The organism is Treponema socranskii subsp. buccale, assembly GCF_024181585.1.
Taxonomy (GTDB): Bacteria; Spirochaetota; Spirochaetia; order Treponematales; family Treponemataceae; genus Treponema_D; species Treponema_D buccale.
In genome coordinates this window covers 576,170-806,855 of the sequence record NZ_CP054258.1, presented here as the reverse complement: position 1 = coordinate 806,855, position 230,686 = coordinate 576,170, and the positions used below count along the sequence as shown (strand labels likewise).

General features: G+C 48.8%; 191 protein-coding genes, 8 tRNA genes, 1 other RNA gene and 3 pseudogenes (2 of these 203 cut by a window edge). 79 read left to right on the top strand and 124 right to left on the bottom strand.

Annotation, left to right across the window (positions count from 1 at the left end; translation table 11 throughout):
- Both HRI97_RS03575 and HRI97_RS03570 read right to left on the bottom strand, forming a co-directional pair.
- Positions 1-410 carry the beginning of a glycosyltransferase family 2 protein gene (locus tag HRI97_RS03575; RefSeq protein ID WP_253726622.1) on the bottom strand. It extends 628 nt beyond the left edge of the window, so only the first 410 of its 1,038 coding nucleotides appear in the window; the start codon lies at positions 408-410; its stop codon lies off the left edge, out of view.
- A 9-nt stretch (positions 411-419) separates the two neighbouring features.
- Complete coding sequence (locus HRI97_RS03570; RefSeq protein ID WP_253726620.1) at positions 420-2,924, bottom strand: hypothetical protein; 2,505 nt, start codon at positions 2,922-2,924, stop codon at positions 420-422.
- Between the two features lie 495 nt (positions 2,925-3,419).
- On the opposite strand from HRI97_RS03570, the gene HRI97_RS03565 reads away from it, so the two are divergent.
- The 5 genes from HRI97_RS03565 (at position 3,420) to pgmB (ending at position 11,000) form a co-directional block, all read left to right on the top strand.
- Complete coding sequence (locus HRI97_RS03565) at positions 3,420-4,445, top strand: LacI family DNA-binding transcriptional regulator (protein ID WP_253726618.1); 1,026 nt, start codon at positions 3,420-3,422, stop codon at positions 4,443-4,445.
- A 13-nt stretch (positions 4,446-4,458) separates the two neighbouring features.
- Entirely contained in the window at positions 4,459-5,766 is a 1,308-nt protein-coding gene (locus tag HRI97_RS03560; RefSeq protein ID WP_253726616.1) for an ABC transporter substrate-binding protein, read from the top strand.
- Positions 5,767-5,911: 145 nt separating this feature from the next.
- A complete protein-coding gene (locus HRI97_RS03555; RefSeq protein WP_253726614.1) occupies positions 5,912-6,979 on the top strand; it encodes a carbohydrate ABC transporter permease in 1,068 nt (355 codons plus the stop codon).
- Positions 6,979-7,893 carry a carbohydrate ABC transporter permease gene (locus HRI97_RS03550; RefSeq protein WP_253726613.1) on the top strand — a complete coding sequence of 305 codons (915 nt, stop codon included), beginning with the start codon at positions 6,979-6,981 and terminating at the stop codon, positions 7,891-7,893. The genes HRI97_RS03555 and HRI97_RS03550 overlap by 1 nt, the downstream gene beginning before the upstream one ends.
- A gap of 113 nt (positions 7,894-8,006) precedes the next feature.
- Entirely contained in the window at positions 8,007-11,000 is a 2,994-nt protein-coding gene (gene pgmB / locus HRI97_RS03545; RefSeq protein WP_253726611.1) for a beta-phosphoglucomutase, read from the top strand.
- Between the two features lie 244 nt (positions 11,001-11,244).
- Here the strand turns inward: pgmB and HRI97_RS03540 are convergent, their stop codons facing one another.
- Both HRI97_RS03540 and HRI97_RS03535 read right to left on the bottom strand, forming a co-directional pair.
- A complete protein-coding gene (locus HRI97_RS03540) occupies positions 11,245-11,508 on the bottom strand; it encodes a BrnA antitoxin family protein (RefSeq protein ID WP_021330727.1) in 264 nt (87 codons plus the stop codon).
- Entirely contained in the window at positions 11,474-11,788 is a 315-nt protein-coding gene (locus HRI97_RS03535) for a BrnT family toxin (RefSeq protein ID WP_205075644.1), read from the bottom strand. Before HRI97_RS03535 ends, HRI97_RS03540 begins: the two co-directional genes overlap by 35 nt.
- 143 nt (positions 11,789-11,931) lie before the next feature.
- Between HRI97_RS03535 and HRI97_RS03530 the strand changes: the two genes are divergently transcribed.
- The 8 genes from HRI97_RS03530 (at position 11,932) to HRI97_RS03495 (ending at position 20,851) form a co-directional block, all read left to right on the top strand.
- The gene (locus HRI97_RS03530) at positions 11,932-12,498 is read left to right on the top strand and encodes a 2'-5' RNA ligase family protein (protein ID WP_253727280.1); all 567 of its coding nucleotides are present in this window, start codon (positions 11,932-11,934) and stop codon (positions 12,496-12,498) included.
- 78 nt (positions 12,499-12,576) lie between these two features.
- Complete coding sequence (locus HRI97_RS03525; RefSeq protein WP_253726609.1) at positions 12,577-13,836, top strand: L-rhamnose isomerase; 1,260 nt, start codon at positions 12,577-12,579, stop codon at positions 13,834-13,836.
- Between the two features lie 42 nt (positions 13,837-13,878).
- Positions 13,879-15,366, top strand: a complete 1,488-nt coding sequence (locus tag HRI97_RS03520; protein WP_205075647.1) for a sugar ABC transporter ATP-binding protein — start codon at positions 13,879-13,881, stop codon at positions 15,364-15,366.
- 13 nt (positions 15,367-15,379) lie between these two features.
- Positions 15,380-16,384 carry an ABC transporter permease gene (locus tag HRI97_RS03515; protein WP_253726607.1) on the top strand — a complete coding sequence of 335 codons (1,005 nt, stop codon included), beginning with the start codon at positions 15,380-15,382 and terminating at the stop codon, positions 16,382-16,384.
- Between the two features lie 4 nt (positions 16,385-16,388).
- On the top strand, positions 16,389-17,384 hold the full coding sequence (locus HRI97_RS03510; RefSeq protein ID WP_253726605.1) for an ABC transporter permease: 996 nt from the start codon (positions 16,389-16,391) through the stop codon (positions 17,382-17,384).
- Between the two features lie 8 nt (positions 17,385-17,392).
- On the top strand, positions 17,393-18,403 hold the full coding sequence (locus HRI97_RS03505; RefSeq protein WP_253726603.1) for an autoinducer 2 ABC transporter substrate-binding protein: 1,011 nt from the start codon (positions 17,393-17,395) through the stop codon (positions 18,401-18,403).
- Between the two features lie 66 nt (positions 18,404-18,469).
- Positions 18,470-19,981, top strand: a complete 1,512-nt coding sequence (locus HRI97_RS03500) for an FGGY-family carbohydrate kinase (protein ID WP_366794361.1) — start codon at positions 18,470-18,472, stop codon at positions 19,979-19,981.
- A gap of 27 nt (positions 19,982-20,008) precedes the next feature.
- Entirely contained in the window at positions 20,009-20,851 is an 843-nt protein-coding gene (locus tag HRI97_RS03495; protein WP_253726602.1) for an L-ribulose-5-phosphate 3-epimerase, read from the top strand.
- A 17-nt stretch (positions 20,852-20,868) separates the two neighbouring features.
- On the opposite strand, the gene HRI97_RS03490 is transcribed toward HRI97_RS03495, so the two are convergent.
- Positions 20,869-21,735, bottom strand: coding sequence for a helix-turn-helix domain-containing protein (locus tag HRI97_RS03490; protein WP_253726600.1), 867 nt, complete (start codon positions 21,733-21,735; stop codon positions 20,869-20,871).
- A 92-nt stretch (positions 21,736-21,827) separates the two neighbouring features.
- Here HRI97_RS03490 and HRI97_RS03485 point away from each other — a divergent pair, with 92 nt between their 5' ends.
- From HRI97_RS03485 to iolC, 9 genes are all read left to right on the top strand, one after another.
- Entirely contained in the window at positions 21,828-23,360 is a 1,533-nt protein-coding gene (locus HRI97_RS03485) for an FGGY family carbohydrate kinase (protein WP_253726598.1), read from the top strand.
- Between the two features lie 5 nt (positions 23,361-23,365).
- Positions 23,366-24,193, top strand: a complete 828-nt coding sequence (gene rhaD / locus HRI97_RS03480) for a rhamnulose-1-phosphate aldolase (protein WP_253726596.1) — start codon at positions 23,366-23,368, stop codon at positions 24,191-24,193.
- Positions 24,194-24,230: 37 nt separating this feature from the next.
- The gene (polA, locus tag HRI97_RS03475) at positions 24,231-27,143 is read left to right on the top strand and encodes a DNA polymerase I (protein ID WP_253726594.1); all 2,913 of its coding nucleotides are present in this window, start codon (positions 24,231-24,233) and stop codon (positions 27,141-27,143) included.
- On the top strand, positions 27,140-27,763 hold the full coding sequence (gene coaE / locus HRI97_RS03470; RefSeq protein WP_253726592.1) for a dephospho-CoA kinase: 624 nt from the start codon (positions 27,140-27,142) through the stop codon (positions 27,761-27,763). Before polA ends, coaE begins: the two co-directional genes overlap by 4 nt.
- Before the next feature lie 574 nt (positions 27,764-28,337).
- The gene (locus HRI97_RS03465) at positions 28,338-29,375 is read left to right on the top strand and encodes a TRAP transporter substrate-binding protein (protein ID WP_253726590.1); all 1,038 of its coding nucleotides are present in this window, start codon (positions 28,338-28,340) and stop codon (positions 29,373-29,375) included.
- A 78-nt stretch (positions 29,376-29,453) separates the two neighbouring features.
- Complete coding sequence (locus HRI97_RS03460; protein ID WP_253726588.1) at positions 29,454-30,008, top strand: TRAP transporter small permease; 555 nt, start codon at positions 29,454-29,456, stop codon at positions 30,006-30,008.
- A 68-nt stretch (positions 30,009-30,076) separates the two neighbouring features.
- On the top strand, positions 30,077-31,348 hold the full coding sequence (locus HRI97_RS03455; RefSeq protein WP_253726586.1) for a TRAP transporter large permease: 1,272 nt from the start codon (positions 30,077-30,079) through the stop codon (positions 31,346-31,348).
- Positions 31,349-31,370: 22 nt separating this feature from the next.
- Positions 31,371-32,186, top strand: a complete 816-nt coding sequence (locus tag HRI97_RS03450) for a class I fructose-bisphosphate aldolase (protein ID WP_253726584.1) — start codon at positions 31,371-31,373, stop codon at positions 32,184-32,186.
- Positions 32,187-33,173 (top strand): 5-dehydro-2-deoxygluconokinase, encoded by a 987-nt coding sequence (iolC, locus tag HRI97_RS03445; protein ID WP_253726582.1) that lies wholly within the window; start codon positions 32,187-32,189, stop codon positions 33,171-33,173. It begins immediately after the preceding gene.
- 480 nt (positions 33,174-33,653) lie between these two features.
- Here the strand turns inward: iolC and HRI97_RS03440 are convergent, their stop codons facing one another.
- From HRI97_RS03440 to relB, 6 genes are all read right to left on the bottom strand, one after another.
- A complete protein-coding gene (locus HRI97_RS03440) occupies positions 33,654-34,256 on the bottom strand; it encodes a hypothetical protein (protein WP_253726580.1) in 603 nt (200 codons plus the stop codon).
- Positions 34,256-34,639 carry a hypothetical protein gene (locus tag HRI97_RS03435; RefSeq protein ID WP_253726578.1) on the bottom strand — a complete coding sequence of 128 codons (384 nt, stop codon included), beginning with the start codon at positions 34,637-34,639 and terminating at the stop codon, positions 34,256-34,258. The genes HRI97_RS03440 and HRI97_RS03435 overlap by 1 nt, the downstream gene beginning before the upstream one ends.
- 261 nt (positions 34,640-34,900) lie before the next feature.
- Positions 34,901-35,287, bottom strand: a complete 387-nt coding sequence (locus HRI97_RS03430) for a hypothetical protein (RefSeq protein WP_253726576.1) — start codon at positions 35,285-35,287, stop codon at positions 34,901-34,903.
- Positions 35,287-35,538 (bottom strand): hypothetical protein, encoded by a 252-nt coding sequence (locus tag HRI97_RS03425; protein WP_253726574.1) that lies wholly within the window; start codon positions 35,536-35,538, stop codon positions 35,287-35,289. Before HRI97_RS03425 ends, HRI97_RS03430 begins: the two co-directional genes overlap by 1 nt.
- A gap of 106 nt (positions 35,539-35,644) precedes the next feature.
- Positions 35,645-35,890, bottom strand: coding sequence for a type II toxin-antitoxin system RelE family toxin (locus HRI97_RS03420; protein ID WP_253726572.1), 246 nt, complete (start codon positions 35,888-35,890; stop codon positions 35,645-35,647).
- On the bottom strand, positions 35,887-36,120 hold the full coding sequence (gene relB / locus HRI97_RS03415; RefSeq protein WP_253726570.1) for a type II toxin-antitoxin system RelB family antitoxin: 234 nt from the start codon (positions 36,118-36,120) through the stop codon (positions 35,887-35,889). The genes HRI97_RS03420 and relB overlap by 4 nt, the downstream gene beginning before the upstream one ends.
- Positions 36,121-36,781: 661 nt before the next feature.
- On the opposite strand from relB, the gene HRI97_RS03410 reads away from it, so the two are divergent.
- The 10 genes from HRI97_RS03410 (at position 36,782) to HRI97_RS03365 (ending at position 47,384) form a co-directional block, all read left to right on the top strand.
- Positions 36,782-37,606: a DeoR/GlpR family DNA-binding transcription regulator gene (locus HRI97_RS03410; RefSeq protein WP_253726568.1), complete on the top strand. Its 825-nt coding sequence runs from the start codon at positions 36,782-36,784 to the stop codon at positions 37,604-37,606.
- Positions 37,607-37,804: 198 nt separating this feature from the next.
- Positions 37,805-38,803, top strand: coding sequence for an SPOR domain-containing protein (locus HRI97_RS03405; RefSeq protein WP_253726566.1), 999 nt, complete (start codon positions 37,805-37,807; stop codon positions 38,801-38,803).
- A gap of 329 nt (positions 38,804-39,132) precedes the next feature.
- On the top strand, positions 39,133-40,224 hold the full coding sequence (locus tag HRI97_RS03400; RefSeq protein WP_253726564.1) for an RHS repeat domain-containing protein: 1,092 nt from the start codon (positions 39,133-39,135) through the stop codon (positions 40,222-40,224).
- Entirely contained in the window at positions 40,221-40,688 is a 468-nt protein-coding gene (locus tag HRI97_RS03395; RefSeq protein WP_253726562.1) for a hypothetical protein, read from the top strand. Before HRI97_RS03400 ends, HRI97_RS03395 begins: the two co-directional genes overlap by 4 nt.
- A 513-nt stretch (positions 40,689-41,201) precedes the next feature.
- On the top strand, positions 41,202-42,800 hold the full coding sequence (locus HRI97_RS03390) for a hypothetical protein (protein ID WP_253726560.1): 1,599 nt from the start codon (positions 41,202-41,204) through the stop codon (positions 42,798-42,800).
- Between the two features lie 103 nt (positions 42,801-42,903).
- Complete coding sequence (gene fusA / locus HRI97_RS03385; protein ID WP_253726558.1) at positions 42,904-44,991, top strand: elongation factor G; 2,088 nt, start codon at positions 42,904-42,906, stop codon at positions 44,989-44,991.
- A 118-nt stretch (positions 44,992-45,109) separates the two neighbouring features.
- Positions 45,110-45,790, top strand: a complete 681-nt coding sequence (locus tag HRI97_RS03380) for an ATPase domain-containing protein (protein ID WP_253726556.1) — start codon at positions 45,110-45,112, stop codon at positions 45,788-45,790.
- Positions 45,791-46,083: 293 nt separating this feature from the next.
- Positions 46,084-46,154 (top strand) — tRNA-Gln (locus tag HRI97_RS03375).
- A gap of 46 nt (positions 46,155-46,200) precedes the next feature.
- Positions 46,201-46,272: transfer RNA gene (locus tag HRI97_RS03370), tRNA-Glu, on the top strand.
- Positions 46,273-46,484: 212 nt separating this feature from the next.
- The gene (locus HRI97_RS03365; RefSeq protein WP_253726554.1) at positions 46,485-47,384 is read left to right on the top strand and encodes a DUF368 domain-containing protein; all 900 of its coding nucleotides are present in this window, start codon (positions 46,485-46,487) and stop codon (positions 47,382-47,384) included.
- Here the strand turns inward: HRI97_RS03365 and HRI97_RS03360 are convergent.
- Genes HRI97_RS03360 through HRI97_RS03350 form a run of 3 tightly spaced genes read right to left on the bottom strand, consistent with a single transcriptional unit; the run spans position 47,377 to position 50,860 of the window.
- On the bottom strand, positions 47,377-48,210 hold the full coding sequence (locus tag HRI97_RS03360; protein WP_253726552.1) for a glycosyltransferase: 834 nt from the start codon (positions 48,208-48,210) through the stop codon (positions 47,377-47,379). The genes HRI97_RS03365 and HRI97_RS03360 overlap by 8 nt on opposite strands.
- A 57-nt stretch (positions 48,211-48,267) precedes the next feature.
- The gene (locus HRI97_RS03355; RefSeq protein WP_253726550.1) at positions 48,268-49,050 is read right to left on the bottom strand and encodes a 1-acyl-sn-glycerol-3-phosphate acyltransferase; all 783 of its coding nucleotides are present in this window, start codon (positions 49,048-49,050) and stop codon (positions 48,268-48,270) included.
- A 19-nt stretch (positions 49,051-49,069) separates the two neighbouring features.
- Positions 49,070-50,860, bottom strand: coding sequence for a glycosyltransferase (locus HRI97_RS03350; RefSeq protein WP_253726548.1), 1,791 nt, complete (start codon positions 50,858-50,860; stop codon positions 49,070-49,072).
- An 88-nt stretch (positions 50,861-50,948) separates the two neighbouring features.
- Between HRI97_RS03350 and HRI97_RS03345 the strand changes: the two genes are divergently transcribed.
- Positions 50,949-51,788 (top strand): hypothetical protein, encoded by an 840-nt coding sequence (locus HRI97_RS03345; protein WP_253726546.1) that lies wholly within the window; start codon positions 50,949-50,951, stop codon positions 51,786-51,788.
- A 115-nt stretch (positions 51,789-51,903) separates the two neighbouring features.
- Positions 51,904-52,068, top strand: a complete 165-nt coding sequence (locus tag HRI97_RS03340) for a hypothetical protein (protein ID WP_180485302.1) — start codon at positions 51,904-51,906, stop codon at positions 52,066-52,068.
- A 75-nt stretch (positions 52,069-52,143) separates the two neighbouring features.
- On the opposite strand, the gene HRI97_RS03335 is transcribed toward HRI97_RS03340, so the two are convergent.
- From HRI97_RS03335 to recQ, 12 genes are all read right to left on the bottom strand, one after another.
- Positions 52,144-53,535 carry a GntP family permease gene (locus HRI97_RS03335; RefSeq protein WP_253726544.1) on the bottom strand — a complete coding sequence of 464 codons (1,392 nt, stop codon included), beginning with the start codon at positions 53,533-53,535 and terminating at the stop codon, positions 52,144-52,146.
- Between the two features lie 136 nt (positions 53,536-53,671).
- A tRNA-Arg gene (locus HRI97_RS03330) sits at positions 53,672-53,745 on the bottom strand.
- Positions 53,746-53,981: 236 nt separating this feature from the next.
- Positions 53,982-54,407, bottom strand: a complete 426-nt coding sequence (locus tag HRI97_RS03325; protein ID WP_253726542.1) for a hypothetical protein — start codon at positions 54,405-54,407, stop codon at positions 53,982-53,984.
- Positions 54,408-55,275: 868 nt separating this feature from the next.
- Positions 55,276-56,034 (bottom strand): hypothetical protein, encoded by a 759-nt coding sequence (locus HRI97_RS03320; RefSeq protein ID WP_253726540.1) that lies wholly within the window; start codon positions 56,032-56,034, stop codon positions 55,276-55,278.
- Positions 56,031-56,633, bottom strand: a complete 603-nt coding sequence (locus HRI97_RS03315) for a hypothetical protein (protein ID WP_253726538.1) — start codon at positions 56,631-56,633, stop codon at positions 56,031-56,033. The genes HRI97_RS03320 and HRI97_RS03315 overlap by 4 nt, the downstream gene beginning before the upstream one ends.
- Before the next feature lie 125 nt (positions 56,634-56,758).
- Positions 56,759-58,096, bottom strand: a complete 1,338-nt coding sequence (locus HRI97_RS03310) for an RluA family pseudouridine synthase (protein ID WP_253726536.1) — start codon at positions 58,094-58,096, stop codon at positions 56,759-56,761.
- A 3-nt stretch (positions 58,097-58,099) separates the two neighbouring features.
- Positions 58,100-59,617 carry a type I 3-dehydroquinate dehydratase gene (locus tag HRI97_RS03305; RefSeq protein WP_253726534.1) on the bottom strand — a complete coding sequence of 506 codons (1,518 nt, stop codon included), beginning with the start codon at positions 59,615-59,617 and terminating at the stop codon, positions 58,100-58,102.
- Positions 59,618-59,646: 29 nt separating this feature from the next.
- Positions 59,647-60,699, bottom strand: coding sequence for a PASTA domain-containing protein (locus tag HRI97_RS03300; protein ID WP_253726532.1), 1,053 nt, complete (start codon positions 60,697-60,699; stop codon positions 59,647-59,649).
- Positions 60,700-60,827: 128 nt separating this feature from the next.
- Positions 60,828-61,220: a NusG domain II-containing protein gene (locus HRI97_RS03295; RefSeq protein WP_253726530.1), complete on the bottom strand. Its 393-nt coding sequence runs from the start codon at positions 61,218-61,220 to the stop codon at positions 60,828-60,830.
- A gap of 132 nt (positions 61,221-61,352) precedes the next feature.
- Positions 61,353-62,270 (bottom strand): 1-phosphofructokinase family hexose kinase, encoded by a 918-nt coding sequence (locus HRI97_RS03290; protein WP_253726528.1) that lies wholly within the window; start codon positions 62,268-62,270, stop codon positions 61,353-61,355.
- 129 nt (positions 62,271-62,399) lie between these two features.
- On the bottom strand, positions 62,400-63,260 hold the full coding sequence (locus HRI97_RS03285; protein WP_253726526.1) for a class II fructose-bisphosphate aldolase: 861 nt from the start codon (positions 63,258-63,260) through the stop codon (positions 62,400-62,402).
- 265 nt (positions 63,261-63,525) lie between these two features.
- The gene (gene recQ, locus HRI97_RS03280; RefSeq protein ID WP_253726524.1) at positions 63,526-65,433 is read right to left on the bottom strand and encodes a DNA helicase RecQ; all 1,908 of its coding nucleotides are present in this window, start codon (positions 65,431-65,433) and stop codon (positions 63,526-63,528) included.
- Positions 65,434-65,502: 69 nt separating this feature from the next.
- Between recQ and HRI97_RS03275 the strand changes: the two genes are divergently transcribed.
- Positions 65,503-65,585 (top strand) — tRNA-Leu (locus HRI97_RS03275).
- Positions 65,586-66,041: 456 nt separating this feature from the next.
- On the opposite strand, the gene HRI97_RS03270 is transcribed toward HRI97_RS03275, so the two are convergent.
- The 3 genes from HRI97_RS03270 to HRI97_RS03260 all read right to left on the bottom strand — a co-directional run bounded on the left by HRI97_RS03270 (position 66,042) and on the right by HRI97_RS03260 (position 70,450).
- Positions 66,042-67,733, bottom strand: a complete 1,692-nt coding sequence (locus HRI97_RS03270; RefSeq protein WP_253726522.1) for a DUF438 domain-containing protein — start codon at positions 67,731-67,733, stop codon at positions 66,042-66,044.
- A 125-nt stretch (positions 67,734-67,858) separates the two neighbouring features.
- Positions 67,859-69,418: a YifB family Mg chelatase-like AAA ATPase gene (locus tag HRI97_RS03265; RefSeq protein ID WP_253726520.1), complete on the bottom strand. Its 1,560-nt coding sequence runs from the start codon at positions 69,416-69,418 to the stop codon at positions 67,859-67,861.
- Positions 69,419-69,604: 186 nt separating this feature from the next.
- Entirely contained in the window at positions 69,605-70,450 is an 846-nt protein-coding gene (locus HRI97_RS03260; RefSeq protein ID WP_253726518.1) for a PHP domain-containing protein, read from the bottom strand.
- A gap of 65 nt (positions 70,451-70,515) precedes the next feature.
- Between HRI97_RS03260 and HRI97_RS03255 the strand changes: the two genes are divergently transcribed.
- On the top strand, positions 70,516-71,763 hold the full coding sequence (locus HRI97_RS03255; RefSeq protein ID WP_180485285.1) for a Crp/Fnr family transcriptional regulator: 1,248 nt from the start codon (positions 70,516-70,518) through the stop codon (positions 71,761-71,763).
- A gap of 448 nt (positions 71,764-72,211) precedes the next feature.
- Here HRI97_RS03255 and HRI97_RS03250 read toward each other — a convergent pair whose 3' ends face one another.
- Together HRI97_RS03250 and HRI97_RS03245 are read right to left on the bottom strand one after the other, a co-directional pair.
- Positions 72,212-74,176: an FAD-dependent oxidoreductase gene (locus tag HRI97_RS03250; RefSeq protein WP_180485284.1), complete on the bottom strand. Its 1,965-nt coding sequence runs from the start codon at positions 74,174-74,176 to the stop codon at positions 72,212-72,214.
- A 114-nt stretch (positions 74,177-74,290) separates the two neighbouring features.
- Positions 74,291-75,184, bottom strand: coding sequence for a phosphatase PAP2 family protein (locus HRI97_RS03245; protein ID WP_253726516.1), 894 nt, complete (start codon positions 75,182-75,184; stop codon positions 74,291-74,293).
- Positions 75,185-75,279: 95 nt separating this feature from the next.
- On the opposite strand from HRI97_RS03245, the gene HRI97_RS03240 reads away from it, so the two are divergent.
- Positions 75,280-76,173, top strand: a complete 894-nt coding sequence (locus HRI97_RS03240) for a DMT family transporter (protein WP_253726514.1) — start codon at positions 75,280-75,282, stop codon at positions 76,171-76,173.
- A gap of 35 nt (positions 76,174-76,208) precedes the next feature.
- Here the strand turns inward: HRI97_RS03240 and HRI97_RS03235 are convergent, their stop codons facing one another.
- Both HRI97_RS03235 and HRI97_RS03230 read right to left on the bottom strand, forming a co-directional pair.
- A complete protein-coding gene (locus HRI97_RS03235; protein WP_253726512.1) occupies positions 76,209-77,108 on the bottom strand; it encodes a DUF6675 family protein in 900 nt (299 codons plus the stop codon).
- A gap of 9 nt (positions 77,109-77,117) precedes the next feature.
- Positions 77,118-78,386 carry an argininosuccinate synthase gene (locus HRI97_RS03230; protein ID WP_253726510.1) on the bottom strand — a complete coding sequence of 423 codons (1,269 nt, stop codon included), beginning with the start codon at positions 78,384-78,386 and terminating at the stop codon, positions 77,118-77,120.
- A gap of 123 nt (positions 78,387-78,509) precedes the next feature.
- On the opposite strand from HRI97_RS03230, the gene arfB reads away from it, so the two are divergent.
- On the top strand, positions 78,510-78,920 hold the full coding sequence (arfB, locus tag HRI97_RS03225) for an alternative ribosome rescue aminoacyl-tRNA hydrolase ArfB (protein ID WP_253726508.1): 411 nt from the start codon (positions 78,510-78,512) through the stop codon (positions 78,918-78,920).
- A 476-nt stretch (positions 78,921-79,396) separates the two neighbouring features.
- Here arfB and tsaD read toward each other — a convergent pair whose 3' ends face one another.
- The 4 genes from tsaD to HRI97_RS03205 all read right to left on the bottom strand — a co-directional run bounded on the left by tsaD (position 79,397) and on the right by HRI97_RS03205 (position 83,827).
- Positions 79,397-80,422 (bottom strand): tRNA (adenosine(37)-N6)-threonylcarbamoyltransferase complex transferase subunit TsaD, encoded by a 1,026-nt coding sequence (tsaD, locus tag HRI97_RS03220; protein WP_253726506.1) that lies wholly within the window; start codon positions 80,420-80,422, stop codon positions 79,397-79,399.
- A gap of 16 nt (positions 80,423-80,438) precedes the next feature.
- Complete coding sequence (locus HRI97_RS03215) at positions 80,439-81,734, bottom strand: divergent polysaccharide deacetylase family protein (RefSeq protein ID WP_253726504.1); 1,296 nt, start codon at positions 81,732-81,734, stop codon at positions 80,439-80,441.
- Positions 81,735-81,816: 82 nt separating this feature from the next.
- A complete protein-coding gene (locus tag HRI97_RS03210) occupies positions 81,817-82,824 on the bottom strand; it encodes a leucine-rich repeat protein (RefSeq protein ID WP_253726502.1) in 1,008 nt (335 codons plus the stop codon).
- Positions 82,825-82,984: 160 nt separating this feature from the next.
- Positions 82,985-83,827, bottom strand: coding sequence for a sigma-70 family RNA polymerase sigma factor (locus HRI97_RS03205; protein WP_253726500.1), 843 nt, complete (start codon positions 83,825-83,827; stop codon positions 82,985-82,987).
- Positions 83,828-84,215: 388 nt separating this feature from the next.
- Between HRI97_RS03205 and hflK the strand changes: the two genes are divergently transcribed.
- Genes hflK through HRI97_RS03190 form a run of 3 tightly spaced genes read left to right on the top strand, consistent with a single transcriptional unit; the run spans position 84,216 to position 88,038 of the window.
- Positions 84,216-85,190 (top strand): FtsH protease activity modulator HflK, encoded by a 975-nt coding sequence (gene hflK, locus HRI97_RS03200; RefSeq protein WP_253726498.1) that lies wholly within the window; start codon positions 84,216-84,218, stop codon positions 85,188-85,190.
- Positions 85,187-86,173: a protease modulator HflC gene (hflC, locus tag HRI97_RS03195; protein WP_253726497.1), complete on the top strand. Its 987-nt coding sequence runs from the start codon at positions 85,187-85,189 to the stop codon at positions 86,171-86,173. Before hflK ends, hflC begins: the two co-directional genes overlap by 4 nt.
- A gap of 47 nt (positions 86,174-86,220) precedes the next feature.
- On the top strand, positions 86,221-88,038 hold the full coding sequence (locus tag HRI97_RS03190; protein ID WP_253726495.1) for a hypothetical protein: 1,818 nt from the start codon (positions 86,221-86,223) through the stop codon (positions 88,036-88,038).
- A gap of 106 nt (positions 88,039-88,144) precedes the next feature.
- Here HRI97_RS03190 and HRI97_RS12685 read toward each other — a convergent pair.
- The 5 genes and pseudogenes from HRI97_RS12685 to HRI97_RS03170 all read right to left on the bottom strand — a co-directional run.
- Positions 88,145-88,366: pseudogene (locus HRI97_RS12685) on the bottom strand (hypothetical protein); the annotation flags it as partial.
- 144 nt (positions 88,367-88,510) lie between these two features.
- Positions 88,511-89,167, bottom strand: a pseudogene (locus HRI97_RS12680) (Rpn family recombination-promoting nuclease/putative transposase); the annotation flags it as partial.
- Positions 89,168-89,349: 182 nt separating this feature from the next.
- Positions 89,350-90,141, bottom strand: coding sequence for an Rpn family recombination-promoting nuclease/putative transposase (locus tag HRI97_RS03180; protein WP_253726493.1), 792 nt, complete (start codon positions 90,139-90,141; stop codon positions 89,350-89,352).
- 266 nt (positions 90,142-90,407) lie between these two features.
- On the bottom strand, positions 90,408-92,396 hold the full coding sequence (locus HRI97_RS03175; RefSeq protein ID WP_253726491.1) for a leucine-rich repeat domain-containing protein: 1,989 nt from the start codon (positions 92,394-92,396) through the stop codon (positions 90,408-90,410).
- 517 nt (positions 92,397-92,913) lie between these two features.
- Positions 92,914-93,501, bottom strand: coding sequence for a hypothetical protein (locus HRI97_RS03170; RefSeq protein WP_253726489.1), 588 nt, complete (start codon positions 93,499-93,501; stop codon positions 92,914-92,916).
- Positions 93,502-93,796: 295 nt separating this feature from the next.
- Here HRI97_RS03170 and HRI97_RS03165 point away from each other — a divergent pair, with 295 nt between their 5' ends.
- The 5 genes from HRI97_RS03165 to HRI97_RS03145 all read left to right on the top strand — a co-directional run bounded on the left by HRI97_RS03165 (position 93,797) and on the right by HRI97_RS03145 (position 100,387).
- On the top strand, positions 93,797-95,287 hold the full coding sequence (locus HRI97_RS03165) for an acyl-CoA carboxylase subunit beta (protein WP_253726487.1): 1,491 nt from the start codon (positions 93,797-93,799) through the stop codon (positions 95,285-95,287).
- Positions 95,288-95,556: 269 nt separating this feature from the next.
- Positions 95,557-97,272 carry a phosphoenolpyruvate--protein phosphotransferase gene (ptsP, locus tag HRI97_RS03160; RefSeq protein ID WP_253726485.1) on the top strand — a complete coding sequence of 572 codons (1,716 nt, stop codon included), beginning with the start codon at positions 95,557-95,559 and terminating at the stop codon, positions 97,270-97,272.
- Between the two features lie 31 nt (positions 97,273-97,303).
- Complete coding sequence (der, locus tag HRI97_RS03155; protein WP_253726483.1) at positions 97,304-98,764, top strand: ribosome biogenesis GTPase Der; 1,461 nt, start codon at positions 97,304-97,306, stop codon at positions 98,762-98,764.
- Between the two features lie 11 nt (positions 98,765-98,775).
- Positions 98,776-99,111, top strand: a complete 336-nt coding sequence (locus HRI97_RS03150; protein ID WP_253726481.1) for a MerR family transcriptional regulator — start codon at positions 98,776-98,778, stop codon at positions 99,109-99,111.
- Positions 99,098-100,387, top strand: coding sequence for a small ribosomal subunit Rsm22 family protein (locus tag HRI97_RS03145; protein ID WP_253726479.1), 1,290 nt, complete (start codon positions 99,098-99,100; stop codon positions 100,385-100,387). The genes HRI97_RS03150 and HRI97_RS03145 overlap by 14 nt, the downstream gene beginning before the upstream one ends.
- 68 nt (positions 100,388-100,455) lie before the next feature.
- Here the strand turns inward: HRI97_RS03145 and HRI97_RS03140 are convergent.
- Positions 100,456-100,701 (bottom strand): annotated as a pseudogene (locus HRI97_RS03140) (PD-(D/E)XK nuclease family transposase); the annotation flags it as partial.
- 392 nt (positions 100,702-101,093) lie between these two features.
- Here HRI97_RS03140 and HRI97_RS03135 point away from each other — a divergent pair.
- From HRI97_RS03135 to HRI97_RS03115, 5 genes are all read left to right on the top strand, one after another.
- The gene (locus tag HRI97_RS03135) at positions 101,094-101,984 is read left to right on the top strand and encodes an Rpn family recombination-promoting nuclease/putative transposase (RefSeq protein WP_253726477.1); all 891 of its coding nucleotides are present in this window, start codon (positions 101,094-101,096) and stop codon (positions 101,982-101,984) included.
- Between the two features lie 692 nt (positions 101,985-102,676).
- Positions 102,677-105,142 carry a leucine-rich repeat domain-containing protein gene (locus HRI97_RS03130; RefSeq protein WP_253726475.1) on the top strand — a complete coding sequence of 822 codons (2,466 nt, stop codon included), beginning with the start codon at positions 102,677-102,679 and terminating at the stop codon, positions 105,140-105,142.
- Between the two features lie 85 nt (positions 105,143-105,227).
- Entirely contained in the window at positions 105,228-105,455 is a 228-nt protein-coding gene (locus HRI97_RS03125; protein ID WP_253726473.1) for a hypothetical protein, read from the top strand.
- A gap of 291 nt (positions 105,456-105,746) precedes the next feature.
- Positions 105,747-108,485, top strand: a complete 2,739-nt coding sequence (locus HRI97_RS03120; RefSeq protein WP_253726471.1) for a type I pullulanase — start codon at positions 105,747-105,749, stop codon at positions 108,483-108,485.
- A gap of 530 nt (positions 108,486-109,015) precedes the next feature.
- A complete protein-coding gene (locus tag HRI97_RS03115) occupies positions 109,016-110,041 on the top strand; it encodes a BMP family lipoprotein (protein ID WP_252722179.1) in 1,026 nt (341 codons plus the stop codon).
- 221 nt (positions 110,042-110,262) lie between these two features.
- Here the strand turns inward: HRI97_RS03115 and HRI97_RS03110 are convergent, their stop codons facing one another.
- The 6 genes from HRI97_RS03110 to dtd form a co-directional block, all read right to left on the bottom strand.
- Positions 110,263-111,063, bottom strand: coding sequence for a tRNA threonylcarbamoyladenosine dehydratase (locus HRI97_RS03110; RefSeq protein ID WP_253726469.1), 801 nt, complete (start codon positions 111,061-111,063; stop codon positions 110,263-110,265).
- A gap of 17 nt (positions 111,064-111,080) precedes the next feature.
- Complete coding sequence (locus tag HRI97_RS03105) at positions 111,081-112,013, bottom strand: type I phosphomannose isomerase catalytic subunit (protein ID WP_253726467.1); 933 nt, start codon at positions 112,011-112,013, stop codon at positions 111,081-111,083.
- A complete protein-coding gene (locus tag HRI97_RS03100; RefSeq protein WP_253726465.1) occupies positions 112,006-114,744 on the bottom strand; it encodes an adenylate/guanylate cyclase domain-containing protein in 2,739 nt (912 codons plus the stop codon). The genes HRI97_RS03105 and HRI97_RS03100 overlap by 8 nt, the downstream gene beginning before the upstream one ends.
- Positions 114,745-114,940: 196 nt before the next feature.
- Positions 114,941-115,936, bottom strand: a complete 996-nt coding sequence (locus HRI97_RS03095; RefSeq protein WP_253726463.1) for a BtrH N-terminal domain-containing protein — start codon at positions 115,934-115,936, stop codon at positions 114,941-114,943.
- The gene (locus tag HRI97_RS03090; protein ID WP_253726461.1) at positions 115,933-116,451 is read right to left on the bottom strand and encodes a PadR family transcriptional regulator; all 519 of its coding nucleotides are present in this window, start codon (positions 116,449-116,451) and stop codon (positions 115,933-115,935) included. Before HRI97_RS03090 ends, HRI97_RS03095 begins: the two co-directional genes overlap by 4 nt.
- A gap of 99 nt (positions 116,452-116,550) precedes the next feature.
- Positions 116,551-116,991 carry a D-aminoacyl-tRNA deacylase gene (gene dtd / locus HRI97_RS03085; RefSeq protein WP_253726459.1) on the bottom strand — a complete coding sequence of 147 codons (441 nt, stop codon included), beginning with the start codon at positions 116,989-116,991 and terminating at the stop codon, positions 116,551-116,553.
- A gap of 242 nt (positions 116,992-117,233) precedes the next feature.
- Here dtd and ssrA point away from each other — a divergent pair.
- Together ssrA and HRI97_RS03075 are read left to right on the top strand one after the other, a co-directional pair.
- Positions 117,234-117,613, top strand: a transfer-messenger RNA (tmRNA) gene (gene ssrA, locus HRI97_RS03080).
- Positions 117,614-118,040: 427 nt separating this feature from the next.
- Positions 118,041-118,214 (top strand): hypothetical protein, encoded by a 174-nt coding sequence (locus HRI97_RS03075; RefSeq protein WP_253726457.1) that lies wholly within the window; start codon positions 118,041-118,043, stop codon positions 118,212-118,214.
- Between the two features lie 1,506 nt (positions 118,215-119,720).
- Here the strand turns inward: HRI97_RS03075 and HRI97_RS03070 are convergent.
- The 4 genes from HRI97_RS03070 to HRI97_RS03055 form a co-directional block, all read right to left on the bottom strand.
- Positions 119,721-120,395 (bottom strand): ImmA/IrrE family metallo-endopeptidase, encoded by a 675-nt coding sequence (locus tag HRI97_RS03070; protein ID WP_253726455.1) that lies wholly within the window; start codon positions 120,393-120,395, stop codon positions 119,721-119,723.
- A 1-nt stretch (position 120,396) separates the two neighbouring features.
- Positions 120,397-120,735 carry a helix-turn-helix domain-containing protein gene (locus HRI97_RS03065; protein ID WP_253726453.1) on the bottom strand — a complete coding sequence of 113 codons (339 nt, stop codon included), beginning with the start codon at positions 120,733-120,735 and terminating at the stop codon, positions 120,397-120,399.
- Positions 120,736-120,862: 127 nt separating this feature from the next.
- Positions 120,863-121,156: an addiction module antidote protein gene (locus HRI97_RS03060; RefSeq protein WP_180487324.1), complete on the bottom strand. Its 294-nt coding sequence runs from the start codon at positions 121,154-121,156 to the stop codon at positions 120,863-120,865.
- A gap of 1 nt (position 121,157) precedes the next feature.
- Entirely contained in the window at positions 121,158-121,451 is a 294-nt protein-coding gene (locus tag HRI97_RS03055) for a type II toxin-antitoxin system RelE/ParE family toxin (RefSeq protein WP_253726451.1), read from the bottom strand.
- A 186-nt stretch (positions 121,452-121,637) separates the two neighbouring features.
- Here HRI97_RS03055 and HRI97_RS03050 point away from each other — a divergent pair, with 186 nt between their 5' ends.
- Positions 121,638-121,973 carry a hypothetical protein gene (locus tag HRI97_RS03050; protein WP_253726449.1) on the top strand — a complete coding sequence of 112 codons (336 nt, stop codon included), beginning with the start codon at positions 121,638-121,640 and terminating at the stop codon, positions 121,971-121,973.
- Positions 121,974-122,023: 50 nt separating this feature from the next.
- On the opposite strand, the gene HRI97_RS03045 is transcribed toward HRI97_RS03050, so the two are convergent.
- The 4 genes from HRI97_RS03045 to HRI97_RS03030 form a co-directional block, all read right to left on the bottom strand.
- The gene (locus HRI97_RS03045) at positions 122,024-122,527 is read right to left on the bottom strand and encodes a hypothetical protein (protein WP_253726447.1); all 504 of its coding nucleotides are present in this window, start codon (positions 122,525-122,527) and stop codon (positions 122,024-122,026) included.
- A 402-nt stretch (positions 122,528-122,929) separates the two neighbouring features.
- Entirely contained in the window at positions 122,930-123,310 is a 381-nt protein-coding gene (locus HRI97_RS03040; protein WP_253726445.1) for a hypothetical protein, read from the bottom strand.
- 187 nt (positions 123,311-123,497) lie between these two features.
- Positions 123,498-124,607 (bottom strand): tyrosine-protein phosphatase, encoded by a 1,110-nt coding sequence (locus tag HRI97_RS03035; protein WP_253726443.1) that lies wholly within the window; start codon positions 124,605-124,607, stop codon positions 123,498-123,500.
- A 120-nt stretch (positions 124,608-124,727) separates the two neighbouring features.
- Positions 124,728-125,417, bottom strand: coding sequence for a tyrosine-protein phosphatase (locus tag HRI97_RS03030; RefSeq protein ID WP_253726441.1), 690 nt, complete (start codon positions 125,415-125,417; stop codon positions 124,728-124,730).
- A gap of 495 nt (positions 125,418-125,912) precedes the next feature.
- Here HRI97_RS03030 and thrS point away from each other — a divergent pair, with 495 nt between their 5' ends.
- Positions 125,913-127,670, top strand: coding sequence for a threonine--tRNA ligase (gene thrS / locus HRI97_RS03025; RefSeq protein WP_253726439.1), 1,758 nt, complete (start codon positions 125,913-125,915; stop codon positions 127,668-127,670).
- 132 nt (positions 127,671-127,802) lie between these two features.
- Positions 127,803-128,048, top strand: a complete 246-nt coding sequence (locus HRI97_RS03020; RefSeq protein ID WP_253726437.1) for a PspC domain-containing protein — start codon at positions 127,803-127,805, stop codon at positions 128,046-128,048.
- Between the two features lie 54 nt (positions 128,049-128,102).
- Here the strand turns inward: HRI97_RS03020 and HRI97_RS03015 are convergent, their stop codons facing one another.
- Entirely contained in the window at positions 128,103-128,927 is an 825-nt protein-coding gene (locus HRI97_RS03015; RefSeq protein ID WP_253726435.1) for an Mrp/NBP35 family ATP-binding protein, read from the bottom strand.
- A 439-nt stretch (positions 128,928-129,366) separates the two neighbouring features.
- Positions 129,367-130,230 carry a CPBP family intramembrane glutamic endopeptidase gene (locus tag HRI97_RS03010; RefSeq protein WP_253726433.1) on the bottom strand — a complete coding sequence of 288 codons (864 nt, stop codon included), beginning with the start codon at positions 130,228-130,230 and terminating at the stop codon, positions 129,367-129,369.
- Between the two features lie 196 nt (positions 130,231-130,426).
- Between HRI97_RS03010 and HRI97_RS03005 the strand changes: the two genes are divergently transcribed.
- The gene (locus HRI97_RS03005; RefSeq protein ID WP_253726431.1) at positions 130,427-131,554 is read left to right on the top strand and encodes a lipid II:glycine glycyltransferase FemX; all 1,128 of its coding nucleotides are present in this window, start codon (positions 130,427-130,429) and stop codon (positions 131,552-131,554) included.
- 111 nt (positions 131,555-131,665) lie between these two features.
- Here HRI97_RS03005 and HRI97_RS03000 read toward each other — a convergent pair.
- Positions 131,666-131,738: transfer RNA gene (locus HRI97_RS03000), tRNA-Pro, on the bottom strand.
- A gap of 149 nt (positions 131,739-131,887) precedes the next feature.
- The gene (locus tag HRI97_RS02995; protein WP_253726430.1) at positions 131,888-132,652 is read right to left on the bottom strand and encodes an ankyrin repeat domain-containing protein; all 765 of its coding nucleotides are present in this window, start codon (positions 132,650-132,652) and stop codon (positions 131,888-131,890) included.
- A gap of 287 nt (positions 132,653-132,939) precedes the next feature.
- Here HRI97_RS02995 and HRI97_RS02990 point away from each other — a divergent pair, with 287 nt between their 5' ends.
- Positions 132,940-134,322 (top strand): MATE family efflux transporter, encoded by a 1,383-nt coding sequence (locus HRI97_RS02990; protein WP_253726428.1) that lies wholly within the window; start codon positions 132,940-132,942, stop codon positions 134,320-134,322.
- 213 nt (positions 134,323-134,535) lie between these two features.
- Here the strand turns inward: HRI97_RS02990 and HRI97_RS02985 are convergent, their stop codons facing one another.
- The 3 genes from HRI97_RS02985 to HRI97_RS02975 all read right to left on the bottom strand — a co-directional run bounded on the left by HRI97_RS02985 (position 134,536) and on the right by HRI97_RS02975 (position 139,777).
- Positions 134,536-135,207 carry an HAD family hydrolase gene (locus tag HRI97_RS02985; RefSeq protein WP_253726426.1) on the bottom strand — a complete coding sequence of 224 codons (672 nt, stop codon included), beginning with the start codon at positions 135,205-135,207 and terminating at the stop codon, positions 134,536-134,538.
- 58 nt (positions 135,208-135,265) lie between these two features.
- Positions 135,266-137,929 carry a leucine--tRNA ligase gene (leuS, locus tag HRI97_RS02980; protein ID WP_253726424.1) on the bottom strand — a complete coding sequence of 888 codons (2,664 nt, stop codon included), beginning with the start codon at positions 137,927-137,929 and terminating at the stop codon, positions 135,266-135,268.
- Positions 137,930-138,121: 192 nt separating this feature from the next.
- The gene (locus tag HRI97_RS02975) at positions 138,122-139,777 is read right to left on the bottom strand and encodes a putative manganese-dependent inorganic diphosphatase (RefSeq protein ID WP_253726422.1); all 1,656 of its coding nucleotides are present in this window, start codon (positions 139,775-139,777) and stop codon (positions 138,122-138,124) included.
- Positions 139,778-140,415: 638 nt separating this feature from the next.
- On the opposite strand from HRI97_RS02975, the gene HRI97_RS02970 reads away from it, so the two are divergent.
- The gene (locus HRI97_RS02970) at positions 140,416-141,246 is read left to right on the top strand and encodes an Rpn family recombination-promoting nuclease/putative transposase (RefSeq protein WP_253726420.1); all 831 of its coding nucleotides are present in this window, start codon (positions 140,416-140,418) and stop codon (positions 141,244-141,246) included.
- A 131-nt stretch (positions 141,247-141,377) separates the two neighbouring features.
- Complete coding sequence (locus tag HRI97_RS02965) at positions 141,378-142,619, top strand: galactokinase (RefSeq protein WP_253726419.1); 1,242 nt, start codon at positions 141,378-141,380, stop codon at positions 142,617-142,619.
- A 76-nt stretch (positions 142,620-142,695) separates the two neighbouring features.
- Here the strand turns inward: HRI97_RS02965 and HRI97_RS02960 are convergent, their stop codons facing one another.
- The 3 genes from HRI97_RS02960 to HRI97_RS02950 all read right to left on the bottom strand — a co-directional run bounded on the left by HRI97_RS02960 (position 142,696) and on the right by HRI97_RS02950 (position 146,123).
- Positions 142,696-143,760, bottom strand: a complete 1,065-nt coding sequence (locus HRI97_RS02960; RefSeq protein ID WP_253726417.1) for a Gfo/Idh/MocA family protein — start codon at positions 143,758-143,760, stop codon at positions 142,696-142,698.
- Between the two features lie 135 nt (positions 143,761-143,895).
- The gene (locus tag HRI97_RS02955; protein WP_253726415.1) at positions 143,896-145,836 is read right to left on the bottom strand and encodes an IdeS/Mac family cysteine endopeptidase; all 1,941 of its coding nucleotides are present in this window, start codon (positions 145,834-145,836) and stop codon (positions 143,896-143,898) included.
- Between the two features lie 205 nt (positions 145,837-146,041).
- A tRNA-Leu gene (locus HRI97_RS02950) sits at positions 146,042-146,123 on the bottom strand.
- Positions 146,124-146,282: 159 nt separating this feature from the next.
- Here HRI97_RS02950 and HRI97_RS02945 point away from each other — a divergent pair.
- Positions 146,283-146,552, top strand: coding sequence for a hypothetical protein (locus HRI97_RS02945; protein WP_253726413.1), 270 nt, complete (start codon positions 146,283-146,285; stop codon positions 146,550-146,552).
- A 298-nt stretch (positions 146,553-146,850) separates the two neighbouring features.
- Here HRI97_RS02945 and rsfS read toward each other — a convergent pair whose 3' ends face one another.
- From rsfS to HRI97_RS02815, 26 genes are all read right to left on the bottom strand, one after another.
- On the bottom strand, positions 146,851-147,204 hold the full coding sequence (gene rsfS, locus HRI97_RS02940; RefSeq protein ID WP_253726411.1) for a ribosome silencing factor: 354 nt from the start codon (positions 147,202-147,204) through the stop codon (positions 146,851-146,853).
- Between the two features lie 15 nt (positions 147,205-147,219).
- Positions 147,220-148,446 (bottom strand): LCP family protein, encoded by a 1,227-nt coding sequence (locus HRI97_RS02935; RefSeq protein WP_180485242.1) that lies wholly within the window; start codon positions 148,444-148,446, stop codon positions 147,220-147,222.
- A 21-nt stretch (positions 148,447-148,467) separates the two neighbouring features.
- Complete coding sequence (yqeK, locus tag HRI97_RS02930) at positions 148,468-149,058, bottom strand: bis(5'-nucleosyl)-tetraphosphatase (symmetrical) YqeK (protein ID WP_253726409.1); 591 nt, start codon at positions 149,056-149,058, stop codon at positions 148,468-148,470.
- The gene (nadD, locus tag HRI97_RS02925) at positions 149,039-149,701 is read right to left on the bottom strand and encodes a nicotinate (nicotinamide) nucleotide adenylyltransferase (RefSeq protein ID WP_253726407.1); all 663 of its coding nucleotides are present in this window, start codon (positions 149,699-149,701) and stop codon (positions 149,039-149,041) included. Before nadD ends, yqeK begins: the two co-directional genes overlap by 20 nt.
- A complete protein-coding gene (gene obgE / locus HRI97_RS02920) occupies positions 149,698-150,828 on the bottom strand; it encodes a GTPase ObgE (protein WP_253726405.1) in 1,131 nt (376 codons plus the stop codon). Before obgE ends, nadD begins: the two co-directional genes overlap by 4 nt.
- A gap of 105 nt (positions 150,829-150,933) precedes the next feature.
- Positions 150,934-151,191, bottom strand: a complete 258-nt coding sequence (rpmA, locus tag HRI97_RS02915; RefSeq protein ID WP_253726403.1) for a 50S ribosomal protein L27 — start codon at positions 151,189-151,191, stop codon at positions 150,934-150,936.
- A gap of 12 nt (positions 151,192-151,203) precedes the next feature.
- Complete coding sequence (locus tag HRI97_RS02910) at positions 151,204-151,542, bottom strand: ribosomal-processing cysteine protease Prp (RefSeq protein WP_253726401.1); 339 nt, start codon at positions 151,540-151,542, stop codon at positions 151,204-151,206.
- On the bottom strand, positions 151,542-151,856 hold the full coding sequence (gene rplU, locus HRI97_RS02905; protein WP_253726399.1) for a 50S ribosomal protein L21: 315 nt from the start codon (positions 151,854-151,856) through the stop codon (positions 151,542-151,544). The genes HRI97_RS02910 and rplU overlap by 1 nt, the downstream gene beginning before the upstream one ends.
- Before the next feature lie 220 nt (positions 151,857-152,076).
- The gene (rpsG, locus tag HRI97_RS02900) at positions 152,077-152,547 is read right to left on the bottom strand and encodes a 30S ribosomal protein S7 (protein ID WP_021330590.1); all 471 of its coding nucleotides are present in this window, start codon (positions 152,545-152,547) and stop codon (positions 152,077-152,079) included.
- Between the two features lie 14 nt (positions 152,548-152,561).
- Positions 152,562-152,936: a 30S ribosomal protein S12 gene (gene rpsL, locus HRI97_RS02895; RefSeq protein ID WP_016521736.1), complete on the bottom strand. Its 375-nt coding sequence runs from the start codon at positions 152,934-152,936 to the stop codon at positions 152,562-152,564.
- 131 nt (positions 152,937-153,067) lie between these two features.
- Positions 153,068-157,327 carry a DNA-directed RNA polymerase subunit beta' gene (gene rpoC, locus HRI97_RS02890; protein ID WP_180485235.1) on the bottom strand — a complete coding sequence of 1,420 codons (4,260 nt, stop codon included), beginning with the start codon at positions 157,325-157,327 and terminating at the stop codon, positions 153,068-153,070.
- A complete protein-coding gene (rpoB, locus tag HRI97_RS02885; protein ID WP_253726397.1) occupies positions 157,320-160,871 on the bottom strand; it encodes a DNA-directed RNA polymerase subunit beta in 3,552 nt (1,183 codons plus the stop codon). The genes rpoC and rpoB overlap by 8 nt, the downstream gene beginning before the upstream one ends.
- A gap of 584 nt (positions 160,872-161,455) precedes the next feature.
- On the bottom strand, positions 161,456-161,839 hold the full coding sequence (gene rplL / locus HRI97_RS02880) for a 50S ribosomal protein L7/L12 (RefSeq protein ID WP_021330637.1): 384 nt from the start codon (positions 161,837-161,839) through the stop codon (positions 161,456-161,458).
- 298 nt (positions 161,840-162,137) lie between these two features.
- Positions 162,138-162,860 carry a 50S ribosomal protein L10 gene (rplJ, locus tag HRI97_RS02875; protein WP_253726395.1) on the bottom strand — a complete coding sequence of 241 codons (723 nt, stop codon included), beginning with the start codon at positions 162,858-162,860 and terminating at the stop codon, positions 162,138-162,140.
- 2 nt (positions 162,861-162,862) lie between these two features.
- On the bottom strand, positions 162,863-163,543 hold the full coding sequence (gene rplA / locus HRI97_RS02870) for a 50S ribosomal protein L1 (RefSeq protein WP_180485232.1): 681 nt from the start codon (positions 163,541-163,543) through the stop codon (positions 162,863-162,865).
- Between the two features lies 1 nt (position 163,544).
- Positions 163,545-163,979, bottom strand: a complete 435-nt coding sequence (rplK, locus tag HRI97_RS02865) for a 50S ribosomal protein L11 (protein WP_495574008.1) — start codon at positions 163,977-163,979, stop codon at positions 163,545-163,547.
- A 171-nt stretch (positions 163,980-164,150) separates the two neighbouring features.
- Positions 164,151-164,708 (bottom strand): transcription termination/antitermination protein NusG, encoded by a 558-nt coding sequence (gene nusG / locus HRI97_RS02860; RefSeq protein ID WP_180485230.1) that lies wholly within the window; start codon positions 164,706-164,708, stop codon positions 164,151-164,153.
- An 11-nt stretch (positions 164,709-164,719) separates the two neighbouring features.
- Positions 164,720-164,902, bottom strand: a complete 183-nt coding sequence (gene secE / locus HRI97_RS02855; protein ID WP_016521744.1) for a preprotein translocase subunit SecE — start codon at positions 164,900-164,902, stop codon at positions 164,720-164,722.
- Between the two features lie 20 nt (positions 164,903-164,922).
- Positions 164,923-164,995 (bottom strand) — tRNA-Trp (locus tag HRI97_RS02850).
- A gap of 119 nt (positions 164,996-165,114) precedes the next feature.
- Complete coding sequence (gene rpmG, locus HRI97_RS02845) at positions 165,115-165,291, bottom strand: 50S ribosomal protein L33 (protein ID WP_180485229.1); 177 nt, start codon at positions 165,289-165,291, stop codon at positions 165,115-165,117.
- 39 nt (positions 165,292-165,330) lie between these two features.
- A tRNA-Thr gene (locus tag HRI97_RS02840) sits at positions 165,331-165,403 on the bottom strand.
- Positions 165,404-165,590: 187 nt separating this feature from the next.
- Positions 165,591-166,382, bottom strand: coding sequence for a FecR family protein (locus tag HRI97_RS02835; protein ID WP_253726393.1), 792 nt, complete (start codon positions 166,380-166,382; stop codon positions 165,591-165,593).
- A gap of 65 nt (positions 166,383-166,447) precedes the next feature.
- The gene (locus HRI97_RS02830) at positions 166,448-167,599 is read right to left on the bottom strand and encodes a hypothetical protein (protein WP_253726391.1); all 1,152 of its coding nucleotides are present in this window, start codon (positions 167,597-167,599) and stop codon (positions 166,448-166,450) included.
- Entirely contained in the window at positions 167,596-168,048 is a 453-nt protein-coding gene (locus HRI97_RS02825) for a hypothetical protein (protein ID WP_180485226.1), read from the bottom strand. The genes HRI97_RS02830 and HRI97_RS02825 overlap by 4 nt, the downstream gene beginning before the upstream one ends.
- Before the next feature lie 192 nt (positions 168,049-168,240).
- A complete protein-coding gene (locus HRI97_RS02820; protein WP_253726389.1) occupies positions 168,241-169,005 on the bottom strand; it encodes a Nif3-like dinuclear metal center hexameric protein in 765 nt (254 codons plus the stop codon).
- 24 nt (positions 169,006-169,029) lie between these two features.
- A complete protein-coding gene (locus tag HRI97_RS02815) occupies positions 169,030-170,055 on the bottom strand; it encodes a hypothetical protein (RefSeq protein ID WP_253726387.1) in 1,026 nt (341 codons plus the stop codon).
- Between the two features lie 586 nt (positions 170,056-170,641).
- Here HRI97_RS02815 and HRI97_RS02810 point away from each other — a divergent pair.
- Entirely contained in the window at positions 170,642-172,135 is a 1,494-nt protein-coding gene (locus tag HRI97_RS02810; protein ID WP_180485223.1) for an HDOD domain-containing protein, read from the top strand.
- A gap of 5 nt (positions 172,136-172,140) precedes the next feature.
- Here HRI97_RS02810 and HRI97_RS02805 read toward each other — a convergent pair whose 3' ends face one another.
- From HRI97_RS02805 to rsmI, 4 genes are all read right to left on the bottom strand, one after another.
- Positions 172,141-172,974, bottom strand: coding sequence for a TrmH family RNA methyltransferase (locus HRI97_RS02805; protein ID WP_253726385.1), 834 nt, complete (start codon positions 172,972-172,974; stop codon positions 172,141-172,143).
- A gap of 24 nt (positions 172,975-172,998) precedes the next feature.
- A complete protein-coding gene (locus tag HRI97_RS02800) occupies positions 172,999-174,147 on the bottom strand; it encodes an iron-containing alcohol dehydrogenase (RefSeq protein ID WP_253726383.1) in 1,149 nt (382 codons plus the stop codon).
- A gap of 123 nt (positions 174,148-174,270) precedes the next feature.
- On the bottom strand, positions 174,271-174,558 hold the full coding sequence (locus HRI97_RS02795; protein ID WP_253726381.1) for a flagellar biosynthesis anti-sigma factor FlgM: 288 nt from the start codon (positions 174,556-174,558) through the stop codon (positions 174,271-174,273).
- Positions 174,559-174,579: 21 nt separating this feature from the next.
- Entirely contained in the window at positions 174,580-175,287 is a 708-nt protein-coding gene (rsmI, locus tag HRI97_RS02790; protein WP_253726380.1) for a 16S rRNA (cytidine(1402)-2'-O)-methyltransferase, read from the bottom strand.
- A gap of 130 nt (positions 175,288-175,417) precedes the next feature.
- Here rsmI and HRI97_RS02785 point away from each other — a divergent pair, with 130 nt between their 5' ends.
- From HRI97_RS02785 to HRI97_RS02775, 3 genes are read left to right on the top strand one after another with little or no spacing between them, the layout of a single operon-like run.
- On the top strand, positions 175,418-176,665 hold the full coding sequence (locus HRI97_RS02785; RefSeq protein ID WP_253726378.1) for a response regulator: 1,248 nt from the start codon (positions 175,418-175,420) through the stop codon (positions 176,663-176,665).
- Positions 176,652-178,625, top strand: a complete 1,974-nt coding sequence (locus tag HRI97_RS02780) for a response regulator (RefSeq protein WP_253726376.1) — start codon at positions 176,652-176,654, stop codon at positions 178,623-178,625. Before HRI97_RS02785 ends, HRI97_RS02780 begins: the two co-directional genes overlap by 14 nt.
- Before the next feature lie 36 nt (positions 178,626-178,661).
- Complete coding sequence (locus tag HRI97_RS02775) at positions 178,662-179,495, top strand: histidinol-phosphatase (protein ID WP_253726374.1); 834 nt, start codon at positions 178,662-178,664, stop codon at positions 179,493-179,495.
- A 67-nt stretch (positions 179,496-179,562) separates the two neighbouring features.
- Here the strand turns inward: HRI97_RS02775 and HRI97_RS02770 are convergent, their stop codons facing one another.
- The 5 genes from HRI97_RS02770 to HRI97_RS02750 all read right to left on the bottom strand — a co-directional run bounded on the left by HRI97_RS02770 (position 179,563) and on the right by HRI97_RS02750 (position 185,447).
- Positions 179,563-180,378, bottom strand: a complete 816-nt coding sequence (locus HRI97_RS02770; protein WP_253726372.1) for an Rpn family recombination-promoting nuclease/putative transposase — start codon at positions 180,376-180,378, stop codon at positions 179,563-179,565.
- Between the two features lie 483 nt (positions 180,379-180,861).
- On the bottom strand, positions 180,862-182,697 hold the full coding sequence (locus HRI97_RS02765; RefSeq protein WP_253727278.1) for a leucine-rich repeat domain-containing protein: 1,836 nt from the start codon (positions 182,695-182,697) through the stop codon (positions 180,862-180,864).
- Positions 182,698-183,005: 308 nt separating this feature from the next.
- Complete coding sequence (locus HRI97_RS02760) at positions 183,006-183,362, bottom strand: hypothetical protein (protein WP_253726371.1); 357 nt, start codon at positions 183,360-183,362, stop codon at positions 183,006-183,008.
- 6 nt (positions 183,363-183,368) lie between these two features.
- Complete coding sequence (locus tag HRI97_RS02755) at positions 183,369-184,241, bottom strand: Rpn family recombination-promoting nuclease/putative transposase (protein ID WP_253726369.1); 873 nt, start codon at positions 184,239-184,241, stop codon at positions 183,369-183,371.
- Between the two features lie 849 nt (positions 184,242-185,090).
- Positions 185,091-185,447, bottom strand: coding sequence for a TraR/DksA family transcriptional regulator (locus HRI97_RS02750; protein WP_253726368.1), 357 nt, complete (start codon positions 185,445-185,447; stop codon positions 185,091-185,093).
- Positions 185,448-185,644: 197 nt separating this feature from the next.
- On the opposite strand from HRI97_RS02750, the gene infA reads away from it, so the two are divergent.
- Positions 185,645-185,863 (top strand): translation initiation factor IF-1, encoded by a 219-nt coding sequence (infA, locus tag HRI97_RS02745; protein ID WP_016521760.1) that lies wholly within the window; start codon positions 185,645-185,647, stop codon positions 185,861-185,863.
- A gap of 28 nt (positions 185,864-185,891) precedes the next feature.
- Here the strand turns inward: infA and HRI97_RS12565 are convergent, their stop codons facing one another.
- From HRI97_RS12565 to HRI97_RS02705, 8 genes are all read right to left on the bottom strand, one after another.
- Complete coding sequence (locus HRI97_RS12565; RefSeq protein WP_301338900.1) at positions 185,892-186,461, bottom strand: DnaJ domain-containing protein; 570 nt, start codon at positions 186,459-186,461, stop codon at positions 185,892-185,894.
- A gap of 67 nt (positions 186,462-186,528) precedes the next feature.
- Positions 186,529-187,071, bottom strand: a complete 543-nt coding sequence (locus HRI97_RS02735) for a Smr/MutS family protein (RefSeq protein WP_180485213.1) — start codon at positions 187,069-187,071, stop codon at positions 186,529-186,531.
- A gap of 38 nt (positions 187,072-187,109) precedes the next feature.
- Positions 187,110-188,543: a hypothetical protein gene (locus HRI97_RS02730; protein WP_253726366.1), complete on the bottom strand. Its 1,434-nt coding sequence runs from the start codon at positions 188,541-188,543 to the stop codon at positions 187,110-187,112.
- A complete protein-coding gene (locus HRI97_RS02725) occupies positions 188,492-190,132 on the bottom strand; it encodes a VWA domain-containing protein (protein ID WP_253726364.1) in 1,641 nt (546 codons plus the stop codon). Before HRI97_RS02725 ends, HRI97_RS02730 begins: the two co-directional genes overlap by 52 nt.
- A 1-nt stretch (position 190,133) precedes the next feature.
- The gene (locus HRI97_RS02720; protein WP_253726363.1) at positions 190,134-191,135 is read right to left on the bottom strand and encodes a VWA domain-containing protein; all 1,002 of its coding nucleotides are present in this window, start codon (positions 191,133-191,135) and stop codon (positions 190,134-190,136) included.
- Between the two features lie 50 nt (positions 191,136-191,185).
- A complete protein-coding gene (locus tag HRI97_RS02715; RefSeq protein WP_253726362.1) occupies positions 191,186-192,178 on the bottom strand; it encodes a hypothetical protein in 993 nt (330 codons plus the stop codon).
- A complete protein-coding gene (locus HRI97_RS02710) occupies positions 192,175-193,071 on the bottom strand; it encodes a DUF58 domain-containing protein (protein WP_253726361.1) in 897 nt (298 codons plus the stop codon). The genes HRI97_RS02715 and HRI97_RS02710 overlap by 4 nt, the downstream gene beginning before the upstream one ends.
- Positions 193,072-193,073: 2 nt before the next feature.
- Positions 193,074-194,066, bottom strand: coding sequence for an AAA family ATPase (locus tag HRI97_RS02705; RefSeq protein ID WP_180485207.1), 993 nt, complete (start codon positions 194,064-194,066; stop codon positions 193,074-193,076).
- Between the two features lie 73 nt (positions 194,067-194,139).
- Here HRI97_RS02705 and HRI97_RS02700 point away from each other — a divergent pair, with 73 nt between their 5' ends.
- Both HRI97_RS02700 and HRI97_RS02695 read left to right on the top strand, forming a co-directional pair.
- Complete coding sequence (locus tag HRI97_RS02700; RefSeq protein WP_253726360.1) at positions 194,140-195,441, top strand: aminotransferase class I/II-fold pyridoxal phosphate-dependent enzyme; 1,302 nt, start codon at positions 194,140-194,142, stop codon at positions 195,439-195,441.
- On the top strand, positions 195,371-196,726 hold the full coding sequence (locus tag HRI97_RS02695; RefSeq protein ID WP_253726359.1) for an extracellular solute-binding protein: 1,356 nt from the start codon (positions 195,371-195,373) through the stop codon (positions 196,724-196,726). Before HRI97_RS02700 ends, HRI97_RS02695 begins: the two co-directional genes overlap by 71 nt.
- 91 nt (positions 196,727-196,817) lie before the next feature.
- On the opposite strand, the gene HRI97_RS02690 is transcribed toward HRI97_RS02695, so the two are convergent.
- The 5 genes from HRI97_RS02690 to HRI97_RS02670 all read right to left on the bottom strand — a co-directional run bounded on the left by HRI97_RS02690 (position 196,818) and on the right by HRI97_RS02670 (position 203,949).
- The gene (locus HRI97_RS02690; RefSeq protein WP_253726358.1) at positions 196,818-197,819 is read right to left on the bottom strand and encodes an endonuclease/exonuclease/phosphatase family protein; all 1,002 of its coding nucleotides are present in this window, start codon (positions 197,817-197,819) and stop codon (positions 196,818-196,820) included.
- A gap of 160 nt (positions 197,820-197,979) precedes the next feature.
- On the bottom strand, positions 197,980-199,467 hold the full coding sequence (ilvC, locus tag HRI97_RS02685; RefSeq protein ID WP_253726357.1) for a ketol-acid reductoisomerase: 1,488 nt from the start codon (positions 199,465-199,467) through the stop codon (positions 197,980-197,982).
- 478 nt (positions 199,468-199,945) lie between these two features.
- Positions 199,946-201,085 (bottom strand): molecular chaperone DnaJ, encoded by a 1,140-nt coding sequence (dnaJ, locus tag HRI97_RS02680; RefSeq protein ID WP_180485202.1) that lies wholly within the window; start codon positions 201,083-201,085, stop codon positions 199,946-199,948.
- A gap of 169 nt (positions 201,086-201,254) precedes the next feature.
- Positions 201,255-203,204, bottom strand: a complete 1,950-nt coding sequence (dnaK, locus tag HRI97_RS02675) for a molecular chaperone DnaK (protein WP_253726356.1) — start codon at positions 203,202-203,204, stop codon at positions 201,255-201,257.
- 16 nt (positions 203,205-203,220) lie between these two features.
- A complete protein-coding gene (locus HRI97_RS02670) occupies positions 203,221-203,949 on the bottom strand; it encodes a nucleotide exchange factor GrpE (RefSeq protein ID WP_253726355.1) in 729 nt (242 codons plus the stop codon).
- 438 nt (positions 203,950-204,387) lie between these two features.
- Between HRI97_RS02670 and HRI97_RS02665 the strand changes: the two genes are divergently transcribed.
- The 4 genes from HRI97_RS02665 to HRI97_RS02650 all read left to right on the top strand — a co-directional run bounded on the left by HRI97_RS02665 (position 204,388) and on the right by HRI97_RS02650 (position 212,508).
- Complete coding sequence (locus HRI97_RS02665; protein WP_180485199.1) at positions 204,388-205,419, top strand: ABC transporter substrate-binding protein; 1,032 nt, start codon at positions 204,388-204,390, stop codon at positions 205,417-205,419.
- Between the two features lie 192 nt (positions 205,420-205,611).
- On the top strand, positions 205,612-207,297 hold the full coding sequence (locus tag HRI97_RS02660) for an ABC transporter permease (RefSeq protein ID WP_253726354.1): 1,686 nt from the start codon (positions 205,612-205,614) through the stop codon (positions 207,295-207,297).
- Between the two features lie 76 nt (positions 207,298-207,373).
- Entirely contained in the window at positions 207,374-208,444 is a 1,071-nt protein-coding gene (locus HRI97_RS02655) for an ABC transporter ATP-binding protein (protein WP_253726353.1), read from the top strand.
- A gap of 188 nt (positions 208,445-208,632) precedes the next feature.
- Positions 208,633-212,508, top strand: coding sequence for a histone H1-like repetitive region-containing protein (locus tag HRI97_RS02650; protein WP_436411273.1), 3,876 nt, complete (start codon positions 208,633-208,635; stop codon positions 212,506-212,508).
- Between the two features lie 73 nt (positions 212,509-212,581).
- On the opposite strand, the gene HRI97_RS02645 is transcribed toward HRI97_RS02650, so the two are convergent.
- Positions 212,582-213,565, bottom strand: coding sequence for a tRNA dihydrouridine synthase (locus HRI97_RS02645; protein ID WP_253726351.1), 984 nt, complete (start codon positions 213,563-213,565; stop codon positions 212,582-212,584).
- Positions 213,566-213,714: 149 nt separating this feature from the next.
- Between HRI97_RS02645 and HRI97_RS02640 the strand changes: the two genes are divergently transcribed.
- The 3 genes from HRI97_RS02640 to sppA are packed head-to-tail and all read left to right on the top strand — an operon-like array spanning position 213,715 to position 216,257.
- Positions 213,715-214,500, top strand: coding sequence for a CYTH domain-containing protein (locus HRI97_RS02640; protein ID WP_253726350.1), 786 nt, complete (start codon positions 213,715-213,717; stop codon positions 214,498-214,500).
- A 43-nt stretch (positions 214,501-214,543) separates the two neighbouring features.
- The gene (locus tag HRI97_RS02635) at positions 214,544-215,305 is read left to right on the top strand and encodes a DUF975 family protein (protein ID WP_253726349.1); all 762 of its coding nucleotides are present in this window, start codon (positions 214,544-214,546) and stop codon (positions 215,303-215,305) included.
- Positions 215,292-216,257 carry a signal peptide peptidase SppA gene (sppA, locus tag HRI97_RS02630; RefSeq protein ID WP_253726348.1) on the top strand — a complete coding sequence of 322 codons (966 nt, stop codon included), beginning with the start codon at positions 215,292-215,294 and terminating at the stop codon, positions 216,255-216,257. The genes HRI97_RS02635 and sppA overlap by 14 nt, the downstream gene beginning before the upstream one ends.
- Before the next feature lie 157 nt (positions 216,258-216,414).
- On the opposite strand, the gene HRI97_RS02625 is transcribed toward sppA, so the two are convergent.
- On the bottom strand, positions 216,415-217,023 hold the full coding sequence (locus HRI97_RS02625; RefSeq protein WP_253726347.1) for a response regulator: 609 nt from the start codon (positions 217,021-217,023) through the stop codon (positions 216,415-216,417).
- A 215-nt stretch (positions 217,024-217,238) separates the two neighbouring features.
- On the opposite strand from HRI97_RS02625, the gene HRI97_RS02620 reads away from it, so the two are divergent.
- The 3 genes from HRI97_RS02620 to HRI97_RS02610 all read left to right on the top strand — a co-directional run bounded on the left by HRI97_RS02620 (position 217,239) and on the right by HRI97_RS02610 (position 221,041).
- Positions 217,239-218,387, top strand: coding sequence for a P-loop NTPase (locus tag HRI97_RS02620; protein WP_253726346.1), 1,149 nt, complete (start codon positions 217,239-217,241; stop codon positions 218,385-218,387).
- Between the two features lie 3 nt (positions 218,388-218,390).
- Complete coding sequence (lgt, locus tag HRI97_RS02615; protein WP_253726345.1) at positions 218,391-219,371, top strand: prolipoprotein diacylglyceryl transferase; 981 nt, start codon at positions 218,391-218,393, stop codon at positions 219,369-219,371.
- A gap of 659 nt (positions 219,372-220,030) precedes the next feature.
- Positions 220,031-221,041, top strand: a complete 1,011-nt coding sequence (locus tag HRI97_RS02610; RefSeq protein WP_253726344.1) for a DUF6588 family protein — start codon at positions 220,031-220,033, stop codon at positions 221,039-221,041.
- A 143-nt stretch (positions 221,042-221,184) separates the two neighbouring features.
- Here HRI97_RS02610 and flgE read toward each other — a convergent pair whose 3' ends face one another.
- The 7 genes from flgE to HRI97_RS02575 all read right to left on the bottom strand — a co-directional run bounded on the left by flgE (position 221,185) and on the right by HRI97_RS02575 (position 229,451).
- Positions 221,185-222,576 carry a flagellar hook protein FlgE gene (gene flgE, locus HRI97_RS02605; protein ID WP_253726343.1) on the bottom strand — a complete coding sequence of 464 codons (1,392 nt, stop codon included), beginning with the start codon at positions 222,574-222,576 and terminating at the stop codon, positions 221,185-221,187.
- A gap of 14 nt (positions 222,577-222,590) precedes the next feature.
- On the bottom strand, positions 222,591-223,034 hold the full coding sequence (gene flgD, locus HRI97_RS02600) for a flagellar hook assembly protein FlgD (RefSeq protein WP_253726342.1): 444 nt from the start codon (positions 223,032-223,034) through the stop codon (positions 222,591-222,593).
- Positions 223,035-223,089: 55 nt separating this feature from the next.
- Entirely contained in the window at positions 223,090-224,703 is a 1,614-nt protein-coding gene (locus HRI97_RS02595; protein WP_253726341.1) for a flagellar hook-length control protein FliK, read from the bottom strand.
- A 44-nt stretch (positions 224,704-224,747) separates the two neighbouring features.
- Positions 224,748-225,371 carry a periplasmic-type flagellar collar protein FlbB gene (locus HRI97_RS02590; protein ID WP_253726340.1) on the bottom strand — a complete coding sequence of 208 codons (624 nt, stop codon included), beginning with the start codon at positions 225,369-225,371 and terminating at the stop codon, positions 224,748-224,750.
- A gap of 349 nt (positions 225,372-225,720) precedes the next feature.
- A complete protein-coding gene (locus HRI97_RS02585) occupies positions 225,721-227,016 on the bottom strand; it encodes a hexokinase family protein (RefSeq protein WP_253726339.1) in 1,296 nt (431 codons plus the stop codon).
- 143 nt (positions 227,017-227,159) lie between these two features.
- Positions 227,160-228,401 carry an SLC13 family permease gene (locus HRI97_RS02580; RefSeq protein WP_180486714.1) on the bottom strand — a complete coding sequence of 414 codons (1,242 nt, stop codon included), beginning with the start codon at positions 228,399-228,401 and terminating at the stop codon, positions 227,160-227,162.
- A gap of 18 nt (positions 228,402-228,419) precedes the next feature.
- Positions 228,420-229,451, bottom strand: a complete 1,032-nt coding sequence (locus HRI97_RS02575) for a uroporphyrinogen decarboxylase family protein (RefSeq protein WP_253726338.1) — start codon at positions 229,449-229,451, stop codon at positions 228,420-228,422.
- A gap of 152 nt (positions 229,452-229,603) precedes the next feature.
- On the opposite strand from HRI97_RS02575, the gene HRI97_RS02570 reads away from it, so the two are divergent.
- Positions 229,604-230,686, top strand: the 5' portion of a protein-coding gene (locus tag HRI97_RS02570; protein ID WP_253726337.1) for an ATP-dependent helicase. The gene runs 933 nt beyond the window's last position; only the first 1,083 of its 2,016 coding nucleotides appear in the window; it begins with the start codon at positions 229,604-229,606; its stop codon lies off the right edge, out of view.

The following is a 230,686-nucleotide window of genomic DNA, read 5'->3' as shown; positions in this document are numbered from 1 at the left end:
ATGTCCGCCGACGACGCAGAGGCAGCCTCGTACAAAATACGAAGAGCCGAGGACGGAAGTTCGTCGTCGGGATCGGCAAAGGCAATATAGTCCCCCGATGCGGCGTTTACCGCAGTACGGCGCGCTTCAAGCGTACCGAGATTTTTTCCGTGTTCCAAAAAGATAAGAGGAAGAGCGCGCTCTTTAAACCGCTTTGCGTATGTTTTAACAATGCGCCCGAGCTCTTTCGTACCGGGGCTTCCGTCATTGACGACGATCGTTTCAACAGGCGGAGAGTCCGTCTGCTGCAGCACGCTTTCAAAAAACCGCCCGATAAGCCCCTCCGCCCCGTACACGGGAACGCAAAGACTTACGAGCGGCTTTTGCCGTGCGGTACGCCCGAAGCGTGCCGCACAAAAAATAAAACTCATTGTACTGTTTTACTGCCACTCAAAACCGGATCCATGCTCTAACGTTTTAGAAAAGCTGCCGCCCGTCTCTCTTTCGGCTTGCAAACTGCCTTTCAAATCGTATTCCAATACTCTGTCGGTATTCTTCAATACATCGGGCGAGCTGCCGAGCGGCAATCCGCCTTCACCCCATGCACCGTCCGAAGCAATAATAAGCTTAATCCGTTCGGCTTCGTCGTATTTTACGGCTATAAAGCGGTAAAAACCGTAGCCGATTTTGGTTGTATCGTTCCAATCTTTTTTTGCTAATACAACAGCGTTTCCGGACAAGCTGTCATTCGTACTGCCGATTTTATACAGTATGCCGCTATTTTTAAAAGCATCCGTGAAATAAGCGGGAAACTTCTGTATTTTGCACGACTTCGATGAAAGAGCGTACAGCACACCGTCAAAAACCTTCAAGTCATTAATTGCTTCCCCATAATGAATTCGGATATTGCCTGAAAATGACCAGTAGTCAATCGGCGTACCTGAGGCATCTGTGTACACAGGAGCATTATCGACAAGGGTAAGTTCACCGTCCGGAGTCCCGTCGCTTTTTTTGTATTTTTGTACCTTCAGCCGGTATTTATCAATAAGGCCATGTTGATAAGTTTCTTTTACACCAGCAAACAGCCCGTCCTTGTTTGCTGCAAGCGCGGTAACGGGAGCGGTATACGCATTAAACGGCACATCATACCCCATAATCGATGTCGCACTACTGAACGGAGCACCTACATTCCAGCTATATTTTTCTATATGTCCCTTAGGACCATCCTTATATGCATAATACAAACTGTTCTGTCCGTCGGAAATATCTACCGCAATCGCAAAAACAGTACGGGATGTTAAAGAAGCATCCACTCCCTGCATATCATACGAGCCGTCTCCTTTCAGCGCAAATCGTCTGACCTTGTAATTTGAACTGTCTTTCCACAGTATATACAGATTGCCGTCTTGGTCGTAGCAGAAAATATCGGTAGGCGTTTCGCTAAGGCCGGACTCAAAAAGCTTGTTCGTTGGTGAAAATACTTCCGTTCCATCCGCACTCATCCAATAACGGAACTCCTTCTTCGCATCTTTCCCCCACAACAGCGTCTTTGTATTGGGGAACGTGTAGGGAGCATACTCTGCATACCACGTTGCTTCCGTATCGTTGAAAGTTATCGTGTTTGTTTTCCGGTTAAAAGCGGCTATGCGGTTTTTATTACCGTTAATACGATAATTTTCGTTGAGATACTCGATATTTACGCCGTCATCCGCAATGTAAAGATTATCACCGTCATAGCCGATAAAACCGATGGGATTTACAAAAGCCCCTGCCTCAAAAGCAAGGAAGGGATCCGAAGTGCCGGCTTTGGAATGAAGCCCTATCTTGGTTTTCTCGGTAAGATCACTGCCGGAATAGGTATACCGGACGAGTTGTCCGAGCGCATACAAGTTTCCATCGATTAATTTTTGCTCCCTAAGCAGGCAGTACACGCCGTCGTCGTCGGCAAAAAGACCGGTACACTCGGGGAGATAATTTGCGAATTTTAAATGCGAGCGAAGTTTAGGCAACGGTTTGCTCGTTGCCTGCGATTCAAATTTTAAAGATTTGAACTCACCTCCAAATTCAAACCCGCAGGCATACAAGGTATTCCCGTCTACGACAAACAGCACATCGTTATAGGCTGCTGCGGCAGTAACGTTCAACGTCAGAGTCCCGCTCGGGAATGCCGCATATCCCAAAAACTCAAACGAATGATCTTCTTTTTCTTTGAAACAATAGACGGTTTGATTGTTAAACAAAAAGATACGGTTATCGTCCATATCGATTGCGATATTATCAATATTCCCTATAGTAGTACCGGACGGCAGCGCATCTCTAATAGCTTTTTCAAATGCGGTATCTTCATTACCCTCCACATCAAAGCGTTTAAGATTACGAGCCGGAGATGCAGAAGTATCTTCATACAGTACATATATTCTGCCGAGTCTGTCACGCGCAGTAATCGGTTTTGTGCTGCCGATAAGAATTCCATCGAGCAGTTTTTTACCGTTTTGCGTACTCAAGGATACGATATTGCTCCCTGAATGATCTTTCCCGGTAATAGAGGACAGCAGATTGGCAGCACCTTTCGGCGTCTTCGACAGCTCCAAATCGATGTAGTTTATACCCGGTTTTACCGTGTGCGATTTCGTTTTACTCCACGTACCCGTCGCGGTTCGAACGGTCGCACGGATGACGATCTCGACACCGATCGTAACTCCCGTTGAAAAAGGAATGGGGCCTTCGTCAAGTATACGCCCCGAAGCATCGGTGATCGTAATCGTCGTATTGCTGCCGTCGAAGACGGGCAAGCCCGTTGAAGGGTCGGCGGCACGCTGCGGGCCGGCACTGCCGACGCGAACTTCGGCAAGTTCTTTGCCTCCGTTTACGTTGAAATTACAGGCGCTCAAAAGAATACAAAACGCCGCCGAAACCGAAAACAGGTTAAAACCGATTTTTTTCATAAGCTTCCTCCGCTTAAAACTGTTACAGGAACATACAGCAAAAATTCAATCAAAAAAAAATTCGAAAATTTTTTCACCCGTGCGCAAGAACACGTTTCTTATAGTATAACGTAAAATCAAAAAAATAACAATTAATTCCAACTATTTCACAGGGATTACGCATGAGAATCTATATTCCCCAAAAAATAACCATTACCGTAAAAAATCGGCTACACTCCCGGCAGCAGCCCTGCCGTTCGCCGCGGCAGACCGTGATTGGAATCGGACTGCGCGAACTTTTTACCAAAAAGTTCGCTTGCCATCGGTCTGAACGGCTCGGCGGCAGTTCCGCTGCCTCGCGTTCCGCCTTTTTTATTTTATATTATGTCTCTTTTCTGTGTATACATTTTTCATGCGTAATCCCTGATAATTTATTCGATTTTACTTGACAAAAACGATTTTCGCTGTATAATGAAACCGATTTCGTGAAAGCAGTTTCACAACCGTATAAGTGTTATGACAAAAAACGCAGCAACAATCTATGACGTCGCAAAAAAGGCGCGTGTCAGCCCCGCAACCGTTTCCCGCGTTTTAAACGAACCTTCAAAGGTAAACGCGGACAAACGCGACGCAGTACTTGACGCCATCGCAGCCCTTCGCTTTATCCCGAAAGCGGCGGCGGTTGCCAATGCGCGGCGGTTTTACAAAAAGATCAGCGTCATCGCCCCGTTTTTTACCCAGCCATCGTTTATGCAGCGTCTCCGCGGTATTTCAAAAGTCCTGTCCGGCCGATATTACGAAATCGTCGTGCATTCGATCGAAAGCCGAAAAGATATGAGCGAATACATCGATATGCTCTGCGGAAGCAGGATCGCCGACGGACTCATCGTGTTATGTCTGGAACCGACGGATGCGATGCTTGCGAAACTGCGCGCATCGGATATTCCCGTCTGCTTTGTCGAAGCGCGGCGGGAAGGATTCGATTCCGTTTCCATCGACAACGAAGACGGCGGACGGCTTGCCGCCGAATTTCTTTTTAATAAAGGATACCGCGCACCGGCTTTTATCGGTGAACTGTCGGATAAATCCTATGCCGTACACGCGACGGAAGAGCGTTTGCACGGTTTCAGCGATTGGTTCGGAAATCGCGGCATCGACATCCCGCACCATCGTATACGACTCGGCGAAATTGCCGATCAAAAAATCGATGAAGAAATCTCGGCGCTGTTTTCACAAAACGATTTACCCGACTGCATCTTCGCATCGAGCGACGTCATCGCCGCCCGCGTTATAAAGCTCACAAAGATACGGGACATACGGGTTCCGGAAGATATCGCCGTCATCGGATTCGATGATATCGATTTTACCGAATACCTCAATTTGACGACGGTGAGCCAGGAACTCGACGAAAGCGGCAAATGTGCCGCGGAACTCATACTCGACAGACAGCGGGATCCGCTCAGAGCGGCGCGCAGCGTACACATCCAGCTGCGGATCATCGAACGGGCGACAACCGGTACAAAAACCGGAAATACAATATAACAGGAGGCCTTATATGAATAAGGATATGAAAGCTGCAGTGCTGTTATGTGCGGCAGTGGTAATCGGGACAGTTTCCTGGACATGGGGAAAGGGCAATAAAAAATCCTCCGCGGCAAAAAAAGCCGACGATGCCGCCATTCACATCTTCGGCATCGCACGAGGAGAAGAGGCCGCGCGCTTCAGCGAAGTTGTCAAACTCTTCAACAAAAAAACGGGTTATAACGCCGTCTACGAAGGCAGTCCCGACTTTGAAACGCAGATTTTGGTACAGGCTGAAGCGGGAACGCCTCCCGATATCGCAGCCTTCCCTCAGCCGGGTATGATGAAAAATTTCGCGCGGCGCGGATTTATCAAACCGCTTCCCAACGAAGTTATCGCAAAACTCGATGCGAACTATGCGCCCGTATGGAAAGAGCTCGGTACTGCCGACGACGGAAAAACCTACGGCGTCTTTTATCGCATCAGCGCAAAGAGCTTCGTATGGTATCCGAAAAAAGCATGGCAGGCAAAAGGCTATTCCGTTCCGAAAACGTGGAACGAACTCGTCGCCCTCGAAAATAAAATGGTCGCCAACGGAGACGTGCCGTGGTCGATCGGATTCGAATCGGGCGATGCGACAGGCTGGGTCGGGACGGACTGGCTCGAAGACATCATGCTGCGCACGGCCGGTCCCGACGTATATGACAAATGGGTAAACCATAAGATCCCGTTCAACGATCCGGCCGTACAAAACGCGCTCAAATACGTCGGCAGCATCATGCTCAATGACAAATACGTATACGGCGGCACGACGAATATCCTCACGCAAAATTTCGGCGATTCCGTAAAGCCGCTGTTCGACAATCCGCCGAAAGCGTATATGAATCGTCAAGCCAATTTTATTACGGGATTTATGCCGGAACACATTCAAGCGCATCTCGAAGAAGAAGTCGGCGTATTCGCGCTTCCGTCGATCGATCCGAAATACGGCACGCCCGTGCTCGGAGGAGGTGATCAGTTCGTCGCTTTCAGCGACAAAAAAGGCGTCAAAGAATTCCTCGAATTTTTGACGACGTGGGAAGCATGCGTCCCCTATGCAAAAACCGGAGGCGCGCTGTTCCCGCATAAAAATCAAAACTTTAACGACTACGGCAACGCGATCGAACGCGAGCTCGCGGAGATCCTCGTAAACGCAACCGTTTTCCGCTTCGACGGATCGGACTTGATGCCCGCGGAAGTCGGTGCCGGTACGTTCTGGACGGGCATGGTCGACTACGTAAACGGCAAAGACGCGAGAGCTGTCCTCACCGCAATAGACAAAAGCTGGCCGAAAAACAATTGACGGACGGGGCTGCCCGAAAAATAAGGTTTAAACCGAGTTTCGAGGCAGCCCGTATACGGCGGTTTTTCGTTCGTTGTTTTACGGAGCGTTTAAAACCGCCGTACTTTTTTCCTGCAAACGGAACTTACAAAAAAGGAAACGATTTATGAATGCGGCACTTTCCGGAAAATTGAAAACGCTGTATGTCGTACCGCTCACGCTCATCATCGCAGGCGGCGGCTTTATGTTGCTCCGTGAAGAGATCATGGGACAAGCGCTGACGACTCTATTCGCCGTCGTTTGGGGGACGGCAAGCGTATTGCTTATCTTTTATTCCTGCAATTTGCTTACACAGCTTTTAAAAACAAAGCGGTATAACGCCGTCATTCCGTACGTCTTTATCGGCCCCGCCGTCCTCATCATGGGCTGGTACCTTTTCCTTCCGACCGTCAGGAGCCTTATGCTGAGCTTTATGGATAAACAAAGCGAACGCTTCGTCGGATTCGAAAACTACCGATACGTCTTTACCGATCCGACGATGCTTACCTCCGTCCGCAATACGATTCTGTGGCTCGTCTTCGGAACCCTGTTCAGCGTACTGTTCGGACTCATCGCCGCAGTGCTGGCTGACCGCTCGCACATAGAGCGCTTGGGCAAAACGCTTATCTTTCTTCCGATGGCGATTTCGCTCGTCGGCGCCGGGCTCATTTGGAAATTCATCTACGCATATCGTCCTGCGGGTGACAATCAAATCGGACTTTTAAACGCGATAATCGTCTCCGTATTCGGAAGAAAACCGCACAATTGGCTCGGTACGGCACCCGCGAACAATCTCTTTTTGATCGCTATCTTCGTGTGGCTGCAGACGGGATTCGCCCTCGTCGTATTTTCCGCGGCGCTGAAAGCCGTTTCGACGGAAATGATCGAAGCCGCGCGCATAGACGGCGCCGGAGAATTCAAAATCCTCATGCGGATCGTCATCCCCGATATAGCGGGAAGCATCGCGACGGTATCGACGACGATCCTCCTCGCGGCGCTAAAGTGCTTCGACATCGTTTTTTCTATGACAAACGGTCTGTACGGAACGGAAGTGCTCGCAAGCCAACAGTATAAGCAGATGTTCAAATTTCTCCACTACGGCAGAGGTTCGGCGATCGCCGTCGTTATCCTTCTCGGGGTAAGTCCCGTTATCTGGTACAATCTGAAAGAATTCAATAAACGAGAGGTGTTTTGATGAATCGAACCGTACTGCGAAAAAAAACGTCGTTTTCGAGCCGGATGATCACCGTCATACTCATCGCGCTGTGCATCGTCTGGTCGCTCCCGACAATCGGTATTTTAGTCACGTCGTTCCGTACCAAAGATGCGGTCGCCGCTTCGGGCTGGTGGCAGGCGTTTAAAACACCGAATGCGTTTACGCTCGACAATTACGCGCAAGTGTTATTCGGACAACGGCATAAAGTCGCCGGCGCGGAGACAGGCGTCGTCGTCACACGAGGCGCGACGATGTTCAATTCGTTTCTGTCGAGCATAGCGGTGACGCTTCCTTCGGTCGTTATTCCGATTTTTATAGCCGCAGCCGCCGCTTACGGTTTTGCGTGGCTCAGATTCCGCGGGCGGAAAACGCTTTTCGCAGCGATCATCGCACTGCTCGTCGTACCGCTGCAGATATCGCTCATCCCCATCCTTCGCGACTACCAAAAGCTCGGACTCAACGGAACGTATTTGGGAATATGGCTCGCCCATACGGGATTCGGTTTGCCGCTCGCGACGTATATATTGTTCAATTACATATCGACTATTCCGCGCAGCATCCTCGAATCCGCCTTTATCGACGGATCGAACCATTTCGATTGTTTTTTCAAATTAATAATTCCGCTCAGCGTGCCGGCGCTCGCGTCGTTCGCGATCTTTCAGTTTATTTGGGTATGGAACGACTTACTTGTCGCGCTCGTTTTCCTGAGCGGCGGAGCGCAGAAAATGCAAGTCGTCACCGTTCGCCTGATGAACATGGCGGGAACGCTCGGCGCCGACTGGCATCTGCTCACTGCAGGCGCCTTCGTTTCGATGGCGCTGCCGCTTGCGGTATTTCTTTCGCTCCAGCGCTATTTTGTACGCGGTCTGCTTTCCGGTTCCGTAAAGGGATAAAGCGCCGCCAATTTCGCATTAAAACGACACCGATTATCCCGTACGCGGCTTAGTCGATGCCGTTTTACAGGGGGATATATGTACGCACACGATGTGTCCGGAGCGATGCACAGATGAACGATATGGATGCTTTTGTTTTTTCTACCGAAGACTGCAGTCGAAAGGCGGTCGGCCGCAACGAAACGCTGTTCACTGCGGCAAACGGATATCTCGGTCTCCGCGGCGATTACGAAGAAAAAGAGGGATGTCTGCACAAAGGCACATATATAAACGGATTTTACGACACGGAACCGATATCGTACGGCGAGATCGCGTACGGTTATGCAAAAAACCACGAAACGATGCTCAACCTGCCCGACCCGAAACGCATCGAACTCGCGGTGAACGGAAAACCGTTTTCGACGCTCCGCGGCGTACAGTCCTTCCGCATGTTTTCGGATCTAAAGACGGGCGTCATGACACGCACGGTACGCCGTACGGAGGGAGAAGTTTCGTACTCGGTACGCGCCGAACGCCTCGTTTCGTTTACGCATAAAACCTGCGCCGCGATCCGATACACCGTCACGGCCTTGTGCTCCGCCGGATCGCCTCTTTCGGTATCCCTTACGAGCGGCATCGATACGAGCGTTTCGAATATATCGGCGAAAGAGGATCCGCGTATCGGCGCAAAATTTTCGTCCCGCCCGCTCATCGTCGATTCCCGCTCTTCGAAAAACGGAAGCCTTTCGTTTTCGGCGCATACGCGTTCAAGCGCGCTTTCGCTCTACGGTACCGTTATGCAATCGCTTTCGATAAACGGGATCGATATCGCTCCGGTAAAAACAACGGAAGCGGACGGTGTTTACGAAACGTACGATTTTTCATTAAAAGCCGGAGAAAGTGCCGTCCTTGTAAAATTCATTTCATACGACACCGCGTCCGCACAAAAGAGCGCGGCGGAAGCGCAATCCTTCGCAAAGGCGGGATTCGCTCATGCCGAAAACGAACAGCGATCATATCTGTCGCACTTTTGGAAAACGGCCTATATGCATATCGACGGCGGTTCCGACGATGAAAAAGCCGTCAATTTCAATATCTTTCACTTGCTTCAATCGGTCGGAAAAGACGGGCGTACGAGCATAGCGGCAAAGGGGCTCACCGCCGAGGGATACGAAGGACACTATTTTTGGGATTCCGAAGCATACGTTTCGCCCGTCTTTACGTATATACGTCCCGATATTGCCCGATCGCTTTTCGCGTACCGCGCGTATACGCTTCCGCTCGCAAAAGAAAGGGCTGCGGAGATGTCGCTCAAAGGCGCGCTCTACCCTTGGCGTACGATAAGCGGCCGCGAAACGAGCGCATATTATCCTGCGGGTACGGCACAGTATCACATCGACGCGGACATCGTGTTTGCGCTGCAAAGATACCTCACGGCAGCGGGCTGTCCGAGCGACGATTCCGATCCGCTCACTAAAGACGATATCTGCGCCGTAGCCGTCGAAACCGCCCGCATGTGGATGAGTCTCGGCTCCCGTATTCCCGAAAAGGGCGGCAGATTTTGCATCAACGAAGTGACCGGCCCCGACGAATACAGCGCCTGCGTCGACAATAACGCGTACACGAATTTGATGGCACGGGAAAATCTCCTCATCGGCATTGCGATCGCAAAAAAATACGGCGCCGCTTCGGATGCGGAGATCGCCCAATGGCAAAGCGCCGCAGACAATATGTATATCCCGTTCGACAGCGCGGCAGGAATTTATCCGCAAGACGATTCGTTTATGACAAGGTCGGACTGGGATTTCGAAAATACGCCGAAACAAAACTATCCTCTCCTCCTCCACTATCACCCCCTCGTCATCTATCGTCACCGCGTTTTAAAACAGCCCGATCTCGTACTCGCGCAATTTTTGCTGTCGAACCGTTTCGGCAGGGCGGAAAAAATACGGAACTTTTTGTTTTACGAAAAGTACACTACGGGCGACTCGTCGCTTTCGTGCTGTATACAGTGCATCGCCGCGTGCGAAGCGTTCGATATCCCAAAAGCGCAATCGTATTTCAATCAAACCGTGAGGATGGACATAGCGGATATCAACGGTAACACGAAGGACGGCATACACACCGCCTGCATGGCCGGCAGCTGGATGGCCGTCGTCTACGGATTTGCGGGCTTCCGCGACTACGGCGGAAATTGGAGTTTTAACCCGCAGCTGCCGTCATCGTGGCACGGACTTTCCTTTTCGCTTTGCATCAGGGATACGGTGTTGGAAGTCGGCTTTACAAAAGAATGCGCGTCGTACACGCTCCGTACAAACGGCGCACGGACGGGCGATGCCGGCACACGGGAACGCGATGTGCAGACGGACGGAAATCGGAACGACGCACTGCACGGAACCAAATCGAGCGAACTGAAACTGACGCACCGCAATACGACCTTTACGCTGCACATAGGCGAAACGAAAGAATTCGATCTCCGTCCCGCTCTCAAAGCCGTGCTATTCGACCTCGACGGCGTCATCACCGATACCGCCGAACTCCACTTCCGTGCATGGAAAGCGCTTGCCGAAAAATACTCCCTCACGTTCGATCGCAGTATGAGCGGGAGGATGAGCGGGCGATCCCGTATCGATTCGCTCGACCTTTTGCTTGCGGAAAACAATGTGTCGTGGACGCAGGAACGGAGAGCGGCGGCAGCGGACGAAAAAAACGGCTTCTATGTCGCATCCCTGTCGACGCTTACGCCGAACGATATATTGCCCGGCGTAACGAAACTCATCGATGACCTTAAAAAGCGCGGCATAAAATGCGTACTTGCGTCCGCAAGCAAAAACGCGCCGCTTGTTCTCAAAAAACTCGGCTTGGCAAAATGCTTCGACGCCGTAGTCGATCCGGCAGCAGTGCAAAAAGGGAAGCCGGAACCCGACATCTATATCAAAGCGGCCGAACTTTCCGGCGAATGGTATACGGACTGTATCGGCATCGAAGACGCCCAGTCGGGAATCGATGCGATAAAAAAAGCGGGCATGCAAGCGGTAGGCATCGGAAAAAGTCTCCGCGGCGCCGATATCCTTGTCGGCGATACGACGGAGCTTTCAGCCGACTTTCTTATTTCAAAGCTGTGCTGAACGATCACCGCCGCAACGCTCTGCGTATCGCGATACGGCGCGATCCCCGCATTGACGTCTCTTTCCGAAACGGAAAAGCTCCTCGCTTCTTTCCCCCGCATCAGCGGCAAACAGCCGTAATCCGTGCGAAGAGCTCTGCGAGATCGTAATCGCCCGAATGCACTTTATCCCACGGATACGTAAAGTCTACGGAAAATCCGGCGGCTTCAAGCTTTGACGCGAGGATAAACGGTTTCGGCGCTTTTTAAATAAGCCCTTTCGAAACGGCTGTACGCAAAAACGAGTTTAATTTCGTTTGCCAGCCTTTACCGTTTTTTTTCAAATTTTCCAGCACATCGACGTCAATCCTGATGCTCATAACTTTTTTTTGCGGCTTCCATAAATCACGGTCTAAAAGATGGCAGGGCTTCATTTGCTTGAGCTGCGCATTCGTCAGTTTGGGGCAATCTGAAAAATCCTTATTCTTAAATTTTTTAATTTCTTCCGAGCGTTTTTTGGATATTGCCATAATATTTTATCTCCTCTTTCGATACGGCCGGCCGTGCAGACACAATCCGTATTTTTTCTCGCCTATCGACATAAACGACAACACAAATAATAGCGCTCCCGATATCACCCAAAACGATATATCTGTCCTCGTCTATCATCGAATTCTTATTGTCATAAAATTCAATCGAATTCGGATCCTTAAAAATTTCAGACGCTTCTTCAAAAGTCAATCCGTGTTTTTCTTTATTTATTCGATCTTTTTCACTATCCCATTCAAATCGACCCTTGGTTACCGTCATGCTCTCCTCTGCTATATACTATATAATTGTATTACATTTCTGTCAATACTTTAAACGTTTGCCATATTTTTAAGCACCATTGTCCTGTACACGAATCTCCGGTACTATCCGCATTTATAAAAATACGTTATACCGTATATGTGATGATTCGACAAACGCATTTTATCGGCGTACTCGTTCCCGAAAACCTCCTCGTTCCGCTTGAAGCGTGCCGCGCTTGGATGAGAGCGCGCTTCGGCTGCAAAAGCGGTCAGACTACCCCCCTGCACATAACGCTTGTGCCGCCGTTTTACCTCGACGAAAACTTTTCCGAACGCACTTTGTTCGAAGCGCTCGCCGAAGCGGCATCCGCGTGGGGCGCAAAAAGACAAACGCTTTGCTGCGCGGTAAACGGTTTCGGAGCTTTTTCTTCGCGGACGATCTTTGCACACGTCGAACCGTCAAGCCAATGGACGGCTCTCCGCACTCTCGTCTACGATTCCCTTTTAGCAAAATGCCCGGGAACGGTAAAGCGAGATGCGCGAACTTTTGTACCGCACATCACCGTCGCAAACCGCGACATACCGCCCGGCGCGATCGAAGATGCGCTTTCGTATTTCGATTCGCTCGATCTGCACGAAAATTTCGACGTACAATCGATAACGCTCTTTGCCATGAGAGACGGAACATGGACGGAACGCGAAACATTTGCGATGACGGAATTGTACTAACTATTGATTTTTTTGTAGTGGTATTATCATTAACCCGCAGTATATACTTTTTCTATTCCAATTTTCAGGTCGTAGTTAATGAATACAAAAGAACGATATGACGATGCACGTGAACAATATGCGTCGCTTGGCGTCGATACCGACCGCGTTATCGAACGGCTTCGCAGCATACCGCTCTCGCTTCATTGCTGGCAAGGCGATGATGTAGGCGGATTTGAAAAAGCGGGCGCGGTACTGAACGGCGGCGGTATTCAAGTAACTGGCAATTACCCCGGCAAAGCCCGTTCCATTGCGGAATTGCGCCAAGATATCGAAAAAGTGTTTACGCTTACGCCGGGCAGTTATCGTTTAAATTTACATGCAAGCTATGCCGATTTTTCCGATACGAAGCCGGTTGATCGGGACGCGCTGGAACCCGCACACTTTAAAAGCTGGCTTACATGGGCTAAGGCAAAAAAAATACCGCTCGATTTTAATGCGACGATTTTTTCACATCCGAAAGCGAACGGCATGACGCTTGCTTCAAAAGATAAGGGTATTCGCGACTTTTGGATAGAGCACACAAAACGCTGCCGTACGATAGGCGCATATTTCGGCAAAGAACAAGACAGCCCCTGTATTCACAATATCTGGATCGCCGACGGCATGAAAGACATACCTGCCGATCGGCAAGGGTATCGAAAAATTCTTTTACAATCGCTCGACGATATACTCTCGCAAAAGATACCGGCGGAATATTTAAAAGATTCCGTAGAATCGAAAGTATTCGGCATCGGAACCGAAAGTTACGTCGTCGGCTCTCATGAATTTTACATGGGCTATGCGATGAGCAGAAACTGCCTGCTTACGATCGATATGGGACACTATCACCCTACGGAAAACGTTTCGGACAAGCTCTCGTCCGTGTTGCTCTTTGTTCCCGAAATACTGCTGCACTTATCAAGGGGCGTCAGATGGGACTCCGATCACGTCATCGTCTTCAACGACGATATGCGAATGATGGCGGAGGAAATAATCCGGACGGGAAAACTCGATAAGATCCACATCGGTACCGATTATTTTGACGGCTCCATCAACAGAATCGGAGCATGGGTACTCGGTTCGCGTGCGACGGAAAAAGCGTTTTTGTATGCACTGCTCGAACCCGTAACACAGCTTATTAAATACGAAGATGAAGGAAATTATTTTGCACGCCTTGCACTCAACGAACAACTGAAAACGATGCCGTACGGCGCCGTTTGGGATCGGTATTGCGAAGTATGCGGTGTTCCTTCCGACACGGAAATATGTAAAGCCGTCGACGAATACGAACGGGAAGTAACTTCCAAACGAAATTGACGTCGGCTTGATACGTGCATCATTAACAATTTAAGGAATAAAATGAGTAAGCCATTACTTGAAATTCAACATATTTCAAAATTTTTCCCCGGTGTAAAAGCATTGCAGGATATCAGTTTTTCCGTAGATAAAGCCGAAATCCATGCACTGATCGGCGAAAACGGAGCCGGAAAATCGACATTGATAAAAGTGCTTTCGGGTATCAATAAACCCGAAAGCGGCGGGACGATCGCTATGAACGGTCACCGTCTCGATAATCTGACGCCGATACAATCATTGAAAGAAGGTATCGTCGTTATCTATCAGGATTTTTCTCTCTTTCCGAATCTAAGCGTTATGGAAAACATTGCGCTCGGATTATGTGTTAAAAAGAACGAAAAGATTATCAACTGGAAAGAGATGGCAAAGATCGCCGAGCAGGCCCTCGTACAACTCGGCGTAAAAAATATCGATATCCGCGTAAAAATTTCAGAGCTGTCCGTTGCCAAACAGCAGCTCGTCGCAATCGCGTGTGCTATCGTCAATGACGCAAAACTGCTCATTCTCGATGAACCGACAAGCGCTCTTTCTTCCGACGACGTCAAAAATCTGTTTCGCATCATGCAGTCGTTGAAAGCGAAAGGTATTTCGATGTTGTTTATCAGCCATAAGCTGGATGAACTTTTTGCCGTTGCCGATCGCTTTACCGTCTTGCGCGACGGACAATGTATCGGTACGTACAATAAAGACGAACTCACGAACGATAAGCTCATCGCGTTGATGGTCGGACGAAAAATCGAATATAAGATTTACGATAAACGGAAATGCAACGAACCGCTGCTCGAAGTCAGATCGCTTTCAAAGAAAGGAAATTTTAAAGATATTTCGTTTACGCTCAATAAAGGTGAAATATTCGGTCTGACGGGGCTTGTCGGAGCGGGACGTACGGAAATCGTTTCCTCATTATTCGGGCTCAACGAACCGGACAGCGGGTGTGTTCTTCTTGACGGAAAAGAGATAAACATACGGCATCCGAATGAAGCTGTCAAACAGGGCATCGCATTTGTCCCCGAAAACAGACTTCGCGAAGGTCTCGTATTGCGAAAAACATCGGAAGACAATATCACCGTTACCGTGTTGGATAAACTTTCACATCGCTTCGGTCTGCTCGATATGAAAAAAAAGCACGACCTCGCCGAACACTGGATGAAAACGCTCGAAATAAAACCGAATTACCTCGATATGGAAGCGGGAAAATATTCGGGAGGTAACAAACAGCGTATCGTCATTGCAAAATGGCTTGCAACCGAACCGAAAGTGCTTATCGTTGACGAGCCGACAAACGGTATCGACATCGGCGCAAAAGCGGAAATACACGAACTGTTGTACAATCTCGCAAAATCGGGCTTGGGCATCATCGTCATATCTTCGGAACTGCCGGAAATCCTTTCGATTTGCGACAGAGTTGCCGTCGTTCGGCACGGAAAAATTCAAAAGATATTGCCGTGTGAGGGTCTAACACAAGAGTATATTATGAACTTGGCATTTTAGGCGGTACACTACAATGACAGTGATAAAAAGAATTATTAAAATGCAGGAATTTCCGATCCTTACGGTACTGGTCGTTCTCTCCGTAATAATCGGTATCATAAATCCGACGTTTTTCAGCGTGGAAAATTTTCTTGATTTGCTGAAAAGCAATCTCGTACTTGCGATAATGGCCATGGGGATGCTCATGGTCATGCTTACCGGCGGTATTGATGTTGCCTGTTCTTCGATCGTCGCATCGGTTACGATTTTTGCGGGGAATTCGCTTATCCACTTTACTTCAAATATTTTCGTAACCGCTGTGCTTTCATGTGCCTTCGGACTCGCGCTCGGCCTTATCAACGGACTGCTCGTCGCAAAGATAAAAATTCCGCCGATAGTCGCTACGCTCGGAACGATGAGCATCATAATGGGTATAAATCTCTACATAACGAATGGGAACTGGATTACCGGCATACCGCAAAATTTTATTAACTTCGGCGATATAAAGTTTTTTCCGATTACGACGAGCGACGGACGGATAATCGGTCTTCCGATGCAGGCATTGTTTTTGGCTGCGGTCGTCTTTTTGACATGGTTTATTCTGCGTAAAACTTTGGTGGGCAGAGGTATCTATGCAATCGGCGGAAATCTCGAAGGCGCGTCTCGTGTCGGCTTTAATCCGACAAAAATATTGCTTTTCGTTTACGGCATCGAAGGTCTGTTTATCGGCCTTGCCTCCGTCGTGCATACGTCGATTATGCGGCAAGTGGATCCGAATGCGTTTGCAGGTTTTGAAATGCAAGTGATCGCCGCCGTTGTACTCGGAGGCGCAAGTACGATGGGCGGTTACGGTTCGGTATTGGGAACCGTGATCGGAGTCGCGCTTTTTTGTGTTATAAACAACGGCATGATCCTTATGCATATACCGACGTTTTGGCAAAAAATTATTATCGGCTTAATCATTATCGCATCCGTCTGCATCGATATGTATCAAAAAAACAAAGCTGAAAAAACGAAAGTAAAAGTTGATGTGGAGTGACGGCATGAAAAACAACATAAAAACATCGATACGTAAATTCTTTAAAACATCCGAAGGAACGCTGTTTATTATTTTTCTGTTTGTCTTTGCGCTCATGTCGGTATTATCGCCGGGAAAATTCTTAAGTCCCATCAATATGGAATCGATGGCGTATCAGATTCCCGAATTCGGCATCCTCGCATTGTCGATGATGCTCGTCATCATGACAGGCGGTATGAATCTTTCGCTGACTTTTTCGGCGGCATTGGGCATGATCATCGGCGGACTCGTTATGTCGAATATATATACGGCAAACCACGGCGCACTGCTCGCCGTTACCGTCGGCATTGCAACTATGTTGGGTATCGCCGCTCTCTGCGGTTTATTCAACGGCTGGATCATCGCGCTTTTCGGCGTCACGCCGATGATCGCGACGCTCGGTTCGTCGACGCTGTTTGAAGGCATCTGTCTCAATATCACGCACGGAGGAGCCATATCGGGTTTTCCGATGACGTTCATCGCGATAGGCAATTCAACGTTTTTAAAAATTCCTATCCCGATGTGGATATTCTTTATCGTTGTCGTATTTTGCTGGCTGTTGCTCGAGCGGAGCAAGCTCGGCAAATCGATAGAGATAATCGGCTGTAATCCGATCGCCGCAAGATATTCGGGCATACGTGTAAAGCGGGTATTGATAAAAACATATCTTATCGGCGGTATCCTTGCCGGCATCGCTGCGATGATAATGGCGAGTCGTTACAACTCCGCAAAAGAATCGTACGGATCGTCGTATTTGCTGCAATCCGTTGCCGCCTGTGTTTTAGGAGGTACCGATATAAACGGCGGTTCGGGAAAAGTTGCGGGGACTATCATAGCGGTTTTAATTTTACAGGTCATTTCGAGCGGTCTGAATATCTTCGGATTGAACCGATATCTAACGACCGTTATCACAGGTCTTGTGCTCATAGCCGTTTTGACGATACACTTTATCATATCGATAAAAAAACGGAACGTGCAATAGGAGGATATATGAAAAGAATTCTTACAGTGCTTGGAGTTCTCATGATCGGTTCTGCTCTCTTTGCCATGGGTGCAAACGAGCAGTCTTCTTCATCCGGCGGCGGAAAAAAAGACATAACGATCGTCGTTATGCCGAAGCTCGTCGGCATTCCGTACTTCAATGCTTCGGAAAAAGGTGCCGTACAGGCCGGAAAAGATTTGGGTATCACCGTCAATTATACCGGACCTACGACGGCTGATGCTGCGGATCAGGTGAGAATGCTCGAAGATCTGATCACAAAAGGCGTCGATGCGATCTGCGTTGCGCCGAACAACGCTCAGGCATTAACGCCCGTTTTGATGAAAGCGAAACGAGCAGGGATTTTAGTGCTCGACTGGGATACCCCTGCCGACCCGTCGGTAGTCGACTATTCCGTTCATCAGATCGATGACAAACAGTTCGGCGAACACAACTGGGATCTGCTTGTCAAATACATGGGGACGAGCGGCGACTATGCGATTCTCACCGGCGGACTTTCCGCAGCCAATTTGAATTCGTGGCTCGATTACGGACTTGCATACGCAAAGACAAAGTATCCGAATCTCCGCCTGGTAACGGATCGTGTTCCGACCGATGAAAAACAGCAGCTCGCCTATCAAAAAACGCTCGACCTTATCAAAGCCTACCCCAATCTCAAAGGTCTGGTCTGCGTTTCAACACCGGCACCGATCGGCGCTGCGCAGGCGGTACAGGAAAAAGGGATGCAAAATAAAGTCGCCGTCGTCGGAAGCGCACTTCCGACCGACAGCGGCCCGTACCTTGAAGACGGCTCGCTTAAAACCGCAACGCTGTGGGATCCGGCCAAACTCGGTTACCTTACGGTATGCATTGCATACAATGCGCTCAAGGGACAAAAACCGACCGACGGTATGGATGTTCCGAAAGTCGGAAAGATCACCGTTCTTTCGGACGGCAGAACGATCATCATGGGACCGCCGAGCGATTTTTTGAAAGAAAACTATAAGAATTTCGCATTCTAGTTTTTTCGCGGGGCGGATCGTTTCGATTCGCCCCGTATTTTTTTTACACAGTGTTTATTTGAAAAAATGAATTCGTACTACATGGGAATCGATAACGGCGGCACATCCTGCAAAGCCGTACTTTTTGACTCGCAAGGAAACGAGATCGCTTGTGCCCATCGTCTGCTTACAATGATTACACCTTGTGCTCAGCAAACGGAACGGGATATGGATGCGCTGTGGCATGCAAACGTCGAGTGTATCAGAGAAGCGATTGAAAAATCGAACATAGATCCGTCCGCTATAAAGGCCGTCGCGGGATGCGGGCACGGCAAAGGATTGTACCTTTGCAGAAAAGACGGATCGCCGGTGAGAAACGGTATCGTTTCTACAGACGGGCGAGCGGGAGCGATCGTACGTCAATGGCAGCGCGACGGAACGGCGGAAAAAGTTTTCAAACGAAATTATCAAAATATACTCGCCTGCCAACCGGTTGCATTGCTCGCATGGCTCAAACAATACGAACGAAAATCTTATGACGCGGCAGGATGGATTTTTGCGGTAAAAGATTTTATCCGCTACCGTCTTACGGGGAAAGCTTTCGCCGAAATAACCGACTATTCCGGTTCAAACCTGCTTGACGTAAGCGCCGGAAATTTTAATAAAGAAATTCTCGATTGGTTCGGTATAGGTGAAACGGAAGCTGCGCTCCCGCCTCTGAAAAAATCGACGGATATGTGCGGTTATATAACATCGGATGTTTCAAAACTGACGCTGCTCCCCGAAGGAATTCCCGTTGCAGGAGGTATGTTCGATATAGACGCATGTTCAATCGCAATGAATGTCGTCGATCCGAACAATATTTGCTGTATAGCGGGAACATGGAGCATAAACGAATATATTGCAAAACAGCCGATCGTAAACCGCAGCATTATGATGAATTCGAACTACTGTATCGACGATTATTATTTATTGGAAGAAAGCAGTGCAACATCGGCGGGAAATCTCGAATGGTATATCGCACGGTTCTTGCAAAACGAAAAAAATGCGCTCAACGCACAAGGCAAAAGCATATACGCATACTGCGACGATCTTGTCGCATCGATTGAACCGGAAGATCAGGATATCATATTTTTACCGTTTATATACGGATCGAATTATAACCCCGATTCAAAAGCCTGTTTTATCGGTGTCGACAGTCATCACACGCAAGCGCATTTTATACGCGCGGTATTCGAAGGCATCGTATTCAGCCACATGGTGCATATAGAAAAGCTTTTGCATAACAAGCGCGATTTCGCTTCGATCCGCCTTGCAGGGGGCGCAGCCAATTCCGCCGTATGGACGCAGATGTTTGCCGATGTAACGGGGTATCCCGTCGAAGCGGTCAAAGCGCGGGAACTCGGTGCGCTCGGCGCTGCAATGGCGGCATCCGTCGTCTGCGGAGATAACGACACGATAGCAAGCGCATCTCGAACTATGACGCATATAGATACCACTGTTCTGCCGCGCAGCGACAAAACTGCAATTTATCGGAAAAAATTTTCCGCCTATAAAAAATTTTATCAAGGACTTGAACGGTATTGGAACGCCGATTGAACAGTGCCTCGCGATAAGGAAAACGCTATGGATAGAATGTATAAAATCGGATTGTACGAAAAAGCGATGCCGAAAGACATCGGTTGGAAAGAAAAATTTCAGGTAGCGAAAAGCGCCGGTTACGATTACATCGAGATAAGTATCGACGAAACGGATGAAAAACTTGCGCGGCTCGATTGGAGCGATGCACAGATACGGGATGTCGTATCCGTCGCATACGGCGAATCGATGAGTTTCGGTTCGATCTGTTTAAGCGGGCAACGGCGGTATGCGCTCGGCGATAAAGACGAAACGAAAAGCCTCGAGATACTCGAAAAAGCGATACGCTTTGCGCGAATCGCCGGGATCCCTGTCATACAGATGGCAGGGTACGACACGTATTATGCGCAATCGACGGAAGAAACGGAAAAGCGTTTCCGCAAAAACCTCGCACTCGGTACGGCTGTCGCCGCAAAAGAAGGCATCATACTCGCATTCGAAACAATGGAAACGCCTTTTATGGATACGATGGAAAAAGCGATGCGCCGTATTTTGCCGATCGCATCTCCCTACCTCGGCGTTTATCCCGATATCGGAAATCTCAACAATGCGGCTCTCTTGTATAAGAGCGATATCCTTGCCGATATGGAAAAAGGAAAAGGACATATCGTTGCAGCACACATCAAAGAAACGATGCCCGGAAAATATCGTGAAGTTCCTTTCGGTACCGGCGTCGTCGATTTTGAACGTATACTGAAAAAATTATGGCAGCTCGGCGTGAGGCGCTATGTAACGGAATTATGGTATACGGGAAACGACGATTGGAAGCAGGCGGTAAACGGCGCAAGTTCGTTTGCTCGAAAAATTCTCGACGGCTTTGCCGGCATGTAAGAAAAACGGCGGCATGGTTATTTTTTTGAAAATCGTTTGCGGTATGCAGTCGGCGTGATACCGGTAAAACGCCGAAAACTGCGGCTGAAATAATTGCTGTCGTTGAACCCCATATCGTATGCGATTTGCGTAACGCTCTTATCCGTTGAAGCAAGTTCATCCATCGCCACAAGCATGCGCCGGCGCATTTGATATTCGGATGCGGAATACCCCGTAACGCGCTTGAACGTACGCAGCACGGTGCTTTCGGACATATTAAAACATTCCATAAGCTGCTTTATCGTAAAATTTTCTCTAAAATTTTTTTCAACATATTTTACAACGGCAGACGCATCTTTTTCAGTCGTCGCCGGATATGCAGGGTTGTTGTAGATACGGAGCAATAATATAAACAGCTGAAAAAGATATATCGTATTTTCGATATTCCATAAAAGATGCCGGCTGTCGATCTCTTCCTGCATCGACTCCAAAATCGCCTGCACTTCAAACAATTGCAGACGATTGAGCCTGAAATGAATAACGGACTGCGGCTCACTCTTTATAGAATCCGTCGATAAAAATAAATCGGAATACCCCGGCGCTGTTGATAAGCCGAAAACGTTATCGGCAAGAAACGACGGCTTTATTAAAATATTCATCAAAACAAGATTATCGACGGCATCGTATCCGTGTATTTGACCCGGTTTTATAAACACGACATCGCCCGCTTCCAGTTTAAAAGATTGCTGCGGGGTTCTGTGCAGTCCGGTACCGTTATAGATGATTACGATTTCAGTAAAATCATGCGAATGCAGCGGAAAAGCGGGTTGCGGGTTACGGAATTCAAAATGATACGGCGTTTCTCTCGTCCAATATTTTTTTGAAACTAACCTTTCCATATCCATACATAGACTTATAAACCGAGTTGCAGTTATTATCCTAGTTGCTGAATGTTCTGTCAAGGTAAAAAAAACTGCGGTACGCTACACTGAATAATATGAAGCAGGCGATTATCGTTATCGATATCGGTATGACAAATAAAAAAATCGCGGTTTACGATGAACACCTCGTACAGCGGGAATCCGTATATAAAGAATTTTCTCCGATTATGATAAAAGGTCCCGCCGGCGATATACCGACGCACGATATCGACGGTATGAAAAAATGGTTTATTGAAAACATTCGTCTTTTCGCAAAAAAATATCCCGTACGGGCGATATCGGTGACGGCGCACGGGGCAACATTTGTCTGTGTCGATGAACGCGGATCCGTATGCGCACCGTGTATCTTTTACACCTACGAACCGGGAGAAGATTTTCATCGTGAATTTTATGAAAAATGCGGCAGTCCCGAATCGCTGCAGGCAACAACATATACGCCGCAATTTCCTTCGCTGCTGAATTATTCAAAAGGCATTTTATTTTTACAAAAATATTTTGCCGATCGATTTGCACGGACGACGGTAATTCTCGGCTTTCCGCAATATTGGTCGTTTTGGCTTACCGGTAAAAAAGCGTATGAACCGACATATCTCGCATGCCATTCGTATTTATGGAATCAAAACGAACATACGTGGTCGACTGTCGTAGACAGCTTGGGAATACGAAGCCGTATGCCCGAAATATATGTACCGACATGCAGCTCTCTCGGATGTATTTCGGCACAAACGGTAAAAGAGCTCGGACTCGACGAATCGGTAATCGTAACGGCCGGTATTCACGATTCAAATGCATCGCTTTTGCCGTATATCGCGCGCGGCAGCGATAAAGACTTTATTCTCAACTCGACGGGAACATGGTGCGTCTGCATGCATCCCGATGTTTCGGAAAACGCAAAATCTTTTTACAATCCCGATGACATCGGTAAAACGGTATTCTTTAATCGAAGCGCGCTCGATACGCCTGTAAAAACCGCAATATTTGTCGGAGGGATGGAAGTCGACACGTATGTACGGCTTTATCAAAAAATAAATAAAACGGATGCATTCCCCGTTTCCGATATGCAAACGGTACAGAAAATACTTTCCGAAAAACGCGTATTCCTTGTACCGGGAGTGCTTCCGGAATCAGGCGTCTTTCCTCTTTCCGCCGCCGGCATTTACGAAGACGGTATATTCCACCCGCTCAACGAGATGCTGTCGGGAAAATCCGTTCCGAAAGTTTTTTTCAACGAAAAACTCTTTTTTGCGCTGCTCGATATTTCCATAGCGATTCAGACGGAAACGAGCGTCGGCTGCGTCGGTTTTTCCGATACAACCTCTTTATATACGGAAGGCGGCTTTCGAAAAAACAGACTCTACAATGAGTTGCTTTCTTCCATCTTTCCGTCGAACAGCGTCGCGTTGACGACTATGAAAGAAGCTACCGCAACAGGCTGCGCTATGAGCGCTCTTATGGCGCTTACCGGTAAGAGCTGTACGGAACTCGGCGATTTTATTAAAATAGAGCACGTGCCTATTAAAAAAACCGAAATAAACGACTATAAAGCATACAAAGCCGCATGGCTTACGGCGGCGCAAATCAAGAGGTAACACGTATGAATATAATGGAAGCTGAATTTATTAAATCGTTTATCCGCGTCTGCAGTGACGGCTGGGAATTGGGATGGCATGAACGGAACGGAGGCAATCTTTCTTATCGCATAAAGAGCGAGGAAATCGATGAAGTAAAAGCGTTTTTCAATACCGGCGGTGCATGGCTCCCGATCGGATGCGAAGTCGGCACACTCGCAGGTGAATATTTTCTCGTAACCGGAAGCGGAAAATTTATGCGTAATATACCGCTTGATCCGGAAGCGAATATCTGTATCATCGAAATAGACGATACCGGAAAGAATTTCCGCATCGTATGGGGACTCCGTAACGGAGGAAAGCCGACGAGCGAACTGCCGACTCATTTGATGAATCACGAAGTGAAAAAAAAGTTAAGCGGAGGAGCATACCGCGTCATCTATCACGCACACTGTACAAACGTTATTGCACTTACGTTCGTGTTGCCGCTGAAAGATGAAATTTTCACCCGTGAACTGTGGGAAAGCGCTACGGAATGTCCCGTCGTATTCCCGTCAGGAATCGGCGTAGTGCCGTGGATGGTACCCGGCGGTCGTGATATAGCCGTCGAAACGAGCAAGCTCATGGAAACTTACGACGCCGCTATTTGGGCGCACCACGGTATTTTTTGCGCAGGAGAAACGTTCGACACGACGTTCGGTCTTATGCATACGATAGAAAAAGCCGCGGAAATTTCGGTAAAAGTATATTCCATATCGCAGCATAAATCGCAGACGATCGAACCCGAAGGTTTTCGTCAGCTTGCAAAAGAATTCGGCGTAACATTGCCGGAAAAATTTTTATATAAAAAATAATGTTGAAAACCGTTTTCCGCCGTGCTAAAATGGGGCTATGCAGGAATTCAACGACGACACCATCTATATCCTCGATTCGTACGGACTCATCTACCGCTGTTATTTTGCGTTTATTTCGCGGCCGCTGACAAACAGCCGCGGGGAAAATATTTCCGCACTTTTCGGTTTTTTCAGAAATCTGCACGCGGTGTTTACGCACTATAAACCGCGTTACATCGCCGCGGCTTTCGATTCGCGCACGCCGACGTTCCGCCACGAAATGTACGATGAATACAAAGCCACCCGCGCAAAAACGCCCGACGACCTGCACGCCCAGATTCCGTGGATCGAAGACATTCTCGCATCTCTCGGCATTCCGATCCTGCAGTGCGACGGCTACGAAGCCGACGATATCATCGCAACGGTTGCGGCAAAGGCGGCGGCAAGCGGGCGCACGTGCCGCATCCTTTCGGGCGACAAAGATTTGATGCAGCTTGTAAACGGCACGACGCAGATTTTAAAACCCGATACCGCCCTCATTTGGAAAGCGATCGATTCGAACGGCGTTAAAGCCGAATGGGGCGTCCTTCCCGAACAAATGCTCGATCTGCTTTCGCTTATCGGAGACGCATCGGACAACGTGCCGGGCGTAAAAGGCGTCGGGCCGAAAACCGCGTGCAAATACATCGACGCGTACGGAAACCTCGACAACATTTTCGCACATGCGGATGAAATAAAGGGAGCCGCGGGTGAAAAGCTGCGGGCGGGAAAAGACGACGCGTATTTTTCACAAAAATTAATAAAATTATGTTACGACGTGCCGTGCGTAAAAAACCTCGAAGATGCGATTCCTCCCGTTTCGTTCGATTTCAATGCCGCCGCGGAAAAGCTTTCATTTTACGAAGCGCCTACCGTCGCAAAATCCTATGCCGCTCTCGCAGCGGAAAACGGAAGCACAGGCATCGAAACGGACGAAGCGCGAAAAGCCTCTGCAGCGAAAAAAGGCGCTCATCCGGCGCGGAAAAACGAGGCAAGCGCTGAAGATGAAGAAAACGGAAGGACAAAATACGAATCTTCCGAACAGGAACCCGATACGGAAGAAGTTCCGATGCTCAAGCCGCTTACGAAAAACAAAGGCGAATACCGCGCCGTAACCGATATCGAAGAACTCAAAAAAATCGTCGACGGCATTATCGCATCGAAAGAAAAATGCGCCGCTTTCGACTGCGAAACGGACAGTCTCGACACGATGAGCGCTTCTCTCGTCGGCTTTTCGCTGTGCACGATACCCGGCAAAGCAGTCTACGTTCCGCTTGTACTCACCGACGCGCTTTTTTCAGGCCCGCTCATTTCAAAGCAGGATGCGCTTGTGCAGATCGCACGGCTTTTTACCGACAAAGACATCACCGTCGTCATGCACAACGGTAAATTCGATTACGAAGTGCTTCGCACGAACGGCATCGCACTCAAAGGCGGAGACTACCCCTCCCCTTCGTGCAAAATCGCCGACACGATGGTCGCCGCGTGGCTGCTCGATCCGGATAAAACGGGAGGAGCTTCGTACGCGCTCGAATATCTTGCGGAGAGAAAGCTCTCGCTTTCGGGCATCGAATACGACGATATCGTACCCAAAGGAGGAAGCTTTGCCGATGTACCGCTCGACAAAGCCGCCGACTACGGTGCCGAAGACGCCGATTTTACGCTGCAGCTTTGGCATCTTTTCCGCGAACGGCTTGAAAAAAATAAATTATTAAATTTATTTACCGACGTCGAAATGAAGCTGCTTCCTATCCTCGCGGAAATGGAACTGCGCGGCATCCACGTAAACACAAAAGCGCTCGACAAATACGACGCCGAACTCACCGGTGAAATCGAAACGGTGCAAAAAGAAATATACGAAATCGTCGGACACGAATTCAATATCGCTTCTCCGAAACAGCTGCAGGAAATTTTATTCGAAGAATTGAAATTGCCGCACGGCAAAAAGACGAAAACCGGTTATTCGACGGACACGACGGTGCTCGAAGAACTTTCGGCTTATCATCCGGTGCCGCAAAAAATTCTCACATATCGTGAAAAGACAAAGCTGCAGTCGACCTACGTCGAAGCGCTGCCGAAACTCTGCGATAAAAACAAACGTTTGCACACGAACTATATGCAGACGGGAACGGCGACCGGACGGCTTTCATCGCGCGATCCGAACTTGCAAAACATTCCGGTGCGGAACGAAGACGGCAGGAGAATCCGCTCAGCCTTTACCGCTTTGCCGAATACGCATCTCATTTCGGCCGATTATTCGCAGATCGAACTCGTCGTCCTCGCACACCTTTCGGGCGACAAAAACATGTGCAAAGCGTTCAGCGAGGGCGTGGACATCCACCGCGCAACGGCATCCCTTTTATTTTCGACGCCTCCGGAAAAAGTTACGGCGGACGAAAGACGCATTGCAAAGACGATCAATTTCGGCATCATCTACGGCATGAGCGCATTCCGCCTCGCGCGCGATTTGGGCATTTCACGAACGCAGGCCGCTTCGTTTATCGAACATTATTTTACGCAGTATTCGTCGATCAGACATTTTATCGATTCGACGATTTCCTTTGCCGAAACGCACGGATACGTCGAAACGATTTTCGGACGACGCAGAAAAATTATTAATATTAATTCGAAAAACAAAACGGAAAAAGCTGCAGCCGAACGCATCGCGGTAAATACGCCCGTACAGGGAAGCGCGGCGGACATCGTAAAACAGGCGATGCTCGACGTGGACGCCGCTCTCCGAAAAGAAAAAAACGGCGCCCGCCTTTTGCTCCAAGTGCACGACGAACTCATCTTCGAATGCCCGTCGGAAAAATCCGTCCTCGATGCGACGATCGACATGATACGCAATAAAATGGAAAGCGCGGTAAAACTTTCGGTTCCGCTCCGCGTTTCGATCGAAGCGGGTAAAAACTGGGGAGCCTTCCATTGATCATCTGCATTACGGGCCCCATGGCGGCGGGGAAAAATGCGGCGGCAAAGCTGCTTGAAAAGCGCGGCTGGCTTTGCATCGACGCGGACGCCCTCGTCCACGAGGCGATAGAGAGCGAAGCCGATAAAATCATCCGTACCTTTTCGCAGGATGCACAAAAACGCGGTATCGATATCGTGCGTTCGGATGGAAGCGTCGACAGGCGCTCGCTCGGGAAGCTCGTCTTTTCCGATGCGTCGCTGCTTGCAAAACAGGAAGCGATCGTCTATCCCGCAATCGAAAAATGCGCGATGCAAAAAATCGATTCGCATGAGGCGAAAAACATCGCGCTCAACGCAGCCGTACTCTACAAAACGCCGACTCTCATGCACATGTGCCGCGCGATCCTTTACGTCGAAGCGCCCTTTTTGGTACGCCTTTTACGTGCAAAAAAACGCGACGGAGATGCCGTACGCGCGATCTGCAAACGTTTCCGTGCCCAGCGCGGTTTGTACCGAAGTTACGAACAAACCGGTATACCCATCGTCAAGCTGCGCAATGCTTTATCCCTTTCCGCTCTCGAACGAAATACGGAAAAAGCGCTGCGGTGTATCGAAGGGTTAAAAGTACCGTTAAAATAACGCGACGCTTTTAGCTTCGAGTTTTCTTTCGAAAGCTCTTTTATAACTGTACGCTTATGCGCACAAATTGCACTCAGTCGAAAATTGACATTTTCTCCTTCGCGTAATTTTAGAGAAGGGTTTCGATAGCTGACAGTTCCTGACTAAATGTTTAGGAACTGTTTTTTTTGCCGGTTTATATGCAATAAGTCATGTTGCGATGGTTAGTGCATCAATATGTTCGTTCGAACATTTTACGCACCGTGCCATATAAAATAATGAAAAATATATTGATTTATATTGACAATTGCCAGAAAACGAACTAATATATAGGCGATAAAGAACATATATCAAACATATGAACAAAAACATGGAATTAACAGAGATTACGGATGACTTAACCGGTGCGGCGGATTCGTGTAGTTATTTTACCGCGCATGATCCGATTATGCCGCCAACAGGATCCTATATTCCGTCTATTTTAAGACAAGGGAGTAGTATCCCATTTCAAAATTAGCAGATTAAACGCAGTTAAGAGATGGCCGGAGAGCCCAAAAGTATTTGTCGTAATTGACAATAATTATAGGAGGATTTTATGAAGAACGTATGTAAACTTGGGGTGTTGGCATTTTCTACGGCTATGATTGTAGGAAGTCTGGCAGGATGCGGAAAAAAATCCGGAAATGCGGCTACATCTGCTAATGCCGTTACTTTCACTGTAACGGCGGATGTTACAGGTGATCGAGCTCCATATGTAGAACAGTTTGCCGAATTGGTTCAGAAAAAAACAAATGGAAGATATGTCGGTAATATTATTGCAGCGGGTTCTCTCGGTACCGGTGCAGATGCCGCCCAAATGCTTCACATGGGGACGCTGGATGTTCTCATGAGTGATGATATGACAATGGACGGAGTATTGGATGGGAAGTTGGGCTTTGCATGGCTTCCCGGATTGGTTAGCGATAACGAAGATGCACGGAAAGTATACGATCACGGATGGATTGCCGATCAAGTTGCAGATATTATGGCACAAAATCAGCTGATAAGAATATCTTCTTATTGTAACGGGTTCCGCCAGGTTGGTAATATTAAGCGTTCTGTAACAGAAATGGCTGATTTAAAAGGAATGAAAATCCGAACTCCTTCCGTTGCCTCTGTTGTAAGCTTCTATGAAAAGTGCGGCGCTCTTCCTGTAATGATTTCCGGTTCTGAAGTATTGAATGCATTGCAAACAGGTACTGTCGACGGTCTTGATAACGCAGTCTTTAATTATACAAATCAGGGTATAACGGATGTCATTAAACACATTACGGAGTTAAATTATTGCTATTCCGGAGGTTGCTTTCTCGCCGGAGAGCCATTCTGGAATAAATTAAGCGATGACGATAAAGAGATCTTTAAAGAGTGTGCACAGAAAGTATCGGATGATTTCACGATATTTTTTAATGGTAAAACACGGAAGTTAATGGATGACGGTGTAAAAAGTGGACAGTGGACCGTTGATCAGCCTTCTGATGATATGAAAGCGCAACTGCAGAATATATATAAACAAATTTGGGATGAATCTGTCGAAAAATATGGACACGATATCATGGATCCCATTATCAGCGGTGATTACAAAAAGGCGAAATAATCCTTATCTGTTTTGAAGCAATGGGTGGTCTGAGGTTTAATTTAAGCGAAGATCACCCTCTTTTAATAAGGAGGGGCAATGTCTTTGTTCATGAAGTTTGCTAAAAAACTTAATGATGGGATGATAGGAATTGAAACCATCATCTTGGGAATAATTACAGCATTTCTTGTTGCGTGCATTTTTATTGAGGTGGTATGTAGATATTTTTTCTTTATTTCAGTTCCATGGGCTGAAGAACTTACAAGATATTTGTTCATATGGTTAACGTATATCGGATCAGCATATGCGGTATATTACGGACAACATACGGAGATTGATATATTACAGCAAGTATTTGATAAGTCTAAAGATCCTATACGAACCGGTGGAACGAAATTCATTACATATGCAGCGATTATTTCAACTTTTGCTTTTCAGCTCATTTTTGCAAAAATATTCTGGGATTATATGATGAAAATTTTTTCAACAGTACAGACATCCCCGACAATGCATATTCCAATGGGACTGATCTATCTCCCGGTGTTTATTGGCACTGTAATGGCTGCGTTACATTGTTTTTATATGTTTTTGGTTGAGGTTACGGATTCGGAAGATAAAAAAAGACAGATGGAATTCTCAGACAATAAGTTGTAGGAAGATAGTTGACAGGGGGTGTAATAGTGTCTGTGCTAAATGCATTACTGATTTTTTTGATTTCTTTTATGTTGATTGCGATCTTGTTTAAAATGCCTGTTTCATATGCATTAGGAACATCTTCGCTGCTTGTGTTACTTTATGCAGGAATTCAGGTGACTATTGTTCCACAGTTTTCATTTTCAGGAATTGATAGTTTTTCATTCTTGGCAATTCCGTTTTATATTTTTGCCGGTGTGATCATGGAATACAGCGGTATTTCGAGAATGCTGATTAACTGGATTAAGTCTTTTGTTGGAAGAGTAAGGGGTGCTACCGGTCTTATTACGATTTTCGCGTGTATGGCCTTTGGTGTACTGACCGGCTCGGCGATGGCAACTATTAGCGCTATCGGTAAAATGATGGTTCCTGAATTAAAAAAAGAAAATTATCCGAATGCATATGTATCTGCGCTTTTAGCTGCCACCTGTTTTTTGGGTATTTTGATTCCGCCATCCGTTCCCGGAATTATGTATTCGTTAGCTTCCGGATCAAAGATTTCGGAAATTTGGATGGCCACTATTGGCCCGGCAATTATTTTTGCAGTTGGATATTGTCTGGTCAACTATTTCAGAATTGCAAGACTTCAGACGAAACTTGGAAAAACTGATATTACATTTTCGGTTCGGCTGAGGGATATTGTAAAAACTACGGTATTTGCATTCCCCGCATTATTAATGCCGATTATAATTTACGGTTCAATATACGGCGGATTTTGTACGGTTACAGAAGCCGGAGCGGTTAGCTGCGTATATGGCATTATTTATTATATTGTGATTAAATTTATCTTAAAAAAGAAGATTAATATTACATTCTTCAAAATGTGCGCCATTGCAGGAGCAGCTACTGCAGTCATAGGACTGTTAAATGCGTTTTCACAGGTCGCAGGAAAGGTGATGACTGTCGTAGGTATTTCAAATTTCTTATCACATATAATAACATCGAATATTTCCAGTAGGGTCGGTTTTTTGATTATGATTAATGTCCTGTTTCTGTTTATGGGAACCTTTATGGATATTAACGCAACAATACTGATCATGACCCCATTGCTTTTGCCGGTGGCTCAGACGTATGGAATTTCGCCGCTTCATTTTGGGACAATTTTAATTGTAAACATGTGCGTTGGTTTTCTAACACCGCCGTTTGCGGTTGGTATTTTTGTTTCAACCAAAATTGCAAATGCAACTTTTGGAGAAACAGTGAAAGAGGCCATACCGTTTATATTGGTCGGGCTTGTTGCTATCATTGTGACCACAGCATGCCCGGGATTCATTAACTTTTTTGTACAGTTGTTTGCATAACGGAAGACTTTGGGGAAGAAAAATGCTTGGAAAAGAAATAAGATTAAAGAGATTAATACCGGGTAAGGATGGAAAATATTTCGGACTGACTGTAGATCATGCTATTGCGCGTGGCGTTGTCCCCGGATTGGATACGATAGATGATACATTGTCTAAAATGATTGCCGGCCGACCCAATGCGATTACAATGAATAAAGGCATTGCGGACAAATGTTTTGCACCTTATGCAGGGCAGGTTCCGCTAGTGCTTAAACTTACAACTTTTGGAGTTTATCATTTCGCAGAAGATGTACAAATTGCTGATGTAGAAGAAGCTGTGTGTTATGGAGCAGATGCAGTTTCTTGTGGGTGTATTGTGGGAGGAGATAATCAGGATCAGCAGATAAATCAATTGGCTAAAATAAGCAAGGAAGCACATAAATACGGGATGCCGTTGATCAGCCATATATATCCGCGAGGAAATAGGATTGATAAAAAGGATCAGAACACTGTAGATAATGTGATTTATGCGGCAAGAATCGCGGCAGAGTTGGGGGTGGATCTTGTGAAAACAAATTATACAGGAGATCCATACAGTTTTGCCAAAGTAATAGCGGCAGTTCCTACAAGGGTAGCAATTGCAGGAGGAACAAAGTGCAATAATGTAGATGAATTTCTACAGCAAACGAGAGATGTTATTGACTCCGGAGCTGCAGGAGTTACTTATGGACGTTTTGTTTTTCAGTATCCTCATACAACGGCGCTTGTTAAAGCCCTGAACCGGTTGATTCACAATGGACTGAGCGTTAAAGAAACCAAGGAACTGCTGAAGGAGTTGGAAGAGGAAGAGGATAAATAGATGTATATACATTTTGATAGGACAAAACCGAAGGATGTTGTAGCTTTAGGCCGTGCAACCGTCGACCTTTATGCCAATGAAGTGGGGCCGATGGAAGATGCGCAGACTTTTAGTAAATATGTCGGGGGCTCTCCGGCCAATACATCTGTTGCAATGGTGAGATTGGGCATGAAGGTAGGATATATCGGAAAAGTTTCTGACGATCAGTTTGGAAGATTTATTGTACGTTTTCTGTCAAAAGAAGGAATTGATACGTCACATATCGCAGTTGCTGCTCAGGGGATCCGATCCGGTGTAACAATGGGAGAAATCTTGAAAGATAAATGCAATTGTTTTATGTATCGGAATGACTGTGCAGATATCCATATTCTTCCCACGGAGTTGGATGAGGATTATATTGGAAGTCATAAATTACTGTTGATTTCCGGAACATCACTTTCACATTCTCCTGCGAGAGAATCAGTTTTTCTTGCAATGGAAATGGCTCATAGAAATGGGACAGTGATAGCTATAGATTTGGATTATAGGGACGGTACATGGGATAATCAGGAAGAGACCAGCATATATCTTACTTTGGCTTCCGAGAAGGCTGACATAGTTATAGGAACTCGTGATGAATTTGATACGATGGAGTATCTATATCATGCTGGAAATAATGAACCCCCCAAAAGTGCTGCTTGGCTCCTTAAAAAGGGAGTTAAAATTGTTGTCATAAAGAATGGAAAAAAAGGATCGCTGGTTTTTACGGAAAATGAACAGTATAGGGGCGGGATTTATCCGACTGAAGTGTTGAAGAGTTTTGGAGCAGGAGATGCGTATTCTTCAGCATTTAATTACGGATTATTACATGATCTGACAATAGAGGAGGCATTAAAATATGCGGCAGCAGCCTCATCTATTACAATTACCGGACACAGTTGTTCCGACGCGATGCCTAGTCTGTTAGCGGTACAAAATTATGTAGCAACGCATCAGTATATAATCTAAAATCTCCGAAGTAAATTAGATTTATGGGGTATATTAGGTATTAGGTTTGCAGTTAAAACCTGTTGAGAATTCCGAATGAACCGGTAGGATTTTGTTCTTCAGAATCTTACTGATTGACAGGGTGATGAACCATGGCTTTGTTCCGGCGCGAAGTTTTGGAGCGAACAGCAAGATTCCGCGGGACACTGTCATATTGCAATATGGTTGCCGAACCTGCATTTTTCGCCGAATTTCCGCCGTATGTAACAGCAAAATCCGTTTTTTTTGCGGAGAATAATACTTTTTCGTAACGCAACAGCTCATTTCCGCTCCGAAATCCGTTTGTTACTCCGGAAAACGCCTGAAATTCGAGCATTTTTCGAAGTACTCATACATATCCCTATTTGTAGGACTAACATCCGGGGTTTTCGCTGGAGCGGAAAACGCTGGATGTGGGGGTAAAAAACTAACCCGAAATTTATACAACTTGCAGCAAGTCTATTAAGAGCCAATCGGTTCACAATACAAAAACAAACTATGTTCAGACTTTAATCTTTCTTTTATTAAGTCCAATTCATCCTGAATCAGCGTATCCCTTAATAATCTGTCACAGCCGTCATTAAGTTGTTTATAAATTCGTCCATACTCTTTATGACATAAATAATAAACACATTCACCAATGATTTTTTTATTTTTAATAACAAAGAATTCATAATCAGCAAATTCAAAATGGATTCCTAAATCCAATTTATTTATAAGATAGCATGAGACCTTATAACGCATTTCAGGATCTTTTATAACAGATTCATCAATAAAAACATTTGGTATTTGAGTTCCTCTGTAATAAATTGGCTTAGGATATGCGTAATTAGTTTTTTGGAGACAAACTTTTTTATTAGAGATCCTTTGTTTTTCAGAATTACTGATGGTACGAAAATATTTTTGGAAATTAGAGATATTTGCATCTGCAAAAATAGGGCAACATAATGCAATGATTAATAAAGAAATTGGTAACGGTCTATTCAATTTTCTGTACCTCGATAATAACATGCCTATTTTGCTTATAATCCAATTTATTACAAAGTCTCTAGATAAAATACCCATTAGCAGTCCATACTAATTATAGTAGTTACCGTGCAAAATAGAAAGAACGCAGAAAGAAACAAAAATATTAATTTCTTCGAACTATATCTTATATAAATTGAATATTCTAAAAAAGCTTTATCTTTATTAGATTGATATTCCTTAAAAATAATTTTGCCCAAAAGAGGAATTCTCCTGCTTTCTTTAAAGCCATTTAGATTGTAAAATCCAAATTTTATGAGATTTTGATAATCATTTTTATCCTCTAAATATTCAATAAATTCATTTTTCTTTTTATTAGCTTCTTTTATTGTTTTTATAAAAAAAATCAAGATACCTATAATAATAATAATACTTAAAATCATGCTAATTGTTTTATTTATTATTGGATTCATTGCAACCATTAATATCTTCCTTCTATTGAGTTATTCATTACAAGGATCATCTTTGTAACTATCAGCATGCGCATCATTTTTATTTAATCTAGCAGGATCTTTCGGGTTGGATGGCATATCAGATTGCATTAGAACATCAGTATCTGAAGAATGATGTTTTTAATTGATCGCAACACTATTAAAATACAAATCATCCGGGCAGATATCGTGTCCGTCTAACAATTAGTTAAACGGCGTACGGCTTGACCTTGCATCCGCTTTGAACTTATGTTATTCATTATTTACATTGTCCTTATCCGTAGCAGAAAGCGTTATTTTCCGATATGCATCTTTTTTGTCATTCGGATGAGGCTCAAGACCGATTATCGTGATGTCGGATTTGTTCGGACCATATACCCAGAAAATTCTGCCGGCGGCAGGTTTGTTGTTTTCAAGATACGATTCCCAAACTTTCTTTTCATACCTTTTAGTAAGTGCTTCAATGTCGTGAGTACAAAGACCCGGATATTTCGGGTCGGACGAAAGTTTCTTAAAACAGCTTACCAATTTTTTGAACAATGCGATTTCATTCTTTTTTGCGGTATGGTCTTTTATTTTCGTTTCCAAAGCTTCCCAAAAGTTTTTCATTTCGGGAATCCCCATTCGCATATTAAACATCAGATACTATCCTCATAGGCAGATAAATCGATCGGTTTGGAAACAAGTCTTTTATTAAAATTTTCCATGCTTGAATCCATCATTTTGAGGGTGTTTTCGGAAACTTGGAACGGCTTTGTGAGTTCACGAGGTTCAAGAAGAATTCTGCCGTCTCCGAATTCTTCTACATGATAGTAGTCGTAATATACATTCCTTAATGTGATTCTTTTCTTTGAGTCAAGTTTTGCATCATAGGATTTTACTATTTGCATCGGCACAATGCACCTCCTTTACAAGTGGGAAATCCCACAGCTAAAATATAACTCTGCTTGTAAAAAAAAGCAAGCCTCAATGCTTGTGCCATATTCTTTGCAAAAACTACAGCGGTTTTGCGAAAAATAAATTATTTATAAGAATTTTATCGTTCTCAATCTCGCACACAAGTCTATAATCGCCCACTCGATAACGCCACATTCCGGCAAGATTTCCGCCAAGAGCTTTTCCGCTGACTCGCGGGTCTTCCATATTTTGCAGCTTAACAATGAAAATTTGTATTTGCTTCTGAACAGGCTTATCAAGTTTCAAGAATTCTTTTTTTGCCTTTTCAGCAAATACGACTGTCATAATCCTGCCTCAGCAAAAACTTCTTCTGCCGGAATAGTCTTTTGTTTCCCGCTTCTGATGTCGGCAAGGATTTGTTCTGAAAGATAAATATCCTCTAAGTCGTCAAGATAATCTTCCAAAAGCAAATTATAATAGAAACTTGTCGATCGACGAGTTGCTTTTGCGAGAAGTTCAATCCGGCTTTTAAGTTCCGGTTTCGTTCGGAATGTTGCGGTTACCGTCAATGCCATAGTTCTGCCCCCTTATGCAATACATCGTAACACAATGTATTATATATGGTCACTACATTTTTTTTGACACGCTAAATCATTGTCTTGCCGGTATCGCGTTGATTTTTAGGAACAACTTCATCTCGTCCGTCACTCTATATGCCGGCCGGCTTCGAGGTTGCACTTCGGTACCCCGCATTCCCGCCGCCGCTCGCGACGGGAACGCTCCGCGGGGAAGCAATCGGGCGCAGGGGGATTGCTCTGCGTTACTTGCTGCAATCTTTGCAGAAGTTTTTAGAGTGATATTTTTAATTATTTTATTTGTTAATTTTGTCTCGACTTGCTTAGCTACAGACAACATTGAACCTTTTCCGGCCGTTATGCAAGGAACTCTTGCACAAGGAATTAAATCACAGGCAGTTCCAATACCTGTAGATACGGCAGGCTCACCTATATCTATTTGCGTCTTTTAATTCTTTTCACTTCATGCATCCAGTCTATCATTTTATCGAGTTTTTAAACAGTCCGAAGTAAAAGTTGATTTCCGTGGAAAAAATAAATAACAATGACACTTTTTTGTGAATGTGTTAAAATTATATATACGGCTCACGGTTTTCATTTTTATGTTCTAAAGAAATGCGGATCTCTTTCGTCTGCTGTTGTGTGATTGCTTATAATGTGAATGAAAATCAAGGCAGGTAATTTTATGGGTAAATTGGAAAATCGCGAAGTAAGGTTTGAAAGAGTTATTCAAATTGTAAATGAGAGAAAAAAAATAACTACCAAGGAGCTTTCAGAACTTATAGGGGTTTCCGAAATGACAGTAAGAAGGGACCTTGATATTCTTCAAAAAAGCGGAGCATTGCGTAGACTGCATGGCTTTGCTGCGTCATTAAATAATACATCAGATAATCGGATGAATTCGTTAGAAGAATTTTCGTATGATTTGAGATATGCGAGTATCCAGCACTTAAAAGAAAAAGAGAAAATTGCCAAGTACGCTGCATCCTTAATTAGACCAGATGACTGGATATTTATGGATAATGGGACAACAACTGCAAGAATCCCTTCATTTCTTCCAAATGAAATTGAGTTCACAGTACTTTGCAGCAATTTTGCTCTAATGGAAGGGCTCCTGAAATTCTCTAATATTGAACTTGTTATGTCCGGAGGATACTATAACAAGATAGATCAAACCTTTACATCAGATCAATCTCAAACATTTATTCGTACTTTGCGCGCAAAGAAGGCTTTCCTTTCAGCGTCGGGAGTACACGAGTCGCTTGGAATAACGTGCATTAATGCACATAGCGTGGGTAATAAGAGAGCTTTTATTGAATCTGCTGCCCAGAGAATACTGCTGTTGGATTCGAGTAAATTCGGTGTTGTTACCGCAAATTATTTTGCGGAATTTGATGAGATTGATATGGTTATTACGGATAGTGGGATAACCCCTAAATGGATTAAAATCTTGGAAAATCACAATATCGATGTGCGTATTGCATAATCGAAGGTTTAAACGAAACGCTGAAATAGCGCGTTTCGTTTAACTTCGAGTTTTCTTTCGAAAGCTCGACATTCGTTCTATGAAACAAATCGCTTAATTATATTTTCCGCGTGCCGATATTTACAGTAGAGCAGTATTTCAAAGTTACCTCTAAAAACTGCAGTTTTTAGAGGTTCCCGATACTCACAGGGGAAAATCATGGAACAAAAAGGTACTTTATGGATTATCGCTGCAGTCGGCATATTTTTGCTTGCCGTCCTTTTACCTGCGATCATCCTCTTTAAACCCGATACGCACAAAGTACAGTCGACGACACCGATCGTAAAACCCTCGTCGGGCGGCTGGATAGCGGCAGGGACACCTTCTCCTGCCGGCAGCGCTTCCGAAAATGAAACGGCTAAAGGCGATGTACCTGCAGATAAAATCGATTTCGAAAATCCGGCAAAACCGGAAGCCGGAGAAACGCAAAGTACGGAACGGAGTGCAACAACGCAAGTCGGAGATATGACCGTGTTTGCGCAAAATGCGACCGTGTACGGCATTGAAAATCCCCGAAATACGCAGAGCGCTCCGGACGGCTCCACGCTGATCGATTTGAATACGCTCCGATCGAGCGATACTTCTCCGAGCGATACCGTTATACCGAAAAATGAAACGAGCGCCAAATCGATGGAGACGGCAAGACAAACATCCCGCGCATCTTCGATAGACACGAGAGAAGACGGTGCAAAAGAAGTACCGACTGCATCGCAATATTCCGCAGCGAAATCTCGAAGTGCGGCAACCGTCTCTCCGACACAAAAACCCTCGTCCGCTCCGAAAACGGCGGTGACGAAAAATAACGCTTCGAAAGGAAACACGGCAAAAAAATCCGTTACGCCGAAAGCGACACAAAAAAATACCGCGGCAAAACCGAAAGCAAAAACGAGTGCGGGAAAAACGCAGTATTGGGTGCAGGCCGCTTCTTTTGCAAATAAAAACGGCGCAGATGCGGCACGGAGCGTTCTCGACGAAAACAAAATTTCCGCCGATGTGTTTACGTACAAAGACGGTAAAGGAAAAGTGTTTTACCGCGTGAGGATAGGTCCCTACGTGACGAAAAGCGAAGCCGAATACTGGCGGACGCGGGTCGGTCAGATAAACGATTTTAAATCGGGAGAAAGCTATATTACGCAGACTTCTTCTGCAACGGATTGAAGCAACCTCAAACTTTGCAATTTATATGCCTATGGGGTAAATAACCCGGTACGCTATATGGCCCCGGATGGGAATTTTATAGCCAATATGCTTCGTGGAACTGTTACAGGGGCTACAATAGGTTTTGTTTCAAATATTGTAGTCTAAAGCGAGGTATTGAAAATACAGCTATAAGTTAGTATATTTTATTTACCGAAATATTGTATTTACAAATATTATGTAAATAGATTGCAAGAGACTTATCAAGTGAAACACTCTACTTTAACAAAATGTGGAGCCTGCATACGGACGCCGGCAACAGCATTCACGGCGGACAGTACGCTAAGAACGTGTATTTGGAAGAGACGAGAATAGTAACGAAGCTTTGCCTCAGAAACGATCCTCGTGCGGATGCGGAAGAATTACAGCAATATTTCTACCATTCCGATCATTTAGGTTCTGCAAGTCTCATTTCCGACTATAAAGGCGATGAATATCAACGTATAGAATACACGCCGTACGGCGAGACGTGGATTGAACGGACAGACAACAAAGGTCTTGCATATCTTCCATACAAGTTTACGGCAAAAGAGCTCGATCCTGAAACCGGTCTCTACTACTACGGGGCACGGTATCTCGACAGTAAATATTCTACATGGATTTCTACCGATCCGGCTCTGGGCGATTACATTCCGCAGGCTCCCATAAACGACGAGGCACGCAAACATAACCAAAATTTGCCCGGTATGGGCGGAATCTTCAATCACATCAATTGCAATTTGTATGCCTATGGGGCAAACAACCCGGTACGCTATATAGACCCGGATGGGAATGATAATAAAGTTGCAATAGTTGGAAATGCAGATAAATGGGGAGAGAGAAAATCATTTTATGAAGCAGCAGTGAATAATGGCTATACTGTTGTATCAGCTAATTGGATTATTTGTTTAAAGGGGATAGGGAATTATGGCGCTACTACTTCTGGTATAAATGCAATAAAGGCACTTCGCAATAGTGCTTCAAAAAATAATCCAATAACAGATTTATATTTTTCTACGCATGGTGTGCCTTACGCTATTGATTTTGGTAATGTCGGTAATAATCTTTATGAGGATAATGTTTCTGATTTTATTTCTGGTTTTAGGTCAGGAAAAGAAGCAGCTTTCATCGCTGATTTAAAAAAATTAGTTGATGAAGGATTGATGGCGGAAGATGTTACGATAGTATTGGGCGGATGTAATAGTGGTGCCAATCCTAATAATCATAAAAATTCAACTAATGTAAATACAAAGGCGTGGGCAAATTCTAAAGACCCAATAAATATAGCTCAAGCAATTTCAAAAGCATTACCAAAAGCAACTGTTATAGCTAATAGAACAAGTGTAGACTCCGGTGTCGGTCTTGACAATGCAGTAATTTATAAAAACGGAGTTGAACAATGAAAAAAATTAATATCATATATTGTATATTTATGCTAATAAGTTGTTCTGTTCCTCAACAGAAAGAAATAAATCTTGAAGAATTGAAAAAAATTGAACAGGAAAATCCTATATTCTTACATAAAATTAATGCGCTACAAGGAGAGTTTTTGATTTCTTATGTAAATCCTTTTACATATCAGTTAATTCTAGTTCACGAAACGGATTATCTTTATAAAACCTATTATAATAGGTTTGTAAAATATAAAGAAGTTCAAAAATTTAAAAAAGGAACCTCTTATAAGAACGTAGTTCAAAAATTAGGAATTCCAATAATTATAAAAGATAACGATGAAAAAAAAATAGCATATTTTCAAAGAGGGTTTTCATTTACGAAAGGATTTTATCTTTATTCATACATAATAATATTGAGTTTTAAAAATGATTTATTAGAATCTTGTAAAGAGGAGTACTTTTTTAGACCATGAAAAAATAAAATTCGAAAAGATCAATATGATGGTACTGTACATATGGAAATCTCAGAAGAAGACGATGTAAAAAAGTATTAGATGTATTCCAGATACGGGATTATATACTGTTTTACAAAATAAAGATCGAAGTTATAGTGTCGGATTAACAAAATTAAATGATACTGAATATAAAACTGTATATTTAGAGATTTCAAAACGAAATAATCAGGGGGTATTAAAATGACAAGAAAGAATAAGTTATTTGTTACATTACCAAGAGGTCAAACAGTATAAAAGCGGCATCCCCCCACATTCGGTGTTTTCCACTCCAGCGAGAGCGCCGGATGTTAGTCCTACAAATAGGGATATGTATTAGTACTAAAGCGCATCCGGTTTTTTTATCTTCGCACATAACGCCGCCCCCGACTCAAAGCGCGCTCACGGGAAAACGCTCCCGCGCATGCATCGCTTTTTTTGAATTTACCGAGCAAAAAAACTCCGAAACCGAAAATTTACGGCGAATATTAGGGTATGAACTATCGCTGTATATTGATCGTCGCAGCCTTCTCGGTATTTTCGCCCGCACATCGATTATCCGCTGCCGAAAAACCGAAAGCTGAACAAAAAACACACTTGAACGCGGAACCGAAAGCGAAGCGAAAATCGGAAGCGCAAACAGAGCAAAGCACTGCATCGGAAACGAAAAACCGAAAAAATGTGAATCGAGATTCCGAACCGAAAGCGGAGCAAAAGTCCGGGACAAGACCGAAATCGGAAGCGCTTTTTAAACGAATCGATATAAGCTCCTCTTCTTCATTTCGATTCAATGCCGCGGATTTCGATCAAGCGGCGGCCGGTACGGCTTGCGCTATGCGCGCACTTTTCCGCGACGCCGATCTGCGGTTTTATGAAGCGGTATCGGATATCGCCTTACCGAATTTCAGTAGAGCTTCCGCTCATCTGCCGCAATACGGGGCGGCTTTATCGCTTACACGGGTGCTGCCTTTTCCGCTGACGGTAAAAGCCGGCACGCTTTCTCCGGGCGGAAGTTTTTCGCGTCTTGTCTCCCCCGCACCTTCTTTTTCGGCATCTCCGTTCGCAAAATCGTTTTCGACAAAAACGGGCGTCGCATCATCGCTTCCGTCATCCGGCGGCGAAGAAAAAGAATTTGCGCTTGCGGCCGATATTCGTTTTCCCGAAAAAATACGGCGATTTGCGGGCTCCGGTGCTTCTTTTTTTTACCGGCAGGACGGAATTTTTGCAGCATCGGCGGATATGCGCATCAATTTGCCGCTCATGATGAACGCGGCCGTTTCATTTACAGGAGGAAGCTTTTTTCTCGAAAACAATGCGTCGTCGTGGTTTTCCGAAATCGCATTTTTCAAACCGGCAAAGTATTCGGGTTTCGCATTGCAGGCGCTCTTTTCGGCGCCGAATCTTACGTCGCTTTTTACGGTAAATTTATACGACCAGCCGTCGGGAAAACCAAGTCTTATATATAGAAGCGAAAATGCGATTTCTTTCGGCGGATTTACGCTGCTCGTTTCGGCATTCGCTTCGGACGGACGCGGCATCATCACGCCGAACGGCGCGGCATTGAATACGCTTCGGCAATTCCGCATCGCTCCGCAGTATACACACCGCTTTTCTTCTCCCCGCTTTCCCGCACTCACCGTCGGAGCGGCAGGTGTCATTCGGCAAAAATACGTCCCTTCGGATAATACCGAACAAACGAGCGTCAAATGCGGATGCGGTCTGCAATATTCGGATAAAAAAATATCATCACGCTTTACATTTGAAACGGACGGAATCGAATTTTCAAGCGCACAAAAAGCGAACGCCGATGCGATACGCTATACGATTTCCGGAAAGTTTTTCCGGCGCAAAGGAAAACTCCGCTGCGGAGTTCAGGCATCGGGAACGTTTTCAAAAAAAGCGGCGGAAGAGTCGTGCAAAATTTCGATTGCACATTCGAAAAAAAACTTTACAACCTCAGGCAGCGCGGGATTTTTATTTAAACAAAAAAACGGCGAATACGGCGGAGGCGCCGCATCGCTCGGATTTTCCGCTTCTCATACGACGAAATTTATTAAATATACGTTCCGGTTATCGGCCGCCGGAAAATATTGATAATTTTAGACGCTATTCTGCGGTATTGAATAAAGCTCCGTAATCGGTTATAGTTATCTCTTACTGTAAAGGTGGAATTTTTTTTTATAAAGAGGTAATCAATATGGACTTTGATATTTCCAAACTACGAAATATCGGTATCAGCGCCCACATCGACTCAGGAAAAACGACTTTGTCGGAACGCATTCTGTTTTACTGCAACAGAATTCACCAAATTCACGAAGTACACGGTAAAGACGGCGTCGGCGCGACAATGGACAGCATGGACTTGGAACGCGAGAGAGGCATTACGATTCAATCTGCGGCAACGCAAGTTCAATGGAAAGAATACACAATCAACTTGATCGATACGCCCGGACACGTCGACTTTACGATCGAAGTTGAACGGAGTTTGCGCGTTCTCGACGGCGCCATCCTCGTTTTGTGCGCGGTCGCGGGCGTTCAGTCGCAGTCGATCACCGTCGACCGCCAGCTCAAGCGCTATCACGTACCCCGCATCGCATTCGTCAACAAATGCGACCGTCAGGGCGCGAACCCCATCCGCGTGTGCAAACAGCTGCGCGACAAACTCGGACTCAACGCGCACATGATGGCGCTCCCGATCGGACTTGAAGACAAACTCGAAGGCGTCGTCGACCTCGTTGCGATGAAAGCGCTCTATTTCGAAGGTCCCGACGGTCAGGAAGTACGCGTAGCCGAAATTCCCGCACACATGGTCGATGAGGCAAAAAAATATCGCGCGGATTTGGTCGATGCGGTATCGATGTTCGACGATCAGCTCATGGAAGACGCACTCGAAGGCAAAGAAACCGAAGAAGAGATCATCGCAGCCGTCCGCAAAGCGACGCTCGCCGAGCAGTTCGTCGGCGTATTCTGCGGTTCGGCTCACATGAACAAGGGAGTGCAGCTCGTGCTCGACGGCGTTGCGCGCTATCTTCCCGACCCGACAGAGGTACACAACTACGCGTTCGACCTCGACAACAACGAAGCGCAGGTCGAGCTCTTCAATGTCGCCGATAAGCCGACCGTTGCACTCGCGTTCAAACTCGACGACGGCCAGTACGGTCAGCTTACCTACGTCCGCGTATATCAGGGCACTATCCCGAAAGGGTGCGAGCTGTACAATACACGCGCGCGCAGAAAGTTCAAAGTCGGACGCCTCGTGCGCATGAATGCGGACAAGATGGAAGACATCAACGAAGCGACACCGGGCGATATCGTAGCGCTGTTCGGTATCGACTGCGCATCCGGCGATACGTTCTGCGGCGGCGGACTCAATTATTCCATGGCGTCGATGTACGTTCCGAATCCCGTTATCTCCGAATCGATTACGCCGAAAGAAAAAAAAGACGCCGCGCAGATGGCAAAAGCGCTCAACCGCTTTACCAAAGAAGATCCGACCTTCCAAACTTACGTCGATCCCGAATCGAACGAAACGATTATCAAGGGTATGGGCGAACTGCACCTCGCCGTCTACGTCGAACGCATGAAGCGCGAATACAAGTGCGAAGTCGTCGTCGGTCAGCCGCAAGTCGCTTACCGCGAATCGATCACGCAGAGCGCGCCGTTCAACTATACGCACAAAAAGCAAACCGGCGGTTCCGGTCAATACGGACGTGTCGCCGGTATCATGGAGCCGCTCGCCGACAAAGATTACGAGTTCGTCGATGCGATCAAGGGAGGCGCCATTCCGAACGAATACATTCCGTCCTGCGATAAGGGTTTCCGCAAAGCAATGGAAAAAGGTACGCTCATCGGCTTCCCCATCGTCGGCGTAAAGATGACGATCAACGACGGTCAGTACCATCCGGTCGACTCGTCCGACATCGCCTTTCAGCAGGCTGCGATCGGCGCGTTCCGCGAAGGCTACGAAAAAGCGAAGCCTGTCATCCTTGAGCCGATTATGAAAGTGTCGATTTCCGGACCGACCGAATTCCAGGGCAATATGTTCGGCCTCATCAACCAAAGACGCGGTGTCATCATCGATACGACCGATGAAAACAATACGTCGACCGTAAACGCGGAAGTACCGCTTTCGGAGATGTTCGGCTTTTCGACGATCCTCCGCTCTTCGACACAGGGCAAAGCGGAGTTTACGATGGAATTCCTCAAATACGGACGCGTACCGAACGCCGTAGGCGAAGAACTGATGAAAAAATATCAAGAAGAGCGCAAAGCAGCGCAAAAATAACGAGATATGATAAAAGCGGTGCCGGCGTTTCGACATCGCTTTTTTGCGAAAAAATCGCTGCAGGCGAGTTTTTCGAGATGACCCATACATTCTGCAGAAGTTTTATAGGAGGCAGCTTATGGATAAAAAAGATCTTATCAACTACAGCCCGGTGCGCAGCTTTGACAATATTGCCGACGGAGGACTGAAAGCGGGAGAGATCGGACTCGTCACCGCAAAAAAGGGCGTCGGCAAAACGGCGATCCTCGTGCAGTTCGGTCTCGATGCGCTGCTCAAAGACGAACAGCTCGTTCACGTTTCGTTCGATCAGCACTCTTCGAACGTCATTTCGTGGTACGACAGCATCTTTACGGAGATAGCGAAGAAAAAAAATATCGCGGATAATCCCGAATTAAAAGACAGCATTATGCGCGACCGCATGATTTTGAATTTCAGTCAGGAAACCTTTTCACTTGCAAAAGTGATCAATACGCTGAAAGCGCTGAAAGCCGGAGGCATTGCCGTTTCCGCGATCGTCATCGACGGCATGAACATGGATAAAGTAAGCAAAGAAGACATCGAAGCCGTATCCAAGTTCGTTAAAGAAGAAAAGATGACCGCGTGGTTCAGCGATACGAAGGCGAACACGGATTTGGCGGGTTCCTGCCGCCCGGAACTGCTTCCCTTTTTCGATGCGGTGTGCCATCTCGCAGCTTCGCAAAACGGCGTTGCGATGAGCGTACTGAAACTCCGCGATAAAACCGCCGTCGCAGGCACGGTAAACCTCGATCCGAAAACGCTGCTCATGTCGGCAAAGTAAGATTTACTTTTTACTTTCGATTATCCGATCGGAAAACCGCGGCGGGATTTGCTTTCGCCGCCGAAAGCCGATCGGTATTTTTTTAGTACGACAACGTGCTCGGTGTGTTTCATTCACCGCACACGCCGAACGGCAAATACTTGCAATGCAAGACATGTGCATCGCACTGTAAGCGTACGCTGTTTACCGTTGCATCGATAACCGTTGACACAACCATTGGCATCATTGCATCGCCATTGCATCGCCGTATTGACAAAGGTTCGCTAAACACGTATAGTAATAAAACCGTATATTCCCCGATTGTGTAATGGTAGCACTGCAGATTCTGGTTCTGCCTGTGGGGGTTCGAATCCTCCTTGGGGAACGCAAAACGCCGAACACACACCGTGTTCGGTTTTTTTTCCGTATCGGGTCCCTTCGTCTATCGGTTAGGACGAAAGATTCTCAATCTTTAAAGACGAGTTCGACTCTCGTAGGGACCGAAAATAGTATTTTTTAATTCTTTATAATATAATAAATTACAGGATTAAAAAATGGACTTTCTGCAAGAGTTAGCCAAAGAGTAGCCAATTCAAAAATAATAATAGCCTCGTTTTGATTCATACTTTGATTTACACGGGACATTCCATAGATTTTGTGATAGAATTGCGCAATGAATATTCTTCGTACTCTTGCAATCGGAATTATAATCGGTATGGCAAACGTGATCCCCGGCGTTTCGGGAAGCACGATCGCGGTAGTTTTCGGAATTTACGATACATTTATCAACGCGATAACTCTGAATATAAAAAAACTCCGGCTTAACAAAAAATTCGTACTGCCGATTATTGCGGGAATGGCGTCGGGCGTGCTGATTTTCAGCAAAATCATAACCGTGCTTTATGAAAAATTTCCGGTACAGACAAATTTTTTCTTTACGGGTTTGATTATCGGCAGCATTCCGATGCTTGCCGCACTTGCGACGAAAACTAAAAAAGGTACGAAAATCGAAAAATCGAAAATCGCTTCTATCATAATCTGCGCGCTTATCGGAATCGCCGTTATGATTTTGTTTTCCCTACTTGAATCATCGTTCGGCACTGCTCAAGACATGGCGGGACCGCTCCCTTCTTTTTCGGTAAAACTTGCCTTAAAAATTTTTGTCGCCGGAGTTTTGGGTGCGGTCGCGATGATTGTGCCCGGAATTTCCGGATCGCTTTTAATGCTCATTATGGGCGTGTATCCGATCGTCATAAAAAGCATACCCGCACTTTTTTTGCCTGAAAGTTTTTTTACCGCATTGATCCTTCTTCTTCCGAACGGATTCGGCGTACTTACGGGACTTTTAATCGGTGCCAAACTCATAAAAAATCTTTTGGAAAAAGCGCCGAATCACGCATATGCCGTAATTCTCGGACTTTTGTGCGGTTCGGCTTTGAATATCTGTCCGCTCACAAAAAATATTTTTCAAGGCGGCTTTTTAAAATCCCTTTCCGAGTTTAACGGCATTTCGCTGATTTTATCTTCGGCGGCAGCATTGGTTCTCGGCGGAGCCATGTCGTTTTTAAGCTCGAAGTTTTCGCCCCCTGAAGAGCATTCCGAGCGGCCTATTTAAAATCGCGCTCAAACCTTGTTTTTTGATATACGTATTCGTAGAGGATATCGTCGAAATTTTCGTAGCCGAATTTTTTATGAACTTTCGTGATGTGCCACTGCTTTATGTTTTCAACGTGCGGATACGGAAGCCAAAAAAGGCGCCTCGAAAAGTGGCGGATTACGGTATTTCTATAAAGGAATTTTTGATCGTTGAAGCGCTGCGACAGGATTTTTTTTCTGACGGTGCTGCGGATAATCGCGCTTTCATCGGCGAATATCAGTTTTTTCGTCTTTATGAGTTTTCGACTTTTTTCAAAGAGTCCGGTTTCGCGGCATTTTTTCATATTGAACAGCAGCACGCCCGCGTTTATAAAATTCGGATGTATAAGAAATTTTCCGTAGTGATCACGGGAGGCCGCGTACTCGTAACCTCCAATGTCCGTGTTCCACAAGAGGTCTATGTCGCGGTTGAAAAGCAAGTCGATGTCGAGGTACAGGAATTTTTCGGGAATCCGCGGCTCCATGTCTGCAAAGAGCCTTATGAGCGTGTAAGGCGAACAGTAGCATCCTTCGTTCGGGCATAGGGCGAACTCTTTTTCATAGGTGTCGGTAACGTCGATTTTTACGACGGAATGCTCGGGATTGTACGACTTTGCAAGTTCGTCAAGAAACCCGATTTGCCTGTCGCTGAGCGCCGTGTAGTCGGCTTTGAGCCTTGTAAGATCCATCGTGAATATGTAAAAGCGTATCCCTTCCTTCGAAGCGCTTCTTTTGAATATTGAAAGCATTGTCGTAATCATGCCGTCGAAAACCTTATCGTTTCCGCAAAAAAGTATGCTTTTCATGATTGCTCCTATACGGAACCGTCCGAAAACTTCAGTTTCCGGGCAGCTTCCTTGATTTTATATGCTCGCTTTTTTAATGTATGTAACGATTTCAACATCGTTAAGAGCGCTCCTCCGGCACATTGCATTGTACACTTCGTCTCTCAACTTGCGCCGCCTTTCCTTCGGAGAAAGTTTTTCGTCGGCAAAAAAAGGACCGTCAACATAGGTGAGCATTTTCGGATTTTCGGAAAAGCGGCGTTTTTTATAAACGTTTGTAAAGCAAAATACGGGACAGCCGTAGTCGATCGGATACTTAAACGAAACGTCCGGAAAAGGTCTGATCTTTGTATAGAACGGCCAAATATGAGCTTCCGGATATATGTAAATGCTTTTATTGTGATCAACGTGGTATTTTACGGTTCCGATGAAATTCTTCATCGCGGAAAAATTATCGGGCAAAGGGAGCGCTCCGAGGTAGGGCATTATTTTGCCCCATACCGGCATTGAAACATTGTTCGGGTGAACTATCACAAAAGCCTGCTGCGGAAAACTCACAAAGGTCGGCACAAGCGGATCGGCAAACACATTCGTGTGGTTTCCGTATACGAACATGGGCCCTTTTTTGTATTTTTTTAAGACGGAGCGGTTCAGTATTCGGTGACGGAATACGAGTTTAAGATAGAGAACGGCAATGGGCTGGGCAAAAATTCTGTGAAGGAAAAAGCGTTTTACCTTCCACGAAAAAGTCTTTCCGCCGTAGTCGTAGTTTTCATCGATCGGACGGGCTTGTATGACAGCGGTTGAAAATTCATCGCGGAGTTCGTCGGAATAATAAATAACCTTTTGTATCTTTGCCATAGATTAAAAAATGCCGAAATCATTCCGCATAGGAAAGCGGTTTTCCGTATGCGGATTCATACACTTCCTTCCACACTTCATAATTCCTGTCCCTCATATACTCGGCGTTCTTTTTTACGGAAAGGCCGGCCTTCGGATAGATCGGCGGCAAAATGTGAACCGTATACTCCTGCACCGGGAAACCGAAGCCGTCCAAGCGGTCGGAATCTTCCATGGTTATGAACATCGGAATGACGGGAGCATTGTTTTCGGCGGCGAAACGGTATGCGCCGGGCGTAAGCGGGCGCGGCTTTTTGTAGTTCCACCACATCGCCTGCTCGGGATAGATGAGGATATGCCTACCCTGTGAAAGATATGTTTTTACCGCATCCATAAAATTTTTCATCGTGGAGGGTAAGCTGCTCAAAGGCATGGTATTGCAGTGCTTAAACAAAAAACCGTAAAATCCCGGAAAATTCGTATAGTTTCCTTCGCGGCAGACTTTCACCAATTCCCTGTGATAGACGTGCTTTTCTATAGCCTTGTATACGGCAAAATTATCCATGGGATTGAAGTGGTTGCACGTGATTATCGCGCCGGTTCTTTTTAACGGAATATAGTTTTCAAGACCGCGTACTTCTTTTATAACCATCTGTCCCGATTTCATAAGACCGAGAATATGGCGGCGCGCGAGCATATTCGCAAACTTCATCCACAGTTTGCTGGAAATCTTTTTATTCAGATAGTCGACCATTTCGGGACGGAGCGGAACGGTCGGAGGATCCGATTCGACATCCTCCGAAAAACGCCCTTCCCTTTCATAGGCTTTTATCTTTTCTACGATCGCAAGGCGCTCGGGATTCCGTCCGGTTTTCGTCCTGTTTACCGTGTTCCGATAATTATCGGGATCGTTCGTATCCTCAATCGCCATCCGCTTGAGTTTTTCAAACGCTTCGGCGTCGCTTCGCTTTTGCTCAATGCCGTATGAAGCTTTGATTTTCAAAATATTTTCGTAAAGGGGCGTTTTTTCGGCGCATTCCCAAAAATATTTTTCGTAAAGAACGTGGTTGTAATGCCAAGGCTTCCAGTTTATCTTGTAGTGGATTATTTTTAAGTTCTTTTCGTCAAAACCTTCGGTCTTGTAAGCGGACTTGTTCCAGCCCACATCGAGCCATTTTACCTTGTCCTTGCACAGCACATTCAGATAATCCTCGTCCTGGGTAACTCTGAACTTAAATCGGTTCATAAGAGCGATGAACTTTTCCTCGATGTTCTCTTCCCGATATTTTTTTGCATTTATAAGAAGAACTCCCGCACTGAAGTATTTTTCACGAGGAATGCCGAGAGCCTTTTCCACATACGTTCCGAACACGTCGAAAGACTGCATAACCTCTTCGATTGCGGCTCCGACAAGATTATCGCCGATATCAATATTGTAGAGTTCGGAAATATCGCCCGTCACCACGAGGTCGCTGTCGAGGTAAATTACCTTATCGTACTGAGGAAAAAATCTCGGAATGAATATTCGACAGTAGGTTTCCCTCGAATAATAATCGCGCAGATGAAAAGTGCCGGAAGTCTTTTCCATCTCCTCCCGCAGCGAAACAAATTCAACGGATGCGTTGCCGGGCATTGCAGTTTGACAGATGGTTTCCAACTGCTCGATATATTCACGATACAGGTCCGTCGTTAAAATATAGACCTTATAAAAGTAATCTTTTGACGCCTTTTCCAACATCGATGCCAAAGCGACCGCTACAAACAGCGCATAGTTGTTGTCCGCAGCAAAGAATACCGGAATTTCTTTTTTATCGGCTGTGTTTACAAGCATAATTTGTTAACTCTATCACGAATTGAGAAATCTATGCAATATATCGATTTTCCTTGTAACAAATCCCGATTTTCTGTATCCTGTAAGGGTGAAAAAATCAGTAATAAAAACAGCGGTATTGTTTTCCGTCTTGGTATTGTTTCAGGCGCCGGCAAAAGAATTCGGTCCCGAAGAAAACGCCCTCATCCAAAAAATATTCGATTTCAGGCTTAGACTCAGGACACTCGACACCGAAGACGAATGCATCGAAAAAATCATCGAATACCGTAATTCACTCTCCGACGAAATGAAAACCTTTTCCGAAGAAGCGCAGATTACGTGTACCAATATGCTTTCAACGGCGCACTACAACTGCGAATACGCCAAAGACATGAAATCCCCGAACATGGAAAAAATTCTGCGCCCCCAGTACGAAAAAATTATACAATTCACCCGGGCAAACGAAGGTACCGATTTGAATCCGTGGTTCATTCTCACTTCGGCGGACGTGCTGAATTCTATGATGCAGTTTTTACCGCAATCGGAATCCATAAAAATCGGACTTCAGGAAAAAAAGGACTACGCCGACGTTATTAAAAAAAATCCGACCATGAGTTTCGCCTATACTCTTTCCGGCTGGTGGTATTATTATGCGCCCGCAATCGGAGGCGGAAGCAAAAAGCTTTCAAAGGATTTTTTCATCTCGGCACTTAAGTACGCCAAAAGCGACTACGACAAGTTCTACGGAAACATTAATCTGGCGCAGTTTTATTTTGAAGAAAAAAATACGGCGGAATGCGAAAAGCTCATGGAAGAAGCGGAAAAAATTCTTTCGGGAACGCGATATGTACAATTCCTAAAAAGCATAAATGCGATCGGCTATTCGCTTTTCGACTACAATATGAATTCGCGTCGGGATAAAATAAATCAAAAATTGGCGAACCGGTAAAGCGGAACAAATTTCCAATACCGCGCGAAATCTTGCATACATTCCGTTTCCGCTATATACTTAAACCGTGTACGAAACTTTGTTGTAAGTGTCTGTATTTTTTATGGGAGCCGCTATGACAATCGAAGGATATTTTGACGGAAAAACCTTTGTGCCGCTTGAAAAGCTTTCTTTGAAACCGAATCAAAAAGTGCAGATTACGGTTCTCGACGAATTCCTTACGTCCGAAAAACAAAAACAAATTTCCCGAAAACACGGCAAAAACGACAATAAAAAATAAACCGCAAGCCGACTTCGACGGAATCGGCAAAAAAGCGGAGAGCCCCGAAAATCACGGGGTCTCTCCGCTTCGAAATCAATGCAGGAAAAGCGACAGAATAAATATTTCGATGACGCCTGCGATGCCGAGCACGAGCGTACCGAGCGTTTGCGTTTTATAGCCGCGTTCGGGCGACATGGCGCCGAAGTTCGTAACGACCCAGAAGTACGAATCGTTCGCGTGACTTACGGTCATGGCGCCGGCGCCGATCGCCATACACGCGAGCGCAGCGCGTACCGGAGAATCGAGACCGAGCACCGGAAGCAGCGGCGCAATGATGCCCGCAGAAGTTACGAGGGCGACGGTCGAAGAGCCTTGAGCCGTTTTCAAAATCGCCGAGAGGATAAACGGGAAAAGGATGCCCATCGTTTGAAGCACCGTCGCGTGCATTTTGATATAGTTTACCATATCGGAAGACGCGATAACCTTTCCGAGCACGCCGCCCGCCGCAGTGATAAACAAAATCGGGCCGGTCACTTTGAGCGTTTCTTCCACGATCGCATAAAAATCTTTTATTTTATCGGCAAGCTTGAGCTGCAGCACCGCAAAGGCGGTACCGACGCCGAGCGCGATAACCGGAGTTCCGAGGAATTTAACAACATCGATTCCGAAACCTTGCATTTTTGCCATCGTAACGACAGAGGATGCCGCCATGAGAATAACGGGAACGACGATCGGCGCGAGCGCGTTAAAGCCGTTCGGAAGTTTTTTGAATTCGGCGACGAGCTGTTCGTAGCTTTTCGTCACCTGTCCCGCATCGGCTTCATCGTCTGCACGGACACGGGTGCCGATATATTTGGCAAAAAAATAGCCTGCGATAAGCGGCAAAATAGAACACAGCGCTCCCATACCCATGACGAGCAAAAGGTTATCGCCGATACCGAGCGTATTCGCAGCGGCGATAGGTCCCGGCGTCGGCGGGATAAATACGTGCGAAATATACAAACCGAATGAAAGTCCCGCCGTCATCGCCACGGAAGAAGCGGCGGTTCTGTTGACAAGCGCTTTGCGGATGGGATTCAAAATGACGAAACCCGAATCGCAAAACACGGGAATGGAAACGACCCAGCCCATGAGCTCTACGGCGAGGACGGGGTGATTTTTTCCGACGAGATGAATGATCATGTCCGCGAGTTTCAGCGCAGCTCCCGTTTTTTCAAGTATCGAGCCGATGAGCGCACCGAGGATGATGACGATGCCGATGCTCGTAAACGTACCGGCAAAGCCCGCGCCGATAACGTTTGCAAGTCCCTGCACCGTTTTTCCGTCGGCGGTTTTCATGTCGACGAGCGGAATACCGGCGATCAAACCGAGCAGCAACGAAATACACATGATCGAAATAAAGGGATGAATTTTGAATTTTGAAATTGCTAAAACCATGACAATGATCGCAATGACAAAAACAAAAATAAACGGTAAACCTGTCATATATAATGACCTCCTTTTTTGCCAATTATAGTAACACGAGTTTCCAAATTCTGCAAGAAATTTTTTATGAAATACGAATATACGGATTATAAAAGATAATAACGCCGTTCAGATATGATGGAAAACGGCTTAGGATTGACGCATGGCGGACTCGAACCGCCTACCTACTGCTTAGAAGGCAGTTGCTCTATCCAGATGAGCTAAAGCGCCGTAAAAACCATACTACATTAAATACGTAATTCTTGCAAGACGGCGGGACAGACGGCGGGGAACAGTAACGGCGAAGCGAAATACGATTTGCCGGCAATACGATTTCAGCGGCACGGAATTCGTTCGTCGCTCGTAATGATGAAAATCACGCGACGTACCGTAAACGAAAATTTCGTCGAAAAAACAAAAGCTTTTTTCGATTCGATTCAATATCGATTCGATCGTTAAAAATTCGATCAACGGGCGGCTTCGCTTTTACCGCCGTATTTTACATAGCCGATACCGTTGAAATCAAACGTATCGCCGGAAATTTTTCCTCGTTCGGCATCCGTTGAAGAAACGGAAAGCCACACGCCTTTAAGCGCATTGAATGTCGACGTAACGGTCAGCGTGAGTTCTCCGTCGGATTGTGCATCGCCGGAATAAGTTCCTCTTTCGGTTTCGATTTCGCCCGACCTTGATCCGTCCCTTCCGTAGGCGCCGCGTGAAAACGTTTTGTTTGCGTAAAAGCGATAAAACGTATAACCCGATTTATCGTCCGCGCTCATGACATAGCGGTATTCCGCAAGTCCGCTTCCCTTCTTCGTCGATTTACACGAAGCGAAAACACCGAGCGCGGCAAAAATTGCGAAAACGACAATACATCTTTCAACGTGTTTCATACGACATCTCCCGCAAGCGCTTATCCGGCAAAGGCGGCGTTGTGCGATCACCTTTAAAATCCGACCGATTCTTTTAACGCTTTATTGTAGCCCGAATACCGATTTTTGTAAATCGCCGTTCGAAGATCGTTGTTCGAATATGCTGAAAACTTCGTTCCGCCCGTTTAAAACCCCTGTCGTACGGCGGCACCTACGAAGTCTGCGCCGGTAAAGCGGAAAATCACTATCTTCGTATTCGCCGGCTCTACGAAAAAGAGCAGTTGTATGTTATTACGATTTTGAATACTTTGCAATTATATTTTGCAATTCAAAAAGTGCCGATTTACGCAAACAGAGGACAGTCGATTTCCGATCTTTCATTTCATCCGTCAAAGCATCGATAAAGTATCCGTCATATATATATGCGTCTTTTAAATACACCGAAAGAAAATTATCTTCGCCCTTATCGGTTTTATAACAAAAAACAATATCCGGACGATCGGAAACGCAAATTCTTTTCGTTTTCGCAGATGAGACAATACGCCAAACCGTTCGCACTTCTTCATCCGAAAGACGGCTGTCATATATTTTCAATTCTGTGTACATCGGGTATTTTTTATCACAACCGATAAATGCAAAACAAACAAGCGATAAACATAAAAAACGTATAATCTTATTCATTTTTATTATTTTTCACCGGAACCTCGCCGACAGTCGTATTAAGCGATATCTTATGTATAACTTTTCGTACATATTAATAATCCCGTTTTAAAATTTGGAGTGCAAAACCCAAGAGTCACACTTACTGCAAAGATCGTTATCGTATTTTTGCAAACGTTGCAAGGACACGCAGTTTTTGCAAAAACTACCGAATCTCACGGTATAATAATTACTTACCGTCAGGAATATTTTTTTCTTCAATCACAAAGGCTTGTTCATATTTTGTAGTATATGAATAGTTAATAAAGTACGGTTTTCCGTTTTCATTGTACAACTCTTTTAATAAATCTCCGTCAATAAAGTAAGGACTTAATTTATATCGGCCGTTCCATTCAAAACGTCTTGTTGAAAAGAAAAAACAAAGCTTGTTTTGATACAAACCGAAAAAGTTTTTATTGAAATCGGCTTCGATAAATCTTTTTTCCGGCGGATAAAAAACAATATGTTCGGGATCCGTTATATCAAAAATAAAACATATACAGTCATTATATTTACCTATATTCCCTAGAAGCATCAAAAAAGTCTTATCTTCAAAATTTGCGGAACACAATTTTAAGCTATGTAAATCGAAATCCGATTCATTATAAACGAATTCCTGACCATTGATTTTAAACTTACCTTTTCTACACTCTTTATTATTACCCATCGGATAATACAGAAAAGTCTCGATGCCTTTTATATTTTCAATTGAAAAAATCCAGCATGTAGAATAATCGGAATCTTTTATATACTGAGGTTCAAGCGTACCGCGGTCTTTGATTTGAATTTCTTTATACGGATATTCTTTAAAATCAAATAACGAGCGTAAACTTGTATCCGCAAAGATCAGAGTACTTGACAGCATCAAATATAAGAGCATAAATACTTGCAGAACCCCTGCTCTTATCCCCTGAACGAGCAGCACGTTGTCTTTTTTTCTTCGCCTCATAAAACACCTCGGCCGCTTTCCAAAAGCCGTTTCAAATCAGCCTTTATCTCTTTCGCCGACATACGATCAAACGATAAATAGCACGGTAAAAATCCTTTTTTCCTATTATGCTCTTCTGTCTGTGCTATCATCTTTCCCGTTACAACAACGTGAGGACGTGCACTGAATCGGACACCAGCGGCTCTGCTGTCTTCCTGTAATTTTTGATACGCTTCTCCTCGCTCCACCAATATATCATATAGATATCTATCAAATGAATAAATTATCCTTTCAGAAAAACCTAATGTCCATGCAGGTGTAGGTGCATCGGTCACCAATAAATAATCATCGTCGATATTCGGAAAATCGTGATAGCGCATAAAGAAGATATCTGTTGCATGTGGTTTCAATTCGTGTCCTTGCACGCTCATCGCCCCTCCCCAACATTCATAATTAATAAGAAAAAAATCATTCTCCGAAACTCTCGTTTCCCTAACGCGAAAACCTTTTGTCTTTAGATAAATCGCAAATACTCGTATTATAAAATGTCTCGCGTATAAAATCTCTTTAGCCGTCAATTGTCCCCAATCTTTTGATGCATCGATATGCATTATTTCCATATTAATAATCCTATCTTAAAATTCGAAGCGCAAACCGCAACGGTACACTCATGACAAACATTGCGGCCGGCGAAGGCCTGCAATCATAGGCGCTTGTCGCGTCCGCCCGCTCCCGCATCATCCCCTTAAAAATCGGGTTCGCATTCAAAGGCGACGCGCTCGCCCCTTACAGGATGGATAAACGACAGATACGAAGCGTGAAGCATGAGACGCTCCCCCGCCCCGCACGTTCCGTACAAAGAATCGCCGACGATCGGAAGACCGAAACCCTGCATATCGCTTGACGCGACGCGGAGCTGGTGTGTACGCCCCGTGTGCGGAATAAATAAAATGCGCGTCACCTTTCTGTTTTTTCCGTCGGTTCCGCGGTACCGGTTGTAGCCGAGTTTTTTCCATTCGGTGATGCCGAGCTTGCCGTTTGCTTCGTCGTAGACGCGCTTCGGGCGGTTCGGCCAGTCGAGAGAAAACTTCAATTCCATGCGCCCTTCGACGACGCTTGGAAGAGGTGCACATCGGCCGGGCGCGTTTTCGAGAGATCCGTCAAGCAGTGCGATATAGCGCTTATGCACATCGCCTTTTTCGAACTGCATCGAAAGCGAACGCTGCGCGTCCTGCGTAAAGGCGAGCACCATGAGCCCCGACGTTTCCATGTCGAGCCGGTGCACCGACGGATACGGAATCGTTTTCGGAAAGAGGCGCTTCATGCGGTTTACGATGCAGTCCTGTTTTTCGGGTCCCCGCCCCGGAACGGAAAGGAGGCCGCTCGGCTTATTGACAACGAGGATCGCATCGTCGCGGTAGACGATTTCAAGACCGAGCATCGAAGGCAAAACGAGCGCGCAGCGTTCGTCGCACGGCGGATAGGATGTGCCGCTCTCTTTGCTTTGCGTCGCCTTTCCCCAATACATTTCATCCATGCTCACGGGAAAAAGCGAGTGCGAAAACGCATACTCGAGCAGTTTCGGCGCACAGCAGTCGCCGGTACCTGTCGGCGGCAATTTCGTTTTGCAGATATCGCTAAGATGCCGAACGCTTCCGTCTATACAGTGAAATCGATAAAGTTCATGTACTTTTCGAAGCGACTCCGTCGTCAGGATTTCCCTCTCGGCGGCGATGCGGCGGCGCTCGTTTTCGGGAGCGCTTTTCAATGCCGCGGTCAATTCGTGAATACGCTTGTCGTTCGGTAAAAGCGCGTCCGTGATAAGTTCTGCGCTTACGATCGGCGGTACCCATATCCCTTCCGACTCGCCTTCGGCGACGAGGCTGTTGCCCGAAACCGCGTTGAGAATTATTTTATTGCCTTCGGCATCGGCGCATACGAGACACCCGATCATAACGCCGTGCCCGTCCCGCTCTTCGCTCGGAAGCGACACCTGTTTTAAAACGAGGGAACCGTTTTGAAGCCGCTCGAAAATCTTTTTCAGATAGAGATGCGCGCGTTTTGTCGGCAGCGGCGGAAACATCGGCTAACAAAGCCTCTCGCACTCGGCGCCGTAATCGATTCCCGTAAAAATTTTAAACTGCCTGTAACCCTGATACTTGAGCATTTCCGCACCGTTGCATGTTTTGCAGCCCGCTTCCGCTGCGCGCGCCATGATCGGAGTGACGGCGGGTACATATACCAAATCGAATACCGTTTCCGTTCCGGTAAATTGATAAAAATACAGCGGGTCGCCGTCTTTCGACGCTTGCCCGTCCGAGTTCATACCCTTCGACGTCGTCTGAACGATGATGTCTGCGTACTTTTCGATTTTTTTTGCGGCTTCGGGGCCGAGCGGCGCATAGTCGAAGCCGTACCGTTCGGCGAGCGCTTTTGCATGAGAAAGCGTTCTGTTAAAGATGCACGCTTTAGCGCCGAGGGACTGTACGACGTATGCGACTGCTTTTGCAGCTCCTCCGGCACCGATGACGGCGACGCGGCGATGACGCAGTTTTTTTACGCCGAGAAAACGCAAAAGCGCCGTTTGAAATCCGTACGCATCGGTATTGCAGCCCGTCCATCCCTCGTCGGTGCGCACGACGGTATTGCATGCTCCGATCGCCTGCGCTTCCGAATCGAGCTTTATCAATTCGGGGATGACGGCTTCTTTATGCGGAACGGTTACCGCAAGTCCCCTCACGCCGAGGGACGCCGCGCAGTCGAGCACATCTGAAACGGACGGAGAGCGCAGCGGAAAAAGGAGCGCATCGATATTATTGATTTTATATCCTTCGTTGTGAAGCGCGGGACTCGACGTTTTTGCAAGCGGCCAGCCGGTCACCGCATAGAGCGCCGTCCGATCGCTTAAAGCGCGGAAACGGTATACGTCGTTCAGCGTTACGGGATCGATGTGACCGATAGCAGGGATATTGCTTTCGGTTTCTTCAGGCGACACGTAAGTCAAATACGAATGAAGCTTATATGCCAAAATACGCGTCACCTGTCCCATCGGCCCCATCGCGCAGAGTATATGCTCATGATCCGCCATCGAAGAAGCTTCGCGGAACATATCGGCAACGTCGGAAAGCGTTTTCGGCATAAAAGCTATCTTCGGAATTTCGTAGCCCGTCGTTCGCATCGCTTCGCACTTCGCTTTGAGATTCTTTATCGGCTTTTCCATGTCGTGGCAGCTTCTGATGATGCGAACACCGAACGCGAGGCATGCGTCCTGCAAACTCGGAACGCGGAAATCTTGCTCGAAATCGACGTATGCGAAATTCTTTTGCGGATCTTGATCGGCAAACGCGAGCGCGCGGCCGAAAAGCATCGTCCGCGACATTTCGTTGCTCGCAAATCGTCCGCCGTCGGCAGTGCGCCGGATCGTCAATATGCACGGGACGTTGACCATTGCCGGGAAGCGGCGCACCGAAAGCTGTTCATCCGGAGCGAGAAAATCGACGCGGAGCTCTGCGACATCGATATAGCGGTTATACTTCCGCACGAGCGCCGCATTCTCTTCGAGCGTCAAAGACGTGAGTGTCAAACAGACCAGCGGCTTACCCATTGCCATATCCTCACGAATTAATCATTAACTTATCTGACGGTGATTCGCTTGTGATCTTTTTCTCCGGTAGACGATACGACCGAAAGCACAAGATCCGTACCTTTCGGAACGGCGTACGGGATCGTAACGGCACCTCCCGGATGAAAAAAAGTCACAATCGTATAGGCGTCTCCGTCTTCCGGTTCCGCCGTGAGCTTTACCTGTACGGAGAACGGATAATCCGGCAGTACGCCTTCGAATATACCGTACACGTTGCCGCCCGAAGCCTGCCGCGGAAATGCGAATTCGACGGCGACGTGCGTATAGTTCGGAACGAGTTCTTCCGCAAAAGTCTGTTCGTGCACGACCGTTCCCGCGTTTTCGCCCGGCTCCGCTTCATGCGACGTAAAATCGAAGACGAGACGGGTACGCGCCATCTGTTGGAGCACATCGCTTACGGAATTGCCGATCAAATCGGGAACTCTCGTGTTTTCGAAATTCGGTCCGCGGCTGACGACGAAGTGCACCGTTACGGGGTCGGTTATGCTCGTACCTTCGGGCGGATCCTGTTCAAGGATCGTACCGGCTTCGGCAGTGTCGGCCTTGTACTGCGGAGAAGCGATGACGATGAGCGGCTTTGCCGATCCCGCAAAGAGCGTCTGCAGTTTCATGCGTACCGCATCGATATTTTCTCCGATATAATTTTCCACGTGATCGATGACGACACCGCGGCTCACGACAAGCGAAATGTGGCTGAAACCCTTTCTGATTGCCCCGCCCGAAGGATTCTGTTCGAGAATCGTCCCTTCGTCGCCCGGCGTTTCCGAATAGCGCAGCTGGATTTCGGGATACAATTTTTTCGCCTGCATTTCGATAAGCGCTGCAGTCAGTTTTTTTCCCGTAACATCGGGAACGAGCACTTGTTCGGGGCCTTTTACGTTTACGGCAAAGACGGCGAGGCATGCAAGCGACATCACGACAAATGTTGCGATGACGGTCATCAAAAGCAGTTTGCCGTTCGATTGAAGCTTTTCAAACGCAGCGTGAAAATCGATCCGGAAAAATTTTTCTTTTAATTTTAATAATATACCTTTAAGCTTCATATCAATCATATCCTCGACAGTTTTTTATCCTATCATTTTCCGCACACATAATCAATGTTTATAAAACGACGAAAACGGAACGCTTCGCAGCATGAAATTATTAAAAAGCGATAAACGCATTTTTCCGTCTAGCGTACCGTCGCATCGACGGACGACGCTCTGCCGCCTTCTATCCGCAAAAACACTTGATTCGGAAGACAGGCCGACCATTCGCCGGTTTCGCTTATCGGCATGGACTGCACGCAGGTTTTATTCGGACACGGAGAATCGAGAAAACGGGCGGTACCGCCTGAAATTTCGATGCGCGACGTACCGATCGCGCCTTCAATATCGATAATTCTGTCTTTCGACATATCGTACGCAAAAGTACCGCGCGGAGTATGCACGAGAAGTTCTTTTCGAGCCATACCGCCGCTGTACGCGTATGAAAATGCATATACCGTAACGACCGCAAAAACCGCAAAAACGGCGATATCGATCAATTTAATTTTCCGAAAAAAATGTAAAAAAATACTTGACATTACGCCATCACTATAGTATATTTTAAGCAAGCTTGTAAATAAGCTGATAAACTCTCTCCGATGTCCAACTATGTTGGACGGTAGAGGCTCCGGGTGGCGTTGTCGTTCGGAGCCTCTATTTTTTATTTGCCGTTACCGTAATCCGAGACGGATCGACTGCGCGTTTTTGAGAGCACAATCCATACCGAAGCGCACCGCATCGGAAAGCGATTTTCCCGCAAGCAGGCTGTGCATCATGCCGGCGGTAAGCGCGTCTCCGCAGCCTATCGTATTGACGACGGGCGCGTCTTTGTTCGGAACGGCCGAAAAATCATTTCCGTCGTACACCCACGTATCGAATTTGCCTCGGCTTATGACGCTTTTCGTCCCGTAATCGTCGAATATTTTTTTTGTAACGGCACGAACGGTTTCACGGAGAGCATCGGAATTTTCATTTTCGAAAACGACGCGGCCCTTTTCCACGGTTGCCACAAGCTCGGAAAGGTTCGGCTTAATGACATCGGGACGCGAAAGGAGCGAGCGCCGTAAATCTTCTCCCTTTAAGTCGAGTACGACAAGCTTTCCCAGCTCTTTTGCCCTCCCTGTCATGCGGGAATAGAGATCGGCTTCATAGCCTTGGGCGCGCGTGCCGGTGATAACGAGCGCATCGAATTGTCCGATAAGCGAATCGAATAAATCGAACGCGCGTTTTCCGGCGCCTTTTTCGACGGCGGGCGGTTCCTGCACGATTTCCGTACTCGTCTTTTTTTCGCCGTTGACGATATTGATACACGTGCGCACGGGACTCGTTGACGGAAAAGATTCGAGTATGATATTTTCCGCTTTACAAAGATCGAGAAATTCATCGGCACGGCTTCCGCCGAGGTGTGTCAGTACGTGCGCTTCGGTTCCGAGCTGCGTCAAAACGCGAGCGACGTTCACTCCCTTACCCGAAGGAAGCGTAAAATAATTTGCGGTACGGTTCACTTCGTTTTCATAAAAAGAATCGAGTACGACCGTGAGTTCAAATGTCGGATTCAAACAAACCACGAGCACTTTTCCGGATTTCATTTTGCAGCTCCTAAAAAAAATATCATTAAAAAATTATTATACGGATCGAATTTCATTTTTATTAAATTCGAAATTATTGTCCGAAGCGAAAGGCGGCGAAACTTTTACAGGCACTTGCGGCATTTCTTTTCAGTCAGCCTTGCCTGCGCTTCCGACGACGTCGATCAGCTCTTCCGCAATAACGGCACAGCTTTCAATCACCGAGCGGCAAACGTTTCGGGGATCGACATCGGGCGATTTTGCGTATTCGTTTTTTACGGTATCGGAAATGCCGTGTACGCGGAATTCGGTTCCGACATTGATTTTACGTATGCCGCAGGCGATCGCCTTTCGTAAATCTTCGTATGATACACCCGTACCGCCGTGCAGTACAAGCGGGGTGTCGGGAATCAGCGTATGAATCTTTGCGATGCGCGCAAAATCGATTTTGGGTTCGGTTTTATAAAACCCGTGTACCGTGCCTGCCGCAACGGCAAGACAGTCGACATGCGTATCGCGGACAAAGCGAACGGCTTCTTCCGGCTGCGTAAACAAAGTCGACATATCATCGACTTCGATATCGTCTTCTTTACCGCCGACATTTCCGAGTTCCGCTTCAACCGTCACGCCGTACTTTGCGGCGTATTCGACGACGCGTGAAGTAAGGTCGACATTTTCGTCGTAGCTTTTCGAAGACGCATCGATCATAACGGACGTAAAGCCGTCGTCTATACAGCGGCGGATCATATCGTAATCGCGGCAGTGATCAAGGTGTACTACCATATCGATTCCGTAATCTTCGCTGACACCTTCGCACATTTTTACGCTCGCCTTTTCTCCCATAATCTTCGTGCCGCTTACGGTCGCCATAGCGATGACGGGACTGCATTTGTTTTTTGCCGCCTGCGCTATGCCCGCAAGATTTGAAAACGTAAAAAAATTAAATGCGGGAACGGCATAGTTTTCTTTTCCCGCTTTTGCAAGTTCATACTTCATCGTCACCAATGCCATATTCGCTTCCCCCGAAATTGCAGACGCAAAAACACGATGCGCCGTTTTATTATTTTAAAGTGCATTACACTTTTTTGCAATGCGCAACAGTATTGTTATATAGAAGGTTTAAACGAGCCGCTGAAATAGCGCGTCTCGTTTAACTTCGAGTTTTCTTTTGAAAACTCGCGGATATACGTGTGCGCTCTCGCACACTGATACGGCATTTTCGAAAATTGACATTTTCTGCAATGCCGCATTTTAAGGAACGGCAGCCGGCACGTTTTTACACATTGTTTACGATGCGTATAATCGCGCTTCCGAAACGATCTGCTTTTACCGAACCGATGCCGTATACGCGGGAAAGTTCCACGTCGTTTACCGGCTTTTTGGCCGCAATGTCGGCAATCGTCCGATCTCCGAATATGACGTACGGCGGCACGTTTTCTTTTTCGGCGATTTTTTTACGCCACACTTTGAGTTCCCGCGCGATGCGGAGCGCATCTCCGTCGCTTTGATCGACGATTTTTGACGGAAGCGATTTTTTTGCAGCTTTGCGCGGAAAATCGAATGAAGCGGATCCGAAAGATGATGACTCGGATTTTACGGCAATATGCCGAGCTTCTTCCGCTTCGAAAACTCCGGGAGAAATCGGCAGTTCGATTTTTTCACGCAAAGCCAAAGCACGCTTTGCCTTTTGCGAAAGAGAAAGCACTCGGTAGTCTTCGGATTTATGAAGATAACCCGCATCGACAAGCGCTTCGGCAAGCGCAAACCAATCGCGCTTCGGAAAGTCCTTTCCGATACCCCACGTCGAAATCGAATCGTGACCGTTTTCCGCAATGCGTTTGGCACGAGAACCCGTAAGCACATCGATGACGTAGGACGCGCCGAATCGCTCCCGCGTACGGAGAATACACGAAAGAAGCTTTTGTGAAGGAAGCGTCACATCGACCGACGGAAGCTCCCCTGCCGCGCAAACGCTGCAGCATGAAAAAGCATCCCGACTTACGCTTTCTTCGCCGAAATAGGAAAGCAAAAACCGTCGGAGACATGTCTTTGACGAAGCATAAGAAATCATGCTTTGCAAAAGCCGTTCCGATTTTTTGCGGTCGGCGCTCTCGTCGAAAAACCAGCGGATCTTCCGTACGTCTTCCGCGCCGTATAAGAGCAGCGCGTGAGCAGGAAGTCCGTCGCGCCCCGCCCTGCCGATCTCCTGATAATATTGTTCGACGGATTTCGGAACGGAATAATGGATGACAAAGCGCACATTCGGCTTATCGATTCCCATACCGAATGCGACGGTTGCAACCATGATGAGCGCTTTGTCGCGGATAAACGATTGCTGATGCGATGTGCGTTCGGCGTCGCTCAAACCCGCGTGATAATTCAGCGCGGAAAATCCCATATCGCAAAGAGAGTGCGTAAGGTCATCGACTTCACGCCTCGAAAAACAATAGACGATACCGCTTTCATCCGGATGATTTTTAATAAAATGTACGACTTGACCGAGCGCGTTCCGCTTGGGCTGCACTTCAAGAAAAATATTTTTGCGGTTAAAACTCGCGACAAAAACTTCGCATCGTTTCATGCCGAGATTTTTAATAATATCGGCTCGCACGGAAGCCGTTGCGGTCGCCGTCAGCGCAAGACACACGGCATCGGAAAAGAGATGCCGCACGGAAGCGAGTTCGAGATAGTCGGGACGAAAATCGTGTCCCCACTCGCTGATGCAGTGCGCTTCGTCGATCGTAACGCAGCTCACTTTAACGCCGTCGGAACAAAACAAATCTTTTAAGCGCTCCGTCGCAAGACCTTCGGGCGAAACGTAAACGAGTTTTATCTTTCCCGAACGGATATCGTCCGAAGCTTTTCGATAGTCGTCCCATTCGAGCGTGCTGTTTAAAAACACGGCGCTGACACCGTTTTCGGCAAGGGCGGACACTTGATCCTGCATAAGCGCGATGAGCGGAGAAACGACGATCGTCAGGCCGTCGAAGATGAGCGCGGGAATTTGGCAGCACAGCGATTTGCCGCCGCCGGTCGGCATAACGGCGAGCGTATCCTTTCCGGCGAGCACCGACGCGATAATCTCTTTTTGAAAGGGCCGAAAAGAATCGTAACCAAAAACGGCTTTCAGCACCCGCTCCGGCTCCGCACCGACAAAATCGGCCGCACCCGCGTTGTGTACCATAGGGCAATTATAGCGTTTCACCGCGCACTTGCAAACCTGCCCCTCTTTCGGTATAGTAGTACCTGCCGCGCCGGCATGGTGGAATGGTAGACACGAGGGACTCAAAATCCCTTGGCCGCAAGGCCGTAAGAGTTCAAGTCTCTTTGCCGGCAAAAAAGAATAATTGCACAAAAAATATACTTATTAAAAATACTCCGTATCATAAAATCGGCTGCACTCCCGGCAGCAGCCCTGCCGTTCGCCGCGGCTGACCGTGATTTGAATCGGACTGCGCAAAATTTCTTCGAAATTTTGCTTGCCATCGGTCAGAGCGGCTCGGCGGCAGTTCCGCTGCCTCGCGTTCCACCTTTTTATTTATCCGCATACACTATTTTTATACTTGCATATTTCTTGTACTCTTACCCTACAGTAAAAAAGGCGGCAGGATGCCGCCGGAAGCGAGCGGAGGCGTTCCCGCAGGGAGTGTACAGGATGTACACGACCGGAGGGATTCAAGTCTCTTTGCCGGCAACAAGAAATTTCACATCATCAAATAAATCATTATAACAATAATACTATTGACTATCTGCAAACAGAGACTTGAACTCCGAAGCTCGCATGTGCTCGATTTATTTTCCGTCGTGAGCTTTTATCTTCGCTTCGATCGCCGCGATCAATTCGTCCATCGGCATCTGACTGCGCTCGCTCATCATAGAAACAGTCGCTTTCGGGATCATGATGCGGGCGAGCGGAGTCTGAAGCATTTTAAATGCGGGATTGATCGACGGAAGTTCGGCTTTCAACCACGGGTAGGATGCAAGCAAATCCGAAAGCTTCGTTTCGCCTTTGAGCGGGAAGAGCTTTGCACCGGTCGTACTTGCCGAAGAATTTGCCATATCCCCGTTTTCCGAAGAATGTTCCGGTGAAGCGCCCTTGTCTCCGGCGCTTTCTTTTTTTGAAGAGCCGTCCGCTTTCGGCAAGCTTTCCGCATCCGCTGCATTGCTTCCCGAAGCGGTGTCGGCTGCATAACCGCTCTCTTTTTTGCCGCTGCTCCACGTCAAAAGCGTCTGCGAGCCTTCGAGGCTCCTGATATGGGTGCAGTCCTGCATCATCTCCAAAACGCCGCGGAAACGCCCGTCGGCATCGCGCACCGCGATATACGTAATATAGATAAAAAGACCGGGCTTATTTATCCAAAACTCCGCTTCGTTCTCTTCACCGCTTCTGAATTTTTTAATAATTTCTTCGACGATGTGAACGCTCGCTTTCGGATGACAATTTTTTACGTCGCGGCCGATAACGTTTTTGCTGCGCGGAAACACGCGGTGTTCGGTATCGGTGTAAAAGCGGACGATTTCATTTTCGTCGACGTAGGAAATATCGACCGGCATGTGTTTATAGATCAAATTGATTTGATCGAGCGTCAAGCGTCCCGTCGTAACGTCGAATTCTTCGCCGGCGGGAGCTGCGTAACCGTGTTTTTGCAAAAGCTTTGCAAGGTCGCTTGCAAAATCGCCGCTTTCGCCGGCCGAAGTTTTCGCATCCGCACAGCTGCCGTTCGAAGAAGCAGCCGCTCCACTTTTTGCGGAACTTGAGTTTACATCGATCCACGCAAAACCGATTTCTCTGTCGCCGATTTTCATATCTTCGAATTCTTTCGGAGTGAGCATCGCAAGAGAGGTCGGATACAAAATCGTGTTTTCTTTGGAAATCAAATCGCGCACGTCGGCGACGATCGTCGGCTGCATTGCGAGAAAGGCATCGTCTTTGCCCTCTTCCAAAAGCGTGCGCGCGTCTTTTATCTCGTCGCGGATAAAATCATCGAGTGTCCACATCGTCGTCGTCGGGCGGTCGAAGCCTTTACGCTCGAGCATTGAATACAGTTGATTTTGCTTGCGGGAAAAGTGCAGACGATACTGCGCAAGCTTATCGTAGATTTCGAGCCATTGATTTTTGATGAGCGGGTACTGAACCAAATCTTCGATTTCAAGCATGATTTTTAAAAGCGCATCGTTTTCGCGGTAGTAGCACATGATCGGATGGTCGGCCGGCAGATCGGGACGGGATGTGTCCATGATATCTTCAAAAAGGACGAGCATGCTTTGGATGTTTTCTTTGCGGCATTCGTCGTCTTCGAATTCTTTAAGCTCCTGCTCGGCAACGGCGATTTCCGCAGGCGTAAGCTTTTTTACTTTTTCTTTTAAAATCCGCTTTGCCTCTTCAAGGCTCATGCGACCGCCGTTGTACGCTTCTTTTATTTCCAAAACCGTCTTCAGTTTTTCTTTATCGATATCTTTAAGATAGTGCATCATATTTTCCATAAATAACCTCGTGCGTGTTTTTAGCATTTTTACGGGGCTTTGTCAATTTGTTGCACTAGGCTAACAAAACGCACCCGCAGCACATACCGCGACCTCCGCAACGGGCACGTTCGAAAAACTACGCCCTACCCGTCGACATTTTCCGGCAAAAAGCCCGTGCATGCTTTTCGATATTGTACGGCTTCTTTTACGTGCGCTTCCTGTATGACGGTACAGCCTGCCATATCGGCTATCGTACGCGCGACTTTTATGGAACTTGAAACGGCGCGCGGAGAAAATCCGCAACGCATCGCCGCGTTGTCGAGCGACTTTCGCCCGTCGGCGCTCATCGGACAGCATCGCGCAATTTCTTCCGGCAAAAGCTTTGCGTTTTTTTTACCCTGCCGCTTCCGCTGCGTCTTTACCGCACGCGCGATTTCCGTTCGCAATTCGGCGGTCGTCGTCCGCGCGGCGTCATGCGAGATCCCTTCGTTGTCGACGAAAATGCACATATCGATGCGGTCTAAAAGAGGCGCTGAGAATTTATTCCAATAGGTTTCGACGGCACGGGCGCTGCACAGACAGAGTTTCGATTTCGATCCGAAGTTTCCGCAGGGACAGGGGTTCGCCGCCATGAGCAGCTGAAACGACGCGGGATAAACCGTCGATCGGCCGGCGCGAGCAAGCGTGATGCGTCCGCTTTCGATCGGTACGCGGAGCATCTGCAAAACCGACGAACGGAATTCGGCGGCTTCGTCGAGAAAGAGCACGCCGTTGTGCGCAAGCGATATTTCTCCGGGTATACAGCGTGCACCGCCTCCGCACATGCCTTCGATCGTTGCGGTTTGATGCGGCTGACGAAACGGAGCGATTCTGACGAGAGGTTCGTTTCCGCGCATGAGTCCTGCAATCGAATAGATGCGCGTGACGGGCTGCGCTTCTTCGACGGTAAGCAGCGGGAGCAGTGTTTGAAATTTTTGCAGCGCCATCGTTTTGCCGCAGCCGGGAGCGCCGATCGCAATGAGGTTGTGTCCGCCGGCCGCCGCAATTTGCAAACCCCGCACAAAAAAAATTTGCCCCGCCACATCGGCGAATTCGAAACCTTCCGTAACGGGCGGAAAGAGTACGCCATCCGTTTCGACGCAGTGTTCCGGCACAAAGGCGCTTTGATTCGACAGGCTTCTCTCGGTAAAAACTTCGTCCGAAGCGAGCGCGGAAAACGCATCTTCGAGAGATGCCGCACCGTACACTTTCATACCGTGCACTTCGCGCGCTTCGTCGGCATTCGCAAGCGGTACGATGCATTTAAAAATACCTGAGGCTGCAGCGGTAGAAGCGGCAGCGTGGACGGCGCGTACGCCGCGCACATTTCCCGAAAGCTCGAGTTCTCCCATAACGAGGACGGAAGGCGAATCGGAAAACGAATCTTTTCCGCTTCGCGCTTGGAGGACGGCGAGCGCAATCGCCAAATCGAAGCCTGCGCCTTCTTTCCGCATATCCGCAGGCGATAAACTGACGAGCACGCGCTCCGGCGGAAACTCGAAACCGGAATTCTGCACGGCTGCCCGCATGCGCTCGCGCGATTCTTTTACCGCGCCGTCCGCAAGACCTACGATATCGACCGCGGGAATGCCGCGCCGGATATCCACTTCAACCGTAACGAGCGCACCTTCGTACCCGAACGGCGAAAACGAAAAAATCTGCATACGCATTATGCTCCCTGCACGCAAAATCTCCCCTCTTTAATTTCAATCGTTTTGCGGCTCAACTTCCCCGTATAAGATCGTCTCAAGCCGTGCAGTTTCGGAGCATGTGTATAAAGATTTTTTGAAAAAATATGCGGTACGGCCGGCCGGACCGATATAACCGCCCGCAGCGGGAGAATAGCGCCCTTACTTTGCCAAATGCGGAAGCAGCTCTTCGTAATAAAATCGGGCGTCTATTTTTTTACCGTCGGCGGTATAACCGAGTTTTCTGTCGGCGCGGATTTTTTCGCCGTGAAAATCGCTTCCCGCAGTGACGAACATGCCGTGCTCGCGCGCAAGCGATTCGAGACGCTTGCAGTCGTGACCGCTCGCCCCCGGATGATAGGCTTCAAGCCCTTCGACGCCGCGCGAGTGAATGTCTTCCACAATAGTCCTGAGATGTCCCCATGACACGTAGAGCGACAGCGGATGCGCGATAACCGGCACGCCGCCCGAATCGACGATCGCCTGTATCGCTTCGTCGAGATTCGCGCCCGTACGCTCGGCATAAAAGGGTCTGCCTTTACCGAGGTATTTTTCAAACGCCTCCCGATTATCCTTTACGATATTTTTGTACTTGAGGTATTCGGCAAAGTGCGGCCTGCCTATGGAACTGTCGGGGAAAAGGGAGCACAGCTCGTCGTACGACGCGTCGATACCTTCTTCGCGCATCTTTTCGATTATGTGCAGATTCCGTTCGGTACGTTTTGTTTGCAAAAAATCGACGAGCTCCGCCAACGACGGCGAAATATGCGTAAAACCGAGTCCGAGCAAGTGGAATTCGCCGGTCGGCCATTCGACGAAAATTTCGATGCCTCGTATAAAGGTAATATGCCGTTTTTCGGCTTCGGCTGCAGCTTCGGAAAGCCCCGCTATCGTATCGTGATCCGTCAGCGCAAAAGCGGAAATGCCGCTTTCACACGCCTTTTCGACAAGTTCGGCAGGGCGGTATTGACCGTCGGATGCATTGCTGTGAGTATGTAAATCAATCATCAAAAAGAGCATAGCATAAATAGATGATTTATGATATAATATCGTAATGTACCAGGGGATCTTGTATGCCTAAAGCGATGCAATATACAAAAGGATCGATCGTTTACTTTGAAGGGGATAAAGACGAACGGATTTTTATCCTGCAAAAAGGTATTCTCGTCCTTACAACGACGGATGTGGAAACTCATCAGCCCGTTACCGAGCAGGTAAAAAACGGCGAGTTCTTCGGTGTCAAATCCGCACTCGGCCGTTTTCCGCGCGAAGAAACCGCAACCGCGCTTACCGACTGCGTTTCGATCGCTTTAACCATACAGGAATTCGAACAGATATTCAGCAGCAACAAAGAGATCATCATGAAGATGCTCCGCGTCTTTTCAAATCAGCTGCGCCTCATTCATAAAAAAACCGAAGCGATTCTCAACAACGTTCCCGAAGATCAGCAGACAGGTATGATCGCCGTTGCAAAAAGTTTTTACAACGACGAAGAGTATCTTTCGTGCTGCGACATCTGCGTTAAATTTTTATCGCTCTATCCGAACACTGCGAAAAAAGACGAAGTTGCAAAATTATATGCCGATGCAAAACTGCGCAACACAAAGATAAAAGAAAAAATAAAAAGCAGCGATACAACCGAAGAAGACGAAGAAGCTTCAGGTGCGCTGAAGCAGTTTGCACTTCCCGCTTTCAAACGTTTTGCAAAGCAGTATAAACCGGGCAATGTCATCATCAGCGAATTCGAACCGGGCAACAGTTTTTATCTTATTCAGTCGGGACGCGTACAGCTCGTCAAATGCGTAAACGGCGCAAAGAAAAATCTGGACATCATGAAGCCCGGTGAATTTTTCGGAGAGATGGCCATCCTCGACAATTCTCCGCGTTCTGCAACTTGCGTCGCGATCGGCAACGTCGAATGCCTCGAATTCAACAAAGAAAATTTCCAACTGCTCATCATGGGTAATCCTCAGATCGCGATCATCCTATTGAAGCTTTTTTGCAAACGCATCTACGACCAACGACGCCGTTTGCGTACGCTTGCGATCAAAGACGTACAGGCCCGAATCGCAGACGTCTTTCTCATGTTCGACGAAATGAATCCCTCGGTAAACGCGAACGACCGGCAACGGAAGTTCAACGTGTCGGCGGCGGACGTGGCGCATTGGGCGGGACTGTCGCCGGAAGCGACGCGCGATGAAATCAACAAATTCGTCGAAAAACGAAAAATCGAAGTGTACGACAACTATATCATCGTAGACAATATCGCCGATATGAAGCGTATCGTCGACACGAGAAGCGGTCTTTCGGAACAAAAGTAAATTTTACCGAATGTCAAGTTTTGAAAGTATGCGTGAATAAAGCTATGCTTTCGGCGAGAACGACTGCTGCACAATTATTCGTAATCGTGTACAATCGCGGCTCTCACAGCGGAATCTGCGTTCGGCTTCGCCTCACTACCGAGTTTGCGTTGCAAACTCGCAGGATTTAGGGAACGGTTGTGCTTTTAAGCAAATCTTCCGCAAGCTGAACGCACAAAGCCGCACGCGTGTCTCCCGCTGTTGCGCCGCATCGCGCACGCTTCCGACCGTTTTATCACGCAGCCGAAAGATAGTCTTCGCGCACTTTTATTTATGTTCAAAACTCGACATTCAATCGGCGAACAAAATGGATGGAAAAAGGGCTGTCTCAAAAGTTGCTTACTTTTTCGACAGCCCCTTATGCACGGGTCGAACCCCGGCTTACTTAGTGTACGCTTTTTTCACGCCGTTACCGCGCATCCGCGATGACCGTATCGCCTGCGAGCTTGCCGAATACGACCGTATCGACGACGGCGTTTCCGCCCAAGCGGTTCGCACCGTGTATGCCTCCGGTGATTTCACCCGCCGCATACAAACCGGGAATAACTTTACCGTTCGTGCCGATGACACGGCAGTTCGTGTCGATCGTAACGCCGCCCATCGTGTGGTGAACGCAGGCCTGTCTCGGAGTCGCGACCCACGGACCCTTCGTCAGCTTCGTCGAATAAAGCGTTCTGCCGAATTCGTCGCGTCCGGAATCGACGCTCGCATTGAAGGTGTCGATCGTCGCTTGGAGCGTCGCAGCGTTCATGCCGAGTTTTCCGGCGAGCTCTTCGAGCGTATCGCCTTCATAGATGTAGCCGTTCGATTCGAGATAGTCGAAGGTAAAGCCGTCGGCGCTTCTCCAATCGGGATCTTTGATGTCTTTATACTTGTCGCCGTCGCCGGATTCGAGCATATAGAACACTTTATCGGGCTGCGCAAAAACCGCAAGACAGATATTGTCGCGTCTGCCGCCTTCGTTCGTAAAGCGTTTGCCCTCTTTATTGATAAAGATGATCTGGTCGGTGCCGTTGACATCTCTCGGCGGATACTTCGTCAGCTGTCCGTCTTTTAAGTTGCCGAGGTACAAAAGCTGGAGCTGTTCCATATCGGTGAGCGAAGCGCCCGCAGCGACGGCCATTTCGATACCGTCTCCCTGTGAGCACGAAAAGCGGTTCGTCGTCGCGACTTTGCTCAAATCCTGCCATTTGCCCGACGTATTGTACTTTTGCACCATCGCGCCGTTTGCGGCAAAACCGCCGGTCGCAAGAATGACGCCGTCCTTTGCCGAAAGGGTAAACTCGTTGCCGTTTCTGTCGGCGCACACGACGCCGGTAACTCTGTCGCCGTCTTTGACGAGCGATTTGCCCGTCGTCTCTACCATGACCGTGATATTGTTCATCTTCGCGATGTTTTCGACATAGGTCGAAATAAAGCCGGTTCCCATCTTCATCATGCTGGTGTGCGTGCGCTGCCACAGAGAACCCGCTCCCTGGCTGATGACGTCGGAAAAGCTCATGCCCAAATCGTCGATCCAACCGAGCCCGTCGTATGCGTTATAGCACAATACTTTGACGAGATTTAAATTACCGACTTTATCGCCGCCGTTCCAGGTCTGCAGCGCAAACCATTCTTTCGAGTCGAAGAGGTCGGTCCTGCCGCTCGATTTGTACGCGTTCCACTGCGAGCGCACTTGCGCCTGAAGAGCGGCGTGTTCGCCGTTTTTCGAAGCTTCAGCGAGAGCCGTTTCGATCGTGCGTTTTACCGCGTCGCCCATCGTCACTTTTTTCTGAAGCGCTTCGTCGGGCGTATTGTAGATCGCGCCGCACACGAGCGTGTCGCCGCCGACTTCGCCGTTCTTTTCTACGATGATAACCGATTTATTCTGCTGTCCCGCTGCGATAGCCGCCGCAAGCCCCGCTCCGCCGCCGCCGACAACAACGACATCGGCACTCGCATTTTCCGGAGCGGCTGCAGCTTCCGGTTTCGCATTCCAATCGGAAGGATTCGCTTTCGCATCTTTCAGACAGTTCGATACCGCAGCTTTAATCGCAGCCGACGTAATCGTCGCACCCGTCACGACATCGACGTTGACCGACTGATGCTTTACGATTTCGGCGGGGATCAATTCGGTAGGAGCCATTCCTCCGGCCGTCAAAACCGTACCGTTCGCATCCATGAGCGGACTGCCGATGCCCGGTGTTTCCGAGTTTTTCGTAACCTGTACGTCCGCGATCTTTTTGTCTGCAATCGTAACGGATACTTCGACAGCGTCATTCATACCTTGTACGGACGAAGTATAGGTTCCGTTTTTAATCGATTTACCGCCGCAGGAAATCAACCCCGCAGCTGCAAATGCAGCCAATGCAAATGAAAGTAATTTTTTTTGCATTATCTTTGCCTCCAAATATTGTTAAACAGTCGCTGTCATGTACAGCGATTTTTTTTATGTTATGACCTTATATCCGCTTTGTCAAGAAAGGCACGGCAGACTGTGCAGACCTTTTTAAAATCTTGCACTTATGCATACACCGTTCGGAAGGACGGAAAGCGAAACGGTTTCTTTACGCTTTTCAATCGCCTTATGAGATTGCCGTCCGATCATATGCAGGAGCGGTATGCCGATACCGAAAACGGTACCGAAGGCGGCGCCCGCAAGCACGTCGGTTAAAAAGTGATTACCGCTTGAAAGACGCAGCACTGCGACCGTCGCAGCAAGCGCGTAGGAACCCGCACTCACCGGAATATTCCACAGAGAGCGGGGAAAGTAGACGGCAAAGACAAAACTCGTAAACGCGGCGGCGGCAAAAGCCTGCATCGTGTGTCCCGACGGAAAAGAATTATTCCAGTCGCCCGAATCGACATCTTTTTGCGGATAGCCTTCGAAGTACATATAAGGACGTGCGCGGAACGTGAGCGATTTTATAAAATCTTTTACCGCATGCGTGAGAAGCATCGTTTCGGCATACATAATACCGATCGTAATCCATTCGTGTCTGTCTACGGATGCAAATACGAGCGGGGCCGCCATCGCACATCCGATAAATACGTCTCCCGTTATATCGAGCGCGCGCGAATACGGGCGCATAGCCCATCGGTCGAAGATATTTACGTCGTCACGGTTGTACGGAGTTTCGCCGAAAACACGATCGTTTTTAAAACGGAACAAAACCAAATCCGCCGCAAAGAGTCCGATACCGCTCCCGATAAGGACGGGATCCGTTATCGGATTCAATGAAAAATACTGCCGTGAACCTGTGACATAGGATAAAAATCCGCTCCTTCCCGCTTCAATTTGCGGAACGCTCTCTTTGAGTCTTTCGGCAAAAACATTTTCCGAATAAACGGAAGCACATGACAAAACGGCAAACACACACAGAGAAAAAATCGATTTCATCATTTGCGTATTATTATATGAAAACAAAGTTATACTGTCCACAGTCCGCGGAAAAGCGTTCTCTTGTCGATAAAGCCGATTCGCTTTATACTGCATATATGCCTCAAGAATACAGCAAATCTCGCATCGCGCGAGGCGTCTTTTATATTATCTGTTCGTCTTTTTGTTTTGCACTTATGGGAATGCTCGCACACCTTGCAGGCGACATACCTTTTATGCAAAAAGCGTTTTTTCGCAATATCATCGCCTTTTTTATCGCTTTCGCATTATTGATAAAAGAACAGCGCGAAGGAAAGAGGCCGTTTGTACTGCCGCGCGGAAGCGTCCTTTTTCTTTTTTTTCGATCCGTCGCCGGTTCCCTCGGCATATTCGGAAACTTCTATGCGCTCGATAAAATCAATATCGCCGATGCGTCGATTCTCAACAAGATGTCGCCTTTTTTTACCGTCATCTTCAGTTTTTTCATACTCGGTGAAAAGATCATGCCTGTTCCGCTTGCGGCAATCTGTATTTCGATTGCGGGAGCGGCTTTAGTTATAAAACCGTCGTTCGAAATTACGGCCATGTTTCCCGCTCTTGCAGGATTTTTGGGCGGTGTCGGCGCGGGATTCGCATACTCGTGCGTGCGGCGCTTAAGAGTGATGAACGTAAACGGCAAACTCATCGTCGCCTGCTTTTCGCTTTTTTCATTGCTCCTCGCAGTTCCGTTTTTGCTCTTTCACTTTTCACCGATGACAGTCCGCCAGCTCCTTATCATGCTTGCGGCGGGAATCGCGGCTGCAGGCGGTCAGCTTACAATAACGGCGGCATACAGCGAAGCGCCTGCCGCAAAGATCAGCATATTCGATTATTCGCAGATCGTTTTTTCATCGCTTATGGGATTTTTCGTATTCGGTCAAATCCCCGATGCGATGAGCTTCGCAGGTTACACCGTCATCATCGCCATGGCGATCGTCGTATTCGTATACAACAGACGGCACAGCGATTATTAATTATCGATTAAATATTTTCGAAACCCGATATTCGATTAATTATTAATTTGATTGAGGAACCACTCGTAGAGCGCATCGGTGCGGCGTTTAAATGCGTCGGCCAAATCCACTTTTATAAAGAGGACGGTTACCGTCTGCTTTTGCCCCGTAACGATCGCCGCGGAAGAAAAGAAAATACCTTCTTCGAGCGGGTACGCCGAAATGCACATTTCCATTTCGCGCTCTTTTAAGCACGTCACTCCGTGGTATTTCATCGGCGTGCAGTTCGTAATTTCGACGAAGATTTCGGATGCGGAATCGGTATACGTATGGAGATACGTATTTTCTCCGAACGACGTATCTTCCTGAAACACGTAGCGCCGGTCGGAAGGGGGAACTTCGCTTGCAACGGGATCGGCGAGCGCGGTTTCCGTGCGTTCGGTATCTGCAATGTAGTACGAGCGCGTAAAAAGCGTTTTCGGCTTATAGCCCGCGCGGCGCGAAATATACGTAATGCCCTTTTGCGTAGAAACGCGTCCGAGCGCATTGTAGAGGGAAAGAAGTTTTTCATCCGCACTCATGCCCTTCCACGAAGCGGGATACGGGATGAGCGCACACGATACGACGGCAAAGCCGCTCTTGCCCTGCGGAGCTGCCGCCAATTTTTTCGCGGCGGCACTCGAAGAGGGCACGTACTTTGTCAAATCTTCTCCGCTTCCGTTACCGAAAGAAATAACTTTTCCTCCGACAAGATCGGCCGCCGCTTTTTCGCCGAGATTCGGAAGAGCCGCCGAAAGACGCTCGGTCTTTTTCACGGCGATCGTATGCCGGGTACCGTCGTGTGTCGGAGAAATCGCTGTAGACGAATCGGATCGACCCTCGTCGGCGCAGAGAGCGGAAAGCATACAAAGCGATACCGCAGCGGCGAAGATATTTTTTTTGACAATGTGTTTCATTTATTTTAATTATTCCGTCGGCCGCTTTTTCAAAGAACGGCTCTTTACGACAGCCTGCCCTTTACCCGCTTTTTGCTCCATCATTGCGCGCACGGTAAGCGGCAAACCGAAGAGCGTGATAAAGCCGCCCGCATCGCGGTGATCGTAGAGATCGCCCGTCGTAAAGCTTGCAATGCTTTCGTTGTACAAGCTGTACGGCGAGAACGAACCCGCACCCTGCATCGTGCCCTTGTACAATTTGAGGCGCACCCAGCCGCTCACGGTCTCTTCGACTTTGTCGTTGAACGCCATGATACCGCTCATGAGAGAGGTAAACCACAAACCGTTGTAGATGAGCTCCGCCTGCTTGAGCGCGATCTGCTGCTTGTAGTGATAAGTATCGCGGTCGAGGCACAAGTGCTCGAGCTGCTCGTGCGCGTAATACAAAATCGTTCCGCCCGGCGTTTCGTATACGCCCCGGCTTTTCATGCCGACGCAGCGGTTTTCGACGAGATCGATTAGTCCGATACCGTTTTTTCCGCCGATTTTATTGAGCGTTTCCATGAGCGAAAGCGCATCCATTTTTTTACCGTTGACCGCGACGGGAATACCTTTTTCGAATTCGATCTTTACGTATTCGGCTTTGTCGGGAGCCGCTTCCGGCAGCTTTGTGATTTTGAGCATGTTTTTCCAGTCGGGTTCGTTTTCCGTCTTTTCAAGTTCGAGACCCTCGTGGCTGATATGCCAAATATTTTCGTCGCAGCTGTAGGACGACGATTTTTTTACCGGAACGGGAATGCCTCGCTTTTCAAGGTACTCGATTTCGTCTTCGCGGCTTTGGAGATCCCATTTCGGATCGCGCCACGCGGCGATGACGCGGATATCCGGCGCAAACGCTTTGATCGCAAGTTCGAAGCGGACTTGGTCGTTGCCCTTTCCCGTTGCGCCGTGACAGATCGCAGAGGCTTTTTCCTGCCGAGCGTATTCGACGAGAATTTTCCCGATAAGCGGTCGAGCCGTCGACGTGCCGAGCAGATACCGGTCTTCGTAGAGCGCACCGCCTTTCAGAGCGGGCCAAATATATTCTTCGATATATTCTTTTCGCGCATCGACGACATAGCATGCCGAAGCGCCCGTTTTAAGTGCGCGCGCTTTTATCGTTTTCCAATCGTCGCCCTGCCCCAAATCGATGCAGACGGCGATGACGTCGTAATCGTAATTTTCCTTTAACCACGGAATGATGACCGTCGTATCGAGTCCGCCCGAATACGCGAGAATCACTTTGCTTTTTTTAGCCATACGAAGCCTCTTTTCGATAAATAAATTTATGACAAAGATTGTAACAACAATCGCGCAGTCTGGCAATCACAGGTGACAGTAAAAACATTTTACCGTACAAGCTGATTGTGCTATACTCGCCGTATGGACAGACAAAAACTGCACGACAGTATCGCGTTCCACACCGAAATGACATTCGCCCGATCGGGCGGAGCCGGCGGACAAAACGTAAACAAAGTCAACACGAAAGTACACGCGTCCGTAGCGCTCGAAAAAATCGAAGGCTTGTCGGAAGCGGAGCGGAAACTTGTCATACAGCGTCTGGCAAAAAGCATACACGTGGGCGTCATCTCCGTCGACGTGCAGGACGAACGCTTTCAGGAGCGAAACAGAAAAATCGCACTTGAGCGCATCGAAGCGAAAATTGCAGGCGCGGCACGAATCGAAAAAAAGCGGCGAGCGACATGTCCCACAAAGGCATCGCGCGAACGACGCTTGAAGATAAAAAAACTGCGCGCGGACATTAAAAAGAACAGGGGAAAAGTGCGGGTGTGAAAACGTATGTATCGGCTTTATTTCAATTTCGACACATTTGTTATCCCGGTAAACCTGTTATTTCGCTTTAATTTTTTCATAATTATTCAATAAAAAACGAAATCATACATCATCATACATTTTCGATTTTATCAAATAAACGATATACAGTATGAAAAAAGCCGCCGTATAAATCGGCAAACATCTCTTTTTCAGATATATTGAAGAGTCGGTATAAAATTGATAAATTTTCATGAGTATCGAACCCTGATACGGTCCGTTCATCGCTATGAAAACCATTTGCATTATTGTCAATAACAAACAAATTAAAAACGCATTCCTTGCATAGATGCAAATTTTTTTTGCCTTTTGTTTTTTTCTGCGGATACTTTGCCGCTTTGCGGAGGCGCTTTTATCGTGATCGTCCATTCGTTTTTTCTCCCCGCTTTGCGGAACATAGGCTCGCGGTGCAGATTGTCATCGCAGCCTTATCGCTATCACCTCCGCACCTGTTCCAATCCGCGCTTGAACTGAGGAATACGAGCCGAAGCTGTAGTGTTGAGCGGGCTCGTATCGCCGCGCTGCAAAAAATGATAGGCGACACCTGCGATCATAGCGCCGTTGTCGCCGCAGAGTTTGAGCGGCGGAAATATGCACGTGATATCGCGCCGCTCGGCGAGCAGCGCACGCAAGTGCGAATTGGCGGCGACTCCTCCGCCTGCGACGACTGTCGTAAGACCCGTGTCTTCCACCGCGCGGAAAAGGCGCGACGTGAGCGTACGGCAAGCGACATCCTGAAACGACGCGCACATATTTTCAGTCATCGGCTCGAAGCCTTCGTTCAAAAAGAGATCGCGCTGATGGATGACGGCGGTTTTCAATCCGCTGAACGAAACATCGTAGCGGTGTTCCTTTTCGTCGAGCTTGGGAACGGGAAAGGAAAATGCGCGCGCATCTCCCTCTTTCGAAAGTTTATCAATAATGACGCCGCCGGGATAGCCGAGGTCGTAAAACTTGGCGACCTTATCGAATGCTTCGCCGACCGAATCGTCGACTGTCGTACCGAGCACTTCGATATCGTCGAATCCGTGTACTTTGCAGATGATGCTGTGGCCACCCGAAACGAGGAGACCGAGATACGGGTATGCGATATCGTTTGCGAGATGCGCCGCGTAGAGGTGACCGAGCATGTGGTTGACCGCGATAAAGGGTTTTCCCGCCGCCCATGCGAGCGTTTTGCCGTAAGTCAAACCGACAAGGAGAGCGCCCATCAATCCCGGACGGTTCGTCGCAGAAACCGCATCGATGTCGCCGAGCGAAAGAGAGGCTTCTTTGAACGCCTGCTTTACGACGGGCAAAATCCATTCGGCATGCTTTCTGCTCGCGATTTCGGGGACGACGCCTTTGTATATTTCGTGAAACGGGATCTGCGTCGCAACGACGTTGCTTAAAATAACGCGGCCGTCTTCGACGATCGCCGCCGCCGTTTCATCGCATGAAGATTCGATACCGAGAACTTTCATAATCGCTCCAAACAGCTTACGGGCGGATAAGCGCGCCGGAATTGCTCACCGTCGTAAACGCATACCCCTTGTTTTTCAGCGCGGGATAGAATTCGATCAATATGCCCGGCAGAATATCCGCCGACCATATATGCCCTATCATGATCGCAGCTCCGTTCGCATTCGCAATGCCGATGCCTCGCATGATTTCGCGGATGATTTTTTCGCGGTCTTTGATATTGTCGAGAAACACGTTCCGCGAATAATAGGGTATGCCGAGCGCCATAGCAGCCTGCGGTACGCGCGTTTGGCTCGTCGTTCGCGAATCGAGAAAAAAGACGCCGCTCTCCTTTGCCGCAAGCATCGCAGCTCCGATTTTCATTTCGTCTTCGCTGATGAGAGAACCCTCGTGATTGTTGATTCCGGCGACCGGGCCGATTTCGGCGATATTTTCTTTTATAAGCGCTTCGATCGAAGACGTCTGCATATTCGCCGTAACCGCGCCGGGGCCGGGATTGACGTTCAAGTTTACCGCCTGCATGGGCTGGTGCAGCATCACTTCGTTGCCCGATGCGCGCACTTTGTCGGCGCACGCTTTCGAATGCACGAGCTTGGGCAAAACGGACACGGTGATCGGAAACGGGAGCGAAAGGAATTTTTCAAGCTGCGAAAGACTTTGACCCGCATCGTCGAATACGAAAACGAGCTTCGCGCCGTTTACTGCCTGCGGAATGTCGGGAAGAGACGAGACGGGTACTGCCGGAGACAGGGGCGCGGAAGACGACGGCTTTACCGACGAAAGCGGCTTTACGGATGCGGGATTTGCCTGCTGCCCCTTGGGTGCGGAAGACGAGGGCTTTGCACTGCCGGAGGATTTATTGTCCGCGCTTCGATGAACCTGCGCTTCGACCACGCGCTCCTTTTGCGTTGCAATTTCTCCCGCAGATGCGTTTTTTTTCGGCACATCGCTCCGCGGCGCTTCCCTTCCGGAGCTTTGCCGCGCAGCGGAATTTCCCGCACTTTGCTGCGGCTTTTGTGAACTTTGCCGATCGGCGTTTTGCCGAGCCTCCGCCGTGCGCGACGCATCGCCCGCGCCATCCGCGTTTTGTGAGGCGATCTGTTGCTCGACGGCGGTATTTTTCGGATTGCGTCCCGAATTGACGATGAGGACTGCAAAACAGGCGGCGACGATCAAAACACACAGGATCGCCGTCTGCATGGAAGAAAATACGATTTTATGTTTTTTGCCCTGAATCCGACGGGGGGCGGACTTTGTTCGAGTCGAAGATCGCGAAACGGTTTTCCGCCCGCATGTGCGTCCATTTTGTGCCATAGCGCGTATTCTATCACGTATCGCAGGTTTTGGAAACGCTCGAAAAAAATATCCGTAAGAAAAAATATCGCCTAAAAAAAATCTACGGCAGAGTTACATAACACCTTGCCGAACCCGCCAAATCGATCCTGTCGCCGTTTTTTAACACGAGGACGAATTTCATTTTTGCCCAATACTCATGACATTCTTTCAATATTGTATAAATCAAATCGGTTTCCGGAAGTTCGAAGTGTTTTGTCGGAACGCCGGTAAAAGTATAGACCGTTTTATTTTTTTTGATTTTGATAGGAAGCCTACCCATCAGCTCGCCGCCGTTATGCACATCGTATACGAATATGTTCGCCTTTTGCGTTTTCGAGGGCTTTTCCGCAAGCGTTATCGTATAAGCGATATCGTCCCACATGTGATAATTGGCATGGTCAAAAGCGACGGTGCCTCTTTCCCCTGCAGGCGGCTCATCGTTTTTTTTATCGGTCTTTTTATCGGAAAAATCTTTTTCATCCGAATAAACGATTTTTGCATCGTTCCACGCATTCCACGCAAGCGACCACTTTTCGGTATTCGCATTTTTATCGATCAGTATGTATTCGAGCGAAGAGCAATCGCCGAAAGCGCAGGCCCCGACATAGCGTACGCTCGCAGGAATCTCGATGCGTTTTAATGAAGGCACGTCAAAAAATGCATTATAGTTAATTTCCTCAAGCCCGTCGGGCAGCCTTATCTCTTCGAGCTGCATACAGTCAAAATAACGGAGACATTTTGTGCTCATCGGCAGTACGCATCTGCACACATTTTTGATATGAAAAAGCTCGAGTATGCAATCGTCGTCTGCGTAAGTGCATTCCGACAGATCCAAATCGAAATACAGGTTTTTGGAATTTTCGGTTTTCCACGTCAGCGTCACCAAGCTGTTTTGCGTTTCGGAAGAGAGCACGTCTTTTATTTTTATTGAAACGGTTTCGCCCTCGGCACCGGATGCGATTTTATAATTTTCAACATAAAATTTGAATTCGGAAACCGTAAAGTTTTTTTGAGCGAACGCTGAAAACACCGAGCAAAACACTGCAAGCGCGATAATCGATTTACGCATAATTTCTCCCGGAACCGGCCGATAGGCGGCGATTTGTTACATCATAAATGAAATACAAAGTTCCGTCTATAAAATAAAAAACCGCTGCAAAGCATTTTATATTGCCCTGCAGCGGCGCACAGAAACTCTCTCTGTCTCCGATGTTCTCTATGCGGTATGTTTATGCCGTCAGCGTTTCCTCCGCCGCACTTTCGAAAACCGATACGTTTTCTTTTATAAAACGCAGGGCGCGGATTTCGATTTTGCGTACGGTTTCCGAGGAAATGCCGAGCAGCGCGCTCGTTTCAAATAATGTCCGCTGTCCCATGCCGTCGAAATCGTAGCGGCAGAGCATAACTCTGCGTTCGTCTTCCGGCATCGAATCGATAAAAGCGCGAACTTCCTGTTTTAAGATTTTTCCGATTGCAGTCTCTTCAGGACCGGAAGTCGTATCGGGAATGCCGTCACCGCATACGGTATCTTCATAGTCGCTGCACGGCAAATCGAAACGTATGACGTTCCACGGCATGACGGAAATATCGCGCACCGTCTTTTCTTCGATATGTAAAACTCGGGCAATATCCGCATCGGACGGCATAAAGCCGTTTTTTGAAAAAAGCTCGGCACGAACTTCGTTTATTTCCCGAAGCAGAACGATTTTATTGTCGGGGATATAGATATCCGTCGATTTCGTCTGCACGTAGCGCTGCATATATTGCACTATCCACGGATAAGCGTAGGTCGAAAAACGCGTACGGAACGAGATTTTGAATTTTGAAACGGCGGTCATCAAACCGATATTTCCTTCCTGAATCAAGTCCATAAAAGACGTATTCGAATCGGCAAAACGGCCGGCAATGCTGATGACAAGACGCAAATTCGAATTGATAAATCGCGTCTTCGCTTTTTCATCGCCCGCCGCAATTTTTTTCAACAGCGATTTTTCTTCCGATTCGGAAAGCAAGGGATAGGATTTGATTTCATTGAGATACAATGCATACACGGTGTCGTTTTGTGTTTTCATACATCCGCTCCGGCTCAAAAATCCGGGTCTATATGCCCTCCGTCCTTTTCAAAACGGGGCATCATCCCTTGTCATCTCTCCGATATATTTTTGTGCAGACAAACCCTCGACTATCTATATTGCAAAAAATATGCCAAGTTAGGAAATAACGCCGATTTTTATATAAATTTATAATTCATTATAATACAACAAATTAAATACCGGTATCCGAACGAACTATGACTTTAATAAGAAAATAAGCTGTATATAAAATAAGACGCTGTATACTTTTTTATACGCAAATACATATAAATACGCGGACTGTATACAAAAGTATACAGTAACTGCAATTATTCGCCTATTGATGATATGGCTGACGTTTTATGTTATATTTGAAATGAGGAATACTATGGGAAAAATAACAAAAGAATCGACACGGCGTTTTTTTTCAAAGCCGTCGTCCTACGCGCTGCTGCTCGCCCTCTTTATCGGAGCGTCGGCGGTAAAAAGCAATTTTTACATCGTCGATGAAACGGAGCAGGCCGTCATCACGAGATTCGGCAAATACGTCGAAACCGTCGGCCCGGGTCTGCATTTTAAGCTGCCCTTCGGCATCGACAAAAACTACAATATTCCGGTGCAAGTCGTTCAGACGGAACAGTTCGGTTTTCAGACGATCGAAATGAAGCGGAACAGCCGCTATCAAAACGGTATCGTCGCCGAATCCACGATGCTCACGGGAGATTTGAATATCGTCGACGTCGAATGGATCATTCAATACCGCATCGTCGATCCGAAAGCGTGGCAGTTCAACGTCGAAGACCGCACGCGTACGATCCGCGACATATCCCGCTCGGTGATCAATACGCTCGTCGGCGACCGCGCCATCCTCGACATTATGAGCGCGGAACGCACGAACATCGAAATGCAGTCGCGCGATATGATGAACGACAATTTTGCAAAGCTCGGTTTGGGCATACACGTTACGACGGTCAAACTGCAAAACATCGTTCCGCCCGAGGGCGTGCAGGATGCTTTCGAAGACGTCAACAAAGCGATACAGGATATGAACCGATTTATCAACGAAGGAAAAGAAGCGTACAACGCCGAAATTCCGAAAGCGCAGGGTGAAGCCGACAAACAGATTTCGGTTGCGCAGGGATATGCGGCCGAGCGCGTAAACCGCGCGAGAGGAGACGTCGCCCGCTTCAACTCCGTGTACCGAGAATACCGTCGATCGCCGCGCGTCACCCGCGAGCGTATGTATTTGGAAACGATGGACGCCCTTTTCAATTCCGACACGAAGAGTACGCTCATCGACGGGAGGCTCCAAAACGTACTGCCTATAAAACAGCTTTCGGCTTCCGAAGGAGGCGCGCAATGAAATCGATCAAACGTATCGTACTGCCCCTCGTCGTTTTTTTATTTTTGTTAATTTTTTTCTTCGCATCCGGCCCGCTCTATATCGTCAGAGAGGGAAATCAGGCGGTCGTCACGAGATTCGGAAGCATCGCCGAAGTCCGCACCGATGCGGGATTGTATTTTAAAATCCCCGCAGCCGATATGGTGACGACGTATCCGAAACGCATCCTTTCAATCGACGGCGATCCGCAGCGCATCCCGACAAAGGAAAATCAATTTATCGTCGTCGACACGACGAGCCGCTGGAAGATAGCCGATCCGAAATTGTTCTACACGAGTTTTAAAACGATCGAAAACGCAAGCAATCGCCTGAGCGACATCATCGATTCGGCGACGCGTACGGTCGTCACCGCAAACCGATTGAGCGAAATCGTGCGTTCTTCGAACATCATCAACGAGCGCGCGGCAAAGGCCGTCGCAGCGGAAGACGAAGAGACGAAAGAAATCGAATCGCTTGTAAACGTCAATACGACGATCGAAGCGGTCGTACGCGGACGGGGCGCGCTCTGCGAAGAGATGACCGCCGCCGCAAACGCCCTCGTTTCGGACTACGGCATCACGGTTATCGACATCGTACCGCGGCAAATAAAATATTCGGACGAACTCACCGAAAGCGTATACAACCGCATGATAAAAGACCGCAGCCAAGTCGCACAGGCATACCGTTCGCTCGGAGAAGCGAAAAAAACGGGATGGATCGGACGGCTCGAAAACGAAAAGCGCACGATTTCTTCCGACGCGTATCGCCGCGCCGAAGAAATCAAAGGACAGGCGGACGCGGAAGCGGCGCGTATTTATGCCGAAGCGTACAACCACGATCCGGAATTTTACGCGTTTTGGAAAAGCATGGAATCGTATGCAAATACGCTTAAAGGCCGCGATGCGACGTACAGCACGAATATGGATTACTTCCGATATTTGTATTCGCCCGAAGGCAGACGATAACGCCGGCGGCTGAATGCGGAGTTTCCAAATGATTGTGTAATAAAATTATGAGTGAAATTATATTCGATACGGGATTAAGCGAATCGGCATTTGCCAAAACCCGTCTTTCAAATTTGCTTTCCGAATCGGGCATCGCCGCCTGCGCGGACAAAAACTTCGGATCCGATATGACCTTTTCGTTTTCCGAATGGAAGTTCGACGGCGTCAAAACGATCGGAGACGGAGACGGCGCGCACGTACACCTTTTCGGGCGGTTCGGTGAAGATGAAGAGATGCTCTCTCTTGCGGAAATATTTTTGAGGGCGGAAAGAGGCGGAGAAGCCGAACGCTATGCGGCGGCGGCCGCTTCCTATGCGGCACTATGCGCAATCGAAGAGGCGAAAAAAGAAAACGTAAAAATCGAAAACATCGGTGCGGGCGGCATCTATGTAAAAAACGCGGCGGGGTTTGCAAAAAAACCGGCTCTCCTTTTTTTGCCCCAAACGCTGTTCGATAAAGCGTGTGTGAGCGGCGGCGAATCCTATGCAAAACTGCAGGGCTTTTGGATAAGCAAAGCGCTTTCCGAAAGACGCAGCGCACTTTCTTTTACGCAGGCGGTTATCGCCTACCGCGCTCTTGCAAAACGCATGCCTTACGACAAAAGCGATGAGAGCGCGCGGAGCACCGACGAATACGATAAAAATTATATGCACCTCGAGCACGTCATAAACGGAGTCGATAAATCGCTTGCCGAAAGCGTCGATGCCGCGCTTGAACTTCCGGCACGTAGCGTAGAAGCGGAAAGGAAAAACACGCGCGCAATACACGGTGTGCACGGCGCGGCGGAAATAAAAGCGAGCGATGAAACGGGAAAAAAATCATACGGCGCAACGAACACGTCCGATACAACGGACGGCGCAGCGGACACACTGCATACGGCGGACAGGCAAAAAGAAAACCCGTTCCCGCTTCAAGCTTTTTATGCCGAACTCGGGATCGAAGGCGGCACGCTGAAAGAAGTACCGCACCCTGCAGCCCTGCCCCAAAGCGAGTTCGACGCAAAGGTCGCAGCGTATTATAAAACGAAAAAACGAAGCTTACGCGCCCGCCGTACGTTCAGACGCAACGCGGGAACGATCGCGGCCTGTTTTGCGGCTACAGCCCTTATCGCGTTTTTCGCTTTCAGCGCGGTACGCGATGCCCGACGCCGACCGTCCGCCGTCGGCCTTACATCTTTTGAAGTCGCCGAAGCGTTTTACGAAGCGATACATACGCAAAACGTCGAACTCGTCGGCGCAATGTCTTCGGGCAAAGTATCCAAGCGCTACGGCGATATCGTCGGCAGTATCTACGTCGTAAACAAAGCGAGGAGCGCCTACGATCCGAAAAACGGCATCGTCGCCCCGGAAACGTGGTTCGCTTTTCTTTCGGAGGAAAATGCGGAGGCAAGGCGGGACGTATACGGCATTACTTCTTTTACGCTCGACGGCAAAGAAAGCTCACTTGAAGTCCGCGTACCCGAACGGAGCGAAAAGAGAACGCCGGTAAGAAGCGAAGGAGGCGCACCGCTCGACGACGGCGCTCAAGCGGCGCATACGGCGGAGTATTACACCGTGCGCACGGACGGCGAAACGGGCGAGTTTATCGTAGAGCGCAATCGCGATAAAGTGACGCTGACGTATAAAAAGAACAGATGGGCCGTCACCGGCATCGAAGAAAAAGAGGAGAATGTGTCCGTCGACACCGCAACGTTCAAATCCGACGCGATCTGCGCCCTGCAAAAATACGGAGGAGATGCCGTCCTTGCCTCAAGCGCGCTCAAAGAAAAGTATGCGTGGGTGCCCGATCCGGACGCAGTGCGAAAAGCGGCAGAGATGAATCGATAACTCTTTTTTAATTTGTAATTAATAATTTGTAATGGGTAATTGTCGGTCGGTCGACGACATCAATTACCCGATACACATTTCCAGGACGTGCGGAGAATAAACCGAATTACAGTTTTTCAATTTCTTCGCGGCTTAAACCGGTTCCCTCGGCTATTTTGTCAATATCAAAGCCGAAACGTTTAAAAGCCGCCGCCGTTTCAAGCTTTGCTTGGTACGAGCCATCGGAAAACCCTTTCTCTTCGCCTTCGGCAAAAGCTATTCGCCCTGCTTCTTCTCTCTGTACCGCAATATCCGTATCATAATCATATTCGGCTACTAACATATTGATTCCTCTCAAAAAACTTTTGCAGGAAGTATCAACTTCCGAAAAAGTTTTTTCTGTGCGCACGAGCGCACCCGTACTATAGTCGAGTTTGCGACGCAAACTCGAGATAAAAAGCGGAGGCACTATTTCAGCCGATGCTTTTTATTGTACCTCCCGTGATTTTCTCATTAAATATTCTTTTAAGATTCCTTTTTCTATACATATCTTTACTGCATTGGTAAAACCGTTTTCGCTGTCGAGTTGGGTTTGTTTTCTTACCTCTTCTACAAAGAGGCTGTATTCTTCAAGCGGCTTGCATGCCGTTAGGACTTTGTTCGATTTGTCCGTGTTGATGTTGAGCACTTGCACCGTCAACTCAAGCGGTACTTGTTCGGGCTTTGTGATAAACGCATCCGACAGTTTTAAAACTGTAGTTTCAGGGTAGTCTTCTGTGCCATTATAAAAAACGTAAAACTCAGGCGCAGGGATTTTTGACAGCTTTCTTAAATACCGATCAGTCGGTGCTTGCAGTTTTTCATAGAGCCTTGCTATATACTGTAAAAATCGTAGGGGCATGTTTTCGTTTATTGTAGACTGGTGTTCTGCCAACACGATGATTTTACCGTCTACAAGGCAGGAGACGTCATTGATTATGTTCATGTACATAACGTTATCGAGCCTTATGTTTTCTACCGGAGACGAAAGCGGAAGGTGTGTACCGTGTAAGGCGTTGTAAAGCGATAAAAAATTTTCTTTCGCTTTTTCGTCTTCACTGAAAAGGTCGACAAAGACCGAGTCTTTGTATTTTCTGTTTGAAGTAGGCATAGCATACCCCCTCATTGATTGTATTATACCACAGGCTAAAGGATTTTAAAAGAGATAGCTATAACTATTTAAGTAATGAGGCCCCCACATAAAAAAACCGCCCACAAGCCGAAGTTTCCCTCGGCTTGAGAGCGGTCGGTTTTAAATGCGGAACGGATGCCGGGAATAAACCGAACTACCAATTAGCTAATCGATTCCACTTCTTCTTGAGTGAGGCCGGTAGCTTGCATTATCTTTTTTACGGAATCGCCGAGCTGTTTTAAAATCCGAGCCGTTTCGAGCTTTGCTTGGCGCGAGCCGTCGGAGAAGCCTTCGCTTCTGCCCTCTTCCCGTGCGTCCATTTCAAACCCCGACATAAAGCGGTATTCCTGCCGTGCCTGTTCGTTGTGTTTTACTGTCTGTATCATCGTTTCTATCCTCCCGGTATACTCCGTATTCACCGTTCCGGTTTTAACGTATTCCAAAAAGCCTTTGAGTTCCTTATTCTCGGCTTTACTGAATGCTTCCGCATTTATTATAACCTTTTTTGTCCCGTCTTGTAAGAGTGTTTGTCGGTCTTCGATACAAATATTTTCAAACGTGTAAAGAGGCTTGCCTTTTCCTATTGCATCGAACACGCACACAAAGATAATGTAGCTGTCGTTTAATGCTTTGTAATGCACACCTTTGTCTAAAAATGCGATGTCGATTGCCGCCTGATAATAACGCATACGCTTGGGGATATTATGTTCGTTCGCCACTTGCATTTCGATGTCGTAAGATTTGCCGGCTTCGTCCTTTACAAGCAGATCGAGACGTACCGATTTTGCTTCGATGCCGGCTGCGACGCTGTTTTGCGGCGACAGGTAGATAATTTTCCCGATTTGCCCTGCCAAAATCATTTCAAGGAATTGCTTGCAAATGGCTTCGTCCTGCATGATTTTACAAAACATAAAGTCATCGGCGATGGTTAAGTCGTCAAAACTTTTTCTCATACATACCTCCGTACCTAAATATAGGCGCAGACGGTACAAAAACAGGAACAAAAGGGAAAAGTTTTTGCAATTATTTTTCTCCCATAGTTGGCGTATAAAACCGGTAACGAACGAGGTGCCGATACGAGGCGTTTTGGCATTGGCTCATCCCGCACACAAAAAAACCACCCTCAGAGCCGAAGTTTCCTCCAACTTGAGAGCGGTAGATTCAATTGTTAATTTGTAATGTGTAATTTGTAATTAAATTAGCGCATTACCCATTGAAATTACGGCAGTGCCACAAACGGCTTTTTGAAGTCCTTCCATATCGGGGCATTTTGGTACGCGCTGACCGAGTCTGCGGGCACTTTTAATGTTACGCCGGCTAAGATTACGCCGCCAAAATCATAGTCTTGCAGTATGGGCGGAGCTGCCGCCTTACAGGTAACGCTTTGCAGTGCCGTACAGCCAGTGCAGAAAGCACCGTAATGTGAGGTAAAGGTAGAAGGCAGTTCAAGCGTTTTTAGCGCCGAGCAGCCGTCAAGGAACTGGCTGCCTAATTCGGTAACGCCTTCGGGAATCTTAACATCTTCAACCTTGCTGGCGCCAAGGAAGTGGCTCCCTATGGAAGTAAGCGATGAAGGAATGTAGACCGTTTGTAATTTCTGGCAAGCGTACAAAGCCAAATCTTCTACCGTTGTAAGACCGTCCGGTAAAATAAGGGAAGTAAGATTGCGACTGACGGAAAAAGAGTACGTCCCCAGTACTTCAACGGAGGAAGGTACCGTATAAGAGGTGCCGGCTTTATTGCGCGGATAGCGAATCAGCTTTGTTTTATGCTTATCGAATAAAACCCCGCCTTCTACGCTTAAAAAGTTACTCGGACCGCTTAACGCAAAAGCTTCTAAGTTCCACAAATCGTCGAAGTTGATTATGCTTTGTTTGCTGAAACCGGTGAGGGTATATGTAATACCCGAATATTCGGGATTTACATTGACGGTATAGACAGTACCACCAGCATCGCTTTCCCGCTTTGTCATTATCACCAGTTTCTGCGCCTTGTCGGTTATCTCGTACTCTGCGCCGTTCGGGAGCGTAAAAGTATCGGGAGTCGTTACTGAAGATATAAAGGATACCCGTATATCCGCCGCCTTTGTTACGGTGTGCTCGTAGGTGTTTGAGGTATTGCCCGGGACGGCCGTGCCGTTTACCGTCCACTTTTCCACCTTGTAGTCCGTTGCAGGAGAAGCCGTAAAGACGAGTGCAGTGTTTTCGGCAACCGCAGTGCCGGAAGTAAAGGCTGCTCCGCCCGTCTTGTATGTTGCGCTTATGCTTCCGTTCGGCGGTGTACCTGCAACGCCGAAGATTACGGCATAGGTGGAAGGCGGTCTTAGCTTAAAGGAGACGGCAACCGTTATCGGCTCGGTTATTTTTACCATAGCCGTCGTATTTTCAGGATTTCCGCCTGCAAGAAGCTGCCCGCCTGTAATCGTCCACGTGTCTACCATGTAGCCTTCATGAGGAGAGGCGGTAAAGACAATCGTTTTATCCTCTTCCACTTGCGCAGGAGAGGCGATTTCGGCGCCGTCAACTTCCGCCTTGAGCGTGCCGTGTCCGCCGTCTACGCCGAAGATTACATTGCCGAAGGTAACCGTTACGGTAACGTCTTCGGTGATTTTAAGCGTTGCGTTCGTGCTTCCCGGACTGCCGCCTGCTAAAAATGAGCCCGATGAAACCGTCCATTTATTCACCGCATAGCCTGCATCCGGTACTGCCCTAAAGATAAGTTCGGTACCTTCGGGCACTTTCTGATGGCCGGGCGGGATTACCGGCACAGTATCTACACTGCCGTGCTCCGGCTCGGTAAGCGTTACCGTGTGCAGGGCAGGAGGCGGCTCACCGTTCCGTTTAAAGAATACAAAAACCTGTGCGTTTGCCGTAACTTTGAGCGTGTAGGTAAGCGCTATGCCGTTTACCGCCGTGCCGTCAAGCTCCCACTTTTCAAGATCATAGCCTTGAAGCGGTTCTGCCGTAAAGGTAAGCACGGTGTTTTCGGCTGCCATGCCGTTTTCGCTCAGTGCAGGCGTTACCCTTACATTGCCGCCTATAGTGCGGTCGAGCTCTACCTTGTACTTTGTTACCGGCGGCGTGCCTCCGCCCGCGTTATTCGGGCAGGCGGTAAAGACCAGTGCTGCGCCGAGCGTCAGTACAATCAGTGCGGCTGTGACGAGCGCCGCAACTCTCGTTTTCTTGTTGCTTGAGTTAAATCCGCTCATAAAAAACTCCTCTTACTGTTTCTTTTAATTGAATTGCCGATATAAAAAAACGCGCGAAGACAGCGTTTTGTCCTGTGCATGTGGTGTGAGAAGTTTGAATCTGTGAAAGTTTGCCGTTGTATGTTCGTTCGCGTAAAGCGGACACCAAACTGCGCAAAAACAAGAAAGCAGAGCGGCTGCAGGGTTCCGCTGCGAAAAAAATTCTGCACAAGCGAAGCGCGGAAGCCTTTTTTCGCAGCGGGTTCGTGCGGCCGCGATTGTTTAATTGTTTTACGGATTTTGTGTTTTGGGTATAGTTTACGCTACGCGAACGAACGAACGAACGAACGAACGATTATACGGCGCCCGCGCGCTTTGTCAAGTACCCGAACGGGACTTTGTGCAATTTGTTTTACATTGTGTTGCGCAAGGGGTGCAATGTTACGGAGCGGAATACTGTGTGCGCTGCGGTATTGTTCCATACTGAATATTATAACATAATTCGAGCAAAAAACAAGTTTTACACCGAATTAATTGATTATATATTTTCCACTTCCTGCTTGGAAAGACCGGTGGCTTGCGTGATAATATCGATGGAAACACCGAGCCGTTTTAAGTTGCCTGCATCCTCTAAGGCTTTTCGGTGTGAACCGTCGGAGAAGCCTTGTTTGATTCCTTGTGCAATGCCTTGTCTTCTGCCTTTGCTCATTCCGGCAACAACGCCTCTTTCAAAGCCGATTTTCTCGCCTATAAGGGAACCTTGTCTGAGTAAATCATCTCTATGAATATTCAATGACATATACACACTCCTGAACTTTTCGTTGTTTTTGGTGCTCTCAACAAGTCCATCAATGGTCTGTGTAAAATTACTTGTTGCCTGTTTTTTGCAAAGATAGCGCAACAGTGCATGTAATTCATCGTCTTTTTCTTTGCCGTATGCACTTGCATTATAAAACACTTTATAGGATTTGTCAGCAAGAAAAAGGCCGCTCTCTTCTCTGCACGTATTTTCAAAGGTGTATACGGGAAACCCTTTGTTGAAAGGGTCTTGTGTGCAGATAAAGAGTACGTAACTGTCCTTGAGTTCGGCATAACTCTGCCCGCGCAGTAAACAATCTACGTCCATGAGGCTTTGATAGTACCGAACATAAAATCATCGGTAAAGGTAAGTTCCTCTACGCTTTTGTGACGGGGAAGAGAATCCATGTGCGCCTCCTTTGAACATAATCGCGAGCAAATAATTGCTCATCTATGTTATAGGCGCTGACGGTGCAAAAAGCGGAACAAAAGGGAAAAGTTTTTGCAATTATTGTCCCGGTACGACTTCGACATAAAATTGATTTTTGTCATATTGACAGCGCGGAAACGATGGGTTATCATAGAGCGTACGTTTACATTATTTTGAAACGAGGAATTGTCTTATGGAATACAATGTCGAAAAACAACACGAAAAAGGAAAACTCCACGCAATAGAACGGATTCGCGCTCTGTGCGATGAAAATTCGTTTATGGAAATCTATTCGGGTGTGCGCCATAACTGCACGAGCTTCGGTATGGAAAAAAAAGACCTGCCCTACGACGGCGTCATCACCGGATTCGGAAAGATAAACGGAAGGACGGTCGCGGTATACGCTCAGGATTTTACGGTGCAGGGCGGCTCGCTCGGCCTTATGCACGGCAAAAAAATCGCCGAACTCATCGACAAGGCGGTCGAAGCGCGGTGCCCCGTTATCGGTATAAACGATTCCGGCGGAGCGCGCATTCAGGAAGGTGTCGACGCGCTGTGCGGCTACGGAGACCTCTTTTATCAAAACGTCCGCGCATCCGGTTCGGTGCCGCAGATTTCGATCGTCGCAGGCCCCTGCGCGGGAGGCGCCGTGTATTCGCCGGGCATCACCGATTTTATCTTTGCAATCGACAAGATAAGCGAACTCTTTATCACCGGCCCGAAAGTCGTCAAATCGGTTATGTTTATGGATATTTCGTCGGAAGATTTGGGAGGAGCGGCTATCCATTCGAAAAAATCGGGCGTAGCGCATTTCCGCTGTGAAAGCGAAAACGACTGCTATCGAAAAGTGCGCGCGTTGCTCGACTACATCCCCCATTATTTCGGCGACGATCTCACTCAAAACGAAAAATACAAATTCGACGCGAAGAAAAAAGCGAAGCGTATCGAAGAAGTCATCCCCGAAAACCCGCGCGCCGGTTACGATATCCGCGAAATCATCAACTGCTGTATCGACGACGATTCGTTTTTTGAAACGTCGGCCGAATTTGCGGTAAACTGCGTCACGGGCTTTGCGAAAATCGAAGGCAAATCCGTCGGCATCGTCGCAAACAATCCGATGGGTGTCGGCGGCGTGCTCGACTGCGATGCGAGCGACAAAATCGCGCGCTTCGTCCGCTATTGCGACGCGTTCGGCATACCGCTTTTAACCTTCGTCGACGTTCCCGGCTTTATCCCCGGCCCGCAGGAAGAACAAAAAGGCATCATCCGGCACGGCGCAAAAGTGATCTATGCGTACAGCGAAGCGAGCGTTCCGAAAGTGACCGTCATTGCGCGCAAAGCGTACGGCGGCGCATACATCGCAATGTGTTCGAAACACCTCGGCGCAGATTACGTGTACGCGTGGCCGAAAGCGGAAATCGCAGTCATGGGTGCGGAAGGCGCGATCGGCATTTTATACGCAAAAGAACTCAAAGATCCGTCGAAGGCGGCCGAAGTCGCGGCAAAATCCGAAGAATATAAAACGGAAATAATGACGCCGAAAATCGCGGCGAAGCGCGGCTATGTCAGCGAAGTGATCGAACCGCAGGAAACGCGAGAGCGCATCGCACGGAGCTTTGAAATACTCGCGCGAAAGCACAGCATGGACACGCCTTTGAAAAAGCACGGCAATATCCCGCTGTAAGAGCTGGCGGTACGGCGCGCGATACTATCCCGCTTTGAAAGCTGGCGGTACGGCGCGCGATACCGTTTCGCTGTAATTGCTCGCGGCACGATGCACCTTGCCTGCGGTCATGCCGAAGACAGATTGAAAGGCAAACCGATGCACTATACAGGAGATGCGGCCGCGCACGACGCGCGGTCGTTTTGTATATACGCGTATTCAACTGCGTGATAAAAAACCGATGCCTTCTGTTTGACACTCCTCCGAGCCGCCGTTATAATAAAATACAAATGAAAATATTTCTCGGCATTCCGGCAGCTGACGGAATAGGACTCGGAGAAGCGTTCGTCATTCCCGAAAAGACAATAAAAACCGTTCCTCAAAAAACCGTCCGAGAAGAAGAAAAGGATGCAGGCTGGAAGCGTTTTTTATCGTCGGTGCGCGCCGTCACCGAAAGGCTCAGCGCCGAGCTTGGCCGTCTGCCGAAAAACACGGCGAATAAAACGCAGCGCGATTTGCTCGAAGCCTATACGCTCATGCTCGGCGATCCGATTTTCGCCGCCGAACTCAAAGATTCTTATGAAAAATCGAACGTAAATATCGAACACGTCGTCGACGTAAAATCGGCCGAATATGCCGAAAAACTGCGCAACGCGGGCGACGACTATTTGGCCGAACGGGCAAGAGACATCACCGACGTATTCGCCCTCGTGCTCGACGATATGCTGTGCGTCCGCGAATTCGACGCAAACGAAGTGCCTGAAGGAGCGGTCATCGTCGCGTCATCCCTTTCGCCGACGGATACGATCGCCCTTGCAAAACGAAAGATCGCGGCGCTCGCGCTCACCGAAGGCGGCCTTTCGAGCCACGTCGTCATATTGGCACGGAACTACGGCATTCCCGCCGTCGTCGGCATCAACAATATCACGCATCAAATTCAAACGGGGGAAACCGTCGCCGTAAACGGCAAAACGGCGGAAGTCATCGCCGGCCCCGACGACGCGACGCTCTCCGAATATCGAAAAAAAATCGAAGAGGAAAAAGCGCACGAAGAAAAGCTTAAAATATTTTTAACAAAATCCGCCGAAACGAAGGACGGCACGAAATTCCAATTGTACGCGAACATCGGCACGCCGGAAGAAGCGGACTTCGCGGTAAAAGAAGGCGCGGACGGCATCGGCCTTTTCCGAACGGAATTTTTATACATGAGCACCGTGCATGAAGCGGGAAACTACGCATACCGCCCCTTCGACGAAGATGTGCAGTTCAACGCGTACAAGCACGCGCTCGGTGCTATGAACGGAAAGCCCGTGACGATCCGCACGCTCGACGCGGGCGGCGACAAGCTCATTCATTCGGCGGATATCCCGATCGCCGAAGAAAAGAATCCGCTCATGGGACTGCGCGCCGTACGCCTTTCCCTCGCCTATCCGCAGCTTTTAAAAACACAGCTGCGCGCTTTATACCGCGCAAGCATTTACGGAAACCTGCGCATCATGCTGCCGCTCATCACGACCGTCGATCAGGTGAAGCAGTGCAAATCGATCGCGAAAACGGTGCGGAGCGAACTGCGTGCCGAAAACATTCCGTTCAACGATAAGGTTCCGATCGGCATCATGGTGGAAACGGCCGCCGCCGCCCTGCTTTCCGATTCGCTTGCAAAGCACAGCGATTTTTTTTCGATCGGCACGAACGATTTAACGCAGTACACGCTCGGCATCGACAGGGAAAATCCCGCCGTATCAGGACTCTACGACGAATTCAATTTGGCCGTTCTGCGCCTTATCGCGATGACGGTCGATGCCGCCGGAAAAGCGGGCATACCCGTTTCCGTGTGCGGAGAGATGGCGGGAAAAAACGACAGCGTTCTCGTGCTTTCGGGTATGGGACTTCGCAGTTTGAGTATGAGCGCAAAATTGATTTCCGGCATCAAAGAGCTTTTGTCGCGCTTTACGATCGACGAATTGAATGCGATTTCGGCAAAGCATCTCAATAATTTATATTAATTAATAATTACGGCGAACGGGATTATCGATTATGCAGAAAAAACGCAAACCTGATTTTTCAAAACCGCTCGAAAAAAAGCGCTCGGAATCGCTCGCGCAAAAAGCAACGGATGAAAAGCGCGACAAGCTGTTTGCAAACTGCCCCGTCGTCGTCATTGCAGGACGTCCGAACGTCGGCAAGTCTACGCTCTTCAACCGCTTTATGAAAAAAAATATCGCGATCACCGATCCGACTCCGGGCGTTACTCGCGATCCCGTCGAAGGTACGGCGCTCATAGCGGGAAAACCCGTTCGCCTCATCGACACGGGCGGTTATAAGCTCGAACGAAAAACGGGTACGCAGGAAGCCGCCCTCGACGAACTCGTCGTAAACCGTTCGCTCGATGCGATACGGAAAGCCGATTTGATTTTACTCGTCTTCGATGCCGGAGAACTCACCGCCGAAGACGAAGAACTCATCGGAGAAATGCGTCCGTATCGGGACAAAGTCGTCGCAGTCGTCAACAAAACGGAAGGCGGACGCAACAGAGAACAGGCTTACGAGTACGCAAGATTCGGCTTCGGCGATTTGATTTTCATTTCGGCCGAACACGGCGATCACATTCCCGAGCTTTCGGATGCGATCGTTTCGCGCCTCGATTTTTCGTCCGTCGTCGAAACCGACAAAACACCGGTCATACGCATCGCGATCATGGGAAAACCGAACACCGGAAAATCGACGCTCGCAAACCGCTTGACGCATTCCGACGCGTCGATCGTCAGCGATTACGCCGGCACGACGCGGGACGTCGTCGAAGGAGCCTTTTCGTACGGAGGAGCCGACTTTCAAGTGCTCGATACCGCCGGCATCCGAAGAAAGACGAAGGTAAAAGAAAACGTCGAATACTATTCCGTAAACCGCGCGATCAAAACGCTCGACGAATGCGACGTCGTCATATTGATGATCGACGCGCAGGACGGATTGGACGAGCAGGTAAAAAAATTGTGCGCGCTTGCGCACGAACGCGGACGCGGCATCGTCTTCGCGCTCAATAAATGGGACACACAGGAAAAGGGACGCACGGCTTTTCGCAAAGCGGCGGAAAACATCCGCATTATGTTCGGTCACATGGAATACGCGCCGATCGTTGCGATTTCCGCCCTCGAAGGCAAAGGCATCAAGGATTTGCTGAATACGGTGCTTGAACTCTACGCTCAGCTTACGCGAAAAGTCGAAACGTCGGTGCTGAACGCGGCGCTCAAAGATTGGCTTTTTCAATATCCGCCGCCTGCAGCGAAAACCGCGCATTTTAAAGTACGTTATATGACGCAGACCGGCGTCAATCCCGTGTCGTTTTTGATCTTTGCGACAAAGCCCGAATCGGTACCGCAGACGTATATCGCCTATCTCAAAAACAAAATCCGCGAAGATTTGGGATTTAATAAAATTCCCGTGCAGCTCGAACTGAAAGCGAGCCGGCAAAAATGGGAAGACCGCGTCAATAAAAACTGACGGAGAGACAAGTGGCATCGTATTCGATCGGCGACGTAGAAGAGATCACGGGCGTAAAAGCCCACGTGCTTCGCTATTGGGAAAGCGTGATACCCGGATTCGCCCCGCAAAAAAATATGGCGGGACACCGAGTGTATTCGCAGCGCGAAATCGATATCATCCTCCGGTTAAAATACCTTATCAATATTAAAAAATATACGATCGAAGGCGCGCGAAGTCAAATCATCGAAGACGCGAATCGCCTCGAAGACGACGCGGATACATTGCATGCGATCCACGATTTGCGCACCGATTTGACCGATATCTACCTTACGATGAGGAAATACCGAAAGCATGAACCGAACTGACGGCGCAAAGCGGTACGAAAAATTTATTAAAAAAAATACCGCGACAATTTTGAAACGGCGCAGCATGTTTTCAGCCGATGCGATTCCGCCCGACGCACGAAATGTCATCGACGAATTCGACAAGATATTGCAAAGCGTATTTCCCGCAAACGGCAGGCAGCTCGCCTCTCTTCCGAAACATATAAACGCGCTTTCGCACGCGCTCACCGACGAACGGGGCGAACGGAGAAGAGGCTATATGAACGCGCCCGAAACGCTTTCCGCATACGTTCGCTATTTTTCGTGGTGGAACATAGTCCGCTTTACGCGCCTCTTTGCAAACTTTGAAAAAGACGCGTTTGCGCTTTCGGACGGGGACGCCTGCCTCGATGTCGGAAGCGGCCCGCTCACCGCCGTCATCTCGCTGTGGCTTTCCCGCCCCGAACTGCGGAACAAAAAACTTACGTGGTACTGCATGGACATATCGCAGACATCCCTCGCGCTCGGAGAAAACCTCTACCTTTCGATCGCAGCCCGCGTCCCTCCTTCCGATAAAAATGCCGCCTCTCATTGGAATATCGTGCGCGTAAAAGGTGCGCTCGGAGAGCCGCTACGGCAAAAAGCCTCTCTCATCGTGTGCGCCGACATGCTGAACGAACTGCGCGAAACCGATACGCGGAGCGACGAAATGCGCGCAAAACAGTACGCATCATCGCTCCTCTCCTATGCGGCAAAAAAATGCGGTCTGCTCGTCATCGAACCGGGTGTGCCGTCCGCCGCACGCATTATCAGCTTGATGCGCGATACGCTGCTTAAAAAGAATATGACGATCGTTTCGCCCTGTCCGCACGCGGGAGCATGCCCGATGAACGGATACCGCGCGCACACGGGAAGCGCGTCGAAGTGGTGCAACTTCGCCTTTTCGACGGAGGACGCACCCCCTTCGCTTTTGAAGCTTTCGAAAGACGCAAAGCTTCCGAAAACGAGAGCCGTCGTAAGTTTTCTCTTTGCCCGAAATGCTTTCGAAAGCGGGAGCGGAAAAACGTCAAACGCCGCCGTCAGCGAAGCTTCAAAGTCGGTGAGAGCCGAATTTCCGATCCGCATCGTAAGCGACGCCATCACTCTTCCCGGCCGCGCTTCGGGACACTACGCGTGCAGTCCGCTCGGATTAACGCTTGCAGTTCCAGCATCGGGCACCCTCCTTTTTTCGGGCGACTTTGTCGCAGTCCGCTCGCTCGGCGATTCGGCACGGCTTCCGAAAGACGAAAAAACCGGCGCCGCCGTCATCACCGTGTGAAATCCCCACACGCTGCGAAATGTATAAACGGGTAAGCCCTCCCCGAACAGATCCTGCGTACAGATAAAGATGACGCAGCTCTCTTTTAATTCCGCGTAGCTTTGCCCTCTCAAGAGGTTATCGACATCCATAAGGCTTTGGTAATAGCGCGTACGTTTGGGAAGAAAAGGCGGGATCGATGTTTGTATTTCGATATCGAAAACGCGATCGGGATCGGGAACGTAGACATCGAGACGGATGCCCTTGCTTTCGTAAAACGGCGCGATCGTTTTTTGCAGGGAGGGATATTCGATTTTACCGACTTTGATATGCAAAAGCCGTTCGATAACGCCTTTGCAGATCGTTCTTTAAAATTGTACAGCGAGTAAATCTTCCGATTTAGGAGCTGTACAATTAGTGCGCGAGAGCACACAGGTATATCCGCGAGTTTTCAAAAGAAAACTCGAAGTTAAACGAGACGCGCTATTTCAGCGTCTCGTTTAAACGCTTTGTTCTTCATGACGATTCTTTTGAAAAAACTCCGAAATCGCAACATCTCCGCGATATATAGTAGGGAGGTCGATAAAAAGCATCGGCTGAAATAGCGCCTCCGCTTTTTATCTCGAGTTTGCGTTGCAAACTCGACTATTGAACGTGTGCGCTCGCGCGCACAGAAAAAACTTTTTCGGAAGTTGCAACTTCCTGCAAAAGTTTTTTGAGAGGTTTTATGGCAAAGCATAATCGTCGGTATAAAGATTCGGTCTTTGTCGACTTTTTCGGTGAAGATAAAAACGCTAAGAGCAATTTTCTTTCGCTCTACAACGCATTGCATGGGACAGAACTTGACGCATCGGCGGAACTCGAACCGCTCCGTCTCGAACAGGTGATGTATATGGCTTTCCGGAACGACGTCGCCTGCCTCGTCGACGGAAAAATCATCGCTCTCGTAGAACATCAAGCTACAATCAACGCCAATATGCCGTTGCGATTTTTGCAATACGCAGCCCGTCTCTACGAACGTATCCAAAATCCGCGCGACCGCTATCTCAGGCGTTTGAAAAAGATTCCTACGCCGGAGTTCTATGTGTTCTATAACGGAGAAGAAGAGTACCCCGAATCCGCGACATTACGCCTCTCCGACGCCTTTATAACGATACCCGAAAAACCTGCTCTCGAAGTCGTTGTCAGCGTGACGAATATCAATTATAATAAGGGGAGTGAAATCTTGCATACGTGCAAACCGCTGAAAGAATACACGCTGTTCGTAGATGCCGTGAGAAGACACACGAAGCTCGACAGTGAAAACGGCTTTCGGAACGCGATCAAAGAGTGCATACAAAACGACATCTTACGGGAATACTTACAACGGAAAAGTAAGGAGGTGATGAACATGCTCATAGCCGAATACGATTACGATGTGGACATAGCTGTGCAAAGAGAAGAAGAAAGAGAAATTGCACTGAAAGAAGGCATCGCACAGGGAAAACAGGAGGGCATTTTCGAAGGCTCACATCAAAAAGCGCTTGAAACGGCGAAGCTCATGCGAACGCACAACTATCCGATTGCCGAAATCTGCACGATGACCGGTCTCACCGAGGCTGAAGTCGAAAAGCTGTAATCTTATCTCCCTTCCGGCCGCACATTCCGCCGCAACAGCACCGTCCGTTCCCCCGTATCGCTTTTTATACGAAAGATTGAAATCCTCATAAAAACGGGTTATAATAATTGCAGCGGACATCTTATGTCAGTCCGATTGCGTATGACGAGGGACCTATGTACGGTAACGCCGGCACAACGTATATACCCGTAACACAAAGCGCGCAAAAGTACGCACTGCTGCTATCAGAAAACTTCAGTTTTCTGATAGTTTCCTTGATTTACTTTGCGATGTTTAAAATTAAGTCGTCACGATACCAAGACTTAATTTTAAACTCGACCGGCTGTCGAGGAAGTAACCGACTTTCGAGACAGCCGCAGGTACTTGACACGCTCATACGCGCTTTCCACAATATTCGCAGTTCGCAGTTCGCAGTTCGCAGTTCGCAGTTCGCAGTTCGCAGTTCGCAGTTCGCAGTTCGCAGTTCGCAGTTCGCAGTTCGCAGTTCGCAGTTCGCAGTTCGCAGTTCGCAGTTCGCAGTTCGCAGTTCGCAGTTCGCAGTTCGCAGTTCGCAGTATAATCTTTTCCGACACGACAATCTTTCAATCGCAAACAGCGCTCCGTACGGTCGTTCCGTACCGGAGCGTTTTGTATATGCGCACGCTTTGCCCCGAGGCGGCGTGTGCAAAAATCATAATTAAAAGGAGACGCTTATGGCACTCAAACAACGTTTTATAAAGATGCTGCTCGCTCTCATCGCAGTATGCGCTTTTACCGCGTGCACGAATCCGTCGGACGGTACCGCAGGAGGAAATACGGGAGGCGGCGGCACGCCTTCGGTTCCGGAATATACGGTACGCTTCAGCGCGGGCGAAGGCGGCACGATTACGGCAAAGGCAGGCGGGCAAAACATCGTATCCGGAAGCAAAGTAAAAAAGGATACGCTCGTCACCTTTACGGCGGCGCCATCCGGAAGCACTTATACAGTCGGTGAATGGACGATTGCCTCTCCCGCCGTATTCAAAGACGGCGGCGAAAAAGGTTCGCTCACCGCGGAAGTGTATGTTACCGAAGACATAACGATCGGTGTACAATTTGAACAAGTAACACCTCCCCCTGCCGGACAAGTACGCCTCGCTATAACCGGTGATGAGCGCCTGGTTCCGCATACGTGCTATATCGATACGGCAAAAGATACGGTATGGAGCGCGGCGCTGAAAACACAGATCGAAGCGAAGTTCGCATTAAAAACAGAATGGCAGGGCGGAGACTACGGTGTATACGTGTGGAAGCTCGGAAACGGAAAAACTCTTACGAACGGACATACGTTTGCACAAGATACGGTCGTCTACGTCGTTACGAACTATACAAAGTTCCGCATAAACGGGACCGTACTTGAAGGCTACACCTCCGGTCATGAGCCGCGCGGCAAGATCATTATCCCCGACGGGGTTACGGAAATCAAAGAAGACGCGTTTCAAAACTGTAGGGACTTAAAAGGGACGCTTGTTTTTCCTCAAAGCTTACAAAAGATTAAAGACAATCCTCTCAATAACAACGGAGCATTCAAAGGCTGCACGGGGCTTACGGGTTTGGACTTTTCCGCCTGTACCGAACTCACCGAAATCGGTCGATACGCTTTTGAGGGCTGTACGGGATTTACGGGAAGCTTGGACTTGTCGGCTTGCACACAGCTTACAAAAATCGGAAGCTACGCGTTTCAGAACTGCAGCGGCTTTAGCGGAGAGCTCAAACTCCCTGCAAACATCACCGAAATCGGTCTATACGCTTTTGAGGACTGTACGGGATTTACCGGAAGCTTGGACTTGCAGGTTTGCACAAAGCTTACGACAATCGGATACAGTGCGTTCGCCGGCTGCAGCGGCTTTAGCGGAGAGCTCAAACTCCCTGCAAACATCACCGAAATCGGTCTATACGCTTTTGAGGACTGTACGGGATTTACGGGAAGCTTGGACCTGTCGGCTTGCACACAGCTTACAAAAATCGGAGAGAATGCGTTCACGAGCTGCAGCGGCTTTAACGGAGAGCTCAAACTCCCTGCAGCCCTCATCGAAATCGAAACCTGGGCTTTTTACGGCTGTACGGGCTTTACGGGAAGCTTGGACTTACAGGCTTGCACAAAGCTTACAAAAATCGGATCCCGTGCATTCTGGAATTGCAGCGGCTTTAGCGGAGCGCTCAAACTCCCTGCAAACATCACCGAAATCGGTCTATACGCTTTTGAGGGCTGTACGGGATTTACCGGAAGCTTGGACTTGCAGGTTTGCACAAAGCTTACGACAATCGGATACAGTGCGTTCGCCGGCTGCAGCGGCTTTAGCGGAGAGCTCAAACTCCCTGCAAACATCATCAAAATCGATTACGGTGTTTTTGAGGGCTGTACGGGATTGACCGGAAGCTTGGACTTGTCGGTTTACACACAGCTTACGAAAATCGGAGGAGCCGCGTTCCGGAATTGCAGCGGCTTTAGCGGAGAGCTCAAACTCCCTGCAAACATCATCAAAATCGATTACAGTGTTTTTGAGGGCTGTACGGGATTTACCGGAAGCTTGGACTTGTCGGTTTACACAAAGCTTACGAAAATCGGAGGAGCCGCGTTCCGGAATTGCAGCGGCTTTAGCGGAGCGCTCAAACTCCCTGCAAACATCACCGAAATCGGTCACTACGCTTTTGAGGGCTGTACGGGATTTACGGGAAGCTTGGACTTGTCGGTTTACACAAAGCTTACAAAAATCGGAAGCTACGCGTTCAGAGGGTGCAGCGGCTTTAGCGGAGCGCTCAAACTCCCTGCAAACATCACCGAAATCGGTCACTACGCTTTTGAGGGCTGTACGGGATTTACGGGAAGCTTGGACTTACAGGCTTGCACACAGCTTACGAAAATCGGATACGGTGCGTTCGAGAGCTGCAGCGGCTTTAGCGGAGAGCTCAAACTGCCTGCAAATATTACCGAAATCGACTTCTACGCTTTTTCCGGCTGTACACAAGCGGAAATAAAGCTTCCTCAAAGCATTACAAAGGTAGGAAGCAGTGCGTTCGGGAACGGTTCAGCATCCTACTGCAAAAAAGTAAAGATACCGAACGGCACAGAGCACGATCGCATAAAAACGCTCGTAACTCAAAGCTTTTACCCCGAAGAACGTATAGAATCGTATTAAAAAACGGTATTTTCGTCGCCGCCGGTACGGGCGGCGACGCACGGGGCGCGCGTTGGCGTACCTCGAAAACCGATACATAAGGAACATGCTCATAGCCGAATACGATTACGATGTGGACATAGCTGTGCAAAGAGAAGAAGAAAGAGAAATTGCACTGAAAGAAGGCATCGCACAGGGAAAACAGGAGGGCATTTTCGAAGGCTCACATCAAAAAGCGCTTGAAACGGCGAAGCTCATGCGAACGCACAACTATCCGATTGCCGAAATCTGTACGATGACCGGTCTCACCGAGGCTGAAGTCGAAAAGCTGTAATCTTATCTCCCTTCCGGCCGCATATTCCGCCGCAACAGCACCGTCCGTTCCCCCGTATCGCTTTTTATACGAAATTAAGTAGCGAATTTTAGAAAGATATGATAAAATTGTGATATGGAAAATCAGTCGACATTCGGCGAACCGGAGCATGAGAACGCAAAACACGACGTGATACATTCCTTGAAGCGATGGATAAAAGTATGCCGTGAGAAGTAGTATGCAACGAAAAACAGGTTTGAGAAAAATATCAAAAAGATGAGCTGTTAATCAGCGTTTCCTCAGGAGGTTTCTATGAAGAACATGCTTTTAAAATTCGGAGCTGCCGTACTTTTTGTATCGGCTGTCTTCTTTGCGGGCTGTGCAGGAAGTCCCGATGACGGCAATAAAATAACGCAAGCCGTTAAGCCGGGTACCGTAGGACAGCCGCCCGAATCTCTTTTCGCCGCATCGAAATTGGCGCAGGAAATCGATCCTGCCGGCAGTAAGGTAATTCTTTTCTACTATCGCCCTGACGGTACATATGCAGACTGGGGATTGTGGCTTTGGAAAGACGGCGGCGACGGAGGGCCGGGATATGAGGCAACTATGGGCAAAGCCGTTTCACGCACTATTGACGGAAAAACTGTTGCCTATTGGGACATCAGTACACTGACTTCAAGTTTGCCCGACATACAAAGTGTTATTGCAGCTAACGATAAGTTGAATTTTATTGTTCGTAAGGCAGATTGTACTAAGGACGTTGATGGCGACCGTTTTATGTCTTTGACCGACGGTAAACATTTTATGGTTATAAATAAGGATCCTTCCGTGTATTCCGTTAAACCGACTTTTGACCCCTGTTTGGTTTCCGCTGCGACAGAAGATGTAAATATCATAAAACTGAAACTTTCCGTTAAGTTCGGACTTGAAACAAGTGCGGCTTCCAACGGTTTTGTTTTGAAATCCGATAATGGGGAAGAAATCTCCGTTGTTGACGTAAAAAACTATGATTACAAGTCAAGTTCCGATCGCAGCAACAATTTTGCCGATACGTTGTACATAAAAGCCGGCGGAAATCTTGATCCTTCCAAAAAGTGGTTCATAAGCCATCCCAAGTTTAAACCGTCGACAGGGCTGGAAGTCGGAATGACGGCTGCAACGAAAGCCCAGTACGGCGATTATGAATATCCCGGAACCGATTTGGGACTTACGCTGAACGGAACTACGGCTTCATTCAAAACTTGGGCTCCTTTAGCAAGCGATGTTACACTTTTACTTTTTAATAATTCAAATTCACTTGAAATACCCGCTGCTACTCAAAATATGACAAAAGACGGCAATGGAATATGGTCCGTTTCAAATGTAAACGTTGTGCCTTACAAGTATTATAAGTTTAGAATTACAAACGGCGGCGTATCAAACGATGTATGTGATATTTATGCCAAAGTTGCCGGTGCGGACTCCGTTGCGGCGCAGATTGCAGATATAAATTCGGATACATCTGCGATTCCTCCCGGTGCGCACTACGGCACAAGGGCAAACTACAAAAATCCGTTCGGCAAAGACGGTACGGAGATAAAATCTTATACGGATGCGGTGATTTACGAAATGCATATCCGCGACTGGGCGAAAGCTGAAAATGCCGCCAATAAAGGTAAATATCTTGAAATTGCAAACGGAACTGAAGTTATTGCGCATCTTAAAGATTTAGGAGTTACCCACGTTCAGCTTCTTCCCGTTTTTGACTATGCGGAAAAGAATTCAAATACCGACTACAACTGGGGATACAATCCGTATCACTATAATGTTCCTGAAGGACGCTATGTTACTGCCGGTTACACGGACGGAACGCAAGCAGTCCTTGAACTGCGTACTTTGATAAACAAACTTCATGAAGCCGGTATTGCCGTGATTATGGATGTCGTATACAACCATACAAGCGGAACGGGAACGGATTCTCTTTATGATATGACCGCTCCCTACTATTACTACAATATGGCGGCGGACGGAACCTATGTGAACGGCAGCGGCTGCGGAAATGAAATCGATACGGCTGCTCCTATGTCCAAAAAGTATATAATCGAATCGTTAAAACATTGGATGCTTGATTATCACATGAACGGATTCCGTTTCGATTTAATGGGCTGCATAGAAAAATCGACTATGAAAGAAATTTATAGAGAACTTTCAGCCATCGATAAAAACGTTATGGTGTACGGAGAACCTTGGACGGGCGGCACCAGCGGCGTGAAAAACGGAATCACGGCAGGAACAAAGGGCAGTATAGACGAGTGTGCTGATAAGACTTATTCGAACAACGGAGTTGCCTGCTTCGATGACGATTTCCGCAACGCCATTAAAGGTGCCGAATTCGGCGGATTTAAGCATGGTCATGTTCAAGGGACATTTGCCGACTCTGCTGTAATAAAAGGTTTGCTGGGCTCAAAGTATGATGTAGATGTCATCGGTCGTTTTATCAATTATGTCGAATGTCACGATAACTATACTTTGTTTGATAAGCTCGCAATTTCTCATTCTTATACAACGCCGCCTAAAGCTCCCGTCGATTTGTTCGGCAAAATCGGTGCGGCGGGTCTGGCGGACGTTAAAAAGCAAGACATGCTTGCTGCGGCATACGTATTCTTGGCTCAAGGTACGCCGTTTATAAACGGAGGACAAGAATTCCTGCGTACAAAGAAAGGAGATGAAAACAGTTACAATAAACCCGATGCGATAAATGCTATCGATCTCGGTTTTAAAACTACCTACTCCGATGTATATAATACGTACAAAGGTTTAATCGCTTTAAGAAAGGGAAATCATGACGCATTCGGCGCTAATTCTTCTGCAACTGCGGAAAAGGTTAAGGCGGGCTTGACGAAGTATGCAACGAAAGATTTCCTGGTGTATTTTAATGCTACCGGAGATAAACAACCTATTAGCCATGAAGGCTATACAAAACTTATTGATGTGAGTTCCGGTTCCGTAAAGGAGTTTTCGGCAATTCCTTCGGAAGTTGCCGCCAAGAGCTTTATTATTCTGAAAAAATAGCGTAAAAGCCGTCGAATATGAAGGTATTGTAAAAAGTATCGGAATGCGGATGCGTTATGACAGAGTAAAATCAACGCCCGGCACCGTTTTCAAAGCCGGGCGATACAATGCAATGCGCTCCCTTGACTAATGCCGCCGCTCGGTATACTATTTTTACGATTAGGTCAAATGTCGAGTTTTGAAAGTATGCGTGAATAAAGCTATGCTTTCGGCGAGAACTTCGTTCGCTGCGCTCACTACCGAGTTTGCTTTGCAAACTCGCCGTGTATGCCGCGGTCGAGCTTTTAGAGCAGGCTTCCGCAAGCCTAACGCTCGAAACGGCACGCAGCCGGAACCTCGCCTTCGCACACTTTTATTCGTTTTCAAAACTCGCCATTTCTGCATTACACGAAACTGATGGAAAATTTCGAGTTTTAGAAAACTCGAAATTGAACCAATTAGTATTTGCCCGCAAGAAAATATAGGAGAACACTATGAAAAAAACAATCGCAATTTTGTGCGCACTGCTCGCAGCCGGTGCAGTCTTTGCAATGGGAGACGCCGATTCTTCGGCAGCCGGAAAAAAATCGCTCCGCGTCGGCATGGTAACCGATGCCGGAACCATCGACGACAAATCATTCAACCAAGGCACGTGGGAAGGCATTCTCCGCGCTCAAAAAGATATGGGCATCGAATGCAAATATCTCAAGCCTGCGGGAACGACGGAAGCCGACTATCTCAAAGAGATCGGAAACCTCGCGGATGCGGGCTATCAGCTGATCGTCTGCCCGGGCTTCAAATTCGAAACCGCCGTTTTCGCAGCGCAGGACAAATACCCGAAAGTCAAATTTGTCATCCTCGACGGAAAACCGCACAACGCCGATTATTCGGTATACAAAACGGCGCCGAACGTCGCAGCCATTTCGTGGCTCGAACAGCAGTCGGCCTTTATCGCGGGCGTCGCGGCGGCGGTGCAGGTCAAAGAAGGCAGCTTCGGTTTTATCGGCGGCATGGAAATCCCCGCCGTTCAAAAATTCAACTGGGGATGGCAGCAGGGCATCAAATACGCGAATGCGAACTTCGGTACGAAGATAACGATCAAAGCCGAAAACGTCATCTATCAGGGAACTTTCAGCGACGTTGCGGCAGGCCAACAGCTCGCAGCTTCCATGTTCGATAAAGGCGTCAAAGTCATCCATGCGGCGGCAGGCGGTGTCGGCGTCGGCGTCATCAGCGAAGCGAAAACGAGGCGCTCTACCGGCAAAGACGTATGGGTCGTCGGCGTCGACGTCGATCAATACAACGACGGTCTCATGCCGAACGGAAAGAGCGTCGTACTCACATCCGCTATGAAATTCCTCGACCGCGCTTCGTACGACATGATCAAAGCCGAACTCTCAGGTCAATTCCCCGGCGGCAAAGAACTCGAGTTTACGGCGAACAACGACGGCGTCGGCATCCCCTTGAAAAACCCGAACCTCTCGGCGGAAGCGCAAAAGCGCGCGACCGAAGCCTTCGAAGCGATCAAATCGGGAAAAGTCACCGTTGCGGCATCCTCAGCCGGATTAATAAAATAAAAATCGGGACGACGCGGTCGGAAGAACCCGCCCTCCGCGGCTCGCTCACGCTCGGCCGCGTCCCTCGCTTACGCTCGCTCCGGCGTCTGCCTTCGGCACCGCTCCGCGCGGGCGTAGGCTGACGGTGTAAAAGCACCGTCGAAAGCAGACCCTTTACGACACGGCGGCCGCCGTCATTGTCGAAAGCGCACTCCTTTTCAATTTATTAATTATTAATAATATCAACAACCCTGAACTTTGCCGAGCAAATCGCACACGACCTTTTGCGCGATCAAAAGCCCCGCAGCCGCAGGTACGAATGAAATGCTTGCGGGTACCTTTCCGCTGACGGACGGCAGCTCCGTCGAATACAGCACCGGAACTTTTTCTATACCTTTCTTTTTCAATTCCCGCCGCACGACGCGCGCAAGCGGACACACGCTCGTCTCGGCTATATCGGCAATGCGGAAGCGCGATGCGTCGAGTTTGTTTCCCGTACCCATAGCGCTTATGATACGCGTACCCGCATCTTTCGCTCTTTTTATGATTTCTATTTTTGCCGCAACAGTATCGACGGCATCGACGACGTAATCCCAGCGGGAAAAATCGAATCGATCTTTCGTGTCGGGAAGAAAAAAACAACGGTGAGCCGTTACGGCGCATTCGGGATTGATGTCGCGGATGCGCGCGGCGGCGACATCGACTTTATACGCGCCGACCGTACTGTCGAGCGCGTATATCTGCCGGTTTATGTTCGAAGCTGAAACGGTATCGTTATCGACGATATCGAGCGAACCGATACCCGCGCGCGAAAGCGCTTCGACGACAAAGCCGCCCACGCCTCCGATACCGAACACGATGACGCGGCTTTTTTGCAGCGTTTCGATGCCGTCTTCCCCGATGAGCATCTTCGTCCGCGAAAAGCGGTCTTTATCGGATCGAGCGCATTCGGCTTTTCCATCGCCGGTGTTTGCATTGTTACGCGCGACATCCGCCGCGGACACTGCCGCCCCCGTCGCGCTTTCCGTATCGAACGCCGTCAATCAAGGCCCCGCCGCGCTTACACTGCGGATATGACGAGCTGCATATCGCCTTCGAATACCGCCCGTCCGTATTCATACGGAAGCATAAAGTGGCTCCCCTTCCGAATCGCCCTTCCGTCAACCGTACCTGCGCCTTCGACGACAGATACGAGCATAAACTTTTGATCCTGCACGATTTCCGCCCGTCCGTGCACGCCGAGCGTCCACACGGAAAAATACGGACAGCTTACGAGTTCGCCGAGATTTTTATTGATCGTTTTATGCGGATCCTTTTGCGGCAGACTCTCTTCAAACGGCGCCGTTATGACGTCGATGCTCTCGGCAATATGAAGTGCTCGCGGTTTTCCGTCGCTTCCCGGCCTATCGTAATCGTAGACGCGGTAAGTGACGTCGCTGTTTTGCTGCGTTTCAAGCAAAAGCGTACCGCCCTTTATCGCGTGAACCGTTCCCGGCGCAATAAAGAAAAAGTCGCCTTTGTGCACCGGCACTTCGCGGATAAACTCGTTCCAGCGCTTTTGTTCGATCATATCGCGCACTTCACCGCGGTCTTTCGCATTGTGCCCGATGACGATCTTCGTACCGGGCGCGGCATCGAGAATGTACCAGCATTCGGTTTTTCCGAGAGAGCCGTTTTCGTGCAGTTTTGCGTACGCATCGTCGGGATGCACTTGGATGGACAGGTCGCGCTCCGCATCGATGATCTTCGTCAAAAGCGGAAAGCGATCGCCCTGCACATCGCCGAAAAGCTCGCGATGATTTTTCCAAAGCTCGGAGAGGTGCATACCGGCGAAAGTACCGCCTGAAATCGTACAGTCGCCGTTCGGATGCGCGCTGATCGCCCACGCTTCTCCGACATGATCGCTCGGAAGTTCATAACCGTATTCTGCGAGGCGCTTTCCGCCCCACACCGTATCTTTTAAAACGGGATTAACAAAAATGATTTCACGCATTGCATTCGCTCTCCGCAGCAAGGTTCGTATACTTTGCAATCGCATCGGTATCTTTCGCCTGCTCCGCATAGTACAGCAATTTGTCCACAGCAGATCGAATATTGTCTTTATATTTTTCTTCAAGATAATTGATCATCGCGATATTCAAACTTTTCCGCGTAGACTCGATAATCGTTCTATAGAGGACATCGCGCACCATCACATCTTTAAACGTAAAGAGCGTCCGCTTTGCATTGTCGCAAATGATAAAGCCGCTCTCTTCAAGTTCGGTAAGCGAGCGATCGAGAACTTCCGAAGAAATCGTTTCGGACATAAGCGCTTCAAGCGCGGAAAGCGAAAACGTTCTGCCGATAGCGGAAGCATTTTTGCAGATAACCTGCGATTCATACGAAAGCGCATTGAGCTGTACGACGATAAGATTTTCGATCGTATACGGAATCTTTATATCATCGATAGGCTTGACGGGATAATAATAGCCTGCATCATTTTTAACAATTTTTTTATTCGAAATGAGACTTTCGACAATGCTTTGGATATACAGCGGATTGCCGCCGGACAGAGCAACTATTTTCGCCGAAAGCAGTTTATCGGGAGTTTCGAAATTTAAAAGCTTTGCCGTAAGCCGAGAAGCGGCGGTATCGTTTAAAGGCGCAAGACGCATCACTTTAATATTGTTCAGGGAAAAAATCCGCTTTATCTTTTTCGATTCACGCGAAACGGGTATGATGAGGATCGGCACGTTCTTAGATTGTCTGAAAATATACGAAAGCAAGTGCAGCGAAAGATTGTCCGCCCATTGCAGATTTTCAAGAACGATGACGAGCGGATGATTTTCCGCATAGTTTACGAGCAGCGTATATACGAGAAGAAAAAACTGCTGCTGCTTTGCCGCCGCATCAAGGCGCGCGGTTACCGGATTTTCCGCGAAACCGTAGCCGAGTACCGACAGAAAATACGACACCCAATTTTTATAAGCCGGAAGCTCGCGTACAAATTTGTTAACGACGTGCAGCAAAAGCATTTCGCCCTGCATCGAATCGGTTATGCCGACGACGCGCTTTATGATGTCGTTCCACAAAAAAAACGGGGTCGAACCTTCGTACGAATATGCTCTGCCGTACATGATGACGGTATCCGTGTATGATGCCATAATATCCGAAATGAAATCCTGTACAAGGTAAGACTTTCCCAAACCGATATCGCCGACAATAGGAGCAAAACACAGCTCTCCCTGTCTGGTTTTTTCATACAATGCCCGAAGAGCCGAAAGTTCGCCGCTCCTTCCGAACAGCTCCGTTTTATGGCGTACTTTTTCGATATCTCTTTTGAGCGACAAAAGATGATATACGGTTTGCATTTCGGAAAAACCTTTGAGCATGATGCCGGGCATCGTTTCCGTTTCGCTCATCGCATCGGTTTCCGCCTTTGTCGCTTCATCGATAAAGACGGTAAAACTTCCGTGGTTCGTCGCGTTCATCATGAGGCGCGCGGCAAAGTTGATCGCGTTGCCGACGATCGTAAAATCTTTGCGCATATTCGCACCGAATTCTCCGGCATAGACGACGCCCGTGGAAATACCGACGTTTACGATAATTTTACCGCCCGCCTTTTCCTCTTCTTCGATCAGCTTATACGCAAACAGCAGCGCCATGCGTTCTTTGTTTTCGATTGCAACGGGCATACCGAAAAAGACGGGAAACACGATACCCTTGTCGCTCAAATCGGGCTTTCCGCAATAACCGGTAAAACGATTCGCGATATCCTGCAGATCTTTATAAATTTTATTAAGACTTTCATAACCTTCGGCAATCGACGCTTCGCTGACGACCTGTCCGAAAACTCCGTCGAAGCGAACCATGCAGCACGTTACGTTGCGGTATTCGCCGTCAAAGCCCTGCACATTGTTTTTTATCCGGCTGAAGATAACGGGATTGATAAACGAATACAGACGATTGTAAAAACGCGGATTTGTAAACCATGTTTCCACGTCGATGTATTCGGGACGTTCGACCGAAGCGGCAAAATCTTCCGGGATATCGGTAAGATGATAAAAACCTTCCTGTTCGGCAAAGTAGCGTTCGAGCCCTATTTGACACGCAAGATCCCACACGGGAATACTCACGACGATCTCCTGCGTCGTACACGCTTCTTCCATTTTGATCGCTTGGATGACGGCCGCCCCGGTAAGCACCGGCGTCATCGAATATTCCGTATCGCCGAGAAATATCTGAAAGATTTCCCCCCGCCCCATGCCGATTTTCGGGCGCAGCTTAAAATGAACGAATTCTTCGGAAACCGTATTGTAATTGTTGCTCAACTCGAGGATGAGGATCATCGCTGCAAGCGCACGGCGTAAATTGTTTTCATCGTTTTCGTCTTTCAATCTTTCGAAACAGATGAGGATAGAATCGCCTGCAAACTGGAACACGGAACCGCCGAACCCGCGGACGGTTTCTATAACGACCGAATAATAATCTGACAGCGTATTCGTAAGATCCGCAACGTCGCGGCCGGTTTTCATATAGCCGTCGACGATTTTCGTAAATCCGATGATATCGAGGTATACCATGACGCCCTGAAATTTTTCTATCGTCCGTTCGAAAAAGCAGCATGGCGATTCGCCCATCATTTTTACGACGCGATAAGGAACATAACGCGTCATAAAAAAAAGCTGTTCGGGCGTTATGTCGGTATCAGTACGCAAAATGCAGTCGATGCAATTTTCTTTCATTGACAAAAGCCTCAAAAATTAAATTGAACTTTCTGTATCTTTTGTCAGTATAATAGAATTCACCGCGCGACTTCAAGGGTGTGTGGACTCGCACGCATTGCCCGTGTTGCATTCGCTGCGGAAATCAATTTTTAATCGCACGATTTTCATCGGCCGGACGGTTTCGATCAGCTGCAGTACAATTTTCCGCATCCGCTTACGGCATCTCCTTTTGCTGTCGGATATTTTCGAGCAGCTGCATCGCTCCTTTTTCCTTTTCGGCGAGACTTCGCAGGAGTTCCGACGCTTGCAGCACGTACCGTCTTTCACCGGTTTTTCCGACGTTTTCAAAAAGCGCGATGACGCGCGACCAGTCTTTCGCAATATCCGTAAACGCTTTGTGTGCTTTTTCGATCGCATCGTGTTTCGTCAAGCGATAAGCTTCGGCTAAAAAATCGCGGTAAAGATTTCGAAACAGCGCTCCGCCGGTCCCCGCTTTTTCCATCAACATCGCGCTCGCGGCGAATTCCGTTTTAACATCTCCGGAGCCGTCGAACCATCGTATAATTTCGCCGCTCGCTTTTTCAATGCCCTTGTACGAAAGATTTTTAATCGGAGGAGAAAGATACGCCGCCGCATTACCGCGGATCGCTTTGACGACGGCTTTTTTGAGCGGAGTGCATTTTTCTTTTTCGATCGTATAATACAGATTTTTCGACGACATCGCTCCTTTTTCGCTCCGAGCCGCTTCCAAACTTTCCAGCGACGTCACCGAAGAAGTACCCTGCTGTTTCGTATCGATTAAAAACGCATTTTTATCGTCATAACCGATAATGGCGACGTAGTGTCCCGCAAAATGTATCGGATGCGAAAAATATTCAAGGTGATAGCAATCGAGCTTTACGCCGACCGCTTTGCCGGCATCCAACAGCGCTTTAACTCCTTCCCACGCTTTTTTGTGCGAACTCGTTTCCCGTACCGTAAGTTTCAATTCGAGATTTTTTGCGATATTCGCAGTGAGTACGTCGGGCTTGACGCGGCCGCCCATAAACGGAAATGCCATCGTTTTCATGTTCCATATAATAAAGTTTAAACCTTCGCCGATCCCGAACAGCATCGGTTCTGAAAGCTCGATCCCCAACTGATGCAGCAAAGTTCCCGTCGCAGTAGTTTCGCAGTGCTGTCCGATAAAGGGTTTTACCGATACGTTCATTTTTTTATCCTCCTCAATTCCGCGCTTATCCAATCCGCTTCGGTTTTCAACAATGCTTCGCTCAAAGAGAGCAGCTCGCGTGCAGAGCGCGGCGCATTTTCATTTTCCGTAATCTTTTTTTGCAGCGCTTGTAAATCTTTTTTTATTTCGTTCCGCCGATTTTTAAAAGCGTCGATGAGTTCCGAAGATTCCAACAGCCAGCTTCCGGCTAATCCCGTCATAAAGTGCATATTCGAAGGCCGCCGCTTTTCGATTCGGTTTTTCGTTTCTTCTTTCAGAATCGCCATACCTTTATCGGTTATGGAATAACGCTTTTGTGCTTTGCCCGCCGTATGAGTGCCGGCCGCCAAACCTTTTTTTTCAAGTCGATCTAAAACGTAATAAATTGAAGAAAAGCCGACTTCAGTCCACTTCCGCATGCCCCGCTCTTCGATGAGATGTTCGATGTGATAACCGTGCTGCGGTTTTTCGGCTAAAATGCCAAGCAGCAGCAGCTCCGTCAATGATATATCCATGCTTAGTATTCTAGTACTAGAATAAAGAAAAGTCAATCGCGTATAAAACATCCGATAAAATTATCAAAATGATGAGTCGGAACAATATGCCGGATAGTTTCAAACGGTTTCAAGCATAATCGTAAAGGGACCGTCGTTGACAAGCGAAACTTTCATATCGGCACCGAAAATACCGTGACCGACAGAGCGGAATCGGCTCTCGCAGTACGATAAAAAATATTCATATATGTTTTTGGCATAAGAAGGTTCGGCGGCATTGTCAAAACCGGGCCGATTGCCGCCCCTGCAGTCCGCATACAGCGTAAACTGCGATACGACCAAAAGTTCGCCCGCAACGTCTTCGATCGATAAATTCGTCTTTCCGTTTTCATCTTCAAAAATGCGAAGCTTACGGATTTTTTCCGCGAGCTTTTCAGCGGCCGCTTTTGTGTCTCCGTGCGTAATGCCTAAAAAAACGAGAAAGCCGCGAGAAATGGAAGCGCAGCACTCACCGTCTACCGATACCGATGCGGAACTTACGCGTTGAATCAGTGCTTTCATTATAAAAGTATCCCTTCATAGCCGGATGCATGAGCGCCGTTTTTATTGCGCTTTGTTATACACCGGCTTTCGTCAAAATAATAATATTTTTTTATGCGTTCGGCAAGGCGCTCGATTCGGGATCTTTTTACATGTATACAAAAAAGATACGCGGATAAAATCTGAAAAAAAATCGATAAAAATCGAAAATACGCTTGACAAAATCACTCAGCATGAGTATCTTTAAAGCGATTCCGCAAATCGGGGGTGCACCGGTTTCGACGGATACGGGAAAGCTTGTACTGCAGGTAAGGCCGCGTTTCCTTTGAAAACGCAAAAAAACATAACTGCCAAACGTGAAGAAGACTTCGTGTCTGAAGACGAACAGTTAGCTCTTGCTGCGTAAGCAGCGACTTAAAGAGCCGGAAACCCGTCCGCGCCGCTCCGAGCTGGCGGGATTTCCGTCGTAAAACGGGGCTTGCTGCGCGCACTGTCCGATATGCGCGCAGGACATCTATCGGAATACGGAGCGGACACCTGCTGTGCCGTTAAACGCTCCCGACAATCACCTCGCACAGCTACACCTGTAGATGTACCTGTTTTACGTACCCGGACGGGGGTTCAATTCCCCCCATCTCCAAAATGCATTTTGTAATTTTAATAAAACGGGAATTGAACCCCGCGAAGCGAGCGCCGAGCAGGGCGAGGAAGAACTCACAAATCCGAGCAGTGCAGAGGATTTGTGAGTGCCTTATATAAAAGAAAAACGTTGCAAATGTTTTTCAACTCACGACTTTTCTACGGCACGGATGCCGCCGGAAGCGAGCGGAGACGGCTTGAAGAAGCATACAGGATGTATGCGACTGAAAGCGGTTCAATTCCCCCCATCTCCAAAACGCATTTTATACTGATACTATAGACGAGGGTGATAATATGGTTTTGTTTCTTGCCATCTTGTATCTTCTCGTTGCCGGTATTATAGGCGCATGTATCGGCGGTTTTATCGGTAAAATTGTTTCAATTTTACTTTCTCCTTTTATAAAGCGCTCGCTTAGAAAACGAGACATGCTATGATCGCTTTACTTATTCTTGCCGTGATAATCGGCGCCGTTTTAGGCTTTTACTACCTCGTATGGCTTCTCGTTAAAGCCGTTCATAAACGCCTTGACGATAAACTCCCGTCCGTCGTTCCCGAAAAAATCGATTTACTCGTCGCGCTCGGACTATTGTTTCGAAAGAATTAACGCTCAAGCAATTTATTAAACCGCTCGCGCGCCTTTCTGCGATCATAAAAATTCCTTGACTTTTCCGCATTTTATGTTGATACTATAGACGAGGTGCTTGTTATGGACGTATTCTTTGCAATAACCTTTCTCGTTATTTGTGCTGCAGTCGGCGCTCTTATCGGCGGCGTTCCGATTTACCTCTTTTTCCGTCTCTTGTCCCGTTCTCTTAAAAAACGCGGACTACTCTGATTTCACTTCCAGCAATTTATTAAACCGCTCGCGCGCCTTTCTGTTTCCGCGCTTTCCTTTACGGGCAGCGCCCAAATACGTTTCAGCTTCGCCATCGTTTTATCTTTGCCGGGCTTTGAGCAACGGTAGTGCATAATTTCGTTTACGGCGGTGACGATACCAGAAAAACCGACGAAGCCTAAAAATATCTGTGAGCGTCATAATTCCTCATATATATAGTTATTTTTGTTTCTGTTTTTTGATAAAATTTTTCACTTGACAGATAATCAACACCCCCGACGCAAGCGTCGGGGTATGTTGTTCTCATAAGGTGGTTGCAGTCGGCTTTAATACCCTTTGTTACGACGCAAGCGTCGGGGTATTAAACCCTCCGCACGAATAAATAAGACCGTATATTGTACTTGAACAAGGGGCAACCTACGTTCAGCTAAATGGAAGCCGCCAACTATGGCGGTTTCTGTTTTTTATACCTTGACAAATAACAATTTAAGTCATATATTTTAATCGAGCAGGCTATATGCCTGTTCAGCTGCCGCCAGTTACCGATAACGGTGCTGGCGTGTTTTTTTATGAAAGTTCTCTTGACAGATAATAAATAAGGCCGTATATTGTACTTGCTCGAATGCGTATAGCGATTATACGCCTCTTGGGGCAACCTCCGCTCGAAAGGGCGGTTTTTCATTTTAATGCCGCAAGAAAAGTCCCGCAATTACGCGGGGCTATTATTTTCTCAAGTATTGTTATAAAACCGCACTTCGACAATCCTCGCAACGCTAAGCGGGTGTTTTAATCCTCGGCGCTCGGTATATCCGTTTCCATGATGGCTATTGTTTCTTCGATAGTTGAAAGCCTGATTGTTTTTCCGTTGTCAATGGCATATTGCGGATAGCCGACAGGGAGCGTGAATTGAAACACCGTAAACGGGCGAGTGATTGTGGTGCTGCATCGAGCGGTGTAAAGAGATAAAAAAAGGGTGTGCAAAATCTAGAATCGTCAATTTTGCACACCCTTTATAGACTAGCTAAGGCTATCGCGCCTTATACTTGCTTTGTGGAATTACAAGTTTGAACGCTTTTAATCCATACTGTGAAGCATAGATTCTTTTACCGTTCCTAGTAATCCATTTTGTAAAGATTACAACAGTAGGCGAAGTATTATTCATACTTTATTTCTCCTTGACAAATCAAGGAGGACAAAGTAAACTTAAAAGACTGGGGTTACTTGTCCAACAGACTTGTCACTTGTATTACTTGTTTCAACCGTTCTTTAGATTCGTCAGAGCGATTGAAACAGCCCTATAAGGCCTTGAATGCTGCTAACATTCAAGGCTTTATTTTTTATAACTTCATTACGTTTTCTCTCTATATTCGGTTTTAAGACCGCACGAATTCTTGCCGTTGCGGCACTACACGAAACGCCATAAACGGCTTGTATCTCCTTTACAATCTCTCTATCTGAATGGTGATCCTCGTATAAGCTACACAAAAAAGGAAGTAACGTAACGAGAGGCATGAGTAATGCGCCGGCGGCATGTTCTGCTTGCCACTCTGCATTTTCATAGGTTTTAATCGGGCGTTGCGTATTTCTCCGTGCCGCCAACGGCGCAAGTTGCATGACAATCCCGCTATGCAAAATAACATGACCTACTTCGTGCGCAAGTGTATATCGATTGCGAGGGTATTCGTTTTCGAAATCAATCATGAATTTTTCTGTTACTTCAATTCTGTTTGTGGGGAAATTCGTCTGTGCCTCTATTGATTCGAGGGGATATCCATGAACAAGAGCGATTTTATAGCCATGTGAATTCCAGATCGCTTTTTGTATATCTTGCATTGTAAGCCTACTAGGCTCTATTAAATGCTGCGGTATATAGTTTGCAAGATATTGTTCGACATAAGCTTCAATAGCCGCCGCACTTAACGGCGGCATAGGATGCGTTTCCAGTAACATATTATTTTTCTCTCTCCTGTCTTAAAAAATTTTCCAGCGCACTTACGGCCGCAGGACTTTTTCGTGCAGCAGCAAACGCCTGTGCGTATGTACCGTTCTTTGCCGTCTCAATCGCGGCATTCTTAATGTCCTCTTGTAAAAGGCGTTTCAACTCCTCGACATCCTGATTGTAATATTCCGCGATCTTCGGTATTACTTTGCTGCGTACCGGCATTTTTACGCCTGTCTCCAATTCTGAAAGGTACATAGCAGAAATACCAAGTGCAAAAGCGACGGTGCGAAGTGTTTCGTTTTTCCCGTTTACCCGCAAATCATAAATCTTTGTACCGAATTTAGACATATTCAATTCCTCCATCCCTACTATATATCATTTTATAAAATACGTCAACAGCTAAACATCTGTTTTTTAGCTTACAAAAAAAAGATACCCAAAAACATAAATGTTCCTGTATAAATCCGTACACGCATTACATCGTTTTTGCTATCGGCGTAGGCGTGAGCGTGTAGCCGATAGCGTGAAGAACGTTCCAAACGGTTGAGAATGTAGGGTTGCCGTTCGGGGAAAGCGCCTTATACAAGCCCTCCCGTGTAATCCCCGCTTCCTTTGCGGTCTCTGTCATTCCTCTTGCTCTTGCCACTGCGTTTATTGCACGGAGCAATTCCTCTTGTGTGCCGTCCTTTGCAACAAGTTCAAGGTAGCCTTCTCTTAATTCTTCCGTGTCGAGATATTCAGCAATATCAAATTCCGTAGTTTTCAACATCTTAAACCTCCGAAGCCATTTTCTTGGCAATCTTTATATCTTCGCATTGTGTTGATTTATCACCGCCCACAAGAAGTATTACAATCTTGTTATTTTTATTTGTAAAGTAAACACGGTAGCCCTTACCCACATCAACCCTTAGCTCAAACACTCCGCCGCCGACCGACTTCGAATCCCCGAAATTACCATCTGTCATTCTATCAATCCGCCTTGCTATCGCTACTTTTGCAACGGCATCTTTCAGTTTTTTAAGCCATTTTGAAAATTCTTCCGTCTGCCTTACTTCATAGTTCATACTTGTATCGTAAACTATAGTTCACACTTCGTCAATAGGTTATATGTAACGCCGCGTTTATTGGCGTGCAGTAAAAACGGATAATTTATTGTATTACATAACGTTACATATTATAATCCTCTGTCTGCATTACCATCCTATATATCTCACGGTAATACAGTTTTTACGCTTCAACCGGCGGAGCGTATGACGCTGAAACTGCCGAGTTTTCCGGCGGGAAAAATTATTTCCGACAAGCCGATTGTATTTAAAACATATGCGGAAAACGCCACTATTGAAGATATGCCCACGTATGAATTAAATGTAGTTAATACGTTCACACACCAAATAACGGTAAAAGTACAGAACGATAGATTTGCTTCGCCGCAATCGATAACAATTCCGCCGGCTGCAACGGGAGTTGTTCATACTCGACTTAATCCTACCGACATACGATTTGATTTCACTTGCGATGTCGGCGGTTATCGTTATGAGAATTATTTTGATAAAAGCGATAAAAAATATTTTTTGAAGATTTATTAAATCATTATCGCCTCTTTACGCGAAGAGTGATAATCGAAAAACAGCGAAAATTAATTGATTATAATCACTTTATCGTAAACGGTAATCGTAAAATTCCCATTCGTGTCTACGGCGACATTCGGTTTATCCGTATAAAACGTAACGTTTTTCTCCATTCCAGCCGCTACCGTAGCTTTATCACCGTATGTACTGCCGAGTAAATTATTTTTTTCACTCACAGTAACTTCTACGGCGGCATTATTTTTTATCTTAAACTGATATGCCGTCATATCGGTAAAATCAATCTTTAATGCATTGCCGTTCGCGTAATCATAATATTTTTTAAACACCGCACGCGGATTGTTTTCGAACTCAACGCTTCCCGTCCACGTCGTTTGAATTACCGTACTCGTCCCGTTTGCCAGCGTATATGACGATCCGTCTATTTTAAAAGTGAGAGACACGGAGGCATTATTCGTTACCGTCGCGTTTTCGATTTTATCGTATTCGGTAATATTACAAGCGTTTAAAGAAATCAATATAAAAGCAAAAGTAATAAATATAATTTTTCTCATAATTATTGATACCTCTATTGAATACTATACCCTATTTTTTTTAATACGCCAACCTCATCTTTCCGTACGCTTTGATTCTGCTGTCATTTTTTTCATAATTCCGCGAGTGTAACAAAACCTGTGAAATACGAATAAATTCATTTTGTATACAGCGAAAAAAGTATACAAGAATGTAGACACAATGGCGTTTTGTAGCGTCTATTGTTGTGCAGTAAAAACGGATAATTTATTGTATTACATAACATTACATATCTATATTAAACGAGCTTTTTGTCTTCAATTCCCCATCTCCCAAAACGACAGCCTTTTATGCTGTTGTTTTTATATGCGTTATAACTTAGTGCAATGACGGAATCGGAATTGAATCTTTTTATAGAAACTCGCTAAAAAAACTTTTGCCTATCATGGTTGCTTTTTATAGGTGCCCCAAAAATATAGTTTACCATTACCTGATTTAGACTTAAGATTTAAGATGTCTGTTTGTATCGTATAGGAATATGTTCTGACGACTGTTCCATCGACGACCAATTTTAATTCAGTCGAAGAATATTGAATAAAACCTGTTTTCCTTATCCCGTTATCACGAGTATAAACAAATCGATTACCGGAAAAAGTAAACGTTGCATTTTTAGCGTCAGGATTCGGGTGCTTCCAGCTTCCTTCAAATTGTGTAGGAGTCGAATCATAGACGATTTCGATTTTAGGATCGCTTACCGCGTGATTACATCCTATAAATAAACCGAAAGTCAAAAAAATTGCAAAAACAAAATAAGTTCTTTTCATTTTACACCTTCTAAGAAAGCCAACACTTTATTTTTCTTAAAATCCCTAATCCTAACTTGTATCTCTAATACTTGAATTATTCTATACAATACTTTCACGATTTGTCAACATTTCGGTTTGCATTGCATTTGCAGCGGGCATGCATTTGCACACCCGCGCTGCGTAAAATTTCCGGCGCCGCACTTTCCTATTGCAGCGCCGCACGAACGGCGGCAAGCTCTTCACGCGTAAGGCCGACTTTTGTGCGGAGGTAATTTTCGACGACTTTTCCGACGTTCCGATCGGTAACGCTTCGCCCGCCGTTGATCGATACGAGCGTACCGATGATGACACCTCCGATCATATCGTACTGCTCCGTACCTTTTTTGACGCCGAAATAATTTTCAAAACTCGTCATGTAATCGGCTTTGATTTCATCGAGCGTCGCGCCGCACAGAGCTTCGAGCAGAGCGCACACATAGCCCGCACGATCTTTTCCTTCATTGCAGTGAACGAGATAAGACGCGCTTTTCTTTTCGCCGATAAAGACGAGGGCGTCGTGCAATTTTTTAATAAAATCTTCGTCGGCAAACGAAACGCCCATGTTGAGAAAAACGACATTACCTTTTTCCGCAAGCCCTTTGTAATACGGCGCTTCATCGATGTGTTTCCAAGCGCTTTCGCGGCTGTCGGCAAGGTTTACCGCAGCTTTTATGCCGTTCGCCTGTATGAGCTTTTCGGCATAAGGGGCGCGCGCATCACCGTAGACGGGATTGCACGATCGGTACAAGCGGCTGGACGCAATGCCTCCCGCTTTTACTTCGCGAAAATTGGCAAAAACTTCGTCGGATGCATAGTCGCTTCTGTTTTCACTTTTTTTAAGCTGGCGGATTTTATAGTCGGCAAGGTATGCACCCTTCCCTTTCATTGCGACGGAGACGGGAGTGCCGGCTGCAGCTCCGCTCGTTTTGGCAAAATTGCCCATATTGATTGCGAACGAAACGCCTCCCTTGCTCAAACGGACGAGGTATTTTCCGTTATCGACGTCGCTGTAATTCGTACACACGGGAGCATCGAAGGCGAAAGCGCCCGCCTTTACCGACACGATGTCGCCCGGCTCGAAACCCGCCGCGGTAAATTCATCCTGCGTAATGTTAAGCGCACAGTTTCCGTATTTGTCGATCGACGATACCGTCGTTTCGATTCCTGCACGTGCGCTTTCTGCTGAAACTTTTTTTGTCGTCGCACAGCTTGCCGCAAAAAGAGAAGCGATAAAGAGCAATGCAATCGGCATCAGTCGTACTTGTTTTTTCATCATGATTCCTCCATGATTACCGATTATATCACAAAAAGCTCCGTTCGAACACGGGAAAGAAATATTTAAAACGTCGAACCGCACGGTATCGGTATACGATCCGCTCCGAAAAACAAATGCCGTTCAAATCGAAACGAATTTTTTGTAAAGTTTTCGGCGCACCGCGTCAGTTACGCCGATCTCATCGAGATACTGAATGACGCCGCCGTAATTTTTGTGCAAAAATGCGAGCAGCTTTTCCATATTCATATAATGAGAACCCGAATTGTCGGACATAAAGCCCTTGATATACGTGTGGCTCACTTCGTAGTCGGCTACGATGTCCTTTTCATCGACGCCCGCGATCGTATATAAAAACATCGCGGTAAGTCCCGTACGGTCTTTTCCCGCAGCACAGTGAAACAGCGTCGGTCCTTCCGCATCGGCTAAAAAAAACAGCACTTTGCGGAATTCATCGCCGCTCACCGTGAGGAGCTGCCGATACATATTGTACAACGTGCGCGTCATATACACGTCTCCGTTCACTTTGAGTTCGTGAGGACGGATGGAACCCTGCACCGATATGTTTTTATAAACGCAGGCCTTCGGCAGGCAATCGGGACGGGAAGCCGTTTCTTCAGGATGGCGAAGGTCGAGGATCGTCCGTATACCCAAATCTTCAATGCGATGCAAGTCGGCTTTCGTCGCTTTTGCAAGTTCGGTCGAACGATAAAACACTCCGTATTTCGTCATCCCGCCGCCGCTGCATTCCCAGCCGCCGAGATCGCGAAAATTTTCGATGCCGTCAAAATGCAGCCGTCTGTAAGCTTTCATGTGCACTCCCATAAAAACGTTTTATCGCACCCCTGATTTGTAAGACACAAGTATAGCATAAAAGGCAGGGAGAGCGAAAGCGGTGAAAAAAATTCAAATTGTTGACAACAGCGAAAAACACATACTGCGAAAAATACACCGCAGGGGCAACCGCAATCAGGGATTCCGCATGAAAAATGTATACACAGAAAAGAGACATAATATAAAATAAAAAAGGCGGAACGCGAGGCAGCGGCAATGCCGCCGAGCCGCTCTAACCGATGGCAAGCGAACTTTTTGGTAAAAAAGTTCGCGCAGTCCGATTCCAATCACGGTCTGCTGCGGCGAACGGCAGGGCTGCTGCCGGGAGTGCAGCCGATCTTTTACGGTAATGGTTATTTTTTGAGGAATATAGATTCTCATGCGTAATCCCTGCAACCGCAATTTCCAAGTGATTTACAAAAATCGGCATTCGGGTTATTATCAATGCAATCTCTCGATATTATAGGTACGTATATGGCACTCGATGAACGATTACAGACGATCAGGCACAGCTGTTCGCACGTTATGGCGGAAGCGATCAAACATCTCTATCCGGGTACGAAAATCGCGATAGGCCCCGCAATCGATACGGGCTTTTATTACGATTTCGATTTTCCGAACAACGTCAAATTTTCGGAAAGCGATTTTCCTGCGGTCGAAAAAGAGATGCGGAAAATTCTTTCGGGCAATCACGAATTCGTACGCAAAGAGATTTCAAAAGACGAAGCGCTTTCCCTTTTCAAAGACGAGCCGTATAAAATCGATTTGATACAAAACCTTCCCGCAAACGAAGCGATCTCCACTTACGAACAGGACGGCTTTTGCGATCTCTGCCGCGGGCCGCACGTTTCGAGCACGAAAGAGATAAACGCGCAGGCTTTTAAATTGATGAAAATTGCGGGCGCATATTGGCACGGAGACGCAAGTCAGCCGATGCTCACGCGCGTATACGCAGCCTGTTTTGCAAAGCCCGACGATTTGAAAAATTATCTCAAAATGCTCGAAGAAGCCGACAAGCGCGATCATCGAAAACTCGGCGTAAAGATGGATCTCTTCCACATAGACGACGAAGATCCCGGTCAAATTTTTTGGCATCCGAACGGCTGGTCCGTGTATATAACGCTGCAGGAATACATGCGAAAAAAGCTCGAAGCCGACGGCTATATGGAAGTCAATACGCCGGCGATTATGCCGCGCACGCTGTGGGAACGGAGCGGACACTGGGGACATTATCAAAAAAATATGTTCATCACCGAAAGCGAAAAGCGCATGTTCGCGATCAAGCCGATGAACTGCCCCGGCGCAATCGAAATATTTAAAACGCGGACGAGAAGCTATAAAGACCTGCCGATGCGCCTTGCCGAATTCGGTCACTGCGTTCGCAACGAGCCGAGCGGAACGCTCCACGGCATTATGCGCGTGAGAGGCTTCGTGCAGGACGACGCGCACATTTTGTGTACCGAAGAGCAGATCGAAAGCGAAGTCGCAAAGTTCTGCAAGCTCCTCGTCGACGTATACGACGATTTCGGTTTTAATAAAAATCTCATCGTCAAACTGAGCACGATGCCCGACGATCACGTCGGAGACGAAGCGACGTGGCATCACGCCGAAACCGCTCTCGGAAACGCGTGCAAAGAAGCGGGTCTCGACTACGACGTGCAGCCGAAAGAAGGCGCATTTTACGGGCCGAAGCTCGAATTTACCCTCGTCGATGCGCTCGGCCGCGAATGGCAGTGCGGTACGATTCAGCTCGATTACCAGCTGCCGTCAAGCGAACGGCTCAACGCGGAATACATCGGAAAGGACAATCAAAAGCACCATCCGGTTATGCTGCACCGCGCCGTGCTCGGCTCTCTCGAACGTTTTATCGGCATCCTCATCGAAAACTACGCCGGCGCTTTTCCCGCGTGGCTCCACTTCGAACAGGCGGCCGTCGTTCCCGTCGGGCCCGATTTTTACGAGTATGCCGAAGCTGTGCGGAACGCGCTCGCCGAAAAAGGCATACGCGCAAACGCATACGTCGACGAAAGCAATATGAAAAGCAAAATCAAATCGATAAGCTCGGAGCGCAAAACGCCGTACATCCTCATCGTCGGACAAAAAGAAAAAGACGAAGGTGCGGTAACCGTCCGCTTCCGCGCCGACAGCGGTCTCGAACAAAAAACGTTTTCGCTCAAAGACTTTATCGCCTATGTACGGGAAAAAACGAAAACGCACTACAACGGCATTTGATCGATTTTTAAAACCGGCATTTCCGGCACTTCGTTTTAAGCGACGTGTCGAAAATCGAATTCTGTCGGCGCCCGTCCGCGTAAGGATAAAGCCGACAGCGTCTTTATTCCTTTATCAAGGGAGCGATTAGCGATGCAAAAAAGATTATATAAATCGGATGACAAAAAAATCTGCGGCGTATGCGGCGGCATCGCCGAATACTTTGACGCCGATCCGACCGTCGTCCGCTTTATCTGGGGCATTTTAACGATTTTGAGCTTCGGTATGGGCGGCATCCTCGCCTATATTCTGTGCGCTTTTATCTTTCCCGATAAACAGAAAGCGCATATTTCAGACGGAGCCGAATACGATACGACTCACACATCGGAAAAAGATTAAATTCGCTCGTAATTCGCCGCGTATACTTTTGCCGATCGATGCGTACCGCAGGCTTTACAAAGCAAGTATCGTATCGATTGCGCTATCGACGTAATCGACGTTCAAGTCTTCGATCGTCCCCAAATCGATTGCGGCGGACGACTGTTCTTCTATCGGAATTTTCGCGAGCACCGGCAGATCATAATTTTTTGCGATCGCTTCGATATTGCTTTTACCGTATACGTTGATGATTTCGCCGCACTTCGGACATTTGACGTAGCTCATATTTTCGACGAGACCTAAAATCGGAATCTTCATCATCTGCGCCATCTTCACCGCTTTTTCGACGATGACGCGCACGAGCTGCTGCGGGGACGATACGACTATGATGCCGTCGACCGGAAGCGATTGAAACACCGTGAGCGGTACGTCTCCCGTACCCGGCGGCATATCGACGAACATATAGTCGACGTCGCGCCAAATCACATCCGTCCAAAACTGCTTTACCGCGCCGGATATGACCGGTCCCCGCCAGATGACGGGATCGGTATTGCTCGCAAGCAAAAAGTCCATAGACATGAGCTGAATGCCGCCGTCCGTCGTCACCGGATGAATTATCTGTTCGTTCCCTTCGGCGCGCGCCGAAGAGAGACCGAACGCTTCGGGGATCGAGGGGCCGGTTATATCGGCATCGAGGATCGCCGTACGTTTTCCTTTTCGATTCATGGCGCAGGCTAAAAGACAGGTGACGAACGACTTTCCGACACCTCCTTTCCCGCTTAAAACGCCGATCACTTTTTTGACGCTGCTGCCTTCGTGCAGCTTTGCGCGAAAATCCCGCTGCTCGCAGCTTTTGCCGCACGAAGTGCATTCGTTATTGCAATTTTGTTCTTCCGCCATCGTATGCCTCAATTTGGATTACGGCCGCTTTCCGAAAACCGCAGAAGTTTTCAGCGACAACCGTATATAACTCGAATTTCGAGTTTGTAAAACTCGAAATTTTCCAACCGTTTCATATATCATGAATGGAGAGTTTCGAAAACAAATAAAATCATGCGCAAAGCGAGATTCCGGCTGCGTGCCGTTTCGAGCGTTATACTTACGGAAGCCTGCCCTAAAAGCTCGCCCGCAGCATACACGGCGAGTTTTCAACGCAAACTCGGTAGTGAGCGCAGCGAACGAAGTTCTCGCTGAAAGTATACCTTCATTTATAAATAGTTTCGAAACTCGATATTCAGACTACGTATAATGTACTCATAAAAAACGGCGGCGTCAACTTCGGCAAATCGAAATCGAATATCGTTCATAATTCGAAGTATAGCATAAAGGATACATGCCGTCAAAATACGGGAAGCAAGTTTTTCCGCTTGAGCAGATAGAGGATGGTTACAAAGATAAAGGACAATAGCTGCGCCGTTACGATCCGTACAACTTGCAGATGATCGCTTCCCCTGCTCGAGGCAACGTGAACGATATTGATGATGCTGTTGTTAAAAAAGTGTTCGGACAAGCCCGCCCATACGGATCCGGTCATTCTGTATAAAAAGCTCATCTTCAAACCGTAGACGAATGTGAGCGCGACATAGCCTGCGCCCAAAAGCAGCATCGGAGCAAGCTTCATCTGCCCTTCGATAAACGAGCGTACGGGCATTATCAAATGCCACAGCCCGAACAATAATGCGGTAATAAATATTGTCATCCTACAGTCATACCGCTCGCGCAAACACCGTGTAAAAAGCCCGCGGAACAAACCTTCTTCCATCCACACATTGAGCACATTGAATAAAAGAATAAAAGCGATGCCCGTGCTTACAAACTCGGTACTCTTTACCAGTGAAAAACCGCCGGACGCTATCTTCAAAGAAGGAGAGGCTCCCTGAACGTACAGCACGATGCACTCGACCGCATAGGCGATCGTGTAAAAGCCGAAGCCTAAAGTCAAACCCAAGCCGATATTTTTAAGCCGACCGTCGCATACAAAACCGATGTCGCGCCAATGCAAACCCGATACGAAAAGCACGGCGAAAATTACAGCGACGCCGCACGCTTTATGAATAAAGTTTTCACCGATAACGCTTTCGTCCGTTTTGAGCACAAAATATTCCCACAGACGGAACGCATAGCATATAAAGTATATTGCAATACATACCGACAGGGGATATTGAAAGAAAGCATTTCCTATTGCATTTGTATTGTATTTCATTCGTATTTTCCTCCGCACAACAGTATACCACAAGAACAAAAAAATATCCCCTGCACAAAACCGTCAGAGCGAGCGTACGCCTCACAAAGAACGAGAGAAATTGCAGCGATGCGTATAAAAATACCGCGTCATATACGCCGAACAAAAGCCGTCACCGGCATTGCGCCTTTTGCGTTTAATTGTTATGGTAGCCTTTATGGTTGCGATCGAACAAGTATCTCCGGAAGCGTTTCCTCCGCAAGACAATCTCTTTCAAACGGCATTTTGGGGAACATTTAAAAAATTCACCGGACAGGAAGCGCGATTTTTTTCGGCGACGTTTACGGATGACGCTTTTTCATCCGCGTACACTTTTCCGTTTATGGTGCTCTTTCGCCCGCGTCACGACGGCAGTTCCTACGCATACGCGCCGAAAGCTCCGTCGCTTGCGCTGCCGGCGGAACAACGCGGTACGCTTCTCGAAGAGCTCGCGCTCGCCCTCCGTCCCCATGTTCCCGAAAACTGCATTTGCGTGCGCTACGATTTGGCGTGGCGGAGCCAATACGGCGGAGAAGAGATCGTCAGACCTGAGACGGCACAGCTTGCGCTCAACTGGGGTACGAAAACGCATAAGCTGCGGAAAGCGGCGGGAAATCACCTTGCGCCCGATACGGTTATTATCAATTTATCGCTTACGCCTGAACAGATTCTTTCGCGCATGAGGGCGACGACGCGAAACTGCATACGCCGTTCATACCGGAGCGAAATCGATTTTGCCGTCGGCGGCATCGATATGCTGCACGATTGGTATGCGCTGTATAAAGAGACGGCGAAGCGAAAAGGTTTTTATTACGAAAGCGAAGAGTATTTCAATGTCTTATTTTCGCACAAGCGCATTCAGGAAAACACCTTTCACGAACCGCCGCCGCGCAAAAAAATCGAAACAATAAAAAAAGAAATCATCCCGCTCACCGCCCCCGCTCCGCTTCCGCAGTTCCATATTATGACCGCTTCGAAAAGCGGAAAACTGCTTTCGGGAATCATCATCGCGCTATCGGGGCGCAATGCGTATTATATGTATGCCGGCTCCGCGACGGAGCAGCGCGAGCTCATGCCGAACTACGGACTCCAATGGGAAGCGATACGTTTTGCACGGAGCAAAGGCTGTACGCGCTACGATCTCATGGGCATTCCGCCGAACGGCGATGTGTCGAATCCGATGGGGGGTCTCTATCTTTTTAAAACGGGATTCGGCGGCGAAAAAGTGCGTTTTGCCGGCGCGTGGGATTATCCGTACGATGAAGATCGGTACGCGTATTTCAGGCTCGAAGAGCAGATGCATTGAAAGCGCATCGATCGACAATTATTAATAATTGTAATTTTGAGAGATAGGCAGATGCCTCTAAAAACTCAAGCCAATTTTTTAAAGGCTTCCGTCCGTTTCTACGGCGAGAAGTCGGGATAGGGCGGTTCGAACGCCCGACATCTTGCTCCCAAAGCAAGCGCGCTACCGGCTGCGCTATATCCCGAAAACGAAAGCAAGTATAGCCCGAATGCCCCGTTTTGTCAAAGCGGACACACACAAAAGCGCTCGTACCATTCTACTCGAAGATAACAAATCTGCAGACGAATATTCTTTTTTTTCATACCGGAAGCACCGGCATAATCGGCAAGCATATTAATATGTAAGTCCTTTAATTTGCAATCCCAATTCATGGGCAAACCATTTTGCATCATAACCTTCGTTATCAACAATATTTATATCTGCTCCATGCTCTATCAGATATTCACTTATTTCAATATATTTCAAATAAACGGAATAAAACAATGCTGTATCACCGTTATTATCAATATTATTAATATTGATTCCTTTTTCTATAAGAAGCTGTACACAGTCCATATTTCCGGAATAAACAGCCCCTGTTAAAGCATTTTCTTTATCATCATTTAATTGATTAATATTTTTGACTTTATTTACAATCCAATTCAGAATATCAATATCACCTGATCTTGCTGCATACCATAAAACTGTTTCGCCATTTATAGACTTTGCATTCACATCAAGACCGTATTTTAGTAATAATCTTAATGCGTCTTTCTTTTCATTTACAATCATTGCGGCAAATAAATAATTATTAATAGAGGGGACTATAATATTCACATTAGCACCTTTTTTCAACAAAAATTCGGCAACATCATAGTGATTGTAATATAAAGAAACTTCTAAAGGGTTTATCATAAACAACCCTTCAACCCCGTATTGCTCAACCGATCTGGGACCGAATTTTTTATAATATTTTTTTACACCCTCCAAATCACCGTTTTCAAGATACTTTGAATATTCGGCAAAATCTTCTAATGTAGGAAATTCTTCCTTACAGGAAACAACTGCTAAGACCGATACTATAATCGATATATATAAAACTATTCTTTTTATACTCATTTATTTACATCTCCATGCCAATCTTGATTCCCACCCGCAAAAATCATTCCACCGCTTTATTATCTTATCTCTTTTTTACCGTATAAAAGCGAACATAATTCTCCAACAAATATTCCCGATAGGTTCCTTTATATCCTTTCGGAACGGCATACTTACGGACTGTCGGAATATGAATCAGTATACTCGTACTTTAATAAAAAGCAATCCGCACAAACATCCGCCATCCGCGGGCGGCTGCACACATAAAGCGCTGGACAAATGCACAAAAGCGCTGTACAGTAAAAGCCATGACGCGCGACGGCAACAACGGTACATCCGCTTCCATTCTCACCGGATCCGTATGGCGCTCGCTCCTTTCGTTTTTTTTCCCTATTCTGCTCGGCACTTTTTTTCAGCAGCTGTACAATACGGTCGATGCCGTCATCGTCGGGCAATTTCTCGGCAAAGCAGCCCTTGCCGCCGTAAGCGGAGGAAGCGGCGTCTACGTCAATCTCCTCGTCGGATTTTTTCTCGGCATATCGAGCGGCGCGACGATCATAATCTCTCAATTTTACGGCGCCAAACGCGAACGGGAGCTCAGCCGAGCCGTACACACCGCTATGGCGATGTCGATATGGGCGGGCATCTTTATGTCCGTCGCCGGTTTTTTCGCATCCGCTCCCGCGATGAAAGCGATATCGACGCCGAACGATATCTTCTCGCTTTCGGTAACATACCTCAAAATCTATTTTGCAGGCGCTCTTCCGATGTTCGTCTATAACGTCGGATCGGGCGTTTTGCGCGCGCTCAGCGACAGCAAAAGTCCCTTTATTATTCTCGTTGCAGGCTGTATCGCAAACATCTTTCTCGATCTGCTTTTCGTCGCGGTTTTCCGCTTAGGCGTCGCGGGGGCGGCATGGGCGACCGTTATTTCGGAAATCCTCTGTACGGTTTTGACGCTTGTAAAACTCATGCGGGAGCCGAACCGCTACGCCCGCCTCGTCATCGGAAAAATCCGCTTTACGCCGCACCTCCTTTCACGCATGAGTGCGATAGGACTTCCTGCGGGCATTCAAGCTTCGCTCTATACCGTTTCAAATTTAATAATTCAATCGAATATCAATTCATTCGGAACGGATGTTGCAGCGGCGTGGGCGGCATACGGCAGGCTTGATTCCGTCTTTTGGATGACCGTAAGCTCGTTCGGCATTGCAATCACAACCTTTGCCGGTCAAAACTACGGCGCTCGCAAAATCGATCGCATGAAAAAGGCGACGATACAGGGGCTCGGCATGGCGGGAGGGGCAGCCGCCTTTTATACGCTGATCTTTTATCTTTTCGGACAATACATCTTTTTGCTCTTTACGCACGACCAAGCGGTAATCGCGCAGGGAAAGTCGCTGCTGCATTTTTTGCCGCTCTTTTTTATCACCTACGTTCCGATCGAAATTCTCTCAGGCACGATCCGCAGTACGGGCGAAACGTTCAAGCCTATGATCATAACGATGCTCGGCGTATGCGTGCTGCGCGTCGCGTGGATTTTCACAGCCGTTCCGCTGCATAACACGCTTCTAACCGTCGTCGCCTGCTATCCGATCACGTGGACTGCGACCGCGATCGCTTTTTTTATCTACTACGGCAGAGGAAAATGGCTTATAGGTCGAAGGTCGAGTTGGGAAAATATCAACTAATAGCGCTGTAGTTACGGCGAGAACTTCGTTTCGCTGCGCTCACTATCGAGTTTGCTCTGCAAACTCGCCATGTATGAGCCGCGGTCGAGCTTTTAGAGGCAGGCTTTCGTAAGCCTAACGCTCGAAACGGCACGCAACCGGAACCTCGCCGTAAACATAATTTTATTTGCTTTCCAAACTTGCTATTCAGTTCGTGAGTGAAAGGATATTTTTTTATCCGATATTTCGTACACCGACGGCAGCCGAAAGCTCTTTTGCGTTATTGACGATTTTTTGCGCTCCGTGTTCGGCAAGGAATCCGCGGTCTTTAAAACCCCACGAAACGCTGATGCACGGGATGTCCGCATTTTTTGCAGTTTCTATATCGACTTCGGAATCGCCGACGTACACGCAGTCTTTTTTTCCCGCTCCGATTTTTTTAATAATTTCAAACACCGAATCGGGGGCAGGCTTCGTTTTGATGCCGTCTCTCGTTCCGACGGCGGCATCGAAGAGGTGCGGAAAATACGTTTCGGCGAGAATCCGCACGGCTTCATCCGGCTTATTCGAAACGACGGCGGTTTTTATGCCGGACGCGCGCAGAGACGCGAGCAGTTCGGGAATACCGTCGTAGGGTTTTGTCGCATCGGCGCAGTGAACTTTATAACGGGCGTCAAAATCTTCGAATACTTTATCGAAAAGGGCATCCGCCGTACCTTCGGGCACTGCGCGCCGAATCAATTTTACCGCACCGTTTCCGACAAAACGCCGCACTTCTTCGCGCGTCCGCTTCGGAAAACCGTTCGCTTCGAGGGCGTAGTTTACGCTTGATGCCAAATCGTCGAGCGTATCGAGAATCGTGCCGTCCATATCGAAGATAACCGCTGTATAATGCAATCCGCTCATCGCTTTACGCCCCTTATCGCCGTGTTCCGAAATATACCCGCCGCATCCCGCAGCCGAATCACTGTACGACGATATTGACGAGTTTATCCGGCACGACAATCATTTTAATAATTTTTTTGCCTTCGATGTGCTTTGCAGCGCTTTCCTCCGCAAGCGCTTTTTTTTCAAGTTCGTCTTTCGGCGTACCGCTTGCAGCTTGAAAGGTTGCACGGAGTTTTCCGTTTACCATAACGGCTATCGTTTTCGTATCGTCGGCAGAATATTTTTCGTCGATTGCGGGCCACGTTTCGTATGCAACCGTCCCGTCGTGGCCGAGTTTTTGCCACAGCTCTTCGCCCAAATGCGGCGCGTAGCACGAAAGCATTTTGACAAAACCTTCCCACATGACTTTCGGCACGACGGAAAGCTTCGACACTTCATTGATAAAAATCATCATCTGACTGATCGCCGTATTGAACGAAAGGCTTGCCGTATCGTCGCTCACTTTTTTTACCGTCTGCGCATAGGTTTTCCGCGCAGATGCAAGAGAAGCGTCGTCGAGTGTGCCGAAGATATCGATATCGCCGATTTCCTTTTCGCTCACGTTCCACACTTTTTCGAGAAAGCGGTTTATGCCGACGATGCCCTGCGTATTCCACGGCTTCGACATCACGAGCGGCCCCATAAACATTTCGTACATGCGTACGCTGTCCGCGCCGTAGAGCTGTATCTCTTCGTCGGGATTTACGACGTTTTTCAGCGACTTGCTCATCTTTGCGACGACGCGTTCGAGCTTTTCTCCCGTCGCTTTTTCGATATAGACGCCGTCTTTTTCTTCGACCATATCGGTCGGCACGAGGGTTTTATTTTTGCGCTCGTATGCAAACGACGTGATCATCCCCTGATTGACCAGGCGGCGGAAGGGTTCTTTCGTAGACACGGCTCCGATATCGTAGAGGACTTTGTGCCAAAAGCGCGCGTACAAAAGGTGAAGCACCGCGTGCTCGGCACCTCCGACATAGAGATCGACCGGCATCCAGTATTTTTCTTTTTCGGGAGCGCAAAAACGTTCGTCGTTGTGCGGGTCGAGATAGCGCAGATAATACCAGCAGCTTCCCGCCCACTGCGGCATCGTGTTCGTTTCGCGTTTCGCTTTTCCACCGCACTTGGGGCACGTACAGTTCACCCACTCGTCGATCCCCGCAAGCGGACTTTCCCCCGTACCCGTCGGCTGATAGGTTTTTACATCGGGCAGCACGAGGGGCAAATCCTTTTCGTCGACGGGAACGACGCCGCAGGCCGGGCAATGCACGAGCGGGATCGGCTCTCCCCAATAGCGCTGTCGGCTGAAAATCCAATCGCGCAGTTTGTAATTTACCGCTTCTTTGCCGATACCTTTTTCGGAAAGCCATGCTATCATGTCTTTGATCGTCTGTTTCGTAGCCGTTCCCGTAAAGGCACCGCTGTTGATCGAATACCCGTCCGCACTCGTGCACGCATCGGCGACGTTGAAGATTTCGGGATGCGCTTCGACAAGTTTTCGATATGCCGCCTCGTCTTTTGCGGCGTTCAATAAAATCGCCTGTCCCGCTTTTTCGTCTCCGCCGCCGAGAGAAGCGGCTTCTTCTTTCGATGCGACGACTTTTACGATCGGCAAATCGAATTTTTTCGCAAAGTCCCAGTCGCGCTCGTCGTGCGCGGGAACGGCCATAATCGCACCGGTACCGTACGAAATAAGTACGTAATCCGAAATCCAAATCGGAATCTCGCGTCCGTTTACCGGGTCAATCGCATAGCTTCCGGTAAACACACCCGTTTTATCTTTTGCCAAATCGGTACGCTCAAGGTCTGATTTTTTTGCGGCGCTTTCGACGTATGCGTCGACGGCTTCTTTTTGCTCGTCGGTCGTAAGCTTTGAAACGAGCGGGTGTTCGGGCGCGATAACCATGTACGTCGCTCCGAAAAGCGTGTCCGCCCGCGTCGTGTAAACCGTGAGCTTATCTCCGCTCGCTTTGCCGTCTTTGCCTGCGACGGCGAAATCGACTTCTCCTCCCGTCGATCGTCCGATCCAGTTTTCCTGCATGAGCTTGACGCTTTCAGGCCAATCGAGTTCGTCCAAATCTTCGAGCAATCTGTCGGCGTACGCGGTAATCTTTAAAACCCACTGCCGGATCGTTTTGCGCGTAACGGGAGAACCGCAGCGTTCGCATTTTCCTTCTTTGACTTCTTCGTTTGCGAGCCCCGTCTTGCAGCTCGGACACCAGTTTATCGGAGAATCCGTTTCATAAGCGAGACCGCGCTTGTACAGCTGTAAAAAAATCCACTGCGTCCATTTATAATAACTTTCTTTGCACGTGATGACGCACCTGTCCCAATCGTAGGAAAACCCGAGCGCTTTGATCTGCTGCGTAAAGTGTTCGATGTTCGCCATCGTTGAAGCCGCCGGATGCGTGCCCGTTTTAATCGCATAGTTTTCGGCGGGCAAACCGAATGCATCGTAGCCCATCGGATGCAAAACATTGTATCCGTTCATGCGGAGATAGCGGCAGTAGATGTCGGTCGCCGTATAGCCTTCCGGGTGTCCGACGTGCAAACCCGCGCCGCTCGGATACGGAAACATATCGAGAACGTAGCGCCGCTTTTCTTTCGGTACCGATTCGTCTTCCGTCGTTTTGAACGTTTTATTTTTTTCCCAATATTTTTGCCACTTCGGTTCAATCGTTTCAAAAGGATATTTCGACATAGGTACTCCAATCGTTTTGTGCGCACTGCAAGTTATTCAGCTCGCCTCGGCACATTTTATTTATTTTTGAAAATTAAAAAAAGACGCGCAAGGCGGAAATGCCCGTAAGCCGCGCGAGCGATTTTAATCGGCGTTTTCATTATACTTGCACGGAAAGGCAGTGGCAAGACGGCACAGGCGCGAATTAAAATTTTACGTTTCGTATGCGTGCAGCTGCTCCGTCATAAGCGGGATGAGCTGCTTTTTGCGAGACACGACGTCTTTTAAATAATACACGTTTTCTTCGAGACGCGGAAAAGTCACAAGCGGTATAAATTTTTCGTCTCCGACCAAAAACAGCAGACTCGACAGCTGCGTAATATCCGTAACGAGAAGAGCGGAAAAAAGCAATTTCCGCGAACGCTGTTCGATTTCGAGTTCTTCGATAAATTCTTTTTTGCGGTCGAGAATCTCTTTCGTATCGTCCACTTCGATTTGGCTCACCGTATAATTCACTTTGTCCTGCACATACTCTTTCATGTCCTGCGTAACGAGGTCGTGCGCGCTCCGCCCCTTGATGCGGCTTCCCGCTGCGATCACGTCCTTACCGAGCTGTTTACTATCGAGACCGGTGATATCCGAAAGATAGCTTGCCGTCTCCCGATCTTCGTCCGTCGTCGTAGTGGACTGCAATATGAGCGTGTCCGAAAGGATGCCGCACAACAAAATGCTTGCGATTTCGCGAGGAATCGGCACTTTGTATTCGCGGTAGAGATTCGTTATCAAAGTCGATGTCGAACCGACCGGCTTTGAAATAAACATAATCGGATAATCCGTAGAAAGAGTTCCGAGCCGGTGATGATCGATCACTTCTCGTATGCGGTAATGAGCGATGCCGTCGACCGCTTGAGAAGCTTCGTTGTGATCAACCAATATCAATTCGATACCGGGCTCCTGCAGGAGGTCGTGCTCGGAAATGAGACCGACGAGTTTTTTATCGTCGTCGATAACTGGAAGACAGCGGCACGGAGATTCCTGAATGAGCGGCCGTATTTTCGCAACGGTATCTTCCGGATGTACGGGCGGAACGTCGGCGTCGGCCATAACCGAAACGGGAGCCGCATAGGGAATAAGCATCGCCGTCGGAGACGTCGCATAGGGACTGATAATAACCGACACTCCCCTTTTTTCGGCTCTTTCACGCAGTTCTTTTTTCAGCGGCTTTCCGAGCGTAATGATAAGGAGCTTGACGCCCGCGTCGATCGCCGCGCTCTGTATGTCTTCCCTGTCGCCGGTAATGACGACGGCATTTTCGCTGTTGTGTTCGGAAAGCGTATCCGAAAAAGTTTCAAGCGACGCAGCGCCGACGAGTACCGACGCTTTGAACACGTCGTTTTCGTTTTTGACGATAACCGGCTGTGCGTGTATCGTGTGCGCGATGAGCGCAATGCTCGTCGGCAAAACGGTTTTATATTCGGGATCCAAAACGGAAAGCACGTTTTGCGCAAATATATTGTAATGGAGCATTGCCATATACGCGCCCTTTTCGTCGACGACCGGCAGCACGCGGCTTTCGAGCCTGTCCATAACGCTGATGGCATCCCACACCGATTCGTCTTCTCCGACCGCATCGCACAAACCGCTCATAAAATACGCGACTTTCGGAACGACGTTGGGGATATATTTCGGATAGGGTACTTTAAAACGGTTGAATACGTATTCCGTCTGCGGAGAAAAATGCCCCGCTCTGCACGCGATATAATTCTTTTTGCCGAGCAGCTGCTTTAAGCGCGCGTACGCGGCAGCCGCAACGGCGCAATCCGTGTCGGGATTTTTATGCCCGATAATATAAACGGTCTTTTCTTTCATAACAATATTTTCGTACAAAACTCAGCCTTTGTCAAACAATTATAACCGGGCGGAAATCCATCAAGCGTCTGCAAACGTCACGGAAATCCATTTTTAATTTTCAATTGGTAATGTGGCGGTCTGGAGTTTTCCATTTCAATGGGGACGCGAAGCGACACCGTGCCGTACATCGAGCGAAGTTCCCCGCGCAACCTTGCAACGAGCGCGAAGCGCGAAGTTCCCCGCGCCACTTGCAACGAGCACGGAGTGCGAAGTTCCCCGCGCCACTTGCAACGAGCACGGAGTGCGAAGTTCCCCGCGCCACTTGCAACGAGCACGGAGTGCGAAGTTCCCCGCGCCACTTGCAACGAGCACGGAGTGCGAAGTTCCCCGCGCCACTTGCAACGAGCACGGAGTGCGAAGTTCCCCGCGCCACTTGCAACGAGCACGGAGTGCGAAGTTCCCCGCGCCACTTGCAACGAGCACGGAGTGCGAAGTTCCCCGCGCCACTTGCAACGAGCACGGAGTGCGAAGTTCCCCGCGCAGGAAACGATGTTCCCGTTTATTTTCATAAAAACCGCGTAATTTGTTAATTTACGGGCGATATATAGGTGAAGCGATTTTTTGTCCGCACTATCTCAACAACTGAGGATATCCCCATGGAATACACCCATAAACCCGTCGAAGAACTTTCCTTTACCGATGACTTTATGTTCGGCACGGTCATGAAAAATCAATTTATATGTAAGGGTGTCATCGAACGGCTCCTGCATATCAAAGTCGGTAAAATCGAATATCCCTCGCTGCAAAAAACGATCGCGCCGTTCTACGAAAGCAAGGGTATACGCCTCGACGTCTACGTTTCCGATCCCGAGCGCGTCTTCGATATAGAAATACAAACGTCGATCCCGCCTTCTCTTCCCAAGCGTACGCGTTATTATCAAAGTCTCATGGATGTCGATAACCTTTTGCGCGGCCAAAGCTACGCCGAACTGAAAGAGAGCTACGTCATCTTTATCTGTACACAGGATCCCTTCGGCAAAAGCTTGCCTGTCTACGAATTCCGCAATATCTGTACCGCCGACGGTACGCTTTTTCTTGATGACAAATCGTATAAAGTATTTTATAATGTGGGTGCCTACGGTAAAGAAGATGAGCCTGAATTGAGCGCCTTGCTGCAGTATCTTTGCGAGAGGCGGGCGACGAGCGGTTTTACGCAGCAGATCGATGCGCTTGTCGAAAAAGCGAAACGGAACGAAAAGTTCAGGAGTTGGTATATGTCGTTGAATATTTGGAAAGATGATTTACTAAGAGAGGGTTCACAGCTGGGTGAAAAGATCGGCTTTGAACGGGGCCGCCGCGACGGTATTGCTGCGGGAGCGTATCAAAAAGCACAAGAGACGGCAAAGCTGATGCAGAGAGAAAGCTGTTCTGTCGATTTTATACAGCGGATGACCGGTCTCTCGGAAGCGGAAATCGAAAAACTGTAACGGTATTTGCTGTGAAGCTCGACATCCGGCCTTTTTAGGTAAAAATTGATTTCCGTCTGCAAACCGTCGGATTCTACACAAACCGTCGGATTCGGTTGCCGTCCGTCCTTTTTCGTGTTAAAATCGCCGTCATGGATACGCTTTTAAATAAAATCGTACCGGAAAATCTTTCCGGCGAATTTAATAAAATCTACGGCGGCGGAAAAAATCCCGTGCGCATCTTTGCTTCTCCCGCACGCATCAATATCATCGGAGAACACATCGACTACAACGGCGGAAAAGTGTTTCCCGCAGCAATCGACCGCCTCCTCTACGTAACGATCAGAAAACGGGACGATTCGCGCATCAGCTACCGCGACTTGAAATTTCCCGGTGCCTACGGCTTTGATATACGCGACGAGTTCGCATACAAAAAAGAAAACGGCTACGCAAATTACTTAAACGGCATCGTGACGATTTTAAAACGAAGAGGCTGCGTCTTTTCGGGCGGCTTCGACGCGCTCATCGGAAGCGACATTCCCCCCGCAGGCGGCATTTCATCCTCGTCCGCCCTCGAATGCGCTTTCGCATACGCGCTTTCGGAAGTTTTCGGATTCGGCATTTCACGAAAAGATATCGCCCTTATCGGACAGCAAAGCGAACACGAATTCATGAATGTCAACTGCGGCATCATGGATCAATTCATCATCGCGACGGCGAAAAAAGATACGGCGGAACTGCTCGACTGCGCAACGCTCGACTTCGAATACGTGCCGCTTGCGCTCGACGACTGCCGCTTCGTCGTCATGAACACGCAGAAAAAGCGGCAGCTTGCCGATTCGAAATACAACGAAAGGAGAGCCGAGTGCGCCCGCGCTCTTACAATATTACAAGAGGCAAAAATTCCGCTTCACACCGCAGGAAAGTATACGAACACGGAGGACATTCCCGACCTGTGCGCTTTGACGCCGAATCAGCTCGACGAGTGTAAAAGTATTTTTACCGACGAAACGATTTTCCGCCGCGCGCGCCACTGCGTCACCGAAAACGCACGCGTCGCAAAAGCCGCTGCCGCTCTCAAAGAAGGAAACCTTTCAACGCTCGGAACATTATTAAAAGAATCGCACGCATCGCTCAGAGACGATTACGAAGTGACCGGCATCGAACTCGACACGCTTGCAGACGCCGCAAATGCCGAGCGCTCGTGTATCGGAGCCAGAATGACCGGAGCCGGCTTCGGCGGCTGCGCGATCGCGCTCGTAAAAAACGACGGCACGGAAGAATTTATCGAGCGCGTGCAGCGCGCGTATGTAAAAGCGATCGGCTATGAAGCGGCCTTTTTTATATGCGAGAGCGCGGACGGCGTACGAGAGATCGAAACGGCACGGAGCTAACGCTGCCGAATCGGCGCAATGCGGCAGCAAAGTACGGCATAGACTATACGGCGACGAATCGGATTTGCAAAACGCTTCAGTATTCGTCAAACGGCCGGTCCAATTTTACAAATGCACGGGAACGCTTGCTTTCATATATCGCCGTAACGATCCGCACGGCGCAAAGCGCGTCTTCTCCCGAAATGAACGGCTTTCGGTCGCGGATAATCGCATCCGCAAAATCGCAAAACTGTTTTGCATGACCTTCCGAAAGAATCGCTTTAGGATCCGACACACCCCCTGCCGAATTGCTTTTTTTTCCGAAGCGCTCTCGGATTTCAGCATCTTCTTTCCGCTCGTCTTTGAATTGCCACACTTTCAGCATATCTTCTTCGATAACGACAGTTCCTTCCGTGCCCGTTATTTCTATTTTTTTTAATGCCCCCGGATACGATCCCGTCGTTCCTTCTATAACGCCGAGAGCGCCGTTCGCAAATTTCAACACCGCAGCTCCCGTATCTTCGACCGCAATGCGTTTATGTGCAAGCGTTTCCGTAAAAGCGCCTATTTCCGTTACCGGCCCCATAAACCACTGCAAAAGATCGACGGCATGAATACTTTGATTCATGAGAGCGCCGCCCCCGTCGATTTCCCACGTACCGCGCCACGCACCGGAATCATAATAGGCTTGACTGCGAAACCATTTCACATATGCGCTGCCCAAGACAGGCGTTCCGAAACGCCCTGCGTCGATCGCTTTTTTTACGAGACGCGGCGCATCATAAAAGCGCGATTGAAAGATTCCCGAAAGCTTTACACCTTTTGCGTTTGCCGCATCGATAATTTTCCTACAGCGTTCGACGGTAATCTCAAGCGGTTTTTCGACAATAATATGTTTTCCCTTTTCGATCGCACCGAGCGCCGCTTCCAAATGGCAGCCTGACGGCGTCGCAACGGAGACAGCCTGAATACCGGATGAATTGAAAAAACTTTCCGAGTCGGTGTACGGCTCGAGCCCATATTTTTGAGCGAACCGATCCGCTTTATCCGGAGAAGGACTGTAACAGGCTGTGAGTTCGCAGTTCGGACATTGCGCCAGCGCTTCGGCATGAACGTCGGCAATGGAACCCAATCCGATTATACCGAATTTGACTTTTTCCATAAGGATATCATAACAAAGCGGGAGAGGATGTCAATACGACACGATAGGGTCGGACAAAGGGCTGTCTCAAAAGCCGATTACTTTTTCGACAGCCCGTCGAGTTTGCTAAAACCCGCAATTGAACTTATACTTTTTTTACGGATGTGCAGCCAGCCACGCTTTCCACTGCTCTTCGCCGAGGTCTAAAGTGGTTATGCTGTCGACATAGATATCTTCAGGTTTGCTTAAATAATAATTGAACATATATGCGCTGTTTTGCTCCGGTTCATCATAGATGTTGCCGCGGTATTGAACGCCGTACGGATAAAGAGCCGGTTCCGTTAAGTTCGATTCGGCAATATAGAGGCAGATAATATTGTTATCTGCGTCATAAGCCGCGCCCCAGCATGTTACGGCATGTTGATATAGTCTGCCTTTGGAACCCTTCCAGAACAAACCTATCGCCCGTCCCTTATCAAACGCTTCATTCATAATCCGTTCAAATTCTTTTTTTGTTTCACATCGTTCAGTATTGATAGGTCTTGTATCAAATGTAAAAACATCATTGAACAGCCCGGGATAGATTGAACCTAAAGTTTTTTGACCGTCTCTTTTATACAGGTACCACGTCAGGCCGTCTTCTATATAACCGCCGTACGACCTGTCATGTGTATAGACCCTAAAAATATTGGCTATATCGCTTTTTTCACCTTCCCTTTCATCCGGTAAGTTTCTGATATAATTATGTCTATACAAGAGACTATTCGGAGCAATGTTTGATTTTGCTTTATACTGCTCAATATAGTCTTTATTTTGTTCAAACCACCAGTGTAACATATTGGAAGCGGTTTTGGCCCAACATTGACTAAGGTCTGTTCCTTGCCGTGGTGTGTTATTAATAGTTTCTGTTACCATAAAATAATTGCTTGGAAAACCCTCTCTACGCAGTTTGGATAATTTCCGTGCATTGTAAAAGTTCGTATCGGCAGTTTCATTCCATTTGAACACATACGGCTGCTCGTAATAATCACCTGTGGGGGTACTGTTATAAATTATCGGCATCTTTTCTTTTTGACCGGCGGTAGGCGCATTGATACCTTTAACCCATCTGTAATGCACAACGGGATTTTCATTCTTTTTTTGAATAATGTTTACGGTCAAATCCTTTTTGTCGTCCGCATTTTTAATATAGGCTTTTGCCGTTTTATCCCAAAACTTTATATACGCGCGCCTGTCCCATACGGTTTTATTTTCCGTACAGGTAAATGAAATTATGTCCTTATCGGAATCGATTCGCGAAGCGATTGTCGGAGCTCCCGTAATCCACGGAAGCTTATCCTCATTCGACGTAAAACGCGGTTCATAATCCAATTTGCCGTCTATCGTTTGCACTTCGAACGTATATGTTCCTGCAGCGCTTTCTCTCATAACGGCTTGTTTTGATTCGTATTTGATTTGCGGTTTCTTTTTAATTTCAATCGTAACCGTTTTCGCTACCGACGAGCGGGCTACCGTAACGGTAATACTCGCCGTTCCGTCCTTTTTCGCATGTACGGTACCGTCAGTATCGCTTATATCAATGAGTTCCGGCGTTGTCGTACCGTAGATAAGCGTTTTATCCTCCGTCGCGTCATCGGGCGTGACCTTTGCTTTGAACGTATAGCTATCGCCGATAATCAATGATTCAGGCGGCGTTTCTTCAAATTTGATCTCTGCAACAGCAATCGGAGCCGGCGTAACGGTAACGTTTATCGTCTTTTGCACGCCGTTTGCCGCACGTATCGTAATGACGGCATTACCTTCTTCGTACGCCGTAATCACACCTTCGACATTTACCGAAGCGATTCCTTCGGCACTCGACGAAAAAGAGAGTCTCTTGTCCGACGCATATTCCGGCAAAACTTTCGCCTGCAGGCGGTACGTATCGCCTTTGACAATGGAAAAAGCATTGCCTGCGGAAGTGATGTGAATGCCCGTAACCGCCGTATCCGTATCGGTCTTCGACAAATCGTTCGTGCAAGATAAAAACAGCAAAGCTGACAACGATACAAACGCAGCGATTTTATTTTTAAATAAATATTTTATAATGTGTTTCATATTGTATACTATACAATATTTTTCATTTCTTTTCAAGTGATAAATCAAATAAATTCAATAACTCCAATATATCAATATCAAAATTACACCATACATCCGAATAGGAAATATAAGTATCTTGTACTCTATCCTTTGTGGGAATAAAACTAAAATATTTGAAAACTTCCATAAAAAAAGGATTACCGGAAACCCGATAATCCTGCAATGCGGAGAACCTGACTTGAACAGGCACGGCTCGCGCCACTAGCACCTCAAGCTAGCGTGTCTACCAATTCCACCATCCCCGCGTGTGAACGAAAGCATATCACAAGGCACAAAGCGTGTCAAGTATGCGACGCGACAGTATGCGACGCGACAGTATCGATGATCAAGCACTCTATTGACACGATCGCGCAGGTCATTTACAGTAAACGAGGTTTGAGAGCAGTCAGCAGTAAGGAGTTAGTATGTCCGCCGAAGAATTATTTTCGTATGACGACGAATACGATGATGACGATTTTGATGCCGACGACGATTTCGGCAGCGACAACGGAGACGACGAACTCGACGAGTTCGACGAAGACGCCGATTTTTTCGAAGACGATCCACTTGAAGAAGAAGACGATATAGACGAACCCTATGACGACTACGAAGAAGAAGACGGGTACGGTGCCGTACGTGAAGATGAACTGTCGGAAGACGACGACTTCGACGATGTCGATGACGACTCCTATTGATATCGCTCTTTAAAACCCGATCGGCACGCTTTTATTTTTTGAAACCTTTTAAGCATCTCGGCTTTCAGCCCCGATTTTGTTAATTATCAGATCGAATGTCGGCGCACGAAACAGCCGGAACTTATTAATATCGATTTCAGGGCGACTTTTTGCGGCAAACCGCAAAAACCGGGCTTTCCGAGGTTCCGCCGTCCGGCTCCATTCCTTCGGAACGGCTCCGCCGCCTCTCCAATCCCTGTCGCACGCAAAGCCTTTTTCTGCTCCGCATTTCCTCCGAAACTCGCAGCACTGCCGTGCGTTAATTATTAATTTCCACTCGGCGGCCGGCGTGCCACAGCTTTTCCAAATCATAAAAACCCCTCGCGTCGCTCGACATCAAGTGCACGACGATATCTCCGAAATCGATCAGCTGCCAGTCGTCGCCGTCGCTGTGTTTTCTGCGCGTACGGTAGAGTTCGAGTCCGTTTTCCTTTGCGTAATCGCATGCCTGTTTATATAAGCCTTCTTTGTGCGCCGAACTCGTAACCGTAACGATGACAAAATAATCCGTCCAACTGTTCAGTTCCGAAACATCGATGAGCGCGACGTCTTTCCCTTTGCCGTCTTCCATAAGCCGCGCGAGTTCTTTCGCTTTTTGTTCCGTCGTTTTCATACTGCAACCCTTATGTCAATTCGCGGACGGGCGCACATAGCGGCCGTCGAAATCTTTTCCCAAAATAATCGTAAAGTCAACGCTCGCAACCGATTCGTTCACACTGTCGCTCCTAACTTCCTCTTCCTGAATATTCGTGCAGCGGATAAAATCGCCGACCATTTTCGCGATTTCCCTGTTGCCGATATGATCGATGATCACCGTCTTTTCGTAATCGTTTCTGTCGGCATTCTGCGTACTCAAAATATCGTAACTCGCGTTTTGAAACAAAATCGCCGTATTGTGCGCGAGTCCCTGCACCGTCGTGCCGTTTTGAATTTCGAGCACGTAGATACGGCTCGTCATCGTATTGCCGGTAGAGATGAGCATATTCGTCGACTGGGCGACCGCCTGCTTGATAAACTCGCCGCCGTTGAGCGGAAAAAGAAGCTGTTTACCGTCGACCGTGCTTACCCTTCCCGTCACGTTTTGCTTGATGATGTATTCCGTGTTCATTTCCGCAAGCAGCGACATATGCGTGATAAAATCTTTCGCATCGAGGTTCGACGAAAAGAGCGGCAAAAATTTATCGATGTTTTTTTTCGCGAGTATCATCGCTTTGTTTTCGCCGAGCTGCGTAAAATAGGCGATCATGATATTTTGATAACGCTCGTATACGTCGACATCCGTCTCTTCGCTCAATCGATAACGGAGGTACGTCGAAACCTTATCGCCGTCAAGCGTTACCGCTCCGGACGGCAAAAGCCAGCGTTCTCCGTCAGGAGAAAGCGTGTCGACCGGTGCGGAAATAAAAACGCGCAAACCGCCCATCATATCGGTCAGCGTGATAAAATCGTCGAGCGTTACGATCGAATAAAAGGGTATCGACGTTCCGAGCAGATTTTCGATCTGCCGGAGATACGCGCCTATTCCCTTTTCCCGATAGATGACCGCAATACCGTCGGTGCGCCCCTGCGTACCTTCGACGCCTTCAAGCACGCGGTAGATACCGCCGACATTGTACGGAATATTGACGACGTCCGCTTTTTTCGAAACCGGATAATAGATGACAACTTCCGTCATAAGCGCATTTCCGCCGCCGTCATCGAGCACGTACAGCGTGCGGATCACTTGATCGTTTTCGAGGCTTTTGCCGACCGTATCGGTGCGGAGCAGCCGCGCGATAAAAACGGAAACGCCCGCGATGATGGCGAATATGAGAATCAAAAACAGTATGCCTTTTTGTTCGTCACGGATATGCATGTATCGTAACTCCTTAACAATTTAACGGCGATTCAACGAACACAAAAGTTTTTCCGATTCGGGCGCGACGGTGCATCCCTTTTTTTTCAAATACGCGATCCCGTCGGCAAGCACTTTTTCTACAAGTTCGTCGAGCGAAAGGTGCTCGAGAGAAGCCAGATACGCTTTTGTCGCCTGCGGGCGGCCGGGCTCGATTTTATCCGCCGCATAAACGACTTTCGAAAGAGCGCACATACCTTCTTCTCCGAACGTGTGCACGGCGACCGCCTGCAGTATGTCTTTATCGGTTACGCCGAAATCGCGGCGGAGCATGAGAGCTGCCGCGCGTCCGTGCAGCAGGGAAGGCTTTTTCGCTTCAAGCTCAGTGATCGCTTTTCCGTCCTCACGGGCGAGTGCCGCGATCTTTTCGTCACTCATGTCTTTGCACATATCGTGCGCGATGCCCGCAAGGTAGCCGCGCGAAGCGTCCAATCCGTATTTTTTACAAAGCCGGAAAGCGGTTTCGGCGACGCGCACCGAATGTTCGTAGCGCTCTTTTGTTAAAACCGCTTTCGCATAATCTTTGACGCGGTCGATGAGCGCGGAACTGCCGTTAAAATCTTCCGTATCCATAAAGCCTTTTCCGTATAATATATCGAAAAACGCTTTCGGGAACAAGGTAACGCCAGCTTTTTCCCGAACCGATGCGGGAACGGATTTCGGTCGAAGATAGCGTAAGCGGAGGATTGTCGAGAAGCCTGTGCGGGAACGGAAAAAACACGGACTCCACTCCTCCGTCAAATCCGCCGGTATAGTTTCCTACAGGCGTATTTTGAAATGCTTTGACGTCTTCTCCGCCCGCGCCCTTTTGCCTCCGCGCGATGACGATATCGGCAACGGATGCGACATCGGATGCGCGGTACCACTTTTCGAACTCGCGCGCGTTTTCCTCCCCGATGATGAGCGCGGGCTTTCCTTCGATCGAATCGCCGAATTTTTTAATAATATACTGCAGTGTATCGAAAGTATACGAAACCCCGCCTCGCTCGATTTCGCACGCTTCGGCTGCAAAGTGCGGAGAATCTTTACAAAACGCTTTCACCATGCCGAGCCTGTCTTTCGCAGAAGCCGCGTCCGCAAAGCGTTTGTGCGGCGGGATAAAAGTCGGAACGAAGAGCACTTTATCGAAACCGAGCTCGCCCGCTGCGATTTCGGCAAGCATGGCGTGTCCGATATGCAGCGGATTGAACGCACCGCCGAGCAAAGCGATTTTCATAAACGCTCCGTCCCCGGATACTGCGTTTCCATACTTTCATCTACCGACCTCGTCGAAAGAAACGACGACTCATCATTTCCGCGCATATCGTCTCCTTCACAAGCAGCCGTATGCGCACCCGAAGCGGCATCGACCATATCGATGATCCCGATCTTCGCGCTCCGCATATTCATATTCGCGGTAACCGAAATCGCGATAACGGGAGTTTCCTTTTCCGCTTCCCGAATCGATTTAATAATTTTTTGCGCGTTTTCCGCAGCTCCTTCCACGTCGATTTTATTGCACAGCACCATCTTCGGCTTTGCAGCGAGCTCGGGCGAATACGAAGCGATCTCTTTTTTCAGCGCAGCGTAAGCGGTCATGCAGCTTTCGTCGGAACAGTCGATCATATAGATGAGGCAGGCCGTGCGCGAAATGTGTTTTAAAAATTTAAACCCGAGCCCCGCGCCTTCGGACGCGCCTTCGATGATCCCAGGTATATCGGCAATGATTATATCGCGCTCTCCGTCGACGCGGAGCACTCCCAAATTGGGGATTTTCGTCGTAAACGGATACGGCGCGATTTTCGGACGCGCGTTCGTAAACGCGTTTAAAAGTGACGACTTACCGGCGTTCGGAAAACCGACGAGCCCCGCGTCGGCTATGATCGAAAGTTCGAGGCGGAGCTTTCTCACTTCTCCGGGAGTACCCGGATGCGCGTAACGCGGCGCCTGATTCGTCGACGACTTGAAATGGACATTGCCCCAACCGCCCTTACCGCCGTTTAAAAAAACGAAGCGCTCGTTTTCGTCTTCGTCGGTAAAATCGTGGATGAGTTCGTCCGTTTCGGCATCCCGTATCGTCGTGCCGGGCGGAACGGCGATAACGACATCTTCTCCGTCTTTGCCGTATTTGTTCCAGCCCGAACCGTCGCCGCCGTTTTTCGCTTTAAAGACGACTTGATTGCGGAGCTTTGCAAGCGTGCGCATATTGCGCCTGACGCAAAACACGACATCTCCTCCCTTGCCGCCGTCGCCGCCGTTCGGCCCTCCTCGCGGAATATATTTTTCTCTGCGAAACGCGATGCAGCCGTTTCCGCCTTTTCCCGAGCGGACTTCAATTAACGCTTCATCTGCAAACTGTACCATACTGTTCTCTTGTTTGGATTCAAAAGCCTCGACATTCGGGGCTAAACGAAAATACCCGGCGCAGGCTGTGCTGAACCGGGTATCGTCATAGTGTCAAACAAAATTTTACGCGTTTGCCGGAGTAACGGAAATATATTTTCTGTTCATCCGTTCGTGGTAGACGACTTTACCGTCAGCCGTCGCATACAGGCTGTCGTCGCCCGCACGCTTTACATTGCTGCCCGGAAAAAATTTCGTTCCGCGTTGTTTGACAAGTATGGAACCGGCCGTAACCGCTTCTCCGCCGTATCGCTTTACGCCTAAATTTTTCGGATTGGAATCGCGTCCGTTTTTGGCGCCGCTGCCGCCTCTCGATCTTCCCATAGTATACCTCGTTTAATCAGTTTGTATCTTCAATTCTACGTTGCGCGGATATTCCCGCACAAGGGAAGCGAGTCCCGCTTCCAAAAATCGTCCGGCATATACGAGCGCCGCCCGTGATTCCGCCGGTGCACTTTCCGCACTCACGTCGAAATCCAAGCTCCCCCGCTCCGAAGCATCCGCTCGGACGAAGACGCCTTCCGTTTCGGAAAGCGCCTGCATCGTCGTACGCAGCAAAACAGTAACGGCGCTGCAGACGATGTCGCTTCCCCTCTCGGCAAAACGCGCGTGCCCCTGCGCCCTGCACGATGCGAGCGTTCCGTCTTTGCCGCAAGTGAGCAGCACGGAAATCATTACGCGACGGTAATATCCGTTACGGTAACTTTCGTATACGCTTGACGGTGCCCGATAAGCCTGTGGTAATCCTTTTTGGCTTTATATTTGAACACGAGCACTTTTTTGTCGCGAAACGTTTCCCCGACTTCGATTTTCACTTTCGCGCCCGCAACGTATGGAGCGCCGACGCTGATTTTGTCGCCGTCGCTTACGAGTAAAACGGAATCGAGTTCGAGGGTCGAACCCTTTTCTTCGCTCAATTTGTCGACCGTTAAAACGGTGCCTTTTTCCGCTTTATATTGTTTGCCCTTATATTCGATAAGTGCGTACATGGCAACACTCCTGATTATTAAAATAATGCGCGCAAAACAGCCGCACACAAAACGGGGATCATGCAGCACATCTTACACTGCGCGTATCGGTTATTGTATCGGAAAAGGCGGGGCTTAGTCAAGCGTTTTGACGATTTTCAAAACCCGATATCCGACCTATAAAAAACGCCGCCCACGGATGTGAACGGCGCTCTTTGACCGATTTTCGGATCGTCGAAAACTACCAGCGGTAGTGCGCGAACGCTTTGTTCGCTTCGGCCATCTTATGCGTATCTTCTTTTTTCTTAAACGCCGTACCCGTGCTGTTGTACGCATCGAGCAGTTCGGCGGCGAGCGTTTCGGCCATGCCGTGTCCGTTTCTGTTGCGGGCGGCGGTGATGATCCAGCGCATTGCAAGCGCTTCTTTGCGCACGTCGCGGATTTCCACCGGAACCTGATAAGTCGCGCCTCCGACGCGGCGGGATTTTACTTCCACCATCGGTTTGACGTTTTCGAGCGCTTTCAAAAACACTTCGAGCGGGTCTTTATCGGTTTTTGCTTTTAAATTGTCCATCGCCGTGTACATGAGGCGCTTACACGTTTCTTTTTTGCCCTGCAGCATCATACGCGTGATGAATTTCGAAACGACTTTGCTGTTGTATTTTACGTCCGGCATAACGGGACGATCGATCGATTTTTTATGTCTTCCCATCTTCTCATCCCCCGTTACGCTTTAGCGCGCTTCGCGCCGTATTTCGAGCGGCCGCGTTTGCGTCCGTCGACACCGAGCGTATCTTTCGTGCCGCGGATAATGTGATAGCGCACGCCCGGCAAATCCTTTACGCGTCCGCCGCGGACGAGCACGACCGAGTGTTCCTGCAAATTATGACCGATGCCCGGAATATACGCAGTCACTTCCATACCGTTGCTGAGCCGCACACGCGCAATTTTCCGCAGCGCGGAATTCGGTTTTTTCGGCGTCATCGTCATAACACGAGTGCATACGCCGCGTTTTTGCGGACACGAATCGAGAGCGGGCGCTTTCGTTCTGTTTGCGCTCGACTTGCGTCCCTGATGAATCAACTGATTAATTGTAGGCATTGCCTATCTCCTATCGCAATAATTAATAATCTTTAACAAAATCCCGGTCAGCACCCCGGAATATAATCCGCCGTTATCCTGAAAACGGGGGAATTATATGATACTTCATTCCCCCGTCTCTCGTCAATAGCTCAATCCGCTTCCGGCTCTTCCGCATCGAAAGCCGCATCTTCTTCCGTCATACGGAGCGCTTCCTGCTCTTTTTCGATACGGCGGCGTTCGAGGATCTCATCCATCTGGATATCCAAATCCCTGTCGCTTCCGTCGAAAAGCTTGATATGGCGGTAATTTCTGATGCCCGTTCCTGCGGGGATCATGTGACCGATTGCGACGTTTTCTTTGATACCGTGCAGATAATCGGTCGAACCGGAAATTGCGGCGTTCGTGAGTACGCGTGTGGTTTCCTGGAACGATGCCGCCGAAATAAAGGAATCGACGCCGAGAGAGGCTTTCGTAATTCCCTGGAACATCGGGCGGCCCGTAGCCGGCTGTCCGCCTTCGTCTTTTACGCGCTTATTTTCTTCGTGGAATTTGTATTTGTCCACTTGCTGTCCGTAGATAAAGTGCGTATCGCCGACTGCAACGATTTCAACTTTGCGCAGCATCTGCCGCACGATAATACCGATGTGCTTGTCGTTGATATCGACACCCTGCGCGCGGTACACCTGCTGGATTTCATCCATAAGATAATTCTGCAGCGCATTTTCACCGAGGATGGCGAGGATGTCGTGCGGACTCGGTGAACCGTCGCACAGCGGCTCTCCCGCTTCCACGCGGTCGCCGTCGCGCACGAGCATGCGCTTGTTCATCGGAACGGCGTGATCGTGCACTTTACCGAATTCGTCTTCGATCGTCACCATACGCTTGCCTTTGGTAATTCCCTTAAACTTGACAAGTCCCGAAATCTTCGCAAGCACGCACGGATTTTTCGGCTTTCGCGCTTCGAAGAGTTCGGAAACGCGCGGAAGACCGCCGGTGATATCGCTCGATTTTGCGGCGACTTTCGGCAATCTTGCGAGCGTAACGCCCGCGGCGATCTGCTTTTTGTCGTCGACGTTCAAAACGGCGCCCGCCGGCAGATAATAGCTTCCGAGTTCGTTGCCCGCTTCATCGGTGATGAGAATGCGCGGCTGCTTTACGTCCAAATGCAAATCGGTGATGATGCGTTCGATGTTTCCCGTCTGCATATCATGCCGCTCTTCGAGCGTTGAACCGACGATGATGTCTTCGAAGTGCACGTAGCCGTCGCTTTCGGCGATGATCGGTTCACTGAACGGATCGAATTCTCCGATCGGCTTTCCTGCAGCGACGATATCGCCCGCTTTGACATAGATTGTCGAACCGTTTGCGATTTCGACTCTCACTTCGCTGCTCGTCAAATAGACCGTATCTCCGATAATCATAATCTTCGCATCGGCGGACGCCTTCACTTCTCCGCTTTTCGTCGTCATAACGACGCTGCCCTTTAAGATGCGATCTCCGCCTTTTACTTTGACGGACGCGTCTTTGCCGATTTTGATTTCATCGACGATGCGGATGACGGTCATAAAGCCTTTACGCGTAAAGAGCCACTTGCCGCCTTTTACTTCTACGTGCGTACCCGTGACTTCTTTGATAAAGGCGTTGAATTTGAGAACGATGTGATTTTCTTCCGTCGTCTTTTCGGCAGCCCCTCCCGAGTGGAAGGTTCTGAGCGTAAGCTGGGTACCCGGCTGTCCGATCGACTGCGCCGCAATGATACCGACGGCTTCTCCGATTTCGACGATTTTATTCCGCGCGAGGTTTTGTCCGTAGCAGCGAACGCAGATACCGTGGTGCGCTTCGCACGTGAGTACGGTGCGCAGCTTTACCTTTTCGACGCCCGCTTCATCGATTTTTTTTGCCAAATCGCCGTCGATGTAACGGTTGACATCGCACAAAAGTTCTCCGGTAATCGGATGGATGACGCGCTCGATCGTATAGTGGCCGACGATGCGCTCGGAAAGCGGAACGAGAACTTCGTCTCCGTCTTTGATCGCCGTATAGTCGATGCCGTTGATCGTGCCGCAGTCGTCTTCGTTGACGACGACATCCTGCGCAACGTCGACGAGGCGCCGCGTCATATAACCGGCGTCCGCGGTTTTGAGCGCGGTGTCGGACAAACCTTTTCGCGCACCGTTCGTCGAAATAAAGAATTCGATAACGGACAAACCTTCTTTAAAGTTCGAGCGGATCGGCAGTTCGATGATGTCGCCGTTCGGTTTTGCCATAAGACCGCGCATCGCCGCAAGCTGTGAAATCTGTTTCGGAGAACCGCGCGCACCCGACTTTGCCATCATATAAATCGTATTGAAACCGTCTTTATCTTTGGCGAGGTTGTCCATCATTATCTTCGAGAGCTCGTCGTTCGTTCTCGCCCACAAGTCGGTAACTTTTTGATAGCGCTCTTCGGCGGTGATGATACCTTTCGAATACTGTCCGACGATCTCTTCGACTTCTTTGTTCGCTTTGTCGACCATCTTTTTCTTTTCGTCGGGGACGAGGATATCGTCCATGGAGAGCGTCGCGCCGTAGAAAGTCGCATTTTTATAGCCGCACGCTTTGATCGCGTCGAGCATCTTTATCGTGAGCCAGGGGCCCTTCGTGTGATACACGTGCTCGATCATTTTGCGCAGCTTTTTGTCGTCCATCTGCTCGTTCACGTAGTCGACTTCGTCGGGCATTTCTTCGTTGAACGCGAGGATGCCCGCCGTCGTTTCGATCACTTTGCCGTTGTAGGGCGCTTTTTGGACGGGCGCTTTGATCGCCGCCTGCCATTCGATGCTGCCGTATTCGGCGGCCATGCGCGCTTCGTCGCCGGAGCTGAAGCGCCTTCCCGTACCCTTCGCATTCGGCTTAACCGACGTCATATAGTAGATGCCGAGCACCATGTCCTGAGACGGATAGACGATCGTATTGCCGTTTGCGGGATCGAGCAGGTTGCGCGCAGAAAGCATGAGCGTCCAGCACTCCATCTGCGCCGCCTGCGTCAGCGGCACGTGGATCGCCATCTGGTCGCCGTCGAAGTCCGCGTTGAACGATTTGCACGCGAGCGGGTGCAGTTTGATCGCTTTGCCTTCGACGAGTATCGGTTCGAAGGCGAGAATGCCGAGCCGGTGCAGCGTCGGCGCGCGGTTCAGCATAACCGGATGTTCGCGCACGACTTCATCGAGGATCGCGTACACTTCCGGCGATTCCTGTTCGACAAGCGTTTTCGCTTTTTTGATATTGAACACGACGTCTTTATCGACGAGTTTTTTCATGATAAAGGGCTTGAAGAGTTCGAGCGCCATCTTTGTCGGAAGTCCGCACTGCCACAAGTGCAGTTCCGGCCCGACGACGATGACCGAACGTCCCGAATAATCGACGCGCTTTCCGAGCAGGTTTTGGCGGAAGCGTCCCTGTTTTCCCTTCAGCATATCGCTGATCGATTTGAGCGGACGGTTCGACGCACCTTTTACGACGCGCTTTCGTTTGCTGTTGTCGAAGAGCGCATCGACTGCTTCCTGCAGCATACGCTTTTCGTTTCTGATGATGATATCGGGTGCCGAAAGCTGCTGCAGCCGCTTTAAACGGTTGTTGCGGTTGATGACGCGGCGGTAGAGATCGTTCAAATCCGACGTCGCAAAGCGGCCGCCGTCGAGCTGCACCATGGGGCGCAGATCCGGCGGGATGACGGGAACGACGTCCAAAATCATCCAACTCGCTTTGTTACCCGATTCGCGGAAGTGCTCCACGATTTCGATACGCTTTAAAAGCCGTTTGTCGCTTTTTGCGCCCTTTTCGATCATCTTCGCGCGGAGTTCCGCAGCGAGCGCATCGAGGTCGAGTCCTTCGAGCAGCGTTTTAATCGCTTCGGCGCCCATATCCGCGGTAAAAGTTTCACCGTAGCGTTCGCGCGCTTCGTTGTATTCGTCTTCGGTCAAAAGCTGCATCTTTTTCAAATCGGTGTCGCCCGGTTCTATGACGATGTACTTTTCGTAATAAAGCACCGAGCGCAAAGCCGCAACCTGCAGATCGAGCAGGAGTCCCATGCGGCTCGGCACCGAGCGGTAATACCAGATATGGCTCACCGGAGCTGCAAGCTCGATATGTCCCGTGCGTTCGCGGCGCACTTTAAAATCGGTCACTTCGACGCCGCAGCGGTCGCAGATGACGCCCTTATAGCGGATCGATTTGAATTTTCCGCAATAGCATTCCCATTCTTTTGTCGTGCCGAAAATGCGCTCGCAAAAGAGTCCGTCTTTTTCCGGACGCAGCGTGCGGTAATTTATCGTCTCGGGTTTTTTCACTTCGCCGTACGACCACGCGCGGATCGTATCGGGAGAAGCGAGTTTTATTTTAAGGCTGTCGAAATCCTGAATATCACGCATTGGCATTCTCCTTGTCAAAACCGGAAGCGGCTTTATCGATCAATTCCTGATCGCGTTCCGTCAGGGCGATCTGCTTGCCCTTCGCATCATAAATCGTAAAGTCGAGCGCAAGACCGCGCAGCTCCTGTACGAGGACGTTGAACGATTCCGGCACTCCGGCGGGAGACGACGGATCGCCTTTGACGATCGACTCGTAAATCTTCGAGCGGCCGTTCATGTCGTCCGACTTGATCGTCATCATCTCCTGTAATGTGTTCGCCGCACCGTAGGCTTCGAGCGCCCATACTTCCATTTCGCCCAAACGTTGACCGCCGAACTGCGCTTTGCCTCCGAGCGGCTGCTGCGTAACGAGCGAATAGGGACCGGTCGAACGGGCGTGCATTTTGTCGTCGACGAGGTGATGCAGCTTCATAAAGTAGATGACGCCGACGAAGATCGGATTAACGAAAGGAACTCCCGTGCGTCCGTCGTGCACGATCTGTTTGCAGTCGGGAGAAAGGCCGGCTTCTTTGAGTTTTTCCGCGATCTGTTCCTGACTCGGCGTTTGGAATGCGGGGCACTCGTAGTACTGGCTCAAATAGCGGCCGGCCATGCCGAGTTCGCTTTCCATGATCTGTCCGATATTCATACGGGACGGAACGCCGAGCGGATTCAAGCAGACGTCGAGCGGTGTGCCGTCTTCGAGGTAGGGCATATCTTCGATCGGAAGGATGCGCGCGACGACGCCCTTGTTTCCGTGACGTCCGGCCATCTTGTCGCCTTCGCAGAGCTTACGCTTGTTTGCGATAAGCACTTTGACGACTTCGTCGACGCCGGGATTCAAATCGTCTCCCTGAGTCCTCCGCAGCCGCTGTATGTCGATGACGACGCCTTCGACGCCGTGCGGAACGCGCAGCGACGAATCGCGCACTTCTTTCGCTTTTTCACCGAATATCGAATTTAATAATTTGAATTCGGGCGTCGTTTCGGTTTCGCTTTTCGGCGTAACCTTTCCGACCAAAATGTCGCCGCTTCTCACTTTAGCGCCGACTCTGATGATACCTTCCACGTCGAGATTGTCGAGCGTTTTCGATGCGGTGTTCGGAACATCGCGCGTGATTTTTTCGGGACCGAGTTTCGTTTCGCGGATTTCGATCGTAAATTCTTTTATGTGGATCGACGTGTACATATCTTCGCGAACAACGCGCTGCGAGATGAGGACGGCGTCTTCGTAATTGTATCCGTTCCACGGCACAAAACCGACGAGGATATTGCGTCCGAGCGCAAGTTCTCCGTTGAACGTCGCAGGTCCGTCGGCGAGCACATCTCCTTCTTTTACCGTTTCTCCGACGGAAACGGTCGGCCGCTGGTGATAGCAGGTATCCTGATTCGTACGCTGGTATTTGAGCAGGATGTATTCGTCGAGCGGCTCAGTCTTTTTTGCACCTTCCGGTTTTACCTTGATACAGTCGCTCGTCACCGACACGACTTCACCCGCGTGCTTGGCTTTGATGAGAACGCCCGAATCGTAGGCCGTCTTTTGCTCCATGCCGGTGCCGACGATCGGCGGTTCGGGGAACAGGAGCGGTACCGCCTGGCGCTGCATATTGCAGCCCATGAGCGCGCGGTTCGCGTCGTCGTGTTCGAGGAACGGAACGAGGGATGCGGAAACGGAGATGACTTGCCGAGGCGAAACGTCTATGTACTGCACGTCTTTCGGCGAGCGCTGCGTATAGTTTCCGCGGTTGCGGCACGAAATCATATCGGCCGAAAACGAACCGTCCTTGCCGATACCTTCGACGACCTGTCCGATGTAGTATTTGTCTTCGTCCATCGCGGAAAGGTATTCGACTTTGCCCGTCACTTTGCCGTTTTCGACTTTACGGTACGGCGCTTCGAGAAAGCCGTAGTCGTTGATGCGCGTAAAAATCGCAAGCGAAACGATGAGTCCGATGTTCGGCCCTTCAGGCGTTTCGATCGGACACATGCGCCCGTAATGCGAATAGTGAACGTCGCGCACTTCAAAGCCCGCCCTCTCGCGGGAAAGACCGCCGGGTCCGAGCGCGTTCAAGCGTCTCTTGTGCGTAAGTTCGGCAAGCGGATTGACTTGATCCATAAACTGCGAAAGCTGCGACGAGCCGAAAAATTCTTTGATGGATGCGACGATCGGTTTGATCGAAATCAAATCCTGAGGCTTCATCGTTTCCGTTTCTTTTAAACTCATGCGTTCTTTTGCTATGCGTTCCATGCGATTGAATGCCGTCTTCAGCTGATTCGTCATGAGTTCGCCGACGGAACGGATGCGCCGGTTGCCGAGATGGTCGATATCGTCTATCTGCTCGTCGCCGATGTATACTTTGATGAGGTACTTCATCGTCTGGATGACGTCTTCGCGGATAAGCGTAAAGTCCTCAACATCGTCTTTGTAGTCGAATTTTTTGTTGAGCTTATAGCGGCCGACTCTTCCCAAATCGTAGCGGCGTTCGGAAAAGAACATGGACGCCAAATCTTTTTCGGCGGCTTCGACGGTGATCGGTTCTCCCGGCATGAGTATCTGGTACACGGCGGAAAGCACATCTTCTTTAGTCGGTTCCATATCGACGGAACCTTCTTTGACGTAGCGCACTTCTTCGCGCTCAAAACAGTTGATGATCATCTGCGAATTGAGCGATTCGTTTTTTTCGTCGGCGCCCTTGCCCCTCGTATCGAATTTGATGACGACGATTTTGCTCACGCCGTTTGCGATGAGATCGTCGATTTCGTGCGGGTGCAGGCGGATACCGGCATTGAACAGGCGCTTTTCTTCGTTCGTATCTTTGTCGCGCAGGATAACCGCGCTCGCGAGCACTTTATCGACGAGCTTTTCACGGGAAGCGTTATCGCTCTTTACCTGCACTTCTTCCGTCGTATAAAAACAGCGGATGATCTGCTCGCGCGTATTGTAGCCGAGCGCGCGCAGCAAAATCGTACCGAGGATTTTCTTTTTGCGGTCGATTTTCGCAAAGATCAATTCTTTCTTTTGGTCGATTTCGAATTCGAGCCACGAACCGCGGTACGGAATGATGCGGCTCGAATAGACGCCCTTGTCGTGGCAAAAGATGACGCCCGGCGATCGGTGAATCTGTGAGACGACGACGCGCTCGGCTCCGTTTATAATAAAGGTGCCTCTGTCGGTCATAAGCGGGATGTCGCCCATGTATATGTCTTTTTGCAAAATGGTTCCCGTTTGGAGAAACACGAGCTTGATAACCGCTTTCAGCGGCACGGCATAGGTTAAACCCTTTTGCTTGCATTCGAGTTCGGAAAATTTAATATTGTCGAAATCGAGGTCGTACGAATCGAATTCGAGGTTCATATCGCCGTTCGGACTTTCGATCGGAAACACGGACGTAAACACTTCCTGCAGTCCCTGTTCGAGCGGCTTTTCGCGATTTTTAATTTTATTTGCTTGAAGAAAACTTTCATACGACGAAGTCTGGATCGAAATGAGATCGGGCACGTCCATGAAATTGCGGATGTCTTTGCCGATGTAGCGGCGGTCGATCGTTCGGGTTTTTGCGAACATCTGGTTCCTCTATGTGCAGTCGGGCGTTCTTTCGCTACAAGGAGAAACTCTCCTCAGCACGAAAGGCGCCTCGTGTTTCCGTGTTGACTCGGAAACGGCGGGTGTGCCGCGAAACGGCGGAAAAGCGCACAGGATACATTCAAGCGCGCTTCGATTCCGCCTTTTTTCGCAGGCGTTTCAATCGTTCCTTAAAATTGCACAGCGAGTAAATCTTCGGATTTAGGAGCTGTGCAATTGGTGCGCAATTGCGCACACGTATATAGTCGAGTTTTCTGCAAGAAAACTCGAAGTTAAACGAAACGCGCTATTTCAGCGTTTCGTTTAAACCTTCCTTAAAATTGCACAGCGAGTAAATCTTCGGATTTAGGAGCTGTACAATTAGTGCGCAATTGTGCACACGTATATAGCCGAGTTTTCTGCAAGAAAACTCGAAGTTAAACGAAACGCGCTATTTCAGCGTTTCGTTTAACCGTTCGGAAAATCGAGAAAACCGTCCGAAAACCGAAATCTTCGAACGGCCTCGTTTCCGTACGGAAGCATCGAAAAAATTCACGCTTTCAAAGCTTCCGTCAGATGCAAATTGCTTATTTTTTGCTTGCGGTACCGCCGGCTTCCGTGAGCTGGGCGATGATTTTGTCGGCATCCGCTTTGCTGACGCCCTCTTTGACGACTTTCGGAGCGCCTTCGACGAGCGTCTTCGCTTCTCCCAAGCCCAGTCCCGTGATTTCGCGGATCGCTTTGATAACCGGAATCTTTTTCGCCGGATCGAATTTTTCGAGCGTGATCGTAAAGTCGCTCTGCTCTTCGGCTGCCGCTCCTCCGGCCGCGCCGGGTGCTGCCGCAACTGCTACGGGTGCCGCCGCCGTGACGCCGAATTTTTCTTCCATCGCTTTAACGAGATCGGCTGCCTGCTGAACCGTCATGTTCGCAATCGCGTCGAGAATCTCTTCATTCGTAAGTGCTGCCATATTATCTTCTCCTGAAAAATAATAATTATTCGCCCCGTACGGAGCGATTCCGGCTTCGTCTTTTTAAAAAGACGACCGGTTTTTATGCGGACAGTCGACAGCAATGAAGCCTGACCGCAGTTTATACACACAGTGCCGGGATTTTACAAAGCACCGCAAAACCCCGTATGCGCTTTTACCCGCAAAGCGCGCACATCGAAATCCGCCATGCGCTTTCGTTCACGCACCTTCGGTATTCCGAATATTCGGCTCCGCGCAATACGCACACCGAAATCATCCGGAGCGCGTTTAAAGAACCTTACGCTTCGGGAGCGGCATCCGCTTTCGGAGCTTCGGCTGTGCCCTCCGCCGGTTTTTCGGCGGGAGCCGCATCGGCTTTCGGCGCTTCGGATGCGGGAGCCGCGTCGGCTTTCGGAGCCTCCGCTGCAGCAGCGGGCGCTTCTTCCGCTTTCGGAGCTTCGGCCGCCGCTTCCGCCTTCGGAGCGTCGGTTACCGGAGCAGACGGTGAAGCGTCTCCGCCGGCCGCTTTTTTGTCGACGTACGCCTGCAGCGTCGCTGCAAGCTGGCGGGCAGGTCCGTTGATCGCGGACATGAGCATCGCGATAAGCGTCTTTTTGCCCGGAATCTTCGAAAACTCCGAAATCTTCGCCGCATCGTAGATCTCTTTGCCGATAAAGCCGCCTTTGACGTTTAAAGTCGGCGCGTCTTTCGTAAAGTCGAACAGCGTCTTTGCAACTTCGTTCGAATCTTCTTTTACCATCGCGACGACGGTCGGCCCTTTAAGGTAATCGGCAACGTTGTCGATTTTCATATCCGCAAAGGCGATTCGCGCGAAATTGTTTTTGACGACTTTAAGGACGGCGCTCTGTTCGCGGAGTTTTCTGCGAAGCTGCGTAATCTGTTCGACCGTCATACCGCGGTAATCGGCGAAAATGAAGTCGTTGTAATCGGAAAATGTCTTTTTCGCTGCTTCTATCGCAGCCGTTTTTGCAGGCTGCACTTTTTTTGCTTTGACGGCCATGATTATTCTCCTTCCTTATAGTCGATCCATACGCCGGGTCCCATCGTAGAACTCAGGGAAACGGTCGCGATATAACCGGCTTTCGCATCGACCGGTTTGCGGCGGCGCACTTCGTTTAAAAGTACATCGACGTTTTCCGCGATTTTGCCGGGATCCATCGACACTTTGCCGACCGCAATGTGGATGACGCCGCCTTTATCCGCGCGGAATTCGGTGCGTCCTTTTTTGAGTTCGCCGATCGCGTGAACGATGTCGTTCGTAACCGTTCCCGTCTTCGGGTTCGGCATAAGACCTTTGCGTCCGAGCACCATACCGAGACGACCGACGTCTTTCATCATATCGGGAGTGGCGACGGCGATGTCGAAATCGAGCCAGCCGTCTTTTACCTTTTGAATATATTCGTCCGCTCCGGCGTAAGTCGCACCCGCGTCGAGCGCTTCTTTTGCGCGGTCGTCTTTGCAAAAGACGAGCACTTTCTTTTCGGCGGTAAACTGATTCGGGAATACGAGCGTATCGCGGACGCTTGCATTTTTGCCGAGTTTGAGGGAAATATGCGCTTCGACCGTTTCATCGAAAGCGGCATATTTCATATCCTGTACCATTTTGCACGCGTCGGCGACGAGGTATTTTTTCGTAAGATCGTATTTTGCTGCAGACGCGCGATATTTTTTTCCACGCTTCATATCATGCCTCCACATCGACGCCCATACTGCGTGCAGTACCGGCGACAATTTTTTTTGCCGCTTCGAGATCGTTCGCGTTGACGTCGGGCATCTTCGTCTTGGCGATCTCTTCGAGATCCTTTTGAGAAAGCTTTCCGACTTTGTCGCGGAGCGGATTTCCCGAACCCTTTTCCAGCTTGAGCGCCTTTTTGATGAGGACGGCGGCAGGCGGGGTCTTTAAGATAAACGTGTAGGATTTGTCCTGATAGACGGTGAGAACGACGGGGATGACGAGTCCCTTTTCCATCTTTTTCGTTCTGTCGTTGAATTCTTGGACAAATTTCGGCGCGCTCACTCCGTGCGGGCCCAACGCGGGACCGATCGGGGGCGCCGGCGTCGCAGCTCCTGCAGGGCACTGCAGTTTAATGACAGCCGTAACCTTTTTTCCAGCCATAATGAACTCCTTAATTGGTGCGGGTATACCGCATGCGGCATCCCTAGCGAAGCGCGTATGTCCGACGGACCGGCGCTTCTCCCAAAACAGGTATACTCTCCCGCCGCGCCTGCGGCGGAAAGATTTTGTCCGCACTTTTTAAGGCGCGGATCCTGATTCCGAACTTTGTTATATCTAGATCTTTTCAACCTGCATGAGGCTGACTTCGACGGGTGTCGCGCGGCCGAAAATCTGCACCGTAACGCGAAGCCTGTCTTTTTCCGTATTCACTTCGTCGATGTCCCCGCTGAACGACGCGAAAGGACCGTCGATGATCTTCACTTTGTCGCCGACGGCGTACGACTGCTTGACGCGGACGGGCTTTTCGCCCTTTATCGCGCCGGACTTTTGCAAAAGATTTTTCGCTTCATCTGCGGAAATGGGGCGCGGACGATCGCTCGGATTCGTTCCGACAAAACCCGTTACGCCCTGAATGCGGCGGATCGCCGTACACGTCTTTTTCCAATCAAGCTCCGGCAAATCCATTTCGAGCATGATATAACCCGGCAAAAATTTATTTTTGCGCGAATGCTGCTTACCGTCTTTTAATTCGATAATCTCTTCAACGGGAACTTTGACGTCCGTAACGACAGAAGGATCTATATCTTTCGATTCGAGCAGCAATCTGATTGTCTTTTCGATCTTCTGCTCATACCCCGTATAGGTATGCAGAATATACCAATTCTTTGCCATGCAGCGCTTTCCTATTTCATGATCGCGCGGAACGCGGCGGTAAATCCCAAATCGAGCAAGCCGAGTATAACGGCGACGACAAAGGTCGAAACGATAACAACGATTACGGAAGAGACGACGTCGTCACGGGACGGCCAAACGACTTTTTTAAGTTCGGCTTTGCTTTCGCGAAAAAACTGAATAACTTTTGACATAGTACCCCCGCTTAAAATGACAGGCCAGGCAGGATTCGAACCCACGACAGGCGGTTTTGGAGACCGCAACTCTACCAGCTGAGCTACTGGCCTAAAAAATGACGTTTGCGCACGGGCGCGGCAAACATCGGTTATATAAAACCGTTTTTATAAAAATTAAAAACGGACAGAACGCTCCGGTTAAAACGCAAAGCCGCGTAACCGGCTGCGCGCTATTTTACTTTTGTTTCCTTATGAAGGGTATGCTTCCGATCGAAGGGACAATACTTGCTCAATTCAAGCTTACCCTGCGTGTTTTTGCGGTTTTTCATCGTCGTATAATTTTTTCGTTTGCATTCCGTGCACTGCAGCGCAATGATTTCAACAGCACCTTTCTTTTTACTCGCCATAATGATATCCCCTGATTAAACAGCAATTTCGACTGTTCGAGCCCCCGTGCAGAATCGAACTGCAGACCTCAACCTTACCATGGTTGCGCTCTACCGACTGAGCTACAAGGGCAAACGCGTTTTGTAAGTATATAGAAGTGACGATTTTATGTCAACAAGCGTATCGACATTTTACCGCACGGCCTATACCTATACCGCGCACTACAAAGCCCTTCTAAAAACAAAGCGCATTCGGAAAAGTAAAAATCTTCCCCGAATGCGAACGATTTCACATCGATAAAAATAAAAACGATCTCAAATCAATTGTCAAACGAAAGATTTACTTTAACCGTTCCGACGCTTTTCGGTACTTGCGCATTCCGGATAACCGATGCACCGGTACCGACGCTTTCGGTTTCGGCCGGAGTTCTCATACTTGCGGCAACCTGCGAAGCGGCAGCGAGTGCGGACTTTGCCGGACCCGAAGTCATACCGTCGGGAGAAAACACGACGGTTTGCTCCCTCAGCACGACAACGGTGCCTGCCGGAGCCGAAGGCGCTATATCGGAAGCCGGAGTTGCAGCGCTCGACTTTCCTTCAGCCGGTACGGCATTTACAGCGGAAGCAATATACGAACGCGCACTGTAAGCGGCGACAGCTCCCTCGGAACATGAAATCACACCGTCTCCGCTGAAATCGAATTCCGTACCGCGCACGGAAGCGACCGCGACGGGATTTCTCACCGTATAATGTACCCGGCGGTTTTCAAGGGGTTTTACCGTAGACTTTACCGCACCCGTATTCAAATAGACGGCAACCGTATCGCTCTTTTCGCTTGCAACAAGCTTTTCCAGAGTGATCCGCGTAAGTGCGCCGAGCTGCAGCAACGAACCCTTACAGCGGAGCGTCGCTTTCGACTTAAACCCCGTCGATATGACTTCCCCTTCGGAGACGGTATCGTTCACGGCGAGCCGAACCCATTTTCCGCCGCGTGCGACTTCGACTTTGCCTTCCGCGGAAACAACCTTTGCGGAAGCGGCACAAAGCGGAAGCGCAAAACACAAGGTTATAAGCGCGAGCGAAACCGCATTTTTAATTTTAATAAAATCCATAAACAACCTCCACATCTTAATAATTAATAAAAACGATTGCGTATTGCACCGTAAAATACCGTCGTTCAAAAAACAAATGCTCCCGAAACGGAAAGACTCAGTTTATCGTTTCCGCCGTTTTTCCCTATGTATTGATATATGGCCGACGAAAGCTGCAAGTCGTGAAAAATATTCCATATTGCGTCGATACGCCATTGAAAACCGTTATATGAAAAAGCATCCGGGCAGGCAAAGACGACGGCAGCTGAAGCTCCGACGTAAACGCGGGATAAAAACGTATAAGCGCCTGAAATTTCCGCTTTGAGTTTGCTTTCGTATTCGGTATTGAAGCCGGCAGTCTCCGAAGCCAAAACCGCAGTTTGCGACGTAAATCCGCGGAAAGGCGATATCGCCCCGTGACCGCCCGATGCGTACACTCCGGAAAATCCGACCGACGCTTTTTCAACGGGATAAAACGACAGCGTCAACTTCGACAAATTGGAAAAGGAAGCCGTATTTACCGTAGAAAACGTCGTCGACGCGGCATAAAAGAGGTTGTTCAAAACGGGGCCGGAAAACATCAGCGTCGTGTAAAACCGGTTATATCCGTCGCCGGAATAATCGATAAATCCCCATTGTTCAAGCGTAATGTCCTGATTTAAAAACACCGACGGGAAATACACAGAAAGCCCCAAAGGTATGTACGAGGGTCCCAACACATAGACGAAAGAGGCATCTTCGAACTTTACCGTCGTATCGGAAAAGCGGCGCAAAATGACGACATCGTGACTGTTGAGCAGCCGCGTCGTCCCTCCGTACAAAGTCACCGCGCAGACAGGCCACGAATATTTTGCATAGATGCCGTCGCTCGTTTGATTGAAAATGATCCCCGTCGCATCGTTCACCGAAAAGCGGCCTGCGCCGAATTCGAAAGTATCCTTTTGATTCGGATGGAAAGTTCCGCCCAATTTAAATAAATTGATATCGACGATATGCTTTGCGGTACCGCCTTTTTGATCATAGCGGAACTCGTATGAAGCGTCCGTACCGAAATAAAGCTTACTGCCGATCGGCGAAGTAAACCATAGGTGAGCACCCGCGCTTTCATACCAAAAAAACGAGTCGAATTTATTGCCCTGATATTTTGTCGTATTGTTCAGTTTTCCGCCCCAATCGAATGCGCACAGCGGGGCAAACAGCAATACGGCAAATACCGCAGCTAAAACGGATTTTTTCATTGAGCTTCTCCGTATTTCCGCAAACAAACGGTATACATATTCAATACATCGATACCCGACGCTTTTTTCGACGGATCGGTTCGTTCGGGGATGATGCCGTCCGCTTTAAACTGCCGAAACGCATAACGAGCGGAAGCTTTGGTCGCGCGGTACATAAGCCCGCCTTTGATATGCCACATTTTCGCCATAAGGCGTGAAAGCTCGGCGAAGGTCACCGAGTCTTTTACATCGGCACCGGGGGCGGCCTGCCCCCGCGCGACGAGAACGCGCAAAGCATCGGCGTAAGAAACGTTTTCGTTTACGAAGCCCTGATATACGGCTGAAAGATAGCAGACCGCGCCGTATGAAACTTTGTCCGTAACGATGAGTTCGCTGACAAAATCCGCACGTTGGGCATACGCCGCCATCGACAAGACGAGTACGACGGGCAAAATAAAACTTTTTTTCATTTGCATCCTCTCGCTTTATATAAGATTATTAAAACAACATACCGAAGCTCACTATAGTATAACATAAATAATAAATAAAAACAATTAAAAAATCGATACCGCAGGCTCAAGCGCGCGGAAAAGCACATCGTCCGAAGAACAGCGGTACTGTAAAAATCGGCAGTTTTTCCGGCAAAAGCCCTCCGCTTGCGCTCACAAACCGGTCGGTATATCGATAAAGGCGGTTTCCATGCGCAGATCTTTTTCAAGCTTCGCACGCACAAGGTTTACGCCGACGGTTTCGGTTTCGTAATGGCCGCCCGCGATGACGTTGATACCCGCCTCTTTTGCAAAGTGATAATCTTCGTGCTCGAAAGCTCCCGTAATATACGCATCCAAGCGTTCGGCCGCAGCCTGCCGCACGTCTTCGCCCGCCCCTCCGGAAATGATTCCGACCGTACGGATTTTTTGAGGTCCGAACGGAAATACGACGGCTTTTTTTTCAGGACGCATAACAAGAGATGCGAGTTCGTCCGCCGAAAGCGGAGAACGAAGGACGCCTTTTACGCCGATCGTCATATTTTTCCACTCGCCGAAAGGCTCCCTTTTTTTCAAACCGATGCGGTCGGCAAGCCCTGCGTTGTTCCCGAGTTTTTCATGTGCATCGAGCGGAATATGATATGCGCACAGCGCGATATCGTTTTTTATAAAAGCCGCAATGCGTTTATACTGAGAGCCGGTTAAGACCGTACAGTCGCCCCAAAACAATCCGTGATGCACGAAAAGAACATCGGCGCCGAGGGAAACGGCTTCGAGAGCGGTCGCTTCGCACGCGTCGACCGCAAAAGCAACTTTGGAGATCGGTTTACGGTCGGGAGCTTCGTTTTGAATTTGAATACCGTTGCGGGATATATCGTTCGGGAAATTCTCTTTTTTCAAAAACGAATTAAAATACGCGTCGAGTTCGAAAAGCGTCATATTCTTTCCTCCCCTTGTCCCGGATTATCGAATCCGCCGAAGCGTTTCCGAAACGAGTGTGTGCGGCAGGCGCATATCCGCATCGCGCGAAAGTCCGAAAAAAGCCGCAAGCAGCGGATCGGTTTGTTCGATCAAGCCGAAACCGGGCGTCCGGTATTGACCGACACTGTCCAAAGCGAGAGCGCCTTCCACGCTGCCGTTCGCATCTCTGATAAAATCGACGGCTGCCGCATCCGCCATACCGTCGCATGCGATAAAAAGTTTGACGCCGTTTCCGAATTTTTTTTCGGCTACGGCGCGCAAGGCCGAAAACTCGCGGATCATGCCGAACGTGTAAAAATCTTTTTGCCGCAAAAAATAATCCCGCCGAAAGAGATACGACACCGTCATCGCAAATTTCCGAAAAAAACGCAAATCCGCCGCCGAATTGAACCAGCGCCCGTCGGAAGCGTAAAAATCGCAAGCCATAACCGTATAGCCTTCGGCGGCAAGCAGTATCATGTAAGGACGATACGCAGCCGCGTCCGCCCTTTTATCGCTTCCGACGATTACGACGGGAGACGTTTTTTTTTCGCCTTGCCCTTCGTATATGTAAAGGACTGCGGAACTCCTGTCGAAATAAGCGGCTTCGGAAAATCCCGAAGCGAAAGAGCCGGAAAGTCTTATTTTCGTTTCCGAAACGCCCAAACGATTCGGATCGACCGTGACGGGCGCAAAGCGGACGGCAATGCCTGCAAGCGCAATCGATGCGATCAAAATCAGCACCGAAAAAACGATAAAAACGGGACTGTAATGATCGACATAGAGTTTCGACACAAAACGGGAAAGTGCACGAATATTCGTAAAAAACGCGATAAGCGCAAGCACAAAAAGCGAAGCCGAAATGAAATCGATATTCCATGCCAGGATTTGCAAAACGATGACGATGAGAGCCGGAGGCACAAGAACGGCGGCAGTATCGAAGCGTTCGTGTTTAAGGAAGAAAATCCGCGCGCTCGAAGCGGCAAGCAAAAACGCCGCAAGCAAATCGCCGAAAACGGAATAAACCATATCGCCATCATAGCCGAAAAGGACAAAATGCGCAACAAAATCGAACGCAGGGCTTCAGCATGAAAAATTGTATACACATAAAAGAGGTATAATATACAATAAAAAAGGCGGAACGCGAGGCAGCGGCAATGCCGCCGAGCCGCTCTGACCGGGTTTAAACGGTACGCTGAAATATCGCGTACCGTTTAATTGCAAGTTTGCTTTGCAAACTTGTACATACACATGCGCGCTTCCGCGCACAAGTGCGGCATTTTCGAAAATCGATATTTTCTGTAATGCCGCACTATAAGGAATGGCAAGCGAACTTTTTTGCAAAAAAAGTTCGCGCAGTCCGATTCCGATTACGGTCAGCCGCGGTGAACGGCAGGGCTGCTGCCGGGAGTGCAGCCGATTTTTTTTACGGTAACGGTTATTTTTTGAGGAATATAGATTTTCATGCTGAAGCCCTGAATCGAACGGATTATATTTGTTATTTTATTCGATATGTGTTATAATAGAGTGATCGGTTCAATTTTAAATTTTGAAAAATTCGAAATCGAATCGAATTGATTTTAAACCGGTTTTTTATCGGCACTTCGGAGATAGTATGGCCGCACAAAAAATAGCAGTCGATCTTGAAAAGATCAAAACGGCGATTCATTCGGGCATCCCCCTTTCGATTACGACATATACGCTTCCGCGCGAAATGGAAACATACATGGGCGACATACTCAGCGCATTTTTGACCGAATTGGATCAGCAGCAGATGATTCAATATTTGAGTTATTGCCTGAGCGAGCTCATGACGAATGCAAAAAAAGCGAATACGAAGCGCGTCTACTTTTCGGAAAAGCATCTGAATATTATGGACGCGGGCGATTATAAAGCCGGCATGGCGACGTTTAAGGCGGATACGCTCGGCAACATCGACCATTATCTGCAGCTGCAAAAAAAAGCGGGCTTGTATGTAAAGCTTTTGCTGCAGGTACGTGCGAATAAAATCCGTATCGAAGTGCGGAATAATTGCCCGCTCACCGTTTTCGAATACAAACGCATTCACGATAAGCTCACGCGGGCGCAGCAGTATGCTTCCATTGAAGAAGCGCTTTCACAGATTCTCGACGATTCCGAAGGTGCGGGGCTCGGTCTCATTATCATGATTTTGATGCTCGAAAAAATCGGTTTGACGGAAGAAAATTTCCAAACGATTTCGGAAAACGGAGAAACGATCACGCGCATCATACTGCCGCTCTCCGAAAAGACAAAACGGGAACTTTCGGTCATCGCGCTGGAATTTATTAAAACGATCAACAATCTGCCGCAGTTCCCGGACAACATCGTCCGGCTGAACCGCCTTTTAAACGATCCCTATTCGAAGATGTCGGACATAGCGATGCAGATCAGCAACGATGCGACGCTCACCGGAGAATTGTTAAAGCTCGTCAATTCCGCAGCTTTCGCGCTTGCAAACCCGTGCGCGAATATCGCGGATGCGGTAAAGCTCGTCGGCCTTCGCGGTATCCGAAACCTTTTGTACAGTATCGGCTCCATTAAAACGCTGTCAAACGTTCCGGGCAGCAAAAAAACGCTGTGGGCGCACGCATATCAAGTTGCATTTTACGCATACAATATGGCGCGCAATTTTTGTCCGAACGAGCGCGCGGTCATCGACGATGCATACATCTGCGGCTTGCTCCACGATATGGGAAAAATCATTTTCGAAACGGCTCATCCGGATTTACTCGAACACGTTATGACCGTCTGCAGCGGAAAAGGTATTTCAAAAGAAACGTTCGAAAAATTGATATCCGGCGTAAACCACGGCGAAGTCGGTGCGCGCGTTGCGGAAAAATGGAATTTTCCGGAAACGGTTTCGAACGTTATCCGCTATCATCACGAACCCGAAGAAGCGCCGCAAGATATTCGAAAGCTCGCCTCGCTCATATATCTCGCCGATGCGATCGCGCACTACCAACAGGGCGATATCGATTTTTATCAAATCGATCCGGAAGTACTCTCGCTTTTCAAAATTACATCGGAAGCACAGTTGAAAACCATCTCCGACAGAATGTATACCGCATTCAAACGCAACCGTATATAAATCAATTAAATCGCTTTGCCTTGTGCGACTGATTGCGTCCATGAGGCGAGCAGCACGCCTAAGGCTACACCGACGTTGAGCGACGCTTTGAGTCCCTTCATCGGAATGGAAACGTGCCCGTAATCGGCGCGCTCGAGCGCTTCGGGGGTGAGACCGAGTTCTTCCGATCCGATGAGACAGATGCCTTGCTTCGGAAAAGCGAAATCGGAAATCGGCGTGCCGCCCGTTTCGAGCGCAAAGACCGGTATTCCTCGCGGCAAATCGTCAAGCGCTTTTCGCTCCCAGCCGAGCGTTTCGATGCAGCCCATGCCGCTTCGAAGCGCGCGCGTTTGGAGGGGATCGGAGCAAAACGGCGACAGATATACCTTATCGACACCGAAAGCTTCCGCGCTTCTGAAAATCGATCCGAGATTGAACGGCGAGCGTATATCTTCGGCATACACGCACATACCCGCATAAAAATCGCGCTGCTTGACGACGCCGTTTTCATCGAACGGCAAAGCGTGCGGCGCTATAACCAAATCCCATTCTGCAGGCAGCGTTCCGATGATTGCAAGGAGATGGTTGCGCGCACAGTTGCATACGCGCCGCTCGTCGAAGGGCTCGGCATCGATAAGCGAACGAAGTTCCGCGGCGGCGGCTTCGGACAGAGAGGGATCGCACAGCACGATCTCCGCAAGGCGCTTGGTATATGCCGCCCTCGTCATCGACGGAAAATCGTACGAAGCGCCTTTTTCCGCAATACCCGCGATATCGCGTTCGAGGGCGCCGAACGTAAGCGCAAGTTTCCGCCTGCGCTGCCCTCCTTCAAGCTGAAACAGTTTTCCCGGCTCAATCATAGCGCTTCGGCGAATGCGGGCGGTTCAGTACACCGATTTGATAAAATCGAACAAATCATCCGATGACATACTGCGCGGCAGCGTATTTGCCAGTTCGAGCCGGCCTGCGTCTTCGGCCGGGAGTGCGAGCTGTTGAATCGAAATCGACAATTCTTTTATGCGCGACGGCAGATTCGCTTTGGCAAGGAGCTGTCGAATGTATTCCGCAAAACGGGCGGCCGCTTCTTCGCCGTGCACATCGGAAGGAACGATACGCGAAACGTGCGCAAGTTTTTCTACGCGTTCGACTTTGAATTTACCGGCGTCTTCGATGATGCTCGGAAATAAAATCGATGCGATAAGCGAACGCGAAACGCCGAACCGGGAATTGATGCACAGCGAAAGAAGCGAGCCGAGCCCCGGTGCGCTGGCTGCAGCGGCGAGAGAGGCCATGCAGCCGGCCTGCGATTTGAGTATTTCTTCCGGAGTAGTGATTTCGAGCGTCGGCGAACCGCAAAGCGCGTAGCCCATGAGTTCGATTGATTTTTCGACAAGCATATCGCTGAAAAAGCTCGCCTTTTGCGAAAGATATGCTTCGAGTGCGAGGCACATCGTTTCAACGGCCATCGCGGTATTTTGATTGTCGGTAAGCGTGAGCGTCAAATTCGGATCGATGACGGCAAGTTTACAGAGCGTACTCTGAGCTTTGAGCAGTTTTATTTGCCGAGAGCGGGAATCGACGATAGGAATCATGTTCGTGTAAATAAACGGAGCGCGGATCGTCGTCGGCACACAGACGAGCGGCAGCGCTCCCGTCGTCGGAACGGCGCCGTCGACATAATCATAGAGATCGTGATTTTCGTTATACAAAGAAGCGACCGCCGAGGCGACGCTGAGTACTTTCGAACCGCCTGCGGCGATGATACCGTGGATGCGTCCGTCGCGTGCGAGGGCGAGTATGCGTTCGACGGTTTTCGTATCCGCGCTTTCGCCGAATTCGTTAAAAATAAAATAGTCGATTTTGCGTTCCGAAAGCGGCTCGATCAGTTTGTCCGCGAGGTTCACTTCTTTTAAAATAGGATCCATGATGATGAGAAAACGCGAACCGTATTCGCGCACATACTGTCCGATGCGGCTCAGCATATACGATCCCAACACGATATTCGGTGAAATACGGAAAATAAAATCAGCCATACGTACTCTCCATAAAAACTCTCCATGAGAGCGACGGATATAAACAAAAAAAAGACGGAATGATACTTCCGCCTTTTTTACATCGATTATTTTTTTATCGGCAAATGCCTATACGCAGGATAATTAAAGTCCGAAACTCGTCATAATGCGATCCGCTGCGGAATCGATTACGGCATTATTCAGATAAGACGGATCTTTAATCTTTTCTTTTACGGCTGCGATACGGTCGGAGCGGATATCCGGTGTTTCTGCCGAAACTTTGTTCGCGTAGTACAAAGCCGCCATGCGCTTCGCTTCGTCGGAAACGCTGATCGAATCGCTGCCTACTTTCGGAGAACCCTGTTCATTTATCCGGTGAGAGTTCTGTACATTGTTAAGAGGATTTACTCCTCCGATTTTGTCTATCATCATTCCGTCCTGCCTCTCTACCGATTAATTATCGGCAGATTTATCAGAAAGTTTAATTTTTTTTACACCCGAAACGAAAACCGCACATTCGCCTTTTATCGACTCTCGGGACGCAAAATCGTCGCGCAACGCCTGCGCCGTTCCTTCGATAATCTCTTCGTGCAGTTTTGTGAGCTCCCGTCCGATCACGATACGGCGCTCACTGTCAATATCGGCTAAATCCTCGAGCAACTTGAGGATTCTGTACGGCGATTCGTACAAAATAACGGCATCGCCCGAAAAAAGCAGCTCTTTAAGGCGGCGCCGGCGTTTTCCCGGCGAAGGCGACAAAAATCCTTCGAAAACGAGGGTTTTTCCGCCCGCTCCCGCAACGCTTACAAGGGCGGTGAGCGCCGAAGGACCGGGAACGGGAACGACGGGAAAGCCCGCATCGCGCACGATACCCGCCAAAACCGCACCCGGATCGCTGATGCCCGGAGTACCCGCGTCGCTCGCATAGGCGACGTTTTTGCCGTTTTTCAGCAGATCGACGATTTTTTCGGCCGATTTTTCTTCGTTTTGCGCCCTGCACGATACGAGCGGCTTTCGTATGCCGAAATGCGTGAGCAGCTCAAGCGTATGCCGCGTATCTTCGCACGCGATCACATCCGCCGTTTTGAACGTTTCGAGCGCGCGGAACGTGATATCGCCGAGATTGCCTATCGGCGTTCCTACGATATATAACGAGGCCACGATGTGTCAGTATAAACCTTCAAGCGCAAATTTGCAATGAGAAAACGACAAAATACAAAGGGCACCTGTAAAAAATACAAAAAAGAAATTACTTGTCAATTTATATATTTGCATATAAAATAATATGGTTATGAACAATGTTCTGCTGATAGATGCATCCCCGCTTTTTAGAGAGTTTTTAAAGGATAAACTTTCCGCAGAAAAAGTCTCGGTTACGGTGACGCAGGGAAAACGCGACGCGTTTATTAAAATGATTTCGATCCTCCCCGACCTTATCATCTACGAAATAGAAGATGATTTTATCGAATTGTTTCGTTTTTTGGAAAAAAAACGATCGAACCCGAATGCCGTCCGCATTCCGATGATCGTTTCGGGACCGGTCGCCGACCGTGCAAAGCTTTCGCAGTTCGCACAGTTCGGCGTCACAAAATATTTCAACAAGCCGATAAAATTCGACATCTTTTTCGAAGCGGTCGGACAAATCCTCTCCCTCGCATTTTCCATGGATACCACTCCGTGTATGCTCGACATTCATCGCAACGGCGACATCATCTTTATAGAAATCGCCGAAGGTTTGAACAGGGAAAAACTTGCACTGCTGAAATACAAGCTCATCGAGATGATCGATACGGGAAAGCTTACCGATCCTAAAATCATTCTCATGATGACGAATCTCGAACTCAGCTTTATCGACGGATCGAATATCGAAATGCTGTTCGACAACATTCTCGCAGCCCCGAAAGTTTTAACAAAAAATATCAAAGTGCTTTCGTTCAATTCTTTTACCCGAGAACTCATAAGCGGCCATCCCGAATACGACGGCATTGAAGTCGTAACGGAACTCTCTCACGTGCTCAATTCGCTCATCGACAGCAGCGTCGCATCGAGCGTGTCCGAACTCGTCGCGGAAAAAATATTGACGCCGTCGGGAGAACAAATATGGGGTTCGGTCGACACGCGTTTTTATTCCGATTTGGGTGTCAATCAGGACGACACAACAACTATCGGAAACGTTTTACGCGTAGCGCTCGTCGATGACGACAGCATCATTTTGAAGATTTTGGAAGACGCATTCAAAGCCGTAAGCGCAACCTGCGATCTGTATTCGAGCGGCGCGGAATTTTTAACGGGTATCAACAAACACCGCTACGATCTTGCGGTCGTCGATATATTGATGCCGGGTATTTCCGGCTTCGATATTTTGGCACGTCTCGGCAGCAGCGCAAACAATATCCCGGTCATTATCTATTCACAGACGACAAAACGCGAAGATGTCATACGCGCGCTCAGTCTCGGTGCAAAACACTATCTCGTAAAACCGCAGAAGCCCGAAGTTATCGTACAAAAGGCGATAGAGCTGCTCCATGGAAAAATCTGACATCGATCCCGGCCAGCGCATGGCATTTTTGGCAAACACCGTACATGAAATCCGCACTCCGGTGCAGACAATCGTCGGTACGCTCGAACTGCTTTCGGACACGCGTCTCAACAACGAACAACAGGAATACGTGCGCCAAATTCAATTCAGTACGAACGTACTTCTTTCTCTCGTAAACGACATACTCGATTTTACGAAAATCAAATCGAGACAAATCGTGCTAGAATCGATTCCGTACGACGTCGTCACTCTCACGGAACAGGTCGTCGATCTTGTCAGCATGGAAGCGTTCGCTAAAGGCATAGAGCTCGTCGTCGATTCCGATTACTCGTTGCCGCAGCTTATTATCGGAGACCCGACGCGCATCCAGCAAGTGCTGCTCAATATTATTAAAAATGCCGTCAAGTTTACGCAGTCGGGCTATATTCACGTATCGCTTGCAAAAAAAGACGAAACCACGCTGCTGTTTGAAGTCGCCGATACCGGCATCGGCATTCCGAAAGAAAAACAAAAACATCTTTTTACCGATTATTATCAGGCGGAAACGTCGACGACGCGCAAATACGGAGGAACGGGTCTCGGACTTGCCATATGCAAGGGGCTTGTCATCGCCATGAACGGCAACATAGGCGTGCGCACGAATCCGGACGGCGGATCCGTCTTTTGGTTTACCGTTCCGTTTTCCGCCGCTCAGCATGTGCCGGCTTCCAACACGAAGACAGCCGCTCCGACGAATACCCGTATTCTCATCGTCGACGACAGTCCCCTCGCGCTGAACAGTATGCGGCAGAAACTCAATTCGTGCGGCCTGTACAATATCTCGTACGCGAAAGACGCGGCCGAAGCGCTGTTGAAAATGAAAAATGCGAGCCGTCTCGGAAAAGCTTTTTCGCTCGTCTTTATCGATATGAGTTTACCGAAAGTGGACGGCTGGCACCTCGCGTGGGAAATCAAAGAATGCAATTTTACCGATACGAAACTGTACTTGCTCGTTCCCGAAGGCCGAATGGGCGCCGAAGCGAAGATGAAGCTCATCAATCTGTTTAACGGCTATCTTTATAAACCCGTCAAGCGACAGCTCGTGCAGTCTCTGCTCAACGACATATACGATATACCGACCGATCTCGAAACGCTCGACGCAAAGCAGTCGAAAGCGAGCGAAGCGGCGGTTGCCGAAAACGGAGCAAACATCACGGAAGGCATGACGGTACTCGTCGCCGAAGATCATCCGCTGAACAGAAAACTCATCGTAACCTTTTTAAAAAAATTGGGTGCGCCGGTCATCGAAGCGGAAAACGGAAAGCAGGTCGTCGAAGCCGTCGAAAAAAACCGCGAAATCAATATGATCTTTATGGATATCCAAATGCCGGTTATGGACGGCATCGAAGCGGCAAAAAAAATCAAAGCCGCAGGCTACACGGGAATCATCGTAGCATGTACGGCAAACAACGACGAAAACGATTTCGCTCTGTACCGCAAGATCGGTATAAACGATATCCTCGTAAAGCCGTTTAAGCGGGACGATATAAAAACGCTTATCGAAAAATGGCATACGGTTATCGAACTGCCCGTAGCACCTAAAATCACGATGCTCGACAGTATGATCGCTTCCGAAAATACGACATGGAATCAAAAAGATTTTGAAGACACGATCGGAGGCGATATAACGCTCGGAAAAGAACTGCTTGCGGAATATCGAAAACAGCTTACGGCTTTCGTATGCGAAATCGAAAAAGCAATCGTCCGAAAAGATTTCGAAACGCTCGGACGCATCGGACACACGATCAAAGGCAGCTCGGCCGCGATCGGCGCATACGTGCTTTCAAACCGGGGAGCGCACATCGAAAAAGAGGCGGAAAAGCAAGGTATCGAAAACATACAAAAAGATTTTATTGCGCTCAAAGACGAATTTGTAATTTTCGAATTCAACGCGAACGAATGGAAACGAAAGTGGGAATAAGCGAAAAACGTATAGCGATTTTTATACGAGGGTACAATGAAAACAAATTACCATATGCATACGACATTTTGTGACGGAAGCGATACGGTCGAAGCGATGGCGGACGCCGCGTTCGAAAAACAATTCGACATAATCGGATTTTCAAGCCACAGCATGTACCCCTTTGCGGGCGACTGCCACATAGCGCCGCGCGAATTTAACAATTATGTAAGCACGGTGCGGAACGCGGCAAAAGCATACGAGGGACGCATGCAGATTTTGCTCGGTTTTGAAGTCGAATATATGCCCGGGCTTTCGATTCCGCGCATGAGCGATTATGCCGCTTTTCAGCCGGACTATCTCATCGGCTCGGTGCACTATCTCATAACGGAAAACGGCACTTTTTCCGTCGACGATAAAACCGAAAAAGTCAAAGAGGGACTCGAACGTTTTTTTAAAGGAAACGCGAAAGAAGCGGTGTGCATGTATTTTGCACTGCAGCGCGAAATGCTGCAAAAGGGCGATTTTCTCATCTGGGGACATCCCGACGTTATCAGAAAGCGCAACGGCATCCTGCATTTTTTCGACGAAAGCGAAAGCTGGTACCGCAGCGAACTCGTCGCGACGGCGAATTCGGCAAAACATTCGGGCGTTATCGCCGAAATCAACACGGGCGGCATTGCCCGCGGCGCGATCGACGACGTCTATCCGTCCGCGGATTTTCTTTCGCTGCTCTATGCTTCGGGCGTTCCCGTTATGATAAACTCCGATGCGCACCGAGCGGAAGACATCGACTGCGCGTTCGACAGAGCCGAAGCGGCGGCAAAAAAAGCGGGCTATACGGAAGTTCTGTTTTTGGATACGGGCTTTATAAAGCACAGGAAAATTTAGGCTGAATAAATAATTGGTAATGTGTAATTTGTAATTAAGCAGGCGATTACCAATTATCCATTATCAATTAATTAATCGATTCCACTTCTTCTTGGGTGAGGCCGGTCGCCTGCATTATCTTTTTTACGGAATCGCCGAGATGTTTTAAAATCCGCGCCGTTTCGAGCTTTGCTTGACGGGAACCTTCAGCAAGACCGAGGGATTTACCTTGTTGTATACCCTGTTGTATGCCTTCTTCTCGTGCGTCCATCTCAAAGCCCGACATAAAGCGGTATTCTTTGCGTGCCTGTTCGTTGTGTTTTACTGCCTGTATCATCGTTTCTATCCTCCCGGTATACTCCGTATTCACCGTTCCGGTTTTAACGTACTCCAAAAAACTTCTCAGTTCTTTGTTTTCAGCTTTTCTAAATGCTTCCGCATTGATTATAACCTTTTTTGTCCCGTCTTGTAAGGGTATTTGCCGGTCTTCAAGGCATATATTTTCAAATGTGTAGAGCGGCTTGCCTTTCCCGATAGCGTCGAAAAGACAAACGAAAATAATATAGCTGTCGTTCAAGGCTTTGTAGTGAGTACCCTTGTCTAAGAATGCGATGTCGATTGCTGCCTGATAATAACGCATACGCTTGGGGATATTATGTTCGTTCGCCACTTGCATTTCGATGTCGTAAGATTTGCCGGCTTCGTCCTTTACAAGCAGATCGAGGCGTACTGATTTGGATTCCGAGCCGGTAAAGACGGCATCTTGGGACGACAGATAGGTGATTTTCCCGATTTTATCTGCCAAGACCATTTCGAGAAACTCTTTACAAATACCTTCGTCCTGCATGATTTTACAAAACATAAAGTCATCGCCGATGGTTAAGTCGTCAAAACTTTTTCTCATACATACCTCCCATAAAAACTTTTGCAGGGAGTTGCAACTTCCGAAAAAGTTTTTAGTCGTGCGCGTGCGCGCACACGTTCAATACTCGAGTTTGCAAAGCAAACTCGAGATAAAAAGCGGCGGCGATATTTCAGACGGCGCTTTTTATCGTACCTCCGCTTTTACTATAGGCGCAAACGGTACAAAAACAGGAACAAAAGGGAAAAGTTTTTGCAATTATTTTTCCGCCACGACGCCGGGAAAGGTACTCAAGAATGTACACGGACGTACATTCTTGAGCTTAGCGGATAAACGGAAATGGTGTATAAAACCGGCGGCGAGAGAGGTGCCGGAAGCGAGGCGTTTGCCCCGTATATCCCCGGCACGGATGCGGAAAAGCCGCAGGTCTTGCGAGTTTGCAAAGCAAACTCGAGTTGAAAAACTGTACAGGGACGTACAGTTTTTCAAACAATTACCAATTATCCGTTAGCGCATTACTAATTTCTAAAACCCCACAAACGGCTTTTTGAAGTTTTTCCAAATGGGGGCATTTTCGTAGGCGCTGATCGAGGCAGCGGGCACTTTGAGCGTGCAGCTTGCAAGCGGTGTGTCGTTATGAAAACCCCGCACTGACGGCGGTGTTAGCGCTTTGCACGTAACTTCGGTTAAAGCCTCGCAGCCGTAAAGAATAACATCTGAAGATTTTTTAAAGCTTGCCGGAAATTCCACACGCGTAAGATTGGGGCACCATGAAAAGCTTGCAAATTCCAGAGACTTGACACCTTCGGGGATAACCGCACTCGTTATCTTACTCCCGAAAAGAAAGCCCACCCCCAAATTCCGCAGCGTGGACGGAATGTTGACATTTGCAAGCCGCGTGCAGCCATAAATACCATTATCCTCGATTGTTGTAAGCGCTTTGCCTTCGGGTAAGTTCAGCGTTGTAAGATTATAGTGAATCTCGTAAAAGGCACTGGTTCCTATGATTTTTACCGAGTCGGGCACCGTGTAAGAGGTATCCGTTTTTTTTGTGGGGTACTTTATAAGGCGGGTTTTATCCTTGTTAAACAGCACTCCGTTTTCCGCGCTTAAAAAAGCGCTTGCGCTGTCCACCGTAAACGCCGCTGTCTGCCAAAACTCAAGCTCCAAGCAGTATTTGGTACAGCCGGTTATCGCATAGGTTTCGCCGTTAAAGACAACCGTTGCCGGAATGTGCACAGTCGCTCCAAAATCGTCGTCGTAGTTATAGTTGATATGCACGTGTTTATTCGTCTTATCGACAACCCGGTAGTGGATGCCGCCTGCGGTAAAATCGTCAGGGACGGTAACAAGGGCTTGTACGGTAACGGTACCCGAATACGCTTCCTGCCCGCTCATATTGTCTTTTACCTTTATGCGCGAACTTCCTTCGCCCGTGCACTGCACGGTTACGTTGCCCGTCGCGTTGTTAAGGTTTACGCTTATGACGGAGGGGTTTTCAGGCGTTGCCGTGTAGTCGCCCGAGCCTGCCGTTACGAGTTTATAAACGGGAAGCGTGTCGCCCACCGTACCCGTAAAGGTTTGCTGATTTACCGCTAAGGCGGGTCCCGAATATTTGAACTTTACTTTGATGTTTGCATCCGCCGTTACCGTGTGGTTGTAGGTTGTGTTTGTTCCCGCTCCTGTAATGACTGTGCCGTTGTTTGTCCATTTTTCGACCGCGTAGTTCGGGTCGGCCTCTGCGGTAAGGGTTACGGTTTTACCCTGTTCGACCGTATCGCCCGAAGTGATTTCGGCGCCGTCAACTTCCGCCTTGAGCGTACCGTGTCCGCCGTCCACGCCGAAATCGATTTTACATAGTACCTGCTTAAAGGTTACGGTTACGGTAACGGCTTCGGTGATTTTGAGCGTCGCGCTCGTGCTTCCGTCGGTGCCGCCTGCCAAAAATGAGCCCGACGAAACCGTCCACTTGTCTACCGCATAGCCTGCATCCGGTTCTGCCCTAAAGATAAGTTCGGTGCCTTCGGGCACTTTGTGATGGCCGGGCGGGATTACCGGAACAGTATCTACACTGCCGTGCTCCGGCTCGGTAAGCGTTACCGTGTGCATGGCAGGAGGCGGCGCGCTGTTCCGTTTAAAGAATACAAAAACCTGTGCGTTTGCCGTAACTTTGAGCGTGTAGGTAAGCGCTGTGCCGTTTACTTCTGTGCCGTCAAGCTCCCATTTTTCAAGCCTGTAGCCTCCGAGCGGATCTGCCGTAAAGGTAAGCTCGGTGTTTTCGGCTGCCATGCCGTCTTCAGGCAGTGCAGGCGTTACTTTTACATTGCCGCCTATAGTGTGGTCAAGCTCTACCTTGTACATTTGCACGGGCGGCGTGCCTCCGCCCGCGTTATTCGGGCAGGCGGTAAAAACGAGCGCTGCGGCAAAAAGCAAAGCGCCCGTTGCTGCAATCGGTATCTTTTTTAAAAGGGTTTTACCGCCCCCCCCTATACGGATGTACAGGGGTCATCTTGTTTACAGTCATCATAAACCTCCTCTGAAAACTTTTGTAGGATGCACGTCTTCCGATGTCGAACACTTCCGCCATCTTATGATTATTATAACATATTTCATCGCTTTTCACAACGTTTATTAATTATTTATCGAGGACACGTGATATTTTCATTTTATTAATTATTGGAACCTCTAAAAACCGCAGTTTTTAGAGGTAACTTTGAAAATGCGATTGTTTTCAGAGCGGTTGCACCGGATCGGAGGTACGACGAATTGTTGCCGCGGGAGAAGGTTCGGTTTACAGCTGTTCGATTTTTTTTTTCGGTGAGGCCGGTCGCTTGGGCAATCTTTTGTATGGGATCGCCTAGCTGTTTTAAGATTTGAGCCGTTTCAAGTGCTTTTTGATATGAGCCTTCGGAAATGCCCTCCTGTTTTCCCTGTGCGATGCCTTCTTTCAGTGCAATTTCTCTTTCTTCTTCCCGTTGTACGGCAATGTCGACATCGTAATCGTATTCGGCAATTAACATGTTCATTCCTACTCATTCTGAAAGATTTTCAACTTCTTCAGCAGAAAGGCCGGTCATCGTGCAGATTTCGGCAATCGGATAGTTGTGCGTTCGCATGAGCTTCGCCGTTTCAAGCGCTTTTTGATGTAAACCTTCAGAAAGGCCTTTCGCTTCGCCTTCTTGTAATGCTTCCTCCCGCTGCACAGCGATATCCACGTCATAATCGTATTCGGCTATTAACATATTCATCACCTCCCGGCTTTTTCGCTGTAAGTATTCCCGTAAGATGTCGTTTCGTACGCACTCTTTGATCGCGTTCTGAAAACCGTTTTCACTGTCGAGCTTTGTGTGTCTTCTCACGGCATCTACGAACAGCGTGTACTCTTTCAGCGGTTTGCACGCACTTAGTATTTTACTGCCTTTAGTATAATTGATATTCGTCACACTGACAACGACTTCGAGAGCAGGTTTTTCAGGCGCTGTCATAAAGGCGTCGGAGAGGCGTAACGTCGCTGTTTTAGGATAATCATCTTCTCCGTTGTAGAACACGTAGAACTCCGGCGTCGGAATCTTTTTCAACCTGCGGAGATAGCGGTCGCGTGGATTTTGGATACGTTCATAGAGGCGTGCGGTGTACTGTAAAAATCGCAGCGGCATGTTCGCGTTGATTGTAGCTTGATGTTCTACGAGAGCGATGATTTTCCCGTCGACGAGACAGGCGACGTCGTTGCGGAAAGCCATGTACATCACCTGTTCGAGACGGAGCGGTTCGAGTTCCGCCGATGCGTCAAGTTCTGTTCCATGCAATGCGTTGTAGAGAGCGAGGAAGTTCGCTTTCGCGTTTTTATCTTCGCCGAAAAAATCGACGAAGACCGAATCTTTATACCGACGATTGTATGTTGCCATAATACCTCTCAAAAAACTTTTGCAGGAAGTTGCAACTTCCGAAAAGTTTTTTCTGTGCGCGCGAGCGCACACGTTCAATAGTCGAGTTTGCAACGCAAACTCGAGATAAAAAGCGGAGGCGCTATTTCAGCCGATGCTTTTTATCGACCTCCGGGATAACCGCACCGGAAATGGATACTTAGAAAAGAAGCGCATACTTACATAAGAAAGGCGGAACGCGAGGCAGCGGAACTGCCGCCGAGCCGCTCTGACCGAGTTTAAACGGAACGCTAAAATAGCGCGTCCCGTTTAACTGCAAGTTTGCGAGGCAAACTTGTGTATATACGTGTGCGCTTTCGCGCACGAGTGCGGCATTTTCGAAAATCGACATTTTCTGCAATGCCGTACTACAAGGAATGGCAAGCAATCTCTTTGTAAAAAGAGATTGCGCAGTCCGATTCCGATTACGGTCTGCCGCGGCACTTGCAACGAGCGCGGAGCGCGAAGTTCCCCGCGCAAACGGCAGGGCTGCTGCCGGGAGTGCAGCCGATTTTTTACGTTATACACTATTTTTTAGGAATACAATTTCCGGTGCGGTTATCCTGATAATACTTCAGTAATATATATCGCTAAGATATTGCGATTTCGGAGTTTTTTGAAAAGATTTTCAGCAAAGAGCAATACTGCGGGACAAAACGAAAGCGAGACAACCGTGCAGGCAATGTATACACGGAAAAGAAGCGTAGGATCCAACTACCGAGTTTACCCGACAAACTCGAAATATATTGCGACGCTTGAAAAAAATGCAAAGTGCGGGGGTATTAACCATCCGCACGAATAAGCGGCGGACGGCAGCGGAGCGTCACGCATTCAGCGGCGCTTGCGTTCTTCTTCGGATGCGCAGTTTACACACATAAGCGCATACGGCAGCGCCTTTAAACGCTGCTGCGGAATATCTTTGCCGCATTTAACGCACTTTCCGTATCTTCCCTGTCGGATGCGGTCAAGAGCGTTGTCGACAAGCTGCAGGCGTGCGGCATCCTGAGAACCGAGCGAATCGAGCAGCGTGCGATCGATCGCATCTGAGGCAACATCTATAACGTCGCCCGCAGCGACGGTTTTTACCAATTTTTTCATATCGTCGCTCTGTTCCGCAAGCGAGGTAAGAATAGTCTGCCGGCGCGCGAGCAAATCTTTTTTCATACTTTCAAGAAATTTTTTATCCATAATCGATGAACTCCGTACAATGAATCCGCGCCCGTGTTGACAAGCGCGGAGATTTTATACATACTGAACAGTATACGACCAAACCGGAATAAAAACAAGGTTAAATTGAACGTCTGAAGCAGCGCCGTCCAATTTAACTTCGCGTTTTCATTTGAAAACTCGCGATTTTTTTTATTCGGGTACGCAGCGGAGGAACTGTGGCAAAAGAAGAAGCTATCGAAGTGGAAGGCGTCGTAAAAGAAGCGCTCCCCAATACGACGTTCAGAATCGAATTGCAAAACGGACATCTCATCCTTGCGACGCTGTCCGGAAAAATGCGAAAGCACTATATCAGAATCGTGCCGGGCGATACGGTAAAAGTCGCGCTTTCTCCGTACGATTTGAACCGCGGCCGAATCATCTTCCGCCAACGCTGAAGCGCGTTTCGACGGCGTGCATTCACGTCTATTTTTGCCTTCCCAATTTAATAAGCGCGATCGCGGATTTTACCGCACCGACGACGCCGCTGACAGTTACAAAGAGGCATAAAATTCCGAAGAGCGGAAAAAAGCCGAATATGCTGCTTGCGATTATGCCGAAAAACGCTTGACCCAATTTCGAATAAAGCTGAGAGCGGAGCGCTTCTCGCGTATCCCGTCTCTTTTCGTTTGTCCACGTATAGGTATAGCGCCGCTCGCCGTTTTGCCTGCTTTCGTAATTGCTGCCGAACCACTGCCAAAACATGTCTTCGTCGCTGAAGCGGGTGCCGCCGTAGGAATCGTACGCATACTGTGCGTCTTGCTGACGTTCGTACGCAGTTTCCGCTTGTCCGAAGCGGTCGTACTGCGAACGCTTCGTTTCGTCTCCGAGCACATCGTAGGCGGCGTTTATCGCTTTGAATTTTTCTTCGGCTGCCTTATCTCCCGGATTTCTGTCGGGGTGATATTTGAATGCGAGTGTGCGGTACGCTTTTTTAATTTCATCGGTGCTTGCCGTTTTCGAAACTCCGAGCACCGCATACAAATCCTGATTCATCAGCTATAAAATAGCCGTTTCGGCCAAATGTTACAAGTGCCTGCCGCCCGTACACACGGAGGAAAATTCAATTTTTCAAAAATACCCACGTAGCGCCGCTGCCTCCCATACGCCGATCGGGATGACCGGAGCGGCCGCAGCGTCTATCCTGTTCGATAAATTTTCTTACCTCTTCTCCGAGCACGGGATCGCTTCCGGTCGTATGAATTCCTTTTCCGTGCACGATGAGGATTTTGCGAAGCCCGCGTTTTACACAGTCGCCGACAAAAATCGAAAGCCTGCTCCTCGCTTCCTCCCGCGTCAGCCCGTGCAAATCGATTTTCGCTTCGACCGGAATTTTTTTTATGTAGAGCTGCGAACGTTCGCGATTGCGTTCCGCTTCCAAAGATGCGATCTTATCTTTATCGACGACGCCGTAGCGGCGAAGCCACGCTTCCTGCGGATCGATCCGTTTCGAAAAACCGTTTTCTTCTCCCGAACAATCGGAAGACTCTTTGCCTTTTTCCGGCGCGTTCGCTTTTTTTCCCGAAACGGAATTTCCTCCGTGTCCCTTCCGCTTCGCTGCTTTTTGCATTTTATCCCATTCATCGAGCACCGCACCGAAATCCATAAGCCCCCCCGCATTATCAATTATTAATTATTAATCAACTACCGTATCGGAGCAACCGACGATGAAATTACCCATCCGCCGGTCGTACCGTATTGGATATACATCCATTTTCCCGCCGTTTCTTCGATGCGTACCCGCTCACCGCTTCCGATCGGAGAAACGAAGCCGGACGATTCATCCGGAACGAGCCGTATTTCTCCTCCCTTAAAAATACCGTATACGGCCGAAAGGCGTATTGTCGAAGCGACGGCAAACGCAAGGACGATGCAAAAACCGCATAAAACCGTATATGCGAAAGCGCGTTTTTTTGCCGCAAACAATACGATACATAACAAGGCGAGCACTCCGGCGCAGACTGCAAAAAGCGTGCATACGGCGGTTTTCGGCTCCGCTTTGCCCGACGTGATCCCCAGCTTCGCTTCAAATGCGCGGCGGGCGGATACCGCTTTCCACGGGAAAAAAGCGTGCCGCTCGGCGCTCCGAAGCAGTGCAAGCGTTTCACAATCGGCTTCGGAAACCGCACGAACGGTATTTTCACTTTCGGGATTATCGACTTCGGAAAACGCATAGGAAAAATAACTTTCATTGCTGTCGCTTTCATCGGGAGGGGCGGAAATCGCGGGTACAACGCGGATTACGGCAGCAGGAAGCGACAGCTTTACGCGTGCGCCGCTGTATGCGCTTGTACTGAGCTCAATGTCGGGAAGCGCGGTAGTTCCGCTTACGAGCGGCTGCCATTCGAAGAGCGCTACGGGAATGGGATCCGCCGTAAACAGAGAAGATCGCGCAGCACTGTCATTGATTTCATATCGCCACAGCTCCGTTAAAAGAGCGTCTTTCGGAGCCTGCCACGAAAAGCGTATGACTTGTACGGCATATTGCAGATACAGCGTAAATAAAATTTTTTCACCGGCAGGCACCGTAAACAGCGGCTCATCGTTTGCCGCATTGTCGGATACCTCCGTACCGTTTGCAAATTTAATAATCAGGCGCGGAGAAGTCGAAGCGGGATTCTGTTCGATATTGACATCGGCAAACGGAATCTCATACAGACGCCCTTTGATGCGCACGCGCAGAGGAGGAAGCGTATAAATGCGCGCGTCGCGGAACGAAAGCCAAATATCGACTTCGGTTCCCGTTTGCATACCGACTTCGGTATAGTCGGTCCTGCGCATCGACACGACGCTGACGCCGGAGGGCACTTCCGGAGTATCGGCTTGTACGGAAGACGGTTTTACGTCGGGGATAACGAGAGAAAACATATATTCGCGTCCCGAATAGAGCGCACCGACGGGGGGCGTTACGCGGAGTTTTTGCAGATCGGTCGACGTTTGAGCGCGGAGAAAACGGTTATCGATAAAAATCAATAAAAACAATACCGCAACTGCCGTTTTGCACGCCGGCTGAAATATTGATAAAATTAATAATCGACGGAAGAATTCGATTCTGCCGTATGTTCGCTGTTTTTCCATTGTTTTTGATCGTTCTCCCGTATCCGTTGGTATATCGCGCTTTCAACGGCACTGATCGCATCCGTATCTTCCGCAAGCGGCACGAGTTCTGTTTCCTTTTCGTGCGCTTCTTTGACGGCCTGCTGCCGACACGCAATTTCAAGATTTTCTTTTGCCGCCGTTTTTGTACCGTCGATCTTCAGCGCTTCCCGAAAGCATGCCGCAGCTTCGGTATAATCACCGCTCCGATATGCGATAATTCCCTTATTGTAATAGGCTGCAAAACGCACTTGCGGAGGAGATATCGGCGAAATATCTTTCAAACAGGAAAGAGAAGCCGCATACTCGTTCTGCATGATATAAGTCGCAGCCAAATTATACCGTGCGTATTGTTCCGAAAGCGCGTCTCCGTTTTCGGCAGCTCTTTCTCCGACACGCAAAAAGCCTGCAATCGCGCTTCGATATTTTTTTTGATACCACGCCCAAGAACTTACCGCAGTTTCTTTCGCATTTACGATCCGGTCGGTACACGAAACGAACAAGAGCGAAGATGCGCAAAGCAAAACGGCAGCCGCCTGATTTTTATGAAAGAGTCTGCGATAATTTTCAAAATCGAATTCCGTCACGGCAAAACTCAACACGAATGCCGCTATCGCAAAAATTAAAAAAAGAGTATACCGCTCGACGGGTTTCGCTTCGTATGAAACGGTAATCGCTCTTTCGTTTCGAAGCGGCTTCAGCAGTTCGAGAGCCGATCCCGCTTCCGTCGCATCGATATACCGCACCGCCGCTGCAGAATTATAACGCCGCGCGTAAAGCGATGCCTGCTCGGCGGCTTTTTTCATCTGCTCCGAGCGAAGAAAAGTCGTCACTTTCGTCTTCCCGTCGCCGGCGCTTATTTCAACGCCCTGCTCTCCTCCGAATCCGACGAGCGAAACGTGCACTCCTCCTTTTACGCAGGATTCGAGAGAAACGGCAAGCTGTCCGTCGGTTTCATCTCCGTCCGTAAAAACCCAAATACGCTCGGCCTGTGCCGAGTCCGGCGGAAAGGAACGGAACGCGGCTTCAATGCCTTTGCCGAGCGACGAGCCGGCAGCGCTCATGAGATTCGGTGAAAGCGTTTCCAAAAGAGAGCGCACGATCGCCCTGTCTTCCGTAAGCGGAACGACGATGATACCGTCGCCCTTTGCCAAAACGACCGAAACGGATACGCCTTCCATACGCGATAACAGCATATCCGCATAGCGCGCTGCCGCTTTGAGCCGCGTCAATCCTCCCGGCGCATCGTCCGCCGTCATGCTGTATGAAATATCGAACACGAACGAAACGGCGCTTCCGCTTTTTTGTACCGGAACTTCGTAAGTACCCCATGAAAATCCCGCATAGGCAAAAACCAGCATAATCCATGCAAAACATCTGAGCAGCGTCCGAACGACGAGCGTGCGTGAAAGATTCAGCATGCGTTTTACACCTTGAAGATTTGTATCGACGGAGACTATCCGCTTCGAATACGCGACAATTCCGCGGTATCGGCGCATTTCGGCAAGCACTACCGGCACGATCAATGCAAGAGAAAAAAGGGCATGGGGACGTTCACAGGAAATTACCATATCAAATGAGCTCCTGCAGATAAACCCTGCATATAAACAACACAAACGCAAATAAAATTACCGCAGCAACGATAAATCTGTCGTAATAGCGGACGCTTTCGGTACGCAAGTGATAGCTCTGCACGACGTTCATTTCCCTGCCGATCGACGAAAGCACGTTCGCCAAATCGCCGATCGTCTGCACACCGTAATATTTTCCGCCGGAAATCGAAGCGATGCGTTCGAGCGGAGCGGAATCGAAATCCGATTGAAGATACCCCGAATACACGCGCCCCGTTTTCGGATCGACGTAGTCGAGCGGCGCCGCCCCCCTCGTACCTATACCGAGCGTATAGACGGCGATATGATTTTTTTCCGCAAGTTCGGCTGCAGTTTCGGGATGAATCGAACCGGCGTTATTTTCTCCGTCGGTAACGAGGACGATGCATTTTTTAGGAGCGGCGGAAGAAGAAAGGTGATAGACCGCCGTACTCAATCCCGTACCGATTGCGGTACCGTCGCCGAGACTCCCGATCGCAAGGGAATCGAGCCGCGAAAAAAACACGGAACGGTCGGTCGTGGGAGGTACGACGATTGCGGCTTCGGTCGCCATAGCGACAAGCCCGAAGGAGGTACCGCCGCTGTCCGAAGAAAGCGTATGTATCGCACGGCGCGCCGCATCGAGACGTCTCATATTTGCGATATCCTTTACCGCCATGGAAGGACTCGTGTCCACGACAAAAAGGATATCCGCCCCTCGCGACGTATACACGCGCTCCTGACGATAAGAGACCGGATCGGCGAGAGCGGCGACGACAAGGATGAACGCCGCAACAATGAAAACGCGGGAAACATGAGAAGCGAAACTGCGCAGCCGCCCTTTCCACTCGAACGTTTTTCCGCCCCAATCGGCAAGCGTCGCCGGAAACGCGATTCGAGTAAACACTCCCAGCGCCCGCAATATAAAAAGAGCGGGAATAAAGAGCAGTAAAAAAAATGCCGCGGGATTCCGGAAATCAGGCATAGGCGGCGCTCCGGTTAAAATCGACGATTATCAATTTCAATACACTCATTTCAATTGTCTCCCTCGAAGCGTTCGACGGCATCGCGCACGATTCTGATAAGGGACGAGCGTTCGTCCGCCTTAAGATCCGCCGCAAACTCTTCGGCAGGTTCCTTTTTCGAATCGATGGAACCGCGGGCATAACGCACGTAATCGGTACGGCGCAAAACCGCCGCAAGCGACATGGCACCGGATTGGGTTTTTTCGGACATCGCGTCCGCCATAATCTTTTCAAACGTATCCATGATCGCGGGGCTCGAAACGGCACTGAATCGATAACCGAAGCGGAAATCGAGGTAGCGCCTGATAAGCTGCTGCAGCTCCGTACAGAATTCAGCATCGTCGATTTTTTGCCCGGCACGTTCGAGCCGTTTTAAGCTGCGGTATAATTCTTTTGCGTTTTTGGCATACAGCCGAAGAAGTTTCCACGTCTTATACGCATCGCGCACGGACTCTCGTTTTACGACGAGTCTGAAGATTACGATCAAAAGGATAACCGAAAGGAGAGCCGCAAAATAAAGCGCATACATCGTGCCGGGAAGCAGGAGCGGTCCCATACTTGCGCGCAGCTGAGCTTCGTCCTGATCCTGCAGAATCGACGAAACTTCGACGCTCTGTACATCGATGATAAAGGGAGCCGCCGCGCCTCCGTATACGGCGGCGGAAATATCGAACATCGGAAAATCGATGGAGCCGGTATTCCACGGGATAAAAAAAAGCCGAAACGTATAAAGAAGACCGTTCCGCTCAAGCGACGCGTCCAATATCGTATAATCGTCGGTATCCGTCTCAAAAGGAAGCGACTTCAGCGGGATTTTTCGTGAGAGAATGCTATCGTTCATATCCGCAAAAAAATCGACTGCGGAGCGGAATGTGTAGCTGAGTTCGGCCCTGTCGCCGACATAGATCGTTTTCGGCATGACGACCTGCGTCGTATCGTCTTCGGTAAAACCGACGGCACACACACATATCGTAATGCAAAAAAGAATTAATAATTTTTTCATTGTCCCCGCCCCTTATACGAAAAAAAATTCGAAAGGACGCGGACGACCTCATCGTCGGTTGAAAGCGTAAGCGGAACGGCGCCGTGACGGATACAGGATTCCTGCCAGTGCGCGACTCTCCGGCGGTTATCGTTTCTCCACGCATTTCGAAAGGCTGACGAAGAAGACGGAAGCACGAGGCGCGTACCCGTTTCGCCGTCGATAAAGGGCACCGTCCCGATTTCCGGCAATTCATTATCGCTTTCGTCGATTATACGCACCGCAATGACGTCGTTTTTTTGTGCGAGAGAAGCGAGCGATGTAATCCATCCTGTCGTCCGAAAATCGGAAAAGACAAAGACGAGCGATCTTTTTTTTAATAATTTCCCCGCACCCGTGAGCGCGCTTTTGAGTGCGGAACCGGCGACGCCGTATTCGTCGACTTCATCGAGACGCGCAAGCAAAAGCATCGTCCGCTTCCGACCGCTTTCGGGAGCGCATGAAAATTGTATGTCGCCGTCGAAAAAAACGGCGCCGATACCGCTCGCGTTTATCTCGGCCGCCATCGCGACGAGAGAGGCCGCTTCGGCTGCGGTACGGTAGCGCGTTTTGCTCCCCGTGCCGGAAAACATCGAGCGGGAACGATCGACAACGATAAAGATCTGAAGTTCTCTCTCTTCTTCAAAAAGCTTTACGTAGGGCTTTCCCATGCGCGCGGTAACGTTCCAGTCGATGGCGCGCACGTCGTCGCCGCGAAGATATTCACGCACGCCGCTGAATTCGATTCCCTGTCCGCGGAACAGCGAACGGAAAGAGCCGGTTTTAAAACCGGCGGCGAGAGAGGCGGCGGTAAGACGGAGCAGCGCCGCCTGTTTTGCGAGCGTTTCTCTGTTGACGGCGAGCAGGTGTTTCATCGCTAGGGAACCGGAACGAAATCGAGGATGCGGGAAATGATTTCATCGGCGGTGACGGAATCCGCTGCGGCTTCGTAGGATAGCACGAGACGGTGACGCATAACGGCGGGAGCCGCAAGCTTGACGTCTTCGGGCAGCACAAACGACCGCCCTTGAAAGAGCGCGGCCGCTTTTGCACACTGTAAAAGCGCGATCCCTGCGCGCGGAGAAGCGCCGAATGCGATATAGCGCGTAATGTCGTGTTCGGACGCTTTTTTATCGGGAGAAGGACGAGTCACCGATATAAGCGAAACGATGTATTCGATAAGCGCATCGTCGCACACGATTTTCGAAAGCAATTTTCGAAGCGCGGCGATATCGCTCGAACTCAAAATTTTCCGAACGGGAACGGAAGAAGCCGTACCTCCCGTCTTCACGACCGCGAACTCCTCTTCGGCTTTCGGATAGGGCACGACGATCTTCAGCAAAAAGCGATCGAGCTCCGCTTCGGGTAAATTGTACGTACCTTCCTGTTCGATAGGGTTTTGCGTCGCGAGTACGAAAAACGGTTCAGGCAGCGCATACGACGTTTCGCCGATCGTCACTTGCCGCTCTTCCATCGCTTCGAGCATGGCGGACTGCACTTTCGCACTTGCGCGATTTATCTCGTCGGCGAGCACGACGTTCGCAAACACCGGCCCCTTGCGCACGGAAAAAGTGCCCTTTCCCTGCTCATAGATAAGCGTGCCGGAAACATCGGCGGGAAGCAAGTCGGGCGTAAATTGAATGCGTTTAAAATCCAATCCCGAAATTTGCGCAAAGGTTTTGACGGCGAGCGTCTTTGCAAGTCCGGGCACGCCTTCGAGCAGCACGTGTCCGCCTGCGATAAAAGCCGTCATAATACCGTCGAACAGCACATCCTGACCGATAAGACGCTTATGGGCTTCCGTACGGCACGATTCGATAAGGGCGCGGCTTGCTGCGAGTTCTGCTTCGCCCGCACTGTGTTTTTCCATCTGACAACCTCAAAGCCTGCATACATTATTATAATTGACAATCTCACCGTATTTCAGAATAATCTATTTTATCATGTTGAACCCTTTAGCACAAGAATTAAACGAACGATTGGCAGATTCCGTCGCCGGCGCATTGCTTTCCGAAGAAGGCTTGAGGATGTATTTTCCGAAAGGGATAATCGCACAGAGCGAAGAAGCGAAAAAGGGCGCCTCCAAAGCGAACGGGACGATCGGCATGACGATCATTCACGGAATACCGGCGATTCTTCCGTCCGTTCAAAAAAGCGTTCCGTCCTTCGATGCGCGTTCCCTCGTCGCGTACGCGCCGACGGCGGGACAAAAAGAATTTCGCACGATTTGGCAAAAACAGATAATCGATAAAAACCCGCTTTTAAAAACGAAAAAGATATCGCTTCCCGTCGTCGTACCGGGACTTACCGCAGGCATTTCCTATATCGCAGACCTGTTTATAGACGAGGCGAAACCGCTGGTTGCGCCGGATCCGTCATGGGACAACTATGCGCTCATCACCGAAGCGCGGCGAGGGGCGGAACTGCATCGATTCAATTTTTTTGACGGAAAAAAAATCGATATGACGGCGCTCGAAAATGCAGTCAAAAAAGAAGCGGCCGCCCGCGGTTCGGTACGGCTTCTCTTGAATTTTCCGCAAAATCCGTCCGGTTACAGCCCGACAAAAAACGAAGTCGCAGAAATCTGCCGTATCATACGGGAGGCGGCTTCCGGCGGCGCAAAATTATTAATCATATGCGACGATGCGTACTTCGGACTCAACTATGAAAACGATATCGAAGAGCAATCGCTCTTTGCCCACATCGCGGACATCCACGAAAACGTACTCGCAGTAAAAATCGACGGGCCGACGAAAGAAGATTTTGCGTGGGGGTTCCGCTGCGGCTTCGTTACTTTCGCTTCCAAAAGTTTCAACGACGACCACTGCGATGCGCTTGTAAAAAAACTCATGGGTGTCATACGTTCTTCCGTTTCGTGCAGCGCAACTCCTTCTCAGTCGCTGCTCATGCACTCCTATGCCGACCCAGAAAACGAAGCGCAAAAAATCGCATTTCGGAAAATTCTCGAAGCGCGTTACCGCGCCGTAAGGCGTTTCGTGGATTCTCACAAGTCGCACGCAATCGAAACGCTGCCGTTCAATTCGGGCTATTTTATGAGCTTACGCCTCAACGGCATCGATGCGGAAACCTTGCGCAAAAAATTGTTATCGGAAAAAGGCATCGGTACCGTATCGATCGACAGTCGTACGCTCCGCATCGCATTCAGCAGCATAGATGAAGATAAAATCGAATCGGTGTATACCGACATATACGCCGCAGCAGACGAGATGTACCGTGCCCTTTGAATCGACCGCTCCCCGCCGCGATAAAAAAAGCATACCCCTCGTTTGCTTTCTTTTTTTATTTGCCCTCTTTTTTGCGGGCTGTTCGCTCAAACGCGAAACGCTTATCACAATATGGACGAATATCCCCGAATTTACCGAATACGGGGAACTCTTCAACGATACGCACGACAAAAAAAAAGTCGTCCTCGTCTATAAAAAAAATCCGTCGGAAGCGATCACTTCCAAAACGGAAAAAAATCCGCCCGATATCGTCGTCGCGCCGTGGCTTCGCACCGATAAAACAAGCCGCTATTTTCGAGCTATCGATACGATATTTGACGGAGGCGGTCTCTCCCCCACGATTTTCTACCCTCCTCTTCTCGAAGCGGGAAAAATCAGACAGGCGTATTATCTGTTGCCGGTGAGCTTCAATCTGCCGGCCGTCATCTTTTCTCGGGAAAACGCGGCTGCGGTTGAAGACAATTATACGCTGTCGATCGAACAGATAAAAAAAGCGGGAAGCGCTTTCAACGAATTGCATAAAAACGGCACATATTCGCGCATGGGATTCGTGCCGCAGGCGGGAAACAGCTTTCTCTATTTTGCGGTAAAAGCGAAAGGCGCGCAGTTCCGCGAATACAAATCGTCGTTTACATGGAACGCCGACAAACTTTCCGATGCGATCGCCTATCTCAAAAATTGGTCGAAAACCGTAAACACTTCTTCCGAAACCGAACAGGATTTTGCGTATAAATATCTGTCCATGCCGAACTTCAAACGCGTCACGTCGGGGCGCACGCTGTTCGCATATATTACAAGCGATGCCCTTTTCAGCCTCACGCCCGAACAATCGGAACAGCTCGACTACCGCTGGATCTACGAAAACAATAAAATCCCGATAGAAGATTCCTTCGTTACGCTCGGCATTTCCAAGCACGCAAAACACGCAAACGCCGCATACGATTTTATCGAATGGTTTTTAAACGCGGAAACCCAGCGCGCCATACTCGAGCGCAAAGCGAAACAAAATCTCGACATACATCAATTCGGTATCGCAGGCGGTTTTTCTTCGATCAAAGAAGTAAACGAACATATCCTGCCCTTGTACAAAACAATGCTTTTAAGAAATACCCCTCCGACCGATATGCTCGGCGTACCGGAAAAGCTGCCGGCCGATTGGGAACTCATAAAAGAACAGACAGTCATTCCGTATCTCAGAGATGAAATAAAAAACACCGGCGACTCACCCGTTCTCGATCTGCCGACGCGCATCGCAAACAGAGCAAAGCCGAGTTACGAACAATAAAGCACCGCTGCAAACTCTACAGTAAAAAACCGAGCGAACGGAGTTCTCGCCGAAAGCCGTCAATATATTTTCGGAACTCACCGTTCAACAATCAATAACGTATGCTCGCCGCAATCGGCAGATGATCGGAATAGCCCTGTCCCGTGTACATCACATACCTTAAAGGAACGCCTTCTTCGTCCGCCCACGGCCCGTCCGTTTCGGCGGCAAATGAAACGGCTTCCGCGGTTCCCGATATGAAAAAGTGATCGATCCGTTCTCCCGTCCCGTTATAATAATAGCTGTACATCGCGCGAGCGTTTTCCGAAAGCCACGGCGATTTGACAAGGCTTTCGGACACGGTGCCGAAACCCGCCCGATATAAAACGACGCTGCCGCTTTCCGCACCCTTCGCGAATTCTCCGATATCGCGGTTAAAGTCTCCGCAGGCTACGAACGCCGTCCCGCCCGATTCCGTCAGCAATCCGGCAAGGACGGATGCCTGCCAATCGCGCCAGATTTCGCTTTCTTTTTCACCGCCCAATTTCGATTTCCAATGATTGATGCAAACTGCAAGGCGTTTGGAACCGGCAAACACCGACAAACTGATAAGGGGACGCATACGCGGCTGTTTCGCATGAGTGCGGATATCGAGAGCGTGAACGGTCATCGCTCCGAGCGGATAACGCGAAAGAACGGCACAGCCGAGCGCGTCGCCGGGTGCTTTGGCAAAAGAAGCGTAATTCCAATTTTTTTTAGCATCCCACACGCCGCCTGCGAGCATATTCGCAATATCGTATACGACTCCTTCGTTTTCTATCTCTTCGAAAACATATACGTCGGCGTTGAGTTTTTTTATCACGTCGCACAAGCGTCCGAGCCGGGCGGCATATCGCTCGCTCCCCCACTTCGATTTTGACGATTTGAATTCGGCATATTCGCTTCCGTCGGTATGCGCATCGAAAAAAGTTTCGACATTCCAATTTACAATGCGGATCGTCGCGGCACCGCTTTGCCGTTCGGTACCTCTTTCTTTCGCACCTTCGGCGGACACGGCGCATCCCGCACCCAAAAGCAAAAGCGGCAAAAAATATGCAATCGTTATTTTTTTCATGGCCTTTCTCCGTACGATTTTCGCTTTATAAACGGGAACTTAATTGCCCCGAGCGCGATAATCGCCCGACAATATAATCGTCAACAATTGCTATTTTTACGCGGTTTTTCATGGGTTTTTACGAGGCGGCGCGGCCTGTCGGCCGCGCCGCGCAAACACATTATTCTGCAAGCGGCTTCATCGAAGTCATATACGCGCGAAGACGGCTTCCGACTTTTTCGATCGGGTGATTGCGGATCTCTGCGTTGACGGCAACGAGTTCCGTGTTGCTCACCGAATCGTCGGGAACGTTCATTCCCTTGCCGATCACGTCGATGCCGACGGAAGGCATGAATTCCTTTTCGAGGAAGGGAACGGCGGCGTTTGCAAAGAGCGCACAGCCGTATTCTGCGGTATCGGAGATGACGCGGTTCATTTCGTAGAGCTTTTTGCGGTCGATGAGGTTTGCGATGAGCGGCACTTCGTGCAGCGATTCGTAATACGCGCTTTCCGGCATAATGCCCGCTTCGACCATCGTTTCGAATGCGAGTTCGCAGCCGCACTTTACCATGGCGACGAGCAAAACGCCCTTATCGAAATACTCCTGTTCGGAAATCGCATCGTTCGATTCTTCGGTCGTTTCAAAAGGCAGACGTCCCGTCGCCTCCCGCCACGCAAGCAGATCGCGGTCGCCGTTGTCCCAATCTTTCATCATCGTCGAACTGTACGCGCCGCTGATGATATCGTCCATGTGTTTGCGGTAAAGCGGCGTCAGCAATGTTTTCAAGCGCTTTGAAAGTTCGTTCGCTTTGATCTTTGCAGGATTCGACAGGCGATCCATCATATTCGTAATGCCGCCCCACTTGAGCGCTTCCGAAATATAATTCCATCCGTGCTGCAGAAATTTCACCGCATAGCCGGGCGCAATGCCGTTCGCCGTCATTTTATTCCAGCACACGATAGTGCCCGCCTGCAGCATGCCGCACAAAATCGTCTGCTCGCCCATCAAATCGGATTTCACTTCGGCGACGAAAGACGATTCGAGAACGCCGGCTTTACTGCCGCCCATCGCGACTGCGAGCGCTTTCGCTTCCGCCCAGCCGCGGCCTGCGGGATCGTTTTCGGGATGCACGGCAATGAGATCGGGCACGCCGAAACCGCGCTGAAATTCGTGCCAGACTTCCGTGCCCGGCCCCTTCGGCGCACACATGATAACGGTATCCTCTTTCGGAATCTGCATGCCTTCTTCGACGATATTGAATCCGTGCGAATACCAAATCGTAACGCCTTTACGTGCATATTTTAAAACTTCGGTGATAACCGGCGTGTGCTGTTTGTCGGGCGTCAGGTTTCCGATCACGTCGGCGGAGGGAATCATTTCGGCATAAGTGCCGACTTTAAAACCGTTTTCGACCGCGTTTTTCCAGCTCTGCCGTTTTCCCGACACGGCGCTTTCACGAAGCGCATACGCGACATCCAGACCGCTCGCGCGCAGGCACAAACCCTGATTCAAACCCTGAGCGCCGCAGCCGACGATGACGATCTTTTTGCCCTTGAGCGCTTTTACACCGTCATCGAATTCGTCTTTCGCCATGGAACGGCAATGACCGAGCTGCAAGCGCGCTTCGCGCCACGGAATCGAATTAAAATAATTTTTTCGTTCACCCATACAATCACCTCTGCGATACATTATTATTAAAATGAATTGTTCGAGGGCGTTTTTGCCGCCCGCTCAAACGGGTACAGTATAGACGAATAGACCTCGTGCGTAAAGATAAATCACGGCGCTTTACAGGGATTACGCATGAAAAATGTATACACAGAAAAGAGACATAATATAAAATAAAAAAGGCGGAACGCGAGGCAGCGGCAATGCCGCCGAGCCGCTCAGACCGATGGCAAGCGAACTTTTTGGTAAAAAAGTTCGCGCAGTCCGATTCCAATCACGGTCTGCCGCGGCGAACGGCAGGGCTGCTGCCGGGAGTGCAGCCGATTTTTTACGGTAATGGTTATTTTTTGAGGAATATAGATTCTCATGCGTAAGCCCTGCGGCGCTTTATCGATTACCGTTTTAAGACAGAAGCGAAAACTGCATCCTTTTTAAAATCGAATTTCGCTTCGGCAAAACACCGAAGCGCAGGCGTTTTTCAGCGGCTGAGCGATTCGAGCGGAATGAGTGAGGGAGACGTCGTCGGATTTTCGAGGGAGAGGTATTGTTCGAGGAGCGCCTTTTGCTGCGCGCTCATGCGGGAAGGCACTTGCACGACAATTTTGACGTAGAGATCTCCGCGGCGGGAAGTACCCGTGTACGGCACACCTTCGCCTTTGATGCGCAAAAGCTTTCCGTTCGACGTTCCGGCAGGTACTTTGAGGCTCACGCGCTTGTCGTCGAGGAGCGGTATCGTTATCTCGGCACCGAGACAAGCCTGCGCCATCGTAATCGGAACGGCACAATAGAGATCCTGCCCCGAACGCTCGAAAAATCGATCTTCGGCGACGTGGATGACGACGATCAAATCTCCCGCCTGTCCTCCGTTTCGTCCCGCGTCTCCCTGATGCGGTATGTCGATTCTCTTGCCGTTGTCGACGCCTGCGGGAATCGTCAGCGTCATCATTTTATTTTTTTCCTGCAAACCCGTGCCGTGACATACGGGACACGGATTGTCGATGACCGTGCCGGTTCCGCGGCAGGTCGGACAGGTTTGCTGCATCGCAAAAAATCCCGCGCTCTGCCGGATCTGCCCTGTTCCCTGACACGCGGGACAGGTTTTACGGCTTGAACCCGCAGCCCCGCCCGTGCCGTGACAGGTACCGCAGACTTCGTTGTGCGTAAAGCGGATTTCGGCTTTCGTACCGAATACTGCAGCTTTAAATGAAATTTCCAAATCGTAGCGGAGCGTCGCGCCCTGAGCATGCCCGTCGGAAGTCCTTCTCGAAGATGAAAATCCGCCGCCGAAAATGTTTTCGAATATATCGCCGAAACCGCCGCCCATGCCGCCGAAAAGGTCGCTGAAATCGTGAAACGCGTGAGAGTACTGCGCTCCGCCCGAGGCCGCGCCGTCGACGCCTGCAAAACCGTATTGATCGTAGAGGGGACGCTTTTTGTCGTCGGAAAGCACTTCGTACGCTTCCGTCGCTTCTTTGAATTTTTCTTCGGCCGCCTTATCGCCCGGATTTCTGTCGGGATGATATTTTATCGCAAGTTTACGGTACGCCTTTTTAATATCGTCGAGAGAAGCGCTTTTTTCGACACCGAGCACTTCGTAATAATCACGTTTTTCCGCCATATCTTCTGCCAAAAATCAATCTTCGAAAAACTATACCATAAAAAACACCTCCGACGCAATCGTACGGAGGTGTTTTCACGTCTTACGGAGAGGCCGGGCAAAACGCCTGCGGCACTCATATCCGTTTCGATACCGGGCTTCGCAACATCGCCGAAGCCCTGTATGCGCTTTATTTGTCGTCGTGCACTTCGTATTCGGCATCGTCGGCTTTGCCTTTGTCGAAACCGCCCGACTGCGAGGCGCCCTGATCGGTGCCCGCACCGCCGCTTTGCGCTTGGCTTCCTGCGCCCTGCTGCTGTGCGGCTTGCTGTTTGTACACTTCTTCGGCGATTTTATACGAGGCCTGCTTGAGCGCTTCCGTTTTCGACTTGATCTCTTCGACGTTGTCGCCTTCGAGCGCTTTTTTCAGCGCCGCAACGGCGTCATCGATCGCCTGCTTGTCCGCAGCGTTTACTTTGTCGCCCAAATCTTTGAGCGTCTTTTCCGTCGCGTAGATGAGGCTGTCCGCATCGTTTCGCGCATCGACGCTTTCGCGTTTGGCTTTATCGGCCGCGGCGTTCGCTTCCGCATCTTTTACCATACGGTTGATTTCCTCTTCGCTCAAACCGCTCGATGAGGTGATTTGGATGTGCTGTTCTTTGCCCGTGCCCAAATCCTTTGCGCTGACGTGAACGATACCGTTCGCATCGATGTCGAACGTGACTTCGATCTGCGGTACTCCGCGGGGAGCCGCCGGGATACCGACGAGGTCGAAATTGCCGAGCGTGCGGTTTTGCGCCGCCATCTCGCGCTCTCCCTGCAGTACGTGAATCGATACCGCCGTCTGTCCGTCGGCCGCCGTCGAAAAGATTTGACTCTTTTTCGTCGGGATCGTCGTATTGCGCGGAATGAGCTTCGTAAAGACGCCGCCCATCGTTTCGATACCGAGCGAAAGCGGCGTTACGTCGAGGAGGAGCACGTCTTTGACGTCTCCGCCCAAAACGCCGCCCTGAATCGCAGCGCCTACCGCGACCGCTTCATCGGGGTTTACCGAGCGGTTGCCTTCTTTTCCGAAAATCGCTTTGACGACTTCCTGCACTTTGGGCATACGGCTCGAACCGCCGACGAGCAGCACTTCGTCGATTTTATCCGGCGTAATGCCCGCATCGCTCATTGCTTTTTTGCACGGCTCTTTCGTCGCGTCGAGCAAGTCCGCCGTCATCGCTTCAAACTGAGCGCGCGTCAGCGTCTTTTGCAAGTGCTTGGGGCCTGACGCGTCGGCAGTGATAAAGGGCAGATTGATGTCCGCCGTCGTCTGCGACGAAAGCTGAATCTTCGCGTTTTCCGCAGCTTCGCGCAGGCGCTGCATCGCCATCGCGTCTTTCGACAGATCGATGCCGCCGGTATCTTTTTTAAACTCGTCGACGAGCCAGTTGATGATTCGCCTGTCCCAGTCGTCGCCGCCGAGCTGCGTATTGCCGTTCGTCGATTTGACTTCGAAAACGCCGTTGCCGAGCTCGAGGATGGAAATATCGAAAGTACCGCCGCCCAAATCGTAGACCGCTATCGTCTTTTCTTTCGTCGAATCTTTATTGAAACCGAAAGCGAGAGAAGCTGCGGTCGGTTCGTTGATGATCCGCTTGACGTCCAAACCTGCGATTTTGCCGGCATCCTTTGTCGCCTGGCGCTGCGCGTCGTTGAAATACGCGGGCACCGTAATAACCGCTTCCGTCACCGGCTGACCGAGGTAATCTTCCGCCGTCTTTTTCATCTTTTGCAAAATGAAAGCGCTGATCTCCTGCGGGCTGTACTGCTTTTTTTCGCCGTTCTGCTCGATTTCGACTCTTACGTCTTCACCGTGGTCGATAACCTTGTACGGCAGCTTCGTCGCTTCTCCCTTCAATTCGGAAAAGCGGTGCCCGATGAGGCGCTTAATGGAATACACCGTATTCTTCGGGTTCGTCACCATTTGGTTTTTTGCCGGAAGCCCGACGATGCGATCGCCCTTCGACGTAAAGCCGACGATGGACGGAGTGGTTCTCCCGCCTTCGGAATTCTGAATGACGACCGGTTCACCGTTTTCCATAACGGCGACGCATGAATTCGTTGTTCCTAAATCAATACCGATAATTTTTCCCATGTCAATATCTCCTCAATTATTTCGAATCGGATTTCTGTCCGGCTTTTTCGTCCGATTGAACCGAACCGTCGGGCATTGTCACCATAACCTTTGCGTGTCTGATAATTCTGTCTTTTAACTTGTATCCCTTTAAATATACTTCTTTTAAAACCGGTTCGGCAACAGCTCCCTGCACGCTGCCGATCGCTTCGTGTTCGTCGGGATTGAACGTATCGCCTACCGCTCCGTAGCTCGACAGATTGTATTTGTCTTCGAGCATTTTGACGAGCGACGCGTTTATCATCTTTACGCCGTCGGCGATCGATTTGACGTCTTTCGCGTTCGACGCAGCGTCTACCGTACGGTCGAAATTGTCGAGACTTTCGAGCAGATCGTGCAAAAGATTTTCGTTCGCGTAGTCGAATACGTCCTGTTTTTCTTTCAGCATACGCTTGCGGTAATTGTCGAAATCAGCCGCACGGCGCAGCACTTGATCTTTCAAATCGGCGTTTTCTTTTTTGAGCGCGTCGATTTGCTTTTCAAGCTCCGAAACCGTATCTTTACCCGAATCTTCCGTCGAAGGCGTTTCGCCCGATTTTTCGGAGGCGCAGGTATTTTCAGCAGATTTGCAGTCCGCAGCATCTTTTCCGCCGTTTGCCTTTTCTTCGCATTTCGGCGGCGTCACCCCGGTGTGCGCTTCGCCTCCCGGCGTCGTACCGTTCGGCGCTTCGTTTTTCGTTTTTTCTTTCTTTTCCGATTCACCCATGTACTGTCACCTGTAAAAGTATTTACTATAAATGTACTAAGCGGCGAGCGAAGCGTCAAGAAAATTATAGCGATTTAATTTTATCGGACGGCGTCGAAACGATCGATACCGATTTTTTTCTTGCGTTTTGAAAATCTCATGATATAATGAAAGCATTAATCGGAACCGAAAGGGCATTCCATCATCGATATGTCATCAATTCGGTCTCTTTATGGAGGTATGATAAAAAGTGTCGTCTGAAATATCGCCGACACTTTTTATTTCGAGTTTGCTTGGATGTTTGCAGAAGACGTGTATACGTACCGTTTCGATAAAAATCGAATGAATACGATAGACTTTATTTTGCAAACTCGACTATTGAACGTGTGCGCTTACGCGCACGACTAAAAACTTTTTCGGAAATTGATATTTCCTGCAAAAGTTTTTATGGAGGATTTTATGAAAAAGTTGGCAGGGGTACTCGTATTGTTTGCACTGGTCTTCGTCGGATGTAAAAAAGCCGATAAAAATGCATCCGCAAGCGACGTCAGCGGCAAAATCGTCATCTATACGTCGATGTACGAAGACGTCATCGATGCGGTAAGCAAAAAGCTCAAAGCGCAATTCCCGAATCTCGAAGCGGAATTCTTTTACGGCGGCACCGGAAAAATCCAAGCTAAAATCGCTGCGGAAAAAGACAGCGGCAAACTCGGCTGCGATATGATGATGGTCGCCGAACCCGCCTATTCGCTCGAATTGAAAGAAAACGGCATGCTGCACAATTATATGTCGCCGGAAGCGGCTTCCCTTTCGTTCGAATACGATAAAGAGGGCGCGTGGTACCCGGTACGCATCTGCACGATGGTTCTCGCATACAATCCCGAAAAATATTCCACAAAAGAAATTCCCGTGACGCTCAAAGACTTCGCAACCGATCCGCGTCTTACCGGCTACAGTTCCATGTCGAACCCGCTCACGTCGGGTACGGCTATGGCTTCGATCGTCGGCCTCCTCGACGCGTACGGTGAAGACTATTTTGTCGGCCTCGGAAAGCAGCGAGTCGCCATCGAATCCGGCTCCGTCGCGCTCACCAAGCTTGAAACCGGCGAATGCAAAGAGATCATGATACTCGAAGAATCCGTATTGAAAAAACGGCAGGAAGAAGGTTCGAAGCTCGCGGTCATCTACCCCGAAGACGGAGTATTGTGCATCCCGTCGACGGTTATGACGGTCAACGAAAAATGGTGCGCAAACAACAATATCAAAGCGTGCGAAGCGGTGACCGACTGGCTGCTCGGCAAAGACGGACAGCAGTGCATGGTAGACGGCTGGATGCATTCGGTGAGAGGCGACGTCGATTACGTTCCCTACGATTCCATTCCGAACAGCGAAGTGTACGCAAAGACGATCCCGATCGATTGGGAAAAATGTTACAAAGAACGCGATTCGATCCGCACGGCATTCGAAGAGCACGTCACGATTAAAAAATAAATAGGTTGAATGTCGAGTGTTGAAAGCATAAGCTTGATAAAGCTGTGCTTTCGACGAGAACTTCGTTCGGCTTCGCCTCACTGACGAGTTTGCTTCGCAAACTCGCGGATGTACATGTGTGCTTACACGCACCGATACGGCATTTTCGAAAATTGATATTTTCTGCAATGCCGTATCCTATAGGAAAATAAATTGGAAAGTCAAAAAAAACTGTATTTCGATTACAAATGGGTAATCATCTTTTTGATTGTCGGATTCCTACTCATCTTTCAAGTGCTGCCGCTCGTCTACCTGCTCGTCCGCTCCATGTTTATCAACGGGCGTTTTTCGCTCGAAGGCTTTAAAAACATCTACTCATACGCGCTCAACTGGACCTGCTTAAAGACGACGCTCGTTGCGGCGACGCTCACGATGGTCTTCGGCGTATTGCTTTCGTTTCCGCTCGCGTGGCTTGTCGGACGCACGAATCTCTACGGCAAAAAAATATTCCGCACCGTCTTCGTCATGACCTATATGGTGCCTCCCTATGTCGGAGCGATGGCGTGGCTCAGGCTTTTGAACCCGACCGTCGGCACGATGAACGTCGTCCTCGCAAAAATTTTTCACCTGTCGCAAAATCCGTTCAACATCTATACGGTCGGCGGCATGGTATGGGTATTGACGACGTTTTATTATCCTTATGCGTTTATCACGATTTCGCGCGCTATGGAAAAAATGGATCCCTCGCTCGAAGAAGCGTCCCGCATATCGGGAGCGTCTCCGCTGAAAACGCTTTTTACCGTCACGATTCCGCTCGCGCTTCCGAGCCTCATCGCCGCAGCTTTGCTCGTATTCGTCGCGGCCGCTTCGTGTTACGGCATTCCGTCGATCATCGGAGCGCCGGGGCAGATATACACGGTGACGACGCGCATCATCGACTACGTGCAGATCGGAAACGACGAAGGCCTCACGCATGCGACCTGCCTCGCCGTCTTTCTCATGGCGGTCGCATTGATAATTTTGTACGTGTCGAATTTCATCGTCGGGAAAAAAGAGTACATCACCGTGTCGGGAAAATCGACGCATCCGTCCATCGTCGATTTGGGAAGATGGAGAATACCCGTTACGATCCTCGTCACACTCTTTGCGATTCTCGTCGTAGTCATTCCGTTTTGGACGGTTATTTCCACGTCGGTTACGATGAACATGGGCAAAGACGTATTCGCCCGAAACAATATCACGTGGCGTTATTGGAAAATCATCTTTTCGCGTAAATCGATTTTAAACTCGTTTAAAAACAGCATCACGTACGCTTTTCTCGCCGCGACTTTCGGCATGATCGTCAGCGTCGTCATGGCGTGGCTTTTAAAACGCACAGAAGCGAAGGGGCGCGAAATCCCGGACTTTTTAATAACCGTCGGAAGCGGCACCCCGAGCGTCGTCATCGCCCTTGCGCTCATCATGACGATGACCGGAAAATTCCGTATCAACATCTACAATACGATAGGCATCATGGTTATCGCGTATATGATCAAATACATGATGATGGGAATGCGCACCGTCGTATCCGCTTTTACGCAGATAAGCCCGTCGCTCGAAAGCGCCGCTCAAATAGCGGGCGCGGGCTGGGTGCAGCGCTTAAAAGACGTAGTGCTGCCGCTTATAAGCCCTTCGGTCGTCGCAGGCTGGTTTCTCATCTTTATGCCGTGCTTTTACGAACTGACGATGTCGACGCTTTTGTATTCGAACAGCACGAAAACGCTCGGCGTGGAATTGTTTACGTATCAGACCTTCCACAGTCAGCAGACGGCGTCGGCGCTCGCAACGGCGATCCTCGCGATCGTCATCATTATGAATACGATGCTGAATAAATTGACAAAGGGCAAATTTTCGATTTAGCTTCGAGCGTGCAAAACCGAGGTCGGCCGCAGGCGCCGCGAAATTATTTATTAATTTAGAACAGTGAGGAGAAATTATGTCAACGGTGAGTATTAAAAACGTAACGAAAGTATACGACGACGAAACGGTCATCGATACGTTCAACGCGGAAATAAAAGACGGAGAGTTCATAACGCTGCTCGGCCCTTCCGGCTGCGGTAAAACGACGCTGCTTCGCATGATAGCGGGTTTCAGAAAACCTTCGACCGGTTCGATTGCGATCGACGGAAAAATCGTGTCGGACGATACGACTTTCGTGCCTCCGGAAAGGCGCGGCATCGGCATGGTCTTTCAAACCTACGCGGTGTGGCCGCACATGAACGTATTCGACAACGTCGCCTATCCGCTGAAAATTCAAAAGCTGAAAAAAGATGAAATCAAAAAGCGCGTCGGTGCGATCCTCGAAATCGTGCACTTGAGTCAATACGAAAAACGCATGCCGTCCCAGCTTTCAGGCGGTCAGCAGCAGCGCGTAGCGCTCGGAAGAGCCCTCGTCGCCGAACCGAAACTGCTCCTCCTCGACGAACCGCTTTCAAACCTCGACGCAAAACTGCGGGAAAGCATGCGCTTCGAAATCAAAGATATTCAAAAAAAGCTCGGCATCACCGTCGTCTACGTCACGCACGATCAAGTCGAAGCGATGACGATGAGCGACCGCGTGTTTTTAATAAACAACGGCGTCGTACAGCAAGTCGGCTCCCCTCTCGAAATCTACCGCAGCCCCGTCAATCAATTCGTCGCAAACTTTGTCGGAAAAGCGAACTTTCTCAAAGGGACGGCGGACGGAGGACGCATTTCGATAGCGGGAACGAATCAAAGCGTGCCGTATTCGGGAAAGCTTTCGGGAAAGGTCGTGCTGACGCTGCGCCCCGAAAACGTAAAGATCGTTCCGTCAGGGGGAGAGCTCACCGGCACGATTCAAAACATGTACTATCTCGGCAACGAAAACGACTGCCGCGTCGACTTGGGCGGCGTTTCGCTTCGCATCATCGCGGATCCGCACAGCTTCGACTCGCTTTCGGCAGGCCAAAAGATCGATATGAAAATTCAGGATGAATTGGTATACGCCGACGACGGCAAAGACGATCAATATAAAATTTTAACGTGATACGGAAACGGGGGCCGCATCGAAGCGCTTTGCGGCTTCCGCTTCGTTTTCATTCGGAACTCGTTTTATTAAACCCTCCGCACGAATAAAAAATCTACAAAAAAAATTACACAAAAAAATTACCCTTTTTTCTCATATCGTGCTATAATCTATATGTGTACGTCGATAAAACGCAACACGGAGATGCTGTGAAAATTTCGTACAATGAATTTCATGTAAGTAAAAAGGTCAGAGACCTCTGCCGATTTAACGAAACGCTGTTCGCGTCTGCAGGCAATGTCATCTTTTCCGATATGTATCAAGTGCGCACCTTTGTCGAAAAACTGAATGCGTTCTTCGATAAACGAGGCGAACACGAAAAACGCGTGTCGGCGGGCGAACTCAACGCGATGGGGCTCATCGATGAAATATTTCACTACGTATGCATGATTTACCGGAGGGATGCGGACGCGGAATCGTTCAGTACCGTCCTTGCAAAGCTCGACGATGAATTCGGTTCGGACAGGATAGACGACCTCCTCTTGTCGTTTATCGACGAGTTTCCGCCTGCGGCCGTCCGTCACGGTACGGTAAGCGCCGAAAACTATCTTTCCGAGACCGCATTCGATAAGGGCACGAAGCGAAAGCGGACAAACCGTGAACAGACGTTCGAAGAGCTCATACTCCTGCACCTCGCAAATGAAAACCCCGCATTTAAAAAATTTACGATTTTGTTCGACGACGCAAAGCTCGCCCGTAATCCGTTATACGCAAAATCATGGGAAATTATTAAAAGTCGTTTCGCTTTACTTCCGCCGTTCGGTCCGTTCGGCCACGACCTCATTTCCATGCTGAAAGAGCCTGTCGTCTACAGCCCCGACAGCCTCAAAGGCCAGCTCGATTACATCCGCCTGTACTGGGCGACAATGCTCGGAGATATCATCAAGCGTCTGCTCGCCGGCATCGATACGATACGGGAAGAGGAAAAAGCGGCGTGGCACGGCGGAGGCGAAATCGAAACGGTGCCGTACAGCTACGAAAACCTCTCAAAAGAATACGAGCGTTTCAGCGCGGACAGCGCATGGATGCCGTGCGTCGTGCTCATCGCAAAGACGGTGCTCGTGTGGCTCGATCAGCTTTCAAAAAAATATTCCCGTGCGATCACCCGCCTCGACGAAATCCCCGACGAAGAGCTCGATACGCTTCGGGACGAAGGCTTTACGGGGCTCTGGCTTATCGGCTTGTGGGAGAGGAGCTACGCGAGCAAGCGCATCAAGCAGATTAACGGAAATCCGGAAGCGGCTGCAAGCGCATACAGCCTCTACGATTATGAAATCGCGCGCGATATCGGCGGCTGGGACGCGCTCGTAAATCTGCGCACAAGGCTATGGCAGCGCGGCATCCGTCTTGCATCCGACATGGTGCCGAATCACACCGGCATGGATTCGAAATGGGTCATCGAAAAACCCGACCTCTTCGTCCAGAGGAAGGATTGCCCCTTCCCGCAGTACACGTTCAACGGCGAGAATCTTTCGCGCGACGGGCGGGTCGGCATCTACCTCGAAGATCATTATTATACCAAAACCGACTGCGCCGTCATCTTTAAGCGGGTCGATAACCATACCGGAGACGTGCGCTATATCTACCACGGAAACGACGGTACCGGCATGCCGTGGAACGATACGGCGCAAATCGATTTTCTGAACCCCGTCGCACGTGAAGCAGTGATGCGGGAGATCGTCGACGTCGCGAAAAATTTTCCGATCATCAGATTCGATGCGGCGATGGTGCTTGCAAAAAAACACATCAGACGGTTGTGGTATCCCGCGCCGGGGCACGGAGGTGATATCGCGACGCGGAGTGAAAGCGCTCTTTCGACGGAAGAATTCAATCGTGCGATTCCCAACGAATTTTGGCGGGAAGTCGTCGACAGGATCGCAGCCGAAGTTCCGGACACGTTGCTGCTTGCCGAAGCATTTTGGATGATGGAAGGCTACTTCGTCCGCACACTCGGTATGCACCGCGTCTACAACAGCGCGTTCATGAATATGCTCAAAAAAGAAGAAAATCAAAAATACCGCGATACGGTAAAAAATACGCTGCGCTTCGATCCGCAAGTGCTCAAGCGCTTTGTCAACTTCCTCAACAATCCCGACGAAGAGACCGCCGTCGCTCAGTTCGGCAAGGGCGATAAATATTTCGGCGTGTGTACGCTCATGGTTACGATGCCCGGACTTCCGATGTTCGGTCACGGCCAGATCGAAGGCTTCGAAGAAAAGTACGGCATGGAATATACGCGCGCATATCGAAATGAAATTCCCGACGAAGGCTTCGTCGCACGTCACCGGCGCGATATTTTCCCGCTCATGAAAAAACGCCGCCTTTTTGCGGACGTCGAAGACTTTTTATTCTACGATCTGTGGAACGGAGGCAGCGTTGACGAAAACGTGTTCGCGTATTCGAACTGCGCAGACGGAGTATGTACGCTCGTCGTCTACAACAACAAATATGAACGTACTGCAGGCTGGATCAAAGAATCGGTGCCGTATGCACTGAAAACGGGAAGCGGCGAAAACGACAAGCGGCTTGTAACGCGGACGATAGCGGAAGGATTATGCCTCAGCGGAGAACGCGATACCTACTGCATCTTCCGCGAACAGCGATCGGGACTGTATTATATACGTGAAAGCTCCGACATCCGCGAGCGCGGACTGTTCGTGTCGCTGAACGGATTTGAAGCACAGGTCTATACGGATATCAGCCAAATTACGGATACCGATACGCACAAATACCGCACGTTGTGCCAAACCCTCGCAGGCCGCGGCGCGGAAGATTTGGACACGCTTTGGGAAGAGATCGAATACTGGGAACTGTACAAAGCGCTCGAAACTTTCGCAATTTTATTAATTTCAAAAACGGAAGAGATCTTGCATCCTGCGGACGGAACGCAGTTAAAGAAAAAAGCCCTTACGGATAAAATGCAAGCGCTTACGGATGAAGTCAAAGAAAGCGCGCTCGCATTCTACGCTACGGCACAGCGGTTTGCGGACGGATGCGGATATAAAATCGCTCCGCCTGAAAAACAATTTCGGCAATTCAATAAAATGTTTTCAGCCGTCATATCGTCCGCTGCGGATGCCGTTCTTCGAAATCCGTCCGCAGAAGAAAACGAAAAATTAATAAAAGAAAAAGCCTCTCCCGAAAATAATAAAAAATTATCAAAAGTAAAAGATACCGATGATATCATCTCCTGTTTTATGGTATCCGAAAAATCGCTTCCGATATTATTAATCTGCCTTGCATCGGTCGAAGAGCTCGCCGCGTGCGGATGTGCAAAAAGATTTAATTTCGCACGAAAATTTGCCGAATATATAAGACGAACGGGATGTGCAAATGCGCCCGATCGGCATCAGCTGATGCGCGTCTTCGCTCTTGCACCTCTTGCTGGAAAAACAGTATTATTAAACGATTTGAAGAAGGCATCCTACGAGCTTGCCGCGCTTTTCGTACAAAGCGAAGACGCGGCGCTGCTCTCGGGAAATAATTTCTTCAACGGCATACAGTGGTTTAACAAAGAATTGTCGGACAGCAGCTTGACATACTTTGCCGCAGAAGCGACTCTGTATGCACCGGAAGAGAAGAAAAACTTTGTGCGCGCATTGTATTTTCTTCTCAATGATGCTAAAATAAAGGCATCGTTTAAGAGCGAATTATTTATTAATCAATTCGCGCCGAACAAAGGTTCTAAAGCTTTACCTCCCGTCGGGAAGAGAGAAGCTGCAAAGATAACGACTGCCGGACTATCCGGCAAAAAGCACAAGGAGCTGACTATGGCGATGACCACAGTAAAAAAGCCGGCTGTAAAAAAACCGGCCGCAAAAAAGACAACAGCAAAAAAAACTGTTGCTAAAAAGACAACGGCGAAAAAACCGGCCGCGGCAAAAAAAACCGCAGCGAAAAAGCCGGCAGCAAAAAAGACTGCAGCTAAAAAGACGACGGCGAAAAAAACCGTTGCTAAAAAGACGACGGCGAAAAAAACCGTTGCTAAAAAGACAACGGCGAAAAAGCCGGTCGCAAAAAAATAATCGCAAATAATTAATTCTTTGCGATAAAAAAGCGGTGCTCACGCACCGCTTTTTTATTACCATACATAGTATGTTACGACAGACACAACAATACGTCGCCTGCCTGTTTTTGAAAATAATCGCGGATGCGGGCGCGGGCATCGTCGGTGTCTTTTGCGTTTTGCATCTGCGTTTGAAAATAATGCGCAAACGAAAAACCGCGGCAGTAATACGCAAAAAAACGCTGCATGCGCGTTTTCCAAAATTCTTTCGGCTGATATTTTTCGAGCATATCGATAAAATCGAGGGCGAGCGCCCGGCGGTCGATCACCGCATCGAAGCTTTCGTGCCGCAAATCCGCGGCAAGTTCGGCAAAGAGCCACGGTTTTTCGATCGCTCCACGCGCGATCATAATGCCCGAAGCGTGGGGAGAAGCGCACAGGGCTTCGTGCATCGACCGCACATCGCGTACGCCGCCGTTTAAAACGACGGAAATGCCGTCACCCGCATATCTCAGGGCAAGGCGTTCGACATATTCCCGTCTGAGAGGCGAACGGTATTTTTCTTTGCTCGTGCGCGGATGCAATGCAAAAAGCGTTACGCCTTCGGATGCAAGCATATCGCACAACGAAAAAAATCGCTCGTCGGTAAAATGTTCGTTGCCGAGGCGGAGCTTTACCGAAAGCCTCTTTCCGGATCCCGAAAGCGCATCTTTTACGCTCCGCACCATAGCGCGAGTTTCGGAAGTATCTTTCGAAAGCCACGCCGCACCCGCGCCGCTTTTGACGATATCGGGAGCCGAGCATCCCATATTGATATCGATTCCGATACCCGGAAGCTCGGCGAGCATGGAAGCGGCTTTTGCAAGGTGTTCGGCTTTCCGTCCGGTGATCTGCCACACCGTTTTTTCAGGCGCGGGATCGGGAATGACATAGTATTTTTCAAAAGGACCGCCGTTGACGAAGGTGGCCGCGTTTATCATTTCGGAATAATATTCGTCGCAGCCGCCGAAACGGTCGACGAGGGTACGGAACGCCGCGTGGGTAACCGTCGCGACGGGTGCGCAGATCAATTTCATAGCGCTACTATATCACGTATTAAAAATCGGTAAAACAGACGCGGAAAACTTCGCGCTCAGTGCCCGTTGCAAGTATTGCAAGCGGCGGTATCGCAAACCGCAGGCGTTCGGACGCTTTTGTAAAAGGATGCACCGTGCTACAATGCGTTATGTACGAAATCGAACTGAAAGCGCATGTCGAAGACCGCCGTGCAGTCGCACGTGCGCTTGATTCTTTTGCCGATTATGCAGGCGCACTCATAAAGCGCGACATTTATTACCGGCTGCCCCTCGCTTGCGTGCCGGCCGATACGGAGAGGTCACCCTCGAAGCGCACTGACGCAAAAGTGCGTTCGGAAAACGCGGAGAAAAAAACGCATGTCGGCTGCCGCATACGGAAAACGGTGTACGAAAAAACGGGCGAAACGAAAATCACGTTTACGTACAAGCGAAAAGAATTGCGCAAAGATGCGGACAACATTGCAATCGAAGTGAACGACGAAAAAGAATGTATGCTTTCCGAAACGGATGCGATCGAATCGTTTATCGAAGATGCGGGCGGCCGCATTTCGCACGTAAAAGAAAAAATTATTAAAGAGTGGTATGCCGAAACGGAGGCGGGAGCGGCACACATCGAGCTGTGTACCGTGCCGCCGCTCGGAGACTTTCTCGAAATCGAAGTGCTCGCAAAAGACGATGCGCAGACCGAAAGCGCAAAACGCGCGATCCTGTCGATTTTCAAAAACTGCGGTATCGATGAAAGCGCGATCGAAAGCCGCTATTACAACGATATGATAGACGAAGCGAATGAGCGGAAAACTACGGACGTCGGCACTCGCAAGCCGCAAGCGGTAAGTGCAAGCGGCGGACAAAAATCGCGTGCAGCCGGCGCGCCTCCCGATAAATCGCAAGCGGCAAACGATGACAAATCGCAGACGGTCGCACACGTCGGTTGAAGAAAAGCGCATTATCGTTTATTATCGAGCGGAGGCCGGAATTATGTTCGACAGAAAAAAATATAAATCGTTTGCGCGTATTCAATTAAAAAATCGGAGGACGGTGCCCGCGCTCATGACGCTCATCACGGCGCTCGTCGTACTGCTTTTATCGCTTCCTTTAATTAAACTGTGGCTTGCAATGTATAGCGAACTTTTGAATGCCGCAGCCGCGAAATCAAGCCGCTATGTGCTCCAAAAGATCATAAGCAACTATCAAAAAGAGATCGAACGCATCGCATTTTTACCGTGGCTCGTGTTTTTTACAATAGCGGTCTGTGCGATCGCGCAATTCTGCGTGTATTTGAAAATGTCGAGAACCCCAAATCCCGTATCGTTCGGAGATTTTTTTGCGGGTTTTGCGCACTGGTTCCGCGCAATCCGAGCGGCGCTGTGGTGCTGGCTTTGGACGTATTTATGGATGCTCCTCTTTATCATTCCCGGTATCGTCAAAGCAATATCCTATTCGCAAACCTTTTTTATCGTTGCGGAATTCCCTCACGTGCCGGTAGTGCAGGCACTCGACATCAGCAAAAAAATCACTCGAGGGCATAAAGCAGACCTATTCGTTTTGTATTTGAGTTTTTTGGGATGGGATCTGCTTTGCGTTTTGACACTCGGTATCGCCTCTCTGTGGGTTGTACCGTATCAAACGATGACATGCGTAAACGCGTATCACGCGCTTATGAAAAGCGCGCTCGAATCGGGCGTCGTCACGACCGAAGATATCGGAGACGTTAACGGAGAACACTATGGCAAACAATAAAAAACGCGGCGGTACCGCCGTATTCATCGTCATTTTGCTCATTGCGGCGGGCATCGGCATCTACACGATAGCGACGGACAGTTCGCGATACGACGGAAGCGCGGGATTTTTTAACAATTTCATCGTGCGGAAAAATTATATCGCGTCGCTGTACATCGAAGGCGTCATCGAAACGGAAAATAAAACGTACAATCACGAATGGCTCATCGACACGATCCGTTCGCTCGAAGACGATGAAAAAAATAAAGCGATTTTACTGACCGTCGATTCTCCCGGAGGCGGCGTCTACGAATCGGACGAAGTGTATCTCGCTTTGCGCGATTACACCGAACATACCGGCCGGCCGGTCTATGCGTACATGACGACGCTCGCAGCTTCCGGCGGTTATTATATTTCGTGCGCGGCCGAGACGATATATGCGAACCGTAACACGCTCACCGGTTCGATCGGCGTCATCGCAAGCCAGTCGGTCGATATGACCGAACTGCTCAAAAAGCTCGGCGTCAAAGTGGAAACGATCACTGCGGGAAAAAACAAAAACATGCTCAACATCAATTCTCCGCTCACCGACGAACAGCGGGCCATCATGCAGTCGATCGCGGACGAAGCGTACGAACAGTTTACCGCCATCGTCGCAAAAAGCCGGGGCATGAAAATCGGCGAAGTGAAAAAACTTGCCGACGGCCGCATCTATACCGCGTCCCAAGCGAAAAAAAACGGACTCGTCGATGAAATCGGGACATGGGAAGATGCACTCTCGTCTCTTCGAAAAGAACTCGATGACGATGAAAGCGTCGTAACGACGTATCGTTACGAAAAAAAGGATTCGCTTTTGGAAATGCTTTCGGAAGCGGTGAGCAAAGCGGGAAAAACCGACGCGCTCATTCCCGATGCGATCCGGAGCGAACTCATGCTCGGCATTTCATATCCGGCGTACATTTACCGAAAGTAAAAATTATTAAAGTTGAATGCGGCAAGGATTGGAGGGGCCGGCGTAAGCCGGTTCCGAAGCGAGCATAAAGCGAGCGCAGGAATGAAGCCGAAAGGCGGAACCCCGAAAAGCCTGTTTTTTGCGATGCAATCGCAAAAAGCCGCCCTTATGAAATTTATCAATCTTTGAATACGCGGTCGACCGCGTCGGCGAGCAATTCGAGTTTGAGCGGTTTGCGAAAAAAATTTTCGATGCCGAGATCGACGATGCGCTTTTCGTCTTCTTTATCTTCGAGCGCGGTTACGACGATGACGGCGGGCTTCCCGTATGAATTGTCGGCGTTGATTTTGCGGCAGAGTTCGAAGCCGTCAACACCCGGAAGATCGAGATCCAAAACGACGCAGCGCGGTTTTTTCGAAAAAAGCTGCACACCCGCTTCGAAACCGTCGAACGCTTGCATTATCTCAAGCTCCGGAAAACGTTCGCGAAGAAATCGTGCGACAAGCGTGTTAAAGGTTTTATCGTCGTCGATGACGAGCAGCGTCGAAGAATCGTATGCCGCCCGATTCGTACACGCACTCAAAAGTTTCATCGAAATGTGCATATTGCGTTCGCTCATAAAATCCGCAAGGTCGTCGGGATATACGCGATACTGACCGCCGGGCGTTTTAAAGGCTTTGAGATAGCCGCTGTTTATCCAGTTGATCGCAGTTTGATTTACGACGCCGCAGATATTCGCGACTTCAAGAGCGGAATATATCACCGGTTTTTCAATTTTTTTCGCCATAGACTCTGATCCGTATTTCGATGCAACTTGCAGTATAACGCATTGCGGAGGAAAGAGCAATCGGTGAAATCGACACGAATATCGCCTGAGTTACCATCGGTTGTATTGCACGCGATCGGGAGCGGCGGCAACGGATCGATATTGTCGAAACCGTGTTGTCGAAACCGTATCAATACAGGGTATGCACAAAAGCGCGCGTGTGTTATAATAAGCGTATGCAAATCATTCCCGTTGCGAGCGGAAAGGGCGGCGTCGGCAAAAGCCTTTTGGCGGCGAACCTTTCGATTGCGCTCGGTCAGGCCGGCAAAAAAACAGTGCTTGCGGATTTGGATTTAGGTGCATCGAATCTGCATCTCGCTATCGGTCAGCACGTGGATCCGGCGGCAAGTCTCGGCGCGTGGCTCACCGACAAAGGCGAATTCGAAGACATCATCGTACCGACCGATTATGAAAACGTGAGCTTTATCGCGGGCGACAGTCAAATCCCCGGACTTACCTCTCTCAAGCCTTTTCAAAAGACGAAGCTCGTGCGCAGTTTTCAAAGCATCGACGCCGATTACCTCATCCTCGACTTGGGAGCGGGAACGCACCAGATCATCCTCGATATGTTTTTGCTTTCCGCACAGGGTATCATCGTAACCGCTCCGACGGTCACCGCGACGCTCAACGGCTATCTCTTTCTCAAAAACGCCGTCTTCCGCCTCATGTACACGACGTTTAAAAAAGGGACTGCCGGATACGACAGGCTCGAAGCGCTGCGCAAAGATTCAACGTCGCTCCAGCGGCTCTATATCCCCAAATTGCTCGAAACCCTCGACAAAGCCGACCCGGAAAACACCGCGCTCTTTTTGTCGCGCATGAAATCGTTCCGCCCGCGCCTCATCATGAATCTCATCGACGATCCGAAAGATGCGGACAAAGCGCAGCGCATACGCCGTTCGTGCAATCAATATCTCGGACTCGATATCGAATATTTGGGAATCATGTACCGCGATTCGCTGCAGGAAAAAGCGCTCGAAGCGCAGCTGCCGATCATCATATATAAACCGCAGGCGGTACTTTCGCAGGCGATCTACCGTATCGCAGAAAAAGTGCTCGCATCGGAAGCGCACAGTTTCGACGACGCTTATGCAGCCGATACGGACGGAGGTGCGACATTCCAAATGGCGGAAGAAGAAGCGAACGAAGATTACGACTACAAACTGTCGGTCATCGACGACTTGGTCGGAAGCGGTACGCTCACGGTCGGAGAACTCGCCGAAACGATTAAAACGCAGCAGTTCGAACTGACGCAGCTGAAAAAAGAAAACATATTGTTAAAATCGAAATTGGTGCAGGCTGCAGCCCAAGGCTTTAAGGTATAAGCGATGTTTTTACCCTTGTATTGCAATTATCCGTCGTGGATCCATCCCGAAATTTTTCCGGGCGTTCCCGTGCTCGGTCTTTTACGCTGGTACGGGCTCATGTACATATTCGCGTTCGGCACGGCGTTTTTCGTGCTGAAAAAAGAGATGAAAGAAGGCGCGCTCGACGGCAAAAATTACAAAGCGACCGAAGACGACATATTCGGTTTTATCGCTACGGGAATCGTGTTTTTGCTCATCGGCGCGCGCATCTTTTCGACCCTCGTCTACGATACGAGCGGCATGTACCGCGAGCGGCCGTGGCTCATCTTTTGGCCATTCGACACGGTAACGCACAAATTCACGGGCCTTGCGGGCATGTCGTATCACGGAGGCCTTATCGGAGGCCTTATCGGTACGATCGTGTGGTGCAGGCGGCACAAAAAAAACACGCTTCAATGGATGGACGCGATAGCAGCCGCGATTCCAGCGGGCTACACGTTCGGCAGGCTCGGCAATTTTCTAAACGGCGAGCTGTACGGAAGGATCACGACAATGCCGTGGGGAATCGTCTTTCCGCAAGCGGAAAAATTTTCGGCGAGCTTAAAATGGGTGCAGGATTTTACGGCAAAGATCGGCATGGAAATTACGGGAGCCACCGTAAACCTTCCGCGCCATCCGAGCCAATTGTACGAAGCGTTTTTTGAAGGCATCGTGTTGTTCGGCATACTGCAGCTTATCAGAAAACGTAAAATATGGGACGGCATGCTTTCGGCTGCATACGTTTTCGCTTACGGCGCATTCCGCTTCGTCATCGAATATTTTCGGGAGCCGGATGCAGATTTGGGTTTCCGCATCGGAAAGGATACGGCATCTCCCGTCTATATGAACGCTTCGCTCCTCAATTTTTCAACGGGGCAAATCCTCTGCTTTTTGATGATGCTTTCAAGTATCGTCTTCGCCGTCGCTTCTTATTGTTACGCGAAAAAAAATCGGAAAGGATAAGATACCGTAAACGATAAGCTTCGTTTGCAAAATTTGCACCGGCAATAAGACGGAATGTTTGTTTTCAAACGCTTTCCACTTCTTCTTGAAAGAAATAGATCTTAAGAAGATAGTAGTATACACAGGGATTACGCATGAAAAATGTATACACAGAAAAGAGACATAATATAAAATAAAAAAGGCGGAACGCGAGGCAGCGGAACTGCCGCCGAGCCGTTCAGACCGATGGCAAGCGAACTTTTTGGTAAAAAAGTTCGCGCAGTCCGATTCCAATCACGGTCTGCCGCGGCGAACGGCAGGGCTGCTGCCGGGAGTGCAGCCGATTTTTTACGGTAATGGTTATTTTCTGAGGAATATAGATTCTCATGCGTAAGCCCTGGTAGTATACATATTTTTGCTTGTCAACATTTTCGAATCCGTATATACTCAAAGCGCGTGTATCGCGTTTATAAAAAATGCGTTTCAAAATCGAACATTTAAACGAGCCGCTGAAATGGCGCGGCTCGTTTAATATCGAGTTTTCTTTCAGAAAACTCGCGGATATACCTGTGCGCCGTTCGGAACTTCGCGCTTACGCGCTCGTTGCGAAGCCCGCGCACCAATGCGGCATTTTCGGAAGTTGATACTTCCTGCAATGTCGCATTTATAGGAAGGTTTTTATGAGAGTACGTTCCGTTTCCGCTTTTACAGCGGCACTGCTTTTGTCCGCCGCTTCCGCTTTCGCATCGACTGCCGATATCGACAAAGCGTTCGAATCGCTTAACGGTACATTAACGGAAGTAGTACCCGAAACAACGATCCAGCTCGGCGTCTGGTCGGACGCTTATATCGGAAAACTTTTTCCGTCTTTTCCGCCGCACTTCGGAGCGGGCGTCAGCGCGGGGGGAACATTTATCGAAACGAAAGCATTGTCAAATGCGATCGGAACGATTATCACCGAAATCAACAGTCATGCTGCCGGTGCAACAACAGATTTCAACTTTACGGTTCCGGATCAAATCCCCCTGCCCTCCGCTTCGGTGCATGTGCGCATCGGAGGCTTCATCCTCCCCTTCGACATAGGCGTATACGGAGCCTACTTCGATTTGAATACGTTGAAATTCGAAGATTTTACCGGAACCGTAAACTACTATACGATAGGAGGAGATATCCGCTATGCTATCATGAAAGGAAGTACGACGCTTCCGAAACTGTCCGTCGGCGCGGGCTATATCCGTACGCACTTGGCGTTCTCCATGACCGGCGCATCAACGTATAGCGGAACGGTCGGCTCAACACCTGCAAGCGTTACCGCGAACGCGGATACGAATACGAGCTTTGATTTGAATACGATCTTCGTGCAGGCGCAGATTTCGAAAAAGTTTTTAATTTTGACCCCGTATGCCGGGGTGCGCGCCTACGTTACCTCGTCGAAAAGTCATTACGATTATTCATACTCGTCGACGTACGAAATCGGCGGAGTACCGCAAGGCAATGTCCCCGGCGGGAACGGCTCCTCTTCACGAGATTACGGTACGGACGCTTTCAATTTCGACTGGAACAATATCCGTCCGCAGCTCTATGCGGGACTCGGTTTAAATCTGCTCTTTGTCAATTGTACCGTAGGCGGCTCGTGGAATATGCGAAACAATCTGCTGAGCGCAAACGTAAACGTATGCATTAAAATATAACGACGCCTCTCGCCTGCACCGTTTTCGACCGTTTCGATATTTCCGATTTATTAATTAATAAATTAATTAATAATTTTATAAAAAAAGGCACGGCCGTTTCGGCCGTGCCTTTTTTTAGCATCGGAAACTCCGCCCGTCACTTATCAGCGCTTGAGCGATAAAATCGTTTCAAGCATCGAATCGGTCGTTTGAATCGTCTTTGCGTTCGATTCGAAACCGCGCTGCGTAACGATCATATCGGTGAGCTGTTCGGCCAAATCGACGTTCGACATTTCGAGTGCTCCGGAAAGCAGTTTGCCCTTTCCGGCCACTCCGCTTTCGCCGATCATCGCCTGCCCCGAATTGTTCGATTCGGTGTACGTATTGTCGCCCGCCTTTTCCAATCCGCGATCGTTCGTAAAAGAGGCCATCGCGATCTGTCCGAGCGTACGCACACTGCCGTTCGAATACACGCCCGTTATGACACCGTTCGAATCGATTTTGAAATTATCGAGGTAGCCCAGCGTGTATCCGTCCTGTGAAAACGCCTTTGTCGTCGACCGGGATGCGTCCTGCGTGATCGTGTCGGTCATGCTGCCGATCGTACCGATGTTGATGTTGAGCGTTTGCCGGTACGGATTGCCGTCCGCGTCGGGATTCGATTCGGGAACGGTAAACGAGGTCTGCAGCAAAATCTGTCCGTCTTCGTTCGATGCGACTCCGGCAGAATCTTCGACGGAAAGCAGGCGTCCCATATTGTCGAAAGATACGATAAACGTATTTCCCATGCCGTCGGTCGTATTGAGTCCGACTCTCGTCTGCGTAAAGTCAGCGTTGTCCGCATCGACGTTTACCGTCGCCTGCCACTGATTGACCGAGCCGGGAACCCTCGTAAAAGACACGGATAAAAGATGTTTATTGCCGAAACTGTCGTAGATTTCTTGTTCCGTTCCCCACGTACCGCGGATGATATCTTCCGCGTTCGCCTGTTCGGGAATGAGCGGCGTATTTTTATCGAGGTTACAACGGAATAAAACATTTTGCGTCGCGCGCGGCGGATCTTTCGACCCGACGGGAATAACGATATCCGTCGGAGTGGCGGACGTCGAAACGATTTCGATGCCGTTTACTTCCTGCGCCATCCAACCCTGCACACGCATACCGTTTGCGGGATTGACAAAGGTACCGTCGCGGTCGAGTGAAAAATCTCCGTTCCGCGTATAGTAGGACTGCTCGCCGTCTTTTAAGATAAAAAAGCCGTTGCCTTCGATCGCGATGTCGGTCGTCACTCCTGTCGTCTGTAAATTGCCCTGCGTAAAGATATTATCGACGGATGCGATCGTCATGCCGAGTCCCACTTCTTTCGGATTGACGCCGCCGAGTTCGTCGTTCGGACGAGCCGGCCCCGAAAGCTGCTGGGAAATCATATCTTGAAAATTGACGCGGGCACGTTTAAAACCGAACGTATTTACATTCGCGATGTTGTTGCCGATGACGTCCATGCGCGTCTGGTGATTTTGCAATCCCGAAACGCCCGAATACAGTGATCTCATCATAGAGCTGCCCCCGTTTAATTTCCGTAAATCGCGCTGATCTGATCCATCGTGTAGTATCTGCCGCCTACCATGACGCGCGGATTTTCTTCACGCGTTGCAGCCTGCACGACGCCCGTCGCAGTGGTATCTCCGACGTTGAGTGTAACCGTCTTTCCGAGCATCGAAGACGCTTCGGAAACTCTGAACACGCCCGCAAGCTTTGCAAACTCCGCACTCATGTTCGTCATCTGTTCAAGCGATGAAAACTGCGCCATCTGAGCGATAAACTCGGTGTTTTCGATCGGACTTGTCGGATCCTGATTCGACAGCTGCGCTATCAGAAGTTTTAAAAAGTCATCCTTGCCCAACGAATGATTGACCGTACGTCCTTTTACGCCAAGTTCTTTGTTGTAGCCGTTTACGGCAAAATCGACCGCCGCTTTGTCGGCTGCGCTCATGGTGGTGTTGATTCCGTCCATCATCTACCTCTGTCTTATCAATTAATAATTAATAATTTATCATACGATTAACAATCTACACAACGACATTTACCGCGTGTTCGCCTGCAATATAGCTTTCGCCCGAAGCCGCACTTCCTTCCGACGCAAACGCGTCTTCGTATCGTCCCGCATGCCGCGCATCGGCAAAGCCCCCGCCCGTTTCGCTTCCCGAAAAACTGCCGCCCGTTCCGGCCGACGAATAGGCTACGGTAAAACCGCCCGCTTCAAAACCGCTTTGTGCAAACGCAGTTTTAAGCGCATCGGCGCTTTCCTTAAACGCATTGTACGCTTCTTCGGAATGCACCGTAATTTGTCCGCTAACTACCTTATCGGAAAGCTGCAAGCTGATCTTGACATTTCCGAGCGATTCCGGACGCAGTACGAGGTTGATCGTTCCCGCGTTGTTGTCGCGCAAAACGATCGAACCCGCTTTTACGAAGTCGGATGCGTTTTGCCGTATTTGATTTGCGAGCATCGTTTGAAAGTTCGAACTTGCCGCCTGCGTGCTTTGACCGTTTGCAGGGAAAACGTTTTGTCGAACGCTCTCCGAAACGAACATAGTCAGTTCGGACGTATCGCCGACTTGAGTATCGATTTTTATCGATTTTTCCGATTCGGGTTTTACTTCGGAAAGACTTTCCGCCGTTTCCGTTCGAAGATCGGTGACGAGGATTTTACCGTCGGCATCGAATGCGCGCTCTCGCTTTGAGAGGACAGCATCATCATTTATTTCAAATGAAAACGCTTTTTCGTCCGAAAATCCGTCATCCGAAAATTCGCCTCCTTCAGTTTCACCGTCCGACAAATCGGTCGTATGCACAACAGCGCTTCCTATTTGAAACGGGACGGCTTCTTCGGAAACGGATAGGCTTTCGGCAAAAAAATCGTCCGCATCGCTTTCGGCGGTTCCGCCGGCTTCGGCATTTCCGACGCGCACGATTTCAAAATCGCGAGAGCCGTCGACGAGATATGCAAAATCCTGCAAGAGCGCGGCGCGTGCGGCATCGGTACCATCGACTACTTCCGCCTTTTCAAGCATTTCGGCATCGCCCGTTTTTCCGCGGCTTTCATCCTGCGTGTACTCAAAAGATTTTTTTTCGTTGAAATCCGAAGAAGTGTCGTCGTGTTGTTTTTTTACAACATTTTTTGCAGCGTCGATCGTTTCTTTTTTTGAGATATCTTTTGCAGCGGCGGTTTTGCTTTCTTTTTTCGTATCGGCGGCATCGTTCCGCACCGGTTTCGTCTTCAACACGTCTTCCCGTCTGAGATTCGTGAAAGCGCGCTTGCTTTCGCGAAGTCCATTCGCTCCTAAAAGCATATCCGATTTCGCATCTCGAGCGGAAGAATGTTCCGCACTTCCGGCACGGATCTTTTCGAAAGCTCCTCCATGCGCAGCCTTTCCGCCTGAGCGCGAAAGAGATTCGGATTTTCCGCGCGCTGAAAGTCCCGCACCCGAAAACGCATCGGAAACTTGCGCTTCGATTTTTTTGCCCTGTGCGCGCACAAGGAGCTTTGCGAATGAATGCTCTTCGTTTTTCGTACGCGATAAAAGAATTTTTTTTGAAAGCTGCGATGGAAGTGAGTCGATTTTATCGATTGCGTTTACTTTCGGAACTGCGCTTAGTTTTGCAACAGGGCTTCCCTGCATCGCCATCCTCCATTCGTGCAAACAAAGAATGACCGCAGGGAAGTTCAGTCAAGCGATTTCGGCTTGCTCACCATCTTCCGTTGGACTGCCGCAGCCCGCTCCGCCGGCATGAGTGAAAGCCAGTACGATGTCATCGAATACTGCTTTTTCACCGTCGCCATTTCTTCTTCTTTGCGCAAAACGTCGATCACGAGCTGATCGTCCATCGCCACAAGTTCCTGAACGGCCGCGGCGGGCGGCATATTGTACAGACGCGTTGCGATCTGTTCTATGTTTACTTCTTTATCATCGTACTTTTTTTGCAAATTGTTGAATGTTTTTTCGCGTTCTTCGAGCGTTTTTTCGCGTTCGGCAAGTTCGGCCGCAATCCGCTCGTTTTGTTGTCCCGACGCGGTCAATTCGCTCTCTTTTTGATCGAGTTCTTCCTTATAAAGCCTGAGCGCTTCACGCTGTTTGTCTATGCGATCCTGATCGATATCGTTGTTGAGCGGGCGAACGGCCGTCGTCGACGTCTGCGGCTCCCTGCCCAGCATACGATACAGCGGCGTAAACAGCGCCTTTGCGTGAATGATTCCCAAATAATCGAACCACAACAAGCCGCCGAGACAGAGAATGATAATCAGAAAAAGAAGGACAATCGATTTGCCTAAGTTTTTCCCTTTTGCCATCGTAACCCACCCGTTTGTATATTTGGTTCAATTTCGAGTTTTCTAAAACTCGAAATTTTCCAACCGTTTCACGCATCGCCAAAATGGCGAGTTTGGAAAACGGATAAAATCATGCTTTCGGCGAGGTTCCGGCTGCGTGCCGCTTTGAGCGTTAAGCTTACGGAAGCCTGCCCCCAAAAGCTCAACCGCGGCATATACACTGCGAGTTTGCGATGCAAACTCGGTAGTGAGCGCAGCGAACGAAGTTCTCGCCGAAAACACAGCGTTATGGATTGATACTTTCCAAACTCGACATTTTACCTACTTCCTACATCGGCGCTAATCCGACCGATATTGAGCGTTATTTTGTTTAACTTTCGATAAGCCCCGCGATCGCCGCTCCGAGCGTTATATCGTTTTCCCGCGAAATTATCTCCCAATAGAGGTCTCTCTCTTTCGTGAGCGCTTCTTCGAGATAGCCGTGTACGCGCCGGGCGAGCATATGCGTTTTAAAATACGTGCTGCCGTTGCAGAGTATGCACACGGGGCGAGAAGCGTTTTTCCCCTCACCGCTTTGAATGACGCAGGCTGCGAGGATGGCTGCGGCATAGCGGGCGGAGCGCTCCATAACGGCATCGAGGATCTGAAATATGCGATCGTAATCTTCGTCTGAAGCGCTTTCGGCGGCAAGGGCTCCGAGGGAAGCGTTCGTGCTGTACGGCGCGTGTAAAAACGCGTCGGCTTCGACGAGGGACAAAGCGGACAATGAGAGGATGCGCTTTGCGCACGCTTTTCCGAAAAGTCCTTCTTCCGCCGCAGCTTTCAACGCTTCAAATGCTACGTCCCCGAGGTAGCCGCCCGAACACTGTTTTTCCGTGCGGTATTTTCCGGGACTCAGCGTTTTCGCGTCGAGCGCGTCATCGAAATCGGAGCAGACTATAGCGCCGAATTTTCCCGATTCGCACACGACGATCTGCTTGGTAAAATCTTTTACGTCCGGCATCTTCGGCTGAATATACGCGGCGTTCAATCCCGTGCCGAGTATAAGACCGATGTAAGACGAATACTTTTTCCCCGCATCCGGCGTCGCAGCTCCCGCAAGAAGCGCCGCCACCGTATCGTTTAAGAGCGTGACACGCCGCAGCTTTTTCCATCCGCGCGCTTCGAGCGTTTTTTTGAGCGTTTCCCCGATACGGCAGCCGACGACTTCGGGCGCGTTTACTTCCTTCGTAAACCTGATGAGGATGCCGTCTCCGTCGTCGGTGATCTCCATCGGATACGAAAAACAAAAACCGATCGATTCGGCTTTATCTTTTAAGTGGTCTATGTTCGACGCGATTTCATCGAAAAAATCCGCACGTGAAAGCACCTTCGCAACTCCGGGCATCTTCGTCTTTTCGAGAAAATCGATCGACGCTTTTCCCTGCTCGTTGAACGACACGAGGCATGAACGGAAATTCGTTCCGCCCGCATCGATAACGATGACGCTCTTATCCGAAGCGGGATTTTCCGGCGGATTGCTGTACGTGCGTATCATATCCTGATAAACTTTTTGCCCGTGAAGACCGGAATTCATATCGTACAAAAGCGCATCGATCACCGAGTCGATATCGATGTGACGGATAAAATTATGTTTTGCCAAAAACGCGCTGACTGCCCGATTCATAGGCTTTCAGTATACCACAACGCGGCGAAAATGTGAATGACGCGCTCGACATGACGCATTCGATCGGCGGCGTATAAAAAAAGCGCCGATTGCATACGACGGTCGCAGTAATCGGCGCTCTCTTATTTTATTTTAATTCGCGTTTAGAGATAAATGATTGAACACAAAGCGGTCGTAACGATCCAAAATAAAATCAAAAGCGGCGCACCGCATTTCAAATAGTCTTTCATCGTATATCCGCCGGCTTCCCAAACCAAAAGGTTCGGTCCCGTCCCGAACGGAGTCGTAAACACACCCGAAGCGCAAACGGAAACGGCCATCGCTCCCGCAAGAGGATTTATATTCGCCGCTTGACACACCAATATGGCGATCGGCAGCATCAATACCGTTGCCGACGAGTTCAGCAAAAATTGGGTGACGACAAGCATGATCAGCGATATGGCGGCTATTAAAAGTACCGGCGGTAAACCGTGCAGCGCAGGACTGAGCAGATCGACGATGTATTTTGCAGCTCCTGTTTTAACCAAAGCTTTGCTGAGCGGGAAAATTCCGCCGACCAAAAAGACGGTCGTGACGCTGAACGATTTGATCGCATCCTGAGCGGATATACAGCCGGTAAGTACGACGAGCAGCGCTCCGAAAACACCTGCTATGTGCATCGGTACGATCTTTGTAGCCATCGCTATAACGACCGCCAAAAAGATGAGCGCGACGGTTATCATTTTAGCAGGATTTTTTTCGCTCTTTCTTTCGCCTTCTTTCGATTCTATATCTTTTACCGGCAACAGTTTCGTTCCGATAAGCGCCATGTAAATCATGCCGACGATGAGGAGCGGCAGGCCGATCTTCGTATATTCGAAAAAACCGAACTCGCGCAAGCCCATATCTTTGAGCATACCGTTCGCGACGATGTGCGGAGTCGTTCCGATTAATGTTATCGTACCGCCGAGCGAAGCCGCATATGCGAGCGCCATGAGCAATTTCGATTTAGGTACATTCGCTTTTTCCGCCATCGATCCGACGATCGGCATTAAACAGGCGGTCGTGCCCGTGTCGTTCAAAAATGCGGAAAGCCCTCCGCCGACGATCGACGTTCCGAGTATCAAGCCCCTTTCGGTTTTGCCGATGAGCCCGATTATTTTCCCGCCTATGTAATCGGCCAGTCCCGTTTTAAAGAACGCCTCCCCGACCACGACGAGTCCCATAAAAAATACTACCGTCGTATTTCCGAATTCCGCATACGCCGTACCGCCGTCTATTATCTTGAAGGCGGCTAAAACGGCAGGAATTGCAGCACCGATCAAAATCGGATGCACCGGTTGCCATACGAGCAAAATTATAACAACAACAAAAATGATGCATGTTATTATTGCCGGCATTGTCATGTTAATTTTCCTCCTTTTTTATACATTAACACTATTTCTGAATGCCCTCAGTTCCGCATCGCTTGTATGTATTGAAACGGAACAATAGGGCGCTAAAATAAACGGAATATCTTTATTGTCTTGTATTTCTTTTTCGGCAAGCTCACCGATCTTTTTTTCGGCACCGGTTCCGAAAATCATTTCATCGACACCGCCCATCGGCACGATTTTTTTCAAAAACGTTTGAGACTCTTTTATGGACGGATTATCTTTGCCGCCCTGATCCCAATGCAAAATATCGATCGGATAATCGGAAAATCTCTGAGGATTGCTTTTGATGCCGCACGTATGATAGATGATCAATCCTCCGTCTTTTTTTACTTCGTTTAAGAATTTCAAATCGTATTTTTTTACATACGTTTCCCATTCGTCTTCGGTCATATATCCCGTTCTCGCCCACGAAATGCCCGCATAGAAAAAACCGTCTATACCCGTCTTTTTCAATTCTTTCCAGTAGGCGATATACGTATCGGTGATATTTTCCAAGGCAGCTTCCAATTCCTTGCCTCTGTTTTTTATGATGTCGAAAATTTTATTATCTTTTCTGTCGGCGGGAAAATGACGCCGAACGAAGGGACATTCGAACACATTCGTTACGACCGTCAGCGGCGTAAACAGCGTATGCACGGTCGGAATATCTTCTTCCGACTTTTCTTTAATGAGCCTTGCGGCTTCGACATGGTCTTTAAGCGTTTGATTGCTCATGTCTTTTTTATCGAAAACGGACAGATCGTCGAAGCTCGTCGCTCTTGCGATTTTTTTAGGAAATATTTCCTGCACGTAATTTTCGTAGTCGAAAACGTCACCCCATACTTCCTGCATAAAAACCGCCGAGGGATGGATTTTCATAATATCCCAGTCGTATTTTTTTTGCCAGTCCAACATAATGTCGGCCAATTCCGCAGGCTTTCTTTCCCGCTTCGGAAAATGCCTGTATGCGGTAACGGGCGGTCTGTCCAGCAGCTCGCCGTGCAATACGCATTCAAGTCTTTGTCGTTTTGAAAGTCCCATAATTTTTTACCCTCGATTTTTAAAACTCTCTGAAAAACCCGTTAGATATTTCCGGCCATTGTAACAGCACTTCTCCCCGTTGTCAAATGATTAAAAAAATTATTTAAAAAATTACTTGCATAAAGAGCGCTCCGAGTGTTACACTGTGCGCCATGCCCGAACTCGACATACATGCATTGAAAACGGAACTCAATCCCGAACAGCTGCGCGCCGTCACGACGATAACAGGTCCTATTTTGATTATCGCCGGAGCGGGAAGCGGCAAAACAAGAGTCATCACGTATCGCATTGCGCACATGCTCGATGAAGGCATTCCGCAAAGCGCGATCCTTGCGCTGACCTTTACGAATAAAGCCGCGCGCGAAATGGAAGAGCGTGTCAAATCGCTGACGGGCAAAAAGCTGCAAAACCTCACGGTGTCCACGTTTCACGCATTCGGCGTGCGCATTCTCAGACAGGACATCGCCAAACTGGGCTGGCGGGAAAATTTTTCGATTTACGACGAAACCGACAAAGCCTCCCTCATCAAAGAAAGCGCGCGGGAACTGCAGTTCACATCCGACGCGCTCGACTTATACAAAATCGCAAACCTTTTTTCAAACATAAAAACCGGGCGCAAAAATTGGGAAAGCGCAAACGATATGTACCGAGCGCTCTACGAATCGTACGAGCAGGGATTGAAGCTGTACAATGCGGTCGACTTCGACGATCTCATCATGCTGCCGATCCGCCTGTTCCGTGAACACCCCGACGTGCTTGCAAAATACCGTTCTCGCTACACGTACATCATGGTCGACGAATTTCAGGACACGAGCCGGCAGCAGTACGAGCTCATGCGTCTCCTTGCCGATAAAAACATCGCGGTCGTCGGAGACGACGATCAGTCGATCTACAGCTGGAGAGGCGCCGATTATCAAAACATCGTACAGTTCGAAAAAGATTTTCCGGGTGTGAAGGAAATCCGCCTCGAGCAAAACTACCGTTCGACCGAAACCATTTTAAGCGCGGCGAACGGCGTCATATCGCACAACACGAACCGCAAAGACAAAAAACTGTGGAGCGGCAACGGTTCGGGAAAGCCTATCGAACTGTTTATGCCGGAAAACGAAAGCGCCGAAGCGGATTTTATCGCCGAAAGCATTCAAGGCATCGCGATGGAAGAGAGGCGTACATACGACGATTTCGGCATACTCATGCGCGCAAACTCGCAGAGCCGCGCGATCGAAGAAGCCCTG

Excerpts from the sequence above, each read along its gene's own strand:
- obgE (WP_253726405.1), bottom strand. The coding sequence starts at position 150,828 with ATGGTACAGTTTGCAGATGAAGCGTTAATTGAAGTCCGCTCGGGAAAA.
- HRI97_RS03340 (WP_180485302.1), top strand. The coding sequence starts at position 51,904 with ATGACAATCGAAGGATATTTTGACGGAAAAACCTTTGTGCCGCTTGAA.
- HRI97_RS03570 (WP_253726620.1), bottom strand. The coding sequence starts at position 2,924 with ATGAAAAAAATCGGTTTTAACCTGTTTTCGGTTTCGGCGGCGTTTTGT.
- HRI97_RS02655 (WP_253726353.1), top strand. The coding sequence starts at position 207,374 with ATGTCAACGGTGAGTATTAAAAACGTAACGAAAGTATACGACGACGAA.
- polA (WP_253726594.1), top strand. The coding sequence starts at position 24,231 with ATGCAGGAATTCAACGACGACACCATCTATATCCTCGATTCGTACGGA.
- HRI97_RS03540 (WP_021330727.1), bottom strand. The coding sequence starts at position 11,508 with ATGGCAATATCCAAAAAACGCTCGGAAGAAATTAAAAAATTTAAGAAT.
- HRI97_RS02735 (WP_180485213.1), bottom strand. The coding sequence starts at position 187,071 with ATGGATTTCGGTGCGGTGCTCGATGAATGGGATAAAATGCAAAAAGCA.
- HRI97_RS02835 (WP_253726393.1), bottom strand. The coding sequence starts at position 166,382 with ATGGATTTTATTAAAATTAAAAATGCGGTTTCGCTCGCGCTTATAACC.
- HRI97_RS03165 (WP_253726487.1), top strand. The coding sequence starts at position 93,797 with ATGGAATACAATGTCGAAAAACAACACGAAAAAGGAAAACTCCACGCA.
- HRI97_RS03315 (WP_253726538.1), bottom strand. The coding sequence starts at position 56,633 with ATGGAAATAATGCATATCGATGCATCAAAAGATTGGGGACAATTGACG.
- HRI97_RS03265 (WP_253726520.1), bottom strand. The coding sequence starts at position 69,418 with ATGCAGATTTTTTCGTTTTCGCCGTTCGGGTACGAAGGTGCGCTCGTT.
- ptsP (WP_253726485.1), top strand. The coding sequence starts at position 95,557 with ATGAAAATATTTCTCGGCATTCCGGCAGCTGACGGAATAGGACTCGGA.
- HRI97_RS03260 (WP_253726518.1), bottom strand. The coding sequence starts at position 70,450 with ATGATTGATTTACATACTCACAGCAATGCATCCGACGGTCAATACCGC.
- HRI97_RS03060 (WP_180487324.1), bottom strand. The coding sequence starts at position 121,156 with ATGTTGAAAACTACGGAATTTGATATTGCTGAATATCTCGACACGGAA.
- HRI97_RS03405 (WP_253726566.1), top strand. The coding sequence starts at position 37,805 with ATGGAACAAAAAGGTACTTTATGGATTATCGCTGCAGTCGGCATATTT.
- HRI97_RS03065 (WP_253726453.1), bottom strand. The coding sequence starts at position 120,735 with ATGTCTAAATTCGGTACAAAGATTTATGATTTGCGGGTAAACGGGAAA.
- rpoC (WP_180485235.1), bottom strand. The coding sequence starts at position 157,327 with ATGCGTGATATTCAGGATTTCGACAGCCTTAAAATAAAACTCGCTTCT.
- hflC (WP_253726497.1), top strand. The coding sequence starts at position 85,187 with ATGAAATCGATCAAACGTATCGTACTGCCCCTCGTCGTTTTTTTATTT.
- HRI97_RS02610 (WP_253726344.1), top strand. The coding sequence starts at position 220,031 with ATGAGAGTACGTTCCGTTTCCGCTTTTACAGCGGCACTGCTTTTGTCC.
- HRI97_RS03335 (WP_253726544.1), bottom strand. The coding sequence starts at position 53,535 with ATGACAGGTTTACCGTTTATTTTTGTTTTTGTCATTGCGATCATTGTC.
- HRI97_RS03125 (WP_253726473.1), top strand. The coding sequence starts at position 105,228 with ATGCTCATAGCCGAATACGATTACGATGTGGACATAGCTGTGCAAAGA.
- HRI97_RS03180 (WP_253726493.1), bottom strand. The coding sequence starts at position 90,141 with ATGAGAAAAAGTTTTGACGACTTAACCATCGCCGATGACTTTATGTTT.
- dtd (WP_253726459.1), bottom strand. The coding sequence starts at position 116,991 with ATGAAAGCACTGATTCAACGCGTAAGTTCCGCATCGGTATCGGTAGAC.
- HRI97_RS03355 (WP_253726550.1), bottom strand. The coding sequence starts at position 49,050 with ATGGCAAAGATACAAAAGGTTATTTATTATTCCGACGAACTCCGCGAT.
- leuS (WP_253726424.1), bottom strand. The coding sequence starts at position 137,929 with ATGTCGAAATATCCTTTTGAAACGATTGAACCGAAGTGGCAAAAATAT.
- HRI97_RS03520 (WP_205075647.1), top strand. The coding sequence starts at position 13,879 with ATGAGTAAGCCATTACTTGAAATTCAACATATTTCAAAATTTTTCCCC.
- HRI97_RS03055 (WP_253726451.1), bottom strand. The coding sequence starts at position 121,451 with ATGAACTATGAAGTAAGGCAGACGGAAGAATTTTCAAAATGGCTTAAA.
- HRI97_RS02830 (WP_253726391.1), bottom strand. The coding sequence starts at position 167,599 with ATGAAAAAATCCGTTTTAGCTGCGGTATTTGCCGTATTGCTGTTTGCC.
- HRI97_RS02580 (WP_180486714.1), bottom strand. The coding sequence starts at position 228,401 with ATGACAATGCCGGCAATAATAACATGCATCATTTTTGTTGTTGTTATA.
- HRI97_RS02665 (WP_180485199.1), top strand. The coding sequence starts at position 204,388 with ATGAAAAAGTTGGCAGGGGTACTCGTATTGTTTGCACTGGTCTTCGTC.
- HRI97_RS02625 (WP_253726347.1), bottom strand. The coding sequence starts at position 217,023 with ATGGCGAAAAAAATTGAAAAACCGGTGATATATTCCGCTCTTGAAGTC.
- HRI97_RS02590 (WP_253726340.1), bottom strand. The coding sequence starts at position 225,371 with ATGGCAAAAGGGAAAAACTTAGGCAAATCGATTGTCCTTCTTTTTCTG.
- flgE (WP_253726343.1), bottom strand. The coding sequence starts at position 222,576 with ATGATGAGATCACTGTATTCGGGCGTTTCGGGATTGCAAAATCACCAG.
- HRI97_RS02670 (WP_253726355.1), bottom strand. The coding sequence starts at position 203,949 with ATGGGTGAATCGGAAAAGAAAGAAAAAACGAAAAACGAAGCGCCGAAC.
- HRI97_RS02970 (WP_253726420.1), top strand. The coding sequence starts at position 140,416 with ATGGAATACACCCATAAACCCGTCGAAGAACTTTCCTTTACCGATGAC.
- HRI97_RS03565 (WP_253726618.1), top strand. The coding sequence starts at position 3,420 with ATGACAAAAAACGCAGCAACAATCTATGACGTCGCAAAAAAGGCGCGT.
- HRI97_RS03015 (WP_253726435.1), bottom strand. The coding sequence starts at position 128,927 with ATGGCGGAAGAACAAAATTGCAATAACGAATGCACTTCGTGCGGCAAA.
- HRI97_RS02575 (WP_253726338.1), bottom strand. The coding sequence starts at position 229,451 with ATGGGACTTTCAAAACGACAAAGACTTGAATGCGTATTGCACGGCGAG.
- HRI97_RS02910 (WP_253726401.1), bottom strand. The coding sequence starts at position 151,542 with ATGATTTCCGTGCTGCTCACTTGCGGCAAAGACGGAACGCTCGCATCG.
- rplJ (WP_253726395.1), bottom strand. The coding sequence starts at position 162,860 with ATGGCCGTCAAAGCAAAAAAAGTGCAGCCTGCAAAAACGGCTGCGATA.
- hflK (WP_253726498.1), top strand. The coding sequence starts at position 84,216 with ATGGGAAAAATAACAAAAGAATCGACACGGCGTTTTTTTTCAAAGCCG.
- HRI97_RS03270 (WP_253726522.1), bottom strand. The coding sequence starts at position 67,733 with ATGGAAAATATGATGCACTATCTTAAAGATATCGATAAAGAAAAACTG.
- nadD (WP_253726407.1), bottom strand. The coding sequence starts at position 149,701 with ATGAAAATCGCTTTGCTCGGCGGTGCGTTCAATCCGCTGCATATCGGA.
- HRI97_RS03120 (WP_253726471.1), top strand. The coding sequence starts at position 105,747 with ATGAAGAACATGCTTTTAAAATTCGGAGCTGCCGTACTTTTTGTATCG.
- rsfS (WP_253726411.1), bottom strand. The coding sequence starts at position 147,204 with ATGAAAACGACGGAACAAAAAGCGAAAGAACTCGCGCGGCTTATGGAA.
- HRI97_RS03410 (WP_253726568.1), top strand. The coding sequence starts at position 36,782 with ATGAAAATCAAGGCAGGTAATTTTATGGGTAAATTGGAAAATCGCGAA.
- HRI97_RS03360 (WP_253726552.1), bottom strand. The coding sequence starts at position 48,210 with ATGAAAAGCATACTTTTTTGCGGAAACGATAAGGTTTTCGACGGCATG.
- HRI97_RS02595 (WP_253726341.1), bottom strand. The coding sequence starts at position 224,703 with ATGCAGGGAAGCCCTGTTGCAAAACTAAGCGCAGTTCCGAAAGTAAAC.
- HRI97_RS03455 (WP_253726586.1), top strand. The coding sequence starts at position 30,077 with ATGTTGATTGCGATCTTGTTTAAAATGCCTGTTTCATATGCATTAGGA.
- recQ (WP_253726524.1), bottom strand. The coding sequence starts at position 65,433 with ATGGTACACAACGCGGGTGCGGCCGATTTTGTCGGTGCGGAGCCGGAG.
- HRI97_RS02995 (WP_253726430.1), bottom strand. The coding sequence starts at position 132,652 with ATGAGTATAAAAAGAATAGTTTTATATATATCGATTATAGTATCGGTC.
- HRI97_RS03555 (WP_253726614.1), top strand. The coding sequence starts at position 5,912 with ATGAATGCGGCACTTTCCGGAAAATTGAAAACGCTGTATGTCGTACCG.
- HRI97_RS03130 (WP_253726475.1), top strand. The coding sequence starts at position 102,677 with ATGGCACTCAAACAACGTTTTATAAAGATGCTGCTCGCTCTCATCGCA.
- HRI97_RS12565 (WP_301338900.1), bottom strand. The coding sequence starts at position 186,461 with ATGAATCAGGATTTGTATGCGGTGCTCGGAGTTTCGAAAACGGCAAGC.
- HRI97_RS02805 (WP_253726385.1), bottom strand. The coding sequence starts at position 172,974 with ATGATTGAGCCGGGAAAACTGTTTCAGCTTGAAGGAGGGCAGCGCAGG.
- HRI97_RS02825 (WP_180485226.1), bottom strand. The coding sequence starts at position 168,048 with ATGAAAAAAAGTTTTATTTTGCCCGTCGTACTCGTCTTGTCGATGGCG.
- HRI97_RS03250 (WP_180485284.1), bottom strand. The coding sequence starts at position 74,176 with ATGCAAAAAAAATTACTTTCATTTGCATTGGCTGCATTTGCAGCTGCG.
- rplA (WP_180485232.1), bottom strand. The coding sequence starts at position 163,543 with ATGAAGCGTGGAAAAAAATATCGCGCGTCTGCAGCAAAATACGATCTT.
- HRI97_RS03070 (WP_253726455.1), bottom strand. The coding sequence starts at position 120,395 with ATGTTACTGGAAACGCATCCTATGCCGCCGTTAAGTGCGGCGGCTATT.
- ilvC (WP_253726357.1), bottom strand. The coding sequence starts at position 199,467 with ATGGGTGAACGAAAAAATTATTTTAATTCGATTCCGTGGCGCGAAGCG.
- HRI97_RS02750 (WP_253726368.1), bottom strand. The coding sequence starts at position 185,447 with ATGGATAAAAAATTTCTTGAAAGTATGAAAAAAGATTTGCTCGCGCGC.
- HRI97_RS02755 (WP_253726369.1), bottom strand. The coding sequence starts at position 184,241 with ATGGCAACATACAATCGTCGGTATAAAGATTCGGTCTTCGTCGATTTT.
- HRI97_RS03450 (WP_253726584.1), top strand. The coding sequence starts at position 31,371 with ATGCTTGGAAAAGAAATAAGATTAAAGAGATTAATACCGGGTAAGGAT.
- HRI97_RS03325 (WP_253726542.1), bottom strand. The coding sequence starts at position 54,407 with ATGAAACACGTTGAAAGATGTATTGTCGTTTTCGCAATTTTTGCCGCG.
- HRI97_RS03495 (WP_253726602.1), top strand. The coding sequence starts at position 20,009 with ATGGATAGAATGTATAAAATCGGATTGTACGAAAAAGCGATGCCGAAA.
- HRI97_RS03245 (WP_253726516.1), bottom strand. The coding sequence starts at position 75,184 with ATGATGAAATCGATTTTTTCTCTGTGTGTGTTTGCCGTTTTGTCATGT.
- thrS (WP_253726439.1), top strand. The coding sequence starts at position 125,913 with ATGGCACTCGATGAACGATTACAGACGATCAGGCACAGCTGTTCGCAC.
- HRI97_RS02985 (WP_253726426.1), bottom strand. The coding sequence starts at position 135,207 with ATGAGCGGATTGCATTATACAGCGGTTATCTTCGATATGGACGGCACG.
- HRI97_RS03365 (WP_253726554.1), top strand. The coding sequence starts at position 46,485 with ATGGCAAACGTGATCCCCGGCGTTTCGGGAAGCACGATCGCGGTAGTT.
- secE (WP_016521744.1), bottom strand. The coding sequence starts at position 164,902 with ATGTCAAAAGTTATTCAGTTTTTTCGCGAAAGCAAAGCCGAACTTAAA.
- HRI97_RS02720 (WP_253726363.1), bottom strand. The coding sequence starts at position 191,135 with ATGCCTGATTTCCGGAATCCCGCGGCATTTTTTTTACTGCTCTTTATT.
- HRI97_RS03395 (WP_253726562.1), top strand. The coding sequence starts at position 40,221 with ATGAAAAAAATTAATATCATATATTGTATATTTATGCTAATAAGTTGT.
- HRI97_RS02770 (WP_253726372.1), bottom strand. The coding sequence starts at position 180,378 with ATGAGAAAAAGTTTTGACGACTTAACCATCGGCGATGACTTTATGTTT.
- HRI97_RS03500 (WP_366794361.1), top strand. The coding sequence starts at position 18,470 with ATGAATTCGTACTACATGGGAATCGATAACGGCGGCACATCCTGCAAA.
- sppA (WP_253726348.1), top strand. The coding sequence starts at position 215,292 with ATGGCAAACAATAAAAAACGCGGCGGTACCGCCGTATTCATCGTCATT.
- HRI97_RS03075 (WP_253726457.1), top strand. The coding sequence starts at position 118,041 with ATGATCGCTTTACTTATTCTTGCCGTGATAATCGGCGCCGTTTTAGGC.
- dnaK (WP_253726356.1), bottom strand. The coding sequence starts at position 203,204 with ATGGGAAAAATTATCGGTATTGATTTAGGAACAACGAATTCATGCGTC.
- HRI97_RS03560 (WP_253726616.1), top strand. The coding sequence starts at position 4,459 with ATGAATAAGGATATGAAAGCTGCAGTGCTGTTATGTGCGGCAGTGGTA.
- HRI97_RS03190 (WP_253726495.1), top strand. The coding sequence starts at position 86,221 with ATGAGTGAAATTATATTCGATACGGGATTAAGCGAATCGGCATTTGCC.
- rpmG (WP_180485229.1), bottom strand. The coding sequence starts at position 165,291 with ATGGCGAGTAAAAAGAAAGGTGCTGTTGAAATCATTGCGCTGCAGTGC.
- HRI97_RS02695 (WP_253726359.1), top strand. The coding sequence starts at position 195,371 with ATGAAGATAAAATCGAATCGGTGTATACCGACATATACGCCGCAGCAG.
- HRI97_RS03430 (WP_253726576.1), bottom strand. The coding sequence starts at position 35,287 with ATGTTTAATATGCGAATGGGGATTCCCGAAATGAAAAACTTTTGGGAA.
- fusA (WP_253726558.1), top strand. The coding sequence starts at position 42,904 with ATGGACTTTGATATTTCCAAACTACGAAATATCGGTATCAGCGCCCAC.
- HRI97_RS02690 (WP_253726358.1), bottom strand. The coding sequence starts at position 197,819 with ATGAAAAAAATAACGATTGCATATTTTTTGCCGCTTTTGCTTTTGGGT.
- HRI97_RS03460 (WP_253726588.1), top strand. The coding sequence starts at position 29,454 with ATGTCTTTGTTCATGAAGTTTGCTAAAAAACTTAATGATGGGATGATA.
- HRI97_RS03100 (WP_253726465.1), bottom strand. The coding sequence starts at position 114,744 with ATGAAAGAAAATTGCATCGACTGCATTTTGCGTACTGATACCGACATA.
- rpmA (WP_253726403.1), bottom strand. The coding sequence starts at position 151,191 with ATGGGAAGATCGAGAGGCGGCAGCGGCGCCAAAAACGGACGCGATTCC.
- HRI97_RS02640 (WP_253726350.1), top strand. The coding sequence starts at position 213,715 with ATGTACGAAATCGAACTGAAAGCGCATGTCGAAGACCGCCGTGCAGTC.
- HRI97_RS03020 (WP_253726437.1), top strand. The coding sequence starts at position 127,803 with ATGCAAAAAAGATTATATAAATCGGATGACAAAAAAATCTGCGGCGTA.
- HRI97_RS03505 (WP_253726603.1), top strand. The coding sequence starts at position 17,393 with ATGAAAAGAATTCTTACAGTGCTTGGAGTTCTCATGATCGGTTCTGCT.
- HRI97_RS03105 (WP_253726467.1), bottom strand. The coding sequence starts at position 112,013 with ATGCGTGAAATCATTTTTGTTAATCCCGTTTTAAAAGATACGGTGTGG.
- dnaJ (WP_180485202.1), bottom strand. The coding sequence starts at position 201,085 with ATGGCGGAAAAACGTGATTATTACGAAGTGCTCGGTGTCGAAAAAAGC.
- HRI97_RS03350 (WP_253726548.1), bottom strand. The coding sequence starts at position 50,860 with ATGCTTGTAAACACAGCCGATAAAAAAGAAATTCCGGTATTCTTTGCT.
- HRI97_RS03440 (WP_253726580.1), bottom strand. The coding sequence starts at position 34,256 with ATGGGTATTTTATCTAGAGACTTTGTAATAAATTGGATTATAAGCAAA.
- HRI97_RS02775 (WP_253726374.1), top strand. The coding sequence starts at position 178,662 with ATGAAAACAAATTACCATATGCATACGACATTTTGTGACGGAAGCGAT.
- HRI97_RS03435 (WP_253726578.1), bottom strand. The coding sequence starts at position 34,639 with ATGGTTGCAATGAATCCAATAATAAATAAAACAATTAGCATGATTTTA.
- HRI97_RS03510 (WP_253726605.1), top strand. The coding sequence starts at position 16,389 with ATGAAAAACAACATAAAAACATCGATACGTAAATTCTTTAAAACATCC.
- rpsG (WP_021330590.1), bottom strand. The coding sequence starts at position 152,547 with ATGGGAAGACATAAAAAATCGATCGATCGTCCCGTTATGCCGGACGTA.
- HRI97_RS02965 (WP_253726419.1), top strand. The coding sequence starts at position 141,378 with ATGGATACGCTTTTAAATAAAATCGTACCGGAAAATCTTTCCGGCGAA.
- HRI97_RS02645 (WP_253726351.1), bottom strand. The coding sequence starts at position 213,565 with ATGAAATTGATCTGCGCACCCGTCGCGACGGTTACCCACGCGGCGTTC.
- HRI97_RS02800 (WP_253726383.1), bottom strand. The coding sequence starts at position 174,147 with ATGGCTGATTTTATTTTCCGTATTTCACCGAATATCGTGTTGGGATCG.
- HRI97_RS02955 (WP_253726415.1), bottom strand. The coding sequence starts at position 145,836 with ATGAAACACATTATAAAATATTTATTTAAAAATAAAATCGCTGCGTTT.
- pgmB (WP_253726611.1), top strand. The coding sequence starts at position 8,007 with ATGAACGATATGGATGCTTTTGTTTTTTCTACCGAAGACTGCAGTCGA.
- rplL (WP_021330637.1), bottom strand. The coding sequence starts at position 161,839 with ATGGCAGCACTTACGAATGAAGAGATTCTCGACGCGATTGCGAACATG.
- HRI97_RS03300 (WP_253726532.1), bottom strand. The coding sequence starts at position 60,699 with ATGAAGCTTAAAGGTATATTATTAAAATTAAAAGAAAAATTTTTCCGG.
- HRI97_RS02795 (WP_253726381.1), bottom strand. The coding sequence starts at position 174,558 with ATGATGATAGACAAAATCGGAGGAGTAAATCCTCTTAACAATGTACAG.
- HRI97_RS03525 (WP_253726609.1), top strand. The coding sequence starts at position 12,577 with ATGAATACAAAAGAACGATATGACGATGCACGTGAACAATATGCGTCG.
- HRI97_RS03535 (WP_205075644.1), bottom strand. The coding sequence starts at position 11,788 with ATGACGGTAACCAAGGGTCGATTTGAATGGGATAGTGAAAAAGATCGA.
- HRI97_RS03515 (WP_253726607.1), top strand. The coding sequence starts at position 15,380 with ATGACAGTGATAAAAAGAATTATTAAAATGCAGGAATTTCCGATCCTT.
- HRI97_RS03235 (WP_253726512.1), bottom strand. The coding sequence starts at position 77,108 with ATGAAACACATTGTCAAAAAAAATATCTTCGCCGCTGCGGTATCGCTT.
- HRI97_RS02945 (WP_253726413.1), top strand. The coding sequence starts at position 146,283 with ATGTCCGCCGAAGAATTATTTTCGTATGACGACGAATACGATGATGAC.
- HRI97_RS03215 (WP_253726504.1), bottom strand. The coding sequence starts at position 81,734 with ATGGCACAAAATGGACGCACATGCGGGCGGAAAACCGTTTCGCGATCT.
- flgD (WP_253726342.1), bottom strand. The coding sequence starts at position 223,034 with ATGGACGGAATCAACACCACCATGAGCGCAGCCGACAAAGCGGCGGTC.
- HRI97_RS03305 (WP_253726534.1), bottom strand. The coding sequence starts at position 59,617 with ATGGGTAAGCCGCTGGTCTGTTTGACACTCACGTCTTTGACGCTCGAA.
- HRI97_RS02810 (WP_180485223.1), top strand. The coding sequence starts at position 170,642 with ATGGCCGCACAAAAAATAGCAGTCGATCTTGAAAAGATCAAAACGGCG.
- HRI97_RS02700 (WP_253726360.1), top strand. The coding sequence starts at position 194,140 with ATGTTGAACCCTTTAGCACAAGAATTAAACGAACGATTGGCAGATTCC.
- HRI97_RS03050 (WP_253726449.1), top strand. The coding sequence starts at position 121,638 with ATGACGCTGAAACTGCCGAGTTTTCCGGCGGGAAAAATTATTTCCGAC.
- HRI97_RS02715 (WP_253726362.1), bottom strand. The coding sequence starts at position 192,178 with ATGAAAAAATTATTAATTCTTTTTTGCATTACGATATGTGTGTGTGCC.
- HRI97_RS03550 (WP_253726613.1), top strand. The coding sequence starts at position 6,979 with ATGAATCGAACCGTACTGCGAAAAAAAACGTCGTTTTCGAGCCGGATG.
- rhaD (WP_253726596.1), top strand. The coding sequence starts at position 23,366 with ATGAATATAATGGAAGCTGAATTTATTAAATCGTTTATCCGCGTCTGC.
- HRI97_RS02765 (WP_253727278.1), bottom strand. The coding sequence starts at position 182,697 with ATGTACAAGGTAGAGCTTGACCACACTATAGGCGGCAATGTAAAAGTA.
- nusG (WP_180485230.1), bottom strand. The coding sequence starts at position 164,708 with ATGGCAAAGAATTGGTATATTCTGCATACCTATACGGGGTATGAGCAG.
- HRI97_RS02815 (WP_253726387.1), bottom strand. The coding sequence starts at position 170,055 with ATGGTTTATTCCGTTTTCGGCGATTTGCTTGCGGCGTTTTTGCTTGCC.
- HRI97_RS03310 (WP_253726536.1), bottom strand. The coding sequence starts at position 58,096 with ATGTTTCCGCCGCTGCCGACAAAACGCGCGCATCTCTATCTGAAAAAG.
- HRI97_RS02935 (WP_180485242.1), bottom strand. The coding sequence starts at position 148,446 with ATGCATATCCGTGACGAACAAAAAGGCATACTGTTTTTGATTCTCATA.
- HRI97_RS03320 (WP_253726540.1), bottom strand. The coding sequence starts at position 56,034 with ATGAGGCGAAGAAAAAAAGACAACGTGCTGCTCGTTCAGGGGATAAGA.
- HRI97_RS02990 (WP_253726428.1), top strand. The coding sequence starts at position 132,940 with ATGACGCGCGACGGCAACAACGGTACATCCGCTTCCATTCTCACCGGA.
- HRI97_RS03390 (WP_253726560.1), top strand. The coding sequence starts at position 41,202 with ATGAACTATCGCTGTATATTGATCGTCGCAGCCTTCTCGGTATTTTCG.
- HRI97_RS03530 (WP_253727280.1), top strand. The coding sequence starts at position 11,932 with ATGATTCGACAAACGCATTTTATCGGCGTACTCGTTCCCGAAAACCTC.
- rpoB (WP_253726397.1), bottom strand. The coding sequence starts at position 160,871 with ATGTTCGCAAAAACCCGAACGATCGACCGCCGCTACATCGGCAAAGAC.
- HRI97_RS03035 (WP_253726443.1), bottom strand. The coding sequence starts at position 124,607 with ATGATGAAAAAACAAGTACGACTGATGCCGATTGCATTGCTCTTTATC.
- HRI97_RS02635 (WP_253726349.1), top strand. The coding sequence starts at position 214,544 with ATGTTCGACAGAAAAAAATATAAATCGTTTGCGCGTATTCAATTAAAA.
- HRI97_RS03490 (WP_253726600.1), bottom strand. The coding sequence starts at position 21,735 with ATGGATATGGAAAGGTTAGTTTCAAAAAAATATTGGACGAGAGAAACG.
- HRI97_RS03425 (WP_253726574.1), bottom strand. The coding sequence starts at position 35,538 with ATGCAAATAGTAAAATCCTATGATGCAAAACTTGACTCAAAGAAAAGA.
- HRI97_RS03285 (WP_253726526.1), bottom strand. The coding sequence starts at position 63,260 with ATGGCATTGGTGACGATGAAGTATGAACTTGCAAAAGCGGGAAAAGAA.
- HRI97_RS03240 (WP_253726514.1), top strand. The coding sequence starts at position 75,280 with ATGCCTCAAGAATACAGCAAATCTCGCATCGCGCGAGGCGTCTTTTAT.
- HRI97_RS02585 (WP_253726339.1), bottom strand. The coding sequence starts at position 227,016 with ATGAATCGGGCAGTCAGCGCGTTTTTGGCAAAACATAATTTTATCCGT.
- relB (WP_253726570.1), bottom strand. The coding sequence starts at position 36,120 with ATGGCATTGACGGTAACCGCAACATTCCGAACGAAACCGGAACTTAAA.
- HRI97_RS02785 (WP_253726378.1), top strand. The coding sequence starts at position 175,418 with ATGAACAATGTTCTGCTGATAGATGCATCCCCGCTTTTTAGAGAGTTT.
- HRI97_RS03040 (WP_253726445.1), bottom strand. The coding sequence starts at position 123,310 with ATGAAAAGAACTTATTTTGTTTTTGCAATTTTTTTGACTTTCGGTTTA.
- HRI97_RS02710 (WP_253726361.1), bottom strand. The coding sequence starts at position 193,071 with ATGAAACACCTGCTCGCCGTCAACAGAGAAACGCTCGCAAAACAGGCG.
- HRI97_RS02730 (WP_253726366.1), bottom strand. The coding sequence starts at position 188,543 with ATGGAAAAACAGCGAACATACGGCAGAATCGAATTCTTCCGTCGATTA.
- HRI97_RS03095 (WP_253726463.1), bottom strand. The coding sequence starts at position 115,936 with ATGAACGTATCGGTAAAACCCTTTATCGGACAGCACTGCGAAACTACT.
- HRI97_RS03135 (WP_253726477.1), top strand. The coding sequence starts at position 101,094 with ATGGCAAAGCATAATCGTCGGTATAAAGATTCGGTCTTTGTCGACTTT.
- HRI97_RS03205 (WP_253726500.1), bottom strand. The coding sequence starts at position 83,827 with ATGAAAACACAAAACGACACCGTGTATGCATTGTATCTCAATGAAATC.
- tsaD (WP_253726506.1), bottom strand. The coding sequence starts at position 80,422 with ATGAAAGTTCTCGGTATCGAATCTTCATGCGATGAAACGGCGGCGGCG.
- HRI97_RS03255 (WP_180485285.1), top strand. The coding sequence starts at position 70,516 with ATGCCTAAAGCGATGCAATATACAAAAGGATCGATCGTTTACTTTGAA.
- HRI97_RS03420 (WP_253726572.1), bottom strand. The coding sequence starts at position 35,890 with ATGACAGTCGTATTTGCTGAAAAGGCAAAAAAAGAATTCTTGAAACTT.
- HRI97_RS03005 (WP_253726431.1), top strand. The coding sequence starts at position 130,427 with ATGGTTGCGATCGAACAAGTATCTCCGGAAGCGTTTCCTCCGCAAGAC.
- HRI97_RS03115 (WP_252722179.1), top strand. The coding sequence starts at position 109,016 with ATGGGAGACGCCGATTCTTCGGCAGCCGGAAAAAAATCGCTCCGCGTC.
- HRI97_RS02820 (WP_253726389.1), bottom strand. The coding sequence starts at position 169,005 with ATGACGCTTTTCGAACTCGACGCGTATTTTAATTCGTTTTTGAAAAAA.
- HRI97_RS03465 (WP_253726590.1), top strand. The coding sequence starts at position 28,338 with ATGAAGAACGTATGTAAACTTGGGGTGTTGGCATTTTCTACGGCTATG.
- rpsL (WP_016521736.1), bottom strand. The coding sequence starts at position 152,936 with ATGCCTACAATTAATCAGTTGATTCATCAGGGACGCAAGTCGAGCGCA.
- HRI97_RS02620 (WP_253726346.1), top strand. The coding sequence starts at position 217,239 with ATGCAAATCATTCCCGTTGCGAGCGGAAAGGGCGGCGTCGGCAAAAGC.
- HRI97_RS03230 (WP_253726510.1), bottom strand. The coding sequence starts at position 78,386 with ATGGCTAAAAAAAGCAAAGTGATTCTCGCGTATTCGGGCGGACTCGAT.
- HRI97_RS02760 (WP_253726371.1), bottom strand. The coding sequence starts at position 183,362 with ATGAACATGTTAATTGCCGAATACGATTACGATGTCGACATTGCCGTA.
- HRI97_RS03090 (WP_253726461.1), bottom strand. The coding sequence starts at position 116,451 with ATGGATATATCATTGACGGAGCTGCTGCTGCTTGGCATTTTAGCCGAA.
- HRI97_RS03210 (WP_253726502.1), bottom strand. The coding sequence starts at position 82,824 with ATGCGTAAATCGATTATCGCGCTTGCAGTGTTTTGCTCGGTGTTTTCA.
- HRI97_RS03295 (WP_253726530.1), bottom strand. The coding sequence starts at position 61,220 with ATGTCAAGTATTTTTTTACATTTTTTTCGGAAAATTAAATTGATCGAT.
- der (WP_253726483.1), top strand. The coding sequence starts at position 97,304 with ATGCAGAAAAAACGCAAACCTGATTTTTCAAAACCGCTCGAAAAAAAG.
- HRI97_RS02705 (WP_180485207.1), bottom strand. The coding sequence starts at position 194,066 with ATGGAAAAACACAGTGCGGGCGAAGCAGAACTCGCAGCAAGCCGCGCC.
- HRI97_RS02780 (WP_253726376.1), top strand. The coding sequence starts at position 176,652 with ATGGAAAAATCTGACATCGATCCCGGCCAGCGCATGGCATTTTTGGCA.
- HRI97_RS03290 (WP_253726528.1), bottom strand. The coding sequence starts at position 62,270 with ATGAAATCCGGAAAAGTGCTCGTGGTTTGTTTGAATCCGACATTTGAA.
- lgt (WP_253726345.1), top strand. The coding sequence starts at position 218,391 with ATGTTTTTACCCTTGTATTGCAATTATCCGTCGTGGATCCATCCCGAA.
- HRI97_RS03010 (WP_253726433.1), bottom strand. The coding sequence starts at position 130,230 with ATGAAATACAATACAAATGCAATAGGAAATGCTTTCTTTCAATATCCC.
- HRI97_RS02960 (WP_253726417.1), bottom strand. The coding sequence starts at position 143,760 with ATGGAAAAAGTCAAATTCGGTATAATCGGATTGGGTTCCATTGCCGAC.
- HRI97_RS02975 (WP_253726422.1), bottom strand. The coding sequence starts at position 139,777 with ATGAAAGAAAAGACCGTTTATATTATCGGGCATAAAAATCCCGACACG.
- HRI97_RS02725 (WP_253726364.1), bottom strand. The coding sequence starts at position 190,132 with ATGGTAATTTCCTGTGAACGTCCCCATGCCCTTTTTTCTCTTGCATTG.
- iolC (WP_253726582.1), top strand. The coding sequence starts at position 32,187 with ATGTATATACATTTTGATAGGACAAAACCGAAGGATGTTGTAGCTTTA.
- HRI97_RS03030 (WP_253726441.1), bottom strand. The coding sequence starts at position 125,417 with ATGAAAGCTTACAGACGGCTGCATTTTGACGGCATCGAAAATTTTCGC.
- HRI97_RS03485 (WP_253726598.1), top strand. The coding sequence starts at position 21,828 with ATGAAGCAGGCGATTATCGTTATCGATATCGGTATGACAAATAAAAAA.
- HRI97_RS03380 (WP_253726556.1), top strand. The coding sequence starts at position 45,110 with ATGGATAAAAAAGATCTTATCAACTACAGCCCGGTGCGCAGCTTTGAC.
- HRI97_RS03170 (WP_253726489.1), bottom strand. The coding sequence starts at position 93,501 with ATGGACGTAGATTGTTTACTGCGCGGGCAGAGTTATGCCGAACTCAAG.
- rplU (WP_253726399.1), bottom strand. The coding sequence starts at position 151,856 with ATGTACGCACTTATCGAATATAAGGGCAAACAATATAAAGCGGAAAAA.
- HRI97_RS03045 (WP_253726447.1), bottom strand. The coding sequence starts at position 122,527 with ATGAGAAAAATTATATTTATTACTTTTGCTTTTATATTGATTTCTTTA.
- arfB (WP_253726508.1), top strand. The coding sequence starts at position 78,510 with ATGGACAGACAAAAACTGCACGACAGTATCGCGTTCCACACCGAAATG.
- yqeK (WP_253726409.1), bottom strand. The coding sequence starts at position 149,058 with ATGGATACGGAAGATTTTAACGGCAGTTCCGCGCTCATCGACCGCGTC.
- HRI97_RS03175 (WP_253726491.1), bottom strand. The coding sequence starts at position 92,396 with ATGAGCGGATTTAACTCAAGCAACAAGAAAACGAGAGTTGCGGCGCTC.
- HRI97_RS03145 (WP_253726479.1), top strand. The coding sequence starts at position 99,098 with ATGAACCGAACTGACGGCGCAAAGCGGTACGAAAAATTTATTAAAAAA.